The organism is Bradyrhizobium sp. CCBAU 53415 (genome assembly GCF_028128735.1).
Classification (GTDB): domain Bacteria; phylum Pseudomonadota; class Alphaproteobacteria; order Rhizobiales; family Xanthobacteraceae; genus Bradyrhizobium.
This window is the reverse complement of the sequence record NZ_LBJF01000001.1, coordinates 288,358-517,071: the sequence shown is the minus strand read 5'-3', so window position 1 is coordinate 517,071 and position 228,714 is coordinate 288,358. Positions and strand designations below refer to the sequence as shown.

At 63.3% G+C, this 228,714-nt stretch carries 215 protein-coding genes, 2 tRNA genes and 5 pseudogenes (2 of these 222 cut by a window edge); 119 read left to right on the top strand and 103 right to left on the bottom strand.

Translation table 11 applies throughout. The features are described from left to right. Positions 1-304 carry the beginning of a Do family serine endopeptidase gene (locus XH87_RS02330; RefSeq protein ID WP_271586021.1) on the bottom strand. Its footprint begins 1,241 nt before the window's first position, so the window shows 304 of its 1,545 coding nt (coding positions 1-304); its start codon is at positions 302-304; its stop codon lies off the left edge, out of view. Positions 305-515: 211 nt separating this feature from the next. On the opposite strand from XH87_RS02330, the gene XH87_RS02325 reads away from it, so the two are divergent. After that, a complete protein-coding gene (locus XH87_RS02325) occupies positions 516-1,352 on the top strand; it encodes a universal stress protein (RefSeq protein ID WP_271586020.1) in 837 nt (278 codons plus the stop codon). A 20-nt stretch (positions 1,353-1,372) separates the two neighbouring features. Here the strand turns inward: XH87_RS02325 and XH87_RS02320 are convergent, their stop codons facing one another. The 9 genes from XH87_RS02320 to XH87_RS02280 all read right to left on the bottom strand — a co-directional run bounded on the left by XH87_RS02320 (position 1,373) and on the right by XH87_RS02280 (position 10,553). Then, a complete protein-coding gene (locus XH87_RS02320) occupies positions 1,373-1,585 on the bottom strand; it encodes a hypothetical protein (protein ID WP_035716197.1) in 213 nt (70 codons plus the stop codon). A 224-nt stretch (positions 1,586-1,809) separates the two neighbouring features. After that, positions 1,810-2,547 carry a ribulose-phosphate 3-epimerase gene (rpe, locus tag XH87_RS02315; RefSeq protein WP_271525868.1) on the bottom strand — a complete coding sequence of 246 codons (738 nt, stop codon included), beginning with the start codon at positions 2,545-2,547 and terminating at the stop codon, positions 1,810-1,812. Further along, entirely contained in the window at positions 2,544-3,476 is a 933-nt protein-coding gene (gene cbbX, locus XH87_RS02310) for a CbbX protein (protein WP_271586019.1), read from the bottom strand. The genes rpe and cbbX overlap by 4 nt, the downstream gene beginning before the upstream one ends. A 100-nt stretch (positions 3,477-3,576) precedes the next feature. Further along, positions 3,577-3,984 (bottom strand): ribulose bisphosphate carboxylase small subunit, encoded by a 408-nt coding sequence (locus XH87_RS02305; RefSeq protein ID WP_158667576.1) that lies wholly within the window; start codon positions 3,982-3,984, stop codon positions 3,577-3,579. Positions 3,985-3,995: 11 nt separating this feature from the next. After that, complete coding sequence (locus XH87_RS02300; protein ID WP_158667575.1) at positions 3,996-5,456, bottom strand: form I ribulose bisphosphate carboxylase large subunit; 1,461 nt, start codon at positions 5,454-5,456, stop codon at positions 3,996-3,998. A 38-nt stretch (positions 5,457-5,494) separates the two neighbouring features. Beyond that, positions 5,495-6,580 (bottom strand): class II fructose-bisphosphate aldolase, encoded by a 1,086-nt coding sequence (fba, locus tag XH87_RS02295; RefSeq protein WP_271586018.1) that lies wholly within the window; start codon positions 6,578-6,580, stop codon positions 5,495-5,497. A 12-nt stretch (positions 6,581-6,592) separates the two neighbouring features. Further along, positions 6,593-8,611: a transketolase gene (gene tkt, locus XH87_RS02290; RefSeq protein ID WP_271586017.1), complete on the bottom strand. Its 2,019-nt coding sequence runs from the start codon at positions 8,609-8,611 to the stop codon at positions 6,593-6,595. A 16-nt stretch (positions 8,612-8,627) separates the two neighbouring features. Beyond that, positions 8,628-9,503, bottom strand: coding sequence for a phosphoribulokinase (locus XH87_RS02285; protein WP_035716173.1), 876 nt, complete (start codon positions 9,501-9,503; stop codon positions 8,628-8,630). Positions 9,504-9,515: 12 nt separating this feature from the next. Next, complete coding sequence (locus XH87_RS02280; protein WP_271586016.1) at positions 9,516-10,553, bottom strand: class 1 fructose-bisphosphatase; 1,038 nt, start codon at positions 10,551-10,553, stop codon at positions 9,516-9,518. Positions 10,554-10,674: 121 nt separating this feature from the next. Here XH87_RS02280 and XH87_RS02275 point away from each other — a divergent pair, with 121 nt between their 5' ends. Continuing rightward, positions 10,675-11,652 (top strand): LysR family transcriptional regulator, encoded by a 978-nt coding sequence (locus tag XH87_RS02275; RefSeq protein WP_271586015.1) that lies wholly within the window; start codon positions 10,675-10,677, stop codon positions 11,650-11,652. A 242-nt stretch (positions 11,653-11,894) separates the two neighbouring features. Here the strand turns inward: XH87_RS02275 and XH87_RS02270 are convergent, their stop codons facing one another. From XH87_RS02270 to XH87_RS02250, 5 genes are all read right to left on the bottom strand, one after another. Beyond that, entirely contained in the window at positions 11,895-12,104 is a 210-nt protein-coding gene (locus XH87_RS02270) for a hypothetical protein (RefSeq protein ID WP_035716188.1), read from the bottom strand. A gap of 138 nt (positions 12,105-12,242) precedes the next feature. Beyond that, positions 12,243-12,662, bottom strand: a complete 420-nt coding sequence (locus XH87_RS02265; RefSeq protein WP_271586014.1) for a DUF4118 domain-containing protein — start codon at positions 12,660-12,662, stop codon at positions 12,243-12,245. Between the two features lie 137 nt (positions 12,663-12,799). After that, positions 12,800-13,993, bottom strand: a complete 1,194-nt coding sequence (locus XH87_RS02260; RefSeq protein WP_271586013.1) for an MFS transporter — start codon at positions 13,991-13,993, stop codon at positions 12,800-12,802. Between the two features lie 56 nt (positions 13,994-14,049). Continuing rightward, entirely contained in the window at positions 14,050-14,667 is a 618-nt protein-coding gene (locus tag XH87_RS02255; RefSeq protein ID WP_333909164.1) for a TetR/AcrR family transcriptional regulator, read from the bottom strand. Between the two features lie 1,201 nt (positions 14,668-15,868). Continuing rightward, entirely contained in the window at positions 15,869-16,828 is a 960-nt protein-coding gene (locus XH87_RS02250) for an N-carbamoyl-D-amino-acid hydrolase (protein WP_035716369.1), read from the bottom strand. A gap of 273 nt (positions 16,829-17,101) precedes the next feature. Here XH87_RS02250 and XH87_RS02245 point away from each other — a divergent pair, with 273 nt between their 5' ends. Beyond that, a complete protein-coding gene (locus XH87_RS02245; RefSeq protein WP_035716371.1) occupies positions 17,102-17,326 on the top strand; it encodes a hypothetical protein in 225 nt (74 codons plus the stop codon). Between the two features lie 156 nt (positions 17,327-17,482). After that, positions 17,483-17,809: a hypothetical protein gene (locus tag XH87_RS02240; protein WP_271586011.1), complete on the top strand. Its 327-nt coding sequence runs from the start codon at positions 17,483-17,485 to the stop codon at positions 17,807-17,809. Between the two features lie 115 nt (positions 17,810-17,924). On the opposite strand, the gene XH87_RS02235 is transcribed toward XH87_RS02240, so the two are convergent. From XH87_RS02235 to XH87_RS02200, 8 genes are read right to left on the bottom strand one after another with little or no spacing between them, the layout of a single operon-like run. Continuing rightward, a complete protein-coding gene (locus XH87_RS02235) occupies positions 17,925-18,671 on the bottom strand; it encodes an SDR family NAD(P)-dependent oxidoreductase (protein ID WP_271586010.1) in 747 nt (248 codons plus the stop codon). A 51-nt stretch (positions 18,672-18,722) separates the two neighbouring features. After that, positions 18,723-19,685, bottom strand: coding sequence for a carbohydrate kinase family protein (locus tag XH87_RS02230; protein ID WP_158669155.1), 963 nt, complete (start codon positions 19,683-19,685; stop codon positions 18,723-18,725). A gap of 32 nt (positions 19,686-19,717) precedes the next feature. Further along, positions 19,718-20,410 (bottom strand): L-fuculose-phosphate aldolase, encoded by a 693-nt coding sequence (locus tag XH87_RS02225; RefSeq protein ID WP_271586009.1) that lies wholly within the window; start codon positions 20,408-20,410, stop codon positions 19,718-19,720. 19 nt (positions 20,411-20,429) lie between these two features. Further along, positions 20,430-21,194: a hypothetical protein gene (locus XH87_RS02220; RefSeq protein ID WP_271586008.1), complete on the bottom strand. Its 765-nt coding sequence runs from the start codon at positions 21,192-21,194 to the stop codon at positions 20,430-20,432. A 21-nt stretch (positions 21,195-21,215) separates the two neighbouring features. Then, positions 21,216-21,785, bottom strand: coding sequence for a peroxidase-related enzyme (locus tag XH87_RS02215; protein ID WP_271586007.1), 570 nt, complete (start codon positions 21,783-21,785; stop codon positions 21,216-21,218). Between the two features lie 16 nt (positions 21,786-21,801). Continuing rightward, entirely contained in the window at positions 21,802-24,114 is a 2,313-nt protein-coding gene (locus tag XH87_RS02210) for a molybdopterin-dependent oxidoreductase (protein ID WP_271586006.1), read from the bottom strand. Beyond that, positions 24,111-24,869, bottom strand: coding sequence for a CoA transferase (locus XH87_RS02205; protein ID WP_271586005.1), 759 nt, complete (start codon positions 24,867-24,869; stop codon positions 24,111-24,113). The genes XH87_RS02210 and XH87_RS02205 overlap by 4 nt, the downstream gene beginning before the upstream one ends. Next, the gene (locus tag XH87_RS02200) at positions 24,869-25,678 is read right to left on the bottom strand and encodes a CoA transferase subunit A (RefSeq protein WP_271586574.1); all 810 of its coding nucleotides are present in this window, start codon (positions 25,676-25,678) and stop codon (positions 24,869-24,871) included. The genes XH87_RS02205 and XH87_RS02200 overlap by 1 nt, the downstream gene beginning before the upstream one ends. Positions 25,679-25,922: 244 nt before the next feature. On the opposite strand from XH87_RS02200, the gene XH87_RS02195 reads away from it, so the two are divergent. The 4 genes from XH87_RS02195 to XH87_RS02180 all read left to right on the top strand — a co-directional run bounded on the left by XH87_RS02195 (position 25,923) and on the right by XH87_RS02180 (position 30,926). Further along, entirely contained in the window at positions 25,923-27,077 is a 1,155-nt protein-coding gene (locus XH87_RS02195) for an ABC transporter ATP-binding protein (RefSeq protein ID WP_271586004.1), read from the top strand. Continuing rightward, positions 27,074-28,864 (top strand): ABC transporter permease subunit, encoded by a 1,791-nt coding sequence (locus XH87_RS02190; RefSeq protein ID WP_271586003.1) that lies wholly within the window; start codon positions 27,074-27,076, stop codon positions 28,862-28,864. The genes XH87_RS02195 and XH87_RS02190 overlap by 4 nt, the downstream gene beginning before the upstream one ends. Before the next feature lie 32 nt (positions 28,865-28,896). Next, on the top strand, positions 28,897-29,991 hold the full coding sequence (locus tag XH87_RS02185; RefSeq protein WP_035716418.1) for an extracellular solute-binding protein: 1,095 nt from the start codon (positions 28,897-28,899) through the stop codon (positions 29,989-29,991). A gap of 119 nt (positions 29,992-30,110) precedes the next feature. Beyond that, complete coding sequence (locus XH87_RS02180; protein ID WP_271586002.1) at positions 30,111-30,926, top strand: IclR family transcriptional regulator; 816 nt, start codon at positions 30,111-30,113, stop codon at positions 30,924-30,926. A gap of 307 nt (positions 30,927-31,233) precedes the next feature. On the opposite strand, the gene XH87_RS02175 is transcribed toward XH87_RS02180, so the two are convergent. Further along, positions 31,234-31,310: transfer RNA gene (locus XH87_RS02175), tRNA-Pro, on the bottom strand. 68 nt (positions 31,311-31,378) lie between these two features. Between XH87_RS02175 and XH87_RS02170 the strand changes: the two genes are divergently transcribed. The 4 genes from XH87_RS02170 (at position 31,379) to XH87_RS02155 (ending at position 35,149) form a co-directional block, all read left to right on the top strand. Continuing rightward, the gene (locus tag XH87_RS02170; RefSeq protein ID WP_271586001.1) at positions 31,379-32,368 is read left to right on the top strand and encodes an L-threonylcarbamoyladenylate synthase; all 990 of its coding nucleotides are present in this window, start codon (positions 31,379-31,381) and stop codon (positions 32,366-32,368) included. A gap of 37 nt (positions 32,369-32,405) precedes the next feature. After that, entirely contained in the window at positions 32,406-33,833 is a 1,428-nt protein-coding gene (locus XH87_RS02165) for an FAD-binding oxidoreductase (protein ID WP_271586000.1), read from the top strand. After that, positions 33,830-34,273: a GNAT family acetyltransferase gene (locus tag XH87_RS02160; protein ID WP_271585999.1), complete on the top strand. Its 444-nt coding sequence runs from the start codon at positions 33,830-33,832 to the stop codon at positions 34,271-34,273. The genes XH87_RS02165 and XH87_RS02160 overlap by 4 nt, the downstream gene beginning before the upstream one ends. A gap of 294 nt (positions 34,274-34,567) precedes the next feature. Next, complete coding sequence (locus XH87_RS02155) at positions 34,568-35,149, top strand: GDP-mannose pyrophosphatase (RefSeq protein WP_035712952.1); 582 nt, start codon at positions 34,568-34,570, stop codon at positions 35,147-35,149. 48 nt (positions 35,150-35,197) lie between these two features. On the opposite strand, the gene XH87_RS02150 is transcribed toward XH87_RS02155, so the two are convergent. Next, positions 35,198-36,523, bottom strand: a complete 1,326-nt coding sequence (locus XH87_RS02150) for a PQQ-dependent sugar dehydrogenase (RefSeq protein ID WP_271585998.1) — start codon at positions 36,521-36,523, stop codon at positions 35,198-35,200. A gap of 211 nt (positions 36,524-36,734) precedes the next feature. On the opposite strand from XH87_RS02150, the gene XH87_RS02145 reads away from it, so the two are divergent. From XH87_RS02145 to XH87_RS02130, 4 genes are all read left to right on the top strand, one after another. After that, the gene (locus tag XH87_RS02145; protein WP_271586573.1) at positions 36,735-37,937 is read left to right on the top strand and encodes a urate hydroxylase PuuD; all 1,203 of its coding nucleotides are present in this window, start codon (positions 36,735-36,737) and stop codon (positions 37,935-37,937) included. Between the two features lie 143 nt (positions 37,938-38,080). Further along, the gene (locus XH87_RS02140) at positions 38,081-38,938 is read left to right on the top strand and encodes a VOC family protein (RefSeq protein ID WP_271585997.1); all 858 of its coding nucleotides are present in this window, start codon (positions 38,081-38,083) and stop codon (positions 38,936-38,938) included. A gap of 78 nt (positions 38,939-39,016) precedes the next feature. After that, positions 39,017-39,292 carry a hypothetical protein gene (locus tag XH87_RS02135; RefSeq protein WP_271585996.1) on the top strand — a complete coding sequence of 92 codons (276 nt, stop codon included), beginning with the start codon at positions 39,017-39,019 and terminating at the stop codon, positions 39,290-39,292. A gap of 83 nt (positions 39,293-39,375) precedes the next feature. After that, positions 39,376-39,837, top strand: coding sequence for an NUDIX domain-containing protein (locus XH87_RS02130; protein WP_271585995.1), 462 nt, complete (start codon positions 39,376-39,378; stop codon positions 39,835-39,837). Positions 39,838-39,891: 54 nt separating this feature from the next. Here the strand turns inward: XH87_RS02130 and XH87_RS02125 are convergent, their stop codons facing one another. Next, complete coding sequence (locus XH87_RS02125) at positions 39,892-40,875, bottom strand: Bug family tripartite tricarboxylate transporter substrate binding protein (RefSeq protein ID WP_271585994.1); 984 nt, start codon at positions 40,873-40,875, stop codon at positions 39,892-39,894. A gap of 452 nt (positions 40,876-41,327) precedes the next feature. Between XH87_RS02125 and XH87_RS02120 the strand changes: the two genes are divergently transcribed. From XH87_RS02120 to XH87_RS02105, 4 genes are all read left to right on the top strand, one after another. Beyond that, complete coding sequence (locus tag XH87_RS02120; RefSeq protein WP_271585993.1) at positions 41,328-41,984, top strand: hypothetical protein; 657 nt, start codon at positions 41,328-41,330, stop codon at positions 41,982-41,984. Then, positions 41,981-42,274, top strand: coding sequence for an HGGxSTG domain-containing protein (locus XH87_RS02115; protein ID WP_271585992.1), 294 nt, complete (start codon positions 41,981-41,983; stop codon positions 42,272-42,274). Before XH87_RS02120 ends, XH87_RS02115 begins: the two co-directional genes overlap by 4 nt. Positions 42,275-42,430: 156 nt before the next feature. Continuing rightward, the gene (locus XH87_RS02110) at positions 42,431-43,669 is read left to right on the top strand and encodes an MFS transporter (protein WP_271585991.1); all 1,239 of its coding nucleotides are present in this window, start codon (positions 42,431-42,433) and stop codon (positions 43,667-43,669) included. A gap of 154 nt (positions 43,670-43,823) precedes the next feature. Beyond that, on the top strand, positions 43,824-45,641 hold the full coding sequence (locus tag XH87_RS02105) for a chloride channel protein (protein WP_271585990.1): 1,818 nt from the start codon (positions 43,824-43,826) through the stop codon (positions 45,639-45,641). A 52-nt stretch (positions 45,642-45,693) separates the two neighbouring features. On the opposite strand, the gene XH87_RS02100 is transcribed toward XH87_RS02105, so the two are convergent. Beyond that, the gene (locus XH87_RS02100; protein WP_271585989.1) at positions 45,694-46,614 is read right to left on the bottom strand and encodes a cytochrome c oxidase assembly protein; all 921 of its coding nucleotides are present in this window, start codon (positions 46,612-46,614) and stop codon (positions 45,694-45,696) included. A gap of 209 nt (positions 46,615-46,823) precedes the next feature. Between XH87_RS02100 and XH87_RS02095 the strand changes: the two genes are divergently transcribed. From XH87_RS02095 to XH87_RS02080, 4 genes are all read left to right on the top strand, one after another. After that, positions 46,824-47,063, top strand: a complete 240-nt coding sequence (locus tag XH87_RS02095; RefSeq protein WP_271585988.1) for a hypothetical protein — start codon at positions 46,824-46,826, stop codon at positions 47,061-47,063. A 109-nt stretch (positions 47,064-47,172) separates the two neighbouring features. Continuing rightward, positions 47,173-48,366: a M20/M25/M40 family metallo-hydrolase gene (locus tag XH87_RS02090; protein WP_271585987.1), complete on the top strand. Its 1,194-nt coding sequence runs from the start codon at positions 47,173-47,175 to the stop codon at positions 48,364-48,366. Between the two features lie 134 nt (positions 48,367-48,500). Further along, positions 48,501-49,589, top strand: coding sequence for a mandelate racemase/muconate lactonizing enzyme family protein (locus XH87_RS02085; RefSeq protein ID WP_271585986.1), 1,089 nt, complete (start codon positions 48,501-48,503; stop codon positions 49,587-49,589). A gap of 115 nt (positions 49,590-49,704) precedes the next feature. Next, positions 49,705-50,853, top strand: a complete 1,149-nt coding sequence (locus tag XH87_RS02080; RefSeq protein ID WP_035713024.1) for an amidohydrolase — start codon at positions 49,705-49,707, stop codon at positions 50,851-50,853. A gap of 1 nt (position 50,854) precedes the next feature. Here the strand turns inward: XH87_RS02080 and XH87_RS02075 are convergent, their stop codons facing one another. Continuing rightward, the gene (locus tag XH87_RS02075; protein WP_035712988.1) at positions 50,855-51,070 is read right to left on the bottom strand and encodes a hypothetical protein; all 216 of its coding nucleotides are present in this window, start codon (positions 51,068-51,070) and stop codon (positions 50,855-50,857) included. 94 nt (positions 51,071-51,164) lie between these two features. Between XH87_RS02075 and XH87_RS02070 the strand changes: the two genes are divergently transcribed. Next, positions 51,165-51,893 (top strand): DUF72 domain-containing protein, encoded by a 729-nt coding sequence (locus XH87_RS02070; RefSeq protein ID WP_271585985.1) that lies wholly within the window; start codon positions 51,165-51,167, stop codon positions 51,891-51,893. Here XH87_RS02070 and XH87_RS02065 read toward each other — a convergent pair. Further along, the gene (locus XH87_RS02065) at positions 51,890-53,077 is read right to left on the bottom strand and encodes a CaiB/BaiF CoA transferase family protein (protein ID WP_271585984.1); all 1,188 of its coding nucleotides are present in this window, start codon (positions 53,075-53,077) and stop codon (positions 51,890-51,892) included. The genes XH87_RS02070 and XH87_RS02065 overlap by 4 nt on opposite strands. An 888-nt stretch (positions 53,078-53,965) precedes the next feature. Between XH87_RS02065 and XH87_RS02055 the strand changes: the two genes are divergently transcribed. From XH87_RS02055 to mgtA, 3 genes are all read left to right on the top strand, one after another. Then, a complete protein-coding gene (locus XH87_RS02055) occupies positions 53,966-54,259 on the top strand; it encodes a hypothetical protein (protein ID WP_035712992.1) in 294 nt (97 codons plus the stop codon). 551 nt (positions 54,260-54,810) lie between these two features. Continuing rightward, complete coding sequence (locus XH87_RS02050) at positions 54,811-55,164, top strand: hypothetical protein (protein ID WP_333909163.1); 354 nt, start codon at positions 54,811-54,813, stop codon at positions 55,162-55,164. Positions 55,165-55,337: 173 nt separating this feature from the next. After that, positions 55,338-57,893: a magnesium-translocating P-type ATPase gene (gene mgtA / locus XH87_RS02045; RefSeq protein ID WP_271585982.1), complete on the top strand. Its 2,556-nt coding sequence runs from the start codon at positions 55,338-55,340 to the stop codon at positions 57,891-57,893. Positions 57,894-57,982: 89 nt separating this feature from the next. On the opposite strand, the gene XH87_RS02040 is transcribed toward mgtA, so the two are convergent. From XH87_RS02040 to XH87_RS02015, 6 genes are all read right to left on the bottom strand, one after another. Further along, a complete protein-coding gene (locus tag XH87_RS02040; protein WP_271585981.1) occupies positions 57,983-58,222 on the bottom strand; it encodes a hypothetical protein in 240 nt (79 codons plus the stop codon). Positions 58,223-58,368: 146 nt separating this feature from the next. After that, positions 58,369-58,587, bottom strand: coding sequence for a DUF6894 family protein (locus XH87_RS02035; RefSeq protein WP_271585980.1), 219 nt, complete (start codon positions 58,585-58,587; stop codon positions 58,369-58,371). Positions 58,588-58,845: 258 nt separating this feature from the next. Then, complete coding sequence (gene ftsH, locus XH87_RS02030; RefSeq protein WP_271585979.1) at positions 58,846-60,690, bottom strand: ATP-dependent zinc metalloprotease FtsH; 1,845 nt, start codon at positions 60,688-60,690, stop codon at positions 58,846-58,848. A gap of 152 nt (positions 60,691-60,842) precedes the next feature. Then, positions 60,843-61,529: an ABC transporter ATP-binding protein gene (locus tag XH87_RS02025; protein ID WP_035713002.1), complete on the bottom strand. Its 687-nt coding sequence runs from the start codon at positions 61,527-61,529 to the stop codon at positions 60,843-60,845. Then, entirely contained in the window at positions 61,522-62,748 is a 1,227-nt protein-coding gene (locus XH87_RS02020; RefSeq protein WP_035713004.1) for an ABC transporter permease, read from the bottom strand. The genes XH87_RS02025 and XH87_RS02020 overlap by 8 nt, the downstream gene beginning before the upstream one ends. Next, the gene (locus tag XH87_RS02015) at positions 62,745-64,019 is read right to left on the bottom strand and encodes an efflux RND transporter periplasmic adaptor subunit (RefSeq protein WP_158667861.1); all 1,275 of its coding nucleotides are present in this window, start codon (positions 64,017-64,019) and stop codon (positions 62,745-62,747) included. The genes XH87_RS02020 and XH87_RS02015 overlap by 4 nt, the downstream gene beginning before the upstream one ends. 264 nt (positions 64,020-64,283) lie before the next feature. Between XH87_RS02015 and groL the strand changes: the two genes are divergently transcribed. From groL to XH87_RS01980, 7 genes are all read left to right on the top strand, one after another. After that, complete coding sequence (gene groL, locus XH87_RS02010; RefSeq protein ID WP_271585978.1) at positions 64,284-65,906, top strand: chaperonin GroEL; 1,623 nt, start codon at positions 64,284-64,286, stop codon at positions 65,904-65,906. A 61-nt stretch (positions 65,907-65,967) separates the two neighbouring features. Continuing rightward, a complete protein-coding gene (locus tag XH87_RS02005) occupies positions 65,968-66,186 on the top strand; it encodes a ChaB family protein (RefSeq protein WP_271585977.1) in 219 nt (72 codons plus the stop codon). A gap of 247 nt (positions 66,187-66,433) precedes the next feature. Continuing rightward, a complete protein-coding gene (locus XH87_RS02000) occupies positions 66,434-66,955 on the top strand; it encodes an Hsp20/alpha crystallin family protein (protein WP_271585976.1) in 522 nt (173 codons plus the stop codon). 72 nt (positions 66,956-67,027) lie between these two features. Beyond that, positions 67,028-67,750, top strand: coding sequence for a CBS domain-containing protein (locus tag XH87_RS01995; protein WP_271585975.1), 723 nt, complete (start codon positions 67,028-67,030; stop codon positions 67,748-67,750). 23 nt (positions 67,751-67,773) lie between these two features. Continuing rightward, on the top strand, positions 67,774-67,953 hold the full coding sequence (locus XH87_RS01990; protein WP_035713018.1) for a hypothetical protein: 180 nt from the start codon (positions 67,774-67,776) through the stop codon (positions 67,951-67,953). Between the two features lie 262 nt (positions 67,954-68,215). Continuing rightward, complete coding sequence (locus XH87_RS01985) at positions 68,216-68,416, top strand: hypothetical protein (RefSeq protein WP_035713034.1); 201 nt, start codon at positions 68,216-68,218, stop codon at positions 68,414-68,416. A gap of 28 nt (positions 68,417-68,444) precedes the next feature. After that, positions 68,445-68,609: a hypothetical protein gene (locus tag XH87_RS01980; protein ID WP_271585974.1), complete on the top strand. Its 165-nt coding sequence runs from the start codon at positions 68,445-68,447 to the stop codon at positions 68,607-68,609. Positions 68,610-68,754: 145 nt separating this feature from the next. Here the strand turns inward: XH87_RS01980 and XH87_RS01975 are convergent, their stop codons facing one another. Beyond that, entirely contained in the window at positions 68,755-69,513 is a 759-nt protein-coding gene (locus XH87_RS01975; protein ID WP_271585973.1) for a CBS domain-containing protein, read from the bottom strand. 137 nt (positions 69,514-69,650) lie between these two features. Between XH87_RS01975 and XH87_RS01970 the strand changes: the two genes are divergently transcribed. The 3 genes from XH87_RS01970 (at position 69,651) to XH87_RS01960 (ending at position 72,960) form a co-directional block, all read left to right on the top strand. After that, positions 69,651-70,352: a c-type cytochrome gene (locus XH87_RS01970; protein WP_271585972.1), complete on the top strand. Its 702-nt coding sequence runs from the start codon at positions 69,651-69,653 to the stop codon at positions 70,350-70,352. Between the two features lie 225 nt (positions 70,353-70,577). Continuing rightward, a complete protein-coding gene (locus XH87_RS01965; protein WP_271585971.1) occupies positions 70,578-72,014 on the top strand; it encodes a GH1 family beta-glucosidase in 1,437 nt (478 codons plus the stop codon). 4 nt (positions 72,015-72,018) lie between these two features. Next, the gene (locus XH87_RS01960) at positions 72,019-72,960 is read left to right on the top strand and encodes a 1-phosphofructokinase family hexose kinase (protein ID WP_271585970.1); all 942 of its coding nucleotides are present in this window, start codon (positions 72,019-72,021) and stop codon (positions 72,958-72,960) included. Here the strand turns inward: XH87_RS01960 and XH87_RS01955 are convergent. Continuing rightward, a complete protein-coding gene (locus XH87_RS01955) occupies positions 72,947-74,077 on the bottom strand; it encodes an SbmA/BacA-like family transporter (RefSeq protein WP_442868232.1) in 1,131 nt (376 codons plus the stop codon). The two genes, XH87_RS01960 and XH87_RS01955, sit on opposite strands and share 14 nt — an antisense overlap. Before the next feature lie 122 nt (positions 74,078-74,199). Here XH87_RS01955 and ppsA point away from each other — a divergent pair, with 122 nt between their 5' ends. After that, positions 74,200-76,620, top strand: coding sequence for a phosphoenolpyruvate synthase (gene ppsA / locus XH87_RS01950; protein WP_271585968.1), 2,421 nt, complete (start codon positions 74,200-74,202; stop codon positions 76,618-76,620). 177 nt (positions 76,621-76,797) lie between these two features. Here the strand turns inward: ppsA and XH87_RS01945 are convergent, their stop codons facing one another. Next, positions 76,798-76,992 (bottom strand): hypothetical protein, encoded by a 195-nt coding sequence (locus XH87_RS01945; RefSeq protein ID WP_158670357.1) that lies wholly within the window; start codon positions 76,990-76,992, stop codon positions 76,798-76,800. Between the two features lie 127 nt (positions 76,993-77,119). Beyond that, complete coding sequence (locus XH87_RS01940) at positions 77,120-78,040, bottom strand: universal stress protein (RefSeq protein WP_271585967.1); 921 nt, start codon at positions 78,038-78,040, stop codon at positions 77,120-77,122. Positions 78,041-78,093: 53 nt separating this feature from the next. Here XH87_RS01940 and XH87_RS01935 point away from each other — a divergent pair, with 53 nt between their 5' ends. Next, positions 78,094-78,780: a CBS domain-containing protein gene (locus XH87_RS01935; RefSeq protein WP_271585966.1), complete on the top strand. Its 687-nt coding sequence runs from the start codon at positions 78,094-78,096 to the stop codon at positions 78,778-78,780. 79 nt (positions 78,781-78,859) lie between these two features. Here XH87_RS01935 and XH87_RS01930 read toward each other — a convergent pair whose 3' ends face one another. The 8 genes from XH87_RS01930 to XH87_RS01895 form a co-directional block, all read right to left on the bottom strand. Beyond that, the gene (locus XH87_RS01930; protein WP_158670369.1) at positions 78,860-80,425 is read right to left on the bottom strand and encodes a glycoside hydrolase family 17 protein; all 1,566 of its coding nucleotides are present in this window, start codon (positions 80,423-80,425) and stop codon (positions 78,860-78,862) included. Positions 80,426-80,814: 389 nt separating this feature from the next. Continuing rightward, positions 80,815-81,858 carry an ABC transporter ATP-binding protein gene (locus XH87_RS01925; protein ID WP_271585965.1) on the bottom strand — a complete coding sequence of 348 codons (1,044 nt, stop codon included), beginning with the start codon at positions 81,856-81,858 and terminating at the stop codon, positions 80,815-80,817. Continuing rightward, a complete protein-coding gene (locus tag XH87_RS01920) occupies positions 81,855-82,853 on the bottom strand; it encodes an ABC transporter ATP-binding protein (protein ID WP_158670353.1) in 999 nt (332 codons plus the stop codon). Before XH87_RS01920 ends, XH87_RS01925 begins: the two co-directional genes overlap by 4 nt. Before the next feature lie 2 nt (positions 82,854-82,855). After that, positions 82,856-83,719 carry an ABC transporter permease gene (locus tag XH87_RS01915; RefSeq protein WP_271586571.1) on the bottom strand — a complete coding sequence of 288 codons (864 nt, stop codon included), beginning with the start codon at positions 83,717-83,719 and terminating at the stop codon, positions 82,856-82,858. Between the two features lie 89 nt (positions 83,720-83,808). Continuing rightward, positions 83,809-84,789 (bottom strand): ABC transporter permease, encoded by a 981-nt coding sequence (locus XH87_RS01910; RefSeq protein ID WP_271585964.1) that lies wholly within the window; start codon positions 84,787-84,789, stop codon positions 83,809-83,811. 47 nt (positions 84,790-84,836) lie between these two features. Next, positions 84,837-86,441 (bottom strand): ABC transporter substrate-binding protein, encoded by a 1,605-nt coding sequence (locus XH87_RS01905; RefSeq protein WP_271585963.1) that lies wholly within the window; start codon positions 86,439-86,441, stop codon positions 84,837-84,839. Further along, positions 86,438-87,430, bottom strand: a complete 993-nt coding sequence (locus XH87_RS01900) for a CobW family GTP-binding protein (RefSeq protein WP_271585962.1) — start codon at positions 87,428-87,430, stop codon at positions 86,438-86,440. The genes XH87_RS01905 and XH87_RS01900 overlap by 4 nt, the downstream gene beginning before the upstream one ends. Then, the gene (locus XH87_RS01895; protein ID WP_271586570.1) at positions 87,427-89,070 is read right to left on the bottom strand and encodes an amidohydrolase; all 1,644 of its coding nucleotides are present in this window, start codon (positions 89,068-89,070) and stop codon (positions 87,427-87,429) included. Before XH87_RS01895 ends, XH87_RS01900 begins: the two co-directional genes overlap by 4 nt. Before the next feature lie 338 nt (positions 89,071-89,408). On the opposite strand from XH87_RS01895, the gene XH87_RS01890 reads away from it, so the two are divergent. Continuing rightward, complete coding sequence (locus tag XH87_RS01890; protein WP_271586569.1) at positions 89,409-90,914, top strand: aminotransferase-like domain-containing protein; 1,506 nt, start codon at positions 89,409-89,411, stop codon at positions 90,912-90,914. On the opposite strand, the gene XH87_RS01885 is transcribed toward XH87_RS01890, so the two are convergent. After that, the gene (locus tag XH87_RS01885; protein ID WP_271585961.1) at positions 90,880-91,668 is read right to left on the bottom strand and encodes a sulfite exporter TauE/SafE family protein; all 789 of its coding nucleotides are present in this window, start codon (positions 91,666-91,668) and stop codon (positions 90,880-90,882) included. The genes XH87_RS01890 and XH87_RS01885 overlap by 35 nt on opposite strands. Positions 91,669-91,676: 8 nt before the next feature. Continuing rightward, entirely contained in the window at positions 91,677-93,188 is a 1,512-nt protein-coding gene (locus tag XH87_RS01880; protein WP_271585960.1) for an aldehyde dehydrogenase family protein, read from the bottom strand. Between the two features lie 199 nt (positions 93,189-93,387). On the opposite strand from XH87_RS01880, the gene XH87_RS01875 reads away from it, so the two are divergent. The 3 genes and pseudogenes from XH87_RS01875 to XH87_RS01865 all read left to right on the top strand — a co-directional run. Continuing rightward, positions 93,388-93,804: a nuclear transport factor 2 family protein gene (locus XH87_RS01875; protein ID WP_271586568.1), complete on the top strand. Its 417-nt coding sequence runs from the start codon at positions 93,388-93,390 to the stop codon at positions 93,802-93,804. Then, positions 93,801-95,192 carry an NAD(P)/FAD-dependent oxidoreductase gene (locus XH87_RS01870; RefSeq protein ID WP_271585959.1) on the top strand — a complete coding sequence of 464 codons (1,392 nt, stop codon included), beginning with the start codon at positions 93,801-93,803 and terminating at the stop codon, positions 95,190-95,192. The genes XH87_RS01875 and XH87_RS01870 overlap by 4 nt, the downstream gene beginning before the upstream one ends. Positions 95,193-95,239: 47 nt before the next feature. Further along, positions 95,240-95,515 (top strand): annotated as a pseudogene (locus XH87_RS01865) (DUF2478 domain-containing protein); the annotation flags it as partial. A gap of 154 nt (positions 95,516-95,669) precedes the next feature. On the opposite strand, the gene XH87_RS01860 reads toward XH87_RS01865, so the two are convergent. The 8 genes from XH87_RS01860 to XH87_RS01825 form a co-directional block, all read right to left on the bottom strand. Then, positions 95,670-96,305 (bottom strand): response regulator transcription factor, encoded by a 636-nt coding sequence (locus XH87_RS01860; protein ID WP_271585958.1) that lies wholly within the window; start codon positions 96,303-96,305, stop codon positions 95,670-95,672. A gap of 163 nt (positions 96,306-96,468) precedes the next feature. Continuing rightward, positions 96,469-97,098 (bottom strand): response regulator, encoded by a 630-nt coding sequence (locus XH87_RS01855; RefSeq protein WP_271585957.1) that lies wholly within the window; start codon positions 97,096-97,098, stop codon positions 96,469-96,471. A 106-nt stretch (positions 97,099-97,204) separates the two neighbouring features. Then, a complete protein-coding gene (locus tag XH87_RS01850; RefSeq protein ID WP_271585956.1) occupies positions 97,205-98,362 on the bottom strand; it encodes a sensor histidine kinase in 1,158 nt (385 codons plus the stop codon). A 620-nt stretch (positions 98,363-98,982) separates the two neighbouring features. Beyond that, a complete protein-coding gene (locus XH87_RS01845; protein WP_271585955.1) occupies positions 98,983-99,801 on the bottom strand; it encodes a hypothetical protein in 819 nt (272 codons plus the stop codon). Positions 99,802-100,068: 267 nt separating this feature from the next. After that, positions 100,069-101,331: an arginine deiminase gene (gene arcA / locus XH87_RS01840; RefSeq protein ID WP_271585954.1), complete on the bottom strand. Its 1,263-nt coding sequence runs from the start codon at positions 101,329-101,331 to the stop codon at positions 100,069-100,071. 26 nt (positions 101,332-101,357) lie between these two features. Continuing rightward, entirely contained in the window at positions 101,358-102,791 is a 1,434-nt protein-coding gene (locus XH87_RS01835) for a basic amino acid/polyamine antiporter (RefSeq protein ID WP_271585953.1), read from the bottom strand. A 142-nt stretch (positions 102,792-102,933) separates the two neighbouring features. Continuing rightward, positions 102,934-105,990, bottom strand: a complete 3,057-nt coding sequence (locus XH87_RS01830; protein ID WP_271585952.1) for an efflux RND transporter permease subunit — start codon at positions 105,988-105,990, stop codon at positions 102,934-102,936. Then, the gene (locus XH87_RS01825; protein WP_271585951.1) at positions 105,987-107,078 is read right to left on the bottom strand and encodes an efflux RND transporter periplasmic adaptor subunit; all 1,092 of its coding nucleotides are present in this window, start codon (positions 107,076-107,078) and stop codon (positions 105,987-105,989) included. Before XH87_RS01825 ends, XH87_RS01830 begins: the two co-directional genes overlap by 4 nt. Before the next feature lie 276 nt (positions 107,079-107,354). On the opposite strand from XH87_RS01825, the gene XH87_RS36700 reads away from it, so the two are divergent. Beyond that, entirely contained in the window at positions 107,355-107,573 is a 219-nt protein-coding gene (locus tag XH87_RS36700; RefSeq protein WP_442868231.1) for a DUF3551 domain-containing protein, read from the top strand. Positions 107,574-107,779: 206 nt separating this feature from the next. Further along, positions 107,780-108,283, top strand: coding sequence for a DUF1269 domain-containing protein (locus XH87_RS01820; RefSeq protein ID WP_158670325.1), 504 nt, complete (start codon positions 107,780-107,782; stop codon positions 108,281-108,283). A gap of 15 nt (positions 108,284-108,298) precedes the next feature. Here the strand turns inward: XH87_RS01820 and XH87_RS01815 are convergent, their stop codons facing one another. Beyond that, entirely contained in the window at positions 108,299-109,009 is a 711-nt protein-coding gene (locus XH87_RS01815) for a Bax inhibitor-1/YccA family protein (RefSeq protein ID WP_271585950.1), read from the bottom strand. Positions 109,010-109,239: 230 nt separating this feature from the next. On the opposite strand from XH87_RS01815, the gene XH87_RS01810 reads away from it, so the two are divergent. The 11 genes from XH87_RS01810 to XH87_RS01760 all read left to right on the top strand — a co-directional run bounded on the left by XH87_RS01810 (position 109,240) and on the right by XH87_RS01760 (position 119,799). Further along, entirely contained in the window at positions 109,240-109,467 is a 228-nt protein-coding gene (locus XH87_RS01810; protein ID WP_271585949.1) for a DUF6894 family protein, read from the top strand. A gap of 129 nt (positions 109,468-109,596) precedes the next feature. Beyond that, complete coding sequence (locus tag XH87_RS01805) at positions 109,597-111,036, top strand: basic amino acid/polyamine antiporter (protein ID WP_271585948.1); 1,440 nt, start codon at positions 109,597-109,599, stop codon at positions 111,034-111,036. Between the two features lie 30 nt (positions 111,037-111,066). Continuing rightward, the gene (locus tag XH87_RS01800; protein ID WP_271585947.1) at positions 111,067-111,309 is read left to right on the top strand and encodes a hypothetical protein; all 243 of its coding nucleotides are present in this window, start codon (positions 111,067-111,069) and stop codon (positions 111,307-111,309) included. Positions 111,310-111,350: 41 nt separating this feature from the next. Continuing rightward, a complete protein-coding gene (locus tag XH87_RS01795) occupies positions 111,351-112,472 on the top strand; it encodes an AI-2E family transporter (RefSeq protein ID WP_271585946.1) in 1,122 nt (373 codons plus the stop codon). An 11-nt stretch (positions 112,473-112,483) separates the two neighbouring features. Next, positions 112,484-113,077: a hypothetical protein gene (locus tag XH87_RS01790; protein WP_271585945.1), complete on the top strand. Its 594-nt coding sequence runs from the start codon at positions 112,484-112,486 to the stop codon at positions 113,075-113,077. After that, positions 113,078-113,563, top strand: coding sequence for a DUF992 domain-containing protein (locus XH87_RS01785; protein WP_271585944.1), 486 nt, complete (start codon positions 113,078-113,080; stop codon positions 113,561-113,563). A gap of 138 nt (positions 113,564-113,701) precedes the next feature. Continuing rightward, positions 113,702-114,265 carry an HdeD family acid-resistance protein gene (locus XH87_RS01780; RefSeq protein ID WP_271585943.1) on the top strand — a complete coding sequence of 188 codons (564 nt, stop codon included), beginning with the start codon at positions 113,702-113,704 and terminating at the stop codon, positions 114,263-114,265. 363 nt (positions 114,266-114,628) lie between these two features. Next, positions 114,629-114,871, top strand: coding sequence for a hypothetical protein (locus XH87_RS01775; protein ID WP_271585942.1), 243 nt, complete (start codon positions 114,629-114,631; stop codon positions 114,869-114,871). 56 nt (positions 114,872-114,927) lie between these two features. Continuing rightward, positions 114,928-116,169: an efflux RND transporter periplasmic adaptor subunit gene (locus XH87_RS01770; protein ID WP_271585941.1), complete on the top strand. Its 1,242-nt coding sequence runs from the start codon at positions 114,928-114,930 to the stop codon at positions 116,167-116,169. Next, positions 116,166-119,288: an efflux RND transporter permease subunit gene (locus tag XH87_RS01765; RefSeq protein WP_271585940.1), complete on the top strand. Its 3,123-nt coding sequence runs from the start codon at positions 116,166-116,168 to the stop codon at positions 119,286-119,288. The genes XH87_RS01770 and XH87_RS01765 overlap by 4 nt, the downstream gene beginning before the upstream one ends. 286 nt (positions 119,289-119,574) lie before the next feature. Next, a complete protein-coding gene (locus tag XH87_RS01760) occupies positions 119,575-119,799 on the top strand; it encodes a hypothetical protein (RefSeq protein ID WP_271585939.1) in 225 nt (74 codons plus the stop codon). A 74-nt stretch (positions 119,800-119,873) separates the two neighbouring features. Here XH87_RS01760 and XH87_RS01755 read toward each other — a convergent pair whose 3' ends face one another. Then, a complete protein-coding gene (locus XH87_RS01755) occupies positions 119,874-120,071 on the bottom strand; it encodes a hypothetical protein (RefSeq protein ID WP_271585938.1) in 198 nt (65 codons plus the stop codon). Between the two features lie 408 nt (positions 120,072-120,479). Here XH87_RS01755 and XH87_RS01750 point away from each other — a divergent pair, with 408 nt between their 5' ends. Beyond that, positions 120,480-121,520 (top strand): AI-2E family transporter, encoded by a 1,041-nt coding sequence (locus XH87_RS01750; RefSeq protein ID WP_271585937.1) that lies wholly within the window; start codon positions 120,480-120,482, stop codon positions 121,518-121,520. 961 nt (positions 121,521-122,481) lie between these two features. Here XH87_RS01750 and XH87_RS01740 read toward each other — a convergent pair. The 13 genes from XH87_RS01740 to fdhD all read right to left on the bottom strand — a co-directional run bounded on the left by XH87_RS01740 (position 122,482) and on the right by fdhD (position 135,550). Then, positions 122,482-123,204, bottom strand: coding sequence for a DUF4396 domain-containing protein (locus tag XH87_RS01740; RefSeq protein WP_271585935.1), 723 nt, complete (start codon positions 123,202-123,204; stop codon positions 122,482-122,484). Between the two features lie 111 nt (positions 123,205-123,315). Continuing rightward, the gene (locus tag XH87_RS01735) at positions 123,316-124,086 is read right to left on the bottom strand and encodes a Crp/Fnr family transcriptional regulator (protein WP_271585934.1); all 771 of its coding nucleotides are present in this window, start codon (positions 124,084-124,086) and stop codon (positions 123,316-123,318) included. 98 nt (positions 124,087-124,184) lie between these two features. Next, entirely contained in the window at positions 124,185-125,957 is a 1,773-nt protein-coding gene (locus XH87_RS01730; RefSeq protein ID WP_271585933.1) for a glycoside hydrolase family 15 protein, read from the bottom strand. A 14-nt stretch (positions 125,958-125,971) separates the two neighbouring features. Then, on the bottom strand, positions 125,972-127,045 hold the full coding sequence (locus tag XH87_RS01725; RefSeq protein ID WP_271585932.1) for an SDR family oxidoreductase: 1,074 nt from the start codon (positions 127,043-127,045) through the stop codon (positions 125,972-125,974). Between the two features lie 15 nt (positions 127,046-127,060). Next, positions 127,061-127,438 (bottom strand): sensory rhodopsin transducer, encoded by a 378-nt coding sequence (locus XH87_RS01720; protein ID WP_035711820.1) that lies wholly within the window; start codon positions 127,436-127,438, stop codon positions 127,061-127,063. A 2-nt stretch (positions 127,439-127,440) separates the two neighbouring features. Next, on the bottom strand, positions 127,441-127,881 hold the full coding sequence (locus XH87_RS01715) for a PPC domain-containing DNA-binding protein (RefSeq protein WP_158668238.1): 441 nt from the start codon (positions 127,879-127,881) through the stop codon (positions 127,441-127,443). Positions 127,882-127,891: 10 nt separating this feature from the next. Beyond that, on the bottom strand, positions 127,892-129,547 hold the full coding sequence (locus tag XH87_RS01710; RefSeq protein ID WP_271585931.1) for a GMC family oxidoreductase: 1,656 nt from the start codon (positions 129,545-129,547) through the stop codon (positions 127,892-127,894). Then, positions 129,537-130,205 carry a gluconate 2-dehydrogenase subunit 3 family protein gene (locus XH87_RS01705; RefSeq protein WP_271585930.1) on the bottom strand — a complete coding sequence of 223 codons (669 nt, stop codon included), beginning with the start codon at positions 130,203-130,205 and terminating at the stop codon, positions 129,537-129,539. Before XH87_RS01705 ends, XH87_RS01710 begins: the two co-directional genes overlap by 11 nt. Further along, entirely contained in the window at positions 130,198-130,974 is a 777-nt protein-coding gene (locus XH87_RS01700) for a hypothetical protein (protein WP_271585929.1), read from the bottom strand. Before XH87_RS01700 ends, XH87_RS01705 begins: the two co-directional genes overlap by 8 nt. Before the next feature lie 163 nt (positions 130,975-131,137). Further along, a complete protein-coding gene (locus tag XH87_RS01695; protein ID WP_271585928.1) occupies positions 131,138-132,235 on the bottom strand; it encodes an enolase C-terminal domain-like protein in 1,098 nt (365 codons plus the stop codon). Next, positions 132,232-134,007, bottom strand: coding sequence for a thiamine pyrophosphate-requiring protein (locus XH87_RS01690; RefSeq protein WP_271585927.1), 1,776 nt, complete (start codon positions 134,005-134,007; stop codon positions 132,232-132,234). The genes XH87_RS01695 and XH87_RS01690 overlap by 4 nt, the downstream gene beginning before the upstream one ends. Positions 134,008-134,191: 184 nt before the next feature. Continuing rightward, positions 134,192-134,557, bottom strand: a complete 366-nt coding sequence (locus tag XH87_RS01685; RefSeq protein WP_271585926.1) for a hypothetical protein — start codon at positions 134,555-134,557, stop codon at positions 134,192-134,194. A 159-nt stretch (positions 134,558-134,716) separates the two neighbouring features. Further along, the gene (fdhD, locus tag XH87_RS01680) at positions 134,717-135,550 is read right to left on the bottom strand and encodes a formate dehydrogenase accessory sulfurtransferase FdhD (protein WP_271585925.1); all 834 of its coding nucleotides are present in this window, start codon (positions 135,548-135,550) and stop codon (positions 134,717-134,719) included. A gap of 304 nt (positions 135,551-135,854) precedes the next feature. Between fdhD and XH87_RS01675 the strand changes: the two genes are divergently transcribed. Genes XH87_RS01675 through XH87_RS01615 form a run of 13 tightly spaced genes read left to right on the top strand, consistent with a single transcriptional unit; the run spans position 135,855 to position 149,863 of the window. Further along, entirely contained in the window at positions 135,855-138,149 is a 2,295-nt protein-coding gene (locus tag XH87_RS01675; RefSeq protein ID WP_271585924.1) for an FdhF/YdeP family oxidoreductase, read from the top strand. Between the two features lie 21 nt (positions 138,150-138,170). Beyond that, complete coding sequence (locus XH87_RS01670) at positions 138,171-138,827, top strand: cytochrome c3 family protein (protein WP_271585923.1); 657 nt, start codon at positions 138,171-138,173, stop codon at positions 138,825-138,827. Then, positions 138,815-141,667: a 4Fe-4S dicluster domain-containing protein gene (locus tag XH87_RS01665; RefSeq protein WP_271585922.1), complete on the top strand. Its 2,853-nt coding sequence runs from the start codon at positions 138,815-138,817 to the stop codon at positions 141,665-141,667. Before XH87_RS01670 ends, XH87_RS01665 begins: the two co-directional genes overlap by 13 nt. Further along, the gene (gene nrfD / locus XH87_RS01660) at positions 141,664-143,031 is read left to right on the top strand and encodes an NrfD/PsrC family molybdoenzyme membrane anchor subunit (RefSeq protein WP_271585921.1); all 1,368 of its coding nucleotides are present in this window, start codon (positions 141,664-141,666) and stop codon (positions 143,029-143,031) included. Before XH87_RS01665 ends, nrfD begins: the two co-directional genes overlap by 4 nt. Then, the gene (locus XH87_RS01655) at positions 143,028-143,546 is read left to right on the top strand and encodes a DUF3341 domain-containing protein (RefSeq protein WP_271585920.1); all 519 of its coding nucleotides are present in this window, start codon (positions 143,028-143,030) and stop codon (positions 143,544-143,546) included. The genes nrfD and XH87_RS01655 overlap by 4 nt, the downstream gene beginning before the upstream one ends. A gap of 2 nt (positions 143,547-143,548) precedes the next feature. Next, the gene (locus tag XH87_RS01650; protein WP_035711827.1) at positions 143,549-144,073 is read left to right on the top strand and encodes a c-type cytochrome; all 525 of its coding nucleotides are present in this window, start codon (positions 143,549-143,551) and stop codon (positions 144,071-144,073) included. Further along, positions 144,070-145,140 (top strand): hypothetical protein, encoded by a 1,071-nt coding sequence (locus XH87_RS01645; RefSeq protein ID WP_271585919.1) that lies wholly within the window; start codon positions 144,070-144,072, stop codon positions 145,138-145,140. The genes XH87_RS01650 and XH87_RS01645 overlap by 4 nt, the downstream gene beginning before the upstream one ends. Next, positions 145,130-145,534: a hypothetical protein gene (locus XH87_RS01640; RefSeq protein ID WP_271585918.1), complete on the top strand. Its 405-nt coding sequence runs from the start codon at positions 145,130-145,132 to the stop codon at positions 145,532-145,534. The genes XH87_RS01645 and XH87_RS01640 overlap by 11 nt, the downstream gene beginning before the upstream one ends. Continuing rightward, on the top strand, positions 145,531-146,304 hold the full coding sequence (locus XH87_RS01635) for an SCO family protein (protein ID WP_271585917.1): 774 nt from the start codon (positions 145,531-145,533) through the stop codon (positions 146,302-146,304). Before XH87_RS01640 ends, XH87_RS01635 begins: the two co-directional genes overlap by 4 nt. After that, positions 146,301-147,242, top strand: a complete 942-nt coding sequence (coxB, locus tag XH87_RS01630) for a cytochrome c oxidase subunit II (protein WP_271585916.1) — start codon at positions 146,301-146,303, stop codon at positions 147,240-147,242. The genes XH87_RS01635 and coxB overlap by 4 nt, the downstream gene beginning before the upstream one ends. Next, positions 147,235-148,908 carry a cytochrome c oxidase subunit I gene (locus tag XH87_RS01625; RefSeq protein ID WP_271585915.1) on the top strand — a complete coding sequence of 558 codons (1,674 nt, stop codon included), beginning with the start codon at positions 147,235-147,237 and terminating at the stop codon, positions 148,906-148,908. Before coxB ends, XH87_RS01625 begins: the two co-directional genes overlap by 8 nt. Further along, positions 148,905-149,549 carry a cytochrome c oxidase subunit 3 gene (locus XH87_RS01620; RefSeq protein ID WP_271585914.1) on the top strand — a complete coding sequence of 215 codons (645 nt, stop codon included), beginning with the start codon at positions 148,905-148,907 and terminating at the stop codon, positions 149,547-149,549. Before XH87_RS01625 ends, XH87_RS01620 begins: the two co-directional genes overlap by 4 nt. Further along, the gene (locus XH87_RS01615; RefSeq protein ID WP_158668223.1) at positions 149,546-149,863 is read left to right on the top strand and encodes a cytochrome C oxidase subunit IV family protein; all 318 of its coding nucleotides are present in this window, start codon (positions 149,546-149,548) and stop codon (positions 149,861-149,863) included. The genes XH87_RS01620 and XH87_RS01615 overlap by 4 nt, the downstream gene beginning before the upstream one ends. A gap of 201 nt (positions 149,864-150,064) precedes the next feature. On the opposite strand, the gene XH87_RS01610 is transcribed toward XH87_RS01615, so the two are convergent. Then, positions 150,065-150,424 carry a PRC-barrel domain-containing protein gene (locus XH87_RS01610; protein ID WP_271585913.1) on the bottom strand — a complete coding sequence of 120 codons (360 nt, stop codon included), beginning with the start codon at positions 150,422-150,424 and terminating at the stop codon, positions 150,065-150,067. Between the two features lie 973 nt (positions 150,425-151,397). On the opposite strand from XH87_RS01610, the gene XH87_RS01605 reads away from it, so the two are divergent. Both XH87_RS01605 and XH87_RS01600 read left to right on the top strand, forming a co-directional pair. Further along, entirely contained in the window at positions 151,398-152,042 is a 645-nt protein-coding gene (locus tag XH87_RS01605; RefSeq protein ID WP_271585912.1) for a hypothetical protein, read from the top strand. Next, on the top strand, positions 151,961-152,287 hold the full coding sequence (locus tag XH87_RS01600) for a hypothetical protein (RefSeq protein WP_271585911.1): 327 nt from the start codon (positions 151,961-151,963) through the stop codon (positions 152,285-152,287). The genes XH87_RS01605 and XH87_RS01600 overlap by 82 nt, the downstream gene beginning before the upstream one ends. 166 nt (positions 152,288-152,453) lie before the next feature. Here XH87_RS01600 and XH87_RS01595 read toward each other — a convergent pair whose 3' ends face one another. After that, positions 152,454-152,627, bottom strand: coding sequence for a DUF1328 domain-containing protein (locus tag XH87_RS01595; protein WP_035711834.1), 174 nt, complete (start codon positions 152,625-152,627; stop codon positions 152,454-152,456). Between the two features lie 587 nt (positions 152,628-153,214). Between XH87_RS01595 and XH87_RS01590 the strand changes: the two genes are divergently transcribed. The 3 genes from XH87_RS01590 to XH87_RS01580 all read left to right on the top strand — a co-directional run bounded on the left by XH87_RS01590 (position 153,215) and on the right by XH87_RS01580 (position 155,924). Then, on the top strand, positions 153,215-153,607 hold the full coding sequence (locus tag XH87_RS01590; protein ID WP_271585910.1) for a BA14K family protein: 393 nt from the start codon (positions 153,215-153,217) through the stop codon (positions 153,605-153,607). A 75-nt stretch (positions 153,608-153,682) separates the two neighbouring features. After that, positions 153,683-154,438 carry a PRC-barrel domain-containing protein gene (locus XH87_RS01585; RefSeq protein WP_271585909.1) on the top strand — a complete coding sequence of 252 codons (756 nt, stop codon included), beginning with the start codon at positions 153,683-153,685 and terminating at the stop codon, positions 154,436-154,438. Between the two features lie 103 nt (positions 154,439-154,541). Continuing rightward, the gene (locus tag XH87_RS01580) at positions 154,542-155,924 is read left to right on the top strand and encodes a DUF2254 domain-containing protein (RefSeq protein ID WP_271585908.1); all 1,383 of its coding nucleotides are present in this window, start codon (positions 154,542-154,544) and stop codon (positions 155,922-155,924) included. Here XH87_RS01580 and XH87_RS01575 read toward each other — a convergent pair. Then, positions 155,887-156,795, bottom strand: a complete 909-nt coding sequence (locus tag XH87_RS01575; protein ID WP_271585907.1) for a YihY/virulence factor BrkB family protein — start codon at positions 156,793-156,795, stop codon at positions 155,887-155,889. The genes XH87_RS01580 and XH87_RS01575 overlap by 38 nt on opposite strands. 159 nt (positions 156,796-156,954) lie before the next feature. Between XH87_RS01575 and XH87_RS01570 the strand changes: the two genes are divergently transcribed. Next, positions 156,955-159,357 carry a membrane-bound PQQ-dependent dehydrogenase, glucose/quinate/shikimate family gene (locus XH87_RS01570; RefSeq protein ID WP_271585906.1) on the top strand — a complete coding sequence of 801 codons (2,403 nt, stop codon included), beginning with the start codon at positions 156,955-156,957 and terminating at the stop codon, positions 159,355-159,357. Positions 159,358-160,108: 751 nt separating this feature from the next. Here XH87_RS01570 and XH87_RS01565 read toward each other — a convergent pair. Continuing rightward, positions 160,109-160,906 carry an SDR family NAD(P)-dependent oxidoreductase gene (locus XH87_RS01565; RefSeq protein WP_271586567.1) on the bottom strand — a complete coding sequence of 266 codons (798 nt, stop codon included), beginning with the start codon at positions 160,904-160,906 and terminating at the stop codon, positions 160,109-160,111. Positions 160,907-161,066: 160 nt separating this feature from the next. Here XH87_RS01565 and XH87_RS01560 point away from each other — a divergent pair, with 160 nt between their 5' ends. From XH87_RS01560 to XH87_RS01545, 4 genes are all read left to right on the top strand, one after another. Then, positions 161,067-162,242 (top strand): zinc-dependent alcohol dehydrogenase, encoded by a 1,176-nt coding sequence (locus XH87_RS01560; protein ID WP_035711850.1) that lies wholly within the window; start codon positions 161,067-161,069, stop codon positions 162,240-162,242. 10 nt (positions 162,243-162,252) lie between these two features. Beyond that, a complete protein-coding gene (locus XH87_RS01555) occupies positions 162,253-162,798 on the top strand; it encodes a hypothetical protein (protein ID WP_271585905.1) in 546 nt (181 codons plus the stop codon). A 141-nt stretch (positions 162,799-162,939) separates the two neighbouring features. Continuing rightward, positions 162,940-163,227 carry a low affinity iron permease family protein gene (locus XH87_RS01550; protein WP_271585904.1) on the top strand — a complete coding sequence of 96 codons (288 nt, stop codon included), beginning with the start codon at positions 162,940-162,942 and terminating at the stop codon, positions 163,225-163,227. A gap of 228 nt (positions 163,228-163,455) precedes the next feature. Then, on the top strand, positions 163,456-164,727 hold the full coding sequence (locus XH87_RS01545) for a DUF892 family protein (protein ID WP_271585903.1): 1,272 nt from the start codon (positions 163,456-163,458) through the stop codon (positions 164,725-164,727). A gap of 120 nt (positions 164,728-164,847) precedes the next feature. Here the strand turns inward: XH87_RS01545 and XH87_RS01540 are convergent, their stop codons facing one another. From XH87_RS01540 to XH87_RS01530, 3 genes are all read right to left on the bottom strand, one after another. Then, complete coding sequence (locus XH87_RS01540; RefSeq protein ID WP_271585902.1) at positions 164,848-165,045, bottom strand: hypothetical protein; 198 nt, start codon at positions 165,043-165,045, stop codon at positions 164,848-164,850. 146 nt (positions 165,046-165,191) lie between these two features. After that, the gene (locus XH87_RS01535; RefSeq protein WP_271585901.1) at positions 165,192-165,404 is read right to left on the bottom strand and encodes a hypothetical protein; all 213 of its coding nucleotides are present in this window, start codon (positions 165,402-165,404) and stop codon (positions 165,192-165,194) included. Between the two features lie 481 nt (positions 165,405-165,885). Further along, entirely contained in the window at positions 165,886-166,743 is an 858-nt protein-coding gene (locus tag XH87_RS01530) for an SDR family oxidoreductase (protein WP_035711863.1), read from the bottom strand. Between the two features lie 110 nt (positions 166,744-166,853). On the opposite strand from XH87_RS01530, the gene XH87_RS01525 reads away from it, so the two are divergent. Then, positions 166,854-167,087: a DUF6894 family protein gene (locus XH87_RS01525; RefSeq protein WP_035711865.1), complete on the top strand. Its 234-nt coding sequence runs from the start codon at positions 166,854-166,856 to the stop codon at positions 167,085-167,087. Here the strand turns inward: XH87_RS01525 and XH87_RS01520 are convergent. Together XH87_RS01520 and XH87_RS01515 are read right to left on the bottom strand one after the other, a co-directional pair. Beyond that, a complete protein-coding gene (locus XH87_RS01520) occupies positions 167,084-167,824 on the bottom strand; it encodes a Crp/Fnr family transcriptional regulator (RefSeq protein WP_271585900.1) in 741 nt (246 codons plus the stop codon). The genes XH87_RS01525 and XH87_RS01520 overlap by 4 nt on opposite strands. 211 nt (positions 167,825-168,035) lie before the next feature. Then, positions 168,036-168,497 (bottom strand): metallophosphoesterase family protein, encoded by a 462-nt coding sequence (locus XH87_RS01515; RefSeq protein ID WP_271586566.1) that lies wholly within the window; start codon positions 168,495-168,497, stop codon positions 168,036-168,038. A gap of 89 nt (positions 168,498-168,586) precedes the next feature. On the opposite strand from XH87_RS01515, the gene XH87_RS01510 reads away from it, so the two are divergent. Both XH87_RS01510 and XH87_RS01505 read left to right on the top strand, forming a co-directional pair. Then, the gene (locus tag XH87_RS01510; protein WP_271585899.1) at positions 168,587-168,796 is read left to right on the top strand and encodes a hypothetical protein; all 210 of its coding nucleotides are present in this window, start codon (positions 168,587-168,589) and stop codon (positions 168,794-168,796) included. Positions 168,797-168,807: 11 nt separating this feature from the next. Beyond that, positions 168,808-169,368: pseudogene (locus tag XH87_RS01505) on the top strand (outer membrane protein assembly factor BamB family protein); the annotation flags it as partial. 19 nt (positions 169,369-169,387) lie between these two features. Here XH87_RS01505 and XH87_RS01500 read toward each other — a convergent pair. The 5 genes and pseudogenes from XH87_RS01500 to XH87_RS01480 all read right to left on the bottom strand — a co-directional run bounded on the left by XH87_RS01500 (position 169,388) and on the right by XH87_RS01480 (position 173,103). Further along, complete coding sequence (locus tag XH87_RS01500) at positions 169,388-171,154, bottom strand: SDR family oxidoreductase (protein ID WP_271585898.1); 1,767 nt, start codon at positions 171,152-171,154, stop codon at positions 169,388-169,390. Between the two features lie 58 nt (positions 171,155-171,212). Next, complete coding sequence (locus XH87_RS01495) at positions 171,213-171,416, bottom strand: hypothetical protein (protein WP_035711919.1); 204 nt, start codon at positions 171,414-171,416, stop codon at positions 171,213-171,215. 301 nt (positions 171,417-171,717) lie between these two features. Continuing rightward, positions 171,718-172,692: pseudogene (locus tag XH87_RS01490) on the bottom strand (cation diffusion facilitator family transporter). After that, positions 172,688-172,909 (bottom strand): hypothetical protein, encoded by a 222-nt coding sequence (locus XH87_RS01485; RefSeq protein WP_271585897.1) that lies wholly within the window; start codon positions 172,907-172,909, stop codon positions 172,688-172,690. Before XH87_RS01485 ends, XH87_RS01490 begins: the two are co-directional and overlap by 5 nt. After that, a complete protein-coding gene (locus XH87_RS01480) occupies positions 172,906-173,103 on the bottom strand; it encodes a hypothetical protein (RefSeq protein ID WP_081492530.1) in 198 nt (65 codons plus the stop codon). Before XH87_RS01480 ends, XH87_RS01485 begins: the two co-directional genes overlap by 4 nt. 302 nt (positions 173,104-173,405) lie before the next feature. On the opposite strand from XH87_RS01480, the gene XH87_RS01475 reads away from it, so the two are divergent. From XH87_RS01475 to XH87_RS01465, 3 genes are all read left to right on the top strand, one after another. Further along, positions 173,406-175,007 carry an alpha-amylase family glycosyl hydrolase gene (locus XH87_RS01475; RefSeq protein WP_271585896.1) on the top strand — a complete coding sequence of 534 codons (1,602 nt, stop codon included), beginning with the start codon at positions 173,406-173,408 and terminating at the stop codon, positions 175,005-175,007. Between the two features lie 141 nt (positions 175,008-175,148). Further along, a complete protein-coding gene (locus XH87_RS01470; protein WP_271585895.1) occupies positions 175,149-175,328 on the top strand; it encodes a CsbD family protein in 180 nt (59 codons plus the stop codon). A 153-nt stretch (positions 175,329-175,481) separates the two neighbouring features. Continuing rightward, complete coding sequence (locus XH87_RS01465; RefSeq protein WP_271585894.1) at positions 175,482-176,264, top strand: Crp/Fnr family transcriptional regulator; 783 nt, start codon at positions 175,482-175,484, stop codon at positions 176,262-176,264. A 6-nt stretch (positions 176,265-176,270) separates the two neighbouring features. On the opposite strand, the gene XH87_RS01460 is transcribed toward XH87_RS01465, so the two are convergent. Together XH87_RS01460 and XH87_RS01455 are read right to left on the bottom strand one after the other, a co-directional pair. Next, positions 176,271-177,158, bottom strand: a complete 888-nt coding sequence (locus XH87_RS01460) for a hypothetical protein (RefSeq protein ID WP_271585893.1) — start codon at positions 177,156-177,158, stop codon at positions 176,271-176,273. Positions 177,159-177,196: 38 nt separating this feature from the next. Continuing rightward, positions 177,197-177,484, bottom strand: coding sequence for a hypothetical protein (locus tag XH87_RS01455; RefSeq protein ID WP_271586565.1), 288 nt, complete (start codon positions 177,482-177,484; stop codon positions 177,197-177,199). Positions 177,485-177,817: 333 nt separating this feature from the next. On the opposite strand from XH87_RS01455, the gene XH87_RS01450 reads away from it, so the two are divergent. The 15 genes from XH87_RS01450 to XH87_RS01380 all read left to right on the top strand — a co-directional run bounded on the left by XH87_RS01450 (position 177,818) and on the right by XH87_RS01380 (position 193,520). Beyond that, positions 177,818-178,921, top strand: coding sequence for an inositol-3-phosphate synthase (locus XH87_RS01450; RefSeq protein WP_271585892.1), 1,104 nt, complete (start codon positions 177,818-177,820; stop codon positions 178,919-178,921). Then, a complete protein-coding gene (locus XH87_RS01445; protein WP_035711937.1) occupies positions 178,918-179,514 on the top strand; it encodes a histidine phosphatase family protein in 597 nt (198 codons plus the stop codon). Before XH87_RS01450 ends, XH87_RS01445 begins: the two co-directional genes overlap by 4 nt. After that, complete coding sequence (locus tag XH87_RS01440) at positions 179,511-180,614, top strand: CgeB family protein (protein ID WP_035711939.1); 1,104 nt, start codon at positions 179,511-179,513, stop codon at positions 180,612-180,614. Before XH87_RS01445 ends, XH87_RS01440 begins: the two co-directional genes overlap by 4 nt. A 1-nt stretch (position 180,615) precedes the next feature. Then, positions 180,616-181,425, top strand: a complete 810-nt coding sequence (locus XH87_RS01435) for a sugar phosphate nucleotidyltransferase (RefSeq protein ID WP_271585891.1) — start codon at positions 180,616-180,618, stop codon at positions 181,423-181,425. Beyond that, the gene (locus XH87_RS01430; RefSeq protein ID WP_271585890.1) at positions 181,422-182,186 is read left to right on the top strand and encodes a TIGR04290 family methyltransferase; all 765 of its coding nucleotides are present in this window, start codon (positions 181,422-181,424) and stop codon (positions 182,184-182,186) included. Before XH87_RS01435 ends, XH87_RS01430 begins: the two co-directional genes overlap by 4 nt. Further along, on the top strand, positions 182,186-183,139 hold the full coding sequence (locus XH87_RS01425; RefSeq protein ID WP_035711946.1) for a beta-xylosidase: 954 nt from the start codon (positions 182,186-182,188) through the stop codon (positions 183,137-183,139). The genes XH87_RS01430 and XH87_RS01425 overlap by 1 nt, the downstream gene beginning before the upstream one ends. Beyond that, a complete protein-coding gene (locus XH87_RS01420) occupies positions 183,127-184,332 on the top strand; it encodes a phosphopentomutase (RefSeq protein ID WP_271585889.1) in 1,206 nt (401 codons plus the stop codon). The genes XH87_RS01425 and XH87_RS01420 overlap by 13 nt, the downstream gene beginning before the upstream one ends. 210 nt (positions 184,333-184,542) lie before the next feature. Continuing rightward, complete coding sequence (locus XH87_RS01415; protein WP_271585888.1) at positions 184,543-185,655, top strand: NAD-dependent epimerase/dehydratase family protein; 1,113 nt, start codon at positions 184,543-184,545, stop codon at positions 185,653-185,655. Beyond that, entirely contained in the window at positions 185,655-186,719 is a 1,065-nt protein-coding gene (locus XH87_RS01410; RefSeq protein ID WP_271585887.1) for an NAD-dependent epimerase/dehydratase family protein, read from the top strand. The genes XH87_RS01415 and XH87_RS01410 overlap by 1 nt, the downstream gene beginning before the upstream one ends. Continuing rightward, entirely contained in the window at positions 186,716-188,002 is a 1,287-nt protein-coding gene (locus tag XH87_RS01405) for a TIGR04295 family B12-binding domain-containing radical SAM protein (protein ID WP_271585886.1), read from the top strand. Before XH87_RS01410 ends, XH87_RS01405 begins: the two co-directional genes overlap by 4 nt. Further along, positions 187,999-189,111, top strand: a complete 1,113-nt coding sequence (locus XH87_RS01400) for a glycosyltransferase family 4 protein (RefSeq protein WP_442868230.1) — start codon at positions 187,999-188,001, stop codon at positions 189,109-189,111. The genes XH87_RS01405 and XH87_RS01400 overlap by 4 nt, the downstream gene beginning before the upstream one ends. After that, positions 189,108-190,238 (top strand): CgeB family protein, encoded by a 1,131-nt coding sequence (locus XH87_RS01395; RefSeq protein WP_271585884.1) that lies wholly within the window; start codon positions 189,108-189,110, stop codon positions 190,236-190,238. The genes XH87_RS01400 and XH87_RS01395 overlap by 4 nt, the downstream gene beginning before the upstream one ends. Further along, a complete protein-coding gene (locus XH87_RS01390; protein WP_271585883.1) occupies positions 190,235-191,323 on the top strand; it encodes a CgeB family protein in 1,089 nt (362 codons plus the stop codon). Before XH87_RS01395 ends, XH87_RS01390 begins: the two co-directional genes overlap by 4 nt. After that, on the top strand, positions 191,320-192,444 hold the full coding sequence (locus tag XH87_RS01385; protein WP_035711966.1) for a CgeB family protein: 1,125 nt from the start codon (positions 191,320-191,322) through the stop codon (positions 192,442-192,444). Before XH87_RS01390 ends, XH87_RS01385 begins: the two co-directional genes overlap by 4 nt. An 11-nt stretch (positions 192,445-192,455) precedes the next feature. Next, complete coding sequence (locus XH87_RS01380; protein ID WP_271585882.1) at positions 192,456-193,520, top strand: UDP-glucuronic acid decarboxylase family protein; 1,065 nt, start codon at positions 192,456-192,458, stop codon at positions 193,518-193,520. Positions 193,521-193,953: 433 nt separating this feature from the next. On the opposite strand, the gene XH87_RS01375 is transcribed toward XH87_RS01380, so the two are convergent. The 5 genes from XH87_RS01375 to XH87_RS01355 all read right to left on the bottom strand — a co-directional run bounded on the left by XH87_RS01375 (position 193,954) and on the right by XH87_RS01355 (position 199,228). Next, positions 193,954-194,029: transfer RNA gene (locus XH87_RS01375), tRNA-Lys, on the bottom strand. Between the two features lie 167 nt (positions 194,030-194,196). Further along, positions 194,197-194,784 (bottom strand): Spy/CpxP family protein refolding chaperone, encoded by a 588-nt coding sequence (locus tag XH87_RS01370; protein WP_271585881.1) that lies wholly within the window; start codon positions 194,782-194,784, stop codon positions 194,197-194,199. A gap of 193 nt (positions 194,785-194,977) precedes the next feature. Next, positions 194,978-195,982 (bottom strand): TRAP transporter substrate-binding protein, encoded by a 1,005-nt coding sequence (locus XH87_RS01365; protein WP_158670313.1) that lies wholly within the window; start codon positions 195,980-195,982, stop codon positions 194,978-194,980. 228 nt (positions 195,983-196,210) lie between these two features. Next, positions 196,211-197,773, bottom strand: a complete 1,563-nt coding sequence (locus XH87_RS01360; protein WP_035711976.1) for a 2-isopropylmalate synthase — start codon at positions 197,771-197,773, stop codon at positions 196,211-196,213. A gap of 1,194 nt (positions 197,774-198,967) precedes the next feature. Next, positions 198,968-199,228, bottom strand: a complete 261-nt coding sequence (locus XH87_RS01355) for a hypothetical protein (RefSeq protein ID WP_271585880.1) — start codon at positions 199,226-199,228, stop codon at positions 198,968-198,970. A gap of 295 nt (positions 199,229-199,523) precedes the next feature. On the opposite strand from XH87_RS01355, the gene XH87_RS01350 reads away from it, so the two are divergent. The 7 genes from XH87_RS01350 (at position 199,524) to XH87_RS01320 (ending at position 208,705) form a co-directional block, all read left to right on the top strand. After that, positions 199,524-200,756: an SMP-30/gluconolactonase/LRE family protein gene (locus XH87_RS01350; protein WP_271585879.1), complete on the top strand. Its 1,233-nt coding sequence runs from the start codon at positions 199,524-199,526 to the stop codon at positions 200,754-200,756. Positions 200,757-201,304: 548 nt separating this feature from the next. Next, positions 201,305-202,549, top strand: coding sequence for an ABC transporter substrate-binding protein (locus tag XH87_RS01345; RefSeq protein ID WP_050991008.1), 1,245 nt, complete (start codon positions 201,305-201,307; stop codon positions 202,547-202,549). 99 nt (positions 202,550-202,648) lie between these two features. Further along, positions 202,649-203,524: a branched-chain amino acid ABC transporter permease gene (locus XH87_RS01340; protein ID WP_035705840.1), complete on the top strand. Its 876-nt coding sequence runs from the start codon at positions 202,649-202,651 to the stop codon at positions 203,522-203,524. A 1-nt stretch (position 203,525) separates the two neighbouring features. Further along, positions 203,526-204,452: a branched-chain amino acid ABC transporter permease gene (locus XH87_RS01335; RefSeq protein ID WP_035705837.1), complete on the top strand. Its 927-nt coding sequence runs from the start codon at positions 203,526-203,528 to the stop codon at positions 204,450-204,452. Continuing rightward, positions 204,452-205,933, top strand: a complete 1,482-nt coding sequence (locus XH87_RS01330; RefSeq protein WP_271585878.1) for an ATP-binding cassette domain-containing protein — start codon at positions 204,452-204,454, stop codon at positions 205,931-205,933. Before XH87_RS01335 ends, XH87_RS01330 begins: the two co-directional genes overlap by 1 nt. 41 nt (positions 205,934-205,974) lie before the next feature. Beyond that, the gene (locus tag XH87_RS01325) at positions 205,975-207,207 is read left to right on the top strand and encodes an ABC transporter substrate-binding protein (RefSeq protein ID WP_271585877.1); all 1,233 of its coding nucleotides are present in this window, start codon (positions 205,975-205,977) and stop codon (positions 207,205-207,207) included. A gap of 187 nt (positions 207,208-207,394) precedes the next feature. Then, positions 207,395-208,705, top strand: a complete 1,311-nt coding sequence (locus XH87_RS01320; RefSeq protein ID WP_271585876.1) for an ABC transporter substrate-binding protein — start codon at positions 207,395-207,397, stop codon at positions 208,703-208,705. Between the two features lie 52 nt (positions 208,706-208,757). On the opposite strand, the gene XH87_RS01315 is transcribed toward XH87_RS01320, so the two are convergent. The 3 genes from XH87_RS01315 to XH87_RS01305 all read right to left on the bottom strand — a co-directional run bounded on the left by XH87_RS01315 (position 208,758) and on the right by XH87_RS01305 (position 211,128). Then, positions 208,758-209,927, bottom strand: a complete 1,170-nt coding sequence (locus XH87_RS01315; RefSeq protein WP_271585875.1) for a Gfo/Idh/MocA family protein — start codon at positions 209,925-209,927, stop codon at positions 208,758-208,760. Positions 209,928-209,972: 45 nt separating this feature from the next. After that, positions 209,973-210,287 carry a septal ring lytic transglycosylase RlpA family protein gene (locus XH87_RS01310; RefSeq protein WP_035705814.1) on the bottom strand — a complete coding sequence of 105 codons (315 nt, stop codon included), beginning with the start codon at positions 210,285-210,287 and terminating at the stop codon, positions 209,973-209,975. A gap of 394 nt (positions 210,288-210,681) precedes the next feature. Then, positions 210,682-211,128: a hypothetical protein gene (locus XH87_RS01305; protein WP_271585874.1), complete on the bottom strand. Its 447-nt coding sequence runs from the start codon at positions 211,126-211,128 to the stop codon at positions 210,682-210,684. Between the two features lie 335 nt (positions 211,129-211,463). Here XH87_RS01305 and glgC point away from each other — a divergent pair, with 335 nt between their 5' ends. Genes glgC through XH87_RS01290 form a run of 3 tightly spaced genes read left to right on the top strand, consistent with a single transcriptional unit; the run spans position 211,464 to position 214,475 of the window. Then, complete coding sequence (gene glgC, locus XH87_RS01300) at positions 211,464-212,726, top strand: glucose-1-phosphate adenylyltransferase (RefSeq protein ID WP_271585873.1); 1,263 nt, start codon at positions 211,464-211,466, stop codon at positions 212,724-212,726. Continuing rightward, on the top strand, positions 212,723-214,177 hold the full coding sequence (gene glgA, locus XH87_RS01295; RefSeq protein WP_271585872.1) for a glycogen synthase GlgA: 1,455 nt from the start codon (positions 212,723-212,725) through the stop codon (positions 214,175-214,177). The genes glgC and glgA overlap by 4 nt, the downstream gene beginning before the upstream one ends. 37 nt (positions 214,178-214,214) lie before the next feature. Then, positions 214,215-214,475, top strand: coding sequence for a SemiSWEET transporter (locus XH87_RS01290; protein ID WP_035705801.1), 261 nt, complete (start codon positions 214,215-214,217; stop codon positions 214,473-214,475). 34 nt (positions 214,476-214,509) lie between these two features. Here XH87_RS01290 and XH87_RS01285 read toward each other — a convergent pair. Then, positions 214,510-215,085 (bottom strand): annotated as a pseudogene (locus tag XH87_RS01285) (DODA-type extradiol aromatic ring-opening family dioxygenase); the annotation flags it as partial. 262 nt (positions 215,086-215,347) lie between these two features. On the opposite strand from XH87_RS01285, the gene XH87_RS01280 reads away from it, so the two are divergent. Continuing rightward, complete coding sequence (locus tag XH87_RS01280; RefSeq protein ID WP_271585870.1) at positions 215,348-215,533, top strand: hypothetical protein; 186 nt, start codon at positions 215,348-215,350, stop codon at positions 215,531-215,533. 37 nt (positions 215,534-215,570) lie between these two features. On the opposite strand, the pseudogene XH87_RS01275 reads toward XH87_RS01280, so the two are convergent. Then, positions 215,571-215,974 (bottom strand): annotated as a pseudogene (locus XH87_RS01275) (thioesterase family protein). A 109-nt stretch (positions 215,975-216,083) separates the two neighbouring features. Here XH87_RS01275 and XH87_RS01270 point away from each other — a divergent pair. Next, positions 216,084-216,686 (top strand): hypothetical protein, encoded by a 603-nt coding sequence (locus XH87_RS01270; protein WP_271585869.1) that lies wholly within the window; start codon positions 216,084-216,086, stop codon positions 216,684-216,686. Between the two features lie 154 nt (positions 216,687-216,840). On the opposite strand, the gene XH87_RS01265 is transcribed toward XH87_RS01270, so the two are convergent. Then, positions 216,841-217,074: a hypothetical protein gene (locus XH87_RS01265; RefSeq protein ID WP_271585868.1), complete on the bottom strand. Its 234-nt coding sequence runs from the start codon at positions 217,072-217,074 to the stop codon at positions 216,841-216,843. Between the two features lie 132 nt (positions 217,075-217,206). On the opposite strand from XH87_RS01265, the gene XH87_RS01260 reads away from it, so the two are divergent. From XH87_RS01260 to XH87_RS01240, 5 genes are all read left to right on the top strand, one after another. Then, complete coding sequence (locus XH87_RS01260; RefSeq protein WP_271585867.1) at positions 217,207-218,070, top strand: CBASS oligonucleotide cyclase; 864 nt, start codon at positions 217,207-217,209, stop codon at positions 218,068-218,070. Beyond that, positions 218,063-218,662 carry an SLATT domain-containing protein gene (locus XH87_RS01255; RefSeq protein WP_271585866.1) on the top strand — a complete coding sequence of 200 codons (600 nt, stop codon included), beginning with the start codon at positions 218,063-218,065 and terminating at the stop codon, positions 218,660-218,662. The genes XH87_RS01260 and XH87_RS01255 overlap by 8 nt, the downstream gene beginning before the upstream one ends. A 189-nt stretch (positions 218,663-218,851) precedes the next feature. After that, positions 218,852-220,687 (top strand): type I restriction-modification system subunit M, encoded by a 1,836-nt coding sequence (locus tag XH87_RS01250; protein WP_271585865.1) that lies wholly within the window; start codon positions 218,852-218,854, stop codon positions 220,685-220,687. Beyond that, positions 220,684-222,075 (top strand): restriction endonuclease subunit S, encoded by a 1,392-nt coding sequence (locus XH87_RS01245; protein WP_271585864.1) that lies wholly within the window; start codon positions 220,684-220,686, stop codon positions 222,073-222,075. Before XH87_RS01250 ends, XH87_RS01245 begins: the two co-directional genes overlap by 4 nt. Further along, entirely contained in the window at positions 222,072-225,203 is a 3,132-nt protein-coding gene (locus tag XH87_RS01240; protein ID WP_271585863.1) for a type I restriction endonuclease subunit R, read from the top strand. The genes XH87_RS01245 and XH87_RS01240 overlap by 4 nt, the downstream gene beginning before the upstream one ends. A gap of 194 nt (positions 225,204-225,397) precedes the next feature. Here the strand turns inward: XH87_RS01240 and XH87_RS01235 are convergent, their stop codons facing one another. From XH87_RS01235 to XH87_RS01220, 4 genes are all read right to left on the bottom strand, one after another. Further along, positions 225,398-225,733: a DUF2190 family protein gene (locus XH87_RS01235; protein WP_271585862.1), complete on the bottom strand. Its 336-nt coding sequence runs from the start codon at positions 225,731-225,733 to the stop codon at positions 225,398-225,400. A 60-nt stretch (positions 225,734-225,793) separates the two neighbouring features. Further along, positions 225,794-227,626, bottom strand: a complete 1,833-nt coding sequence (locus tag XH87_RS01230; RefSeq protein ID WP_271585861.1) for a phage major capsid protein — start codon at positions 227,624-227,626, stop codon at positions 225,794-225,796. A 58-nt stretch (positions 227,627-227,684) separates the two neighbouring features. Next, positions 227,685-228,263, bottom strand: coding sequence for a hypothetical protein (locus tag XH87_RS01225; RefSeq protein ID WP_271585860.1), 579 nt, complete (start codon positions 228,261-228,263; stop codon positions 227,685-227,687). Between the two features lie 275 nt (positions 228,264-228,538). Then, positions 228,539-228,714, bottom strand: the final stretch of a protein-coding gene (locus XH87_RS01220) for a hypothetical protein (protein WP_271585859.1). Its footprint extends 343 nt past the window's final position; 176 of the gene's 519 nt are visible here — the last part of the coding sequence; the start codon falls outside the window, past its right edge; its stop codon occupies positions 228,539-228,541.

Genomic DNA, 228,714 nt, shown 5'->3' with positions numbered 1-228,714 from the left:
CGTCCGAGTTCATCCGGTTCTGTTGCAGCATCGCGCTCTTGTCGTTGTCCTGGTCGATCTTCACCCGCACGGAGATGACCGCGGGTTTGACTTTGCTGACCAGATCGCCGAAGCCCGGCGGCGTCGCGGCAGCTTCGGCGGCCTGAGCCGGCGCAATGAAGGGGTGCATGCCGAACGGCGAAGAGCCGGGAGCAGCCGCCAGCACGGCCACGCCAAGCGCGGCCACGGTGCCGAGCAGCGCCAGCCGGCGCGGCCGCAAGATCTTGCGAGACGTGGTGGTGTCGGAATTGACGCGATCGTTCATGTCGAAATATCCATGTTGAGCTGGTGTCGCCTTGCCCCCAACATGGCGGTTGCCACCTTACGGCGTCCCGTCCATCGGATTAAATCTCGGCAAAGTGCGGGTGAGCGGCCGCAGCAGGCAAATCGTCGCTGCCCGTTTGATGCAGCTCAACACAGGCGCTTTGCGCCGTGAAAAACTGCCATCATCGGATGATGTCCACCGGAGGCGCGCCATGTACAAAGACATTCTCGTCCACATTCCCACCGAGCGTCCCATGCGTTCCGTGATCGAGGGCTCGATTTCGCTCGGGGCGCACCTCAATGCGCATCTCGACGCGGTTGCGGTCGGCTATGTCGCGACCAGTACAGCCTATGTGATGGAGGGTGGCGCCGCGGTGGCGGCCGTTTTCGAACTGGAACGCGAGCGCGCCGTGGAGCGTGCCGAGGCCGCGCTCGCAGTGTTCAGCAGCCAAGCGGCGAACGCCGGCATCTCCTACGCCTGCCACGCACTCGGCGCGATCCCGGCGGATGCAGCCGGCTCGCTCGGCGAGATGGCGCGACTGCACGACCTCAGCATCGTGCTTCAACCTGATCCGACGCAAGGCTCCTTCGACAACGACGTGCCAGGCGAGATCCTGTTTCAGGCGGGCGGCCCGGTGCTGTTCCTGCCTTACACCTTCCGTGGAGCCTTCAAGGCGAACCGGATCGGCATCTGCTGGGACGGCAGCCGCCTCGCTGCCCGCGCCGTGCGCGATGCAGCAACATTCCTGGCGCGCGCCGCAGAGATCGTGATCATCACCATCAACGAGTCCGACACCGTCTCCGGCGAGGCTTCAGCGACCAGCCTGGCAAAGCATCTCGGCCGGCGCGGACTGTCGACCCGCACGGTCAGCCTGTCGGCGGCGCGCGCCGACATTCAGCCGACCATCCTGTCGCTGGCGGCCGACGAGAGCCTCGATCTCCTGGTGATGGGCGGCTACGGCCATTCGCGGCTGCAGGAGCGCGTTCTCGGGGGCGTCACCCGCGCCATGCTGGAGGCCATGACGGTCCCGACGCTGATGTCGCATTGAGCCGAGCCGGCTTGGCGCCGTTACGCCGCGACGGGAGCCTGCCATGTCGCGGGCGGGGTGGCTTCCTCGACGCGTTGCACATTGCACGCGTCGAAATGCGCCTTGAGTTCGACTTCGGCGAGATGTTCGAAATGTTCGGCTTGGCCGAGAAGTTCCCAGTTCTGGAGCGGCCGGTAGGCCGCCTGCTGACGACAGAGAGACGCCAGCGCCCGGTAGCGACGTACGTTCTCCATGAGACCCTCCCTCGCATTGGCAAGCTTATCGCCCCGATTTACGTCAGGCCGATGGCGGTTGTGCAAAACATTTGCTGCGCCGACCCGCACCTGATCCCGGCTCGTTCTTGAAATGCGTATTCAGGCGAAAGTTCCAAATGACGCCGACCGACGCTAGGCCCCACCCCGCGCGGACAGTCTCGGCCGATTGCGGCGTCGCCGCGAGATCCGGAGATGAAGACAGGCTACCGGAGACGGCCTCCATCGCTTACGCGCATCCGCTGCGCAGCACTGTCTTGCGGGTGCGGAACTCGGCCGGCCTCGGCAGCGAGGCGAATGGCCGCAATATTGGCGGCATAGTCGGCGGCGCCCTTGCCGCGGAACACGGCGGAACCCGCGACAAGCGTATCGGCACCGGCTGCGGCCACAGCCGCCGCATTGTCACGCGTGACGCCGCCATCGACTTCGAGCCGGATCGGCCGCTCGCCGATCATGGCTCTGATCCGCTTGATCTTCTCGATCTGCGATCCGATGAAGGATTGGCCACCAAAGCCCGGATTGACCGTCATCACCAGCACGAGATCGATGCGGTCGAGCACATATTCGATCGCCGCCTCCGGCGTCGACGGACAAAGGCTGACGCCCGCTTTCGTGCCGAGCGAACGGATCGCCTGAAGCGTGCGATCCAGATGCGGCCCGGCTTCGGCGTGCACCGTGATGAGGTCCGCTCCGGCTTTCGCGAACGCCTCGAGATAGGAATCGGTCGGCGCAATCATCAAATGCACGTCGAAGACCTTCGTCGTCAACGGCCGGATCGCCTTGATGACGTCAGCACCGAAACTGATGTTCGGCACGAAATGGCCGTCCATGACATCGCAATGGATCCAGTCGGCGCCGGCCGTGTCGATCGCCGTAATCTCTTCGCCGAGGCGCGCGAAATCCGCGGCCAGGATCGATGGGGCGATAAGAATGTCGTCAGTCATGGCTTGGCACTCCGCGCGTCGGCGCCGCCACTGAAGACACGGCTCGCAAGGACGTCTAGGGGATCGATGGTTTCGAGGTCGGCGACATCGAGCATGCGATCGAGATCGGACACAAGGCGATCGGCCTGCCGCAGACGGATGCGGTCGACCGCGTTGCGGATCGAACGGGCGTTGGAGAAGAACGGCTGCGTGCGGCGCAAGGCGATATACTTCTCGAAGGCCTCGCGTGCCGCCGCCGAGAAACGATAGCCGCGCTCCTTCAGCATCAGCTCGGCGATAACGAGCAGCTCGGCTTCCGCATAGTCGGGAAATTCGATGTGGTGGGCGATGCGCGAACGGAATCCGGGATTGGAAGCGAAGAAGCTCGTCATCCGCTCGCCATAGCCGGCGAGGATCACGACGAGATCTTCGCGCTGGTTCTCCATCACCTGGAGCAGGATCTCGATCGATTCCTGGCCATAGTCGCGCTCGTTGTCGGGACGATGCAGGTAATAGGCCTCGTCGATGAACAGCACGCCGCCCATCGCCTTCTTCAGGATTTCCTTGGTCTTCGGCGCGGTGTGGCCGATATACTGGCCGACGAGATCGTCGCGCGTCACCGAGATCACCTGCCCGCGCCGCACGAAGCCGAGGCCGTGCAGGATCTTGGCCATGCGCAGCGCCACGGTGGTCTTGCCGGTGCCGGGATTGCCCGTGAACGACATGTGCAGGGTCGGCGGCGCGGCGGCGAGGCCCGCGCGCTGGCGGATGCGTTCGATCAGCAGCAGCGAGGCGATCTGCCGCACGCGGTTCTTGACCGGCTTCAATCCGACCAGCTCCTGGTCGAGCTGCTGCAGCGTGTCGGTGATCCCAGCGGCTTCGGCCTCCTTGCGGAGATCGAAGCGGGTCTCGCTCGGCTCGGTCGTGGTTGCGTGGGGTACGTCCAGCATAACTACCCTCGAAGAAAGGAGCTTCGCCGCGGGGGAAGCGGCGAAGCAGTGGTCCGCCAAGGATACGGAGCAGGGAGAGCTCCGCGCGGAGGAGAACGGCTCAGATCGAGGCTTGCGCGACCGGCTTGCGCACGGTGGTGTAGCGAATTGCACGGCCACCCACCTCCTGCCGCACCAGTTCGAACTCAGCCTCCTGCTTCGGCCGATTGACGAGGAAGGAGATCCGCACCGACTCCCAGCCATGACTGGAATCGAAGCCACTGATGCGGATGTAGCGGTCGCCATACACCCTGCGGCACTCCGCGAGCTCCATCATCACGCCGGCGGCATCCTGGAGATCGAACATCGGCAGGCTCCACATCTCCCAATAGGTGTTGCGGGGATGCGGATCGTCGGTGAATTCGATGTTCACCGCCCAACCCTTGGCAAGGCAATACTGCACCTGCCTGTTGATCTGGTCGTCGGTCAGGTCGGGCAGGAACGAGAAGCAGCCCTGAGTCAGTTTCATCTCAAATCTCCTCAGACGGTTTCCAGCGCCGTCGGCACGAAGTCCGGCGTGTCGGTGGATTGATAGTTGAAGGTGACGTCCTTCCAGACCTCGAGCGCGGCCTTCAGCGGCGTGCAGGTCTGGGCCGCCTTGGCGAGGATCTCCGGCCCTTCGTGGACGTAGTCGCGGCCCTCGTTGCGGGCGAGGATCATCGCTTCCAGCGCCACGCGATTGGCGGTCGCGCCGGCCGCAATGCCCATGGGATGGCCGATGGTGCCGCCGCCGAACTGCAGCACGACGTCCTCCCCGAGCAGGTCGAGCAGCTGGTGCATCTGGCCGGCATGGATGCCGCCGGAGGCGACCGGCATCATCTTGTTGAGGCTCGCCCAGGACTGATCGAAGAACAGGCCGTGCTCGAGCTTGGTCGGGTTGAAGTCCTCGCGGCAGACGTCGTAATAGCCGCGCGTGGTGTTGGGATCGCCTTCGAGCTTGCCGACCACCGTGCCGGCATGGATGTGGTCGACGCCGGCAAGGCGCATCCATTTGGCAATGACACGGAACGACACGCCATGGCTCTTCTGCCGCGTATAGGTCGAGTGACCGGCGCGATGCAGATGCAGGATCATGTCGTTGCGCCGCGCCCATTTGGCCATGGACTGGATCGCGGTGTAGCCGATCACGAGGTCGATCATGACGATGCAAGATCCGAGCTCCTTGGCGAACTCCGCGCGCTCGTACATGTCCTCCATCGTGCCCGCGGTGATGTTCAGGTAGGTGCCCTTCGCCTCGCCCGAGGCCGCCTGCGCCCTGTTCACCGCCTCCATGCAGTAGAGGAAGCGGTCGCGCCAATGCATGAAGGGCTGCGAGTTGATGTTCTCGTCGTCCTTGGTGAAGTCGAGGCCGCCCTTCAGCGCCTCGTAGACCACGCGGCCGTAATTTCGGCCTGACAGTCCGAGCTTCGGCTTCACCGTCGCACCCAGCAGCGGCCGGCCGAACTTGTCGAGGCGTTCACGCTCGACCACGATGCCGGTCGCCGGCCCCTGGAACGTCTTCACATAGGCGACCGGGAAGCGCATGTCCTCCAGCCGCAGCGCCTTGAGCGGCTTGAAGCCGAACACGTTGCCGATGATCGAGGCCGAGAGATTCGCGATCGAGCCCGGCTCGAACAGATCGAGGTCATAGGCGATATAGGCGAAATACGAGCCGGGCGAGCCCGGGACCGGGTCGACCCGATAGCATTTCGCGCGGTATTTCTCCGCCGCGGTCAACCGATCGGTCCACACCACGGTCCAGGTCGCGGTCGAGGATTCACCGGCCACCGCGGCCGAGGCCTCGATGGGGTCGACGCCCTCCTGCGGCGTGACGCGGAACAGCGCGATGACGTCGGTGTCCTTTGGCGTGTAGTCGGGCTCCCAATAGCCCATGCGCTTGTATTCCATCACGCCGGAGCGATAGCGCTCTTTGCCGCGGACTGTGCCTGCATGTGCGTTCATGTCTCTCTCCTGCTCTTTTCTCTGCTCTTTCTGATTGATCAGGCCGCAACGGGCTCGCGGGCGTCGATGCGCGGATCGAGCTCACCGGCGCGATAGCGCCGCGCCATCTCGCTCAAGGGAACGACCTTGATCCTGCTGGCGTGACCCGCCGCGCCGAACTGCTCGAAGCGCTCGCGGCAGAGCTCGCGCATCGCGTCCATCGCCGGTTTCAGGAATTTGCGCGGGTCGAACTCGTTGCGGCTCTGCGCGGCGACCTTGCGGAACACAGCGGTCATCGCCAGCCGGCAATCGGTATCGATATTGACCTTGCGCACGCCGCTCCTGATGCCGCGGACGATCTCCTCGACCGGCACACCCCAGGTCTGCGGCATCTCGCCACCGAACTGGTTGAACATGTCCTGCAGCGGCTGCGGCACCGAGGAGGAGCCGTGCATCACCAGATGCGTGTTCGGCAGCCGGCGATGGATCTCCTCGACCACGCGCATCGCCAGAATGTCACCGTCGGGCTTGCGACTGAACTTATAGGCGCCGTGCGAGGTGCCCATCGCGATCGCCAGGGCATCGACCTTCGTCGCCCGGACGAAATCGACGGCCTGGTCCGGATCTGTCAGCAACTGGTCGTGACTGACCTTGCCCTCGACGCCGTGACCATCCTCCTGCTCGCCGCCGCCGTGCTCGAGCGAGCCGAGAACGCCGAGTTCGCCTTCGACCGAGGCGCCAACCCAATGGGCGAGATCGACGACGCGCCGGGTGATCGCGACGTTGTAGTCATAGTCGGCCGCGGTCTTGGCGTCGGCCTTGAGCGAGCCGTCCATCATGACCGAGGTGAAACCGTGGGCGATGGCCGAGGCGCAGGTCGCCTCGTCGTTGCCGTGGTCCTGGTGCATGCAGAGCGGGATGTCGGGATACGTCCGCTCCAGCGCGTCGATCATGTGCGAGAGCATGAGATCGCCGGCATAGCTGCGCGCCCCGCGCGAGGCCTGGATGATGACGGGCGCATCGACCTCGGCGGCCGCCTGCATGATCGCAATGCCCTGCTCCATGTTGTTGATGTTGAACGCCGGCACGGCGTAGCCGCAGGTCGCGGCGTGATCGAGCAACTGGCGAAGTGTGATACGGGCCACGGGACGTCCTCCTTATTGGCTCTTGCGGGCAATCGCCCGGCGGGCGGCTTCCGCAATGCTCTGCGGCGTGATGCCGAACTCGCGGTACAGCACCGGCGCGGGCGCCGAGGCGCCGAAGCCGCGCATGCCGACGAACTCGCCGTCGGCGCCAATCCAGCGCGGCCAGTCGCCGAGCACCGCCGCCTCGATCCCCACACGCGGCGCTGTGCCGAGCACCGTGGCGCGGTAATCCTCCGGCTGCTCCTCGAACAGCGCAAAGCAGGGTGCGGAGACGACGGCCGCGCGGATGTGCTCGGTCGCGAGCAGGCGGGCGGCGTCCAGCGCGATCGAGACTTCCGAGCCGGTTGCCATCAATGTCACGTCGCGGCCCCCGTCCGGGGAGACGACGAGGTAGGCGCCGCGCGCGACGCGGTTTTTGCCGCGCGCATCGATGCGGAAGGTTGGCAGCGCCTGCCGCGACAAGCACAGCACGGATGGACGATGCTCCGCCGCCAGCGCGCAGTCCCAGGCCTCCAGCGTCTCCACGGCATCAGCCGGCCGGAACACGAGCAGGTTCGGAACGACGCGCAACGCCGCCAGATGCTCCACCGGCTGGTGCGTCGGGCCATCCTCGCCGAGTCCGATCGAGTCGTGCGTCATCACATGGATCACGCGCAGCCGCATCAGGGCTGCAAGTCGGATCGCCGGCCGGCTGTAGTCGGAGAAGGCGAGGAACGTGCCACCGTACGGGATGAAGCCGCCATGCAGCGCGAGGCCGTTCATCGCAGCCGCCATGCCGTGCTCGCGAATGCCGTAATGGATGTAGTCGCCGGCGAACGCACCGCTCTTGACCGGAGCCTGCGCCTTGGCATGCGTCAGGTTCGAATGCGTCAGGTCCGCCGAGCCACCGACCAGGCCGGGAATTGTCCCGGCGATGGCATTAAGCACCTGTTGCGAGGCTTGCCGCGTCGCGAGCTTTGGACGCTCGCCGGCGAAGCGTTCGCGCAATTTCGCTGCAGCCAGCGCATAGGCGGCGGGCAGAGCCACGGCCTTGCCTTCTACGAACAGATCGCGCTGCTCCGGCGTCGCAGCTTCGTAGCGGTCGAGCCAGGCGAGGCGATCGACCTGCCCGCGCTGCCCGATCATCCGCCAGGCCTTCTGGATTGGAATCGGGACCACGAAGGGTTGATAGTCCCACCCAAGCGTCCGCCGCGCCGCTGCGGTCTGCTCGGTGCCGAGCGGCGCACCATGCGCCTTCTCGGTGCCCTGTCTATCAGGTGCGCCATAGCCGATGATGGTGCGGCACGCGATCAGCGACGGTTTTGTCGTTTCGCGCTCTTCGGCAATCGCCTGCGCAACCGCTTCGGGATCGTGGCCATCGACGCGGCGTACCGACCAGCCGGAGGCGGCGAAACGCGCGAGTTGATCATCGGACGTGGCCAGCGAGGTCGGCCCGTCGATCGAGATGCCATTGTCGTCGAACAGCACGATCAGCCGACCGAGCCCGAGATGGCCGGCGAGCGAGATCGCCTCCTGGCTGATGCCTTCCATCAGACAGCCGTCGCCTGATATCACATAGGTGAAGTGGTCGACGAGGCCGTCGCCGTGCCGCGCGTTGGCCATGCGCTCGGCGAGCGCCATGCCGACCGCGGTCGCAATCCCCTGCCCCAGCGGCCCCGTGGTGGTCTCGACGCCGGGCGTGTGGCCATATTCGGGATGCCCCGGCGTCTTCGAGCCCCACTGCCTGAAGGCCTTGATGTCGTCGAGACTGACATCGCCGCCGGTCAGATGCAGCAGCGCGTAGAGCAGCATCGAGCCGTGGCCGGCCGACAGCACGAAGCGGTCGCGGTCGGGCCAATTGGGGTGGGCCGAGTCGAACTTCAGGAAGCGCGAGAACAGCACGGTCGCGACGTCGGCCATGCCCATGGGCAGCCCGGGATGGCCCGATTGCGAGGTCTCGATGGCATCCACCGCGAGGAAACGGACGGCGTTGGCGAGATCGTTGTGCGTGATCGCCGTGAGGTCGGCTTCGGCGTGGACGGAGATGTTCATTGGATTCTCTCCCTGTTCACTTCAGGCTGCGCTTGCGCTCGATGAGCTGCATGATCAGCGGCGTCAGGATCAGCTGCATCGCGAGATCGAGCTTGGCCCCGGGACACACGATCGAGTTCGCGCGGGACATCCAGCTTTGCGGCAGCATCGAGAGCAGATAGGGGAAATCGATGCCGCGCGGATTCTTGAAGCGGATCACGACCATCGATTCGTCCGGCGTCGGGATCCAGCGCGCAATGAAGGGATTGGAGGTGTCCACCGTCGGCACGCGCTGGAAGTTGATGTCGGTCTCGGTGAATTGCGGGCAGATGTAGTGAATGTAGTCCGGCATCCGCCGCAGGATGGTGTCGGTGACGGCTTCGGTCGAATAGCCGCGCGCGCTGCGGTCGCGGTGCAGCTTCTGGATCCATTCGAGATTGATGACGGGCACGACGCCGATCTTGAGGTCGGCATAGCGCGCGACATTCACCTTGTCCGTGACCACGGCGCCGTGCAGGCCCTCGTAGAATAGCAGGTCGGAGTTCTCCGGCAGCTGCTTCCAGTCGGTGAAGGTGCCGGGCGCCGCGCCATGCAGCGCGGATTCCTCGGCGTCGTGGACATAGTGCCGCGTCACCGCCGTGCCGGTCTCGCCGTAATCGCGGAACGCGCGCTCCAGCTCCTCGAACAGATTGGTCTCGGGGCTGAAATGGCTGAAATGCTTGTTGCCGCGCTCGGCTTCCTTGGCCATTTGCGCACGCATCTCGGCGCGGTCGTAGCGATGGAACGCGTCGCCCTCGATATAGGCGGCGTTGACCTTCTCGCGGAAGAATATCTGCTCGAAGGTCTTCTTGACCGAGGTGGTGCCGGCGCCGGAGGAGCCGGTGATGGAGATGATCGGATGCTTCCTGGACATGGGACGCCTCGCTCAGAGCCGGAAGAAGCCGCGCCGCGCGAACAGCGGCGCGGAGACACTGGCGACCAGCAGCGGATCGCAATGAAGTTCCTCGACGCGCCGCACCTCGTTGCTCGAACCCATGATCAGCGGCACGCGCTGATGCAGGCTCTGCGCCGACAGTTCGAGAATGCGCTCGCGTCCGGTCGTGGCCGAGCCGCCGGCCTGTTCGACGATCATCGCCATCGGATGCGCCTCGTAAGTCAGGCGCAGGCGGCCGTCGCCATAGCCGGGGCGCGCGTCCGAGGGATAGAGGAACACGCCGCCGCGGGTGAGGATGCGGTAGGCCTCCGCGACCAGCGAGCCGATCCAGCGCATGTTGAAATCGTGGTTGGCCGGCCCTTCGACACCGGCGAGGCATTCGTCGATGAAGGCGCGCACCGGTGGATCCCAGTGCCGGCGGTTCGACGCGTTGATCGCGAACTCCTCGCAGGCCTCGGAGATCTGCACGCTGCTGCGCGCGAGGCGGAAGCAGCCGGATTTGCGGTCGAGCGTGAAGATGTCGACGCCGTCGCCGAGCGTCAGCACCAGCGAGGTCTGCGGACCATAGGTGACGAAGCCCGCCGCGAGCTGCGCCGAGCCGCGCTGATGGAAGGCCAGCGAGAGATCATCAGGCGCCGGCAGGATCGAGAAGATCGTGCCGACGGTCATGTTGATGTCGATGTTGGAGGAGCCGTCGAGCGGATCGATCGCGATGCAGATGCGCCCCTGACGGTCGACGATCTGGGCCTCGCGCATCTCCTCCGACGCCAGCGCCGCGATCGGCAGCCGGCCGAGGCAGCGACGCAGGATCGCGTCGGCCTGGACGTCGAGATTCCGTTGGACATCGCCGTCGCTGTTGCGGCCCGTCGTCAGGCCCGAGGCGGCGGCAAGATCGCCGGAGGCGATGAGATCGGCGATCTCGATCGCCCCCGCCGCGATGGCATCGACGGCGCCCGCCACCGCCAGCGCGAGCGGCGCGGTCTCTGAATACCGTTGAAGGTGATCGTCCAGCCTGAGTTGCCCGGTCATCTGCGTCCATCCCCTTTGCCGGCGCCGCATCCGGTGTCCCTCCGCGCTGGAGGTTGGTGCGGTCAATCCCGGCATGTGGAGATTGACAGGGGCGACTTAATAAGGAAAATTTCTATTCATAATGAGCGTCAAAGAATTTTCTTATAATGGCCCCAGCCATGCGGCGGGCCAGCTCCGGCATCTGACGATCCGGCAGTTGCGGTCGCTCGCGGCGCTTTCGGCGAAGGGCAGCGTGACGGCGGCGTCTGGCCATCTCGGGCTGACGCAGCCGGCCGTGACCCAGCAGCTCCGGCAGCTTCAGGACCTCGCCGGCCTGCCGCTGGTGCAGCGAACCGGCGACGGCATGCTGCTGACGGAAGCGGGCAAGGAGGTGCTGGCGCTGGCCGAGCGGGTCGAGGCCGCCATCACGGATTGCCAGGGCGCGCTCGATCTGCTCGCGGGGCGAACCGGCGGCACGGTGCAGCTCGGCGCGGTCTCGACCGCGAAGTATTTCGTGCCACATGCGATCGCGGCGTTCTCCAAGCGCCATCCCAAGATCGAGATCAAGCTGACCATCGGCAACCGCGAGGAGATCCGCGAGGCCATGCACGGCTACGACCTCGACTTCGCGGTGATGGGTCGGCCACCGGCCGACGTCACCGTCGACGTCCGCCAGCTCGGGCGCAATCCGCACATCATCGTCGCGCGCAAGGGCCACTGGCTGGAGAAGGATTCCGGCCTCAACCTGACCGACCTCGTGCACGAGACCTTCCTCACCCGCGAGCCCGGCTCGGGCACGCGGACGCTGATGGAGGGCATGTTCCAGAAGTCGGATCTCGAGCCCATCATCGGCATGGAGATGAGCAGCAACGAGACCATCAAGCAGGCGGTCATCGCCGGACTCGGCATCGCCTTCATCTCGGCCCATACCGTGGCCCATGAGCTCGCCGAGGGCCGGCTCGTCGTGCTCGACGTCGCGGGTCTGCCGATCGTCCGGCAATGGTACGTGATCCGCCGCAGCGACAAGGTGCTGCTGCCGCCGGCGCAGGCGATGTTCGATTTCCTGGGCTCGGAAGGATCGAATTATCTGCCCGATGTGCCCGAACTCGGCGGGCGATAGCCGGCCGGCGCTCAGCTCATCAGCTTCATGGCGATGGTCGCCGCCAGCACCACGATGATCTGGAGCAGACGCTCCGTCGTGAAGATGCGGTTGAAGGTGGTCATCGCTTGCCCCGGCCGACGTGAAGGAGATCTCGATCGGCCCGTTGCTAGCACGGAAGGATGCGGAGACAACCCCGTAATTGCCCTGCGGGCGATCACACCTTCGGCGAGCCGGTTCACGGCCGCGCCGGTCGTTGTCGATCAGGCCGCGAGCGGGGCGGTGCAGTCCGCGCGCGTCGCGAAATAGGCTTCCAGCTCCGACAGCGCCCGCGCTTCCCAATCCCTCGCCTGCTCCAGCAGCGACCAGCTCTGGCCCGGGCGGAATGCGGCGGTCTGGCGATAGAGCGATGCGATGCCGCGATAGCGGCGCACGTTCTCCAGGATGGCGTGACCGCTTGTTTGGCCGTTCATGTCCGAAAACTCCCTCGTCATTCCCGCGGGAGAAACTGCGGCCAAATCTTTTTCGAAAAGTTAGCGGCGCGCGGCAAGCTCCCGGATGGTTGCCGGACTGTTGCGCTCGCGCAACGCGCACGATCGTGCACGGCGAATCTATTGCGAATCCGTTGCCGCGCTCCCGCCCGAGCCGTTCGGCCCGCCCCGGCTGACGATCCTCATCGTCTCGCGGCAGAGATCGGCAAGGCCGATCAGCAGCATGGCGAGCAGGAAGAACAGGTTGATGGAATCCGCATAGTCGCTGGTGAGCGGGCTGAACCGGAAGAACGGCGGGATGAAGCCCCACCACACCACCGGAATGGTGAGCAGCGCGGCGAATCCCGCCGCCGGCGCCCCCGTGACGATTCCGAGCACGAACAGGCTGGGCAGGAACGCCGCAAAATAGACTTTTGCGCCGAGCGCGACGCAGATGCCCTGAAGCACGGCCGACATTGCGACGACGACTAGCCCGAGCAGAAACGCCTGCCACGACCATGGCCGTACCCTCGGTACGCCAAACAGCCCCGCACGCCTCATCAGCCTCCCCCTGCCGCCCGTTAACCAGGTGCGCTTGCAACCAAAGTACTACAGCGGCTCCGGGGCCGCGAGACGGAAATTGCATCCTCGCGGGTTGGTAAACGGGCCGCATCGCACAATTCCGGCCACCCCGGCGGCTATTCGGTCGCCGCATAGAGCAGGCCCGCGACGGGCAGAGCGAGGCCAATGGCCGACGCGAGTGCCCAGCCGCCCTGCGCGAAGGCGAAGGCTCCGACCGCGGAGCCGGCCGCGCCGGCAGCGAAGAATGTCGCCATGTAGAGGCCGTTGAGGCGGCTGCGGTGCTCGTGCCCGAGCGCAAAGATGGCGCGGAAGCCGAGCACGACGTTGCCCTGGACACCGATATCGATGGCGATCGCAGCCACCACCAGGCAGGCGAGATTCAGCGTCGAGCCGGGCGCGCCGACATAGGTCACGAGGAAGCCGGCGGCCGCGAGCAGCATCGCGACCAGCGTCGCGATCCGGCTATGGCCGCGGTCGGCGAGCCGTCCGGCGATGGGAGCTGCGAACACGCCGGCGACGCCGGCCAGCGCGAACAGCGCGATGCCGCGCTGGGAGAAGCCGAATTCGGCTGCGAGCTGCAGCGGCGCCACCGTCCAGAACAGGGTGAAGGCGCCGAACAGGCTCGCCTGATAGAGCGCGCGGCGCCGCAGCAGCGGCGTGGCCCGCACCAGATGCGGCATCGACAGCAACAATTCGCCGTAGTGCATCCCCGTCACCGGCTTGCGCTTCGCCAGCGTCATCCAGAGCACGGATGCGAGCACGACCATGAGCGCCGCCGAGCAGAAGAACACCGCGTGCCACGACAGGGCTGCGGTGACGAAGCTCGACACCGGACGCGCCAGCATGATGCCGAGCATCAGGCCGGTCGAGACGTTGCCGACGACGCGGCCGCGGATGGCTGCGGGCGCCAGATGCGCCGCATAGGGAATGATGATCTGCACGGCGACCGAGCCGAGGCCGATGAACAGCGCGGCGATCAGGAACGGCAGCGCATGGGTGGCGAAGGCGGCGGCGAGCAGCGCCGCGGCGCCGAGCGTGATCACCGAGCAGATCAGGGCGCGGTTCTCGACGAGATCGCCGAGCGGCACGATGAGCAGCAGCCCGGTGCCGTACCCGATCTGTGTCATGGTGGCGATCAGCCCCGCCGCCGCATGCGACAGGCCGAGCGCGGCGCTGATCGGGGCGATCAGCGGCTGGGCATAGTAGATGTTGGCGGCGACCATGCCACAGGCCGCGGCGAGCACGAAAGTCAGGCGCTGCGACACCGCATCCGGTTCGGGTGCGGTCTCGATCGTGGCATTCATCGTCATTCGCATGGACTCCAGATAGGTTTAGGGAATGACCATTCCCTAAAATGACAAAAATTTCAGGCGAGCAGCTTCATCGCGACACCGACGAGACGCTCCCCGTCGAGCGGCAGCCGCGCCTTGCCGACGACGCGCATCCCCTGCGTGATGCAGATCATCAGCCGCGCAGTGTCGTCGGCGCGGACATGGCGGGGGATGGAGCCGTCGGCCTGCCCCTCGTGAATGAGGCCGGCGATGAACTTTTCGTTGGTCGCGAGCTGCGCGCTGACGCGGGCGGCGACCACCGGATCACGCGCGGACAATTCGACGGCGCTGCCGACCACGAGGCAGCCCCGCCGTCCCTCGACGCCCTGGGAGTGCTCGACATAGGACAGCAACACGTTGCGGATCTGCTCGCGCCCGCTTGTGCCGCGCCTGGCCGCGCTGCGGGTCTGCTCCTGGCGCAGCGCCGTGTAGCGCTCGAAGGCGGCGAGAAACACCGCATGCTTGTCGCGAAACGCCTTGTACACGCTTCCGGTGGCCAGCCGCATCGCAGCGGTGAGGTCGCCGATCGAGGTGGCATGATAGCCCCGCTCGCGAAACACGCGCACGGCGCGGTCGAGCGCGGTGTCCATGTCGAACTCCCGGGGGCGGCCGGGCGGCCGGGCAGACTGGGATCGGCGGGCGGCTTTTTGCATCGCGGGATAATAGGAAATGATCGTTTCCGAATAAAGACACGTGGTTGTGAGCAGCTCAAGGAGAGGATTCGACGGCTCTGAAGACGCCGCTCTCGCTCGTGTCCCGGACAAGCTGCAACGCGACAGCGTTGCGGCGCAGAGCCGGGACCCAGGGCCACACGGTACGACAACAACGATATGGGCCCCGGCTCAGCAGCGCACCGTCGAAGAGACGCTGCGCTGCGTCCGGGGCACGAGAGTGGAGTATGGCACACGCTCTCTCCTCCTCGTCATTGCGAGCCACCGGGTCGGCGCGAAGCGCCGCCCGATGACAGGCTCCGCGAAGCAATCCAGAGTCTTTCCGCGGAGGGATTCTGGATTGCTTCGTCGCTACGCTCCTCGCAATGACGGTGGATGTGGCCGCGGACATGCCTTCGCATTCTCGCGGCGCGTTTCGCCCGAGCTTTGCCTGGTCACTCCACCCTCCAAGCCAAGAGGGCGCAGAGAAGGCCGGGTGCCGGCCGGCACCCGCGGTCCGCTGCGCGAATTGCACACGCAGGAAGAACCGCACAGCAGCATACAGGTGTAGCCGTACACACGGCCTTCCCTGCGCGATGGTCGGACGGCTTATGCCGTGCTCTCCCGGGAGCCGAACTTTCCTTTGGCCTCCCTCGCCCCCGCGGAATTCACCGGCACCGCGCCGGTTGACGCAAGAGCCGCCTCCGCAAGAGCTTGACCGTAGCAACGACGGCCAGGACCACACGGTTTTGCCGTACGCGCGGCCCGCCATGTCGCCGCAGTTTTCCCGGCCCCGTCGACGGAGCCGCGAACTTACAGACGAGACGAACCTGTCAGCGCCGCTCGTCCGCACGCAGTCTAGGGCTCACGGAGAGCAATCCGCCCTGCCCCTGACATCTCGCACACGACGCTGCCGCGTCCACCGCAAGCCCGGCTCGCGAAAATGACGACCACATGATCGCCCCTCGAGGATGAGCCGGGATGGGCGACACATACGTCATTTCCGAATTTCGGTAAAGCGGAATATTTTCGCAGGAAGGGGTTGACGACGAGCGAAACAGCCGCGTCATCCCGGAGCGCGACGATATCGCGAGCCATGACGCGCAATTGCGCATCTGAGAATCCATCTCACAGCATGTCTTGCAGCCCGAGGGATTCCGGGCTCGATGCTGCACATCGCCCCGGAATGACGGGAGGGAGAGTGTCACCCCTTCGAGGACACCGGCGTCCCATCCGCCATCGTCGTCGCGCCCTTCCGCTCCACGATCATTCCATACGCATGCGGCTGGCGATGAACGTCGAAATTGAAGGTGGTGCGCTTGTAGGAGTTGCAGAGGTCGAGATCGCAGCGTGCCAGCGCGATCTCGTCGCCCTTGGTCGTGCAGGCCGCGACGATCTCGCCGGAGGGCGCGATGATGCAGCTGCCGCCGATATGGTCGACGCCTTCCTCGACTCCGGCTTTGGCGACGCCGACCACGAAGGTGCCGTTCTGGTAGGCGCCGGCCTGCATCACCAGATGATTGTGAAACAGCGAGAGATCGTCGTGCTCGGGCGCGGGCGGATTGTGCACTGGCGTGTTGTAGCCGATCATCACCATCTCGACCCCTTGGAGGCCCATCACGCGATAGGTCTCGCTCCAGCGGCGATCGTTGCAGATCGCCATGCCCATCACGCCGCCGAAAGCATCGACGACGCCGAAGCCGCTGCCCGGCTCGAAGTAGCGCTTCTCCAGGTGCTGAAACTCGCGCCACGGCTCGTGCTCGGCATGCCCGGGCAGATGGACCTTGCGATACTTCAGGACGATCGTGCCGCTCTTGTCGACGAGGATGGAGGTGTTGTAGCGCCTGACAATTCCGGCCTCGGCGGTCAGCTCGGCATAGCCGAGGCAAAAGCCGATCCCGAGCTCGCGCGCGAGCTCGAACAAGGCCTGCGTTTCAGGGCCCGGCATCTCGCGCTCGAAGAAGCTGTCGATCTCGGCCTGCTGCTCGAAATACCAGCGTGGAAAGAACGTGGTCAGCGCCAGCTCGGGGTAAACGATCAGGTCGCAGCCGCAAGCCCGGGCCTGGCGCATCAATTTCATCAGCCGCGCCATCACCGCGGTCCTGGTCTCGCTCCTCGCGATCGGGCCGAGCTGGCCGGCTGCAATCGTCACAAATCTCGCCACGCGTCATTCCTTCGCTTTTCCGAGTGCGTCGGGCCTGAGCCTATCCAGCGATGCACCGCACGCACAGGCCACCTCGGTCCCTCGTCCTGATGCCACAATCAAGATCCGTGCCTACGGGTATCATCGTGCGGCGCCAGGCGCGCGCACCGGAAACTCCGGGAACTTCGTTGCCGATCTGCAACGGTTCCCCACGATCTGAAGCCGGACAAAACAAACTCCCATTCCGGCCACGAACCGCTCTCACAACGCCGTGAGACTCTCAGGGGAACGACGATGCGTGCACAACGCGTTTGGAAAGTGAATGGGGCGGCCAGCATCGGGCAGCTCCAATCGAGGTTGGACGATCTGAACAAGCGTCTCGGTCAGCTCGAACATCAGCATCCGGACAGCTGGAAGCTGGAAGAGCTGAGAGCGTGCGCACTCAACCTGTCGCGCGAGATCGACGACCTCCGCTGCGCCGAGGCGACGGCGACGTTGAGCGAATTGCTGCGGAAATAGCCGGCGCCCGCCGATTCGCACCCGGCGCGAGGAACCAAGTTCCGCCACCGCAATTTCCATGCAGAGCATGGAGCAAGATCATGAGCAGGCACCTGACGCGAGCCCATCTCGCGCCACTTTGCGTTGTGAAGAAGCTGGCGCTGTGAGGGATTTGGCATGACGTCCGACCCCGAGGAGTCGGTGCGGGTGCAAGGCTACGGCGAGATGACGCTGCGCACCGCCGTCGAGACGCTGATGCGGCACGCGCCGCGCGAGCGATGGGAGACGGCCGTGTTCCGCGTCCGTGATGATGTGCGTCTGGCGCAAAGCGAGATCGCCGAGCTCGCATCGAGCTGGGGCATCGAGCCGGCGCCGAACGTGCGATCGCGGAGACCGGTCCCGAAGCAGCATTGGCCGGACCTCGTTCGCGGCATGGTGCGCGAGGCGCCGCTGCCGTCGCTGATGGTGGCGTTCCTGGTGGGGGTGCTGGTGGCGAGAAGGTAGGATCTGCCACCAGTGCGCAGGCGACGCATATTTTTGCGGAGCCTCCGCGACCATTTCGGCAAGCCTGTCGTTGGACTCGCCGAACTGGCGCGGCGTCAGACGGACCGGCATCGGCCTAACTGTAGAATATCCCCCCGTCCACATTGAGGGCCTGGCCGGTTACGAACGCGGAATCGTCCGACGCAAAGAACGCGACCGGACCGACGACATCCTCCGGTTGGCCGAGACGATGCAGGTCCGTGACCTTCTCGAAATAGGCAACCCGCTCCGGATCGCGGAGATTGTTCATGCCCATCTCCGTCACGATGATCCCCGGACATACGGCATTGACGGTAATGCCGTGGCCTCCGAACTCCATGGACGAGACGCGGGTGAATCCAACCACGGCCGACTTCGATGCCGCGTAGTGGGACTGTCCCGGACCGCCCGTTCGGGCGGCGAGCGAGGCGATGTTGACGATCCGTCCGTATTTGCGCTCCTTCATATGCGCCACCACGGCCTGGGTCATCTGGAAGACGCCGCGGGTGTTGACGGCGAAGGTCTGATCCCACGTATCGGTCGTCAGTTCGTCGATGGTCGCCAGCCTGAGGATCCCCGCATTGTTGACGAGGACATCGATGTGGCCGAGACCCTGCACGGCCTCGGCCACCGCCCGCCTGCAATCACCGATGTCGCTGACGTCGCCCAGCACCGGAATGCAGCGGCGGCCGAGCTTGCTGACCTCAGCAACGGTCTCAGGGAGGACCTTCTCCTGGGCCGCGATGTCGGTCAGCGCGAGATCGTATCCGCGCCTTGCAAGGCCAATGGCTATCGCACGGCCGATTCCGCGGCTTGCTCCCGTCACGATCGCATGTCGGGCCATGTTGCGTTCTCCCCTGTTGTTCGGATGAATTCTTGTGATGGCATGAAAAGGTCAGGCGCGAGCAGACTTGCGGACCGGGAGCGTGTTCATGGCCTTCACGGTCTCCTCGAACGATACGAGATTGGCGCCTGAACCCAGACCCGTCGCGACGATCGCGGCCGTCGCGGTCGCAAGCTTCGCGCAGTCGAGCAGGTCCCAGTCGCGGGCGAGACCGGCGATGAAGCCGCCCGTGTAGGAATCGCCGCATCCCGAGGTATCGCGGACCGCGACCTCGAATGCCGGCACCGTGAACTGACGTCCGTCGCGCGTCATCACAAACGATCCGTCGGCTCCGAGAGAAATGGCGCAGGCCCCCGCTCCCTTGTCGATGAAGAACCGCGCGCACGCGGCGGGATCGTCGGTTCCGACCATGGCGCTGGTCTCGTCGATGCTCGGCATGAAGAAGTCGACATAGGGCAGCAACGGCTCGACCAGCGCCAGCGTTTCACGCCGCGCCTGGATGAGATCGAGCGTCGTCGTGCAACCGGCGGCCTTCGCGTCCTGCAGCAATGCAACGGAAGGCGCTCCGTCCATCGCAAGCAGGGAGCCAACCCCGCCGAGATGCAGAATCTTGCTCCGGCAGGCGGCCTTTTGCGTTTCGGGCGCGATCCGCCAGCGGGCCGAGGCGCCCCTTGCATGCATGACCGGGCGCGATCCGTCGGGCCGGATCGGCAGGATCGTGGCCGAGGTCGGACTGTCGGCCATCCGTTCCATGAGAGAGATGTCGATGCCTTCACGCTCCAGCGCGTTGAGCATCCAGTCCGCCTTCTCGTCGGAGCCGACGGCGCCGACCGCGAGCGCCTTCAGACCGAGACGCGCGCAAGGAACAACCGTTCCGCCGGCGGTGCCCGCGACCGCGAGCCGAATTTCCTCGATCAGCAGGCGGCCGCCACCGGGCGGAATCTCGGTCACCGGGACCCCCAGAATGTCCAGAATATAAGTGCCGCAGACGCTGACGTCGTGAGAGTGAGCCATGAGTTCTCGCAGGATAGTGGTTTGATCGTGATCTAGCTCGAACGCTGGGGGATCTTGGGCGCGCCGTCGCTATCGCGCAGGCCGTACTGCCCCCATCGTTTCAAGATGCTGTCGATTTCCTCGTCCGGCAGCAGCGGAGGAGAGCCAAGTTGAAGACAGCCGTGATACTGCTTGGCGAGCACCTCGACCTCCACCGCAAGCCACATGGCCTTGCGCAAATTGGGACCGATGGCGATCAGCCCGTGATGTGCGAGCAGGCAGGCGCGGCGATAGCGAAGCGCGTCCAGGGCCGCCTGCGACAGCTCCGCCGTGCCGTATTGCGCGTACGGCGCGCAGGGGATGTCGTTGCCGCCAGCCGCGGCGATCATGTAGTGGATCGCCGGGATCGAGCGATTCATGATCGCGATGATGGTGCAGAAGATCGGATGCGCGTGAACGACGGCGCCGACCTCCGGCTTCGATTTCAGGATGTCGAGGTGAAAGCGCCATTCCGTCGACGGAACGTTGCCGGCCGACGCGGTCCATGAGCCGTCCCACTTCATCGCCACGATGTCCTCAGGCTTCATGCGGTCGTATGGAAGACCGGACGGCGTGAGCAGGATGCCGCCGTCGGTTCGGACGCTGATGTTTCCGGACGTCCCCTGGTTGATGCCTTGCGCCGCCATCTCGCGACACGCGTCGATGATGGACTGACGAAGCTCGAGCTCCGCTTCGCGGCTGGTCATACGCTGCTCCCATTCTCGTTCATGCGATTGCTCCGAGCTGAACCTGCCGGTCGACCAGCAGCCACGTCGTTCGCGCGACCGCCAGGACCTCCTGCTCCGAACTCAGCAAGGCGCTCTCGGCAAAGAGCTTGCGGCCTTCCCGGCCGGTCGGCCAGGCCGCCACCACACAACGATCGCCGGGGCGTGGCCGGCGATCGATCCGCGCCGCCATGCGTCCGAGCAGGGCGGTTTCGTCACCGTTCAATCCCAGGTGACGGGCGCCGACGCTGCAATAACCGGTCGGGCAATCGAGAGCGGCCCAGACGAATTCGGGCGCGACATGGCCGTCCTCGCCGGACAGGCTGCCATGAGGTACCCAGGACGCCGCGAACACGACAGGCCTGCCCGGGACCGACCCCGCCTGCAGCGGACCTGCGAAGATCCGGAGACCGTCGCCATGGGCGCGGGCGGGGCCGCAGACAAAGCAAGTCGGAAGGTTGTGGGTCTGCTCGTCATAAGGTGTTCTGCCGACCGCCTCTTCCGCGGCTTCGTAGCTCACTTTGGGAACGTCCGGCACATCGATGCCCGTTACACGCGCCGTCGCGAGCAGCCTGTCGTTCTCGCGCAACTCGATCCCGCCGTCGGCCCCCGTCAGGATGTCGAGCGCCCGCTCCAGCGGTGGCGGTGCGCGCAACGTCACCTCGGCATCTGCGGCGACGTGCCTTGCGAGACGTCCGCATACATAGCCCCCGTTGCCGGAGTGCGGCGGTCCACGGAAGCGACTGTCGATGACAAGCGATACCATTGCAGTCTTCGTCCGAGGCGTTCAGCGTCCCATCGCGTAGAACTCGTCGTTCGGACGCATGCTGGTGACGTTGGCGAGGCGGTTCGACATGCCGAAGAATGCAGCGATGGCCGCAATGTCCCAGACGTCCTCCTCCGTGAATCCGTGTCCCTTCAGATCCTGGATGTCGGAATCGTCCACCTCATAGGCGCGCGCCGAGACCTTCATCGCGAAATCGAGCATCGCCCTCTGCCGGGCGGTGATGTCGGCCTTGCGGTAATTGACCGCGACCTGGTCCGCGATCAGCGGATTCTTCGCCCGTACGCGCAGGATGGCGCCGTGCGCGACGACGCAATACTGGCATTGATTGGCGCTGCTGGTCGCCACCACGATCATCTCGCGCTCGGCCTTGGTGATCGGGCCGGGCTTGTCCATCAGCGCGTCGTGGTAGGCGAAGAACGCCCGAAACTCGTCCGGACGATGCGCGAGCGTCAGGAAGACGTTGGGGACGAAGCCGGACTTCTCCTGAACCGCCTCGATGCGCGAGCGGATATCCGTAGGGAGCTTTGCGATGTCGGGGACGGGAAAGCGGCTGATGGCGGACGCAGACATGTTTTCCAAGCTCCTGTTAAATTGCCGCGAGCGCGACAAGCGTTTCCTGATAGGCCTCGAACGCATCGCGCCGATCGGCGGCGTGCGGCTCGACCCGCACGAGGCAGGTGTGAGCCGAACAGCCCTGGCCGAATTGAGACGTGCCGATATCGAGCGTGAGCACGTTCGGATTGCCGGCGACCTCGAGGCCGCTATTGCCTGTCGGCGTGAACCAGGCGCCGGTCGGGAGCACCAGCACGCCTTGGCGGACCTTGCCGGTGACCTCCGCGGTCGCAAGGCATTCCCCGCGGCCGTTCCAGATGCGGATCGTCTGGCCGTCGGCGATGCCGAGAGCTGCCGCGTCGTCGGGATGAAGGCGAGCCTGCTCACGGCCATTGCGCTTCATGGCCCGGCTCGATGCCCCGGTTTCGAGCTGGCTGTGAAGGCGGCCAGCCGGCTGGTGCGAGATGAGGTGCATCTGGCCGGCGTCGGCGGCGTTGCCGAGCCATTCAGCCGGCTCGATCCACGCGGGATGCGAGCGGCAATCAGCATAGTCCAGCCTGGCCAGCCTCTCGCTGCCGAGCACGATCTTTCCGCTTTCGGTCCTGAGCGCATGCGCCTCCGGCTCGTTGCGAAAGTCGGCCAGGAAGGTGTGCTCTGCCTTGACCGGGCAGCGGGCATGGCCGGCTTCCCAGAACGCATCGAAATCCGGCATCGCGAAGCCGAGACGCTCCGAGGCGTCGCCGCGGCAGGCTTCGTAGAGATGCCGGATCCAGCCCATCTCGTCGCGGCCCTCGTTGAAGCGATCGGCCACTCCGAGCTTGCCTGCAATCGCGTCGAAGATCGCGAAGTCGGAACGGGATTCGCCCAGCGGCTCGATCGCCTTCTTCATCACCAGGATGAAGTCGGAACGCCTGTTGCCGGCAATATCGTTGCGCTCGATCGACGTGGTTGCGGGCAGCACGATGTCGGCCCGCTGGGCTGTCGCCGTGAACATCGGGTCCTGCACGATGATCGTCTCGGGCCTCGTCCAGGCTTCCGACAGGCGATTGAGATCCTGATGATGGTGATAGGGATTGCCGCCCGCCCAATAGACCAGCCTCGTATCCGGATAGGTGCGGATCTCGCCTTCATAGCTGAATGGACTGCCGGGATTGAGCAGCATGTCGCTGATCCGCGCCACCGGGATGAAGCTGTCGATCGGCCTGGCCAGTTGTGAGATAGCTGGAGACCTGCCCAGGTTGAGCGGGGCTCCCACGCCCCCCAGGGAAGCGTAGCCGTAGCCGACGCCGCCGCCCGGCAATCCGATCTGGCCGACGACCGATGCAAGCCCGAGCGCCGCCCAGAACGGCTGTTCGCCGTGATGGGCGCGCTGGAGGCTCCAGCTCACCGTCAGCATGCTCCGCGTGTCGACCAGGCGCCTTGCCAGCTCCGCGATCCTGTCCGCATCGAGGCCGCAGATGCCCGCGGCCCACACAGCCTCCTTGCGCACGCTATCCGTCTTGCCTTCCAGATAGCCAAGCAGGCGATCCGCGCCGCTGGTGCAGCGCGCGAGGAAATCGGTATCGTGCCGGCCCGCCTTCACGATCTCGCCGGCAAGGCCGAGCATCAGCGCAGCGTCCGTGTTCGGCCGGATCGGCCACCAGTCGGCATCGACCCAGTCGGGCAGATCGTCCTTCAGGGGCGAGACGTGAATGACCTTGACGCCGCGCTCGACGATTTTCCTGAGATAGGTCTCAAGGCGATGGCTGCCAATTCCTCCGGCCTCGTTTTGCGCGGTTCGCGGCGACAGAGCGCCGAACACCACCAGCGTCCCGGTGTGCTGCGCGATCGTGTCGAGCGTATTGGCGCGGCCGCCGCATGCGTCGTCGCTGCCCAGCGTGTGGCGCAGGATCACGGGACCCGCCGCGATGGAATAGGTGTCGACGTGCCTGGTGAAGCCGCCAACCAGATTGAGCATGCGCTTCAGAAGCGAAGACGCATGATGCAGGCGGCCGGAATTGGTCCAGCCATAAGACCCCGCGAAGATCGAGGCGTTGCCGAACGTGCCGGCGACGCGGCGCACTTCGTCGGCGACCAGCGTCGTCGCCTCGTCCCAGCTCACCGGCACGAATTTCTCCCGGCCGCGTCCACGGCGATCGCTTTTCTCGCGCTTGTCCAGCCAGCCGGAACGAACCATCGGCCGCAGCACGCGGCGCTGCGGGTTGGCCCATTCGGCAATGGAATGGATGATCGGGGACGGCGCGGGATCGTGCTCGAACGGCTCCACGCCGACGATGCGGTCATCCTCGACCAGGATCGTGTACGCACCCCAATGACTGCAATGCGGGACCCGCTTGATCCTGCTCATGCGTCGACCGCCACGAGATCGCGCCGCATCTGCGCGGCGAATTCCGGATAGGTCTCGGCGAGCTCGTCGAAGACGCGGCCGCGGAGCAAGTCGAGCGTCGATCGATCGGGCAGCGCAGTCTGCCGCGGCTCGGCATCATGGGCGAACCGAAAGCCGGTCGCCTCCTTGATCTCCGCAAGATCGTGCCCGGGATGGACGCTCTCCAGCTCGAACCCCGGCCGCGTCTTGTCGAAGCGGAAGAGGCCCTTGCCGGTCAAGAGGGCGATGGGACCGCCGCTCCGGAAGACTCCCTCAGGGCTGACACCCGGGGCACTGATGAAGTCCACCTTCTCGACGAAGACGCGCGGGGTATGCTCCTCGCGGAACAGGATGACTCGCGGCACGACGAAATAGAGATAGGCCGACCCGAACGAGCCCGGCCAGCGCACGGTCGAGCGCGGATAGTCCCCGGCCCCGACGAGGTTCACGTTGCCCACGCCGTCGATCTGGCCGCCGCCGAGGAAGAACGCATCGATCCGGCCCTGGCCCGCGCAATCGAACAATTCCGCCGAACCGTTGGTGAAGAAATTGTGCTCGACAGAACCGAGGATGGAGATGCGTGGGCCGGCCGCGCCGCCCGCTTGCTTCATTGCACGCAGCAGCATCGCGCCGGCGGCGGGAATGGGAGACGAGGCTCCGACCGCGACATGCCTGACGCCATCGAGCAGCCGCGCGATCGTGCAGATCAGCACTTCGCGAGGGAGGACCTCGGTCATCACGCGGACTCCATCTGCGCCCGGGCCATGTAGGCCGAGAAGCCGTCGGCCGTTCGCGCGGCCTTCGCATAGCGCGCGATCTCCGCGCTATCGGCCGGGTATTCACCCCACAGACCGTAGGGCCACGCCCCCTTCGGAGCGCGCGCGACCGCCGTGACGTAGAGCGCCGGCAGCACGCCGGCGGCGCTCATCTCGTCCGCAAGCAGATTTTCCTCGACGACCCGTTCCACCGTGACCAGAACGATGCGCGAGGCGTAAGCCATCGCGGCAAGCTCGCGTCGCCGTCCGATCCAGACATTGCCGAAGCGATCTGCCATGGGCACGTGGAAGATCGTGACGTCGGGCTTGATGGCCGGAATCAGCACGATCGGATCGCCTCCGTCCGCCAGCGGATTGTCGACGACGCGCCAATCGTCGCGATGGCGGAGCAGGTCCGTTCCGATCAGCCCCCGGAGCGGCATGAAGGGACTGCCCTTCTGCGCCGCCATCAGGCCGGCATGGATGGCTGGACAGGTCGCGTCCTTCAATCGAACGGCGCCTTCCTTGACCGCAGCGTTGAACCGGGGCGCACCACCCGCCTCACCCAGCGAGACGGCGCTGGTCTCCACCGAGCGGACCAGACCCGCGCCGACAAGCTGGTCGACCTGCAATCCGCCGGTTGGCACGCAGACCAGATCGAGATCGCCCGCGCCACGCTCGATGATCGGCTGCGTCATGGCCATGGAGACGCCGGCATAGTCGACCGGCAGCGCCACGCGCATGCCCGGCTCGATGTGCTTCGCCATCACGCGAGGCTCGCTCAACACCATCATCCTCCCTGTCGTGTTCTATATTGTAGAACGTAATTCCAAATTTATGTTAGGCGGATTTCGACGGCGCTGTCAATCTGGCTTCGCTGCGAAGCCTGTATTTGCAGGGCTCCCGATTGCGCGGCCGGTCGCGGGCGGCGCGCCATTGCGCGGCGATCGGTCAGCTCGACTTGACAAGACGGCGCGCCACGCCAACAATAATTGGAATATCGTTCTACAATATAGAACACGTTGGGAGGAAAGAATGGGTGAGCCCGCGGCTCAGCGCACGATGCGCTCCGGCGATGCGAACGGTCGGACATTGCCGACCGGCCGCCTCCGGGAACGCGACGCGATCGGATCGAGCATCGCCGTCCGCGACGCGGTGAAGACCTACGGCAGCTTTCATGCCGTCGACCGGATCAGCATCGACATCGAGCCCGGCGAATTCATCACGCTTCTTGGCCCCTCCGGCAGCGGAAAAACGACGCTGCTCAATCTCGTGGCCGGCTTCCAGAGCCTCGACAGCGGCGAGATCCTCGTCGATGGCAAGCCGGTCCACAACGTGCCCACGCACAAGCGCGGCTTCGGCATGGTGTTCCAGAGCTACGCCCTGTTTCCGAACATGACGGTCAGCCAGAACGTCGCGTTTCCGCTTCGCATGGCGGGCGTCGACCGAGCCACGGCGGATCGACGCGTCGCCGAAACGCTGGAGATCATGCGCCTGACGGAGCATGCGACGAAGTCTCCTTCCCAGATGTCGGGCGGGCAGCAGCAGCGCGTCGCGATCGCCCGCGCCATCGTCAGGCGGCCCAAGGTCGTGTTGATGGACGAGCCGCTCAGCGCCCTCGACAGGCGGTTGCGCGAGCAGATCCAGATCGAGATCCGCGACCTTCACCAGACCATCGGCAGCACGATCCTGTTCGTCACGCATGATCAGGGCGAAGCCCTGACCATGAGCGACCGCATCGCGGTGCTCAACGCCGGCAGGATCGTTCAGATCGGCCGCCCGCTGGACATCTATCGACATCCGACCGATCGCTTCGTCGCCTCGTTCGTCGGCGAGAGCAATCTGGTCGATGCGGAGATTCTGCAGAAGCGCGGATCGACGCTGACGATGAAGAACCGTGCAGGATACGTGTTCAGCGCCGAAAGCCGGGACACGATCGACGTCGGGCGCGCAACCGTGCTCGTGCGTCCGGAACGCATCGCCGTGTCGAACGAGCCGACTGCGAATTCCGTGCCCGTCAGCGTCACGTCCGCGATCTTCCTCGGCGAGATCCTGCGGATCGAGGCGCAAATGGAGGGCGGAGAACCGCTCCTGATCCGGTGCACCGACATGGCCGACCGGCCCCTGCCGGCCGTCGGGGATCGCCTCCACGCGAGCTGGGGCGCCGCGGACTGCTGGGTGCTTGCATGACCTCGGCATCGATCGTCGCCCAGGCGGACCGCCCTGCGGATCTCGATCTCGTCAGGAGGTTGAAGGATCCGGCGCTGCTGCTCCTGCCCGCGCTTGCCTTCCTGGCCTTCATCTATCTCCTCCCGCTGATCGATCTCGTCCGTATCAGCGTGAGCGGGCCGTCGTGGTCGTCGTATTTCGCGCGGGTCTTCGCGATACCGCTCTATTGGGATTCGCTCGTCCGCACGATGCAGATCTCGGTCACGGTCGCCGGCCTGTGCCTGCTGTTCGGATATCCGACCGCGCTGCTCATTCACCGCAGTCGCGGCATCGCCCAGGTCCTGATCGCGACCGCGATCGTGCTGCCCTATTTCATCGCCATCCTGATCCGGACCTATGCCTGGATGGTCCTGCTCGGCCGCAACGGGCCGGTGAACAAGCTGCTGGTTTCGGTCGGCATATTGAGCGAGCCCGTGCAGCTTCTGTTCAATCGCGGCACGGTGCTTCTCGGCATGACCGCGGTGCTTCTGCCGTTGATGGTGCTGACGATCTATTCCAGCGTGGCGCGTCTTGACCAAAGCCTGACCCGCGCGGCGCTCGCGAGCGGCGCCGGGCCCATTGCGGCTTTCTGGCGCGTGCTGCTGCCGCTGACCTTGCCCGGCATGGGCGCCGGCTTCCTGCTGGTCTTCGTCGCCGCGATCGGCTTCTTCATTACGCCGACCCTGCTCGGGGGCCCCGGTGACCAGATGTTTGCGATGCATATCACCCAGCAGGCAGACTCGGTGACATCGGAGGGATTCCTGCAGGCCCTGGGCGTGGTGCTGCTGACGATCACATTGGCCGTGGTCGCGGTGGCCGGACGCTTCCTCGGCTTCGAGTTCATCTGGGGCGGCCGCAAGCTGACGGAGGCAACGCCGAAAGCCACGAACCGGCGGGCGGCAGGTGCCAGCGGCCGCAGTCTCGGCGCCTCGGCCGCCGATCTGATCGGCTGGCCGCTCCTGAGGCTGTTCGGGCGCCTGCCCGCGAGCTGCGGGACCTGGACCGTTCGCCTGATGGGCGGCCTGGTCATCGCCATTCTCATCCTGCCGATCATCGTGGTGATGATCATCTCCTTCAGCAGTGCAAGCTATCTGACCTTCCCGCCGCCGGGCTTTTCACTGCGCTGGTACGAGCAGTTCTTCTCCGATTCGAACTGGATGCGAGCGTTCTGGACATCCCTGATCGTCGCGGCGATGTCGGCCGGCATTGCGATCGTGCTGGGCGCGTCGGCGGCGCTCGGCATCGTCAGGAGCTCAATCCGCGGCAAGTCCGCCATCATGCTGCTGCTGGTGAGCCCGATCATCGTCCCGCCGGTTGTGCTCGGCCTGTCGCTCTACAGCCTGTTCCTGCGTTTCGATCTCGTCGGCTCCGTCTTCGGCCTCGCCGCCGCGCATGCGATCGGCGGCCTTCCGATCGTCGTGGTGATCCTGTCCGCTTCGCTTCAAGGCGTCGATACGAGGCTCGAACAGGCGGCCGCCGTCCACGGCGCATCGTCCTTGACGGTGTTCCGCCTGGTGACGCTGCCGGCCATCATGCCGGGCCTCGCTGCGGCGACGTTCTTCGCCTTCCTGCATTCGTTCGACGAGCTGGTGCTGACGCTGTTCCTGTCGAGTGCGGAGCTGAAGACGCTTCCGCTCATGCTGTGGGGCGACATCAACTATCGCCTCAATCCGGTGCTGGCCGTGGTCTCGACGCTGGAGGTGCTGCTGGTGGTGGCAGGGCTCGTCCTTGCACGCCCCGTTCTCGCCACATCGCGGAAGGCGGCGTGACACAGATCCATTTCAACTGGAGGAAAGAGAAAATGCTGGGAATGAAACGCTTGCGACTATCGGCTTCCGTATTGGCCTCGGCCCTGTTCGTCGCGATGGGAACGGGTCTGGCTCAGGCGCAGAGCAACGTCGTGATCATGCAGGATCCGGGCGGCGGATATGGCGATGCATTGCGCAAGGTCATGTACGACCCGTTCGAGAAGGAGACCGGCATCAAGGTCGTCACCGTCCAGGAGGCCCGTAGCGGCCCGCGCATCAAGGCGCAAGCCGAAGCCGGCAAGGCGCAATGGGATCTGACGTTCATCTTCGACCAGGAAACGAAGCTGCTCGGCGACTGCTGCCTGGCCGATATCGACTATTCCAAGCTTTCCGAGGCGGCGAAACAGACGCTGGCGGCGATGCCGGACAACCTGAAGCGCAAGAAGGGCGTGGCATTGCAGGTGATCGGCGTCGGCCTCGTCTACAACAAGGACAAGTACAAGGGAGAAAACGTACCGACGAGCTGGGCCGACTTCTGGGACGTGAAGAAATTTCCCGGCCGGCGCTGCATGCCCGCCTGGCCGCGTTTCGTATTCGAGGCGGCGCTGATGGCCGACGGCGTGGAGAAGAGCAAGCTCTACCCGATCGACATGGAACGGGCGCTGAAGAAGATCAAGGAGATCAAGCCCCATATCGCCAAATGGTGGACGACGGCCGCACAGCCGCCGCAGCTGCTGCTCGACGGCGAGGCCGACATGTGCATGGCCTACACCGGTTCGATGAGCAAGCTCGCCCTGGAGGGCGCGCCGATCGAGCTGACCTTCAATCAGGGCTTCGTCTACTACGACTTCTTCTCGATCCCCAAGGGAGCGCCGAACTACGACAACGCGCTGAAGCTGCTGTCCTGGCGGCTCGAGCCCAAGCGCGCGGCGCAGCTCACCTCGACCTTCCCGGTCGCCCTTCCCTCCAAGGTCGTGTTCGAGGCGGCGACCGACAAGAAGCTCGCCCGCTACTGGGCCAACAACCCGGACAACATCTCGAAGGCGATCGAGTGGAGCCCGGATTATTGGGGCGCACGGTCCCCGGCCGGAAACTCCACCAACGAGGAGTACGGGCAGGAGAAGCTCAACGCCTTGCTGGCCCAATAGGCAGGCCGACCCGCGTGGTAACCCCGATCCGGAAGAATCGGGGTTACCCCATCGCGGGCTATGGCCGGTGGTCGGGCCATGCTAGATCGGACGAAAGATCATTCTGTTTCGGCTGGCGGATGGATAAGGCTTTTATCAAGGGACTGCGTCTCCTGGAAGCACTTGCTCTGAGCGAGCAGCCTCGTGGGGTCACGGACCTCGCGAGCGAGCTGAAGCTCACCAAGAGCAACGTGCACCGGCTGCTGATGACCTTGCAGTCCCAAGGCTATGTGCGCCAGATACCCCCGCACAGCATGTATGAGCTCACCACCAAGATCTGGGCGCTCGGCAGCCACGTCATCCACCGGATGGACCTCATCAACGTCGCGCGTCCGGCGATGACGAAGCTCGCCGAGATAACCGGCGAAACCATTCACCTGTCCGTGCTCGAGGATACCGACGTCGTCTACGTCGACAAGATCGAAAGCGCGCACCATATCCGCGCCCATACGAGCGTCGGCATGCGCGCCCCCGCGTTCACCATGGCGACGGGGAAGGCGATGCTCGCATACATGCCTGACGACTACCTGGAGCGATTCCGCCCGCATCTCAGGCGCTACACCGAGACGACGCGCACGACGATCAAGGAGCTGCGCGAGGACATCGAGCTGGCACGCGCGCAGGGCTACTCCTCCGTGCTGCACGGCGAGTGGCGCGAGGGCATCGCGGCCTGCGCTTGCGCGATCCTCGGTCGCTCCGGCGAGCTCGTCGGAGCGATCGGCATGTCCGGGCCCGACACGCGCATCAAGCGCAAGCAGATCAGGGAATATTCGGTTCACGTGATGGAGGCGGCCCGAACCATCGGCGCCGCCCTCGGCTATTCCAACAGACCTGCGGCCTATCCCGCCATGAGAGGCGATCCTGCGCCGTCACATCAATCGCGCCGCGCCCCCTGATCTTGCCGGCCACGATGTCCGCAGCCGGCCGTGGCAGCGCGGACGGAGATCGAGCAAGCTCGCCTTTGACGGCGGCAAATTGCTGCGTAAAGGTCAACCGCACACACAGCGAAGGGATGCAGTATTTCCGTGCTACAATGATTGGTCGAACAGCGCAGTAGACATCGCAGATGCCTTACCTGAACGCTCGATTCTTCAGAGTTTTTGTGGTCTTAGAGGTGGCGATCATTGCGTCTGGGTAGTCTTACCGAAGGAACGCGCAGTGATCAGCTGCAAAAAGGTAAGTCGTTGAAAATTCTAGAAGATTTGGTCGGAGTGGCAGGATTCGAACCTGCGACCCCTGCGTCCCGAACGCAGTGCTCTACCGGGCTGAGCCACACTCCGACAAGAAGGCGGCTTATAGCGTCGGGTTTGACGCACTGCAAGCGGCCGAGCCGAGGAATTTTGTCCCTGTGAAAACGGGTGTTGAAACGCTGATTTTGCCGGCCGGCGCGGCCGGCGCGGAAGCCGCCGCCCGGCGACTTGCGGCCGGCGGGCTGGTCGCGTTTCCGACCGAGACGGTCTACGGGCTCGGCGCCGACGCCGCCAATGCCACCGCGATCGCCCATCTCTACGCCGCAAAGGGGCGGCCGGCGTTCAATCCGCTGATCGCCCATGTCGCCGACCTCAGGGCCGCGCAGCGGATCGGGCGGTTCGATGCCCGCGCCCTGGAGCTTGCGGAGGCGTTCTGGCCGGGGCCGCTGACGCTGGTGGTGCCGAAGACGGACGACTGCCCGGTGGCGGATCTCGCCACCGCCGGCCTCGACACGGTCGCCATCCGCATCCCCGCACATCCGGTGGCGCAGGCGATCCTGCGCGCCTTTGGCGGGGCCGTGGTGGCGCCGTCCGCCAACATCTCCGGCCACGTCTCGCCGACCCTGGCCGCCCATGTCGAGAGCGACTTGTCGGGGCGGATCGACCTGATCGTCGACGGCGGGCCTGTTACGGTCGGGGTCGAATCGACCATCGTCGGCTGCATCGACGCGCCGATGCTGCTCCGCCCCGGCGGGCTCTCGCGCGAACGGATCGAGGCGGTGCTGGGCGCGCCGCTGGCGCGGCCGCCGATGGAGGCCGAAAGCGACGACGGCCAGCCGCTGGCGCCGGGCATGCTGGCCTCGCACTACGCGCCGCGCGCCGACGTGCGGCTCCATGCGCGCGAGGTGGCGCCGGGCGAGGCGCTGCTGGCGTTCGGCCCCGAGCGGCTGCCTGGTGCTGACGCTGCCGCCGCCGTCATGAATTTATCGCCCAGCGGTGATCTCGATGAAGCCGCCGCCAATCTGTTCGGCTATCTTCGCAGCCTCGATGCGAAGGGCCCGCGAGGGATCGCGGTGATGCCGATTCCCGAGGAAGGACTTGGCGAAGCGATCAACGACCGGCTGCGGCGGGCCGCGGTTGCCCGATAAGGCGCTTGAGACAAGAAGCTTGAGAAGAGACACGACAATGAACGTCAATAAATCAGCCACCCCGCCGCTTGCGCCCGAATTGATCGACCAGTTCCGTAGGATCGTCGGCGACAGGCACGCGATCACCGATGCATCCGACATCGAGGCCTACGTCACCGAGGAGCGCAACCTGTTTCACGGCCGCTCGCCGCTGGTGCTGCGCCCGGGCTCGACCGCGGAGGTGTCCGCGATCTGCAAGCTCGCCTCCGCGCACGGAATCGCGCTGGTGCCGCAGGGCGGCAATACCGGCCTCGTCGGCGGGCAGACGCCGCACAATGGCGAGGTGGTGGTGTCGCTGCGCCGGCTCGACAAGATCCGCGAGGTCGACACCGCCTCCAACACCATGACCTGCGAGGCCGGCGTGGTGCTGCAGATCGCGCAGGCGAAGGCGGCCGAAGTCGACCGGCTTTTTCCGCTGTCGCTCGGCGCCGAGGGCAGCTGCACCATCGGCGGCAATCTCTCGACCAATGCCGGCGGCACCGCGGCGCTCGCCTATGGGGTCGCGCGCGAGATGGCGCTGGGCCTCGAGGTGGTGCTCGCCGACGGGCGCGTGCTCAATGCGCTCTCGAAGCTGAAGAAGGACAATACCGGCTACAATTTGCACAACCTCTTCATCGGCGCCGAAGGCACGCTCGGCATCATCACGGCGGCGACCTTGAGGCTGTTTCCGAAGCCGCGGGCGATCGAGACGGCCTTCGTCGGGCTGAAGTCGCCGGCGGCGGCGCTGAAGCTGCTGACGATCGCGCAAGGCGAGGCCGCCAATGCGCTGACGAGCTTCGAGCTGCTGTCGGAGATGGCGGTCGATTTCTCGGTGCGGCACGGCATCGACGTGCGCGATCCGCTTCAAGCGAAGCATCCCTGGTACGTGCTGATGGAATTGTCCGTATCCAGCGAGGATGCCCGCACGCCGCTCGAGACGATCCTCGCCCGCGCCATGGAGGACGAGATCGTCGACGACGCCGTGATCGCGGCGAGCCTTGCCCAGCGCGGTGCGTTCTGGAAGCTGCGCGACGAGATGTCCGCGGCGCAGAAGCCGGAGGGCGGCTCGATCAAGCACGACATCTCCGTGCCCGTCGCCGCCGTGCCCGCCTTCATCGCCGAGGCCGATGAAGCCGTGGTGAAGCTGATCCCCGGTGCGCGGCCGGTGCCGTTCGGCCATCTCGGCGACGGCAATCTACACTACAATGTCAGCCAGCCGATCGGCGCCGACACCGCGGATTTCCTGGCGCGCTGGCACGAGATGAACGCGGTGGTGTTCGAGATCGTGCTGCGCATGGGCGGCTCGATCTCGGCCGAGCACGGCATCGGCGTGCTCAAGCGCGACGAGCTGCCCGAGGTGAAAGACAAGACCGCGATCGAGCTGATGCGCTCCATCAAGGCGATGCTCGACCCGCTCGGCATCATGAATCCGGGGAAGGTGCTGTGAGCCCCCTTGCGATCGATGCCATCGCCGATGCCGATGTCGAGAAGGTCGTCGCGCTGTGGCAGCGCTGCGGACTGACGCGGCCCTGGAACGACCCGCATGCCGACATCGCGCTGGCGCGGCAGCGCGACAACTCGACCGTGCTGCTCGGCCGCGACAATGGCGCGATCGTCGCGAGCGTCATGGTCGGCCATGACGGCCATCGCGGCTGGGTCTATTACGTCGCGGTCGACCCCGACAGCCGGAAGCGCGGCCATGGCCGAGTCATCATGGCTGCGGCAGAGGACTGGCTGCGCGCCGCCGGAATTCCAAAACTGCAGCTGCTGGTCCGCCGCGAGAACGCGCAGGCCAACGCGTTCTACGGCTCGCTCGGCTTCGAGGAATCCACCTCCGTGATGTTCCAGAAGTGGCTCGACGGCCGCGCGACCGCGCCAGGCAACTGAGATGCGATCGCGAACGCAGCTGCGCCCCCTCGCCCCGCTTGCGGCAGGGCAATCGCATATGGGAGCGATCTCGCCTGTGGCCATCCTTCGAGACGCCCGCCGTTGGCGGGCCCTCAGGATGAGGACCTGGTGCGCGGCACGCGTTTCAACGGGCACCAACGCTGCTTAGCCTCATCCTGAGGAGACCGCGAAGCGGTCGTCTCGAAGGACGAGGCGCTTGCTAAACTGCCGCTCGGAAGTCATATGCGATTGCCCTCCCGCAAGCGGGGCGAGGTGAAGAAACAGAGAGGCTTCATGACCATTTCCGACCGCGTCCGCATCAAGGACGTCCGCGTGCTCTCTGACGGCTGGACTCCCCTGAAGACCACGACCTTCGACTACCGGCGCGCCAATGGCGAATGGCAGACGCAGCATCGGGAAACCTATGAGCGCGACAACGCCGCCGCCGTGCTGCCTTACAACCTTGCACGGCGCACCGTGATCCTGGTGCGCCAGTTTCGCCTGCCGGCGTTCATCCGCGGCTACGACGATCTCCTGATCGAGGCGGCCGCCGGCGTGCTCGACGATGCCTCCCCCGAGGTGCGCATCCGCGCCGAGGCCGAGGAGGAAACCGGCTATCGCCTGCACCACGTCCACAAGGTGTTCGAGGCCTTCATGAGCCCCGGCGCGATCACCGAGAAGCTGCATTTCTTCATCGCCGAGTACGAGCCTTCGATGCGGGTGAGCGACGGTGGCGGCCTCGAACACGAGGGCGAGGACATCGAGGTGCTGGAGCTCGGCATCGACGAGGCCCTGGCGATGATCGCCGACGGCCGCATCATCGACGCCAAGGCGATCATGCTGCTGCAATATGCGGCGCTGCATGTGTTCAGGTAGATGACGCTCTTCACCCTCCCCTGGAGGGCACTCCAGGGGAGGGTGAAGTCAGTGCGTCACCCGCCAGATCGTGCCGTTGCCGTCCTCCGAGACCAGCAGTGATCCATCCTTCGCCACGGCGACACCCACCGGCCTGCCCCACACTTCGGTATCGCTCACCACGAACCCCGTGACGAAGTCCTCGTACTCCCCTGTCGGCTTGCCATCCGTCATCTTGATGCGGATCACCTTGTAGCCGGTGCGCCTGGATCGGTTCCAGGAGCCGTGCTCGGCGGCGAAGGCGTCGCCCTGGTATTCGGACGGAAACTGCGTGCCCTGATAGAAGGTCATGCCGAGCGAGGCCGAGTGCGGCTGGATCAGCACGTCGGGCACCGTCACCTTGTCCTTGAGATCCGGCCGCGCGCCGGCATGGCGCGGGTCTTCGTTACCGCCGATGTAGAACCACGGCCAGCCATAGAAGGCGCCCTCCTTCACACCGGTCACGTAGTCGGGCACGAGATCGTCGCCGAGACCGTCGCGCTCATTGGTCGAGCACCAGGGCAGACCGCTCTGCGGCTGGACCGCGAGACCGACGCAGTTGCGGATGCCGGTGGCGTAGATCTTGCGCTCCCTGCCGTCGGGATTGAAGGCCAGCACGGCGGCGCGCTCGGTCTCGCTCGCCCAGACCGCGCCGAGCGGCTGCGTCTTCGACCACGCCTCCATCCCGCCCGGCGGCGTGCCCATGCCTTCCGCGACATTGCTGAGCGAGCCGACGGACACCAGCATGCGCTTGTTGTCCGGCGTGAAGACGATATCGCGGGTGGAGTGGCCGCCGTCATGCGGCAGGCTTGCCACGATGGTCTCGGCCTTGCCGCGCGCCTTGAGATCGCCGGCCTGATAGGGAAAGCGGACGACGCCGTCGGTGTTGGCGACGTAGACCCATTGCGGATTGTCGCCGTTCGGAAAGAACGCGATCCCGAACGGTTGCCGCAGGCCGCTGGCGAACACCTCGCTGGTCGCGACCTTGCCGCCCTCGCCGGCGCGCAACACGCGGATGTTGCCGGCGCGCGTCTCAGCGACGAAGACATCGCCGTTCGGCGCCACGCGTATGATGCGCGGCGCACGCAGGCCTTCGGCGAACAGCTCGATCCTGAAGCCGGCCGGCACCTGGGGCGAGGTGTCCTGCGGACGCGGCACCACGCGCGCGGTGCTCGCGACCGACCGCGTGGCGCCGGGCCTGACCAGATCCTGCGGCCGGATCAGCCTGACCGTGCCTGGCTTGTCGGACTTCCAATCGCCATAGGCGTCCTTGCCCCGCAGCACCGGCTCGGCCCGCGCACTGGTTGCCACCAGCAGCCCCGCGGATAGTGCGACGGACAAAATTCTGCTCTTCACGTGTCCTCCCGGCCTGCAATCTCGACCATCGACGCCACAGCAGCGGCAGATCGAAGCTCTGCCGCATCCCATGTCAGCTGATGCACGCGCGATGTGCATCGGGTGCAACCCATCGTACTGGAAAACACCTCAGATAGGTGCGACACATTGTATGGGCGGGGACTGCGGTCATCAAAGCTGCGGCATCGCTGTCGCAATTGATGGGATGATGATGTGGGGATCCGTCATATCGGAATGGGCGAGCCTGCTGCTGCGCTGGCTGCACGTGGTGGCCGCGATCGCCTGGATCGGCAGTTCCTTCTATTTCATCGCCCTCGACCTCAGCCTCAGGCCCAAGCGCAACTTGACGGGCGACCTGCCCGATGGCGTGCAGGGCGAGGCCTGGCAGGTCCATGGCGGCGGCTTCTACCGGATCATGAAGTACCTGGTGGCGCCCAGCCGCATGCCGGACGAGCTGACCTGGTTCAAATGGGAGGCTTACACCACCTGGCTGTCCGGCTTCGCGCTGATGGTGGTGGTGTACTATCTCGAGGCCGATCTGTTCCTGGTGGACAAATCGATCCTCGACCTCACGCCGGTCCAGGCCGGCCTGTTCAGCCTCGCGAGCCTCGCGCTGGCATGGCTGCTCTATGAAGTCGCCTGCCGCAGCGGGCTTGCGCAGCGCGAGCTGCCCTTTGCCGTCGGCGGCTATCTGTTCCTGGTCGCGCTGACCTACGCGTTCACCCACGTGCTGAGCGGCCGCGGCGCCTTCAACCAGATCGGCGCGATCATCGGCACCATCATGGTCGCCAACGTCTTCGCGCTGATCATCCCGAACCAGAAGAAGATCGTAGCCAGCCTCATCGCGGGCCGGGCTCCCGATCCAAGACTCGGCAAGGCGAGCAAGGAACGCTCGGTCCACAACAACTATCTGACGCTCCCCGTGGTCGTGCTGATGATCAGCAACCACTATCCCCTGCTCTACGCCACGCGCTACAACTGGATCATCGTCGCGATCATCCTGGCGCTGGGGCCGGCGATACGCCACTTCTTCAACGAGCGACACGCGGGGCGCAGATCGCCTTGGTGGGTGTGGGGCGTGGCGGCAATCGGCGTGGTCGCGATCCTGTTCCTCTCCGCGGCCGGCCCGCGCGAGGTCAAGACAGGCGCGCTGCCGGCACAGCCGACACTCGCTCATGTCGAGGAGATCGTCATGTCCCGCTGCAGCATGTGCCACGCGGCCGAGCCGGTCTGGGCCGGCATCGTGACCCCCCCGAAAGGCATCCGGCTCGACGCGCCCGAGCATGTCCATCGCAACATCCGCCTGATCGGCCGTGTGGCCGCCTGGTCGAATGCCATGCCGCCGGGCAACATCACCGAAATGACCGGCGAGGAGCGCGCCATCCTCGCCGCCTATATCGCGCGGGCGCGCTGACGCTCCCACACGAGGTGCGTCGCGCGGAATGAAATTCCGCATCTGCCGCTGAATTGAAAATGACTTGACCGCCTGTCCGGCGTAGACAGGACCGGCGGCCGCCGGCCGCGGCCCAAGGTCAGCTTGCAATCGGGGAAAGAACAGTGGCCCTCAAGAACGTCATCGGTATCGACCACGCCGTGGTCATGGTGAAGGACCTCGACAAGGCGGCCGGGAATTATCGGCAACTCGGCTTCACGGTGTCGCCGCGCGGCACCCACAGCGCGCATATGGGCACCGGCAACTACACCATCATGTTCGACCCCGACTACATGGAGTTGCTCGGCGTGCTTGCTGCGACCGAGCACAACGCACCGGCGCGCGCCTTCCTCGACAGGCGTGGCGAAGGCATCGAGCGTATCGCCTTCACTGCGGTCGATGCCGCCGCCGGCGCGGAGGAGATCCGCGCGCGGGGCCTGACGCCGATCGGCCCGACGGATTTCGAGCGGCCGGTGACGCTGCCCGACGGCACGGTCTCGGCGGCGAAATTCCGCACCTTCATGTGGCCGACCGCGGAAGCGCCCGGCGGCGTGCGCATCTTCGCGTGCCAGCACAAGACCCGCGAGACGGTGTGGATTCCCGAACTGATGCAGCACGCCAACGCGGCGAAGCGGATCGAGCAGACACTGATCGCAACGCCCGAGCCGGCGAAGGAAGCCGCGCATCTCGGCCAGCTGATCGACCGCGCGCCGAAGGCCGAGACCGATGGCGCGGTCACGGTGCCCTCCGGCGGCGATCGCGCCGACTTCGTCTATTTGACGCTGGAGCAGCTCGGGAAGCGCTATCCCGGCGTGCCGCTCGCCGGCCTGTCCGAGCGCGGCGGCGCGGCACTGGTGCTCATCAGCGGCGATCTCGCGGCGACAGAGAAGGCGCTGGGGTCGGCTGCCGTGCGGAGCGGGGCTGCGATCTGCGTGCCGCCGGCCAAGGCCAACGGCACCCTGCTCGCCTTCATTGCCGGCTGATTTGAACCAATTCTTTAACGGGTGTTTACCCCGGCCGCTTTAGGGTTCCCGGCAATCCAAGTCGCCGGGACCATACGCATGTTCAAAGAGGGATCGCCGATCGCCTATGACGCGCCGGCGGAGCTGAAGAAGTGGCCCTCGCTGAGGGGCGAGAGGCAGAGGGATCGCGGTCCGCCCTATCTCGTCTACAACGGCACACTCGCCGAATGCGTCCGCGAGCTCATGGGCAAGCCGATCAAAGGCATCTCGCTCTACGACATCATGACGAGGCCACAACCGGCCTTCGATCAGACCGTGCTGTCACCGGGCGATGCCGCCGAGATCGCGATGCGCAAGGATTTCCCCCAAGACTAGTTCGAGGCCTGCTAACCTGCGCCAAGACGCTCGGCTCCACTTTCCCCAAGCGAAGGCCGCGCCTCCGTTTCGCGGAACCCGAGATGCCATCGAGAAGTGCCGGGATCGTCGCCTATCGGAAGCGCCGGGAGATCGAGGTCCTCCTCGTTCATCCCGGGGGCCCGTTCTGGCGCAACAAGGATCTCGGTGCGTGGTCGATCCCGAAGGGCGAATATGCGGACGAAGAAGATGCAGAGGCCGCCGCACGACGGGAGTTTGCCGAGGAGATTGGGCTTGAACTGTCCGTGCCGCTGATCGCGCTAGGTCAGGTCAAGCAGCGCGGGGGCAAACTCGTCACCGCATTCGCGGCCGAGTTCGACATCGACACGGGCAGCATTCGCAGCAACACGTTCGAGATCGAATGGCCACCTCGCAGCGGCAAGCGGCAGACCTTCCCGGAGGTCGACCGCGCCGCATGGTTCACGCTCGAAGCGGCGCAGGAGAAGATCAACGCGCGACAACGTCCCCTGCTCGATCGGCTGGCGCAGCTGGCGGGCGGCGAATAGGCTGCCGCGACGCCGATCACGCTTGCGGGAGAGGCGCAGCGGCGCCCGTGCGCCCTACTCCGCCTTGATGTTCGCCGCCGCCACGACCTCGGCGAGTTCCTTCGTCTCCTTTGCGATCTTGGCGGCGTAGTCGGCCGGGCCGAGCACGCTGACGACGCCCTGCGAGCCGAGCTTCTCCGCGACCGCGGGATCCTTGGCAGCGGTGACGATCTCCCGGTGCAGCGTCTCCAGGATCGGTGCGGGCGTCGCCTTCGGCATGAAGAAGCCGACCCAGAACGAGATATCGAAGCCGGGATAGCCCGCTTCCGCGACGGTCGGCACGTCGGGCAGCGCCGGCAGCCGCTCGGCCGACGACACCGCCAGCGCGCGCAGCTTGCCGGCCTTGACCAGCGGCACCGCGGAAAGCGGATCGAACACCGCCAGCACCTCCTGCGCGAGGATGCCGACCTCGGCGGCCGAACCGCCGCGATACGGCACATGGATCAGCTTGATGCCGGCCTTCTGGCTGAGCAGCTCCATGGCGAGATGGGCGAGGTTGCCGTTGCCGCCGGAGCCGTAGGCAAGCGCGCCGGGCGCGGCCTTTGCCGCGGCGACGAGATCGGCGACGGTCCTGATATTGGCCGTCTTGGGATTCTCGGGATTGACGACGAGCACGAGCGGCGCCGAGACGACGGTAGTGAGCGGCGCGAAATCCTTCTCCGGATCGTAGCGGATATCCTTGAACAGCGTCTTGTTGAGCGTGATCGTGGACGAGTTGCAGGCAAGCATCGTGTAGCCGTCGCCTTCCGCCCGCGCCACGCCCTCGGCAGCGATCATGCCGTTGGCGCCGGCGCGGTTCTCGACCACGAAGGGTTGTCCGAGCTTGTTGCTCAAGCGGTCGCCAATGATGCGCGCGACGACGTCGACCGGCCCGCCGGCGCTGAAGCCGACCATGACCTTGACCGGCCGCACCGGATATTTCTGCGCCAGCGCCTGCGTCGACAGCGCAGACGCGCACAATCCGGCGATGACTGCCAGCAGGCGGGCCACTCGTTGCATTGGTTCTCTCCCCAGACCTCTTGGCGCCGCTTGTGCAGGCTTGTTGATGCGACGCATTGGAAGATCATGAATAGCGGCGATCCCGGATTTCGCAATCGTGTTTGGGCGCCGGCATTCCGCCGCACGGCACGTGCGCACCCATTCCAAACAAAAAATGCGAAAACAACCCCATGCACAGTAGACGGCCGCTGTCGAAACAAGGACTTGCGCGGGGCGCAATGATCTTCGGATGTTGCGAAATCGATTTTGACTCGTCGGGCAAAACAGGGGCATAATGGCATCATCGCGATAACCGTGAGCAACCCGGCCCGCCCGGCCATGGCGCCTCGCTGCGATCGCGCACAAGCCCTTCATCGACATCTGAACATCGCAACCGCCGCACGGCAGCTGCGCGGGGCGGCCTCGCCCGGCGAGCCTCCTCGCGCCTGCCGTGGGCCCAAGGAGATACCGACATGACGACAGCCCTGGCACGCAACAGCACGACGCCCGTCACCAAATATGACGGCAGCAGGCCGAGCCCGCGGATCAAGCTCACCCGGCGACGCATCCTGATCCAGCATCCCGACGCGCAGGCCGGCGAACGGCTGATGGGCGAGGCGCTCGGTGCCGCCGACCGCGACGCGCTGCACGGCATCCTCAGGCAATTGATGAAAGCCAGCGTGATCCTGCAGAAGCCCGATGAGGCCAATCTCGCCTTCATGATCTCGATGATGAAGAGCATCGCGCCCAGGGATTCCCTCGAAGCCATGCTGACGGCGCAAATGGTGTCCGTTCACGTTGCCACCATGCGCTCCGCCTGCCGGCTCGCCTTCACCGAAGACCTCTCGCAGCAGGAAGGCATCACACGCACATTGACCCGGCTGGCCCGCACCTTCGCAGCCCAGCTGGAAGCTCTCAACCGCCACCGCGGCAACGGCGAGCGTCCGATCACGGTGCAGAACCTGTCGGTGCAGGACGGCGGCAGCGCGATCGTGGGGAATGTCACGCAACAGGCGCAGCTGATCGCCGCCGAGCCGGGTCATGCGACGGACGCGGGACTGGTCCCGTCCCGCGACGCCGGTGAACACGAACACGACCGGGCCGCGTCCTTGCACGGCGGCACCGCATGAGCGCCGATCACATCCGCAATACGCGCGCGATGTCGGCGAGCCCGCGCTGCGGCGCCGGCACACGCGGCGGTTTCGCCTGCCGCGCGCCGGCCGTGCGCGGCAAGGTCCGCTGCCGCATGCACGGCGGCGCCGCGGGATCGGGCGCGCCATGGGGCAACCGCAATGCGCGGAAGCACGGCACGTTCACACAGGAGCGCATCGCGGAACGGCGGGCGATCCGCGCGCTGCTGGATGAAGCGCGGAAGCTGTTGGTCGAGATGAAGCCAGACGGTAACGGGCCGACGAGTTGAGTTTGAACTTCCGCCCAATGAGCCATTGATGGCTCATCTGGACCTCCATGGTAAGGTCTATGGACCAAGGCCCCCCGTGCGCCAGGCCACCCCTGCCATTGGCAGGCTCACCCCAATCATGTACCCCACCCAAAACCTTCACGGGACGGGACGCCCATGACCACCCCCCACGACGCGGGACACGCCACCCGTGCGCTGATCTTTGCGCTGGTCGCGCTGGCCTGCGGGCACATGCTCTCCACCCTGCTGCGCACGATTCCGGCAGTCAGCCTCGACCTGATGGCCGCGGATTTCCACATCGAGCCGCAGGCGCTGGCGAGCCTCACGTCGGTCTATCCTTTCGCCTTTGCGGCGGCGCAGATCCCGGTCGGTGCGGCGATGGACCGGTTCGGCGTGCGGCCGGTGGCGCTCAGCCTGCTCGCGGGGACCGTGTTCGGCGCGGTGGCGTCGGGATTTGCGACGGGGCCGGAAAGCTTTGCGGTCGGGCAAGTGCTGCTGGGCGTTGCCACCTCGGGCATGCTGATGTGCCCGATGACGCTGGCGGCCAAGCAATTGTCGGCTTCGCGGTTCGGGCTATGGTCGGGCGCGATCCTCTCGATCGGCAATATCGGCATGCTGCTGTCGGCGAGCCCGCTCGCCTTTGTGGTCGACAATTGGGGCTGGCGCGCCGGATTCTGGATCTCCGCGATCGGCGGCGTCGCGGTGGCGGTCGCGGTGTTCGCGCTGGTGCCGAACCAGCCGGCCGAGCACAAGGACGAGTCCTCGCCGCTGGCGCAGATGATCGAGGTGCTGCGCCTCGGCCTCTCCCGGCCCTTGCGCGGCCTGATCGCGCTGGCGCTGGTGTCGCTGGCGACCTCGCTGGTGCTGCGCGGCCTGTGGGGCGGGCCGTGGCTGATGCAGGCCAAGGGCCTGTCGCGGGTCGAGGCCGGCAACCAGCTCGGCGCGTTCACGCTGGCGATGATCATAGGTCCGCTTCTCATCGGCATGATCGACCGCAGGCTCGGCCGCCGCCGCGCGCTGGTGGCGGGCTCGCATATGGCCGGGGCGGTGCTATTGGCGCTGATGGCGTTGGGCGCGCCGCATTACGCGGTCTCCACGCTGTTCGGCGTGCCCGTGATGCCGCCGCAATACGACCTCGTGCTGTTCGTGCTGATCGGGCTTGCGACCTCCGCGCAGCCGCTGCTGTTCGGCATGTCGCGGCAGCTGGTCGACGCGCAAACCGCGGGCAAGGCGCTCGCGGCCGTCAACCTCGCCTTCTTCCTCGGCGCGGCGCTGATGCAGTCGGTGACCGGCGCGGTGGCGGCGCTCGCGGGCTTGCCGGCCGTGCTGCTGTTCATGGCTGCGGCGCTTCTCGCGGGCTCACTGATCTTTCTGGCCTACACGAGAACCATCTGAACGGCGCGTCGGTCGCGCGGTCAACCCGGAGGTGCCCGGCGGCGCAACAAACAAAAGTCTCATCAGTTAGCCATAAAGTGGGGGCCACCTCGTCTTTCGAGTGGCGGGATTTCCGGCTATTGACGTCTGACACCCCTCGATTTCCATGATCCGAATGCCCGCAGCAATTGTGTCCGAAATGGCGAAGCCGATTGCATCCAGCGACCGCAAGCCGCCGTCCGAGGAGCGGCGCGTGAGCCTGCTCGTGCTCTGCGGCCTTGCGCTGGTGATCGGGGTGATGACGGGCCTTGGCGCCGTGGCGTTTCGGGCCTTGATCGGACTGGTGCACAACCTGTTCTACAATGGCCGATTGAGCCTGGTATACGACGCCAATGTCAGCGAAGGCGCCAGCCGCTTCGGCGATCTCGTCCTGTTTGCGCCGATCATCGGCGGGCTGATCGTCGTTTTTCTCGTGAGGCGCTTTGCCCCGGAAGCCAAGGGCCATGGCGTTCCCGAGGTGATGGACGCAATCTTCTACAAGCGCGGCAACATTCGCGGCACCGTGGCGGTGGTCAAAGCCCTGGCCTCGGCGATATCGATCGGCAGCGGCGCAGCCGTCGGACGCGAAGGGCCGATCATCCAGATCGGCTCGGCGCTCGGCTCGGCTTTCTCGCAGTTGATCGGACTATCGACGCGGCAGAAGATCACGCTGCTGTCCGCCGGGGCAGGCGCAGGCATCGCCGCGACCTTCAACACGCCGCTGGGCGGCGTTCTGTTCGCCCTCGAAATCCTTCTGCCGGAGGTATCAAACCGTACCTTCCTTCCAGTCGTGGTCGCCACGGGCGCCGCGACGACGATCGGGCGCATCCTGATCGGTCCGGATCCCGCCTTTGCCGTACCCGACGTTCAATTCCCGATGGTCGCCTCGTTCAACATTCAGGAAGCTGTCGCGTTCGTCGCGCTCGGATTGATCTGCGGCGTGGCGGCCTGGGCCTTCATTCGGGTGTTGGTCTTCATGGAGGACGGATTTCCAAGGCTGACGCAGAACGAGTACGTCCAGAACGTTCTCGGCATGGCCGTGATCGGCCTGATGATGGTGGGCCTCACACACGCCTTCGGGCACTCCTACATCGACGGCGTCGGCTATTCGGTCATCCAGGATATCCTCGACCACAGGATGACGGCGGCCGGCCTGCTCGCACTGTTGTTTGCGCTCAAGCTCGTTGCAACGACCGTGAGCCTCGGCTGCGGTGCCTCCGGCGGCATCTTCTCGCCGTCGCTCTACCTCGGCGCCACCCTGGGCGCTGCTTTTGCGGCCGCGACCAGTTCGATCCTTCCGCATTCCGGGTTGACACCGTCTTCCGCCGCCATCGTCGGAATGGCGGCCATCGTCGGTGCCGGAACGGGTGGCGTGATGACGGCGATCGTCATGGTGTTCGAAATGACCCGCGACTATGCGATTATCGTTCCCGTGATCGTCGCGGTCGCGCTGGCTGCCGGCGTACGGCGCGCGCTCGTCAACGAGACGATATACACCGTGAAGCTGCGCCATCGCGGGCATCGCATCCCGAAGGAACGACACATCAATCTCTACCTGGTCAAACAGGCCCAGGACATCATGGAGCACCGTTTCATCGTTGCCAGGGCCGGCACGACCCTGAAGCAGGCCATGATTGCGGAGGATACCGACGATGCCCGCGCCATCGTGGTCGAAAGAGACGGCCGGATCGTGGGACTCATCCCGCCGCGTTCGGGCCTCTGGGCCGAGTCTCATACCAACCCCGATCTTCTCGTCGAGCGATTCGCCGAACGGAGGCTCGTCATTTGCCGGGATGAGGATCTCCTGAGTCTCGTCCTTGCGAGGCTGCGTCGCCACCGCGCCGGCGCGGCAATCGTCTTTCGCGGCCGCTCACGTCCGCGCGTCGACGACATCGTCGGTATCGTCACCAAGCGCGTGATCGCCGATGCCGTCATCGGCAGCTACGAGGATTGATCCGCGCCGCATGATCTTTCCGGAAGACCGCTTCGCGCTTGACCGGATTGCTTCAGTATCCCGGCGACGGTCCATTCCCAGGCGCGATCGCATCATGGTTGGGGCCGAGTGTCGCCAGATAGCCGATGATGTCGTGGCGCGACGGCGCATCGAGCACGCGCACCGGCATTCTCGCGCCCGGCACCAATTTTTGCGGGCCGGCCAGCCATTCGTCCAACTTGTCCCCGGTCCAGTTCAGGTGAGCCGTCCTGAGCGCCGACGAATAGCCGTATCCCGCGACGGAGCCCGCCGGGCGGCCCACCACCCCGCCCAGTTCGGGGCCGGCCATGTTCCGGTCGAGGGCGTGGCAAGCGCTGCAACGCTGGGCGAAGAGCTCGCGGCCATGAACGATGTCCGGCGGAGCACCGGCGAGAAAGCGCGACAGGTTCTTTGCTTCGGACGGGTTCGCCGAGCGGCCCATGGTATAGCTCAGCGTGATCGTGTCGACATGCTCCGTGTCGGCGTCCTTGCCAAAGGCCGGATCGACATAGAACACGACCGGCATATCCACCTTCTGATGCGGATCGAGTCGTTCCTCGTTGAAGCAGAAGCACTGAATCTTGTTGAAGTAGATGCCGCTCGTTTCCGGCGTGACGTTGAACGTCGCGTGTCCGACCGTCGCCTCGTCACCGAGATTCTCGGCGCTGAAGAAGACGAGCTTCTGCTCGCCGAGACGAACCTGGACGGAGCGCTGCTCCGGTGCGAATCGCCAGGGCAGCCCGGGCGCGACGTTGGCATCGAACGCAACCGTCACCGTTCGTTCGGAGCTGGTGGCCGGATCCGAATAGACTCGTTGCGTTGTTCCCCCATATCCGGTTGCACCGCAAAATATGCGGTAGAGCACCGGCGAATAGGCGACCAAGCCGGACATGACGGCGAGGACAGCAAGGCAGGGTATGACAACGTTCAAGTTCTTCCGATAGCGCGGTTTCATCGTCATCCCCGAAACGATGGTCGTGCCATCGCAGTGCCTGGATCGGTTCGTGATCCCCCGATAGCTCCGCAAGTCTCGCCACGCCAGAAGGGAAGAGCCGCCTTTCGTCGGGTTTGACGATGTTGTGATCCCGAACTAAAGCCGGGCATCTCCGCATCGCCCGTTATGCCAGGGCAACTGTTGCAACTCGACGAAACGGAGCCGCTGTCATGAGCACTGCAAACACTGTTTACGACGAGCACGAAGGCCGCGTGGCGACGATTACGACGATCGCGATCGAGGCAAAGGCCGTCATACGCAGCGAGAGCGAGGCGGAGATCATCCCCACGAACGATCAGGATGCGGAAAAGGTGGTCTACGCCAGGGCATTCCAGGCCTGGGCGGAAGGCAAGATAGGCGGAAACGCCGAAGACATCTTCGAGACCGTGCAAGAGGTTCTCGAAATCTAAGCCCTTGTCGTCGGAGTGCCGATCTGTCGGCTTGCATGGACTGTCCGAGGCCTTGCGCTGCGGCCTGTCGCAGGGGATGCTGACGGCCCGTGCACCAAAGGACCGATTCATGCCCGTCGACACCAAAGCCGCCACCGACCGTCTCATGCGCTTCCTCGCCGTCGAGGGCGTGACCGGACAGGAGGCGGCGATCGGGCGTGAGCTTGCCGCCGCGCTGAAGCAGGCCGGTGTGCCGGCGAAGGCGATCCGGCTCGACGACGCCAATACGCGCATTCCGGTGCCGACCGAGACCGGGAACCTCATCGTCGACCTGCCCGGCCGCGGCGCGCTGCACAACCAGCCGCGCATCATGTTCATGACCCACATGGACACGGTGCCGCTGTGCGCCGGCGCCAAGCCGAAGAAATCCGGGCGCAAGATCGTCAATGAGGCCAGGACCGCGCTCGGTGGCGACAATCGCTGCGGCTGCGGCGTGCTGGTGACGCTGGCGGCCGAGCTCGAAAAGCAGAAGCTCGATCATCCGCCGATCACGCTGCTGTTCTGCGTGCGCGAGGAGAGCGGGCTCTACGGCGCGCGGCACGTCAAGCTCGATGAGCTCGGCGCGCCGGTGATGGCGTTCAACTATGACGGCGGCTCCGCCTCCAACGTCGTGATCGGGGCCGTCGGCGCCGACCGCTGGAGCGTCGAGATCTTCGGCCGCGCCTCGCATGCCGGCGTCGCGCCGGAGCGCGGCATCTCCTCGACCATGATCATGGCGCTCGCCCTGGCGGACGTGAAAGCCGGCGGCTGGTTCGGCAAGGTGGTGAAGGGCAAGCGGCAGGGCACCAGCAATGTCGGCCCGGTCACCGGCGGCGAAGGCCGTCCGGCGGGCGACGCCACCAATGTCGTCACCGACTACGTCCACGTGCGCGGCGAAAGCCGCAGCCATGACGGCAAGTTCTTCAAGGAGATCACGAAGGCCTACAAGGCCGCGTTCGAGAAGGCAGCCAAGAAAGTCACGAATGCACAAGGCAAGTCCGGCAAGGTCAAGTTCAAGGCAGAGACCGATTATTATCCGTTCCGCATGAAGGACAGCCAGCCCGTCATCAAACACGCGGTCGAGGCCGTGTCCGCGGTCGGCGGCACGCCGAACGTCCGCACGGCCAATGGCGGCCTCGACGCCAACTGGATGGTCCGCCACGGCATCCCGACCGTGACCTTCGGCGCGGGGCAGAACGAGGCGCACACGGTCGACGAATGGATCAATCTCGACGAATACGACCGCGCCTGCGCGCTGGCGGTGCAACTCGCGACGATGCGGTGATTGACGTCTGTAGGGTAGATTAGCCGAAGGCGTAACCAACCTCTTCTGCTTCCGTGGATAGGAAGGATGGTGGGCGACGCCTGCGGCTAACCGACCCTACGAAAGTACGAAACAAAAACAAAAGGGAGGCCAACATGCCGCGCATCGCAAACATCGAATCCGGGCTCTACCGGATCCCCCTCCCAGTCACGCTGTCCGACTCGACCCATGGCGAGATCGCGGCGTTCGAGCTGATCACCTGCCGCATCCGCGATACCGATGGCGCAGAGGGCGTCGGCTACACTTACACCGTGGGCCGCAATGGCGGCGCTGTCGCGGACATTCTCAGGCGCGAGATTCCGCCGCTGATCGAAGGCCGCGAGGCCGACGACACCGAAGCGATCTGGCACCACGTCTGGTGGGCGCTGCACTATGGCGGGCGCGGCGGGCCGGTGGTGCTGGCGCTCTCCGCGCTCGACATCGCGCTGTGGGATTTGAAGGCGCGACGCGCCACGCTGCCGCTGTACCGGCTGCTCGGCGGATTCAATGCGCGGGTGCCGTGCTATGCCGGCGGCATCGACCTCGATCTCTCCGTGGATGAGCTGCTCGCGCAGACCGACGGCAATCTCGCCAAGGGCTTTCGCGCCATCAAGATGAAGGTCGGCCGGCCCGACCTGAAATCCGATGTCGCGAAGGTCTCGGCGATGCGCAATCATCTCGGCGACGGCTTTCCGCTGATGGCGGATGCCAACATGAAGTGGACGGTCGAGGAAGCCATCCGTGCGGCGCGCGCCCTCGCTCCCTACGATCTCACCTGGCTCGAGGAGCCGATCATCCCCGACGACGTCGCGGGCCATGCCCGCATCATGCAGGCCGGCGGCGTGCCGATCGCGGCCGGCGAGAATTTGCGCTCGCTCTGGGAGTTCAAGAACTACATCGCCGGCGGCGCGGTGTCCTATCCCGAGCCTGACGTCACCAATTGCGGCGGCGTTTCCGCCTTCATCAAGATCGCGCGGCTGGCGGAAGCCTTCAACCTGCCCGTCACCAGCCACGGTGCCCACGACATCACCGTGCATCTGCTCGCGGCCTGCCCGAACCGCTCCTATCTGGAGGCGCACGGGTTCGGCCTCGACCAATACATCGAGCATCCACTGGTGCTGCAGGACGGCAAGGCGCTGGCGCCGGACCGGCCCGGGCATGGCATCAGCTTCGACTGGAAGGGACTGGCGAAGCTGGCGGCATAGCGCGCCGTCAAGCCTTGCCATGACGATGTGGTTGCATGCGAACTATTCGCTGGCCCCGGATCCACAGGCCGAAGATTTCGGTATGGTGGCGGGTCGCTACCGGAAGAGACCCGCCTTGACACCCGAACTGCACCAGAAACTGACCGCATGGCGACGGCACCTTCATGCGCACCCGGAGCTGTCGCTCCAGGAGAAAGAGACCGCTTCCTTCGTGCAGGACAAGCTCACCGAGCTCGGCATTCCCTTCGTTTCGGGCGTCGGCGGCCACGGCATCGTGGCGACCCTGACGCGCGGGCATGCGCAGAGCCGCGTCGGCTTGCGCGCGGACATGGATGCACTTCCGATCACCGAGGACACCGGCCTGCCCTACGCCTCCAAGACGTCGGGCGTGATGCATGCCTGCGGCCATGACGGGCACACCGCCTCGCTGCTCGGCGCCGCCGCGCTGCTCGCCACCGATACGAGCTGGAGCGGCTCGGTCGATTTCATCTTTCAGCCGGCGGAGGAAGGCTTTGGCGGCTCACGCGCGATGGTCGCGGACGGGCTGTTCGACCGCTTTCCGATGCAGCGCGTCTTCGGCTTTCACAATTGGCCGGGCCTTGCCGCCGGCACTATCGCCGTTCATGACGGCGTCGTCATGGCTTCCGGCGGGCGCGTGACCATCACCATCGAGGGCCATGCGGGCCACGCCGGCATGCCGCATTTGACGCGCGATCCGGTGGTGGCGGCCGGCCATCTGATCGTGGCGCTGCAATCGATCGCCTCGCGCGGCGTCGACCCGCTCGACACCGCCGTGCTCTCGCTCTGCACGATCGAAGGCGGCACCGCGCCGAATCAGATCGCCGGGCGCGTCGCCATCCGCGGCACGCTGCGCTACCACCGCGAGGCGGTCAAGGGCGTCATTCTCGACGGCATCGAGCGCACATGCGCCGGGATCGCGACGAGCTTCGGCGTCAAGGTCACGCCCGAGATCGTCTGGGGTGTGGGTGTGGTGATCAACACGCCCGCCGAAGCGGGCCTTGCCCGTATCGCCGCGGAGAAGGTACAGGCGCCGGTGCGCCGCGACCTTGCGCCGAGCATGGCTGGCGAGGATTTTGCCCACTACCTCCAGCAGCGGCCGGGCGCCTTCGTCTGGATCGGCAACGGGCCCTTGCGCGATGGCGCGGAGCTGCACGGCCCGCGCTACGATTTCAACGACGCGATCTTAACCGTCGCGTCAAGCTGGATGGCCGAGGTGGCCAAGGCGGCGCTAGCGTCGAACTAGCTCACGAGATCTCGCGCGGCAGCTTCCAGTCCGGCCGCGGCTCGAACGTCTCGTCGATGCGCGCGACGTGATAGCCGGCAGGAAGCAGGTGGCCGCCCTCCTCATCCGCGACCGGAACGTCGGTCACGAGGCCCTCGATCAAGGCGGCTTCCCACACCTCCTTCTCTGTCGAAAAGGGACTGCCGATCTGCTTGTTGCCTTCGAACAGCGCGTACATCGGTTCCGGTCCTTGCGTTGGCAGTTCACCAGCAACGTATCGGCTGCCTGGACGTTCCCCTCCGGCAAAGGCAACGGAGGGCACGGAGACGACAATGGCGCGCGTTCTGGTCGGAACTTCGGGCTGGCATTACGATTCCTGGCGCGGCCCGTTCTTCCCTGAAGGCGTGAAGCTGAAGCAGCAGCTCAGCTACTATGCCGGGCAGTTCGACACCACGGAGCTGAACGGGGTATTCTACCGCACGCCAACCCCCGAGGCTGTGAAAGGCTGGCGCGAGCAGACTGGCCGCGATTTCGTCTTCGCCTGGAAGGCATCGAAGTTCATCACGCACTGGAAGCGCCTGTCGGAGCGCTCCGTCAACAGCCTCGAGCTGCTGGAGGACCGCATTTCCAGGCTCGGCGGCAAGGCCGGCCCCATCCTGTTCCAGCTGCCGCCGCAATTCGAGGCAAATGCCGACCGCCTCGCGTCGTTCTTCAAGCTGCTGTCACGGAAACGGCGTTACAGTTTCGAGTTCCGTCATCCGAGTTGGTACCAGCCGCGCATCTTGCGCATGCTGGCGGACGAGAACATCTCGCTGTGCCTGTCCGACCATCACGATGCGCCAGCGCCGTGGAAGCGCACGGCGGACTTCGTCTATGTACGCGGCCACGGCCCGAGCGGGCGTTATCACGGGCACTATACCAAGGCGACGCTGGCGCAATGGGCCAAGCGCATCAAGTCCTGGAAGCGGCAGGGCTGTGACGTCTACATCTATTTCGACAACGACCAGAAGAGCGCGGCACCCGCCGACGCAAAGGCGCTGAAGCAGTTGCTGTGCCCCTAGATGATGTCACCCTGCCGAAGCGCCGCGATCGCAGCCGCGTCATAACCGAGCTCGGCGAGGATGCGATCGGTGTGCTCGCCGAGGGTCGGCGGGCGGCTCGCGATTTCGCCCGGCGTCTCCGACAGCCGCACCGCGGCGCGCGTCACCGGTGCAGGCTTCGGCAGACCGGGATAGTCGACGTCCTGCATGAAGCCGGCGGCGCGGATGTGCGGATGATCCAGCGCCTGTTGCGGGCTGAGGACGGGGCCGGTCGGAATCATCGCCTGACCCAGCGCGTCGACGGCCTCCTGCGTGCTGCGCTCGGCACACCAGCGCGCCATCCGCTCGCTGACGATGCGTCCGTTGTTGCCGCGGCTGATGTCGTCGGCAAAGCGCGGATCGTTCAGCCACTGCTCCTCCTCGCCCATCAGCCTCGCCCAGCGCTTGAACAGTGGATGGCCGGTGACCTGGCAGAGCACCCAGCCATCCCTGGTGCGGTAGATGTCGGCCGGCGCCGCGGTCTGGCCGAGATTGCCGGTCGGAACGCGGTTGACTGATATCACTGCCTGCTCGATCAGAGTCGCATTGGTGAAGGACAGCGCGGTTGCGAGCAGCGCGCCCTCGACGATCTGCCCGCGCCCTGATTTGCCGCGCTCGATCAGCGCGGCGAGCGTGCCGAACGCGCAGTGCAGCGCGGTGCCGAAATCGACCCAGTTCACCGCGGCCCGATACGGCGGATCACCCGCGCCCGTCATGTACACCGAGCCCGACATCACCTGCCCGACGCCGTCGAAGCCGACGCGGTCGGACCAGGGTCCCGGTCCGCCGAACGCGGTGGCCGTGGTCAGGATGATGTCCGGCTTGATCGCCTTGAGCGAATCGTAGTCGAGATTCATCGCGCGCAGCGTCTGCGGCGGCAGATTGGCGACCACGACGTCCGCGGTTGCGATCAGGCGGCGCATCACCTCCTGCCCTTCCGCCCTCATCGGATCGAGCGTGATGCACTTCTTGTTGCGATTGACCTGGAGAAACAGCGCGCCCTCGCCGCCCTCGCCCACCGGCGCCACGAAACGATCCTCGCTGCCGTCGCGCTTCTCGACCCGAATGACCTCGGCCCCGAACTCGGCCAGCAAGGTCGCGCAATAGGGCCCGGCGATATAGCGCCCGAAATCGAGCACGCGCACGCCCTCCAGAACTCCTCCCATCGATCCCTTCCCTTCTGTTTTCTTCAGATTACAGGGGCTGGCCGCGACGGCAAGGTGGCGCCGCGCATCACCAATGGCCTTCGGATGTGACCGCGGACGGTTTCGGCTGGTGCGCCGGGGCCGCAAATGCATCGGCGCGGAGGACGTGGCGGATCAGGCCGGACGCCGAGACCACCTGTGCCCGCTCGACGCCGGCCGCTCCCCTTCGCTCAACATCTTGCCGCTGGCGATGTTGACAAAGTGCAACGAGGCGCAAGCAGGACATCGGACGGATACGTGCGTGGCCGCGGCACCGGACGTTGGGCCGGAAAGCCAGTGCTGCACGTTCATGCCAGTGCGCGGGCATTTGAACAGGATGTTGCGCTCCATGCTGTACATATGCGCCCGGCCCTCCGGCATTGAAATTGCGGGCGAGTACTTACGCAAATGTCCTGAACGGATCCACGCGGGAGTGGCAAGGATGCCGCGAAGCGCTGGTGCGCAGGTTGCCGAGCGAGAACGCGATCGTCGGTCAGGACGAATGATCGCGCCCCTTGAGCTGGATCAAGACAGGATTGTGACGCTAATTGTAGCATTGTATCGGCATCGGGAACGCTTTCCGAGGTACCGTTGCCGGAAGGAGCGAAGTTCGGATTTCTAGGTATTCCGCGCGCCGCCTTCATAGACAGGTGCAGAAAACCGCGAACATGGAGCAGGCCGGAGAGCGGCTCCGCCGGAGAGTTCGATGGAACGAAAGTCGGCAACGCGGGTTTGTTGGACGAGCTCAGCCCCCGGATGGAAGAACCAAGCGAACAATCGGCCTCGGCGCTCCCATGGAGCCCGGGGCCGATTTGCGTCGAACCTCCGGGATCGTCTGGGCAATGGAGGACACCGATCAGGAGACCCGACATGCTTGCCGACATTCAGACCGACGATCTCACCGCGGTCGTGCGCTACGCACTGGAGACGACCCGCGCGACGACTGTCTGCCCGTTCCACTGCGACATGATCATCCGTATCGGAGATGACGCCGCCGAGAGCCATGCCTTCGAACGCGCCAAGCGAATAGTCAGAAGTGACGGCACGAAATGGGAGAAGGAAGCTCTCAGGATGGAACTTGGCCGTCAGCTCGGAACAGCCGCGGACGGCCGCTGCCCCAAGTGCGATGCCACCGCCTCGGGGCGTCCAGCTGGCCGCGAGTGACCGGATCGAGCCGCAGGAACTCACGCGGCGGGCACGCCGGAGATTGGCCGGTAGCCTAACAGTCAACGCGTGTGAAGCCCGCAGATGGAGTTGACCCCCATCCTGAACAGTGCGCGCAGACCTATTCGGAGGCCGGAATTCCCGTGAAAGCGACAAAGCCGACCGTCTCCATCATCCGCGGGAAATCCCGGACGGATATTCCGACGACGGACAAAGGAGATGATCGTCACCTTCCCCCGTCGGCCGAGAGGCGTCAGGTCGTCGACGAGTACGCCGACAATTTGAGGAAGATCATCCGAAGACTTCTTGGAAGGCTGAGTTGATCCCGCCGGCGGCGGGGGACGCGAAAGCTTGATTCAGCGCAAGGGCATGGAACGCAACCCTGATAGTAAAGGGCGAGATTGACAGGGAATGCCCGGATGACGCTTAAGAATTGGTGCGTGGTTCTCGCGATTTCGGCAGGTGCGGCGACATCCGCGATCGCTCAGTCCGATTTTCCGCCGTCCGCGAATGCGAAACAGGAGGCGCCTCGCCTCGTCGAGGTCATGGGCATGGCGCAGCTCGAGCATCTCAAGCTGTGGTATGCAGGCAAGGCGAAGAACTGGGACTTGGCCGCGTACGAGTTGCGGCAGCTGACGAACAGCCTGGCCGAGGCAGCCATCTTCTATCCGGCGGTGCCCGTCAGCAACGTGACCACGATGAAGGAGCCGCTGCTCTCGATCGCCGATGCGATCGCGGCGGGCGATGATCGCAAGTTCGCCGTTTCCATGCGCACGCTGACCGAGGGCTGCAACGCCTGTCACGGCTCGATGGGCCGCGGCTTCATTGCCATCGCTGTTCCGACCGGCGGGCAACCACCTGCCAACCAGATATTTTCGCCATCTGGGACCCGCCGGAAAAAATAACGCGCTGAAGCGGCGCGCAGCTCGGAACATCGGCACGAGGAGACGCCATGTCGCGGCCGTCGGGAACCGCTTACAGCCTGCCCCCGAGATCGGCTTGAGCTGCATCAACCCGGGGATCGAGTAGGCTCTTACCTTCGCCCGGCCCAGATGTCAGTGACCGGCGAGTCCTCCCGATGATCGAGCAATCCATTCCGGCCAAGGCTCTTCCGGCCAAGGCTGTGGCTGCCGAGTTCTGGCAAACGCCGAAGGACGAGCTCTGCCGCGCGCTCGGCTCAGGTCCGGAAGGCCTGGCACAAGTCGAAGCGAACCGAAGGCTGACGATCTTCGGAGCCAACCGCGCTGACGTCTCCCAAAGCCGGTCGGCCCTGCGCAAGCTCGGCCAACGTCTCTGGAATCCGTTGATTGCGATGCTGCTGGCGGCTGCGCTCGTATCCGGACTGAGCGGCGACATTGGCAGTTTTGCCATCATCGCGACCGTGCTGTCCCTCTCCATTACGCTTGATATCGTTCAGGAGCATCGTGCCGAGCGGACGGCCGAGGCGCTGCGGGAATCCGTCGCCATTCAGGCCGACGTTATCAGGGACGGCAAGGACATGACGGTTCCGGTGACGGCTCTCGTCCCCGGTGACGTCGTGAAACTCCGCATCGGCGACCTGATACCGGCCGATGGCATCGTCCTCGATGCCCAGGAATTGCATGTCAATGAAGCCCTGATGACGGGCGAGCCATTTCCGGCCTTCAAGACGGACGCCCCCTGCTCGGCGGCATTGCCGGCGGACGCCACGAACGCCCTGTTCGCGGGAACCAGCACCGTGGGCGGAAGCGGCAGGATGCTGATCGTGAGGACCGGAGGCCGGACGCGCTTCGGCGCGATCGCCGCGGCAATGGCCGCCAACGCGCCACCGACGGCTCTCGAGGAGGGGGTCCGAAGGCTCGGAGTGCTGATCCTTCGACTGACACTCTTTCTCACCCTCTTTGTGCTCATGGCTCATCTCGTCGCGCATCGTCCCGCAATGGAGTCCTTCCTCTTCGCGGTCGCGCTCGCCGTCGGCCTGACGCCCGAACTGCTGCCCATGGTGATGACGGTAACCCTCGCCCGTGGCGCGCTGCGCATGGCGAAGCGAAAAGTCATCGTCAAGCGACTGTCCGCCATTCACGACCTGGGCGCGATGGACACGCTTTGCGTCGACAAGACCGGCACGTTGACGGAAGCCAGGATCACGCTGGAGGCGCATATCGATCCGCAGGATCGGCCCAGCGGTCGCGTCCTGAGCTTCGCGCGCCTGAACAGCACGTTCCAGGCCGGCGTCAGAAGCCCGCTCGACGACGCGATATTGTCAGCCAGCCGCGATGCCCCGGACGGCTGGGTCCGGCTTGCGGAAGTCCCGTTCGACTTCGAGCGAAGATGCTTGTCCGTTCTCGTCGCACGGCACGACGAGCACGTGCTGATTGCAAAGGGAGCTCCGGAATCCATCCTGGCTCGCTGCGCTGCCGTGGAAATCGATGGCCTCGCCCATCCGCTCGACACCGCATGGCAGCGGAAAATGGCGGACATCCAGGCTCGATATGCCCGCGACGGCTTCCGGCTCCTTGCCGTCGCCATCAGGTCCGTTCCGGCAGGGCAGCGGACGATTGCCGTCGGTGACGAGACCGGTCTGACCATGCTCGGCTTCTGTGTCTTCGCCGATCCGCCGAAGCAGGATGCGGCCTCGGCGATTGAAGCGCTCACCTCGCTCGGCGTAACGATAAAGATCCTCTCGGGTGACCATGACGCCGTCGTCGCGCACGTCGCGCGGACGGTCGGTCTTCCGTCGGAGCGCGTCATGACCGGAGCCGAGATCTCCGAGCTCACCGATGCCGCGCTCGTCGCCCGGGTCGATGACGTCGATCTGTTTGCCCGGATCGACCCCGATCAGAAACGGCGGATCATTGCCGCACTTCGGCACCGCAATCACGTCGTCGGCTTCATGGGAGACGGCGTCAATGATGCGCCGGCGATCCACGCAGCCCATGTCGGCATATCCGTCACGGGCGCGACCGAGGTCGCCCGCGCAGCCGCCGACATGATCCTGGTGACTCCCGACCTGTCGGTGCTTGCGGCCGGCGTGCGCGAGGGTCGCAGAACCTTTGCCAACATCCTGAAATATGTCCGGATGGGAACGAGCTCGAATTTCGGCAACATGCTTTCGATGGCCCTGGCCTCGATCGTTCTTCCATTCCTGCCGCTGCTGCCGCTGCAAATCCTGCTGAACAATCTGATCTACGATCTCTCCGAAATCGGGATCCCCTTCGACGAGGTCGACCGCGAAGACGTCGCCCAGCCGGAAGCCTGGAACATGACGGGCATCCTTCGCTTCTCCATCGTCATGGGAATGGCGTCCTCCCTGTTCGATGCGATTACCTTCGTCGTTCTCCTCAACGTCTTCAACGCCGATGCGGCGCTGTTTCGAACCGGGTGGTTCGTGGAATCGATACTCACCCAGATCCTGGTCATCTTCGTCATCCGGTCTCGCCGCATGCCCTGGCGCGCGAACCGCCCTCACAACATCCTGATCGCAACGTCAGTCGGCGCCCTCGTCGCCGGGCTGGCGCTTGCGCTTGGTCCGTGGCGCGGACTGTTTGGCTTCACCGCGCTTTCCGCAGGACTGCTTGCGGTGATAGTCGCCATCGCAGCTGCCTATCTGATCTCGGCCAACGCCGCCAAACGCCTGGCAATCTCGCGTTCTTGACGCTCGAAACGGTGGATTTGGCCTGGTGCCGGGCGTGAAGATGGCGGCGCGCCGATTGCCCCCCACATTCAGCTGGAAGCGGAGCAACGCTATTTTGGTGGCTGGAGACCCCGAGAGTTGACCCATTCGTCGAGACGAGCTGCGACGTCGGCCCGACGAACCCGCGCGAGCAGGTCGTCCCGCTCGCGGCCGGGCTTCAGTTTGGTGGCCTGCTCACGGAGCCGTTCGGCCCACGCCGAAAGGCGATCCTGAAACGATGCCGTCTGCTTGACGCGCTGCCGCCTCACGGTGCTTCCCCCCATGTTGAGCGCCTGTTGGGCGAGGGACACGAGCACTCCGACCCGGCGCTTCGGCTTCAGGCTAGAAGCCGATCGGCTCGCGGCCTTGCGCTAGATCAATGAGGGGCCGAATTCCGCGATGTGGAGCAGGTATCGGGCTCCGGCAGAGTGAGCGCACTCCATCCCCTTACCGGTGCTCAGCTTGCGCCTGGATAAATCTGTTCGCGGTGAACTTCCCGGCCGCTCTCGTCGATGACGACGATCTTGAGCGCGGGATGGCCCTTCGGTCTTTCTCTGCGCACCTTGTCGGCGAGGTTCTTGCTGTGCGCGATGGCCGCGCCGTCACTCACAAGCTCCAATCCCGACTTGTCCCGGACGGGCACGCCGTCCTTGATATCGAAGTAGTAGGTGGGCATCGGTTCACTCCCGCGGCCCCACGCAGTTCGGTTGAAATCGTCATGCTGAGAGAAAGAGCCGCCGAGATGCGGGGGAATGAACCTCGGCGGCAACTGGGGGACGTAACGTGGGGTCGCGTTACGCAAATCAAATAATAGCGGGCCCGCGGATCCCGGGCTTGATCCGGATCAAGCCCGAGCTGTCCCGAGATACCCTGCGCGCCCCGGATCGCCCTTCAGGAGGATCAGATACATTTCAAGCGCTCATGCGTGCCGCAATCACGCGGCGACCGGCTTGCTCTCCTCGCTGCGCTTGCCGAGCAGCGGCGTGAACTGCTCGGACGTCACCGTTTCATTTGCGATCAACAGCTCGACACCGGCATCCAGGTCGCCACGCCGCCGCTGGAGGATGTCGCGGGCGCGGCGGTCTCCTTCCTCGATCAGGTTGCGTACGGCAAGATCGATCTCGCGGCCGGTTGCCTCGGCAGCTCCGACGATCTTGTCCTGGGCCGCGCCGAGAAACGCCTGCGGCTTGGGCGCATAGGTGCGTTGCCCCACCGTCTCGTCCATGCCGTACTTGGTCACCATTTCGATCGCGACTTCCGTCGCACGCTGAAGATCGTCGGCGGCGCCGGTGGAGATCGCACCGTCGAAGATAAGGCGCTCCGATGCGCGTCCTCCCATGAGCACCGCGATGCGGTTCTTGAGCTCCTCGATCGTCAGCAGGAACCTGTCCTCGGTGGGACGCTGGATGGTGTATCCCAGCGCGCCGATGCCACGCGGAATGATCGAGACCTTCTGCACAGGGTCGACGCCGGGCAGGCTGGCCGCGACGAGGGCATGGCCCATCTCGTGATAGGCAACCCTGCGCCTCTCGTCCTTGCTGAGCACCCTGCTCTTCTTCTCGATGCCGGCCACGATCCGCTCGATCGCCGTGACGAAATCGTCGAACGTGACCTCCTCACCGCTCCGCCTGGTCGCGGCGATCGCGGCTTCGTTGATGAGGTTTGCGAGGTCCGCGCCGGTAAACCCGGTCGTGAGTCCGGCCACCTTGTCGAGGTCGACGTCGTTGCTCATGTGAATCTTGCGGACATGGACCTTGAGGATGGCAACGCGCCCGTTCTTGTCCGGCCGGTCAACCAGAACCTGGCGGTCGAACCGGCCCGCGCGCAGCAGCGCGGGGTCCAGAATCTCGGGGCGATTGGTGGCCGCCAGCAGAATGACGCCGGCGCTCGGGTCGAAGCCGTCGAGCTCGGACAGCAGCTGGTTGAGGGTCTGCTCCTTCTCGTCGTAACCTCCGAACGACAGCGGCCCGCGGCTGCGTCCCAGCGCGTCGAGCTCGTCGACGAAGATGATGCACGGTGCCGCCTTTCGGGCCTGCTCGAACAGATCCCGAACGCGCGCTGCGCCGACACCAACGAACATCTCCACGAATTCCGAGCCCGAGATCGAGAAGAACGGAACGCCGGCCTCTCCCGCCACGGCGCGGGCCAGCAGCGTCTTTCCCGTTCCCGGCGGTCCGACCAGCAATATTCCCTTGGGCACGTGCGCCCCCAAGCGGCCATAGCTCTCGGGGTCCTTGAGGAATGAAACGACTTCCTGGAGCTCGAACTTCGCCTCGTCCACTCCGGCTACGTCCGCGAACGTGACCTTGATGTCCTTTTCGACATAGACCTTCGCGCGGGACTTGCCGATCGCCATCAGCCCGCCCAGGCCCTGGCCGCCGCCCATGCGGCGGCCGATCCAGAACCAGATCACGAAGAAGGCGATGACCGGAAAGATCCAGGACAGCAAGCTCTGCAGCACGCCGGCACTGGGAACGCCGGTCACGCTCACGCCTCTTGCCGCGAGCTTGTCGGCCAAAGCCATATCGACCCGCGCCGTGATGAATGCGGACTTTCCACTCGGAAGCGGTTCCTTCAATTTTCCCTGAATCATATCCGAGCCAACGGACACCTCGGCAATCTTGTCCTGTGTCAGCAGCTGCTCGAATTGGCTGTAGGGAATGGTTTCGATTGAACCGTACGTCGTGAGACCGAACTGCAGCACGACGAGCAGCAGGCCGCCTGCCAGAATTGCGGCCATGACCATGGCCTGCTTCCGTGAAACTTGATCGGACTCCACTCTGCTTCTCCCATCGCCATCTGCAGTGTGAATGGTAATGGGGAACGGCGGCCTCTGCTTGATTCAGGTCAACACCGCGGCCCACGCTACCGGGCCGATGAACTCGACAGGACTGAAAACGCACGTCGACGCTTGCGCCGAATTCTCGGCGTTCAATGCTGCGCAATGCGGCCGTCGACCACCTCGATGATGCGGTCGCAACGGCGCGCAAGGTCCAGATTGTGGGTGACGAGCAGGAAGCTCGTGCCACTCTGACGATTGACCCGTCGCATCAATTCGAAGACGGCGTCGGCCGACTTCGAATCGAGATTGCCGGTCGGCTCGTCCGCCAGCACGAGATCCGGATTCATGGCGAGCGCCCTGGCCACGGCCACCCGCTGCTGCTGGCCGCCCGACATGTTGTTGGCAAGATTGCTCCCGAATCTCTCCAGGCCGACCTCGGCAAGGAGTTGATCGGCCCGGGCCGCGATCTCCGCACTCGGAAATCCGCGATCCGCGAGCATCGGCATCATGATGTTCTCGCGGGCGGTGAAGGCGGAGATCAGCAAATGATGCTGGAATACGAAGCCGATGGTGTGACCCCTGAGATGCGTGAGTTCGTTGTCGCCCAATAGTCCGGTGTCGCGCCCCTTGATGAGGAGGCGGCCGGACGTCGGCCGGTCGAGCAGACCGACGATGTTGAGCAGCGTGCTCTTGCCCGAGCCGGACGGCCCCATCAAAGCCAGGAACTCGCCATGGCCGAGCTCGAGATCGATGTCATGCAACACCTCGACCTCCGTCGGCAGGCCCACATTGTAGGTCTTGCAGACGCGCTCGAGCCTCAGGATCTCGTCAGCCACGGATCGCCACCACGGGATCGAGTTTCGCGGCGCGCACCGCCGGCGCGGTCGCGGCCAACAAGCCGGTGACCGTGGCGAGCACCGCCGTATAGATGAAGAGGTTTCGCTCCAGGATCAACGGAAAGAACTCGCTTCCATCCGCCTGACGGGCAACGGCGTGCCAATAGATCAGCGCAAGCGCGCCCATCGTCGCGCCGAACAGCGAACCGACGAATCCGAGCAGACCACCCTGGAGCAGGAACACCCGCAGGATCTGGCCGCGCGAGGTGCCCATTGCCCTGAGGATGCCGATCTCCTTGGAGCGCTGGATCACCGAGACGATGAGCACCGCGGCAATGCCAAAGGCCACCGACAAGCCTACGAACAGCCGGATCAAGGTGTTCGTGTAGATCTGCGCCTGGACGGCGGTGAAGAACTGCGCGTTGGTGGCGATCCAGCTGTCGGCCTCGACAGCCGTCGCCGCCTGGATCTGCCTGGCGATGGTTTCGGCCGCGTAGATGTCCTTGATCGTCAGGTCGATGGTGGTGACGCCGCCGATCATGCCGAGCAGGGACTGTCCCGTCCGCAGCGCGATGAAGGCCGTCCGCTGATTGGCACCCTTGTTGCCGAAATCGACCAGCCCGGAGATCGTCAGCACCCGGTTGGCGGAGCTTGCCGCCTGGAGGTTCAGCTTGTCACCCACGGTGGCGCCGAGATTCTTGGCGAGCTCGGTGCCGATGATGATGTCCTCGCTGGTCAGCCGCGCGCTGCCGGCGACGATGTAGTCCGGCACCTTGACGATGCCGAAATAGGTGTCCGGCTCGATTCCGGTCAGCGTCACCGCCCGGCTGGCATCGCCGCGGATGGCCAGCGCGGATCCGGTAATGGTAGGCGAGACTGCGGTGACTTCCGGCATCGCCAGCATCTGGGTTCTGATCTTCGGCCACTGGTCGATCGAGATCACCCGCTGGCTCGGGCGTTGCACCACCGCGTCCTCGATCTCGCCGGCGGCATCGCGCAAGGGACGCGCGACCTGATCCGGCGTGAGGAGCTGGATCTGCGGCTGCGACGTCAGCACGCGCCTGATGAAATTTGCCTCCATGCCCGCGAGCATTGCCGACATGAAGACAATGACGCCAACGCCGATCGAAATGCCGCCGATGATGAAGATGGTCTGCAATCTCCCCTCGCGCAGGAAGCGAACGGCAGCGATCCACTCGAATGGGAGCCAGCGATTCATCGCAGGACGGGCCGCACGCGCTGCCCGGTCACCACGCCGGAGCTCTGCGGAATCGCGACGTCGCCGGCCTCGAGCCCTTCGGCGATCTCGATGTTGCTGTTGCCGCGCAGGCCGAGCTTCACCGGCCGCTTGACCGCACGACCGCCCTCGACGGTCAGGACCCAGGGCCGTCCGGAGAGGATGTCATGGACCGAGCGGACGGGAAGCACCTTCGCATCGTCTTTCGCGGCAACCTCGATGTCGACCGAGACGGTCATGTCCTGGCGCAGATCGTCGGATGGTTCCACCACCGTCAGCTTCACCTGCACGGTCGCGCGGGAGATGTCGATGCCCGGATTGATGTAGGAGACCTTGGCGGCAAAACGCCGATCGGGGTAGGCATCCGCGGAGGCCAGCGCGCCCTGTCCTAGCGCGAGCTTGCCGAGATTGCGCTCGTCGATCTGCAAGACCAGCTGCAAGTCCCCCGACGGCGCCAGCACCAATAGCGCCTTCCCCGCCTGCACCACGGTGCCTCGCTCGACGTTCCGGGTAATGAGAACGCCGTCGCGAGGGGCTACGATCGTCGCATAGCCCAGGCGGGATTCCGCCGTATCCAGATTGGCTCGCGCCTGGTTGAGCTGCGTCTGCGCCATGACATAGTCGCTGCCGCCCGGACTTGCGGTATAGACCTGGAATTCCGCCGCGCGCTTCACGGCGCGCGCGACATCGAGCGTCTTCTGCGCCTCATCCAGAGCTGCCTTGGTCGCGTAACCGTTGCGTTCGAGCTGCGCCGTGCGGTCATAGGTCTGCTGGGCGTTCAGAAGCGTCGCTTGCGCCTGGGTCAGCGCCTCCTTCGCGGAAGGCAGCGTCAGCTCCTCGAGCTGCCTGATCCGGGCTTCGGCCTGGGCTACCGCCCCCTGCGCCTGGATCACGGCCGCTTTCAGTTCCCGCGCCTCCAGCGAGATCAGCGGCTGCCCCTTGGTGACCCTCTCGCCCTCCTGCACCAGCACGTCCGCGACCGTGCCGGTAATCTGGCTGCCGATCTCGACGCGGTACGGCGTCTCGACATGTCCACTCGCCACCACGGTTTCGATCAATCGCCCGCGCGCGACCTGGTCGACCACGACGGCAGGTCCGAACAGGATGCGAACGCCCTGCCAGGCACCAAGGGCGAGCAGAACGAGGATCGCGAGCACAAACCATTTGTGGGCGAGGACTGCCGACCACGCCGACGCGGCGGAGAGCCGGCCCGTATGCTCCTGCTTCGGAAGAGGTAGTGTTTGCTCGACCATGGCTCTGCACTGCTGCGAATTCCGCCTGATCAAAAATACCGCACCACCCCATTTCCGGGTTGCGCCATGTCAACGCCCTGGCTGTAAAATGCGCGCTTTCCTGAATTCATGTCGATCTTGCATCGATCGATGGTCCATCGACAGCTCCACCGCCAGCGAGCTGCGATGTGCCCACGTTGACTAAGATCAATTCGACTGCAGCTCACTCGTCCAAACTGATGCACAAATCGCCTCGACAATGCAGCAAGACGGAGGACGTGAAAAATGGCGCATAAGCAGGTTCTGTTTCACTCGGCAGCTCGTGAAAAAGTCTTGCGCGGCGCGTCCCTTCTCGCCGATGCCGTGCGCGTCACACTCGGGCCGAAGTCGAAATCCGTCCTGATCCAGAAGTCGTGGGGCGCCCCCATCGTCTGCAACGATGGCGTCACCATTGCCAAGGAATTCGATCTCAAGGATGCGGAAGAGAACCTGGGCGCGCAGGTGCTGCGGCAGGCCGCCGAGAAGACCGGCGATGTCGTCGGCGACGGCACCAGCACGTCGACCATCCTCGCCCACGCCATTCTTTCGGACGGCGTCCGGAATGTCGTCGCCGGCGCCAGCGCGATCGACCTGAAACGCGGCCTCGATCGCGGGACACAGGCCGCCATCGCCGCCCTGCACGCCATGGCGAAGCCGGTGAAGACCAGGGCGGAGAAGGCCCAGGTCGCCACGATCTCGGCGCACAACGACGTTTCCATCGGCGAACTTGTGGCGGATGCGATCGAGAAGGTCGGCGGTGACGGCGTGATCTCGGTGGAGGAGTCCAAGACCACCGAGACCCTGCTGGACGTGGTGGAAGGCATGAAGTTCGATCGCGGCTTCCTGTCGCCCTACTTCGTCACGGATGCCGACCGTATGGAAGCCGTGTTGCAGGATCCATATGTGCTGCTGTGCGACCACAAGATCGGCGCCCTGCGCGATCTGGTTCCCCTGCTCGAGCAGGTCGCCAAGAGCGGCCGGTCGCTCCTGATCATCGCCGAGGACATCGAAGGCGAAGCGCTGGCGACCCTCATCGTCAATCAGCTTCGCGGCGTGCTCAAGGCTTGCGCCGTCAAGGCGCCCGGCTTCGGCGACCGGCGCAAGGCCATGCTGGAGGACATTGCCATCCTCACCGGCGCGCAGGTCATCTCCGAGGAGATCGGGCTCAAGCTGGAAAGCGCCACCCTCCAGCAGCTCGGTCGCGCCGCGCGGGTGGTCGCCGACAAGGAGAATACCACCCTGATCGGGAGTGGCGGCGATCGCGCCCGTATCGACGCACGGCTGGCTCAAATCCGTGTCGAGATCGAGAAGACCACCAGCGACTACGACCGCGAGAAGCTCGAGGAGCGCCTCGCCAAGCTGTCGGGCGGCGTTGCCGTGATCCGGGTGGGAGCACCGACCGAAGCCGAGATGAAGGCGAAGAAGGAGGCGCTCGACGATGCGATCAGCTCGACGAAAGCTGCGGTCGCCGAGGGTATCGTGCCGGGTGGCGGGCTTGCCCTGCTGCGCACGATCGCGGCGGTAGCCAAAGAGGAGGCCGGCTCCGAGGGCGACGAACGAACCGGCATGCAGATCCTGAAACGCGCACTCGAAGCTCCCGCGCGCCAGATCGCCGAGAATTCGGCAACCGATGGCGGCGTCGTGGTTGCCCGGATGCTTGGTAGCGAGGGCAATTTCGGCTTCGATGCCGCCCGGAAGGTCTATGTCGACCTCGTGGAAGCCGGCATCGTCGATCCGGTGAAGGTCGTACGGACCGCGCTTGAAAACGCGGTTTCCGTCGCAAGCGTGCTTCTTCTGACGGAGGCGACGATGACGGAGATTCCGGAACCGAAGCGCGAGCGGCTGCCCGAGCCCGACATGGCGATGTAAGCTGCGGCATCAGCCGTCCGCGAGCGATCCAAGGCGGGCGATGATCCGGCAGGATGCGACGATGCCCTATCGCTCGAACGAGGATCTTCCCCAAGGCGTGCGGCACCATCTGCCGCCTCATGCTCTGGACATCTACCGGGAGGCGTTCAACCACGCCTTTGCCTCGCATGCCGGCGACCTCCGGCAGGAAGAGATCGCTCACCGCACCGCCTGGGCTGCGGTGAAGCGCTCCTACGTAAAACTTGGCGACCGATGGATGCCAAGGGGACCGGCTTCATAAGGGCCGATCTGCTCTCGACTGCCCCGGCAATCGATAAAGGTCCGAGCATCTGCCCCATATTGTGCGACGGCAGGATGGAGATCGACGAGCGCCGGGCTCGCATTTGGCACGATCATCCCCATCGCCTGCCAACACATCCGATCTGGCATGCGATGCTCTGGAATTTGAGCGAAATCAACCGGCGCGCGATGGCCACGACTATTCTTTGCCGCGACCGGAATGGTCAAGCTCGAAGGAGACAATGATCATGGCGACCGAAACCAAGTTACCTGTCAGCAAGACGTCCACCGCGCCCGCAGCCGCCGGCGAGGCCTGGCAGCCGTTCCAGACACTGAGAAACGAAATCGATCAGATCTTCGACGATTTCGGCAGCGGTTTCTGGAAACGGCCGTTCCGCTCGCTCGCCCGGCTGGAGCGCGATCTGTCCAAGAACTTCAATGCGCCGGCCGTCGACGTCGCCGAAAGCGACAAGGCCTACGAGATCACGGCCGAGCTTCCCGGCCTCGACGAGAAGAACATCGACGTCAAGCTCGTCAACGGCGGCCTCACCATCAGAGGCGAGAAGAAGGAAGAGACGGAAGAGAAGAAGAAGGATTACTACGTCTCCGAGCGCCGTTACGGCTCTTTCGAGCGCTACTTCGCGCTCCCCGACGGGGTCAACACCGACAAGATCGAGGCGACGTTCAAGAACGGCGTGCTCAAGGTTGTCCTTCCCAAGACCGAGGAAGCTCAGAAGGCGGCCAAGACCATCAGTGTGAAGGCCGCCTGACGGCCCTCGACGCGAGGCTGCGGGCGGCCGCAGCCTCGCCTCACCACCTGCCAGCGAATTCGAGGACAGAACATGCGCGCGCATCATATCATGACGAAAGACATCGTTGCCGTAACGCCGCACACGACGATCGAGGAGGCGGCCAAGATCATGCTCCGAATGCACATCAGCGGCCTGCCCGTCATCGACGATGCCGGCAATCTCGTCGGCGTGGTCTCGGAGAGCGACTTCCTCCGCCGTGGCGAAATCAGCACCGGCCGCAGGCACGCCGCCTGGTTGAAGTTCTTCATGGGACCAGGACGCGCGGCCGCCGAGTTCGTCCACGAACGCGGCCGCAAGGTCGCCGATGTGATGACGAAGCAGGTCGTCTCGGTGCAGGAAGACGCAGATCTGGCCGAGGTGGTCGACCTGATGGAGAAGAACGACATCAAGCGCGTCCCGGTGATGCGGGGCAAGGCGCCCGTGGGGATCGTCACGAGGACGAATGTACTGCAAGCCGTAGCGAGCCTCGTGCACGAAATTCCGGATCCGACCGCCGATGACGAGCACATTCGCGAGCGCATCACGCGCGCGGTCAATGGCACCGACTGGCGTCCGATCGGTTTTGAGGTGAATGTCCGCAAGGGCGCGGTGCATCTGCACGGCCTTGTCACCACCGACGAGGCCCGTCAGGCCGCAATCGTCGCCGCCGAGAACACCGCCGGCGTCAAGGAAGTTCACGACCATCTCTGCTTCGTCGATACCTATACCGGGTTCTATGTGGAATCGCCCGAAGACATGAAGGCCGCAGGCTGAACTCCCCGCGGATCGAGGCCACCATGCTCGGATGGTTCGTTCGGATTCTCTTCGCCATAGCAGCGCCGATCACGGCGCTGTTCGTGGCACGCGACGCGCTGAACTTCGGCTTGATCCAGACCATCGTGACCATGTTGATCGTGACTGCCCTGGTCTGGCTGATTGCCGCCTATACCGGGCGGGACCGTCAGGCGCCGCGCTAGCTGCCGACGCGACACGGTGCCCGGTCCCCGAAATCGCCGCTACTGGCTCGCCCACTCCTGCCGAACCGATGCGCGAAGCCGCCCGATGGCGTTGGCCGGCACAGCAAAGGCAAAGGCGGTGGGCCGATACTCCAGGAATGCAAATGCCACTCTCTGTTCCGTGCGGCTACGGGCATCACCCTAGGTGAAGCTCCCAAATTTCGGCCGGACGACTTATCCGCTAGTAAGGGTTTGTCAGCACGCACCAGCAAGGGGCCTGCATATGAACCACTCGATTTACACTGCGGACAGGGCAACACATCTGAAGGTCGTCATCGCCGGATTGCTCGCCGGCATGGCCATCATGGCGACAACGCTGACCGTGCATCTGGCCCAGCCGGAATTGAGCTTGCAGAAAGCGAAGACTCTGGCCGTTTACCAGGCACGTCCAATGCACGCACTGACCGAAATGGCCCAACGCTAGTCGAGATCGGCTGTTGGAGGATATTCAGATGACCAACGAAGCAATCAAGGCGCTGATGCTATTTGCGATGTACGGCATTCTCGAGCTCGCGCTCCATTTTTCGTCGACCGTCAGACCTGCCAAGCAACCGCTCCGTTCGACATCCGGCCGGACTGCGAATCCCGATCTCACGCGTCCAGCGGCGGAAGACTAGAGCATGAGTCGGAAAAGTGCGCAGCGGTTTTCCGAAAAAATCATGCTTAAACAACAACCTAAAGCGCGATGAAGATTCATCCTATTGGCATCGCGCTTTAGGTCGATCCGCGCGGCCACTTGTCGCGTGTCGTCACGGACGAGCGTTACAACGGCTCGTCATCCAGCGTAGATGGTTCTGCCTGCAGCGAGACGAAGTCACCGCCGCCGTAATCGTCCTCCGGATCGGGACCGGTCGATTGAAGGCACAGGCGGTCGTCGACGCCGCGAACGCCTGAAGCGTTCTCACAAGCCACGATAGCCGCCCGGCGGGCGTTGTCGCCCTTGACGACGCCGCGCAGCGTCACGACGCCGTCCCTGACGCTCACGTTCAAGCCGACCGGCTGCCAAGGCTTTCCAGTCATCGCCGCCAGGACCGAACGGCGGATCTGATTGTCGTCTTCCGAATAGCCGGGTGCGCCGGTCAGCGGGCCGGCGACCGCGGACAGGAAGTCGGACCGGGTGATGATGCCGACAACGCGGTCATTGCGCATCACCGGGACGTGGTTCAGGTTTCGGCGCTCCATCAGGTCGGCAATCTCCTCGAGGGGAGCATCCTCGCTGGTCGTCGCCGGATCACGCGTCATCACCTGCTCGACCTTGCGCCCATGCTCCTTGACGAATTCGCGGGCGACTCGGTCTGCTCCGAGCAGGACGGTCAGCAGCCGGTTGCGCGTGTGCTCCGTTTCGAGCTCGGCCCGCCTGAGAAAGTCGCTCTCACAAATGATGCCGACCAGCTTCCCCGCCGTATCCGTGACCGGCAGTCCGCTGATGTGGTGACCGAGCATGGCCCTGATGGCATCGGCGATCGAGGCCTCCGGCCGAATGGCAATCACCCGCCGGGACATGATCTGGTGCGCGCGCATGTCTTCAACTCCAGAGAGAGCTCACAGGTAGCCGCCGCCCCGGATCGGGTCTTGATCGAGATCAACCGCCCGGCCGCGGTCGAGTGCCATGCTTCCATCAAATCCGGATATCGGGCATGCGCCTGCAGGCATTGTTCATGGCTACGATCCTTGCGGCGGTCGCTGCGCTGAGCGCCGGAGCGCCGGCGGAAACGACGTCGGTCGACGCCTCCGCCGCGCTCTCCGATCTCATGACCCGGCTTCAGCTCCAGCATGCCAAGCTCTGGTTTGCGGGGAAGCTCAGCAACTGGAGCCTCGCGAGCTACGAAATCCAACGGATCGAGGCCAATCTCGAAGCGGCGGGCAAGCTCCTGCCCGACCCATTGCGGATCGGTCCTGCCAAGCATCAGCTGCAAGCCGTACGCGAGGCGATCCAGCAGAAGAACGTGCCTGCGTTTACCAAAGCCTATTCGGCCCTGACGAACGAATGCAACAGCTGCCATCGGGCCAGCGGCTTCGCCTCGATCACGATCCAGGTGCCGGTTCGTCCGCCTGTCACCAACCAATTGTTCGTCGATCAGGTCACCGAAGGCCGGGCGCTGGCCCATGGGTCCTGCGGAACATGCCATGTCGTGGAGGATGCCGCCAAGGAATCGCCGGTGTCCCGCCCCCCGGCGCCGAGCTTCGCGGAGATCATCAATCGTCCCTCGTTCTCCTCCGATGACATCAGGCAACTCCTGACATCGGGCCACCGCAGGCTCGGACGCGACCAGGCCATGCCGAACCCGCGGCTCGCGGAGTATCAGATCGACGAGATCGTGGCGTACCTCGAAACGTTGAGAGCCGACCCGCCGCGCTAGAGCCTTTTCCGTTCCGATGGAATCGGAACGGGGCTCTAGACTCGTGTTCTGACGCGTTTTCTTGACGCGAACCGGTGTCCACTTCGCTCGAAAACGCTCTAGAGCCCGCCCCGCTCCACCTGCCCGTTGCTTGCCTGGCAGTTGATCTCCGTCAAGCGGTGATCGGAAAAGAGCAGCATTGTGGACCGAACGAAATCCGAAACTGCGCCATCGCAAGGCAGGCACATGACGACGACAGACGGAGCCGCTCCCTCACCTCAAACGCGCGTGCCGACGGCAAAGCCATTTCTGTGGGGCGTCTCGACCTCGAGCTTCCAGATCGAGGGTGCTTCCCATGTGGATGGGCGCCGCGACAGCATATGGGACAGCTACTGCCGGCAGCAGGGCCGCATCAAGAACGGCGATACCGGCGACACCGCCTGCGACCATTATCACCGCTACCGTGAAGATATCGCGCTGATGCGCGATATCGGCGTCGGCGCCTACCGCTTCTCGATCTCGTGGCCGCGCATCCTGCCTCGCGGTCGCGGGGCTGCGAACGAGGCGGGCCTCGATTTCTACGACAGGCTCGTCGATGCACTTCTGGCTGCCGGCATAGAACCCTGGATCTGTCTCTATCACTGGGATCTGCCGCAGGCGCTGCAGGATCTCGGCGGCTGGCAGAACCGGGACATCGCGGGATGGTTCGCCGATTATGCCGCGCTGGCGGCCCGACGCCTTGGCGACCGGGTCCAGCGGTTCGCCACCTTCAACGAGCCGTGCGTATTCACGCTGTTCGGATATGGTCTCGGCTGGAACGCGCCCGGCATTGCCGACAAGGCCGCTCTGCACCGAGCCATTCACCACGTCAACCTCAGTCACGGCCGTGCCATCGACGTGCTCCGCCAATCGGTGACGAATGCATCGCTCGGCGCCATTCACAACCGCCAGCCCTGTTATCCCGCCACCACGCGGGAGGAGGATGTTGCGGCGACGCAGCGCTTTGCGCCGTACTGGAACGACGCATTCCCGTATCCGCAGCACTTTGCCCACTATCCCCGGGAGCTTGCCGAGGCCATCGAGCCTTATGTCAAGCCCGGTGACATGGCGCAGATCGCGAGGCCGGTCGACTGGTTCGGGCTCAACCACTATTCGCCGCACTACATCAGGGCCGACAGCAATCCGATCGGCGCCGGCTTCGGTGCACCGCCGGATGGCGTACGCCGCACCACCATCGGCTGGCCCATCATTCCCGACGCGTTCCGCGATACGCTGCTGGACATCCACCGGCGCTTCCGGTTGCCGATCTACGTGCTGGAGAACGGAACCGCCGCCGACGACAAGCCGGACGATAGCGGCCGTGTTCAGGACACCGCACGGATTGCCTATCTCGACGCCTATACAAGGGCAATGCAGGAGGCGATCCGGGCCGGAGCCGACGTCAGGGGCTATTTCGTCTGGTCGCTGCTCGACAATTTCGAGTGGGCATCGGGTTATTCGCAACGCTTCGGTCTCGTCCACGTCGATTTCGCCTCGCAGAGGCGAACCCCGAAGGCGTCGGCGCACTGGTATTCCGATCTCGTTCGGACGGCGCGAAGACCGCAGACTGCCGCAGAGCGTGCGGGGCCCGACAACGTGACGGAAACGCCCGGCGCGATGGCCGTCCCCACGGTCTCCGGCTGAGCCGATGACCGAGATCCTCACGATCACGCCCAATCCGGCGGTCGACGTGTCGACATCGGTGGACAGGATCGTTCCCGTCGCCAAGCTGCGCGGCATCGGGCAGCGCCGTGACCCCGGCGGGGGAGGCATCAACGTTGCGCGCGTGGTCAAGCGCCTCGGCGGCGATGCCACCGCGCTCTATCCGGTGGGCGGCCTCACGGGAGACCTGCTGCGTCAATTGCTGGACAAGGAGGGCGTCGAAAGCCTGACCTTTCCGATCGCGGGCGAGACCCGGCAAGACTTCTTCGTCCGCGAGATCGGCACGGGCCAGCCCTATCGCTTCATCTTGCCAGGGCCGCCTCTTGCCGAGGACGAATGGCAGAGGTGCCTTGCCCTGCTGTCGGCGCTGCAGCCGTTTCCCGGCTTCGTGGTTGCCAGCGGCAGCCTGCCGGCCGGGGTACCCGACGACTTCTACGCAAGGGTCGCAAGGATCACCAAGCAGCGCGGCGCCAGGATGATCCTCGATACCTCCGGTCAGGCCCTTGTTGCTGCGGTGACGGAAGGGGTCGAACTGGTCAAGCCGAACCTGCGGGAGATGCGCGAGCTGGTCGGTCGCGAGTCGTCTGATCCCGCCGAATGGGAAGCTGCTGCCAGAACGCTGGTGCGCAGCGGCAAGGCAGCGATGGTCGCCCTGACGATGGGACACCTCGGCGCCGCGCTGGTGACGAGCGACCGCGTGTGGCGCGCCGAACCACTCGCGATTGCGCCCGTCGGCGCCGTCGGAGCAGGTGACAGTTTTCTCGGCGCGCTGGTCCACGGGCTGGCATCTGGAGCCAGCCTCGAACGCTGCTTTCGACAGGCGGTCGCCGCCGGCGCCGCGGCCCTGCTCAATCCCGGCACAGAACTCTGCCGGCCCGACGACGTCAAACGTCTCGCCGAACAGGTCATTCTCTCTACGGCAATTTGACCGATCCGGTCGGAAGCGTCGGGGCCTCCACCTGCCCCGGCGGCGTGTCCCGGTTGAGGCGGTCGAGCGACAGCAGGAGACCGCCGACCCGTTCCAGCGACGACATCCAATCGGCAATGCGTCCATAATTGTCGACGACCCAGTTGAACGAGGCCTGCACCAGCGTGAAAGCCGCCGCGGCTTGTGTAAGCTCACCCAGTGTCATGGCCCCGGAGAGAAACTTCGGCGCGCACAGCACCAGCCCGATGATCGGCGCCAGAAGCGAGTTGCCATGCGACACGATCGTCGTCCGCATCAATTGCCAGCACAGGCGCCGCCACTGGTCTATGGTGGTTCTGAGAGCCTTGCGAAGGTCACGGCAGGCTTCCGGCTGTTGTCCCTTTGGCGCGATGCCCTCCCCGATGTCGCGGAGCTGGTGTGCCGCCGTGATCAACTCCGCCTCCGCCTGGTTCTTGATCTGAACCAGCCGGGTCAGCGGCGCCCCGACCGTCATCATCGCGGTGGTCACGATGCCGGAGTAGAGCGCCACACCGACGACGAGGTAGCCCGGAATCCGGACGGAATGACTTCCCACTGGCAGCGCAATGTCGCCACCGACCGTCCAGAGGACCTGAATGAAGATGACCGCGCTCAGCAGCGCGGAAACCAGCCCGAGCGCGAGGTCGATCGGCGCGTCCGTTGCGATCCTGACGTCCTCGGCGATCCGGTATTCGGGAATCTGCCGCTCGCTCTGCACGAACGCGAGGCGCGCATAACGGTCATTCTCGACCCAATAGTTGATCACTTTGCCGGTCAGCCATTCCCGCCATCGTCTTTGCACGGTCATGCGGCCCCAGACCGACGTGACGGCAAGTGCGATGCTCCCGACGCACAATGGGACGAGCAGGAACGCCTGCCCTTTCAGCCGCGCAGGATCGCGGCTCTCAAGCGCATCGAAGAAGTCGCGATTCCAGTAGTTGAAGCGAAACTGCACGTAGAGCTGGAGGACGACGACGATCACCAGTACCACGCATAGTACCCATACGCGCCAAGCCGGTGCTCCCCGCCAGAAGCCGGAGGCGCTCTGCCAGAATCGCGATCTCTCTCGCGAAGAGCCGTTCTGGTCTGGTTCGGTCATCATCAATGTTCACAGCTAAAGCGGGTATGTGCTGCGCACTTGATCTTTCGCAAACCGACGGTGCGGAGATGCTGGAAAATCGTCGGCGTTGAGGCCCATTTTGCAGCGCGGGAGAATGCGCGATGGACGCACCGAGCTACATTCGCTGGTTCAGGGACATACGGCTCGCCGACGTTCCGCTGGTCGGAGGCAAGACCGCATCCCTGGGCGAACTGTATTCGGCACTGACGCCGGAGGGCGTCAAGGTTCCGAACGGCTTTGCGCTGACCGCGGCCGCCTATCGGGACGCCCTGACCGAAGCTGGCGCGTGGGACAGGCTCCGCCCCCTTCTAGCCGGCATCGACAAGCGGCGGATCGCCGATCTTGCCCGCCGCGCCGCCGCGGCGCGCGCGATCGTTTACGCGGCGACCGACCGGGAGGATCTGCGACGGCAGGTCACACAGGCGTATCGGCAGCTGGAGCAGGAATACGGACGCAACGTCGCGGTTGCGGTCCGCAGCTCGGCCACGGCCGAGGACCTTCCGACCGCAAGCTTTGCCGGCCAGCACGACAGCTTTCTCAACATCCGGGGCGCGGACGGGCTGATGGAGGCCTGCCGCCGCTGCTTTGCTTCGCTGTTCACGGATCGTGCGATTTCCTACCGGATCGACAATGGATTCGACCACTTCAAGGTCGCGCTGTCCGTTGCGGTCATGAAGATGGTCCGCTCGGACCTCGCGGCAAGCGGCGTCACCTTCACGCTCGATACCGAGACCGGATTTCGCGATGTCGTGTTCGTGACCGGCGTCTACGGGCTCGGCGAAAACATCGTGCAGGGCGTCGTCGACCCCGACGAATTCTACGTTCACAAGCCGACCTTCAACGCCGGCTTCCGGGCGGTTCTGTCGCGCCGCCTGGGATCCAAGGCAAAGCGGATGGTCTACGGCCGCGGTCACAATACAACCCGGAACGTGGCAACACCGGCGAACGCGCGTCAGCAATTCTGCATCAATGACAGCGAAGTCTTGACGCTTGCCGAATGCGCGCTGCTCGTCGAGAGGCATTACTCGCAAAAATCGGGCAGGCCCACCCCGATGGACGTGGAATGGGCCAAGGACGGCAGGGACGATTCGCTCTACATCATCCAGGCCCGGCCCGAGACGGTCGCCTCCCGCCGGAAGCCGGAGGCGCTCGAGAGCTATGTCCTGAAAGCGCCCGGGACGGCGCTGGCCGAAGGCCGCGCCGTCGGGGAAAAGATTGCGGCAGGACGCATCCGATTGATCAGGAACGACCGCGATCTCCGGAAATTCCGTGCGGGCGAGGTGCTTGTCGCGACGGCGACGCGCCCGGACTGGGAGCCCGTCATGAAGCTCGCCGCCGCGATCGTGACCGATCATGGCGGCCGGACCTGCCATGCCGCCATCATCGCACGCGAGCTCGGAGTGCCCGCGGTGGTCGGAACAGGCGGTTTCAGCAAGAGAGCCAAGGCGGGTACGGCCGTGACGGTGTCCTGCGCCGAAGGTGATATCGGTCACGTCTTCGAGGGAACGCTGCCGTACGAGGTCGAACGGACAGCGACCGAAAGTGTCCAGAAGCCGCGCACCGAAATCATGGTGAACCTCGGCAATCCCGAAGTTGCATTCAAGACTGCATCCCTGCCGAGCGATGGCGTCGGCCTTGCCCGTATGGAATTCATCATCAACCAGCATATCGGTGTCCATCCGATGGCGCTGGCCTGTCCCGACAAGGTGACTTCAGCGCGGGACCGGCGGAAGATCAAGCTGCTGACCGCACGCCACAAGCAGCCGTCCGAGTTCTTTGTCGAACGGCTCTCGGAAGGTGTCGGCACCATCGCCGCCGCGTTCTATCCCCGGCCGGTGATCGTGCGCCTCTCCGACTTCAAGACGAATGAATATGCGAACCTCGTCGGCGGCGCCGATTTCGAACCTCGCGAGGAGAACCCGATGCTCGGCTTTCGGGGCGCCGCGCGCTACGCGCACCCCGCCTATGCGCAGGGTTTTGCCTTGGAATGCGCTGCAATGAAACGGGTGCGCGAGGCGATGGGGCTCACCAATCTCAAGATCATGATTCCGTTCTGCCGGCGCGTCGAGGAAGCCCGCAAGGTCATTGCAGCCATGGCAACTCATGGCCTCAAGCGAGGCGAGAGCGGCCTGGAGATCTTCATGATGTGCGAAATACCGAACAACGTCATCCTGATCGACCAGTTCGCGCAATTGTTCGACGGCTTCTCCATCGGCTCCAATGATCTCACCCAGCTGACGCTCGGCGTCGACCGGGACTCGGAGATCGTCGCCTTCGACTTCGACGAACGCGATCCCGGCATGCTGCAGATGCTGTCGATGGCCGTGCTGGGCGCCAAGCGCAACCGACGCCACGTCGGCATCTGTGGTGAAGCGCCGGCGAATTATCCGGAGATCGCGAAGTTTCTGGCTGAGCTCGGGATCGACTCGATCAGCGTGAATCCGTCGAGCGTGTTGCGGACCATCGAGATCGTCCGCGCCGCGGAGCGCGAGAGCAGTGGCAGCCGGCGGGCTGCGAGCTAAAGCGCGATGCGATCAGGATCAATCGTCATCGCGCTCCAGCTTGTTGTTCAAGCATGATCTCCGCGCAAACGCGTTCCGCGTTTGTCGCGAGGGAAGCCGCTGCGCACTTTTCCGGAAAGATCATGCGTAAACAACAACCTAAAGCGCGATGATGATTCATCCAAATCTCGTCGCGCTTTAGGGGCGCTTGTCCCGGCGATACAGGCCGAGCGCCTCGCGCACCTCGTCGTCCTCGAGAGCATCCTTGATCGCGCGGTCGGCCGGCCTGGTCTCCAGCACCGGTGCGTCGACCGGCGCGTCGCGATCAGGTGCGGGCACCGCCGCCTTTCGCTCCGCCGCGCTCTTCTTCGCCGCTTGACCATCCTTGTCCATTGCACACTCTCCTGCGAGGCCGACGTCAGAGCCTTTTCCGCTCCGATGGAATCGGAACGGGGCTCTGGACTCCAGTTTTGACGCGTTCTCTTGACGCGAACCGGTATCCACTTCGCTCGAAAACGCCCTAATGCGACATCAACAGACAGACCGGAGCATGCTGCAGAAGGCTCTGCGTCATGCCGCCGAAGACCCATTCGCCCAACCGGCTGTGTCCATACCCCCCGGTCACGATGAGGTCGGCGCCGACGTCGGCGGCCAGCCGAACGAGGTAGCCCGCATCCGGCTCCGCCGTATGCACGCGCACCTCGTGCTGGCAGCTCACGCCGTGACGCTGAAGATATCTGGACACGTCCCGCACCCGGTCTCGCGCCGCATCCTGTTCGCTCGACGTGCAGATTTCGGCGATCGTGACCTGCGAAGCCCGGGTCAGAAATGGCAGTGCGTCCCGAACGGCCAAGCGCGCCTCCCGGGCGTCCTTCCAGCCGACCACGATCCGATCGCCCGATAGTCGGGTGACGCCGTCCGGCACCGAGAGCAGCGGACGGCCCAGCCGCAACATGGCTCCCGCCGCATCGAGGTGGTGGGAGTGATTGGCCTTCAGCTGACTGCGCCTCACCAAGACAAGATCCGCCGCCCTCGACTGCTCGACCAGGAACTCGGTCGGGAAGCCGATCGTCCAGCGCCATTCCACTTTTTCGCTCGGCAGGCGAACGATGCGCCTGAACCACGCCTCCTTGTCCGACAGCGTTGCGCGTATGCGTTCGAGATCCTCCTCAGTCGTCTGTTCGATGATCACGCCTTCGGCGACGAACGGAGGGTCTATTGCAACGGCCGAGACGCCGAGCAAGGCGGCTCCAAAGCCGTTCGCGACGGTCTCGGCGACGGCAATCTGCCCTTCGTCCTGCTGCCCGGAATCGACGTAGACCATGACGCTGGCAAGAGACATGTCGTTGCTCCATTGCTCGAATGGTCCCCTTATCTCGCGTTTCCCGATCGTCCCGTTGACGCAAATCAAGCGATCGAGCCGCTCCTTGATCCCGATCAATCCGGTTGGCACGAAAGGCGGGAAGATGTCTGAACGCAACACGGAGGTCTGTCATGCAAGCACAGGACGTGATGATCGCCCCGGTGGTGACCGTCGGCGCGAATGCAACCGTTCGCCAGGTCGCCAGGATCCTGCTCGAGCGCCACATCAGCGCGGTGCCGGTGGTCGATGCCGACAACAACATTCTCGGGATCGTAACCGAAGGCGACCTGATGCATCGAACCGAATCCGGCACCGAGCGCCCCTACGCCTGGTGGCTTCGCTTCTTGACCGGCGAAGCGCAAATGGCGACTGACTACGTCAAGTCGCATGCCGTCAAAATCAAGGACATCATGACCCGCGAGGTCGTGACTGCCACTCCCGAGACGCCGCTGAGCGACATCGCCATGCTGCTCGAGGAGCGTCAGATCAAGCGTGTGCCGATCGTCAACAAGCAGGGTCAGCTCGTCGGGATCGTCAGCCGTGCCAATCTGCTGCAGGCCGTCGCGAGCGCCAAGCCGAAGCTGGAGATCTCGCTTCCCGATTCAGCCATCAGAAAGAGGTTCCTCGATGAGGTCAAGAAGCAGCCCTGGGCACACACGTTCAACCTGAACGCGACCGTCCAGAACGGTGTGATCGACCTATGGGGCTTCGCGCCGTCCGCGGCCGAACGCACAGCCATCCGCGTCGCGGCAGAAGCCATTCCGGGCGTCGTGCTGGTGAACGACCACCTGCTCGAGACTCCGGCCTTCGTCTACTGACGCGAACCGGATCGAGGAGGCCTGCAACGAGCTCGCAACACGTTGGCGACTGCTGGCGGAATTGCGCGGGCGGCGCCGATCAAGAGGCACGCGCCCGCCACAGCGTCGCGGCAAGCACGAGATAGGCGGCGCAAGTCCACATCGCCTGCCAGTTCGCCGGCCCCTCGTTGAACCCCACATAGATCGCCGCTCCGACAAACACGCCCGCAAACAGCGGCTCCGCCACAGGACGGCTTCCCTTCCCGGGCGGATTGAGCAGCGCCGTGGCCGCGAAGGGCAGGGCTGCCATGGTGAGAGCCGCAAAAGGAAAGTCGATGAAGCGCGGGTCGAACACAAGCCCGAGTGCGGTGGCCGTACCGATCACGACCACTACGATCAAGGTCAGTCCGTGCATGGTCACGAGCATCGATTCCGTCCGGTAGCCTTCCGGGCCGAGCAACTCCTGAAAACTGGGCGGTGGGCGCCCCGACATCAGGGCGTTGGCGGCAAGGACCGGCGAAACTGTTGCGGCCGCCAGAAGAGAGCTCCACATCAGCCAGCCACCGACTCCGATACTTTCAAAGAACACTTTCTGGGCGGCCACGCCAAGCAGGATCCCGGCTGTCATCGCCGATATTGCGACCCCAAACCATGAAGCCAGCCCAGCGCGCCCGGGCTTACGACGCGAGGTCAACCACGCCGCGCCGAAGACCAGCGTCGCCAGCGCAATTCCACTGCACATCTGCAGCTTCCAGAGCGGAAAGTTGCTGACGGGGACGCCGGGAGGATATTTGAGCACGCGCTGCTCGCCTCCGAACAGGCCCCATGATCCGCCGACCGTGCCCTCGATCTCCCGCTTCCAGGATTCATCATAGGCCTCGAACAGGTTGACGCGAAAATGCTCGCGTCGGGCGAGGTCGAGGACCTCCGAGACCACCCGGGCCTGATTGACAGGGGACGGCAACGCCGATTCCCGCATCCGTCCCTGGCTCGGCCAGCCGATTTCTCCGATCAGGATTTCCTTGCCCGGAAAAGCCGCCGCGACCTGCCGGCGTATTGCGTCGGCATGCGCAACAGCGGATTCAGCCGGGATTGGCACGTTCTCCCAATAGGGCAGGATATGAATCGTGACGAAATCGACGACATCGTAGAGCTCACGATTGCTCAGCCAGAATTCCCAGACGTCGGCATAGGTCACGGGCACACTGACCTGCGCCTTCACCGAGCGGATCGTGTCGGCGAGATCGGATACGGTTATGTCCTTGCGCAGCAGCGTCTCGTTGCCGACCACAAGCGCGATCACGGTCTCGGGATATTCCCTGGCGAGGCGTATCGCCGTCGAAATCTGCGTTTGGTTCTTCTGCTTGTCCTTGTCGAGGAAAATGCCCTGGATGACCTTCAGCCCCGCTCTGGCCGCAAGTTCGGGGATCTGGTCGAGACCAAGATCGTTCGCATAGGTCCGGATGCAGTCGGTTATCTCCGCCAGTTGGGCGAGATCCTCCGCGATCTGCTCACGCGATACCTGCGTCGCAGGCGAAAGCGACGTCTGATGGTTGCGGAATGGAGCGTATGAGATGCACTGGACCTTGTCCTTTGGATCGATGGGTGCGCGCACCAGATGGACTGGAATCCCCAGCCACCACCACACGACGGCGATGGCGCCCAGCGATATCAGGAAGAGCGCGAGCGAAACGCGGAGGGCATCGACGGGTGTTCCGGCAGACGCGACGTGACTGTCTTCCTCGCCTGGCGAGAGCGACGGCCTGGAGAACCAGCTTGCTTTCCGAGGAAGGACCAACTGATCACACGTGAGATGCGGCTTTTCACTTGCCGCGATGTCGCGGACGCGTCGCCCTGCTTCAGGCGCGCGCCTGCGATCGCGACTGCATGGAAAGCAGGAGGATCATGCAATTGAACTTGTTCGACGGTCGCTCCCGACGATTATAGGATCGCTCCCGTTTCCACAAGCCGGTTGATTCGGGTTAATATGCGGAGAGCGTCGGAATCCTCCAGGCGGAAGACCATGCGCCCGCGGTTCGTCGAGCGTGTCGCAGCCTAAGCCGCCTCTGGCGTGAGATCTGGAATACCGAGCTCTTCCTTGCGATGGCAGGCCACGAAATGCTCCGGCCCGGTCGCGTCCAGATGCGGCAGCTCTCGCCGGCAGCGATCGACCGCAAACGGACACCGTTCGGCGAAGCGGCAGCCCGGGGGTGGGTCGACCGGCGATGGCGGTTCGCCCTTGACCAGATATCTCGCCTTCAATTCGTCGCGCAGCGAGCCGGGCGGCACTGCGGCCGAAACGAGCGACCAAGTGTAGGGATGGCGCGGCGCCGTGAACAGCGTGGAGGCCGGCGCCTGCTCGGCGATCTTGCCGAGATACATCACTGCGATCTCGTCGCAAAACTGCTGAATGACGCCGAGATCGTGCGAAATGAAAATGTAGGTCAGCCCGCGTTCGCGCTGCAGCTTCTTCAGCAGGTTGAGAATCTGCGCCTGGATTGCGACGTCGAGCGCCGACACCGCCTCGTCGCAAACGATCAGCTCCGGCTCCGGCGCCAGTGCGCGCGCGATACACAACCGCTGGCGCTGGCCTCCGGAGAACTGATGCGGGAACAGCTCGGCGGCTTCCGGTCGCAGGCCGACCTCGGCGAGCAGGCACCGCACCCGTTCATCGCGCTCGCTGCGGGTGCCGATATCGAGCAGCTCCAGCGGTTCGCGGATCTGGTCGCCGGCACGGCGGCGCGGATCGAGCGCGGAGAAAGGATCCTGGAACACGATCTGCAGGTGCTTGCGCACCTGCCGCAGCGGCTCGCCCGTCAGCGGCATGATGTTCTCGCCGCGAAACACGACCTGGCCGGAGGTCGCCGGCACCAGCCGCATGATCGCCTGCGCGGTCGTCGATTTGCCCGAACCGCTTTCGCCGACGATGCCGAAGCTGGTGCCGCGCCTGACGCGGAAGCTGACGCCGTCGACGGCGTGGACCACCGACCGCTTCGCCCACGGCCGATCGCGCCCGGTGCGGAAATGCACCACGAGGTCATTGACGTCGAGCAGATAAGGATTGCCGTCGGCTTGATCTGTGGCCATGTGAAGGTTCATGCCGCGATCTCCCGGGCACGCCAGCACGACACTGCGTGTCCCACATCGATCGTCCCGAGCGGCGGCTGCGGCCGCGACCGGCACACCTCCGATGCGCTGGCGCAGCGCGTCAAGAATGCGCAGTCCGGGCCGCGGCTTCCGAGCGCGGGCACCATGCCGGGGATTTCGCCGAGATCGATCCAGGCGGGCGGCTTCGGCCGGCCGACGGCCAGATGCGGCACGCAAGCGAGCAGCCCGCGGGTATAGGGATGGCGCGGCGAGGCCGCGACCCCTTGCGCCGGTCCGGTCTCGATGCAGCGGCCGGCGTAGAGCACCGCGATATCGTCGGCAAGCTCGGCAACTGCGCCGAGATCGTGGGTGATCAGCACGATCGCCGTTTCAGTCTCATCCTGCAGCTTCGCCAGCAGATCGAAGATCTGCGCCTGAACAGTGACGTCCAGCGCGGTCGTCGGCTCGTCGGCGATCAGCAGCTTCGGCTTGCAGGCGATCGCCATCGCGATCATCACCCGCTGGCGCATGCCGCCCGACATCTGGTGCGGATAGGCCTTTGCGCGCTGCTCGGCAGCCGGGATCTGGACCGCCTTGAGGAATTGGACGGCCTGTTCGGCGGCATCCCCGCGGCTGAGGTTGCGATGATGGTACAGCGCCTCCGCGATCTGGTCGCCGACGGTGTAGAGTGGATTGAGCGCGGTCATGGGCTCCTGGAACACCATCGAGACCGCGTTGCCGCGAAGCGCCCGCATGCGCCGGTTACGCGCCGTCAGGACGTTCTCGCCCTCGAGCAGAATCCGGCCGGAGGTCACGACGAACCCCTCGGGCAACAGCCGCATGATCGCCAGCGCGGTCATGCTCTTGCCGCAGCCGGACTCGCCGACCAGCGCGATGGTGCGGCCCTTGTCGACAGTGAACGACAGGTTCTCCAGCACCGGGACGAGCTTGCCGTCGCGACCCGTCATGCCGACGCTGAGGTCTTCGACTGAAAGCACCGGTGTCATCATTACCTCCGTCTCAGCCGCGGATTGACCGCGTCGTTGATGCCGTCGCCGACCAGGCTCACCGCCAGCACCGCGAGAAAGATTGCGGCGCCGGGGAACGTCACCGCCCACCAGGCGTCGAGCACGTAGTTGCGGTTCTGGCCGATCATCAGGCCCCAGCTCATGGTGTTGGGATCGCCGAGGCCGAGAAAGCTCAGGCCGCCCTCGAACAGGATGGCCACGCCGATCGCCAGCGTCGCCGATACAATGATCGGCGGCAGCGCATTCGGCAGCACCACGCGCATGATCAGGTGCCAATTGCCGGCGCCAGCAGCGCGCGAGGCCTTGATGAAATCGAGGTCGCGCAGTCGCATGAACTCTGCGCGCGTCAGCCGCGCCGCAGAGGTCCAACTCACCACGCCGATAGCGATGGTGATGGTCGTCAGCCTGGGGCCGAACAGCGTTACAAGGACCATCGCGAACAGAAGCGGCGGCAGCACCTGGAAGAACTCCGAGATCTTGACCAGCAGCGAATCGATCCAGCCGCCGAAGAAGCCGCTGAGCGCTCCGACACTGACGCCGATGACGATCGTGATCAGCGCCGCGACCGCGCCGACAGTCATTGTCGCGCGGCCGCCATGGATCAGGCCGGCCAGCACGTCGCGGCCAAGATAGTCGGTGCCGAGCAGCGCGTCGGCGTCCGGCGGCGAGAACGGCAGACCGACGATCTCGAGCGGATCGATCGGGTAGAGCATCGGCCCGAAGATCGTGGCGAGGATCAGCGCCAGAAGCAAGATCGCGCCTGCGACGCCGGAGGGGCTGCGCAGGAACTGGCGCAACGCCGCGCGCGCCGGCGACAGCGCTCGGGCAACCGGTTGCACCTGCATCGTCGTCGTCCCTGGGGCGGCGGCATTTGCGGCGGTTTTGACGTTGGATGCTTCGGTCCGGGGCACGATCAGGGTTTGCTCCACCGTGCTCATCGTGAACCTCCGCGAATGCGCGGATCGATCAGCCGGTAGACGAGATCGGTGGCGATGTTGGCGGCAATCACGATCACCGCGGAGAAGAACAGAACCGCCATCAGGGTCGGATAGTCGCGGCGCAGGATCGAATCGAATACCAGCCTGCCCATGCCGGGCCAGCTATAGACCGTCTCGACCAGCACCGCGCCAGCGAACAGATTGCCGAACTGCAGGCCCATCACGGTCACGATCGGGATCAGCGCGTTACGCAGCGCGTGCTTGAATATCACGACGCTTTCCGGAAGACCCTTGGCGCGCGCGGTGCGGACATAGTCGGACGACAGCACGTCGATCATGTTGACGCGCGCCAGCCGCGAATATTGCGCGACGAACACAAGCGCCAGGGTCGCAGCCGGCAGAATCAGATGCTCCAGCACGTCGAGCCCGTAGGCCAGGCCGGTCCTGGGATGGACGACGTCGGCCATGCCGCTGACCGGCAGGATCGGCCACACCGATCCGAACAAGAGCAGCAGCAACAGGCCGGTCCAGAAGATCGGCGCCGCGTAGCCGGCGAGCGACAGCACGGTGACGGCGTGGCTGAGCAGGCCGTTCGGCCGTCGCGCGCTGACAACGCCGAGCAGCGTCCCGACCACCACCGCCACCATGACGGAAGCGAACGCCAGATACAAGGTCGCCGGCAATCGTTGCGCGATCAGGCCGAGCACCGGTTGGTTGAAATAATAGGAATAGCCAAAATCACCCAGCAGGACGTTGTGCAGATAGGTGAAAAGCTGCTCGAGCGCGCTGTGATCAAGACCGTATTTGGCGCGCAGCGCCGCGATCACCTCCGCCGACGCCCCGCCCATCTCGCCAGCGATCACCTGCACCGGATCGCCCGGCGCAGCATGGATCAGGCAGAAGTTCAGCACCAGCACGGCAAGCAGCAGCATGGCGGCGTTGGCGAGTCTTCCGAACAAATGAGTGAGCAGGGTCATCGGCGTCGTGTCTTATCGTCCTTGGCGTTGGGACCAGGTCATCGAGATCAGATCTTGGGCGGGGTCGCCCAGTAGAGTTCGTCGAGCGGCGAGGCGACGCCCCAGATCGTGGTGGGCAGGCCGCCGAGTCCCTTGGCGAACGCGTTGTAATAGGGCGTCGCGTTGATGAAGTAGATCGGCACGTCCTCGACGACGATCTTCTGGAATTCGGAATACAGCGCCTTGCGCTTGTCCGGTGCGGTCTCCACCGCGGCTTTGGCGAGGATGTCGTCGACCTTCGGGTTCGAATATTGCTGGGTGTTCGACCAGATGATGCCCTTGCGGATGTTCGAGGACAGGTAGGTGCGGTCGACGCCGATCACCGGGTCGCCCCAGTTGTAGACGTTGTCCATGGTCATGTCGAAATCGTAGTTCGACACCCGCTGCGCCCAGGTCGGGAAGTCGGGCGCGGCACGGACCTCGAGATTGAGACCGACGCGCTTGAGCGCGGAGCGCAGATACTCGGCGACGTTGCGCTGCTGCTCGTCGGCGCCGGGAATGTAGTCGATCGTCAGCGTGACGCGCATGCCGTCGGCGCCGGGCTTCAGCCCGGCTTCATCGAGCAACTTCTTGGCCTTCTCCAGGTCGAGCTTGTACTGCTCGACATTGGCCTCGTCGAGCGGCGAGCCAGGCGCGATCGGGCCGGTCGCGGGTTTCGCCTTGCCGCCCATCAGCTTCTTGACGATGAAATCGCGGTTGGCGGCATAGGCGATCGCCTTGCGCACCCGAACGTCGTCGAGCGGCTTCTTCCTGGTGTTGAAGGCGAGCCAGTTCAGCGCGCCGATTCCTGTGAAGCCCTTGTCGGTGACCACGAGGTTCTGCGACTTTTCGAGACGCTCGATGTCACGCACGCCGGCGATAAACGGAGCGGCATGAATCTCGCCGCGCTCGGTCGAGACCAGGAGCGCGTTTGGATCCGAGATCAGTCGCACCACGATCTTGTCGAGCTTCGGCCGGCCCGGGATGAAGAACTTGTCGAATTTTTCGAGCGTATAATAGTCGCCCTGCTTGTATTCGGTGAACTTGTAGGGGCCCGAACCGATCGGCTTGAGGTTGGCCGGATGGGTCTTGATGTCCTGTCCATCGCCATAGATGTGCTTGGGCAGAATCGGCATCAAGGCCGGCGACATCGCGAGCAGCAGCGCCGGATGCGGATGCGCGAGCTTGATCACCGCGATCTTCGGATCCGGCGTTTCGACCTTGTCGACCGCGGCCAGCATGGTCTTGAATGGGTGGTTCTCCTTGATTGCCATCACGGAGAACGCGACGTCGTCGGACGTCACCGGCTTGCCGTCATGGAACACGGCGTCGTCGACCAGCTTGAGCGTGACCGACAACCCGTCCGCGGCGATCTCCCAGGATTTCGCCAGATAAGGCTGAGGATTCCAGTTATCGTCAAACCGCAGCGGCGACGCGAAAATTTGCGAGCTCGGCAACGCGGTGGCGATACCGGACTGCACTGCGCCATTGAAGTGACGCGGCACCTGGCTGCTACCGATCACGAGCGTGCCACCACCGCCGCCTGCGGACTGAGCCCACGTCTCGAACGGCAGTCCGGCCAGTGCCATTCCGCCGAGAGCTCCGGTGAGGAAGGATCGCTTCGACAACATCATGGGATCAAGACTCCGCTGAGGGTTGAGCATGAGAGAACGGGCCCATCGACGAGCGCGCGGTCGAGGATGGCGTCGAGCAGCGCCGCAGGCGGCAGGTCGGCGGTGCCGACGCCGACCAGCACGATGTCGGCGGCGCGATCGACGTCTTCGGCCGCGCCTGACGATATCGACCAGTCCCGCTCGACCATCTGGAAGACGGCGCTGCCGCCCTCTCCGTCGAGCCGGCACGATCCCTTGAGGCGCAAGAGCTGCGGCGGCAGGTCCGCAAGTGCGGCAGCGAGCACGTCGCGATCGAACGCGCCGTTGCGGCGGTAGCACCAGCTCGCGAACTGCGCCCCGTGATCGCTCCCGTCCGGCAATTGCGTGTCGACGTGGAACGCGCTCGCCACCGGCCCCGCTTCGAGCTGCGCGAGCGTCGGCATCGCGCCGCGCGCGGTCTCGACAATGCGCAGGCCCGGCCGCAGGCGAAGCAGCACCGCCCGCGCCGCGGCGAGCGCTTCCGGGTCGACCAGATCGCTCTTGTTCAACAACACGACGTTGCAGCGGTCGAACTGGCCGCGCACGGTGCTGCCGACGCGGACATCGCCGACGAGCTGAGCGATCCGGCTGGCATCCGCAAGCACGATCACCCGGTCGAGCCGCAGCGTCGGCTCGACCAGCGCGATCTCGGCGATCTTCCAGGGATCGCCGACCCCGCTCGCCTCGATGACGATCCGCTCATAAGGCAGCGGCGCGTCGAGCACCCGGCACATCGTATCGATGAAGCTGGTGCCGATGCTGCAGCAGATGCAGCCATTGGTCAGCGTCATCGTGTCCCCGTCATGGCTTGCGATCAGCGACACATCGACATTGATCTCGCCGAAGTCGTTGACCAGAACCGCAGTGCGCGAGCTGTCCGTCGCCAGCAGATGGTTGACGAACGTGGTCTTGCCTGCGCCGAGGAAGCCGCCGATCACCGTGACAGGAGTGGTCGCGGACGAACGCTTCATGCCCGCGGCGCTTTCCTGGCGAGGCCACCGAGCACCGTGCCCCAGATGGCGATGTCTTTCAGCCGCTGCGGATCGATCGCGAGCGGGTCGTCTTCCAGCACGACGAAATCGGCATATTTTCCGGTTTCGATGCTGCCCACGAGGTGATCGAGCTTCAACGTATAGGCTGCGCCGATCGTGACCGCGGCGAGTGCCTGCTCGACGGTCAGTGCCTCGGTTTCGCGGCCGAGCACGCGGCCGGCGGAGGACACCCGGTTCACCGCACACCAGGCGGTGAACAGCGGCGCCAACGGAGTCACCGGCGCGTCCGAGTGGATTGCGAACGGCACACCGATCCGCTGCGCGGTGCCGGCGGCGTCGAGCCGCGCGGCGCGCTCGGGACCCATGGTCAGCGCGTAATGCGAGTCGCCCCAGTAGTAGATATGATTGGAGAACAGGTTGACGCAGACGCCGAGCGTCTTCATCCGCCGGAACAGTGCCGCGTCGGCCATCTGGCAGTGCTGCAGAGTGTGGCGGTGATCCGGCCGTGGCATCGCCGTCTGTGCCGCCTCGACCGCATCAAGGGCAAGCTCGGTAGCCTCGTCGCCATTGGTGTGGATATGAAGCTGGATGCCGGCGCGGTGATAGGCGTCGACCAGCCGCGGCAGCTCCTCGGGTGCGATGTACCAGAGACCGTTGGCGGCACCGTTGTGATAGCCCGGCCAACGCAACCGCGCCGTAAAACCCTGAATCGAACCGTCCACCACCAGCTTGACGATGCCGTAGTGGAGCTTGTCGTTGCAGTGCTCGCGCAGCATCTCGAGCTTGGCGATCGCCTGCTCGGGCGCGTGCGACGCCGATGCCAGCGCCGGAACCAGGCGCACACCGAAGTCGGGCGCGCGCGTTGCGCCGCGGTACACCTCAACAGTCTGGTCGGTCAGGTCGTTGTGCAGGTCGGTGATCGTGGTGACGCCCTGCACGCAGGCGGACGCCGCATAGCGCTTGACGTCGGCTTCGGTGATGCTGCCGGCCTGCGGATTGTTTCCGAGCGCGCGGAAGAGCCGCATCCGCGCCGGGATGCCCTGCAGCTCGCCGCTGGCTAATCCGTCGGAGCCGGCTACGACGCCGGAGATGCTGGTGGCTCGCAGCAGTTCGGCGCGCTCGAGCGTATGTGTATTGACGTTGTTGATGTGGAACGAGGCGTGCACCACGATGACCGGCCGCTTCGTCGAGACCCGGTCGAGGTCGTGGCGGCTCAGCATCTTGCCGCCGATATGCAGCGGATCGAATCCCCAGGCGTATAGCGGTGTGCGATCGTCCTGCAGCTCCGCCTCGGCCTCTCTGAGCCGCGCGACGATGGAGTCGATATCACCGACTCCCGGGACCAATCGACCTTCCGGCGAGCGGCGATCGAAGGCGCCGACATAAGGCATCAGCCACATCAGGCCTTCCATGATGTGGCTGTGGCCTTCGACGAACCCGGGCATCAGCACCTTGTCAGCGAAGCTGGTGTCGAGCTGCACCTCGCCGACGCACAACTCCTCTGCCGTGCCGGTGGCAACGATACGACCGTCCCGCACTGCAACGTGCGTCGCGAACGGCCGCGACGGGTTCATCGTTATGATCTTGCGGGCGGCGAAGACGACGGTGCCGGTGGTCACGATGCTCAAGTCTCCAAACCTTTGGCGAAGTTTGCGACTGCTAACGTGAAGCGGCCGGCCAGGGCGCACTAGCGCCAGATGGCCCGCTCGAATGGAGCCAGCACCATCTGGCCGGCGCGGAGCTCGGTGGCAGAGTTCTTGCTTATCAGCTGTAAACCCGACATGTTCAGATTCCGGCGCCCGTCAGGGGTCCCTTCGGTTGTAGGTCGATAGTCTTGGGAAAACTGCGGCAGCTCGATTCTTACGGCGATTCCCCGCACGCAAACGCGGCAAATGACGCCAGAACTGCCTCCCCATTGGGCAGCGACGAGTTGTTCTGGGGCGCCCTGTTCCGCGGGATGGATCGCGGCGGCGCGTTCCTCCAACTGCAGATCCGACAGATCATCGTCGCCGCGATCGAGGACGGCCGGCTGCCACTCGGCATGCGGATGCCGTCGAGCCGCGATCTTGCCGCAGTGCTCAAGGTCGCTCGAAACACGGTCGTGATTGCCTACGAGCAGCTCGTCGACCAGAACTTCCTGGTGTCACGGCAGCGCAGCGGTTATTTCGTCGCGGGCCTGTCCAAGAAGGCCGCCTCCCCCCGACCGAAGCCATCGGAGGCGGTCAGCCGCGACGACCAGAACTGGTCGGCACGCTACGCAGTGCGACCGTCGGTGCACCGCAACATCAGCAAGCCGGCCGACTGGCAGGCGCAACCCTATCCCTTCATCTTCGGCCAGTTCGATCCGAGCCTTTTTCCGACCAACGACTGGCGCGAAAGCGCGCGCGCGGCACTGAGCGTGCCCGAGATCAACAACTGGGCACGCGACCTGATCGACGGCGATGATCCCGCATTGATCGAGCAATTGCAGCTTCAGGTCCTGCCACGGCGCGGCATCCATGCCCGCTCGGACGAGATCATGATGACGATCGGCGCGCAGCATGCGCTCTATCTGATTGCGACGCTGTTCATCAACGGGCAGACGAGAGTCGGCATCGAGGAGCCTGGCTATCCGGACGCTCGCAACATTTTCCGCATGCTGACTCCGGACGTGGCTGCCCTCCGCTCCGACGTCCACGGTCTGCTGCCGGACGAAAACTTCACGAGCTGCGCGCTGGCCTATGTGACCGCCAGCCATCAGTGCCCGACCGCTTCCGTCATGTCCCTGCAGCGACGGCTGGAGCTGCTGCAGGCCGCGAAAGCCGGCGACGTCGTGCTGGTCGAGGACGATTATGAGGGCGAGCTGATGCCGGAATCGGCGACGCTGCCGCCGTTGAAGAGCCTCGACCGCGACGACAACGTGCTATACGTCGGCAGCCTGTCGAAGACGCTGGCGCCGGGCCTTCGGCTCGGTTACGTCGTCGCACCGGCCCCCGTAATCCGCGAATTGCGCGCACTGCGGCGGCTGATGCTGCGTCACCCGCCGCTGAACAATCAACGCGTCGCGGCGCTGTTCATCGGCCTCGGTCATTATCGCTCGCACCTCACGCAAGTCGGCCGGGTGCTGCTGGAACGCGCCAAGATCCTGGATCGTTTGCTGCCGATCCACCTGCCTGACTCCACATTCTCGCGCGGACCCGGCTCGACCAACTACTGGGTCGTCTGCCCTGAGGGGACCGACACCACTCCGCTGGCGCAAGCCGCGCTCGCCGAGGGCGTGGTGATCGAGCCCGGCGCAGTCTTCTCCATGGACGAGAATGTCAGCCGGCATTGTTTCCGGCTGGGCTTCTCCTCGATCCGCACCGATCGCATCGAGGCCGGGATCGAGAAACTTGGCAGCGTAGTCGCGAAATATCTCGGCCGTCAGCCCTGCTCGACTCTCGCGGGTCTCACATCAGTTCAGCAAAGCCCTTCAGCGCGCTGAGCAGCGCGACACCGCCGAGGCTCGCGATGGAGACTCGGCGGTGCAGCCTTCCGCTGCTGCGGCGAAATCCGAACTCGCCGATCCAGGTGCCGAACAACATTACGGGCAGCGCCAGGAGCGACAGCCAAACCACGTTTGCCGACGCAAGCCCGACCATCACGATACTGGTGAAGGCGGCGATCGAGGTGACGAGGAAGAAGATCAGAAGCGAGGCCCGCGCCGCCGCCGCGCGGAATGGCCCGGACATGTAATACACCACGGCCGGTGGGCCTGGCATCGCCGCAAGCCCGTTGAAGACGCCGGCGACGGCGCCGACGCCCGTCGTGACCAGCCGCGACGGCACCGCGTCGAGCGTGAAGCCGCGGCCGAGCACATAGACCGCAACCGCGGTGATCAGCGCGATGACGATACGCGCCACCGGCGCCGGCGCAACGCTCAGAGCCATCGCACCGAACGGCGAGCCGACCACCGCGCCGACGATCAGCCAGCGCAGCGACCACCAATGGCAATCCCGATGGTTTCGCCGGAGATCATTGAGGCCGCCGAGCAGCTGAAGCAACACCGCGATCGGCACCGCCTTGGCGGGCGTCGAGAACAGCCCCATCAGCGGCACCGCGGCCAAGGCGAAACCGAAGCCGGTGAAGCCGCGCAGCAGCGCCGCGATCATCACTGCAGTCAACGTGGCGACGATGGTGGTGGCCGGCGGCAGGCTGGCGGACAAGCTCGCCTGCGCCGCGGCGATCAGCGCGTTCATGGCCGTGGTCACCTCATGTCGATGACGACGGTCTTCTTCCTGGTGAAATGCTCGAGCATGGCTTCGAGGGAGGCTTCCTTGCCGACACCGGACTTCTTGAAGCCGCCATAGCTGAGATTGGGCTGGATCGTCAGATTTTGGTTGACCTGGACATAGCCGGCGTCGATCCGCCGCACGGCGCGCAAGGCCGCGCGCAGATCGTGCGTCCACACTGTCGCTGCGAGACCAAAATCGCTGTCATTGGCCCGGGCGATGACGTCGTCCTCGTCGTCCCACGGCTGCACGCAGACGACGGGCCCAAAAATCTCCTCGCGCATCAGCGGGCTGTCCTCACCAAGGCCGGTGACGATGGTCGGCTGCAGAAAAAGCCCGTCCGCGAGGTAATCAGGGCGCGGCAGCTCGCCGCAACGCATCACTTTGGCGCCGGCCGTTCGCTCGCCGAGCGCGAGATAGGATTCGATCTTGGCCTTCTGCCGCTGCGAGATCACCGTGCCGATGTCGGTCGCCTCGTCGAGCGGATCGCCGATCACGAGCTTCGCCACGGCCTCCCGCAGCGCCGCGACGAATGGATCGAACAACGCGCTGTGCACGTAGATCCGGCTCGCCGCCGTACAGCTCTGGCCCTGTCGCGTAAAGCGCATGCCGGCGATCGCGCCGGGGACAACCCGCGACAGATCTGCATCGCCATAGACGATCATGGGGCTCTTGCCGCCGAGTTCGAGGCTGACCGGAATGATCTTGCGCGCTGCAGTCTGCGAGATCAGTTCGCCGACCGCCTGGGAGCCGGTAAAGGTCACCTTGGCGACGGCAGGATGCTCGACCAGTGCCGCGCCGCAATCGCGCCCGGTGCCGCAGATGACGTTGAGCACGCCGGGGGGCAGCAGCGCGGCCATCCATCGCGCCATTTCGATCGTGGCGTAAGGCGCCTCTTCCGACGCCTTCACCACGACCGTATTGCCCGCGACCAGCGCCGGCGCGATCTTCAGCATCATCAGCACCAGTGGCACGTTCCACGGCAGGATCGCAGCGACCACGCCGAGCGGCTCGCGGCTCGTGTAGGTCAAGAGCTGCGGATCGAACGGCAGCGTCTCTCCCTTCAACTCTGTGGCCAACCCCGCGTACATGGTGACGATGTCGATCGCTGTGGCGACCTCACCGCGGCATTCGGTGCGGATCGCTTTGCCGGTCTCCAGCGCCAGCACGGTCGCAGTGATCTCAGCGCGCTCGGCCAATCGGCGGGCGGCCTCCGCGATCAGCTTGCCGCGCTGGCGCGCCGGCGTCGCCGCCCAGCCCGGAAACGCCGCCGCCGCGGCGTCGACCGCGCGCGCGACATCGGCCGCTTGAGCCGCGGGGGCGATGCCGATGATCTGCCCCGTGGCCGGCTCCATCACTTCGAGCGTGGCGCCGGCAATCGCCGGAACAAGCGCGTTGGCGATCAAATGGCAATTCTGGAGCTGCGAGATCGTTTCCGAAATGGCGGGCGCGATGGCGGGACTGATGCGTGTGGCTATGTCGATCATCGCGCCACCTTGGGCATTCCGAGGGAATCGCGAAGGTCCAGCCCGAGAGCAGCGATTGGGCCAGTTCCTCAAAAGCAGCGGTTTCTGGTCCGCTGGTCGCATGTCATCTGGTTCTAAGGGGGTGGTCGCTCCGCGTGACAGGCTGGCTGCGAAACTGCGGGCGGATCCGCCGCGCAGATCAAAGCAAGCTGGATTTGACATGCCCGACCTCGACCACGACCGCCTGAAGACCCTGGAACGTGCGTTCGACGCCTTCAATCGCCACGACGGCGCCGGCGTGATGGAGACGATGACCGAAGACATCGTGTTCGATGCCGCGGCCGGATCCGAGATCTGCGGCCGACGGATCAAAGGCGCCGCCGATGTTCGCGCTGCGTTCGAAACCACCTTCGCGATGTTCCCGGACGTGAGCTGGGAGTGCACGCGTCATGCCGTATTCGGCGATCGCGGCGTCTCCGAATGGATCTTTCGCGCGACGACGAAGGATGGCAGCCGGATCGAGGCCGAGGGCTGCGACCTGTTCTGCTTCCGCGGTGACAAGATCTGCAGCAAGAGCGCGTTCCGCAAGGATCGGCCGCAGCAGCCTGCGAAGGCGATCGGAGCGGCCGCGTCATGAACAAGCCGTTCAAGACGCCGCTCGCCGCCTACGATCCACACTACGATCCGCTCGTAAGCGACGGCCCCGGCCGCAACCGCGACTACGCCCCAACCTACTGGTCGGCGACGGCCGGCGCGCCGCCGGAGGACGACGGCGCAATCACGCGTGATATCGATACCGAGGTCGCGATCGTAGGTTCCGGCTTTACCGGGCTCGCCTGCGCGGCCTTCCTGGCCCGCGAGCACGGCATCAAGCCGTTGGTGCTCGAAGCCAATCGCGTGGCCTGGGGATGCAGCACACGCAACGGCGGCCAGGGTCAGAATGCCTCCGGCCGCCTGACCCGGTCGCAGTGGATCGAGCGCTGGGGGCTCGACGTCGCGAAACGGCTGCACGCCGAAATCCGCGATGGCTTTGAGACATTCGAAGACATGATCCGGCAAAGCCCGATCGATTGCGAGCCGCAGCGGGGCGGTCACCTCTACATCGCGCACCGCAAGCGCAACCTTGACAAGATCGCCGCCGAAGCCAAAGTCTTGACTGATGTGTTCGGCGAACCTACGCGCGTGATCGGCGTTGATGAGCTCCGCCGCGACTATCTAGACGAAGCCGAAGCGGTCGGCGCGGTTCTGGAGCCGCGCGGCACCGGCGTGCATCCCGCCAAGCTCGCCTTCGGCTATCAGCAGATGGCGCGCGCGGCCGGCGCAAAAATTCATCCGGGCAGCCCGGTGATCGAGATCTCGAACCAGCGCGGCGCATTTCACCTGCGCACGCCGGGCGGAACGGTGAAGGCGCGCGCGGTCGGCATCGCCACCGGCGCCTACACCGCGCCGGGCATGACGCGACTGCTGCGCGGCCGGTGCATGCCGATCCTGTCAAACTCGATCGTGACGCGGCCGCTGACGGCAGCCGAGCTCGAGGCCACGGGCTTCAAGACCAGGCTGGTGCTGACCGACACCCGGGTCCTGCGATTCTACTATCGGCTGTTGCCCGATAACCGCGTGCAGATCGGCAGCCGCTCCGCGATCACGGGGGCGGACGCCGACCATCCAAAGCATCTTCAGCTCCTGATCGACGGGCTGCACCGCAAGTTTCCGGCGCTGCAGGGCATCGAGGTCGACTACTCCTGGTGGGGCTGGGTCGATGTCAGCCATGATATGATGCCGCGGATTTTCAGGCCCGAACCTGGCAGCCGACTGGTCTACGCGCTCGGCTATGGTGGCAACGGCGTATCGTACTCGGCACAGGCGGGGCGCCGTATGGCACAGATGATCGCGGGCCAGGACTTTCAGGGACAGGACCTGCCGATCTTCACTTCGCCTCTACCGACACACACGTTCTCGTCGTTCCGTAGGATCGGCCAGCGCATGTTGTATCGGTGGTACCAACTGCGTGACGAAGCCGCCTAGGCCGGGAGGTCTGAAGACCCCGACACGAAACCGTTCAGATTGCGCTGGTGCGATCGGGCGAACGCATCGGCGGAGTCGTCCAGCGCAACATCGGGGACGGCGGCGGTTGTCAGGTCGGCATGCAGGCGATCGACCTCATGACCAGCCGCGAAATTTCGATTCGCCAGCCGCTCGGCTCAGGCGCGATGGCTTGCAAACTGGACGCCGCGGGACTGGCCGAAGCGGCAGTTGCCGTCACCCGCGCGATCGCGGCGGACGTCGATCTCGTCGTGATCAACAAGTTCTCCAAGCAGGAGGCGGCCGGCGAAGGCCTGCGCGACGAGCGCAGACTTGCGGAATCGAGACGCTCCCAATTCAGCCTAGGGCGCTTAGGGATAAATACCGACATCGGCGGCAGCATGCGCCCCCGAACTGGGGACAGTCGATGATCTCTCGGCTCACACATCTGGCGAAATATCTTTCGGCCGGAGATGTCTCTCAGGGCGCCACCAGTTTCTTGCGGATGGCGTAACGGACCAGTTCAGCGGTCGAGGACATTCCCAGCTTGCGCATCGCGGAAGCGCGATGGGTCTCGACGGTCTTCACGCTCAACTGCAAAATGGAGCTTATGGACCTGTTGGTATGTCCTTCCGCTATCAGTTGGACTACGCTCTGCTCGCGCGAGGTGAGCAGCATATCCGACTTGTTTAGCTTGTTGAGCTGGTAGTCGTGGAGTAATTTCTCCAGCAACACGCTCGTGAAATAGGGCCTGCGATCCAGCAGCGCTTCGACGGCGGACAGCAGGTGTTTCCTCGCATCCGATTTGAACAAGAAGCCACGAACACCAGCCAGAATGGCTTCGGTCAGCAGCTCTTCGTTTTCATGCATCGTCAGAATCAGAACTTCGCTGCGTAAGCGAAGTGACTTCAATCGGCGACTGACCTCCAGACCGTTCATAAGGGGCATCGAATAGTCGACGATCACGACGTCCGGCTTTGTCTCCAGAGCCAATGCGACGGCCTGCTCACCATTCGTTGCTTCACCGACAACGATCCAGTCAGAACGCGTATCGATGATCGCGCGCAGCCCTGAACGCACGATTTCATGATCATCCGCAATCAAGATGCGCTTCACGGCATCGTTCTCCTATCCGACCGCAATCGGCGGAGATCATCGGCAGCAGAACAGTCGAGCGATCATACAGATCGCGGGCTGAAGCATTATCCTATAAAACCCCCAGATGGCCGAGCGATTTTACCGACGCCGCCTCGGCCCACCCAACCCCAGGAAGGCATTGTCATGCCTCGACCAGCTGCGCGCGGACGGCGTATCGTACCAGCCCCGCGGTCGAGCTCACGTCCAGCTTGCGCATCGCGGCGGCGCGATGAGCTTCAGTGGTCTTGACGCTGAGGTTGAGGATCGCGCTGATGCCCTTGTTGCTGTAGCCTTCCGCAACCAGCTTGACGACGATCTGCTCGCGCGGAGTGAGGCCCGGATGCCGTTCTGCAATGCAGCCTGATCCGCCGTTCAGTTCGTTTCGACATCTTTCGGTACAGAACTGCTTGTGCGCCAGAAGGGCATCGACGGCCGTCATCAGCAATCTGCTTGCGTCCGATTTCACCAGGAAAGCGCGCGCGCCCGCCTCGAATGCTTGTTGGGCGAGTAGACCGGAGTTGTGGACCGTGAAAATCAGAACCTCGGTTTGCAGCGGGTATTCCCTGATTCGCCGCGCGACCTCCAGTCCGGTCATTCGCGGCATGGAAAAATCGACGATTGCCACGTGAGGTCGACTCTCGATCGCCGCTGTCAGCGCCTTGCTGCCGTCGTTCGCCTCGGCGACTACTTCCCAATCCGCTCGTTGTTTTAGCACCGCACGCAAGCCCGACCGCACCGCTTCGTGATCGTCTGCTATGAGAATACGCTTCATGGCGAGCACTCCAGTCGCTACTCGGCGGCTAGGGCCGAAACGAACTCGTTTCCGCCTGCCGCCGGTGATCAGTGCTTTTCTTCTCGATGCGTGCCTGCGGGGGACCTCATGACAGTGGCGTCCCTTCGCCGGTTTCTCTCCTGACCGATGCAAGCGGAAAGACTGCGCACAGAACGGTACCGGAATGATGCGGATCCGAGCGGATCTCCAGTGAACCTCCTATCTGCTCAAGTCTTGCTCTCATGGCTGGAATTCCAACGCCGGTCGATATCGGCTGGTTCGTGGGGCCAACCTGAAGCCCACGCCCATTGTCGCTGACGGTTAGCCGAAAATGGCTGCCGGTCCCCTTGATGACGATGCTCACTTGCGTCGCCTTTGCATGGCGGAATACGTTCGTGAGCGCTTCTTGAACGACCCGAAGCAATGAGCGCTGGTTTTCGTAGGGCAGTCGGTCGACGCCAGCCACGATCCTCGTCGTGATCCGCAAGGACGTGCGCCTCGCGAATCCATCGGCATAGTGCTCGATCGTGGCCTTGAGCCCGTCGCCTGTCAGATTTTGCGGGTGCAGCAGGTAGGCAAAAGCGCGGATCTCCCTGAGCGCCGCGTCGATCGACGCGTCGATCTCATCGCAAAGGCGCCCGGCCCCGACCGGGTCGCCCATGCCCTGTCGGAATCGCATCATGCCAAGACTTGCGGCAATCAGATGCTGACAAGTCGAGTCATGCAGATCAGACGCAATCCTTTGCTGGATATCTTCCTGAATGGACAGCAAATTGACGCTCTCCTGCGCAAGCGAGCGTTCAGCAGCGTTATGGAAAGGTCCTTTGCCCACGATACGATGGCTGCCGATCAACCGGACCGCACCATCGGCTACGGCATCCATGATCGGAACAACGGTAGTTTCCATGTTCTGACGCTCGCCGCCAAACGCAAGGGAGTGGCGAATCCTGACCTCTGTTCCTTCTGCGAGACACGCGCGGAGAGCTTCGCTGACGGCTTTGGCGTCGTGGCTGTTGAGGCAATTAGAGATCTTCATCTCCCGGACATCTTCAGACGAAATGCCGAGACGAAGCTCGAATGCCGGATTAATTCCCTCGTACACGAAGTGCCCTCGAAACGAAGGACGGGCTGCAAAAAGAAGATCGGGTGAGAACACCCAGTACCGGCGTTCGCCGGTTTCTTCCGAGCCAAGTCGCAACCACCTTCTGGCGCTGGTTCCACTCGACTCACAGGCGGGCGAGCTATGTAGCTTCACGGTACGCACCACTATTCACCGGTGACGCCCGACATTGAAGCTCAACATATTGAAGCTCAATATATCGAGGCCGAACATCAGGGGTCTCCTCCCTGCCCCGCCGGCGAGGTATCAATGGATCAGGCGACGCGCCGTTGGGGTAGGCAGAGTATACACCGTCAGATTGCTCACACCACCAGGTAGTGTTGCTGACGGAATAAAATCTTGCATCGGTGAGACGACATCGGGCGGATCGGATGAGCGGGTTTTTGCCAGATTATCCCGCTGCAATTCAAATAAGGAGCAACAGATACTCAAGCGCAGCAAACAGCTTTCATGATGGCGTCGAGGCGATCGCACCATGGCTGAGTCACGGTGTGTTAGCGGCTCACATCGCCGCTCGTGTTCGGCTTGTTCTTCCTTCTTTTCGTCGCGTTTGGAGCTCCCTCTTGCGGCGGGGCGATCACCAGCGGATGAGACGGCATCCGCAGCCGTTGAGTGCCGGCATCGTCCCTGAGGGCGTCCGTATCCAGACGTTGGCTTCGGTCCACAGAGTCGCGCGGGTCCGCAGTTGCGGCGGATGCTGCCGTCAAACCGACAATGACCCCGATCAGCACCCAAGCACGCCTCAACATCATCTTGTAGACCTCTCAAAAGGCGAAGTCGAGACGGGGACCGATCCTGAGATCCCTGTAGCGCCGCACCATGACGTTCGATTCTCGTGCCTCGTACAGCACAGTGGTTGTAAGCGAAACGTTGCTGGCAAAGCTATACTTCAGGCCAATATCCGCGGAGTAGATTTGATCTTGCCGACCCCTGTTCAGCCCGTCGGTGAACCAGAAGGCTTCGAACAACGGCGTGCTCACGATCGACCATTTTGGATCGAGTTTGACTTCTATGCCGAGCAAGGCATCGAAGCGCCAGCGACGGGCTTCCGCAAGGTCGGAAAATCGGTAGGTCAGGAGCAGGAGCGGTGAGAGCGTCACATTGTTGACGCGGAAGTCGCGCGCCACCGAGCCCATCACGTCGTCTGAGGTGAAAGCGAGATCGCGATAGATGCCGTCGAAATCGTATCGGTGCTCGTAGATGGCGGAGAAGCGCCAGCCGTCCCAATTCTCCGTCAGGCGCGCTCCCATCCGCGCCACTGCGGCATTGCCGTCTTTCTCTCTCGAAAAGGCGTCATATTGTGCGCGTGCATAGAGCCGGTACGACAGGTCATTTGTGAGGTTCCCATCCAGCCTGACGCTGACGTCGGGTTCGTAGAAGAAATCCGACCTGCGGTTGTCCCGGCTGAACAAGGCATTATCAGTGAAATTCGGCGTGACCGAGCCGACCACGCTCCAGGACGGAGTGGAATAATACGGGACAGGGCTGCTCGCCTTCAGTTCGGTGAGATCGACGTCCGCTGCCCAAGCAGTGCCGGTTCCCAACACCCCCACGGCCGACAAAAGAGCTCTCGATCCGCGCATGATGTTCCTCGATGGCTTTGCGTGCACCAGGAATCGCCTCAGCCTGGGCGACGATTGTGGCGTGTTAGTGGTATGATTCAAAATCAGTGATTGAATCGATCGATCGCCATTTCGTAAATTGCCGAAAGGTTCTCCCTCGCCGCCGCGGAAGAAGCGCATGGAGCCAACGCTGCGCTTGCGATCGACCGCGCAGGTACAAGAGGGGCCAGAGCGGCGCTCCGCCCATAAACGCCGGCTTCACGACCGAACCCGGTCGATCCGCACGGTCTAGTAGTCCGCCGCATCCCTGATAATCGGACAGGTCATGCAATGACCGCCTCCCCGGCCCCGCCCGAGCTCTGCCCCGACGATGGTGATCACCTCGATCCCTTCCTTGCGCAGCAAGGTGTTGGTGTAGGTGTTGCGGTCATAGGCGAACACCACGCCTGGGGAGGCGCAAACCAGATTGGCGCCGCTGTCCCACTGCGTTCGTTCCCGCATGTAGGCGTTGCCCCCGGTCTCGATGACACGCATCTTCTTCAGGCCAAGGGCTTCAGCCACGACATCCACGAAAGGCTTTTCATCCCTGCGCAGGTCGAGGCCGGCCGAATTGTCGGCCGGCCGGTAGGAAAAGGCAGCGATGTTGTTGACGATGTCGGGATACAGCAGAACGCAATCCCTGTCAGCGAACGTGAAGACGGTATCGAGATGCATCGCCGCGCGGAGCTTCGGCATCGCAGCAATGATCACACGCTCCGCTGCCTTCTTCTCGAACAAGGCCGCGGCGACCTGGCTGATCGCCTGTCGCGAGGTGCGCTCGCTCAACCCAATCAGCACGTTGCCCTTGCCGATCGGCATCACGTCGCCGCCCTCCAGCGTCGCAAGGCCGTGGTCCCGCGTCGGGTCGCCCCACCAGACATTGACCTTGCCGGCGAAATCCGGATGGAACATGTAGATGGCTGTCGCGAGGATCGGCTCCTCGTGCCGCGCCGGCCAGTAGAGCGAGTTCAGCGTGACCCCGCCGTAGATCCAGCAGGTCGTGTCCCGCGTATACAGCGTGTTGGGAAGCGGCGGCAGCAGATATTCGGTCATGCCGGCGGCCTCGCGCACGAGCTTGAGCATCTCGCCGCCATGGGCGTCCGGGAAGTCATGGGTCGAAACGCCCCCAATCAGCGTTTCAGCCAGATCGCGCGGCTTGAGGCTTTCAAGGTAGCCCCGCAGCTCATCGACGAGGCCGAGGCCGACCTGGTCGGGAACGACCTGGTTGTCGAGAATCCACTTCCTGGCCTCGGGGATCGCGACCGTCTCCGCCAGCAGATTGTGCATCTCGACGACTTCGATACCGCGGTCGCGCATCTTCTGCACGAAGTCGAAGTGATCGCGCTTGGCGTTTTCGACCCACAGCACGTCGTCGAACAGCAGGGTGTCGCAATTGGACGGTGTAAGGCGCTGATGGGCGCGGCCGGGTGAGCAGACCATCACCTTCCGGAGCTGACCGACCTCCGAATGGACCCCGAAGGAAACCGAGCTGTCCGACGCGCGCTTTGCCATGGGAATTCTCCCGGGAGTTGCCTTGCCTAGATGGTGATGTAGCCGGTGGCCAATCCGTGGATCCCGACGGCGGCGCCGACGGCGGCGGCGATGAAGACGAGCCACTCGACTGCCGTAAAGACCCTCGCCTTCTGTTCCAGACGCGCCCAGAAGTAGAGTGCCGTACCGGGCGCGTAGAGGATCAAGGACAGAAGCAGGAACTTCATTCCGGCGGCGTAGATCAGGAACAGCGTGTAGACGACGGCAATTCCGGCGAAGATCATGTCGCGCGTTCTGTCGCTGCCGTCCTTCCCATAGGTCTCGCCCCGCCTGCTGAGCAGAAGCCCATAGGCTGCGACGAGAAAGAACGGAATGAGCGACATCACGCTCGTCAGATTGAGCATCAACGCGAACGCATCCTGCGACCAATAGGTGCTGATGACGAAGAGCTGAACGATCCCATTGGTGAGCCAGAGCGCCGCAGCCGGCACCTTGTTCGCATTTTCCGTGCCGAACAGGGCCGGCATGTCCCTGGTCCGGCCGGCTGCGGAGAGCACTTCGGCGCAGATCAGCGACCAGGCAAGATAGGCCCCCAACACCGACACCAGAAGCCCGACGCTGACGAAGATCGCGCCCCAATGTCCGACGACCGCCTCCAGCACCGTCGCCATCGAAGGCTGCCGCATGCCGGCAATCTCGGCGCGCGGAAGCACGGCATAGGGCAGCATGGTCACGAGCACCATCAGGCTCGTCACGATCGCAAATCCCAGAATGGTCGCAGCGCCAACATGCGCGCGTTCCTTGGCATAGCGTGAATAGACGCTGGCGCCCTCGATGCCGAGGAAGACGAACACGGTGACTAGCATGGTCGCACGAATCTGCTCGAACAAGCCCGTGTCCGGCATACCCTCTCCGCCCCAGAAATTCGTTCGAAACAGGTCCGCCTTGAACCCTATGATCAGGATGACGATGAAGACGATTATCGGCACGATCTTTGCGATCGTCACGATCGTGTTGATCGCGGCCGCCTGCTGCACGCCGCGCAGAATCATGAAATGAAACAGCCAGATTCCGATCGAGGCGACGAGGATCGCGATCACGGTGTTCCCGTCCCCGAAGACCGGGAAGAAAGCGCCCAGCGTCGACTTGATCAGCACCCAATAGGAGACGTTGCCGATGCAGCTGCCTATCCAGTATCCGAATGCCGACAGGAAACCGGGATAGTCGCCAAACCCCTCCTTCGCATAGGCATAGACGCCGGCATCGAGCTCGGGCTTTCGTTCCGCCAGCGCCTGGAACACCCGCGCGAGGGTGTACATGCCGCCGCCCGCGATGCACCAGGCGAAGATGGCTCCGAACGGTCCGGTGGCGATACCAAAGGTTCTCGGCAGCGAGAAGATACCCGAGCCGACCATCGAGCCGACCACCATCGCGGTCAATGCGAACAGCGAGAGCTTCTGGATTGACGGGTTCGCAGTCATGTGAGGACCTCGCGATGAGCGTGCGTTGCATCCCGGTCGATCGACTTGCCCACCGTTTGCACCATGCGCCTTGCGCCGGGCCTGGAATATCGGGTGATTACCTAGTCGAGGATCGGGATTCTCCTCGCCGGTAAAGGAGCGCTCAAGACGGAGCGGAAGCTCCAGCTTGTCCCTTTTCTCCGAACCAGGTCACGTAGAGTGTCGGCAGCAAGACCAGCGTCAGCACGGTCGCGACCAGCAGGCCGCCCATGATCGCGATCGCCATCGGCCCCCAGAACACGGTCGGAGCGATCGGGATCATGCCGAGCACGGTCGATATCGCCGTCAGCATGATGGGACGAAAGCGGGAGCTGCTGGCATCCAGCGCCGCATCCCAGGGGCTCTTGCCCTCCGCGCGCTCCGCATCGATCTGGCCAATCAAGATCACGGCGTTCTTGCTGATCATGCCGAGCAAGGCGAGAACGCCAAGAATGGTTACGAAGCCCATCGGCCTGCCGGAAAGCAGAAGCGCAGCGACAACACCGATCATGCCGAGCGGCGCCACGCTCACGACCATCAACAGCCGCGGAAAGCTCTGCAACTGGATCATCAGGATTGTGAACATGACGAACAGCATCATGGGAACCACGGCGAGCACGGACGACTGCGATGTCCGGCTTTCTTCCACGGTCCCGCCAACTGCCACATCGTACGATGCAGGCAACGCCTTCTTCAGCTTTCCGATCGCGGGCGAGAGAGCCTCCACCACCGTGTCAGGCAGCGCTCCACCGCCGATGTCGGCGCGCACGGTGAGGGTCGGAATGCGGTCGCGCCGCCAGATCAGCGGATTCTCCTGGTAATATCCAAAACTCGCGAACTGGCTGAGCGATACCGTCCTTCCACCAGGCAGCGGCACCTGAAGCGTACGCAGGCCGGATATCGAGATGCGCTGTTCATCGACGGCCCGGACCATGACGTCGACCAGATAGATGTCGTCGCGAACCTGGGTAACGACCGCCCCGGATATCACGGTGTTCAGCACGCTCGATAGGGCTTCCGAGCTCAGTCCGAGACGGCGCACCTCATTCTGATCGACGTAAATGCGCAGCTGCCGCTCCGGCTCCATCCAATCGAAGTTGACGCCCTTGGTCCTGGGTTCGGAGGCCAGGATCTGTGCGAGCTCAAGCGCAATCTCACGCACCTGCTCGACATCCGGTCCGCTCACGCGATATTGCAGCGGCCATCCGACCGGGGGGCCGAGGCCGAGCGGCGAAACCGAGGCGACTGCCGCCGGAAACTCCTCGGCAAGAAGCCGTTCCAATTTCACGTGCAGGCGCTCGCGCGCGGCGACGTCCTTTGCCACGACGACCGCTTGCGTGAACGACTCGTTCGGAAGCTCCACGCTGAGCGGCAGATAGAATCGGATCGCTCCACGCCCGACATTGGTGCTCCAATGGTGGACATCCGGATCGCCCGCCAACGCGGCATCCAGCCGCTTCGCTGCCGTCTCGCTCGCGAAGATCGAGGCATTCTGCGGCAGGCCGAGATCCACCAGCAATTCGGGCCGATCCGATGATGGAAAGAACTGCCGCGGAATCAGCGGAAACGCGACAATCGACACGATGAAGAGTGCCAGCGAGAACGCGATTGTCAGCCATTTGGCGCGCATCGCTGCGGTAAGAACGCGCCGATAAAGGCGAAACATCCTGCCGGCCTCCGCCGCGACCTTCTGTTTCGGTGGAACGAGAATGATCACACCCAGCAATGGCGTGAAGATCACGGCTACCAGCCACGACACCAGGAGCGCGATCGCGACCACCGCAAACAGCGAGAACGTATATTCGCCGGCGGAACTCGCGGCAAAGCCGACCGGGATGAATCCGGCGATCGTCACCAGCGTTCCCGCGAGCATGGCAAAGGCATGGCTGCGGTAGGCGAATGTCGCCGCGTCGACCTTGCTGTCGCCTTGCGCCAGGCGATTCAGTGTCGCGTCCGTGGTCGTCATCGCATCGTCGACCAGCAGCGCGAGTGCGATGATCAGTGCTCCCAGCGATATCCGTTGCATGTCGATGCGGGCCATCTCCATGATCGGAAACACGATGGCCAGGGTCAACGGGATGGCCAGCGCGATTATGAGGCCCGGGCGGATTCCGAGGCTGATGAAGCTGACCACCATGATGATGGCGATCGCCTGCAGCAGCGAGGTCATGAATTCGCCGATCGCGCTGCCGACCACGACGGCCTGGTCGGCGACGAGTGTCGGCTCGATTCCGATCGGCAGATCGGCCGTGATCTGCGCCATCGCCCTCTTGATTCTGCGACCGAGCGCGAGAATGTCGCCGCCATCGCGCATTGCGATGGCAAGGCCGATTGCCGACTGACCATTGACCCGAAACATGGGCTGCGGCGGATCTACGTAGCCGCGCCGCACCTGCGCGATGTCACTCAGGCGGAGGGTGCGACCGCCGGCGACAAAATTGACCCCAGCGAGGTCCCGCTCGGATTCGAAGCCGCCGGACACTCGAACGGAAATGGTCTCCTGGCCGGTCTGGATCACACCCGCGGGACGAACGATGTTCTGCGATCGTAGCGCGGCGAGCAGAGCGGCCCGATCGACGCCGACGGTCGCGAGTTCCTGCTTGGAGAACTCGACGAAGATCACCTCGTCTTGTGCGCCCAGCAGTTCGATCTTCGATACGTCCGGGATCTGGAGCAGTCGCGAGCGGATCTCCTCGACGTGATCACGCAACTCCCGCTGGGTAAAGCCGTCGCTGGTAAAGCCATAGATGATCCCGAAGGTGTCACCGAAATCATCGTTGAAGCCGGGGCCGACGACTCCCGCCGGCAGCGTGTGGCGCATGTCACCGACCCTCTTTCTCACCTCGTACCAGGTATCGGCGACCTGCCTTGCGTTGGCGCTTCCCTTCAAGTTGACGAAAATCGTCACCAGGCCCGCCCGGGTGAAGCTGCGCAGGAAGTCCAGATGCGGCGTCTCCTGCAATCGACGCTCCAGCCGCTCCGTCACCTGCTTCATGGTCTCTTCGGCCGTTGCGCCGGGCCAGGCCGCCTGAACGACCATCGTCTTGATGGTGAACGCTGGATCCTCGTTCCGGCCGAGGCGGAAATAGGCGAGATAGCCGGTGATCACGGCAACCAACATGGCGTAGACCACCACTGAGCGATGCTTTAGCGCCCATTCGGAAAGGTTGAGCCCGCTCATGGCGCCGCCCCGAGCACGCGCACCTTCTGGCCGGAATGAAGCGCCTGAACCCCAGCGGTGACTATGATTTCCCCTGCGTCCAATCCCTGCGAGATGATGACGTCGGCCTGGTCGAAACGCAGAATGTCGACGTTCCGCGCCGACACGACGTTTGTCGACGGATCGACGATCCAAACAGCCGGCTGCCGATTGATCCGCGTCAGTGCGGTTGCCGGTATGTCGATCACCGGCCCGGACCCGGTCTCGACACGTCCGCTCACGGTGGCGCCGAGCCGCATCGCTGCGGGGGGATCCGTCAAGCCGACCTTGACCTCAAAGGTGCGGGTGATGGGATCGGCTTGCGCGGCGATTTGACGGATGCGACCTTTTGCGGTCACTGCCGGATCATCAGTCAGACTGACGCTCACCGGCAGATTGGGCGGCGCCGCACGCACGAACTGAGCCGGCACATCGAAGACCGCGTCTCGGCCATCCTGCCGCGCAATCCGCGCAATCGTCTGTCCGGCCTGGACGACCTCTCCGGCGACAGGCCCCTTTTCGGTGATCTTCCCCGGCGCGTCGGCCCGCAATTCGGTGAAGCTGACTTGGTCGTGGGCGGAACTCAACTGAGCTTCGGCCATTTCGACATTTGATTGCGCCGTCTGTTGCGCCTGGGTTGCAGCCTCGAAATTGGCGCGCGTTGTCCATCCCTGTGCCAATAGCGTCTGCTGGCGTTCGAAATGATTGCGCGCTTTGGTGAGCTGGCCCTGGGCTGCAGCAAGCGCAGCCTGCGCCTGCCGCTGCGCGCTCAGTTGGTCCTGCGCTTCAAGTTGCGCCAGGAGCTGGCCGGCCTCAACGCGATCACCGAGCCGGATGTCGCTCGATTGCAGCCGTCCGGAAATTCGAAATGCCAGACTCGCCTCGTCTTCGGCTTCGATACGCCCGGAAAACGTGAGGGGCGTCAGTTGCTCCCGCTTCTCGACCGTGATGGTGCGGACGGGACGCGGTGGCGCCGGCAGGGAGTCCGTCGCTGCCTCCCTCTCACAGGCGACCAGCAGCAGCGCAGAAATCCCTGCAACAAGCGTCGTATTCAGAGATCGCAGCCGCATAAATCTACCCATCCGCGCTGCTGACGATTTTGCGGAGAATTCATCCCGCTTGTATCGGTAAATCTACTGAGCATCTGCGGGTGCAATCGTGACCGACCAATCCGGCGTCGCGGCCGCGAAGATTCCCGCAGCGGAGGTCAGGCGATCACCCGATATCCGACGTACGCAGACAGTGCATAAAGCTGTAGTTGCGGCCGTTGCTGGGCGTGCGATGCATTCGCCAAAGCAGCGGCTGGTCTGACGAGCCCGCGATCCGGGCTTCACGTGATAGACTCAATGACAGGAGAAACCGAGATGAGAAAGCTGGCTTTGTTGTCCACCGCCGTTTTCATTCTGCTCAGTGCCATGGGTTCGTGGACGCCAGGACAAGCGCAGGATCTGGCGTGGTGCAGAAAGTTCAAGGGAGCACTGACCTGCATGTACGACACGCGAGCCCAGTGCCGAGCGTCGGTGAGCGGGCGGCAGGGCACCTGCGTCCCAAACCCGCGCCGCTAAAGGCGGCAATTGATGGCCGAGGTATCATTGATTGGGCGGCGCAAGCGATTTCATCGTGCGCCACCCCTTCGGTACGCAACCATCAGCGTTCCATCTCTCATCGGGACATTCCCCACCGAGGCCGAGGGTTTTCTCCGATCCCCCGAGGTAGCGCTCGCGCGGTAGATTCCTCGGGTTCCCTTGCTATTCTCCAACGGGAGGTCTTCATGTCCGATCTGGTCGCCATCGTATATCCATCAGAGGCGAAAGCCGAAGAGGTGCGTCAGCGATTGCTCAAGCTGCAGAAGGAATATCTGATCACGATCAACGACGCCGTGATCGCGGTAAAGACGGACCAGGGCAGCATCAAGCTCAATCAACTCGTCAACACGACCGCGATGGGCGCGGTGACGGGGAGCTTCTGGGGCCTGTTGATCGGTGTTCTCTTTCTCAATCCGATCCTCGGAGTTGCCGTAGGCGCCGCGTCGGGTGCGCTTGGCGGCGCTCTTTCGGACGTTGGCATCGACGATGCCTTCATGAAGAGCCTCTCCGGCAACCTCCAGCCCGGCAACGCCGCCCTGTTCGTCCTGATCAAGCACATGACTGCGGACAAGGTGATCAAGGAGATCAAGGACGCGGGTGGCGTCGTGCTCAAGACCTCTCTCGACGAGACGAAGGAAAAGGCGTTGCGCGACGCCCTCGCCAGCACGGTGGAGCAGCCGGCGGCCTGAGCCGCCGCCTTCCTCTCAACGGCGGCCGCCCGCAAGACGCAGCAGCATCAGGAACAAGTTCAGGAAATTAAGGTAGAGCGACAGCGCGGCGACAACCGACTTCCGCCCCGAAGCGGTTTGATCATCCGTGCTGTTGTACCTGGCCTTGATCCGCTGCGTATCATAGGCCGTCAACCCGGCGAACACGCCGACCCCCACGATCGAGATCAGCCAGTCGAGCGCGGTCGACCACAGGAACAGGTTAACGACGCTGGCGATGATGATGCCGATCAGTCCCATGAACAGGAAGGTACCCAATCCCGAAAGATCGCGTCGCGTCGTGTAGCCGAAGACACTGAGCGCCCCGAACATTGCAGCCGCGATGACGAAGACGCGGGTGATCGACGAGCTTGTGTAGATGTGCAGCAGGATCGAGAGCGAGATGCCGACCAGCACGGCATAGAGGAAGAACAACAGTCGCGCGGTCGGTACCGACAATGTATCGATGCGCGAGCCGAGGAAGAATACCAATCCAAGCGGCGCCAGGATGAAGACCCACATCAGCGGACTCTGCAGCAGCGCGGGACCGGTGGCCTGATAGGTCAGGCCGGCGGCGACGGCGGTCAAGGCGACACCCGCGGCCATATAGCCGTAGATCCGCAACATGTACTGGCGCAGTCCGGCATCCACGGCGACCCGGCCGCTGTCGACGTCTGCCGCCGCCAGATTCTGATCGAGATTCGACATCGCATCCTCCTCTTGATTCCCCCAAGCACGACCACGCTAGGCTCTGCCGCGACGGAGCAACATCGGACAATCACCCGAAGTCGTCCGGTGAAAACACTCTCATCCGAACGGCCGCGGCATGGCGCTCATTGCCGATCCGCAAGGCTGGAACCTCCTTCGACTTTTGGCTGAGGCACCTTGCGCTTTTGTCACTGGAGACGGGACGCGCGCTGGCCTAACCAATCAGAAGCATGCGCTTCTTCTTTCATATCGCCGACCGATACGGTGTCTCGCTCGACGGGATCGGATGCGAGTTCGTCGAGGAGGACGCCGCGGTCCTGCATGCCAGGTGCCTTGCCGCGGAACTCGCCAAATCCGGCGAGTTCTTCCGTGGCAGCTTCGTGCTCGTCGCCCGGGAAACGTCGGCGTCCTGCCACGCGAGCGAGGACGACTCCGCCGCTTCCTGTCGCGATGTCTGAGCCTCCGACCGTCGATTTCCTGCCCCTCTTCCTACAGACAATCCCTGATGTGCGCACGCGGAAGGCGGCTCTAAGGTCCCGGCGAGGAGGATCGCGAATGCAGCCTCCTCCGATCGGAAGGCATCCATCATGGCTGCTTCGACAAGCGAGGCCGATGACAAACTTTCGCGCAATGCGCTAATCGCGCTCGTGATCGGATCGATGGTCGGCTCCGGCATCTTCGCATTGCCGGCGCAGTTCGGGCGCACCACTGGCGCTTTGGGAGCGATCATTGCCTGGATGATCGCAGGCACCGGCATGCTGATGCTGGCCTTCGTGTTCCAGACCTTGTCACACCGCAAACCGGACCTCGATGCCGGCATCTATGCCTACGCCAGGGCCGGGTTTGGCGAGTATATCGGCTTTGCTTCGGCCGTGGGATACTGGATCGGATGCTGCCTTGCAGATGTCGCCTGTCTCGTCTTGATCAAGGCGACACTCGGACAGTTTTTCCCAGTCTTCGGTGACGGCACCACTGCGGTGGCGGTCGCTTCGGCGTCCGTCCTGCTGTGGGGAGTGCACGTTCTGCTCCTGCGTGGCATCAAGAACGCTGCAACGCTGAACACGATCGCGACCTACGCCAAGATCATTCCGATCCTGCTGTTCATTGCAGCCGCCGCCATCGCGTTCGACGGCAGGCTTTTCTCCCTGAATTTCACGGGAGCGGAGCAGCCGGAACATTCAAATGTGCTCACCCAGGTTCGCGGCACGATGCTGCTGACTGTGTTCGTCTTCGTCGGGATTGAAGGCGCCAGTGTCTATTCCCGCTATGCCCGGAGCCGCAACGACGTTGGATTCGCGACCATTGTCGGCTTTCTCACGGTGCTCAGCCTGCTCGTCCTTGCGACACTGCTGTCCTATGGCGTGCTGCTACGGCCGGAACTGGCGGATCTGCCGACGCCATCCATGGCGGGCGTCATGGAAGCGATGGTCGGCCGCTGGGGCGGCGTGTTCATCAGCGTGGCACTCCTGATCTCGGTGCTCGGCAACTACCTGTCCTGGTCACTGCTGGCGGCTGAGGTGCTGCATTCCGCCGCGGTCCAGCGCACCATGCCCTCCTTTCTCGCGACAGTGAACGCGCACAAGGTCCCTGCTGGAGCGCTCTGGCTCACCAACTGCGTCATCCAGACCTTCCTCCTCGTCACCTGGTTTGCTGAGTACGCATTCACTCTCGCCTTGAAGATGACGAGCGCGATGACACTAATCCCGTATTTCTTTGTCGCCGCCTACGGTCTCAAGCTCGCCTGGACCGGCGAGGCTTACCGTGCTGGCGAGCGCGCCCGCGTTGGCGACTGGATCCGCTCGGCCGTCGCGACCGTCTACGCGGCCGCGATGATCTACGCAGGCGGACCGAAGTTTCTCTTGCTGTCGTCGATCCTCTATGCGCCCGGCACGCTGCTGTTCCTTCTCGCCAAGCGCGAGCGCAAGGAAGCACCGTTCAGGCCATTCGAGGCGATCCTCTTTGCGACAATCACGATTGCCGCATGTGCCGGCGTCTACGCACTGTCCACCGGAGCCATCTCGGTTTGAGTCCTTTTCCTTGGCTGCATGGAGGCGAATATGAGCATTCGAGCTATTTTCGGCGCCCTGATCCTGGGCGGCGGGTTAGTAGCGGTTTCCGCATCTCCAACGCCGTTGCTGGCCCAGTCGGCTGACAAGCGCGGGCTGGCCCCGAAGGACACTGATGTATCGGCGCCGAAGAGCGTGGCGCCCAACACCAACACGAACCCGACCAAGCACCGCTACTGGCGTCATCGCGGCGGAAAGCATCCGCACTTCGGCAGCCGACGCGTCCGCACCTAGGCGCCGCGAACGATCATCCACCCTCGCGATTGGACCGATCCATGAGCGATTCCAGGATAGGGCCGGAGCGGCTTCGCGAACTCCTTCCTCACGACGATTCCGCAGGCCTGGCGGAGCACGCCGGACGCGGCGTTCTCGCGACCGGGCTCAGCCTGCTCGCTGCCTGTGTCTTCCTGTTTCTGGCGTGGCAGACAGTGTCCAGTCTCCTGCTCATCTTTGCAGGCGTGCTGTTCGGGGCATTTCTGGATGCCTGCGCAAGGGCGCTGGCCCCGGTGGTTCCTCTCGCTCGCGCCTGGCGGCTCACGCTGGTCCTGCTGCTGCTCTCCGCCCTATCGGGATTTGGACTGGTATGGGGCGCGGGCAAGCTACCGGAGCAGACGCGTCTCCTGCTGAAGGTCATGGACAGCCAGATCGACGTCCTGCAGGAGCACCTCCTGTCATACGGCGTCGACCTGCTCGGCCCGGAATGGGGCCGCGACTTTGCGCAATGGCTGTTCTCGGATCAGGGACGTTTTCTCAGCCACGCTCAATTCCTGCTCGGTGGAGCGTCGAGTCTGCTGACCGGCGCGCTGGTCATCGTGTTCCTCGGAATCCTCTTCGCGTTCGATCCGACCAGCCATCGCGAGAGCCTGGTCATGTTGGTGAAGCGACCCTACCGCGCGCGAACAAGATCGGTCATGGACGAGATGGGCAGCGTGATGCGGTTGTGGCTGATCGGGCAGTTCATCCGGATCATTCTCATGACGCTATGCGTCTGGGTCGCACTCTATCTGGTCGGACTGCCCGGACCTCTTGTGCTCGGACTGCAGGCAGGCTTGTCGAACTTCATCCCATACCTCGGACCGATCGTGGCGGCGCTTCCGATCGCGCTGGTCGCAATGCCACTCGGCGGCTCGCTGCTGATCTGGGCCGTTCTCATCTACACAATCATCCAGTCGATCGAAGGCTATGTGATCGGTCCGCTGATCCAACGCCAGGCGGTCGAGACCCCCCCTGCCTGGACGCTGGTCGCGATCGTCATGCTTGGCGCGCTGTTCGGCGTCCTGGGCATCGCGATGGCCATGCCCCTGGTCGCGATCGGCCGTGTCGCAATCATCCGGTTCTACGTCGAGGACTATCTCGGCGACGACCCCACGCTGACATTCAGCGGCAACAGATCGTGAATGGATGGCCCATGAGCGAGACCCATCTAGAACGGAACGGGAGCGCGGAGCCTCCCCCGCCTCAATTCAGGATGGCCCAATTCCTGTGGCAGCAACTCCCTTATGTGGTGGCGCTGGTGCTCGCCGTCGCGGGCGTCGCCTATACCAACGTCTCCCACCAGCCTCTCGTCGGCTACTGGGAATTCCTGGCGCTCGCGATCGGCGTGGTCTGCGTCGTCACGAAATGGCCGGAGACGCAAGGCAAGGACGTCCAGCTCCGGTTGATCTGGACCCAGGCGCTGCACTGGATCGCCGTCCTCGTCACGATGAACATCATGCTGATGTCGGGGGTCCAGCAATTGCTTCCAACACCGGCAACCGGCTTGGTCCTGCTGACGTTACTCGCGCTCGGCACGTTCCTCGCGGGCGTCAGCCTTCTGTCGTTACAAATCTCGTTTCTTGGCCTGGCGATGGGCGTGACCGTCCCGGCGATATCCTGGCTCAAGCAGTCTGTCTTCTTCTTCCTGCTGGGTGCGGTGCTGCTGATCGGCCTAGGCATCACGTTCTGGCTCCGCCAAGACCGTCGGCCAACGTCCGCGTCCATGAACAACCAGATGGAGGCTTGAATGCCAATGAAACGGTGCCTCTCCGTTGCCGTATGCGCGTTGCTCTGCACCGCCGGCTCGCCCGCCCGCGCGGACATGTTCCGGGTCGGCCGACTGTTGTGCCTCAGCTCCCCGCGCGTGGGCTTGATCATCGCATCGACGCAATCGCTGCGTTGTACTTTCTTCTACGCACGCAGACCCCCTCGACAATACATTTATGAGGGTCGCATAAGGCGCGTTGGGCTCGACCTGGGAGTGACGTCGGCGGGTACTCTCTCCTGGGCCGTCTTCGCCAAAAATTCGCGGATCGGTCCCGGTACGCTGCGAGGAAACTATGTGGGCGCAAGCGGCAGTGTCGCAGTCGGCCCGGGCCTTGGAGCCAACGTCCTGATTGGCGGCTCGCGCCGCAGCGTGATGTTACAGCCGCTGTCGATCGAGCGATCCATCGGAATCAATCTCGCGGCGGGTGTGACCAACCTGACACTGGGTCCACGCGGCCGGCGGTAGGTCGTTCGCGGGGATCCCTCCACGACGCCATGCGAACATTCCCGCACGGTCGCTCAGGGTTTCGTCGGATGTCGACGCTCCGGCTCCGAAGCTACCGTCGCGTCCGGGGGTAGCGATCCAATAGATCAGGAGCGCGGCATGACAGTCTATGACAGCCGGTCCGGCATCGCAGCTCTGGGCCCTCCCCCCCTGTGGGTCTGCTGTCTCCTTGGCGTCGTCATGATCGCCGCCGGTATCGCAGCTCTCAGCGATGTAGCGTTCGCGACCATCATCAGCGTGAAGCTGATCGGATTGACGGCGATCGCGGCCGGCGCGTTCGAGATCACCCACGCCTTCTGGACCAAGGGATGGGGCGGCTTTCTGTGGCAGATCCTGCTCGGCGCCCTCTACGTCGCCTTCGGGCTCGTGCTGCTGACCCAGCCCGCCTCCGGCGCATTGATCCTCACTTATTTCCTCGGCGCGATCCTGATCGCCTCAGGCGTCATTCGATGCATGCTGAGCTTCGCCCATTGGAGCCAGAACGGTTGGATGATGCTGATCTCCGGCGTCTTCGGATTGGTCGCGGGCGCACTGATCCTGTTCAGCTTCCCCACCATGAGCGTGTGGATCCTTGGGTTCCTGCTTGGCGTCGACCTGATCTCGCACGGCCTCGCGTGGCTACTTTACGCGCTTCAGTCCGTGCGGCGCACAGCCGTAACATAAGGAGAAGAAGATGATGGATAGCCCCAACCGTCGCGCTTTCCTTGGCCTTGCCCAAAATGCCGTAGCTGCCGCCGCGATCGGCGCCATCGGCGTCCGCTTCATCGCGGTTGCGCAAGCGATGCCGATCGCACCCGACCTCGGCCAGCCCGACCAACCGTCGGATCTCCTGACCCAAGCCCAATGGGGACCGCCGCCTCATCCTGGCTGGCGCCGCCGGCGACCGCGTAGCCGCCGCTGGGTTTGCTGGTGGCATCGCGGTCGTCGTCACTGCGGATGGCGGTGGCGCTAGGCCCCCATGCGCAAATCCGCAGGCGGCCGAGGGTGCGAAGGCCATGCAACCCCAATCAGACGATGGAGGAGATCGTGCGCCACACCAACCAATGGGTTCTTGGAGCCATCCTCTCAGCGCTTCTTGTTGTGACGACTTGGTACTCCGTGGCGGTATGGCAGGAAACGCCATCAATGCCGCTTTACCGCAACGTCATCCTGGCAGGAGCTGCCATCCTGATGCTGGTGTCCGGCTGCGGCCTGATCGCACTGATGTTCTATAGCCGCCGCAAGGGTTACGACGAGCCCGTGCGCAGCGATCGAACACCGCAGGAGTAACGAGGACGCCGGTGAAGCGTCGGCCCGGTCCCAAGCCCGGTTGCAAGGAGCGGACCATGAATCTTGCTGGCGTCTCGATCAGGTTGCTGGAGGCAATTCTCCTGACGATCATCACCGGCGGGCTGGCTCAGGCCCAGCCTGCCGCGCCGGGCCCACCCGCGGTCGGCGTCGTGGAAGCAACAAGGCGACCGATCACCGAGAGCAGTGAATTTCTCGGGCGGATCGAGGCGATCAATCGGGTCAATGTGGTCGCGCGCGTCACCGCATTTCTGGAACGGCGCCTGTTCGAGGAAGGCGCCGAGATCAGCAAAGGCGATGAGCTTTACCGGCTGGAGCGTGGTCCGTTCGAAGCGGATCTGGCATCGAAGGAGGCGCAGGTTGCGCAGCTTCAGGCGACACTCGAGAATGCCAAACAGACGACGGAACGTGCGCGGACCCTGCTCGGAGGCCCTGCCGGCCAACAGTCCACCTTCGACGCCGCCATCGCGAACCAGCTCAGCCTCGAAGCCCAGGTCCGGGCCGCGCAAGCCCAGGTCCAGGCCTCCCGGATCAACCTCGACTACACCACGATAAGCGCCCCGATCGCCGGCAAGATCGGACGCACAGCCTTGACGGAGGGCAACGTCGTCGGCCCAAGCTCGGGCGTGCTGACCACCATCGTCAGCCAGGACCCGATGTACGTCACCTTCCCCGTGCCGCTGCGCCAGGGACTGGAGCTGCGGGAGCGATACGGGCCGCAAGGCGGCCTGGAAGCCGTCGTCATCAGGCTGCGACTGCCCGACGGCCGCATGTACGGCCAGTCCGGCAAACTGAACTTCGTGGACAACACCATTGCCCAGAACACCGACACGATCATCGTGCGCGGCGAGATCGGCAACCCTATCCTGCGGGCGTCCTCCGTGGCTGGCGTCACCGTTCACGAGCTGACCGACGGCGAGTTCGTTACTGTCGTGCTGGAGGGCGTCCAACCGATCGAGGTGCTGGCGATCCCGCGCTCTGCCGTGCTCTCCGATCAGCAGGGCGATTATGTTCTCGCTGTCGGTGCCGGCAACAAGGCCGAGCAGCACCGCATCCAGCTCGGGCAATCGACTCCGACCATTGCGGCGGTCATCGCCGGGCTCGCGGCCGGCGACAGGGTCATCGTCGAGGGTCTGCAGCGGGTTCGCCCCGGCCAGGTCGTTTCGCCGGGGCCGGCAAGTTCCCCGATCCTGTCGAGCATGAAGGCTGCGGATGGTGCGGCTCCGGAGTCAGCTCCCCGCACCTCCGGCAAGGCCGGCCGGGCGGACGACAAGCCATGATGTCCGCGGTCTTCATCGATCGTCCCCGGCTTGCGATGGTGATCGCCTTCATCATCACCATCGCCGGCGCGCTCGCGCTGATGCAGATCCCGGTGGCGCAATTTCCGGACATCGTGCCGCCACAAGTCACGGTCTCAGGCACGTTCCCGGGTGCATCCGCCGAAGTCGTCGAGAGCAGCGTCGCCCAGCCCCTGGAGGCACAGATCATCGGCGTCGACCGCGCGCTCTACATGAAATCGACCAGCGCCAGCGACGGGAGCTACACACTGACGGTTTCGTTCGCGCTCGGCACGAACCCCGACATCAACACCGTCAATGTCAACAACCGCGTGCAGAGCGCGCTGTCGCAATTGCCGACCGAAGTGCAGCAGCAGGGAGTGACGGTCCGCAAGCGGTCCTCGTCGATCCTGCAATTCCTCGTGCTCTACAGCGCTAATGGCGAGCAGGATCCGCTGTTCATCACGAACTACGCCATCATCAACGTGCTCGATGCGATTGCGAGCACCCCGGGGGTCGGCCAGGCCAATCTGTTCGCCAAGATGAACTACTCGATGCGGATCTGGTTTGACACGCAGCGGCTCACCAGCCTCAACCTCACGCCGTCGGACGTCATTGCCGCAATTCGCACGCAAAGCGTCCAGGCGCCGGTCGGCCGCATCGGCGCGCGCCCGATCAGTGACGACCAGCAATTCCAGTTCAACGTGCAGACCCTGGGCAGGCTCGCGACCGTCGATCAATTTGCCAATATCGTGCTGCGCGCCAACCCGGACGGCTCATCCCTACTGGTGAAGGACGTTGCCCGTGTCGAGATGGGCGCGCAAAACCTCGACAGCGAAGCGCGGATCGACGGACGCGCAGCCGTCCCGGTCGCGATCTATCTGGCGCCGGGCGCCAATGCGGTGACCACCGCACAAGCCGTGGCGGCGACGATGCAGCGGCTGTCGCAGCACTTCCCGACCGGACTGAGCTACCTCGTGCAATACGATTCCACGAGCTTCGTGCGCGACACCATCGCGGAGGTGTTGCAGACGCTGGGCGAGGCCTTCGTGCTCGTCGTGATCGTGGTGTACCTCTTCCTCGGCAATCTCAGGGCCACGGTGATCCCGGCGATCGCGGTTCCGGTGAGCTTGATCGGCACATTCGCCGTCCTGCTGGTGCTGGGTTATTCCGCAAATACGGTGTCCCTGCTCGCGATGGTTCTCGCGATCGGCATTGTTGTGGACGATGCAATCGTCGTCGTCGAGAACGTCGAACGGGTCATGCAGGAGGGGCCGGATCTTTCCCCCACCGAGGCCAGCAAGAAGGCCATGACCCAGATCACCGCGCCGATCATCGCGATCACCCTGGTGCTGCTGTCGGTCTTCGTACCTATCGCATTCATTCCAGGGGTTTCCGGAACGCTATTCCGCCAGTTCGCGGTGACGATCAGCGCCGCGATGATAATTTCGGCGTTGAACGCGCTGACCCTGTCGCCCGCCCTGTGCGCGCTGCTCCTCCGCCACACGGGGCCCCGGCGCGGCATCATGGGTCGCGTCCTCGCCTCCATCGACTGGATTCGTGACCGCTACAGCAGCGGCGTCCGACGCCTGGTGCGCGTCGCGGGCCTCTCCATGCTGCTCGTCGTGGCCCTCGCCGCCGGCATCTTCGGCATGTCGCTGATTACGCCGACGGGTTTCCTGCCCGAGGAAGATCAGGGCGCCTTCTTCACCTCGGTCCAACTGCCGGACGGCGCGTCGGTGGCGCGGACGAGCGGGGTCACCCAGCAGGTTGAAGACATCCTGAAGCAGATGCCGGCTGTCGACCACGTTCTTGCCATCGTCGGTTTTTCCCTGCTCGACGGCGCCTCCGAATCGAACAGCGCGCTGGTCGTGACGCGCCTGAAGCCATTTGCCGACCGCAAGGCGGCAACGGATTCAGCGCAAGCACTGATCCGGCGGACCTTCGCGGCGGGCGCGCAGATCCGACAGGCCAATGTGCTGCCGTTCAACCTGCCACCGATCATCGGTCTCTCCACCGGAGGCGGGTTCGAATACCAGCTCCAGGCATTGGAAGGACAGACCCCGGCCGAGATCTCGAGCGTCACAAACGCGCTGATCGGCGCCGCCAACGCCGATCCACGTTTAGCGCGCGTCTTTTCCACCTTCACAGCGACCAATCCGTCCATCCATCTCGACATCGACCGCGGCAAGGCGCAGGCGCTCGGTGTGGGGATAAGCGACGTCTTCACCGCCCTGCAGGCGACGCTCGGCGGCATCTACGTCAATAATTTCAACCGGTTTGGTCGCACCTGGCAGGTCAACGTCCAGGGCGAAGCGTTCGATCGCAGCGACATCTCGGACATCTGGCGCATCTATCTGCGCAACACTACTGGGCAGATGGTGCCGATCCGATCACTGGCCGGGATCAGGATCGTGACCGGACCTCAGGTGATCACCCGCTACAACAATTACCGCTCGGTGACGGTAAACGGCAGCCCGGCGCCCGGAGTCTCCTCGGGCACTGCGATGGCCGCAATGGCCGATGTCTCCAATGCCGTACTGCCAGCGGGTTACGGTTTTGCATGGACGGGCACCGCCTATCAGGAGCAACAGGCCGCCGGCCAGACCGGCATCGTGCTGATGCTTGCGGTGCTGTTTGCCTATCTGTTCCTGGTGGCGCTCTATGAGAGCACGGTGATCCCGATGCCGGTGCTGCTGTCGGTCGTCGTCGGCGTGCTCGGCTCCTATGTCGGCATCAAGCTCGCCAACCTCAATCTCGACCTCTACGGCCAGATCGGGCTGGTGGTGCTGATTGCGCTCGCCGCCAAGAACGGGATTCTGATCGTCGAATTCGCGAAGGAGCAGCGCGAAGCCGGCGTGGCGCTCGACGACGCCGCGGTCCAGGGCGCCCATATGCGCTTCCGCGCGGTCATGATGACCTCCGTCGCCTTCATCCTTGGTCTCCTGCCGCTCGTGATCGCGACCGGCGCTGCGGAGCTCAGCCGCAGGGCTGTCGGCACAGCGGTGTTTGCGGGCATGGTCGCGGCGAGTTCGATGGGCATCTTCCTGGTGCCGATGCTCTACGTGACGTTTCAGCGTCTGCGGGAACTGATGAAGGGCAAGCCATTGCCTGCCCATTGAGTCGACCCGGCGAAAGTCCGGCAGGATCGGGCCAAGCACCCCCGGCTCTTCGCCACCTCGCCGCACAGAACCGCGGGCTTGAGTGTAAATGGTGGGCGCACCAGGGCTCGAACCTGGGACCCGCTGATTAAGAGACAGCGACGGGTAGAGAACAATCAATGGCTTAGTGGTCGCATTACCGGTTTATCCGGCCGAAGACAGGCATTCGTCGCAAGATCCCTGCTCGGCATCTTTCCGTTCATCGGCGGCACGCAAGTTGAGGCGGACCGGCTCCAGGAGGAGTTCAATGCCCCTGATCCAGCCGGAGTTCTTGCTGACTCAGCTCAGCCGGATGACCGGGCTCGACCTCATCGGCTTCGATCTTGACGATCCCTTCCCGCATCATCTGACGACATCAATGGCGCGCATGGCGTTACCAGCCGTCTTAAGGCTGGCGATCGGCATCATCGATCGCGAAACTCCGACGATCCGCCAGCTCGTGCGGCCTTCGCTTGCCGCCATGCTTCAATGAGACCTCGACGCAATCGGCCTTTTCTTCGACGAGCACGATCTCGTCGCCGAAAATGGCCTCAATGCGCCCGTTGATCACTCATACAGCAGACGCGAGAGGTGACTGCGCTGCAGGGTGACGTATCGCCCGCTGGTCAATTCGGCGAAGACGCCGGTCCCGAAGCCGGTCAGTCGATGGCCGGCCTGGTCTACGATTCTCAATTCTTGCACCTGGTAGCCGTCGCGACTGATCTCCGAGAGCAATCCCATCTGCTCGGCAATGGTGTAGCCCAATCCCCAGAAGTCGATGACATACCCCCCGCTACCGAGAGTGGGGGGCCGCTCGACGAGGGTCGGCTCGAATCCCGCTGCCCTCAGCAAATCGGCAAGCGTGGGCCCGGCAATTCCAGCGCCGGAGATGAGAACCCGCCTTATGTGCTCTCCTCCACATCTTATCAGCGGTCTACCGCGTCGCCGAGGTCCTTCTTGTGCTCTGACACTGCTTGGGGCGCCACATTTTACGTCGATCGCCAGAACAAGTGAGGGAGCGACGGAGTAATATGATCGAACCTTGCGACGTACGGACCCGTTGCCGATCCGACTCGGCCGCGGCGGCGGTTTTCCTGAACGTTCGGACTAGCCGCATGCGCACCAACGAAGAGGCCGTTTTTGGGTCAAGACCATCACGATGAAGGAGAGCAATTGGAAGACAAATTGACAATTCATGTTCGACATATGGAGCGCACCCTCCGGGTAAGTGCGATCGGTCTCTTTCTCGCCGCGTCAGTCTGGTTGCTTCGCGACATTTTGTTACTCACGTTCAGCGCCGTGGTCATTGCGTGCGTTTTGCGCGGCGCAAGCAATGCGATACAGCGCGTATTGCGCTCAGGTCCTTACACCTCGTTGGTTTGCGTCATCGGCCTGACCTGCCTCGTGCTCGGTGCGCTGCTATGGTGGCGCGGTAGCGCTATCTTCAATCAAGCCGATGAAATCAGTCAGCAACTGAGAGCCCAGCTGCAAAGAATTTGGAGCGAATTGGCAGATAGCTCGTGGGGCTCGGTCTTCGCTCAACAGCTGCAGATCGCCGGAACGTCTCTGCGCGCCGGCCTGACGGGCTACGTCCCAGGGGTCATTGGCTCGGTTCTCGGTATCGGTGGCACTCTCGTCGTCGTGGGAGCGACAGCAATATTCCTGGCTGCATCACCGCAACTGTATCTGGAAGGCGCGCTGCGTCTACTCCCAACGACCTGGCGACCTCGCGGCCGGGAAGTTGCCGGGGAGCTTGGTTCTACGCTCAGGCTCTGGTTTCTCGGACAGTTCATCGACATGGTGATCGTGGGGCTTCTCCTCGGCCTTGGACTTTTTCTTATCGGCTCGCCTTTGGCACTTTCACTGGCCCTGCTGGCTGGCCTGCTGAACTTCGTGCCTTACATCGGGGCGCTCGCGGGCGCCGTCCCAGCCATCCTCGTGGCTCTGGCTCAGTCTCCCGCCCTTGCCGCCTGGGTCGCACTTTTGTTTTTGTCGATCCAGCTGTTGGAAGGAAACGTCATCGCACCATGGATACAGAAGAGGACGATCTCCTTGCCGCCCGCGCTCACGATACTTTCGCAAACGGTTCTGGGGACCCTGTTTGGGTTGATCGGGCTGATCGTCGCCACTCCTTTGATTGCTGTTCTGCTCGTCGCTGTCCGGATGATCTATGTCGAGGGTCTCTTGGAGCGCGAGCGTAAGCAGGCCGCCTAGTTGAACAAACCTCCAAACCGGGCGGAGAGCAACGTAGTCGGTACGGTCTCGTACATTCGCAAATCCGGTGCAGGTGCTCGGCGCGACATAGTGTCCCGAGTTCGCGACCCCAGAAACCAACATTGAGGGCTGAGGTTGAGACCGCATTCCAAGATCACGGGAGCCACAGATGCGCAGACTCACACTTGCCCTTTCTCTCACCGGACTGATCGCGATCTCTCCAGCAAGCAATATTCAGGCTGCGCCCTTGACAGCGCTCTCGGCTGCAGCGGGCTCGGCGGAGCGTACGTCGGCGGTGCAGGACAATCTCACGCAGGTTCGCTGGCGTGGCGGTTGGGGAATCGGTGCCGGACTGCTTGCAGGAGCGCTGATCGGCTCCGCCATTGCCGGCCCCTACTATTATGAGCCGCCATACTACGGCTACCGTAACGCGTACAGGTACCCATACGGTTATGGTGGATATTATCCAGCCTATACCTATACGCCTTACTGGGGCGGTTATGGCTGGGGACCGCGACCCTACGCCTGGGGACCCCGCCCCTGGCGCTACAGTTACGGCTGGTCAGAGCCGAGGCCATGGGGATATGCGGTCCGGCACGCACATCCCTGGCGTCACAGCTACGGCTGGGCACCAAGGCACCACCGACATCATCATCACGGTGTGATCCGCGCGCACCATCGTTGGTGACACTCAGAGCATGCGGCAGGTTGCCCGGCGCCATGGCGCGCCGGGCAACGATAGGGTCTCTGCGGAAGAAGCAAATACACGTCTGATGCGTCCCCAAGGTGGGCGCGATCATCCACAGCTCAGCAGTCGCTGCAATCTTGTATCTGGTGCTTGTTTTTGTGATCCGCGCCTTTGGTCAGCGGCTCTCGCCAAGGGCGACATCTTCGGGCTCGTCGTAACACTGCGCTCGGCCTCCGCGATGGCTGCCGGCATTTTCCCGGCGCTCACCAAGACTTACATTCGTTCTTTGACGCCAGCTTTAATCAGCCACCAATTGACTGGATAGCTGGTGAAAAATCCCGCGATCATCGCGATCTGCATCATGAACCAGAACTCGGGCATTGACGGCTCAAGCCTCACGCCGAAGGCATTCCTGAAGATTGCGAACTGCGCAATCGCCATGAAACCGTACATGCCGATTTGCCACGCGGTCAGGGACAACGTGTCGGCTTTCACGGCTTGAACGATCCCTTCAGCTGGCGACAACTTGCGCATCGGCTTAATCGTAAAATATTGAAAGGCGACGCCGAGCACGAAGGCAAACAGATAATCTATCACCCAGATCGCAAACATCTTCTCGGAGAACAGCGTTTTCCAACCAGCCCAGAACGCAATCACTGGAAACGCAAGCGCAAGACCTTCAGCAACAATGTCCCCCAGCGTGCATCCGGCACCGCAGTGCATGGCACCTTTGGCGACCATGACGGGATACGGGGTTTTCTCTTTAGTGTTGGACCGCTTGCTGCGGTCAGCCGCGTCGCGTGCCGCGAGGCGGCCGAACCGGTAATACAGCCATAAGGTCAGTACGGAACCGAACAAGCCATTGACGGGCCAGACGATGTTCATGATCCACATGCGCTGTGGATGGCGGACCAAGTCGACTGCAATGACGATTGCGCAGGCAATTCCGACAGCCAGGCAAGCCAGCGCCAGGTCGTGAACCCAGATTGGGGGCATGACAATTCTCCCTTTCCGGGAGAACAACGCCGCCAAGACCGCCTTCGTTCAAATCCCGCGAATTGCGGCACCTTTGCTCCTCGCGATGAGAGTGGAGCCTGCAAGGCAGTTCTAAAAACAACGACCGATCTGCCGATCGTACTCGCGCTGTATCAATCCAGAGCACGAGCACGCCAGATGCTCCAACTGAGCCCGGTCGTCCAGAGTTATCGCGGCCCGCGTGTTGCGGATGATACCGGTCCGTTCAAATATCTCGAGGCACTCGCTGACACTCGCACGTCGAATCCCGAGCAACTGAGCCAAAACTGCATGCGTGATCGGAAGCTCGCTCGAGTCCATTGCGTTTGCCGCGACAAGAAGCCAGCGGCCAAGTCGCTGCTTGACGGAATGCAGCGAGTTGCAAGCCCCAACCTGGGAGGTCTGAAACAGGACAAGATTGATATAACGAAGAACCACGCCGCGAAGGCGCGGGAGTTCGTCGAGTGCCGCGACGAAGGCCCGCGTCGGAATTTGCAGCGCAGTTCCGCCCACCTGAACGACCCGACGATGCGGGGGCATCGGGTCGTCCGGCGCCAATACGCACGGGGCGCCGATCATTCCCTCGGAGCCGACCAGCCAAGCCTCGACGAAGCGGCTCGTCTCGACCTTCGCCGAGACGGATATCAGCCCATCGTTGAGAAAGTAGACGTAGTCCATCGGCAAACGCCAATGATGCAGCACTTGACGGGGCTTGATTTCAACCTCCGTGCCGATCGATTGAAGTGCCGCCAATTCTGTCTCTGGGATGCAGCGTAGCAGCTTGTTTCGTACAGCCAGCGCCTGAGCGTTGTCGTCGGGCTCAATTGACCATGGAGCCAGGCCTACTGTTTGACCGTCCTGCATTGTCACTCTCTCCACGTCCCGCAGCCGGATTTGGAACCTTTTGCGGGTGCTAACAGAGTACGCAATCAGGGGGCCAGAGTTCCTTTTTTGGCTTACGACTATTTTCCGTGGTCGTCGCCTCGGTTGGAGGCCCTGTTTTCGAACCGAAGAGCGGCGCGAACCAATGCCAAATGGCTCAATCCCTGAGGAAAATTGCCGGCAAGGCGGCCATCCTGAACGCTGAACTCCTCAGCGAGGAGCCCCAGATCATTTCGCGCGCGCAAGAGATGCTCGAAGCTTTCCTCGGCTTCAGCCCGCCTCCCCTGCATCAGTTGGCATTCCGCAAGCCATCCGCTGCAGGCAAGAAATGCTCCTTGTCGTATTTTGCCCGACATTTTGCGATGGACGTATCCCTTGCGCACGAGCTCGCGCTCGATCGCCGCAATGGTTCTTTCGATGCGCCGGTCGGCAATTGGCAGGAAGCCCATCAGAGGGAGATTGAGCAAGCTTGGATCCACTTCATCAGAACCATAATACGCCACAAATGTCCCCCGCTGACGGTCGACACCCTTCTCGCAAATTTCGCGATGCATTCTGTTCCGCAGCTCCACCATCCCTTCGACAAAAGTCTCGTCTGCCGCGTGATGAAGATCAGCGCGGCGGACGAAGCGGTCGACTGCGGCCCAAGCCGAGACTTTGGAGTAGGTGTAGTGCTGTGGATCACCCCTCACTTCCCACAAACCATGGTCTGGCTGATCCCAGATCCGCTCGACGTGACCGATCACGGAGGCGATCAAAATGCCCTCAAGCTCGGTCGGGGCTATGCCGACCTTCGCTGCGGCAGCCACGGAATCCAGGAGTTCGCCGTAGACGTCGAGCTGTCGCTGGGCCGCGGCGGCGTTCCCGATTCGCACCGGCTTCGTCCCTCTAAATCCCGGTAACCAGGATGCGATCCATTCCTCCAGACGGCGTGAGCCATCCACCCGGTACATGATCCTGATCTTGTCAGGTTCGCCACCGGCGGCTCGAAGAAGCCAGTCGCGGAATGCCTTGGCTTCGTCGTGATATCCGGCATCAATCAGAGCGGATGTCGTGAACGCTGCATCACGCAGCCAGCAATAGCGGTAATCCCAGTTCAGGTCCGAGGCCGGCGCCTCGGGAAGCGAAGTGGTCGGAGCGGCAATGATGCCGCCTGTAGAACGGAAGATCATCGCCTTGAGCGTCAGGAGAGAACGTCTGACGGCCTCGGGCCACCGCGTTTCAATGGCAAACTTCCCGATCCAATTGCGCCAATACTTTTCTGTCGCCTGCAGTGCGGCGTTCGCCGCAATCTGCGGAGGTGGTGTCGCGGTTGAACTGCCGTACCGAAGGCAGAATGCGATCTCCTCGCCCTGGCTCACCTCTGCTTCCGCTACGATGCATGAGCCCCGCTGTGAAAGCTGGCCTGGCGCATGCAGAACGACGAGGTCCGGTCCCACGAAGCCGACGGCGCGATCGCGATCGATCTCAATTGCGGGTCTCAAGGATCCATAGTCGAACCGAAGATCCAGCTCGCTGCGCAACCTGACCTTCCCCTCGAGGCCTCGGACAATCCGGACGACGGCGAAGGCCCCATCCTCGACCGGCATGAAGTCGATCAGCCGGACATGGCCCGTCGTCAGCTCGAAGTCCGTCTCCAGCACGAGCGTGTCCTCGCGATAACGGCGCGATGACGTACCGGCCTCGACGGGCGCGAGCCTCCAGCATCCATGCGAGTTCGTGCCGAGTAGGGCCGCAAAGCAGGCATCCGAATCGAAGCGCGGCCAACATAGCCAATCGATCGAACCGTCGCGATGAACAAGGGCAGCCGTCTGGCCATCTCCGATCAGGCCGTAATCCTCGATGAACTTCATCGGCGCGGAAACACTCATCCAAATCGCAAACTGCGTTCACGTCGACGAAGTCTGCTCCTCGTACTTCGAGACGCACGCCCTGCTGCCACGGCCAATGCAGCTGCTCCCAGTAGCGCCGCTATCGGAGCAAGCCGCAGCATGCTTGCCGGCGCGGCAAAGGCGCTGTCGACCGCCTCCGAATCGAAGCTACCTCTGGTGCGATGAAGGCCGCGCACCGGTTGCTCGAGGTTATCCGGCCGCATTCCATCAATTGGCCGCTCCGTCTGTTGACCGCTGATACAGGTTTGAGCGAGATAGCGATCCAGCAGGCCCGGCACGATCATGTTACCGAAAATGACCTTGAGGGTGCTGAAGCCGATCCAGTACTCCCTCGCCGGCCTTTGAGCCGCATCGTACACCGTATTCGCGATGACCTCGGGCTCGACAACGGGTGCCACCGGCCTCGGCGTCCGGGGCATATGCGTCCTTGCCCAATCGAATTGCGGCGTGTTGACCGCCGGCAGCTGAAGCATCATCAACTTGATCCGGCTCTGCTCGTGCCTCAGCTCACTTCGCAGCGAATCTGTAAAGCCGCGGATCGCGTACTTGGCTCCGCAATAGGCCGACTGCAGCGGAATGCCGCGATAGGCCAGCGCAGATCCGATCTGGATAATGGTGCCGCTGTTGGAGGGGCGCATGTGGCGTAGAGCCGCCATCGTTCCGTGCACGAAGCCCAGATACGTCACGTCTGTGACGCGGCGGAATTCATCGGGCGTCATGCGCCAGACCGGCGAGAAGACGGTCACCATCGCATCGTTGATCCATATGTCGATCGGACCGAGCGTCGATGCGATGCGATCGGCGGCCGCAAACACGGCGCTGGCATCCGCAACGTCGAGAGCCGTCACGACTGCCTGTCCGCCGGCGTCCTCGATCTCGCGCCGCACCTCCTCGAGCGCCTCCGCATCCCGGGCAATCAGGCCGATCGCGTACCCCGCGCGGCCGAAACGATGCGCGATCGCGCGCCCCACCCCGGCAGATGCTCCTGTGATTACGACAACTGGGCGCGATCGGATCGTCGCCTGATATCCGCTTCCTTCGTCGTGCATCGAGACAACTCCTCACTACGGTGCGGCCGGATACGCGATGGTCGACAGCAGCGCCATCGCCGGCTGGCGCGAGTCGAGCCTGGTGTGCTGGACGATCAGCGGCTCGCTCGCCTCGATGACGGAAGCGTAACTCGTGTCGCGCGGAACCGGCGCCGGGTCGGTCAGGTCGTTGAACCGAAGGTGCAAGGTGCGCTTGGCCGGCACCTTCACCCGGTACGGACCGACCGGAGCCCTGTTCTCAAAGAAGAGTGTAATCCGGACGTCAGCATCACGATCGCCGGTGTTCAGGAAGCAAGCCGCCTCATGAGACACGAGGTCGTGCGCGTCGCTGACGCTGTCGCTTGGGATGTAGCCTTCGGGAATGGCCCACAGCGTCCGGCCGATACTCTGCATCGTCATCGCTCCAGCTTGATCAACGCGAGCCCGGTAACGGGGTCGTGCGCTTTCTGAAGGTGTGCCGGGCTTTCGGTGATGATCACCTCGAGGGTGGGACGAACCCGGCCGGATCCCAGGTGACCGGCAAGGGCGGTGCCGTCCCGCCGGCCGACGACCAGATGGATGTGCACGGAAGGCTCGCCTGAAGGCGCAACGGCGATATCGCCGACGAGCGAAGCGACTTCCACCTGTTCGTCCACGCGGTTTTCGAGATAGGATTTTGTCTCCCAATCGAAATATTTCAGCACCAGCCCGCTGAAGGCTCCGATACCGGTGACTTGGGCTGCGGAGATCCGTTGCTGAGCTGCAAACGACTTCAGGCTTTCCATCGCCTCGTCGCCGCTGTCGAGGATGACCGCAAAGGTTCGCTGCGCACCGTCGTTGAGAAGCTTGTGCTTCATCGATATTCTCCTAGTTCAAATTGACCTCTCCCAGTCGGGACAGCGCCCGGATTCGGTCCGCCGTGCGGCAAGCGATCGCCTGGATCGTCAGAGACGGATTCGCGCCGCCCACCGTCGGAAACACGGAGCCGTCGCAAATCCACAGGTTGGGAATGTCCCAACTGCGGCAATCTGCGTTGACGACGCTGCTGTCCGGCCGATCGCCCATCCGGGCCGTTCCGTTGAGGTGACAGGTGTCGTCTTCCTGGACCCAGATGTTCTTGGCGTGGATTGCGCTCAGAGCCCGGCTCATGAACGCGATGGAGTGATCGATCAGGCGCCTGTCGTTGTCGCACCAGGAGTAGGTCACGCGCGGAATTCGGAGCCCGTATTGATCGCGCTCGTCTGCCAACGTGACGCGGTTGTTTTCCTGAGGCAGCATCTCCCCAACGATCTTCAGTCCTACGACGTGATTGTAGCGCTTCATCTCCTGGACGAGCCGCGCCCCCCAGAGACCGTGCGCCGTCGCTTGGGTATTGGCCCACAGCTGCGGCAGAGGGCCCTGGCTCATGTACGCGTAGCCGCCAAAGAAATCCTTGCCGTCGTCCTCGTAATTCCAATGCTCCGTGATTGCGAGGGACGGCGGGCCCTTGTATGAGCGAACCTCCTCGTCCATCTCGCCCCACACGGCCTGGTTCGCCTGAGCCATGAGGTTCTTGCCCACGAGTCCGGAGCTGTTCGCCAGGCCGCTCGGAAACTTGTCGGTCGCCGAGTTCAGCAAGAGCCGCGGCGTCTCGATCGCATAGCCGGCCACTACCACGTTACGTGCCCTTTGGAAGCGCCACTTGTCCTGGCGGTGATAGTGCACACCGACAGCGAGTCCATTCGCATCGGTCTCGATCCGGCCGACCATGGCGAGATCCCGAATCTCGGCGCCGGCGGAAAGAGCGCGTGGAATCCAGGTCACGAGCGCGCTTTGCTTTGCATTGGTCGAGCAACCGGTCACGCAAAAGCCGCGATAGACGCATGGATGCGCGAGGCCACGCGGTGCCGAAAGAGTTGCGAGCGGCGTCTCCGTCCAACCGATACCGAGGGCCTCGCAGCCGCGCGCGAGCGCGCGGGCGGCAGCATTGAGCGGATGAGCGCGATACGGATATCGCGGACGCGGCGGCCCCCAGGGGTAGTTGACAGGACCGGAGATTTTGAGGGCCTGCTCGACCTCCGTGTAATACGCCCACATTTCGCGCCAATCGATCGGCCAGTCCGCGCCGTAGCCAAGCTTGGTCCTGGCTTTGAACCAGTCCGGCCGGAAACGGAGCGACACCATTGCGAAATGCACCGTCGAGCCCCCGACGGCCTTGCCGCTGTTGTTGCTGCCGAGCTGCAGGGGATTGTCGCCATCGACGATACGATCGTCAGTCCAATAAAGCTTGGTTTGCTCGGACTCGTCGGAGGCGAAATCCTCGAGCGGCCGGAAGTAGGGTCCGGCATCCAGCGCAACCACCGAGAATCCATATTCGGCCAGCTTGCAGGCGAGTGTCGCTCCGCCGGCACCGGTCCCGACGATCACGAAGTCAACCGCGTCATGATCCGAATATTCTTTCATGCTTACCCAGCCGCCGGGCCGAAAGACGTCCGGTGCGCGGCCGTCGCGTGCACGGGGACTATGCCGGCCATCATCGGACATTGCGATTGGTCCTGAGAGCGTCGGCCTCGCGACCTGGCTTGGCTTCGGCCGCCTCCCACGGATCGCGATCGTTGAAATCGAGGCGCACGTAGCCGCGCGGGCTGGCGGGCCCGCCCCACCCGACCTCGCTCCACGCGGTGGGGTGGGAGTAGTAAGCAAGAACGATGTCGCGTAGCAGACGATGCTTGAAGAACGTCCGGGAGGGCATGCCGGCCCATTCCGGAGCATCCAATTCGCCTGCCTCGCAGCGCCTCAGCAGATCGTCTTGGTCAGCGTCAGTGATTGCTGCAAAGCCGCGGTCGTGGCGAACTCTCGCTTCCGCATCGAGGGCCCTGAGCCCCCTTTGCCAAGCTTCTCCGTCGCGCGGCAAGCCCTTTGCACGGTAACCGTCCAAAACGCCGGCTCGCAGCTTGCGGTCGAGCAGCCCCGCAACAGGAACTGGCGACCTCGAACAAGGTTGCGGCACGATGCGATCGGCGACAGCGGCGAGGATCTCGAACTCCTCCGCGGTCAGGAATTGCGGTGTGTCTCCCACCTGCAAGCGACCCGCAACCACCTCCCGCGTCTTTTCATTCCAGGATGGGCCTCGCCACTTTGCAAGCACATCATAACCGGGGTAGGCGTCGCCAGCACCCCGCTCCGCGTTCCGGTCAAGCATTTCGTGCCTCTCTCATCAATTCTAGCGCTGCCAGACCCGCCAGCGCGAGGCCGGCGAAACTCGGTGGCGCCGGTAAAGGCGGTCCATTGAGAATGTTCTGGCTCCAATTGCGCCAACCTCCCATGTTTCGGGAGACGCCGTACGCGTGGAAGCCAACGCCGGCAAAGCCCATTCCCACAAGCAACCGCATCCACCATCGCGCGAGGCCGCGCGGCCGTGCTCCGCCATTCACCACGGCCCCAGCGAGCAAACCAGCTCCGATGGGCGGGAGAGTGACGGGAAGAGCCATCAAGGGGTTGTGAAAGGCCCCGCGAAAATGGAGCAGCCCCGCCTCTCCCGAAGTACCCAGCAGGCCCAGTGCAGTTACGGTCGCGACCGTCTCGCCCGCCGGAAGGTTGAAGACGCGATGACCCCGCCGGCCTCCATTGGCGCGCACACGTTCTGAGCAAAAGCCCAACAAGCCCGAGAGCAGAATAGCCATGGGCGCCCCGAGGGGAGCACCGTAGAACACGTTCTGCCAGCTCAACCCGCCCACTTTCTTCGTGACATTGTAGATGTGAAAGCCTGTCCCGAGCAGGCCGGTGACAGCTGCTGACAGGTAGGACGCGTCACGGGCTTGATGCGCCATCGGGCGCCTGTCTGCGGTGCCGTGCAGGCTCATCGCCAGGGTCAGCCCGGCAACGATGAGCGGGGTGAGCATGGCCTTGTTCTTGAATGAACCGCGGTAATGCTCGACGGCACTGTCGGCAAGGACCGACGCCGCCAACATGCCCGCCGCGCGATTGAGTCGCCGAGCGGCCAAAACGGTCTCGGCTTCGGGCCATCCCAGATGGGAGGCGGAACGAGGTGTCGAACGCTGCAGCGACTGTGCGCGTCTCACTTCACCCAGCGCGGCTTGGGAGACACGGCTCCGATCCCTGGTTCTCAATTGGTCAAATCGCATAGCGTGCAGCATCCGCGTTCTTGAAGATCAAACCATTGCCTGGTCGCGACAGGTCGGGCTGGATCGCGCCGCTGCGTGGCATCGGCGCCCCCTCGAACAGCATGTGCTCGATGCGAACGTGGTCGTGAAACCACTCCAGATGCCGCAACCGCGGCGCGGCACAAGCGGCGTGAAGATGCAAAGCCGGGGCGCAATGACCCGACAAGTCGATATGGTGCGCTTCGCAAAGCGAGGCGATCTGCAGAAATCCCGTCACGCCGCCGCATCGCGTGATATCCGCCTGCTGTACGTCGACCGCCGACGCTTCAAGCATCGTCCGCACATAGTCAGTTGTATACGCATACTCTCCCGCAGCCACGTCCATGCCCGCTGGGGCGCGGGCGCGAACCGCACGTAAACCTTCTAGATCGTCCGACGACACCGGTTCCTCGAACCATTCGACACCGCAGCATGCGAACAACTCCGCAAGCTCCAGCGCCTGCTTCACCGAATAGGCGCCGTTAGCATCGACGAAGAGGCTTGCGCGCTCGCCGATCGCACGGCGTGCGACTTGCACGCGATGCGGATCGAGGTCCGGTTCGGACCCCACTTTCATCTTGACGTTCACACAGCCATCGTCGGCAACCCACTTGCCAAGCTGCTCAGCCAGCTCGGCGTCGGAGTAGGTCGTGAAGCCTCCGCTGCCGTAAATCGCCACATTCAAACGGTAGCTTCCGAGAAGACGCACCAGCGGCACATCCAAAAGCCGTGCCTTCAGGTCGTAGAGAGCCGTGTCCACAGCTGAGATCGCATTTGCGGCAAGACCTTCGCGCCCCAGATTGCGCACGGCCCGTTGCATCGCCATCCAGACGGCTTCAGGCGCCATGGCATCCTTCCCACGGACGATCGAGCCGAGCTTGCCCACGATCAGCGCCACAATGCTGCGATCGGAATACGTGTACCCTATCCCTGACTTGGCGCCGGCGGCGATCTCGACCAGGACCAGTGTCGTGGAATTCCAGCGCATGGTCCCATCGGCTTCGGGGCGATCGGTTGGGACCTCGAAGGCGCGCGCTTTTACCGACTCGATGGGAACCTCAAGCATCATTCCTTCCCTGGCAGTACGCTCGTCAGCAGCTCCTTGGCGCTGTTCTTCAAAACGCTCCCAAGCTCCGGTTCGGACGGAATCATGCTGACGAAGTTCTTGGCATCCTTCAGTGTGATGTGGGGAGGCAGCGGCGGCACATTCGGATCCGTGTACGCCTCGAGCACGACCGGACGATCCGCCGACAGCGCTTCGTCCCAGGCGGCCCCCACCCGTTCCGGATCGTCGACAAAGATTCCTTTAAGGCCTACGAGCTCGGCGTAGCGATGATACGGAAAGTCCGGGATACTCTGAGTCGACAGCGTCTTTCCTGCACCGAGCTGGATCCGCTCCTCCCACGTGACCTGATTGAGATCGCGGTTGTTGAGAACAAGGACGATCAGGCGTGGATTTGACCAGGTCTTCCAATATTTCGAGATCGTGATCAGGACGTTCAGTCCGTTCATTTGCATGGCGCCGTCGCCCATGCACGCGATCACCGTTCTGTCCGGATAAGCCATCTTGCCGGCCAGAGCATAAGGTGTGCCGGCACCAAGGGAAGCCAGTCCTCCGGAAAGCGAAGCTTTCATGCCTCGGCGCATCTTCAAATCGCGAGCGTACCAGTTGGCGACGGAGCCCGAGTCCGCCGTGATGATCGCGCTCTCAGGCAAGCGTGGTGACAACTCCCAGAATACGCGCTGCGGATTGAGGGGCTCTGCGGTATCCATGGCGCGCTTCTCGAGCGTCTGCCACCATTGTTGCACACCTTCCTCGATTTCGCGGCGCCACGAGGACTTCTGCGTCTGCTTCAGATGAGGTAACAGCGCCTTCAATGTCGCAGAGCTGTCTCCAACGATGTTGATCTCCATGGGATAGCGCAGGCTCAACCGCGCGCCATCGATGTCGATCTGGACGCCGCGCGCCGAACCGGGCTTCGGCAGGAATTCGCTGTAGGGAAATGCGGATCCGATCATCAGGAACGTGTCGCAGTTCTTCATGAGGTCCCAGCTGGGCTTTGTGCCGAGCAATCCGAGAGAACCTGTCACGAAGGGTAGATCGTCTGGGACGACCGCCTTTCCCAGCAGGGCCTTGGCCACCCCGGCCTGGAGGCACTCGGCTACTGCGATGACTTCATCGGTGGCGTCCAGAGCGCCTGCGCCAACCAGCATTGCAACTTTGCTGCCGCTGTTCAGAACCTCGGCGGCCGCGCGCACAAGACCATCGTCCGGTTGCTTCGCCGGCCCGGCATATCCAACGCCGGTGTGGGTCGCGCCGTGGGCGAGAGGCGGATCCTGGTAGTCCAGTTCCTGCACGTCTTTGGGAAGAATCACACAAGCGACCCCGCGCTTGTTGTGGGCGATGCGTATGGCCCGATCGATCAGGTGGCGCACCTGCTCGGGCACGCTTGCCTGCCCGACGTATTCGGCGACGTCCTGGAACAGGACCTGCAGATCGACTTCCTGCTGATAGCTCGCCCCGATAGCGCTTCTCGCCTGCTGGCCGACGAGAGCGACCACAGGGACGTGGTCCATCTTGGCGTCGTAAAGTCCGTTGAGAAGATGGATGGCGCCCGGGCCTGACGTTGCATAACAAAGGCCGACCTGGCCCGTAAACTTGGCATGAGCGGAGGCCATGAAGGCTGCCATCTCTTCGTGCCGCACCTGCACGTATTCGATCTTGTCTTTCGCCTGCTCGAGAGCGACATCCAGGCCGCCGACACCGTCCCCGGGATAGCCGTAGATCCTGGTCAATCCCCATTCGGACAGCCGCTGCCAAACGTATTCGCTGACGTTCATTGGATCTTCTCGATTGTTGATGCGAACGACACTCAGCAACGACCAAGGCTGTCGAAACGTTTCGGAGCTCTCCTGGTCCTCACGACGATCTCCGTACGCTGGCGTACGTCCGGGTTTGTTGACGCGCCACGAACACCGCAGAGCCGGCCCAGGTCAGCCGCGATGTTCGCCAAAGCTGCGGCGACTATTTTGAGGTGGCGCTGTTGTTCGAAGAGTTGGAGCCGGTCGTGCCCTGAGATTTAGCTGAGGAGCCGGATCCAGTCGTTGACGTGTTCATCGCTTCGAACACCGACATGCCATGTGGACCAATCGTCATCACCATGGGATTGCCGTCCTTCGTCTTGGCCTGCACGACGAAGGATTCGGCCACGACCTTGATGTCGGTGAAGCCTGCCTTCTTGAGATCGTCTTGAATCTTCTGGGCCGCCGTGCTCTGGCCCGAGCTTGTGGCGGACTGCGTCGGACTCGTGGAAGTCTTGCCACTTTGTGCGAGCGCTGGACCGGAAACGGTTGCCGCGAGCAAGAGGGCCGCCAAGAGTGTGGTTTTCATTGCTGTCTCCTTGAGTACTTGGGAATGGCGTATCGCAACAGCGCTGGGCGCCTTCAGACGTTCCGTCTGAAACAGCGGCGGCGACTTAAAGTCGGTACGAGGCCGGACGAAGCCGGCTCTTTGTGACAGCGCCAGGACCAAAATGAGCGGGAAGATGATTCAGGGACGGCCGCTGCGGCAGGAAGATTGTTCTCTTTCAAAGATCAGTCGGCCGGGGTGACTGAATATCTCGTAACCATCGTCACGCGCGACTGCGACGAGCGTTACGCCGGCCCGTTCGGCGGTCTCGATTGCCAGTGAGGTCGGTGCCGAGACGGCGACGAGGAGTGGCACTCCCATCCGTGCGGCCTTTTGCACGAGTTCGACGGAGACCCGGCTGGTGATGAGGAGGGCCCCCCGTGACCTCTCCAGACCGGCTCTGGCCACCGCGCCGGCGAGTTTGTCCAGCGCGTTGTGGCGACCGACGTCTTCCCTGACCAATCGGATGTCGTCGCCATCCCAGAACGCGGCAGCATGCATCGCGCCCGTCGCCTGATTGTGATGCTGGAGCGGTCGCAGCGAGCGCATCGCTTCCAAAATGTCCGAGGGACGAAACCCGCCCTGGCCGACGACATGCACCGGCGGTGGGCAGGCTTGCTCCAGACTTTCGATTCCGCACAGACCGCAGCCCACCGGCCCGACCATCGCCCTCCGCCTTTTGGCCAAAAGATGGGCGTATGAGTCGTCGAGCCAGATCCGGACTTCGCAGCCGAGCTCGAGCTCGATGACATCGACGCTAAGGATAGCATCGCTGTCCGCCACAATACCTTCGCTGAGGCTGAATCCGAAGCCGAAATCCACCAGATCGGCGGGCGAGGCCATCATCACCGCATAGGTCGAGCCGTTATACGTGATGGCTATGGGCCGCTCCTCCGCGACCCTTCGCGAAGATGCTATCGGATCGCGCCCTCGCCAGACCAGTTCTGGTTTGTCGAGGGTGCAGCGATCATCCATGGCAGGCTCCGCGATCTAAGGTCTGGCAACCGCTGCCGGGCACACGCGTTCCGTCACTCCATGGCACAGCCTCCTCGAATCAACGTCAGGCGAGTGCGAGATTCCTTGTACGGCAGCGGGCAGACAATCGGCTTCGAGCACCCAACGCACCGTGCTGCTCAAATGAAGTCTCTGGTCCTGTTGCGCTTTTCCCCGCCACGTCCGGTCCGCCCCCGACGCTGCAGGAACTCCCGTCCAGGAACCGCCGTTGCCAACGTGCGTTGGCGAGACACAGCCCGACTGGTTCCCGAAGAGAAACAAGATCATGGTGCAATCGAACAAAGCTGGCGACGACGCTTCCGATACGGTTGAATACGATGGTCCAGCTGGCGGGTGGGGCTCGCTCGAAGGGATTGCGAGGATCTTCGGCAAAGAGTGGGACTCGCCGGCGGCACTGAATACCCTTCGCCGGCAAAACAAGCCGAAAGGATTCATGTGCGTTTCCTGCTCATGGGCCAAGCCGGCGAATTACCACACGTTCGAATTCTGCGAGAACGGGGCCAAGGCGACGCTTTGGGAGTTGACCTCGCTCCGTTGTACGCCGGAATTCTTCGGCGAACACACGCTGACCGAGCTGCTCTCCTGGACTGATTACGACCTCGAGCAGCAAGGACGCCTGACGCATCCGCTGCGCTATGACAGTGCAACCGACAAGTACGTGGCGTGCTCCTGGGATGAAGCATTTCGGGCCATCGGCTCGCAATTGAAGGCGCTCGATCCGAAGTCAGTCGTTTTCTATTCGTCCGGCCGGGCCAGCCTTGAGACTTCCTACCTTTATGCGCTGTTCGCGCGGGTTTATGGCAACAACAACCTGCCTGACAGTTCGAACATGTGCCACGAAACGACGTCCGTGGCGCTCAAAAAACTGATTGGTGCCGGCGTTGGGACTGTGGTCTTCGACGACCTCAGCAACTGTGATGCGATGTTCTTTTTCGGCCAGAACACGGGATCGAACAGCCCACGCTTCCTGCATCCGCTCCAGGACGCCGCCAAGCGAGGCGTTCAGATCATCACCTTCAATCCCGTGCGCGAAAAGGGCCTGGAAGTCTTCATCAATCCCCAGAACCCTGCGGAGATGCTGACAGGAAAGACGACGCAGATCAGCAGCCAGTACCACCAGGTGAAGGTTGGCGGCGACATCGCCGTCATCGTCGGGATCTGCAAGCATGTCTTCGCCGCGGACGATGCGGCCAAGCAGCAAGGCAAACGTGTCATCGATGCTCTCTTCATCGAGCAGCACACGCACGGCTTCGAAGAGTTCGAAGCCGAGGTTCGGGCGACGTCCTGGAACGACATTGAAGCCGCGTCCGGTCTCAGCCGATCGGTCATCGAAGGTGCTGCGCAGGTTTACGTCGAGGCAGACCGCGTAGTCGGCATCTATGGCATGGGGCTGACCCAACACGTGCACGGCTTCCAGAACGTCGCCATGCTCGTCAACATGCTGCTCCTGAAAGGAAACATCGGTCGAGACGGCACCGGGATCTCGCCGGTGCGCGGGCATTCGAACGTGCAGGGTCAGCGTACCGTCGGCATCTCGGAAAAGCCCGAACTGGTTCCGCTCGACAAATACGCCAAGCAGTTCGGGTTCGAGCCGCCGCGCGAGAAGGGCATGAACACCGTCGAAACATGCGAAGGCGTACTCGACGGCAAGGTCAAGGCTTTCGTCGGGCTTGGCGGGAATTTCGTGCGGGCCATTCCCGAACGGTCGAAGATGGAAGAGGCCTGGCGGGGCCTGGAGCTGACGGTTCAGATTGCCACCAAGCTCAACCGCAGCCACCTCATCCATGGCAAGGCCGCCTACCTGCTGCCATGCCTCGGCCGGACCGAAGAAGACATCCAGGCAAGCGGGCAGCAAGCCGTCACCATGGAGGACACTTTCAGTTGCATCCAGGGTTCGATCGGGCTGCGCAAGCCGGCCAGCGAACAGCTGAAATCCGAGGTGGCGATCGTCGCGGGTCTTGCCGAGGCAACCTTGCACCCGAATCCCAAGCTGAAATGGGATGACTGGGTCGGCAATTACGATCTCATCCGCGACGAGATCGCCGAGACCTATCCGGACGAATTCCACGAGTTCAACGCGCGCATGTTCACCCCAGGCGGATTTTATCGCGGCAACTCGGCCCGCGAACGTATCTGGAAGACGCAAAGCGGCAAGGCCGAGTTTACTGCGCCCGAGACCCTCACCTCCACCGGCTTCCCGGATGCGCCCGGTCGCTTCCGGCTCCTGACCATGCGGAGCAACGATCAGTTCAACACCACGATCTACGGCTACAGCGATCGGATGCGAGGCATCGAGGGTACAAGGGACGTATTGCTGATGAATCCGGACGAGATCGCCCGCGCCGGACTTCAGGAAGGCCAAATGGTCTCCCTCGTCAGCGACGCTGAGGACGGCATCGCGCGCGAGGTCGGTCCTCTCAAGGTGACCCCGTTCAAACTGCCGGATGGCTGCGTCGGCGCTTACTATCCGGAAATGAACCCGCTGATTGCGCTGTCGCACCACGACATCCATTCGAAAACGCCGGCCGCGAAATCAGTGCCTGTCCGAATTCGGGCTTGAAGGCCGGGCGGCTGGGGGCCGGTGATGCAGCTCTTTCGTCCCGGCGCGAACACGATTGCGACCTTGGCGATAGCGGCGATTGGAGCAGTTCCGGTGCTTGCGGTTGGACTGTCTTACGAGGTGATGCGGTCCCCTTACGTCACCAACCAGAATATCACCCGGAATCAACCCGTGCCGTTCAGTCACGAACATCATGTTTCGGGTCTCGGTCTCGATTGCCGCTATTGCCACACCTCCGTGGAGAAGGCGCGCTTTGCCGGCATGCCCCCGACCGAGACCTGCATGACCTGCCATTCGCAGATCTGGACCAATGCGCAGATGCTGGCGCCGGTCCGGGAGAGCCTTGCCAGAAGCAAACCGATGGCATGGACGCGCGTCCACCGGCTTCCGGACTACGTTTATTTCGATCATTCAGTCCACGTCGCAAAAGGGGTCGGCTGCACCACCTGTCACGGTGACGTCGGACAGATGCGGCTGATGCGGCAAGCGGCTCCCCTGACGATGCAATGGTGCCTCGATTGCCATCGCAATCCCGCACCCTACCTGCGCCCCCGCGAGGCAGTTTTCGATCCGAAATGGCGACCGCCAAAGGATCGGGCCGAGATCGGGGCAAAGCTTGCTGCGGGTTACCACATCAAAACGGATCACTTGACGGACTGCACCATATGTCACCGCTGAAGGAATTGCCGACACGGCCAGATCCAGCGCGGCGAAGCAAGCTCAACCGCCGCCAGGCGCTCGGCCTGCTCGCGAGCGGCATGGCGAGCAGCCTCGCGGCCTGCAGCAAACCTGACGAGCAGATCCTGCCCTATGTCAGAATGCCGGAGCGGATCGTTCCTGGCGAACCCCTGAAATTCGCGACGACCCTCGGCCTCGCAGGGATCGGACGCGGCGTAATCGTGACCTCGATCGACGGCCGACCGATCAAGGTAGAGGGCAACCCGCGTCATCCAGGCAGCCTGGGCGCCACCGATGTTTTCGCCGAAGCCGCCGTTCTCTCGCTCTATGATCCGGACCGCTCGCGCACCATCCTGCACAACGGAGCCATAGCGTCCCGCGAAGCTCTTCTTGGGGCACTGACGACCGAGCTCTCCGAGGCCCGCGGCAATCAGGGCAATGGTCTGCGCCTTTTGACCAGCCGTACGACGTCACCTACCCTTCTACGCCAAATCGACATGCTTCTTCAGTCGTTCCCGGCAGCGTCGTGGCACGCGTACGACCCGACCGACGACGAGAATGCTCGCCAAGGTGCGCAACTTGCTTATGGTCAACCCCTTTGCAGCGTTCCCGATTTCGCAAGGGCACGCGTGATCGTCACCCTCGATGCCGATCCGCTTGGACATGGGCCCGACCAGATGCGAATCGGCCGCGGCTTCGCACAACGGCGCAGCGACGCCGGCGCTTTCTCGCGTCTCTATTGCCTCGAAAGTACCCTCACGTTGACGGGGGCAAAGGCGGACGAGCGTCTTGCTCTCCGTCCCGAGGCGATCGAACGGCTAGCGGAAAGTCTCGCGCGGGAACTCGGGGCAGCTACCGGCGTGACCGAGCTGCCTGAGCGCGAACGCCTGCTGCTTCGAAAGATTTCGACAGACCTGAACGCAAGCAAGGGCGAAGCGCTCGTCCTCGCGGGTCCATCGATGTCGAAAGAAGTTCACGGATTGGTTCACTGGATCAACGCTCAGCTGAATGCACCAGTTCGGCTGATTAATCAGATCGATCGCACCCCGTCTGGACGGCAGGCCGGAACGCTCGACCAGCTCGCGGGCGATCTCGAGGCCGGGAGCGTGCGCCAGCTGTTCATTGTTGGCGCCAATCCCCTCTACGACGCGCCGGCTGACTTGCAATTCGAGGCGAAAGCGCAGAAGGCGCCGTTCCGCCTGCATATGGGCGAGTATGTCGACGAGACGGCGGTCAACGCCAATTGGCATGTGCCGCAAAGTCATCAAATCGAGGCGTGGTCTGATTTGCGTGCCAGCGACGGGACCGCGAGCCTCGTCCAACCCTTGATCAAGCCTCTCTACGGGAGCTTCGGCGCGCATGAGCTTCTCGCCTGGATCACCGGGAAACACGACGCAAAGCCTTACGAGCTGGTGCGGCAGACCTGGCGAAGCGAAGCCCATGGAGACTTCGAGGCATGGTGGCAGCGGGCGCTGCACGACGGCATCATTGCAGGGACCGGCTCAGAGGCTGTCGAGGCTGTCGCAATGCTCCCCCCGTCCATAGCCGTCGAAGCCGAGGACAAGCGCGAGGACGATCTCAGCCTGGTTCTACGTCCTGATCCCTGTGTGTGGGACGGCTCATTCGCCAACAACGCCTGGCTGCAGGAATGTCCAAAGCCGCTCAGCAAGCAAGTCTGGGGTAATGCGCTCGCGCTGCATCCCGACGATGCGAGCCACCTCGGGCTCAAGCCGGGCGACGTTGTCAAGATCAGCGCGCATGATCGCTCGATAGAGGTCCCGGTGCTGCTCGAACCGGGATCAGCCGTGGGGATCTGCGCGCTTAACCTGGGCGGAGGCCGGCAAAACGCCGGCGCCATAGGCAGCGGCATCGGGGCCAATGCCTACATTCTCCGAACCTATGACAAGCCCTGGCGCTTGGCGCAAGTCTCGATCAGGCGGACGGGACGCGAAGAGCCCATTCTCACGACCCAGAACATCGTGCGGACGCCAGATGACGTGCGCGAGCTTTATCCGTCGTATCAGCGTGGGCACGTGCCGCCCTCGATAACGCCCTTCGATCCGCCGAGTTTGATGCCCGAAAAGCCGAGGTCGGGCGATGGCCATGCTTGGGCGATGGTGATCGATACGTCCGTTTGTATCGGCTGCAACGCCTGTGTCGTCTCTTGTCAGGCCGAGAACAACGTTCCGGTCGTGGGACCGGAGCAGGTCGCCATGGGGCGGGATATGCATTGGATGCGCGTCGACGTCTACGATCACGGCTCAGCGAACGGCCCGCAACTCGGCTTTCAACCGGTGCCCTGCATGCAATGCGAGCATGCACCTTGCGAGCCCGTCTGCCCGGTCGCAGCATCCGTCCACGATAGCGAAGGCCTGAATGCGCAGGTTTACAATCGCTGTATCGGCACCCGCTTCTGCGAGGCGAACTGCCCCTACAAAGTGCGGCGCTTCAACTTCTTCGGCTACGCGAGCGGCGAGGAATACGGCAATCTCGGCGCGGAGTCCTACCGCGGGCAGAAGAACCCGGAGGTCACCGTTCGCGCCCGCGGCGTGATGGAGAAATGCACCTACTGTGTTCAAAGGATCAGCGGAGCGAGACGAGCCGCGGAACGCGAGAGCCGGGCGCTCGGTCCCGACGAAGTACGGACCGCTTGTCAGAACGCCTGTCCCACCCGCGCCATCAGCTTTGGAGACCTCAACCAGCCCGACGCAGAAATCAGCCGCCGGAAGACTGATCCGCGCCACTACACTCTGCTTGGCCATTTGGGCACGCGCCCGCGCACCACCTATCTGGCCGACGTCCGCAATCCGGCCCAATCGGACGCGGAGGAGCGGACATGAGCGAGGTTCTCGCGGCCAAGGCCCCTCCGGCGCACCGTTGGATCTCATCCGAACGTGCCGATGACCTCGCCATCACGCAAGCGGTTGCTGATCCGCTCTTCACCGGTTTCGGCAAGCGCTGGTGGCTCGCACTCCTCGTGACCCTCCCTTTCGTGCTTTGGCTGTTCATAGCAGTCGTGTGGCTGTTCTATCGGGGCATCGGAATATGGGGCGTCAATTCCACGATCGTCTGGGGTGTTGCGATCGCCAACTACGTATGGTGGATCGGCATCGGCAACGCCGGCACGCTCATTTCGGCAATGTTGCTGCTCACGCGACAGCGATGGCGCGCCTCGATCAACCGCTTCGCGGAAGCCATGACGCTGTTCGCCGTTGCGATCGCCGGGCTGATGCCGATCATCCATCTCGGCAGGCCGCTCTATGCCTATTGGCTTGCCCCATATCCGAACACCATGGCGCTCTGGCCGCAATGGCGGAGTGCCCTGGTGTGGGACTTCTGGGCCATCGTCAGCTACCTGCTTTTCTCGATCCTATTCTGGTATGTCAGCCTGATCCCCGATCTCGCCACCATGCGCGACCGCACACCGCACCGCGCGGGCCAGCTGCTCTACGGCGCTTTCGCATTGGGTTGGCGCGGCTCGGCGCGCGAATGGACGCGCCTCAAGATCCTTCATACGACGATGGCTGCCTTGGGCGTCCCGCTGGTCTGCTCGGTCCACTCGATCGTCGGACTCGATTTCGCGGCCAGCCTGATGCCCGGCTGGCAGGAGAGCATCTTCCCGCCGTACTTCGTGGTCGGCGCGATGTATTCGGGCTTTGCCATGGTCGTCGTGCTCGCGGCCACGATTCGATGGGGCCTCAGCCTTCAAGCCATCATCACCTCGCGCCATTTCGACGTGATGGCCCGCATCCTGCTGATGGCCTCCATCGTCATGTTCTATTCCTATGCGACCGAGTGGTTCATGGGCTGGTACGGCGGCGAACACGCCGAACGCGAGGTCGTGCGCTTCGAATTTACCGGGACTTACGCACCGCTGTATTGGGCCTTGCTGGCCTGCAACTGTCTCATCCCGCAGCTGCTCTGGTGGCCATTCGCGCGACGGTCGCTGCTCATGCTGATACCGATCGCGATCGCGATCAACATCGGAATGTGGCTCGAGCGAATTCTGATCGTCTGGAACACGCTGTCACGCGGGTACATGCCGTCCCTCTGGCGCGCCTTCCACTTCACTTTCTGGGACTGGAGCTTCCTGATCACGCCGCTCGGCCTCTTCGCCTTTCTGTTCCTGGTCTTCATGAGGCTGGTACCGAGCGTGTCGATGTTCGACATGCGCAAACTCGCTCACGAGGAGGCAGCTGCATGACAGTGAAACTCTTGGCGGAATTCGTCGACGGCGAAACCCTTCGGTCGGCACTGGTGCGCGTGAGGAGCACGGGCCATGCTGCGCTGGATGCATTCACACCCTATCCGATTGAAGGGCTGGACGAACGGCTTGGGCAGGAGCGCCCGCGGATCCGCCTCGCGATGCTGGTCGGCGGGCTCGCGTCCGCGGCATTCGCGTACGGTCTGCAATGGTACAGCGCGGTGATTGACTATCCGATCAACAGCGGCGGCCGCCCCCTGAACTCTTGGCAAGTGTTCCTGTTGGTCCCTTTCGAGGTCGGCATTTTCGCTGCCGCTCTTGCGGGAGTGCTCGCCTTCCTTTGGTCGTGCCGTCTGCCGAGACTCCACGATGCCCTGTTCGAGATCCCGGGCTTCGAACGCGCAACGCAAGACCGCTACTTCCTGTTGACGGCTTCCGGAATCAGCCCAAACGATTTGAGGGCGGTCCTCACTGGAGCAGGCGCGGTTGCAGTCACGGAGCTGCGCTCGCCATGACGATGCGTCGGCTGGCATGTTTGACGATGCTGTTGGCAGCGCTCGGAGGCTGCGGCGATCATTCCATGTCTCAGCAGAATCGTTACGGTACGTTCTCGAAGGCGCCTCTGTTCAGGGATGGCACCGAGGCCCAATCCCTGCCGAAAGGTACCGTTGCGCAGGGCGACCTTGCGCGCGCACGGCAGATCACGACGCCGCCTGCCGTCGACATGGCCCTGCTATCGCGCGGGCGGGAGCGTTACGACATCTACTGCTCCCCCTGTCATGGGCTCTCCGGACACGGCGACGGCATGATCGTGCAGCGCGGGTTTCCCGCCCCGCCCTCCTATCATTCCGCCCGGCTTCGCGCAGCCGATGCCCGGCACATCTTCGACGTCATCACCAATGGCTACGGTACCATGTATTCCTATGCCGCCCGGATCGAGCCGCGCGACCGCTGGGCCATCATCGCCTATATCCGGGCGCTCCAGCAATCTCAGCAAACCGACATGGCCGCCGCGCCGCAGCTGAGGAGCAAGCTGCCATGATCGCCGCGCTCCGCAACCAGACGCTGAACGCGCTCGGCACCCCGCTGGCGGCGGCGGGCGTCGCGTTGCTGGCCCTCATGGCTGCGCTGGTGCTCGCGGCGGCACGTCTCGGGACTCATCCAAGTCTACTGCGGGGCTGGCTCGTCGCATTCGCGATATGGAGCTGTGCCCCGATCGGCAGCATGGCATTGCTGCTCATTCACCGCCTGACCGGCGGTCGATGGGGAGTAGTCGCCGCACCGGTGCTGCGGACGCTCGCGGCCATGATGCCTCTCGTGGCCATCGCCTTCGTCCCCGTTCTCGCCGGACTGACCGACATCTATCCCTGGGCTGCAACTCCGAGCCGGATCAAGCCGGATGTCACCTTCTGGTATCTAGGCCAGTCGTCGTTCATCTTGCGAGCCCTGATTGCGCTGATCGGATGGTGCGTGCTCGGGCTGACCTTTGCCGTCCGGGCCGGCGGGCGACTGCCGGCCGCTTTAGGCCTCGCGTTCTACGGCTTCACAATCAGCATGGTTGCGGTCGATTGGTTCCTGTCCGTCGAACCTCATTACGTCTCCACCGCCTTCGCTTCCATGATCGCGATACAACAGCTGCTCGCCGCGTTGGCCGTCGTGGCCGTTTGGGGGACCTCTCACATCGCAGGCGAAGGGCGGAGCGATATCGGCAAGCTCTTGATGGCAACGCTGCTGGGCGTCGTCTACCTCGAATACATGACGTTCGTCGTCGCCTGGTACGGCGATCTGCCTCACAAGGCCGGGTGGTTCATTGAGCGCAGCACGGCGGCATGGACTGCGGCGCTGGTTGCGACCTTTGCGCTTGGTGCAATCCTGCCGTTCGCGATGCTGCTGTTCGCCGGCGTGCGCGGCAGCCGCGCCGGGTTGCGCGCGGTCGGTCTTCTGCTGCTGCTCGGGACCAGCATGCACTTTGCCTGGTTGCTCGTGCCTGCATTCTCGGAGCAATCCGCCGTGGCAGCGACCGGTCTTTGCTCGCTCGTCATCCTGACCGCCGCGTCCATGCTCTTCGGGCGGGGCATTGCATCCGCGGAGGCGTGCAATGCCGACTGAGGAGATGGGCAACCGCGCGCTGCCCCAACCGGCCGATATCCACAGCCGCGCCGTGCTGGCCGTTGTCGGCTGCTTTCTGCTCTTCGTGGGCGCCGCAATAGCCGGACTGCTGCTATTCCTGAATAATCGGGCGCCAGGCGCATTCAGCCCGCGCGTCGAGAGCCGGTTCCCTTCGCCGGAGCTGCAGACATCGCCTGAGGTCGACCTCGCACGGCTTGAGGCCGCACAACGAGCGCAGCTCTCCAGCTACGCCTGGGTCGATCGCGACCATGATCTTGCGCGCATCCCGATCGATGAGGCGATGCAACTCGTCGCGGGACGCGGCGAGCACGCCTATGATGCTCCCCAGGTTCGCCCGGCCTTGCCGCCCCACGTGAGCGGAGGAATGCCATGAGGCGGGCCGTTTTTATCCTCGCGCTTGCGCTCTGGCCGACACTCGCGCAGGCCGGATTGACGGAGCAGCAGATTGGACAGGTCGGCTTCGACCCACCTGCGGATGCGCACCTCCCGCTCTCCTTGCAGTTCACGGATCTCGGCGGCCACCAGGTGTCCATCCGGCAAGCAATCGGTGGACGTCCGACCCTGTTGATTCCGGCGGACTTCACCTGTCAACAAATTTGCGGGCCCGCGTTGACCATCGCAAGCTCTGCGTTGCAGCAGACTGGCCTTGCTCCGGGACGGGACTACAAACTCGTCGTCATCGGCATAGATCCACGCGACACCATCGATGACGCGCGTCGTTTCACGCGGGGACAGATCGGGGAAGAGGGCACATCGGTCCTGACCGGATCGCGAGAGGCCGTCGCCGCGCTCCTCGGGGCCATCGGCTATCATACCGAACGCGACAGCAGCCGCGACGCGATCGCACATCCGGCCGCCTTCGCCACCGTCGCGCCGGACGGCCGAATCGTCCGGACGCTGTCCAGTCTGGCCCTGCAACCGCGCGATCTGCGCCTCGCGCTGCTGGAAGCCGGCAACGGCTCGATCGGGGGACTTTCCGGACGCATCGCGCTGCTTTGCTATGGATTTGATGCGGTGCACGGCATCTATACCCGCAGAATCGCCGCTATTCTGCAGATTCTCGGGATCTCGACCGTTGCCATCATGGGCGCGCTGATCGGGTTGATGCTGGTGCGCAGCAGACGTCACGGAGCTTCAGCATGAACTCGCCGTTCAGGCTGCCCGAAGCAAGCACGCACGCCGTCACGGTAGATCACATCTTCTATCTTCTGCTGCTTTTGTCCGGCGCGACTGTGGTCCTGGTGTTCGGACTGATCCTGCTGTTTGCCGTCCGGTATCGCCGCGGCTCGTCCGCCAAGCGCGGTCCGATGCCTGAGATCCTCAGCCGCGAATTCGAAATTGGTTGGACGGTTGCGACGTTGCTGACTTTCGCCTTCCTGTTCTGGTGGGCGTCCTCCGCCGACCTTGGCAGCCTGGCCGCTCCGCCGAGCGCACTGGAAATCCACGTCGTCGCGAAACAATGGATGTGGAAGACGCAGCATCCGAGCGGCGCCCGCGAAATCAACGCCTTGCATGTACCGCTGGATCAGCCGGTCCATCTCCTGATGAGTTCGCAGGACGTCATCCATTCCTTCTTCGTGCCGGCCTTCCGGATCAAGAAGGACGTTGTGCCCGGCCGCGACACCGACATCTGGTTTCAGGCGACCAAGAGCGGCACCTTCCCGCTTCTGTGCGCCGAATATTGCGGCACCAATCATTCGATGATGCGAGGCAAGATCGTGGTCATGCGCCAGGACGACTATGCCGGATGGCTGGTCCAGCAGCCCGAAGGCGACGACCTTGCCCATGAAGGAGCGAAACTGTTTGTGTCGCAAGGATGCTCGGGCTGCCACGCCGCCTCGTCGAACGTCCACGCGCCGCGGCTGGCGGGACTCTATGGCCGCGCTGTGCAGCTGGCGGATGGGCGCACCGTTTCCGCGGACGATGCCTACATCCGGGATTCAATCTTGCAGCCGAAGCGCGACGTCGTCGCTGGTTATGAACCGGTCATGCCGAGTTTCAAGGGGCTGCTCGACGACGGCGAAATCCAGAGCCTGACGGCCTATATCCGCTCACTCAGCAAGGAGCAGCCAGATGACTGACGCCCTGCTTGCCGGAGAGCTGCCGCTGCCGCCCCACCCGGATTATCTGCGCGACGGCTCGACCGTAGGGTCCTGGCTTGCCACCACCGATCACAAGCGCATTGCGATCCTCTACGCGGTGACCATCACGGTCTTCTTCTTTCTGGGCGGCGCCGCAATCACGGCCGTGCGGCTCGAACTGTTCGAGCCTAACGGATGGCTGTTGACATCGGACACCTACAACAAGCTGTTCTCGTTCCACGGGATCATCATGGTCTGGTTCTTCTTGGTGCCATCGATCCCCAACACGTTCGGCAATTTCCTGCTGCCACTGATGATCGGGGCACCCGACGTCGCATTTCCGCGGCTCAATCTGTTCAGCTGGTATCTGACCATCGCAGCCGGCGCGTTCACCGTTTACGCGCTCGTCGCCGGCGGCGTCGACACCGGCTGGACGTTTTATACGCCTTACTCGTCGATGTTCTCCAACACTCATGTGTTCGCGGCGGCGGCTGGCGTGTTCGTCGTCGGCTTTGCCAGCATCGCCACGGGCGTGAACTTCATCGCGACCACCCATATGCTTCGCGCACCCGGTATGACGTGGTTCAGGTTGCCCCTTTTCGTCTGGGCCATCTACGCGACGTCGCTGATCATGGTGCTGGCAACGCCGGTGCTCGCGATTTCGCTGCTGCTTGTGATCGCGGAACGCGTCTTGGGGCTGCCGATCTTCGATCCCGCGCGCGGCGGAGATCCGATCCTATTCCAACACTTGTTCTGGTTCTACTCACACCCCGCCGTTTACATCATGGTCCTGCCCGCCATGGGGGTCGTCTCGGAGATCATTCCTTGCTTCGCGAGGCGGCGGATTTTCGGATACGACTTCATGGTCTACGCCATGCTTGCGATTGCCGGCATCGGTTTCTTCGTCTGGGGACACCACATGTTCGTGTCCGGACAATCGGCCCTAGCGAGCCTCGTGTTCTCCTTCCTGTCGTTCATCATCGCGGTGCCTTCGGCCATCAAGGTCTTCAACTGGACTGCCTCCCTCTACCGCGGGCAGATCAGCTTCGAATCCCCGATGCTGTATGCGCTCGGCTTCGTCGGACTGTTTACGACCGGCGGGCTCTCCGGCCTATTCCTCGCCTCGATCCCGGTGGACATCCACGTCACCGATACCTACTTCGTCGTCGCGCACTTCCACTACATCATGGTGGGAGGTTCGGTCTCCGCCTTCTTCGCCGGCCTGCACTTCTGGTGGCCCAAGGTTACAGGCAAACTCTACCCCGAGAGCTGGGCGAAATTCGCCGCCATCCTCATGTATGCCGGCTTCAACATGACCTTCCTGCCGCAATTCTTCGCAGGCTACCTCGGTATGCCGCGGCGGTATCATACCTATCCAGCAGAATTCCAGATCTACAATGTGATGTCCTCCGCTGGAGCAGCAGTACTCGCCGTCGCATACCTGCTGCCGCTCGGCTACCTGGGCTGGTCCCTATTCTACGGCGGGAAGGCAGCGAAGAACCCCTGGGGCGCCACCGGCCTCGAATGGACCGCGACTTCGCCGCCGCCGCCGAAGAACTTCGACCGGCAACCGCGCGTGGATCGTGGGCCCTACGATTACCACGCCCAGGGTATGTCAGCCGGCACCGATCCTCCGGAAATGCAGAGCGCGAGGGACACGCGATGAGCGAGGAGAGTGCACTGCTGAGGGAACCCTGGTTCGATTTCGGCCGGCAGCGCGAGGCAGGCAAATTCGGCATCTGGGTATTTCTCGCCAGCGAGACGCTGTTCTTCGGGGCGCTGATGCTCACCTACACGGTCTGTCGGATCGAACATCCGGAAGCGTTCGCTGCCGCCGGCCGGGAGACAAATATCTGGTACGGTACGATCAATACCGCCGTTCTGTTGACCAGCAGCCTCACCATGGCAGTCGCTGCGCAGGCGTCCGAACAGTCTGCGCGGCTGCGACGCCTTGTGCTTTCGTGCCTCTTGCTCACCGCGATGCTCGGCCTTGCGTTCATCGCCATCAAGGGCTTCGAGTACAAGGAAGACATCGACAAGCATCTCGTGCCGGGAGCCGAGTTTGCATTGCCTCAGCGCGGGGCCGAGCTGTTTTACGGATTCTATTGGCTGGTCACGGGCGTACATGCGATCCACCTGTCGATCGGCATTGCGCTCGTGAGTCGCCTGTTCTGGGTGCTGCTCCGTCGCGAACTGCCTGCGAAAGACAATCCCGAGATCGAGGTCACAGCCTTGTACTGGCATCTGGTCGATATTGTCTGGATCTTCCTCTACCCGCTGATCTATTTGCCGGGGCGCGCATCATGAGCGACCGCGAAGAAGCAGGTGGGGATGCCCGCTCAAGCGATGGTGTCCGCCGCTTATGGGCGAGGAACCTCTTGATCTGGGCCGCGCTCCTCGTACTCCTGCTGCTCAGCCTCGTCGCCGCCTATATCCCCATGGGCCGAGTGACGACCGCAAGCGGGATCGTCATCGCTGCGGCAAAATCGACCCTCGTCGTCTTGCTCTTCATGGAGCTTGCCTCGGCGAAGCCGCAGATCCGCGTCGCCGCGATTTCAGGGCTTGTTTTCCTGGTCGCGATGTTTGCACTGACCTTCGTTGACGTCCTCGCGCGGCCCTGACGATGGCTGCAACGCCTCTATGGCGCACTATTCATGGGGGAGCGCTGTATGAGAGGCTCTGATGCAGCCACGTTCGAATGCAGCTTCAGGAGGGGAAGACTTTTGCTACGCTCGAAGACGTGACTGCATCAGTTTGCTGCGACGCCAAGTGTCCAGGATCCGTGCACGTCACCGGAAGCCGTCAGGCGGACGTTTGGTTCCTCACGAGTTCTGAAACTCCCTCATGTCGAGCCGCAAGCCGGCCTTGTTTGCTTGATCCGCTGTAACGTAAGGCAAGCCATAATAGCTCAGCTTCGGGCTCCATCGCCCCGTTTGGCCCGGGTACGGGAAGGCATAGGTCCCTCCGCCAGCAGACGCTTCGCGGGAGATCACGACGGCCGCGAGCTTTCCGCCGTTGTCGAAAACGAGATCGGAGACATAACCGTAGCCATGTCCTGCCTGCAACCGCGCATAGTCCCCGATGACCTTCGAGATCGAGAACTCGTGCAGCTCGTCCTGGGCCTGGCCAGGATCGACAAAGAGACCGTATTCCCGCGACCTCAAGTCGGAAAAATCGGCCACGATTGCTCCTTCGTGAAGCGGACGCAGGACCCGCTTGAATGGAATCCGGGAGATAAATTCCGGCTCATCCTTCGTCCTGAAGCCTCGACGAGCAGCGACATGATCTGCCCGTCGTCCGCCATGACTACGTTCCGGACTGCTCCCATATAGCGCCACCGTTCGGACCGGCGCGAGAGCGCAGCAAATCGGCGCATGCGCCTAACTCCAACAATGATCTGATCCGCCGCCTGCCACCTCGATCGCGCAGCCTGCTGGCTGGTCGCTGCGACGATGTCCGACTGAAGCCGACGCAGATGATGATGCAGGAGCGTCATCTTCCCATGCAATATGCCCACTTCATCGAACACGGCGCGGCTTCGCTCACCGCCAGAGCCGGAAATTCCCGTCGAAATTCAGACGGTTGGAGCAAAGGATTTCGTCGGCATACCTTGGATCCTTGGCATGCGGATTTCCCCAACACCGATGCATGGTCCAAATTGCCGGCAGCGCGCGACGGATAGAAGCCGACTCGCTGATCGAGCTCATGAGGGAGGACGTCGCCATCGAGAAACTACTGCTGCGGTATGTGCAGGCGACGTTGATCCAGAGCTCACAGCTGGCTGCGTGCAACTCGTGCCACAGCTTGCAACAGCGATTGGCTCGGTGGCTGCTGGTCGCCGCGGACAAACTGGCCTCTTCCGAAATTCCGCTCACGCACCGATGCATGACGCAGGTCCTCGGCGTGCGGCGCGCCGGCGTTGCGGCGGCGTTGTCCAGTCACGTACAGAGAGTGAGCCGACGCACGGAACGCGACCGGCCCCCGCCTTGTTGACGCATGCGCTGATCTGGAGGCTCGGCGTGCACCCGCCCCCGTGTCTCATGCCGAGCAAATTCCGGGCCTGACGGCGGTTAATCATCCACCTCTACATGCGCACCAGCCGGGACGCCGATTACGATCTTGACGAGTCTAGGTCTCCAAGCAAAGGATGCTCTCGTGCAATACGGTACCATTGCTCGTGTCGTCCCTTTGGTGTTTGTTCCGATTACCCCGATCGCCGCGCGCGGTCATGTTGAGGTTGTTCACGCCCAGATCACCGGGTCTATAGCGGCGACCTGCTTGCTGGGGTTGGGAATGGCCATCGTCGCCGCCGGGTTGAATCGCGAGCACCAAAGCTTCACCCAAGCGCGCGCCGGGTTGCTGTCAAGCATGCTGGTCTTGTCCGTCATCGCTCTTCTGCTTCCCGCAGTCTTCGACTACACCGGCCGCAGCATTCGTCATGTCAACGATGTGGGGGCCTCCGATGAGCGGCTCAGCTTGGCCGTGTCTGTCGTGCTGCTCATTCTCTACTCCGGAAATCTCGTCTTCACCCTCATCACTCACAGAAACATCTTCGCAACCAATGAGGAGGCTTCGGTCAAATCGGCCTGGTCGGCCCCCATATGCTTGATCGTGTTGATGGCATGTACCGGCGCGGCGGCCCTGCAGAGCGACTTCGTCTCCGGCGCCCTGATGGAGGCAGCCAAATCCACGGGCGTCACCCCCTCTTTCTTGGCGTTGTGGTGCTCGCGCTGGGCGGCACCAGTTCGGACATATTTGCAGCCGTCTGGTTTGCTCGGCGCGACCGGATGGGCCTTGTGATGACGCTCTGCATCGGATCGGCGATCCAGATTGCTCTAGTTGTCGCTCCGCTTCTCGTCATCTTTTCCTGGGCGATCGGGAAGCCCATGACCCTCGTCTTCCAGAATCCCGTCGACCTATTTTCTATTGCCGGCACCGCGTTCATCGTAAATGCCATCACCAGAGACGCCGAGACCACCTGGTTCGAAGGCGCACTGCTCATCGGTGTTTACGTGGTGTTGGCGCTTGCATATTTCTTCTCTTGAACTGGAAACGGAGAGCTGATCTCAACAGCGGCATCCGGAAAACGGTTGCGCAACGGGTAGAACGCCTCGCCCCGATCGGTCCGGGCGCGTCTCCAGATTGTCGCACCTGGTGCGGAGCGGCCTCCCCCAACCATTGAGGGCAAGAAAACGTGGTCGCTGATGGCGGCTACAGGATCACCTCTCCTGCCAGGAAGGCCAGAACCACGAACACAAGGAAGATCGCCACGGCTGCGAAAAACAGCCACTTGGCGATGGTGGACGCACCAGCAGCGATTCCGCTGAAGCCGAGCAATCCGGCCACGATAGAGATGATGAAGAATATCAATGCCCACTTCAGCATGCCAAGCTCCTGCTTCGCCCTCTCGCCGACCTTGACGACAATCGTCACGAACTGTCGATGTTCCGACCGGCAGGTGCTCTCGATGGCAAGCGGTGGGTGCGCCAACGTACCGGCAGTCGGAAGCCGGTAGAGCCGAGCACGCGGCGCCCCCCTTTGCAGCTAGTCAAAGCGTTTTGATCGGAGCGCCCCACCGCATTTCGGGAGAGCCGATCCACCACGTCGGAAATCGAAGTCGGCTTCTCGACGACGTACGGGTTAATCGGCCGGTGACGAAATCATCGGCAATGAAGTATTCGTCATCGATAACGGCTATTCGCACGGGAACCCACGAGCTTTTACGTAATCCAGAGTTTTTCCATTCGTAGCGACGGCGAGGCGATGATCAAGCCACAGCCGCATCGAACGGCGCACGCGTTGTCCGCTTCCGCACATGGGGCGACAATGTTGCCCTGTTGGCCGGACAGTTGATCTCGTCATCAGAAGCAGCTCCAGACACGGCAAGTACACATCTGTACCAACTGTTTCTGCAACGGCACCTCTGCTTGCGCATTTCCTTGATGCAGTGAAGAGCCAAGGGAGAAGAGCTGATGAGAACCTGTAACCGTTCCAGCAGATGGTACCTCGCCGCCGCCGTGGTGTCCCTCGCGATCCCGGTCGGAACTTCCGCGCAAGCCGCGCCAATGGCGGCCGCAAGCGGATTGATCAACAGCGATGCCAATGTGGTGCAGATTCAGTGGAGGCATGACCGCCACCATGGTTGGCATCGCCATTGGCGGGACGGATACCGGCACCGCTACAGCCGCGGCTGGGGGCCCGCCGTAGGCGGTTTCGTGGCAGGTGCAGCGATCGGAAGCGCAGTGGCTAACAGCCGAGCGCAAGCCGCCGAGAACAACGCTTACTGTTCGCAGCGATACAAATCCTACGACCCGAGCTCCGGTACCTATCTGGGCTACGACGGCGACAGACATCCATGCCCCTAGGCCGCATAGCGTCCTGGCGCCATCGGTCGTTGGGATGAGACCTAATTCAGAGAACCAAGCAACGGAGATCCATCTATGAAAGCAACTATGAAAGCAACGTCATTCACCGCCGCCGCCCTTCTCGTCGGCGCATCTTCCCTCGCGGCGGCGCAAAGCGCTCCGCAAGCCGCCGCTCCGGCGGACCATAGCACCGTGCAGAACACGAGCCGCAATCAGTCGGACCATTCCGCCGATGGCGCCGCAAGCAAGGGGGTCAACAAGGCCGACGCGATGCAGTCCGGCGGCAGCCAGGCGAACGTTCGGCAGCAGATGGTCAATGACCTGCAACAGGCGGGTTTCACCCAAGTCAAGGTGCGGCCGCAGTCGTTTCTGGTGGAGGCCAAGGATCGGTCGGGGAATCCGGTGACAATCTTCGTTGGCCCGAACGATTTCGCCGAGGTGAAAACGGTCGGCGCTAACGCGCAGAAGACCTCCTCCGACGCAAGCGTCTCCAGCAACAGCGCCAATGCGACTTCGGAGCGCCCTGGCGGCGCCTTTACGGCGGTGCCCTCCAAGGACGGCCTGAGCTCGCAGTTGATGGGCCTGCAGGTGTACAACAACGCCAAGCAGGATATCGGAACGATCAAGGATGTGGCACTCAACGAGAACGGGATCGACGGCTATATCCTTTCCGTGGGCGGGTTCCTGGGCATTGGTGACCATTACGTTGCGGTGCGACCTTCGGCGATCAATCTGAAGTTCGACCATGCAGCCAAGAAGTGGTCCGCAACGATGGACACGACCGCCGACCAGCTGAAGTCAGCGCCCGAATTCAAATATCCGAACGGATAGACTTGTCCAGACGGGGCGGCCCATCAGGCCGCCCCGCAGGCTTGCGATCTCCATCTGTTGGTCTTCAGTTCGACGTTGATTTGCTTCGGGATCCCGCTCTTGAATGTTCACACGCCTTGAGAAACTGCTAGCCGACCTGGCCGAGACATTCTGGCTGGTGCCCATGCTCATGGTGTTCTCCAGCTTGCTCCTTGCTTTCGCGCTCGTTCATCTCGACCAGAGCGACTCCGTCTCGCTCCCTGCTCTGCAGGATTGGCTCTACGATGGCGGCGCGACCGGCGCCCGCACCCTGCTCGGCGCCGTGGCGGGCGCGACAATCGGCGTAGCCGGGACCGTCTTTTCGATCACCATTGCCGCACTGTCCCTGGCCGCGGGTCAGATGGGCCCCCGGCTGCTGCGCAATTTCACGCGCGATCGTGGCAATCAATTCACGCTGGGGATGTTGCTCGGCACGTTCTGTTACGCCCTCGTCGTGCTGAGAAGCATCCGGACCGAGCCCGAGGGCGGCTTCGTTCCCCATCTGGCGCTGAGCGTTGGCATCGTGCTCGCGTTCGCATGTGTCGCCATGCTCGTCTATTTCGTCGGTCACGTCGCCGGGCGGATAAACGTGGAAACGGTCGTAGAGCTTGTCAGTCAGGACCTCAGGGCCGCGATCCAGCAGCTTACGGTCATGGATCCGCAACCGAAATCGCCCCCGGAGGAATTCTGGATCGGGTCCCTGCCTCTCAAGGCCACGCGGCGCGGCTATCTGCAGCATCTCGACGAGGAGGGCCTGGCCACCTGGGCGGCCAACCACAGAGTGACCATTCGGCTACTCGTCGGGCCCGGCGACTATGTCTTCCCGGGGGCGACGGTCGGTCTGGTCACGCCTCCAATCGACGGCGCCGAGGCCGCGATCCGGAATGCGACGGCGCTGGGTGCAAGCAGCAGCATTTCCTCCGACTTGCGCTTTGCGGTCCGCCAACTCGTCGAGGTCGCGGTCAGAGCACTTTCTCCCGGCATCAACGACCCGCATACTGCGCTCGCGGTCCTGGACCGGCTGGGAGCAGCTTTATGCGATCTCGTGCCGTTGCACCTCCCGACGGGAATCTCGATTAGAGGCGGCCAGCCGGTCCTGGTGGTGCCGCTCGTGCAATACGAGGAGCTGCTCGGCACGATGTTCCACATGATCAGGCAAAGCGCCGGCGCTCAGCCCGTGGTCTCTATCCGGCTGATCGAGGTTTTGACCCAGGTCGCAAGCTGCGAGCGTGATCCTGCGCGGCTCCTGGCACTCTCCCATCACGCGGCCCTCGTCCTCGCGGACGCTTGTCGAACGATTGCCGCCCCCAGTGACAGGGATGATGTCGGACGCCAGTATCAGTCGTTTACCCTTATGGTCCGAGCAGGTCCGATGGGGCGATTCACCGAACAGGTCCCGCCCTCCCCTGGCGACAATGATGCGCCAACAGCTATCGCTGAATCAGGCGCCTCCCGATCTCGGCGTTGAGCTCAGCGCCCGCCAGAATGGAATATGCCGCAACCCAGAGCCATGTCATCAACACCGCAACTGCGCCGAGCGAACCGTAGGTCTTCTGGTAGGCGGCGAACGTGTTCACATACGTTGAGAATGCGTATGAACCCGCAATCAATCCGGTTGTTGCGAGGAGCCCGCCGGCCGAAGCAAGGTCCCATCTCGGGTGGAGTCGATTGGGTGCGTACCGATAGAGCAGAGCGATAATGGCGATGATCGTGCACACCAGGAGCGGCCACCGTATCCACATGGCCGCAGCCTGCCAGCCAGTCGGAATTGGTAAGGAGCTAAGCAGGAGAGGCATCACCGCGATCAGGATCACGGCGCCACCGGCAAGGACGATCAACGCCATGGTCAGCGACAGCGCGACCGCATTGAAGAGAACAAGCCCGCGCTCCTCGGAGACCCCGTAAGTCACGTTCAAGGCAGTCATCAGTGTCCCGGTCGCGTAGCGCGCGCTCCAGATCGAAATTCCGACACTCACCATCAGCCCGACGCCGAAAGGTGGACGCGCGCCCTGCTCGAGCGCCTTCAACCGTTCTGAAATGAGCGCGGTCGCTTCCCCCGGCAGGATGACCTGGAGCGCGTTGAGCTGCCGCACGATGTCATTGGTGTCCGCGACTAGCCCATAGAGTGACACAAGCGCGGCAATGGCGGGGAAGATCGAGAGAAAGGAATAGAAGGCAACGGCGGCGGACAGAACCGAAATATTGTGATCGCCTAGCCTGACCCAAAGGGCCATTGCGACGGAGATGAACCTGCGCAGGGGCCCGCGGCTACCCGCGTTCAGCGGCTCAGCATTTGTAGCGCTTCTGTTCACGTCCATTGCGAACTCGCCAAGCTGCATGAATGACGAAAACCTCCCGCCGCTGCACAGGTTCCAAGCTATTGAACAACTGACCAAGGACGCCGTCATGGTGCGCGAACGTACCTCCTTGTGGAGGAACCAAAGCGATGGGCCTTCCTTGGATCATGAAGCAAACAGTTCATCGTGCGTAGTTCGGCAATGGCTCAGACGTATCGCGCAACCGATTGGGCGGCACTTGTTCTCGGAGGCGTCATGGTTCTCATCGGCCTCGTGCTCGGGGCCGGCGGTGCTTGGCTGCTCTGGTTGGGAGGCTCGTTCTATTACTTGCCCAGCGGAATTGTCCTGATCGTCTCGGGTGTTCTGTTGGCCCGCCGGCGCGTTGAAGGCGCGTGGCTTTATCTGCTTCTGTTCCTGCTTACCCTCGCATGGGCGTTCTGGGAAGTTGGCGTCAATGGTTGGGCGCTGGTCCCGCGCACCGTCGGCCCGAGTTTGTTGCTGGTCGCCGTTCTGGCGCTCACCCCGAAGCTCCGCCCGATACGTCATCAATATGAGCCTATAGCTACCATCCTCGTTGGATTCCTGTTGTTGGCTGCCACGACTGCCTTGATGACGGGGGCTTTCCATCCGGCAAGGGCGACGGTGCCCGCGCTGCCACCGCAGACGAACGCGATGGCCGATCCTTCGCCTCTGAAAACGGGCGCAAACTGGCCCGCCTACGGTGGCAGCTACAGCGCGCGCCGCTATTCGCCGCTCGACGAGATCAATGCGACGAACGTCGCCAAGCTCACCAAGGTCTGGACGTTCCACACCGGCGACCTGCCGACCAAGAACACGAAAGGCACCTACGGCGCGGAGAACACACCGCTCAAGGTAGATGATACTCTCTACGTGTGTACCCCCAAGAACCTCGTTCTTGCCATTGACGCCCAGAGCGGCAAGCAGATCTGGCGATTCGACCCGCGTGTCCCGGACGAATTCATTCCGTACACCGCAGCTTGCCGGGGTCTGGCATATTACGAGCTGCCCAATGCCGATCAGGGCGCCGCCTGCGCCCGCCGCATTATCGAAGGAACGCTCGATGCGCGCCTGATCGCAATCGATGCGACGACCGGAAAGCGCTGCGAGGCATTCGGATATGACGGTCAGGTCGACACCGCGACGGGAGTCGGCCGGCACGATCCCGGCATGTTCGCGATTACGTCGGCGCCGACGATCGTTCGTGGGATCGTCGTCGTCGGGCACGAAGTGCTGGATGGGCAGAAGCGGGATGCTCCCTCGGGCGTGATCCAGGGATACGACGCACGGACCGGCGCGTTGCGCTGGGCCTGGGATATGGCCAAGCCTGACGCAGGGGCCCTGCCGCCGATGGGACAGACCTACACCAGGGGCACGCCGAACATGTGGACGACTGCCTCCGGCGACGAGGAACTGGGGCTCGTCTATCTGCCGCTCGGCGTTTCCGCCGTCGACTATTGGAGCAGCAGCCGCTCGAACCGGGAGAAGCAGTTCGCGACGTCCCTGGTCGCGCTCGATGTCACGACCGGCAAGCCTGCCTGGCATTTCCAGACCGTGCACAACGACGTCTGGGACCACGATCTCGGCTCGCAAGCGACGCTGGTCGACTTCCCCACAGACAACGGCACACCGGTGCCGGCGCTCATTCTGCCGAGCAAGCGCGGCGACATCTTCGTTCTCGACCGGCGCACCGGCAAGCCGCTCGTCGGCGTCGAGGAGAGACCTGTGCCGCAAGGCGGCGTCGAGCCTGCGCAGCGCGCCAAGACCCAGCCCTTCTCGCTGTATCATACGCTGCGGAAGGCCGATCTCACCGAGCGCGACATGTGGGGCATGTCGCCGATCGATCAGATGATCTGCCGCATCCAGTTCCGCCGGGCGAGCTACAAGGGAATTTTCACACCACCCACCGCAAGCCCGCACTGGATCGAATATCCGGGCTACAATGGCGGCTCCGATTGGGGCGGTATCGCCGTCGATCCCGTTCGCGACATCATCGTTGCCAACTACAACGACATGCCGAACTACAATCGGCTGGTGCCGCGCGACGAAGCCAATCGCAAAGGCTGGGCGCCGCGGGACCAGGCGCGCGGCGAAATCGGAGGGCAAGAAGGCGCGGGCGATCCGCAGCTCGGTTCGCCCTATGCCATCAACGTGAATGCCGGATGGCGGCTGCCCGGCACCGGGTTGTTGTGCAAGCAGCCGCCCTATGGCGGAATCCGAGCCATCGATCTGAAGAGCGGCAAAACGCTCTGGGATCGCCCGTTGGGTGAAGCTCGGACGAACGGCCCATTCGGGATCCCGTCGATGCTGCCGATCCGGATTGGGACGCCAAACAATGGCGGTGCCGTCGTGACCGCCGGCGGCCTGATCTTCATCGCAGCGACGACCGACAATCTGATCCGGGCGATCGACATCGAGACCGGAAAGACGGTGTGGGACGACGTGCTTCCTGCCGGCGGCCAGGCCACGCCGATCACCTATGAGGTTGGCGGCCGCCAGTACATCGTCATCATGGCAGGTGGCCACCATTTCATGGAGACGCCCATCGGCGACTCCTTGGTGGCGTACGCTTTGCCGGAAAAATAGATTTCAGCGAGACGCCATGGCGGCCTGTCTTCTCCACTCGCTTGTCCGTGAATCTGGTCAACCAGCCTGCATCGCAAGGGACGAGAGCTCGGCAATCTAACCACACAATTCCCCTGTCTGGCTCAATCCTTCCAAGTCCGTCAGTTCAGATCGGGGAAGAACAGCTTGCCACTGGTCGGCCGGTCGAGGCCAGGACAAAGGGGGACTCCCAAGCCCACACCCCACCTATCTCTCCGAAGGGGCTGCTGCGTTGGACGATCTGGCTTGAGTTCTGCAGCAAGCAGTATGGCTGCGACGGCCAGAAGAGATTGTCCGTTTTGCTCGCTGCAATATCCTGTTCTACGACGAGCACGTAATCGGCCTGCACGATCGGATCTAACGCGCTGACGAGAAACCAAGGAAAAGTCGCACGGCATCTGGCCGCGCAACATCGACCGCGATAAACGTCGCATGAGACCCGTTTTGTTCTCCACCAACATCCGGCGAAGTTATTGGGAGCCAAGGATTTTTGATTGGTGGGCGCACCAGGGCTCGAACCTGGGACCCGCTGATTAAGAGGCGTATGATTTGCCAGCAAGATCAACCGCCATTCCGCCAAATGCACTGGCAGACCTGCATTAAGCCTGCGATTGGATTTCCTCTTGTCGGAATGGCGCGACGGCAAGCTTTGGGCGATTCGGAAGAGCCTCTGATGTTGGCAACTTGATCATTGCCGTGGCGCTCTCACGGCCCGATGAATGGACACATAGCCTCACGATTTCGCGGTGCCAGGCTCCGCCATCTTGCGGTGCTGCCTGGCCAGCACCTCGTTCGGCGTGACGCTGGCCGCCGTCGTCTGAATTTTGTTCCTCATTCCCGTGACGATGTCTGACTCTCCGCGCAGCATCGCATGGAAGCCGGCCCTCGCGACCTCCCGTGCGTCGTCCTTCTTGTCGGTACCGACTTTGGTGTCCATCATGTCGGCGCGCCGGAAGAACTCGGTCTCGGTCGCACCTGGCATCAGGCACGTGACGGTCACGCCGCTGTCGCGCAGCTCCTCGCGCAGCGCGAAGGAGAAAGAATCGAGGAATGCCTTGGTGCCGTTGTAGACGGCTTGAAAGCTGCCAGGGGTGAAACCGGCGATCGAGCCGGTGATCAGGATACGACCTGAGTTCCGCCGGAGCATCTCATTCCCGGCGCGATGGATCAGATAGAGCGTTCCGGTGATATTGGTGTCGACGACGCGCCTGATCCGACCGAACTCCTGATCGAGGAAAGCATTGCCGAGCCCGACGCCGGCATTGGCCAGCAGCGCATCAATCGACCGGTCGCCGATCGCCGCACATAATTTGTCGACGCCCTCGATGGTGGAGAGATCGGCCTGCACGGCTTCTACGCTTCCGCCAAGGCTGCGCAACTCGGCCGCAGCCGTCTCGATTGCAGCCTCGTTCGCAACGATGACGAGATCAAAGCCATCCTCGGCACAGCACCTTGCGAGTTCCAGACCTATTCCGGTAGAGGCTCCGGTTACAACGGCGAATTTGCTGGCGGGCGCTTGGCTGGCAGACATGAGCGTATCCTCGCGGCTGATCTTGATGACGGCCAATCGCTCCGGGTCCAGCTCGTTCCTATCCAAACGTCCGCAATCGGCTGCGAAGATTTGCAGCAGCAATAGCAACTATCGTTCCATTCTGGACTTAGATGGCTCGTAGCTCAGGTGGAGAACGAAAATGAAGGCGCTGGTTTGGCACGGCAAGGAGGATATCCGGTGTGATACCGTCACCGATCCGGAAATTCAGGACCCGCGCGACGCGATCATCAGGGTTACGAGCTGCGCAATCTGCGGCTCGGACCTTCACCTCTTCCATAACTTCATCCCCGGCATGATGCCCGGCGACATCATGGGCCACGAGACCATGGGCGAAGTCGTCGAAGTCGGCACCGGCGTCGACGGCAAATTGAGGAAGGGCGACCGCATCGTCGTTCCCTTCACGATCATTTGCGGCGAGTGCGATCAATGCAAACGCGGCAATTTCTCAGTGTGCGAGACCACCAACCGCAAGAAGCACCTGGCCGATAAGGTGTTCGGACATTCGACCGCAGGGCTGTTCGGCTACACCCACTTGACGGGCGGCTATCCTGGCGGGCAGGCAGAATATCTGCGCGTGCCCTTTGCCGATGCCACGCACATCAAGGTTCCCGCAGGCATTCCGGACGAACAGCTGCTGTTTCTCAGCGACATCTTCCCGACAGGCTGGCAGGCCGCCGTCCAATGCGACATCGTACCGACCGATACGGTCGCGATCTGGGGCTGTGGTCCGGTCGGACAAATGGCGATCCGGAGCGCCATCCTGCTCGGCGCCAATCAAGTGGTCGCGATCGACTGCCTGCCCGATCGGCTCAGTATGGCGGAAGCCGCCGGCGCGACAACGATCAATTTCGAGAACGAGAGTGTCCTCGAGCGGCTCAAGGAGCTGACCGACGGCAAAGGTCCGGAAAAGTGCATCGATTGCGTCGGGATGGAATCCCACGTGATGGCGTCCTGGCCGGACACCCTGCTCGATCGTGCCAAGCAGATGATGATGCTCGAGAGCGACCGGCCCCATGTGCTGCGGGAAATGATCTATGTCTGCCGGCCCGGCGGAATCATCTCGGTGCCCGGCGTCTATAGCGGCTTCTCCGACAAGCTCCCGATGGGCGCGTTCATGAACAAGGGTTTGACGATGCGCACCGGGCAGACCCACGTCAATCGCTGGACCGACGATCTGCTTCGCCGCATCGAGCAAGGCGAGATCGATCCTTCATTCGTCATCACCCACACCGTGCCGCTCGAGCAAGGTCCCGAAATGTACCAGGTGTTCCGCGACAAGCGCGATTCCTGCGTCAAAGTCGTCCTGAAACCCTGAAGGAGCAACCATGTTTCATCTCTCCAATATTGTACGCTCCAAGGGCGATCCCAAGCTCGTAGAAGGCGGACCGAGCCTGAAGCGGCCGCAGGATCAACTTGCACGCGCGCTCGGCTGGTTCAGTATCGGTCTTGGGATCATGGAATTCGTCGCGCCTCGGCGCGTCACGGAAACCCTGGGAATGCAGGGCCATGAGATGATGGTCCGTGCTTTCGGCGTGCGTGAAATCCTCGCCGGGGTCATGTCACTCTCGGTCGACAAGAACGCGGGGCTGTGGGCCCGCGTCGGTGGAGACGGTCTGGATGCGGCTGCACTTCTGTCGGGCCTGACCTCCGACAATCCCAAGAAAGGCAACATCGCGCTGGCGCTCCTCGTGGTCGGCGGGATCGCCATGCTCGACTACCGGGTTGCACAGGACACCAAGCCGGGGCGCCCCCCGCGGAACGCGCGGCGCAAATTGTATCCCAGCCGCAGCGGTTTCCGTAAGGGGCTGCAAGCGGCGAAAGATCGAGCGAAGGAGATGACCCAGCACGCGGCTGCTGGTGTCACCTCCTGACGAGATCGGGATTCCAAACGGGCTACGGCGGCGCTCGCGCTGGATTGCGGCGGTCGACCGTCGAAGGGAACATCTGCCCTTCTCGTGCTGTTTGCCCGCATGTCCCTTTCCGATCCCAAAGGTTGGCTTACGGAGATCGGCGTGGCCACGGCCAGGCCCGCCGCGTTCGTCCTCTATCTGGTGTATGCGGTCTGTTGGATCACTTTGGGAAACGGCCTCGAGTGGCATTCCTTTGCGACGCTGGCGACCTGGGGAATGACGCTTCTCATTCAGCGGGCCGAGCATCGCGATACCCAGGCCCTGCACGCCAAGCTCGACGAGCTCCTGAAGGTGCATGGGGCAGCTGACAACTCGCTCATGAAGATCGACGAGCAAGACGCCGAGGACGTCGAGAACGAGCGCTCACATGTTCAGCGCGCGCAGTCATAATTGACGGCAAACTGTCCCAGCCGATCCCTAGCGGCCGCCGCCGGTGTCCCGGACCCGACGAGCGGTGACGGTGTTGACATCTGGATTTCCGGGAGTGGACCGATCCCCTTCGCCTTGGCGGCCAGCGCGTCATGCCGGACGGACGCCGGCGCACTCCAGCCAGATAGGAACAACCCCAATGCACGCTGGTTCGAGAACGGATGTTCCTCGCAACCTAAAGGGCAATCCATGTATCATCACGTCAAGAAGCTGATGTTCACCGTCCGTGTCGACGAACCTGATCCCCGCTTCGGCAATATGCTTCTCGAGCAGTTCGGCGGCGCCAACGGCGAGCTTGCCGCCGCCATGCAATACTCCATACAGGGGCTCAATTGCGAGGATCCGGATCGCAAGGATCTCCTGATGGACATCGGCACCGAGGAATTGAGCCATCTCGAAGTCGTCGGCACGCTCGCTCGCATGCATCTCAAGCCATCGAAATTCGATCGCCAGGCCGCCGAAGCCGATCCGCTCATCGCGATTGCGGGGGGCGGTGGCGTGAACCTGTTCAACTCGCAGGGCAATGCCTGGACTGCCGACTATCTCAAGATCACCGGCGAGCTGGATGTCGACCTTCGGAGCAACATTGCCGCAGAGGCGAGAGCCAAGATTGTTTACGAGCGGCTGATCAATTTCACTGACGATGCCGGCACCAAGGATGCGCTTCAGTTCCTGATGACCCGCGAGATCACGCACATGAAGGCGTTCTCGCTGGCGCTCGAAAGCATGTCAAAGCCGGCATTCAGCATCGGCCGGATCGCCCCGACCCCCGGCCTCGTCGATCAGTTCTTCAATGATTCGACGGGAACCGGCGATCACGGGGAGATCGACACGCGCGGACCGTGGAATGAAGGAGGCGAATGGGTCTTCACCGACTCGCCTGCTATTCAGGCCGGCGAGCCTGGCCCGGCAAACGCGATCGTCACCGAGAGCTCTCCGCCGGTTGACGAAGCCGGTCTTGGCGACCTCCTGATCGAGGAGCTCCGCGACATCCTTCACGCAGAGAAGCAACTGACGAAAGCACTTCCCAAGATGGCGGAAGCCGCGCGCTTCGATCAGCTGCGGGAGCTGTTCGAGCAGCATCTCGCCGAGACCGAGGCACAGATCGAGCGGATCAACGAGTGTTTCGAAATGCTCGGCAAGACCGCGCGGGCCAAGCCTTGCAAGGGCATGATGGGCCTGGTCGAGGAAGGTCAGGAAATCATGGACGAAGGCGAAGAGAAGGAAGCTGCTGCTGCCGACCTCGCATTGATCGGTGCGGCGCAGCGGGTCGAGCATTACGAGATCGCCGGTTACACCACCGCGCGCAATCTCGCTCAGCAACTGCGCCATAGCGCCGTCGTCAGCCTGCTGTCGAAGTCCCTCGCCGAGGAAGAGAATGCCGATCAGCTGTTGAACCAGGTCGCTCGTTCGCTGATGTCTATTGCGAAGATGCCGGCGGCCGTCGAGCGGACGGAATAGACGCTACGCCTGCTTCTGGCTGGCGGGATCTGCCTCAAAGGGAGATCCCGTCAGCTTCGCATCACCCACACTTCACGCGATGCTCGTCGCTTTTGCTCGCGATAGATGGAATGAGCGGGCTCACTTGTTTGATGAGCTCGACCCCGTCGTGACGCTCGGAGCATTGGTCGGAGTCGTGGTGGTGGCCTGATGCCCGACGTCGCGCCCATTGTAGAAAAAGACGGCCGCGACGAGCGCTATGACGAAGATTGCGCCGACCGCCCAGCCGACAGCGCTGTTCTGGGGTGACCGTGCGGTGGTGTGATCGTTCTCATCCATGCTGTTCTCCCGTGACCGGCTCGAAAACCAGTCGCCGGAGGAGACGTTCCTAACTCCGCTTGCAATGCTGCGGCGCGACGACCCGCCACGCGTTCCGCAAGCCACGCGTTCCGCAAAGTGCTTTTCGCCGCCACCCGCTATCCCGCCTAGCGCCGCCGCGCGACCAGGACGCCGATCACGAACGCCGCAGCCAACGATCGGAGCGGCGCCGCCATGGCGGCCTCCCGCAGTTGCTCGGCTATGAGCGTTGTGGCGGCCTTCGCAGGGTGTCCATGCTGCGGCGTCTCCGTTCTCGCGCCGCCAATTTCCGGCGAGGCGCTGCCAACGTCGGGCTCGGTAAGGCCGGATGCTTCGGTCATTGCGGAGGCGTCTCTCAGGTCCATGGGAGATCTTTCGTTGGCGGGTTTTGGCAACTGCTCCCTGCCCGTCCCGGTTCCAATCGATCTTGCGAAAACAACCCCATGCACAGTAGCCGCTGACAATGAGATCAATGATTTGGGACCGCCCCGGCAATCACTTCTGATTTTACGAATCTTATTTGACCCGTCGGGCAAAACACCTGTAGATTGACATCATCCGCGACGTCCGACAGCGTCCTGCCTCGCCGGGCAAAGTCGCTCACGAGTTTGCCAAGGGTGCAGAGCAAACGATTGTGTCCCGGCACCTTGGAACGGAAGCGCGGGTATTCCATTGATGTTCCCCGGACAACGTGGAGGGCCATGGGAAAGCTGCTGATCAGTATTGCCGTCGTGAGCCTGGCAATGATCATCGCGTTCGCCGTCTACGTCATTACACTGTGGGCACGATCAGCGTCGAACGCGGCGTAGGCGGCGAACCGGCTCAGATGAATGGCTTGCCGCCGGTAACGGCGAGAGTAGCTCCCGAAGTGTAGCTCGAGAGTGGGTCGGCCAGCATCACGTAGGCCGACGCAAGCTCCGCCGGCTGGCCTGCACGCTGCATCGGCACCTGCTTGCCGAAATTCTTGACAGACTCCTCGGGCATGGTCGACGGAATGAGCGGCGTCCAGATCGGTCCCGGGGCGACCGCATTGACCCGAATGCCTTTGCTGGCCAGCATCTGTGCAAGCCCTCCGGTAAAGTTCTGAATGGCCCCCTTGGTCGTGGCATAGGCAAGCAGGCTCGGGTTCGGCATGTCCGAGTTCACGGAAGCCGTATTCACGATCGCCGCGCCCGGCCGCATGTGCGGGACGGCGGCCTTCGTCAAATAGAACATGGCGTGGATGTTCACTTCGAACGTTCGTTGCCATTCGTCGTCGCTGATGTCCTGAATGTCCTTGAACGTCGCCTGATGGGCCGCGTTGTTGACGAGGATATCGATGCCCCCGAGTTCCTCGACCGCCCGATGGACGATGGAACGGCAATGATCGGGATTGCTGATGTCGCCGGCAATCAGGACCGCCTTGCGCCCTTCCCGCTCCACCAGCGCCTTGACCTCGGCCGCGTCCTCATCCTCGTTCAGATAGGCGATGACGATGTCCGCCCCCTCGCGGGCATAGGCAATTGCGACGGCGCGGCCGATGCCGCTGTCGCCGCCCGTGATGATAGCCTTCCTGCCCGCGAGACGACCCGACCCCTTGTAGCTCTCCTCGCCGTGATCCGGCCGCGGGTTCATCGCGCGGGTCGAGCCGGGCATCGGTTGCTGCTGGGCGGGAAAGGGCGGCTTGGGATATTCGGTCATGGAACTGCTCCGGATATTACTCCGCTAACCGAAGGCGACCGGAAGCGTTCCTTGCCCGTCGATCGAACATCTTGGTGCAAATCCAAAACTGACGGTTAGGAACGCGCCGCGTGTTCCAGCCGTTCAACCGGATGACCCGATACTCCTTCATGATCTCCGACGGCGGCGTTTTCTCTGACAGCGAAGAGCTGCCGGACGATGAGGCGGCCTGGCATCAGGCCGTCCGTACTGTCAGGGATATCGAAACGACTCTCAGCTCCACTGGCGGCGACTGGTCCCTTGTGGTTCACCGGGGCGGCCATCCACTCTACCGCATCGATGTGCGAGTTCAGAGACTCTCCTAGGTGCTGGGGCTGAGATGCAGGTAAGTGGAGTCGAAGCCTGCCAGCTCGTCCATCTCCTTGGGCTTGAGGATGTGAAACTCCGACCTGCTCACTGACACCAGTCCTTCCTTTCGCAAGTTCTGGAGCACCCGGTTGGTGTGCACCACCGAGAGGCCAAGGCAATCGCCGAGGTCGGTCTGAGTGATGGGCAAGCCGAACTCTCCATCACGCGTTTGCCCGATGGCCTTCAGCCGCCGGTGCAATTCGATCAGGAGGTGAGCCATTCTCGGCGTCGCCTCGCGTCGTCCGACATTGACGATCCATTCCCGGAAGATTGCGCCATCGATCAGAGTTTCGCGCCAGAGTGCCGATGCCAGGTTCGGGCGCCGACGGATGATCTCTCTGAGGTCGTCATGGGCGATGAAGCCGAGCGTACACCGCGTCACCGTGACAAGGTCATGATCCATGACCTTGAGATGAAGGCTTTCAAGGTCGGGGATCTCTCCCGGTATGTGAATGGAGAGGACCTGTCGTTCGCCATCCGCCGTCGTTTTGGAGCGGAACGCAAATCCATCCGCGATCAGGCAGCAGTCGCTTGGCCAGTCTCCATCGGCGACAATGACCTCGCCGGCATCGAGATGCCGTTCGCGAATCCGAAGACCGTGAATGGCGCGGATGTCCTCAGCGTCCAGATTGTTGGACACGGACAGCTTTGTGATCAATGCGGAAGCCAGGTTTGCGGGCATCGGATGCTCCATTTCGAGACCCGAATGGTGCAAACCACTCCGGCCTGTCAGGCGGGAGCACTACACTCTCAGCATCGACGCCCATGAGAATCTGCCGATGATGATAGATAACGCGAAGCTATCAGATCGTTCCAAAAACAATCATGGAGCAACTTCCAGCGCAGACTTTTAACTTGGCTCACTTTGAGTAAGAAGAGCCGATTCGCTTCAACGGCGTCTGGGACTAGCCGAGCGCGTGCACAATCGGTCGAATCTCGCCGCTCTCGTCGACATCGAGCGTCGCCAGCGTGATCGGAAGCCTGAATCGCCGCGGCCCGGCGCTCCCGGGATTGAGATAAAGCACCCCGTCGATGCTCTTGACGCTCGCCCGGTGCGAATGACCGCAGATCACGGCAGCAACGCCGTTGGGCGCAGGTTTGCTCCCGAGCTCATTCAGATCATGCAGGATGTACAAGTCGAGCCGGCCGAGGCGCACGGTTTCCGTATCCCGATAGTTCCGTGCCCAGTCGCCGGTATCGACATTCCCCCGGACGGCCGAGACCGGCGCAATCCTGCGCAGCCCGTCGAGCACATGCTCGGCGCCGATATCGCCGGCGTGGATGATGTGCGCGACCCCGGCAAGGCATTGCTCTGCCTCCGGCCGCAGCAGCCCGTGCGTATCCGAAATCACACCGATCCTGATCACAGCCCCTCTCGATATGCCCCCCGCCCTGCCGCGCTTAGGAACGACCGCAGCACGCACGCATTGCCTGCATATCTAACCGGAGCGCACAAATGGGCAATAGCGGCGTCGGCATGCTTTTGGGAGACGTCTCGGCCACTGCATTGTGGCTGTGGTTCATCGGCGCATTCATCCTTGGCGCGGCGATCTGGTACGGTGTCAGACGATCCGGCCATTTGCGCCGCAGTGAGCGCGCGCAACTGGACCGCAACACGGAAGCCGCCCAACGCCGCGACGATCCGCAAAAGCCCGTGGCGCGGTGAACGCGCGGCCGAGGATCGCGATCGCGAACCCGCAATCGATCGCCTTCGTGTCCCGCCTCGTGCGGCGCGGAAAGGACAATCCGGCAGCGCCGAACGCCGCCCATCCGCCTGGTACCGAACTCGGGGTGCAGCCGATGTACGGGGCTCCCTACGGTGTCGACCTCGGCATCTTCCTGTCGCCGCTCGGCATCCCCTGCCTTGCCCCACCCTGGGGAAACATCGCCGCGATTGATCTCAAGACGCACAAGGTGGTGTGGCAACACCGCATCGGCACGATCCGGGATCAGGCTCCGCTCCCGCTGCCGTTCAAGCTCGGCGTTCCCATGCTGGGCGGACCGATCGCGACCGCAGGCGGAGTCATCTTCATCACCGGGACCATGGACGACTACATCAGGGCCTTCGACGTCAACGACGGCAAGCAGCTCTGGCAGGATCGCCTTCCGGCCGGCGGCCAGTCGACGCCGATGACGTATGAGGCCGGCGGCAAGCAGTATGTGGTGACGGTCGATGGCGGCCACGGTTCGTTCGGAACCAAGCTCGGCGATTACGTGCGGGCCTATGCGTTGCCGTGATGCGCGCCGGCCGGCTTGTCTATGCCTGGCGACGCCTCGTCCGGATCTGTCGGCGCGGACGGGCAACCGCTGAGGCAAGGAGAGCCACGCCCGCAGCCAGCCCCAGAACCGCAAGCCCCTGACTGATGACTCCGGCCGGTGGCAGCTGCTTCCGCACCAGCCAACCTCCATCCACCGACGCCCCGGGCGCAGACGCCTCGAGCATGCTTCCCTCGCTCACTGCTGCGCGCCGCGCACGCGACAGAAGCAACCGGAATGCGCCTCCCAACAGGTTCTCCGTCAATTTCGGCGCGCCGGCGTAAGCCGCCTGACCAGCCCGCGCGGGCCAACCGACGGCGACTTCATCGCGCGGCGCACGGACCAGATTGAGGAACGCCTGAGCGACGTCCTCGGACTGGTAGAGCAGCGGGCCGGGGTCGAGCCTCTTGCCCGACATGTTGGCGCCGTGAACGAAGCCCGGCGTATCCACCATCGCCGGGAAGACGCCGCAGACATGGATGTTGGGATGTGCGCCAAGCTCCTGGCGCAGGCTCGCCGTGAACCCGCGCAGTCCGAACTTGCTTGCGGTGTACGCGGCTGCAAACGGCGTCGGGGCCCAGCCGCCAAGCGAAATGTTGTTGATCAGGATACCCCGGTTCTGGCGCAAGAAGATCGGAAGGACCGCGAACGCACCGTTCATGGTTCCGAGCAGATTGACCTCGACGGTCCGGCGATGCAACGCAAGATCGGCGTCCTGGTAGGCCCCAAACACGCCCGTGCCGGCATTGTTGATCCAGACATCGATCCCGCCGAATGCATCTTCGGCCTGCCGGGCCAATCGCTGCACCGCTTCGGCATCGGTAACATCGGTGGGGACGGCTAAGGCACGGCCTCCCAGCGCCTCGCACTCCTCCGCAAGGCGCGTCAGGATTTCCCCGCGCCGCGCCGACAGGACCACACTTGCACCTCTCAGCGCAAACGCCAGCGCCGCAGCGCGGCCGATGCCGCTGGAAGCTCCCGTTATGACGACGCGTGTGCCGGCCATTGGTCGCGGCCGAGCTTGCTCGGCACCCACGGGGAGCAGCCATCGCAGCGACCGCCGTAGCTGCTCCGTCGCCCCCGCACGAAACCAGTCCCCATGCGCGAAAATGACCCGTTCGGGCTCGAGGCTCACCAGCCGTTCGGCTGCCGCCTGGACCGACCGGCCGCCGAGCCGCAACAGCAGCCGCAAATAGATCGGCGCCTTGCCGTCAGGCTTGGCGTTGCCGAGCAGGTTTACAGCAGCCTGCTCTGACACGGGACGATCCTGGGACTCGAGGTTCTGCACGAGATCCGTCAGGATCAATGTGCGGCTGCGCTTGTCGAATATCTCCACTTCCGAGAACATTGGCGCGTTCACGGTGATGGTTTCGAGCTCCGACGACCATTCTTCCGGCGTTGTGCCGCCGAGCTCGCGGTCAATGCGCAAACCTGCCTCGCGCACCTGCTTCCTCGCCGAGAGGCCTCGCGCCGCGAAGGTCGTTGCCTGCGGGAAATGCCTTTGCCATGCGGGCAGAAACATCCAGTGCGCGACATTCGGCGCCACAAGACATTTGATCTGCCCCAGACACTCGAGCTCGGCGCGCAGGGCGGGCGAATATCGCACCGGCGAGTGCAGCACGAGGTCACCATTCGAGAGCCGAATGACCGTCATACGAATGGGCAGAACCAGACCCGCCGCACTGATCGGCGCGTCGTCCGCGATCCAGATGTCGTCCGTCACTCTCGTGAGGGTGGCAGTCGATACGGCCGTGTCGAATCTTTGCATGAGCCTCGTTCCGTGAGGATCCTGTCCAAATCCCCGGAGGTGACGCTCGTTCCTCAGATCATTGCAGCCGCATGCCCGAGACTTCCGACAGAGCTCTGGAACCTGCCTGCCTGAGGTCGTCGAGGGAAATCTGTCCTCTTGTCGCCGCCTCCAGGAGCTTCGAGGCGACGTGGGTCCGGGCCCCGATCTCCCGGTGCGAGAGGCTTTCACAAACCTCCTCGAGCACGGCGCGCAATAGCGCCGTTGTCTCCGTGTCGAACATGCGAGCCGCCTCCAGCGGAAGTACGTCACGGTAATTCAGTCCGGGCTGCCTGGGATTCAACATTGTTAACGACCGAATGATTTATTGATCGAATGCCGACAGGTCGCTCCTGTGCGGGGCGAACAAGCGTAGGAACCCCGCGATGCGCGATCGCTTGACAGACGGCATCCGGACCTTGCCCATGCGAACACCCCGAAAACGAGGCCCCCAGCGAACAATATCTGCCGGAAGCTTTCTGGTCGCCGTCCTCGCCGTTCTGATCATCGTGAACGCCCTCGAACGGCGGACGATGTGAGGGTTCCTACGCCTCCTCGCCGCCGAAGCGATCCGCCTGCACCCTGCGGTATCGGGCCTCGGTCTGCGGCTTGATGAAGATGGCCGCGACCTCCGGATGGTGTCTTCGGATGTCGTGCTCGATCGCAACGACCGACTGCTCGATCTCGTTCGCCCGCTTGTCGTCCGCGAAACTCGATGCTGAGGGCCGCAACTACCTCGCTTGGAGACAGCTGCACCGTCAGCAAGCCGTTGGCGCGAAGCACACCGGGGGACCGTCGCGCCACGGCAAGGATCGACCGCGCGAGATCGGGATCAGCCGGTTCACCGATCAGAAGGCTCTTCCTCTCGCGCGCGAGCGCGATGGAAGCGATCCCGAGCAGAACGCCGATCAGGATGGACCCAACACCGTCCCAGACCGGTTGCTTCAGCAAGACCGCGGCCGCCGTTGCGGCAGCGGCGATGACTATTCCGATGAGCGCAGCGCTGTCTTCCAGCAGCACCATGAAGGCCGGCGGATCCTTGCTGCGGACGAATGCCTCGTAGTAGCCGAATCTTCGACCGCCCGCCCGAACGCGCTGTAGAGCAATCAACCAGGACGCACCCTCGAACAGAAAGGACAATCCGAGCACGATGTAGCTGACCCACGGGATCTTCGATCGGTTGGGGCCGTAGAACATGGACTACGCCCTGATAGAAAGAGACGCTGGCGCCGAGCGCAAAGATCAGCAGGGCAACGATGAAGCTCCAGAAATAGAGTTCGCGACCGTGACCAAGCGGATTCGCCTCGTTCGGGGGCCGGGTTGCCCGGCGATAGCCATAGAGCAGCAAGGCCTCGTTGGAGGTATCGACGACCGAATGAAGGGCCTCGCTCGTCATTGACGAGCTACCAGTCCATAGCGCCGCCCCGATCTTGGTGACGGCAACGAGGGACGTTGCCAATCAACGCGGCGTAGACGGCAATCTTTGTCGACGACCGCGCCTGCTCCACCTTGTCGCTAATGGCCAACCGCCGCTTGATGCGTGATCTCTGAGGCCAGCTCGAACTGCGCAATCCGCTTGTCCAGCCGCCACAGCTCGATACGATGCACCAGCACGAGCGCGGCCGCCTCACGCCTGGCCTGATCGTCGTCGCCACAGACCAGATTGATGCAGCCGAAGACGTGACCATCGGGATCAATCTGAAACGCGCGATTATGCTTCATGGCGGGCATCATCATCGTCGGTAGCCGGGAGCGCTCAACAATTCGGTCAGGTCTGAGGCCACCTCATTTTGCTTGGCACTGCGCAATAACATCTCGCGTTCCTTGCCCGGAGGCATGCGACGCGCCCGCTCCCGGGCGGCTTCGGCGAATGACATCAGTCGTTGTTGAAGTGGTTGGGTCTGTTTCCTACGGCTACGTTTGGCGGTCATTGGCATTCCCGAGGCTTGCTCGTCCGAGAGAAAATGGCCCCGGCGGGAGGTATGGCGCCCGGGCCGGCACATGCCGGATTGGGGCGCCCCAAACCGGTAACCTTCATAGGTTGCGACCGAAGTCGGGTTCCCGCACTTCAAAAAGTTAAAGACTTCGGATTTTTCGGCCCGAGGCAAGGATCCACCCGATGAGCCCCCGGGCGACGATCGTGACAGCCATAGCAACCATTGTTCCCTTCCGCACTTGGATGTCTCGTAACAGGGCGGCGGGAGATGCATCGCCATACGAGGTGAACGACACGATGACTGACGAGTCGCACGACGAGAGCCCGTGGTGGCAATCCGCGGTCGTCTACGAAGTCGCGCTGATCTCGTTTCAGGATACCGACGGCGATGGCAAGGGAGACCTTGCCGGCCTGAAATCGCGTATCGACTACCTCAAATGGCTGGGGATCGATGCGGTATGGCTTACGCCGATCTACAACAGCCCGTTTCGCGATCTCGGCTACGATATTTCCGATTATTGCGCGATCAATCCAGCCTTTGGCACTCTCGGCACTTTCGATGAGCTCCTCGCCGCTCTTCACGAGGCCGGCATCCGGCTCGTTCTCGATCTCGTGCCAAATCACACCGCGAACGATCATGAATGGTTTGTCGGGAGCCGTAGTTCACGCAACAGCGCGAAAGCCGACTGGTACATCTGGGCCGAAGCCGCCGAGAACGGCGGCCCGCCAAACAATTGGCTGAGCCGCTTCGGCGGCAGCGCATGGGAATGGTGCGAAGCTCGGCGGCAGTACTACTACCACTCTTTCCTGGTCGAGCAGCCCGACCTCAACTGGCGCAATGCCGAGGTACGCGCGGCCATGGCCGACGTCATGCGATTCTGGCTGGATCGAGGCGTCGACGGATTTCGTGTCGATGCCAGCGCCGTCCTAATCAAGGACGCGCATCTGCGCGACAATCCCCGGAATCCCGAGGCCGAGGGCAAACCACCACCGCAACGCCAGACGCCGGTGTTCACCGACGACCGGCCCGAAACAATGCACTGCATCGAGTTCATGCGTGGCGTCATCGACGAGTATCCCGGGCGGCTGCTATGCGGTGAAGTCCAGGGCAAGACCGATCGCATCGGGCATTTCTACGGCACGGAGCGGCCGCGCTTGCACCTGCCTCTCAACTTTGCCTTGCTCGACACACCCTGGGACGCGTTGTCGCTGCAAGCGGCAATTGACGCGTATTTTAACGCCCTGCCCGAACGAGCATGGCCGGTATGGGTGATCGGCGGTCACGACAAGCAGCGGGTCGCGAGCAAGATAGGCGAAGCGCAGATGCGCGTGCTGGCAATGCTCCTGATGACCTTGAAGGGCACGCCGTTCCTCTACATGGGCGACGAGATCGGCCGCAAGCGCGTCCCGATACCGCCCGATCGCATCCGCGATCCCTTCGAAAAGCTCGTGCCCGGCTTCGGCCTGTGCCGCGATCCCGAGCGAGCGCCAATGCGGTGGGACGCCAGCTTAAATGGCGGATTCACGAGCGGCGCCCCTTGGCTGCCGCTTGATCCGGAGGGTTCGGCCAATGTCACCGATCAGCAAAGCGACGAGCGGTCGACGTTGGCATTGTTCCGCGCATTGATGGCAGTGCGGCGCGAACATGCCTGCCTTCGGCAAGGCCGCTACGAACCACTGCGATCGCAGGGCGACGTGCTTGCCTTCAGGCGCGTCGCGAACGGACAGGAGATGTTGGTCGCGCTCAACATCGCCGCCGAGCCACGCAAGTGGCATTGGCAAGGCAGCGGGCACCTGCTGTTGTCGACCGATCTTGACCAAGCGCCGAGATCGCTGCCGGAGGCCTCGATCCTGCTTCGCGGCAATGAAGGTGTGATCATCACGCTGCAGCCCAGGTAAGAGCTCAGGAACCATTTACCGCACCGAGAGTCTCACCCACGCTTCCGGCATGCCCCATCACCGGAAGCGTGTTGGACGAAACCGCGCCCCGGCGTTTTCCCCCTTCAGGCGCCGGGGCAGCGGCGACTTCGGAGATCGGCAATGGGCAGAGCGAAAGATCTCAACGAACGTATCGTCGGCAAGGCCAAGAAAACGCTGGGCGAGGTCATCGGCGACCAATCGCTGTACGAAGATGGCAAGGCCCAAGCGGCGCGTGGTCGCGATGAGCAGGACAGACCGAGAGAGATCAATCCGCTCAAAAAGCTCAACCAGCTAACTTAACTCCTTCGCCACGGGGCTCGGTTCGATGCCGGGAATATTGATCGACCTCCATTCAACCTCCATCCTCACAATCCGCTCGGATGTATCAAAGGCAAATGCGCGCCTTTTGCGACTTGCCCCAAAGTGCGCGAGTGACGAGCGATTGGACGACCAATGCAGACTGGATTTACTTTCTCCAAGCTCGCCGACCATCTGGCGAGCCTAGGTGAGCTAACTGCCGGCGACCTCGACATCTTGGCAGAGATGCCGAGCACGATCGCGCACTTCAGTTCACATCAGGCCATCCTGCGCCACGGCGACGATGGTCATCAATGCTGCCTGCTGCTCCAGGGCTATCTGTCCTGGCAGGACGCCGAGGGAACGGATGGGCAGATCACGTCGATCTCGGTTCCCGGTGACATCGCCGACCTACAGACGTTGTACAGGCCGCGCATCCAAGGCAACCTCATTGCGCTCGGCCCCGCCGTGGTCGCGCTGGTGCCGCATCGCTTCTTTCGCGAATTGTCGGTGCGCTCGCCTGCGACGTCGCGTACCTTGCTGCTGATGCTGCTTTGCGACCAGGCCATACAGCGCAACTGGACGATAAACCTCGGCAGTCGGGACGCCCTGACGCGGGTGGCACACCTGCTCTGCGAGATCACGACACGCCTGCAGAATGTCGGGCTCGCCCGGGATTTCAAGCTGGCTTCACCGTTCACCCAATCCGACCTCGCCGCAGCCTGCAGCATTTCCCCGGTCCATGCCAACCGCACCATCCAGGAACTGCGCCGCTGTAACCTGCTGCAATGGCAGGGCAAGACGTTGACGATCTCCGACTGGCCGGGACTGGTGCGACTGGCGCGCTTCGATCCCGCCTATCTCGGCATGCGGCCGCGGGACCAGGGTGTGCGATCAACGCCATTGGGACCAGCTAAAGGCGTCGCTGCGCTGGCCTGATGATGGTCACGCGTCTCTTGGCGCGGACTTAGCGCGCTGCACCAATGCTTCGCGCACCTCCGCGATCACGGCGCCCCAATCCCCGGCGGTCCTTTGATGAAATAGCCGGAGGCTCGGATACCAGAGCGAGCGACACCCGGATGCGGGCCATCGCCAGTCGCAATCGGCATGCAACAGCACCCAGGCTTCGCATCCGAGTGCGCCTGCCAGATGTGCGATCATGGTATCGACGCAAATGACCAGGTCGAGCCGGCGGAGCAGATGGCCGAGCGCCGCGATGTCGGGCGTGCTGATGTCGCGCGCACCGGTCTGCGCGAGCTCTTCCTGGGCTACATCTGCCTGAAGCGAGTGAAGCACAACGCCGGGAGCTGCAAGGCGTCCCAACAAGCCGGGCGGAATTGCGCGCCGCTTGTCCCATTGACCGACCTCCCAGACCAGGCCGACAGCCAGGCCATCGCCATCGACGGATGCAACGCTTTTCGGCGGCAGCGTCAGATAGGGCGCGCGCATCTCGATCCGTTCTCGCCCGACCTTCAGCGCATGCGGAACCTCCATGATCTCGATATCCACCTCGAAGTCCGCCTCAGGCGTCCCCTCATGGAGCGCAAGCACACGATCCACGCCTCGCGTGCGCTCCACCAGCGGCAAGAGCCCAGCCTGGCACCACACCGTAACGCTGCGCGCGACGCCACGGAGAGGCTGCATGAAACGCAGGAACTGGAGCGTATCACCGAGCCCATGATAGCACCGGACGAGAACATGCTTGTCCGTGAGAGACTCCCCGCGCCAGATGCGCTGGAGATGCCGCGGGCCCGTGTGCTTGGCCGGATGCGACGCCGCCGCAAGATCACGGTCGTTGATGGTCCACGCGCGCGCAAAATCGCCCGCGCGCATTGCCTCCACCCAGTCGCCTGCCACGACCGGCAACCCGGCTAGCGGCGGACGAACTTGTGGAACCGGCTGAGCTTGCCATCCTTGGTCCGGTCCTGATGCAGAAATGCAATGCCCGCTTCGTCGAACTTATCGAAGAACTCGTCCCAGCCGATCCGGTCGAGCCCTTCATCCGGCGGATCGAAATCGATACGCAGGATGCCGGCATGTCCGTCTTCCTCGGTCGCTTTGACCGTCGCCGGCCGTCCGCCGCGCTGCTCCACCCATTTACGGATCGCAGCGTGATCGGTGGTCTGCTCGGCTTCGCTGTTCTGGGTCTTGGACGTCATGTGACACCTCGCTCGTTGCAGGCCCGGCACCGTCAGGGCGTCGCATCGGACCATCTGCGGTGAAACGCGGGTCGGGAAGATTTGTTCTTCACCGGCGCGAGGAGCTCGTGCACGCCGACCATCATCATCTTCTTCATCTTCAACCTGGATGATATTCGTTCCGTACTCGCACCGGCAGATTCTATCCCAGGTTAAGCTTGCTGCATTTTCTTGCCGGGAATCGATCCACGCCGCCGGCACGGCATCCCCAGCGCAGGAACGAACATACCTTCCGGCACGTTCGCCGATCTACTTACGCCGATGCCCTTGCGTCTTTCCCGGAGGTTTTCGTCAATGCATTCCCGTCTTCAGGACAGGCGCCGGGTGCGCGTCGGTATCGTCGGTGTCGGCAACTGCGCAAGCTCCTTCGTCCAGGGTCTCACCTATTATCGAAATGCCAAGTCGAACGAGCCCGTTCCCGGCCTGATGAATGTCGATCTCGGCGGGTATCACATCAGCGATATCCAGATCGCGTCGGCTTTCGACGTTCACGCAGGCAAGGTCGGGCGCGATGTCGCCGATGCCATCCTTGCCAAGCCGAACAACACGCACCACTTCGCAGACGTCGATCAGACCGGCGTGATCGTTCAGCGTGGCCCGGTCATGGACGGCATCGGGCACTATCTCGAGAATGATGTTCCGGTCGCCGACGGTCCGCAGGCCGACGTCTCAGAAGTGCTGGCCATGTCTCGAACCGATGTGCTGGTGTCCTACCTGCCCGTCGGCTCGCAGCGCGCAAGCGAATGGTACGCAGCGCGCGCGATCGAAGCCGGCTGCGGCTACGTCAATTGCATTCCCGTCTTCATCGCCTCCAATCCGGATTGGCGACGAAGGTTCGAAGAGGCGGGGCTCCCGATCGTCGGCGACGACATCAAGAGCCAGGTCGGCGCCACCATCCTGCATCGCGTGCTCGCCAATCTGTTTCGCGACCGCGGCGTGCGGCTGGACCGCACTTATCAGCTCAACGTCGGCGGCAACACCGATTTCAAGAATATGCTCGAACGCGAGCGATTGACCTCCAAGAAGATCTCCAAGACGCAGGCCGTCACCAGCCAGTTCGACGTACCGATGGACCCCGATAACATTCACGTTGGCCCGAGCGACCACGTCCCGTGGCTGACCGACCGCAAGCTCGCCTTCATCCGGCTCGAAGGCACGACCTTCGGTGGGGTGCCCTTGAGCGCCGAGGTCAAGCTCGAAGTGTGGGACTCCCCGAACTCGGCGGGCGTCGTTATCGACGCGGTCCGCTGCGCCAAGCTTGCCATGGATCGCGGCCAGGGCGGCGCCCTGACGGGTCCCTCCAGCTATTTCATGAAATCACCGCCGCAGCAGTTCACCGACGAGGAGGCGGGACGGCGGACCCGCGCCTTCATCGATGACAAGGTGTTCAGCGGATGACGAGGATCATTCATCTCGTGCGCCACGGTCACCATGCCTTGCTCGACCGCACGCTCTGCGGCCGGATGAGCGGCGTCACCCTCGACGACATCGGCTGCGAGGAGATGACGCGCTGTGCCGCCAGACTAGGCCCCCGGCCGACGCTGATCCAGTCGAGCCCGCAGCGGCGCTGCATGCAATCGGCCAGCATCCTGGCCGCGCGCTTCGGACTGCCAATCGAGATCGTTCCTGCTCTCGACGAGCTCGACTACGGCCAATGGACCGGCCGGTCTTTCGAGGAACTCCGTGAGGATCCGCAATGGTCGCGCTGGAACAGCCGTCGCGGCAGCACTCGCCCACCCGGAGGCGAGAGCATGCGCTCGCTCCAGACCCGCGTCGTCCGTCATCTGGAGCAACTGCGCTCAGATCCGCTTGCGGACTCGGTGATCGCAATCAGCCACGCCGAACCCATTCGCTCGGCGCTGTTGCATTACGCGCGCATGCGCCTCGACGACTTTCTTTCGATCACGGTCGATCCTTCGAGCGTCAGCACCCTCCGTGCCGATCGACGCGGATTCAGGATCATCGGCATCAATCAGCGGGTGCCGGCGTGAAAATCGTCATTTTCGGCCTGACCATCTCTTCGTCCTGGGGCAACGGCCACGCGACGCTGTGGCGCGGTCTCTGCAAGCATCTCACACGTCTCGGCCACACCGTCGTCTTCTACGAGCGCGACGTACCCTATTATGCAGGTGCCCGGGACTTCAATGAGTTGCCCGGTGGGCTGCTGCGGCTTTTTTCGAATTGGGAGGAGACCCGCTCCCTCGCCCGCAGTGACGTCACGGATGCAGATGTTGCGATCGTGACGTCCTACTGTCCCGACGCAATTGCGGCCACCGACCTGATCATGTCCGAAGGGCGCGCCATTCCCGTCTTCTATGATCTGGATACTCCGATCACGCTGGCGCGGCTTATGGCCGGTGAAGCTGTGCCTTATATCGGCGCGCGAGGTCTACGCGATTTCGCGCTCGTCCTCAGCTTCACCGGCGGACCTCGCGTCGTCCAGGAATTTCGGAACCGGCTCGGCGCCCGCAATATCCGTCCCCTGTACGGCCACGTCGATAGCGATGTTCATCGGCCGGTGCCGCTCGAGCCACACTATCGCGCGGATCTGTCCTATCTCGGGACCTACTCCGAAGACCGCCAGCGCGGGCTCGAGGCGCTCTTCGTCGAACCGGCGCGAGCCCGGCAGGACCTGCGCTTCCTGATCGGCGGAGCGCAATATCCTGACGACTTTCCATGGTCGCCCAACATCTACTTTGTGCGACATCTGCCCCCATCGGAGCACGCGCCATTTTTTGCGTCCTCTCGCCTGACCCTCAACGTCACGCGCAAGGCCATGGCGGAGATGGGCTGGTGCCCCTCCGGCCGTCTGTTCGAGGCGGCGGCCTGCGGAGTTCCGCTCCTGAGCGACGACTGGCCCGGCATCGAAGAGTTCTTCACACCTGACAGGGAGATCCTGATCGCCCGCGATGCACAGGACACTCTGGCCGCGTTGGCGCTGTCAAGCGCCGACCTCCAGTCCATCGCCAGGCGAGCCTACGAGCGTACGATGGATCAGCACACATCCGACAAACGTGCGCGCGAGCTGGTGGCGCTGCTGGAGCAGGGGGTCTCCGGCGGCGCGCGTCGACAGCAATCCGAGGAGGCCTGACATGTGGGGAATCGTTCCGGCTGCGGGCCGCGGCAGTCGTATCCAGCCGCTGGCTTTCTCCAAAGAGCTATTGCCCGTCGGAAGTCGGCGCGATGATGGCATCGAGCGTCCCTGCGCAGTCTCCGAATATCTGCTGGAGCGCCTGATCCTCGGCGGCGCGGACAAGATCTGCTTCGTGATCTCGCCGGGCAAGTCCGACATTCTCGAATATTTCGGCGATCACTACGGCAACGCCCAGCTCGCCTATGTCGTCCAGCCCGACGCCTCCGGCCTGTGCGACGCCGTCTTCAGGGCCGGCACCGTCGTCGGACATGACGAGGACGTCGTCGTCGGCCTGCCCGACACCGTCTGGTTTCCGAAAGCCGCTCTGCAGGCCCTGCCCGATGTGGACCTCTCATTCCTGCTCTTCCCCGTCGAGCGCCCGGAATTCTTCGACGCCGTCGTGCTCGATGGCGAGAGCGTGCGGGAGATCCAGGTCAAGCAGCCGAATCCGACATCGCGGTGGATCTGGGGCGCATTCCGAATGTCCGCGATCGGCTTTCGTGAATTGCACACGCTCTGGCACGAACGAGACCGACGCGACGAGTATTTTGGAACGCTGGTCAACGCCTATCTCCAGGCAGGCGGCCTCGGCATCGGTATCAAGGCAGGCGAATCCTATGTCGATGTCGGGACCGTCGACGGCTATCGCACCGCGATGGCTCTGCTCGCCGAGCGCACCGGCACAGACGGCCGGTCGCGGTTACGGGCCGGCGCCTCGTCCGATGAGGCTCGACCGACCCATGCAATGGAGAATGGAGCGACGGCATGACTGGAGCGCTGCTCACGCGTGAGGAAATCCGAAGGCGCGTCGACGCGCTCGGCCCGTGGTTCCACAACCTCGACCTCAACGGCGTGCCGACCGCACCGACCCACTTCCTCGGCGACTATCCCAATGTGAAATGGCGGCGCTTCTCGAGGATCATCCCGGACCGTCTCGAAGGCAAGACCGTGCTCGATATCGGCTGCAACGCAGGCTTCTATGCCATGGAGATGAAGCGGCGAGGCGCCGAGCGCGTGCTCGGGCTCGACACCGACGAGGAGTACCTGGCGCAGGCGCGCTTCGCCGCGGAGGTGAACGGCCTCAGGATCGAATTCCGCAAGATGTCAGCCTATGATGTCGGACAGCTCCGCGAAAAGTTCGATCTCGTGATCTTCATGGGCGTGCTCTACCATCTGCGCCATCCGCTGCTGGCGCTGGATCTCATCCACGAGCACGTCGCCAAGGATCTCCTGCTGTTCCAGTCGATGCAGCGCGGCGCCAGCCATGTCGACGCGATCGACGCAAACTACGATTTCTGGACCACCGACCAGTTCGATTCCGCCGGCTATCCCAGGCTGCACTTCATCGAGCACAAATATGCCGACGATCCCACCAATTGGTGGGTGCCGAACCGGGCCTGCGTCGAGGCCATGCTGCGCAGCGCCGGCTTTGCCATCGTCGCGCATCCGGAAGAAGAAGTCTATCTCTGCAAGCGAACGGAACGGCCGCAGATCGACGGACCCGTCTATCCATCCCGGAGCACCAGCTGATGATCGAGGCCGCCAAGATCTGGAACGAGCCGAACAACAAGTCGCATTGGGATCTCCTGATCGATCCGGACTGGGCGATGTTCGCAAACCTTGCGACCGCAGCCGGCAAGGCGATTCGCAGTACGCGGCCCGCACTGCCTATCGTCCTCGGTGGCATCTCGCCGATCGATCCATCCTTCATGGGCAACATGCAAAGCCGCGGCGTGCTCGACCATTTCGACGCGGTCGCCGTGCACGGCTTTCCGCTCGACTGGAACCTGTGGCAGATCGGCGAGTGGCCCGCCAAGCTCGAAGACATCAAAGCGGTCACTACCCTGCCCGTGTGGGTAACCGAGGTCGGCATCTCCTCCTTCGGTGCCGAAGAGGTGCAAGCCTGGGGCCTGTCGCGCACCGCCGAACTGCTGATTGACCGTGCTCCGCGTATCCATTGGTACAGTCTCTATGATCTTCCCTCGGCCTGGGAAGCAACAACGCGGCATAAGGAAGCCGAAGGCTCATCCTACTACAGGCATTTCCACATGGGTCTCCTGCGCGAGGACGGCACGCCCAAGGTCGCCGCCGATCAGTTCGGCGCCTATGCGCCCGCCATGGGCCTGTGCCAGTGGTTCCATTTCGAGGATCACCGCCTGCACGACGCGGTGCATTGGATGCGCCGTCTCGGCGTCGCTCATCTGCGGACCGGTCTGTCATGGGCCGACAGCTTCCGCCCGAATGCGCTCGACTGGTTCGACCGCCAGATGGAGACCTTGGCAGAGTTCCAGGTTACGGTCACGTTCTGCTTCACGCCCGAACATCGGGGCATCGCGCCGCATCACACCAGCCCGCCGCTCGACGTCAACGAATTTGCCGATTTCTGCGCGGCGATGGTCGATCGCTACTGCACGAGAACGGGTCTAGCGTCCCTCCCAGCCTCGGCCGATCCACCCATCAGAGAGCCAACATGCGTGCCCTGATCCTGGTGATGGATTCCGTCGGCATCGGCGGCGCGCCGGATGCTGCCCGCTACGATGACGAAGGCGCCGACACCGTCGGTCACATCGCGGAAGCCTGCATGGCCGGCCGCGCCGACAGCGGCGCACGCGAGGGTCCGCTCCGGCTCCCCAATCTCGTGGCGCTGGGCCTCGGGGAGACCTGCTGCCTCGCCACGGGGCGCATACCACCGGGGCTGGACGGTGAGGCGCCATATCGGCAATTCGGATGCGCCAGCGAGATTTCCAAAGGCAAGGACACGCCTTCGGGCCACTGGGAGATCGCCGGGGTACCCGTTCCGTTCGACTGGGGCTATTTCCCGCGAACGACGCCGTGCTTTCCCGCGGGTTTGACAAAGGCCTTCTGCGAGCAAACCGGAGTGCCGGGAATCCTCGGAAACTGCCACGCCTCGGGGACCGAGATCATTGCCGAGTGCGGCGAGCGTCACATGCAGACGGGGATGCCGATCTGCTACACGTCCGCTGATAGCGTGTTCCAGATCGCCGCGCATGAGCAGACCTTCGGCCTCGAACATCTCTATGAGATCTGCGCGATGGCAAGACGGCTACTCGATCCCCTCAATATCGGCCGCGTGATCGCGCGGCCGTTCATCGGAACAGGCGCGAGCGACTTCAAGCGGACCGCCCATCGTCGCGACTTTTCCGTACCCCCGCCCGGGATGACTATCCTCGATCTCGCCGCGAGTGAAGGGCGTGACATCGTGACAATCGGCAAGATCGACGACATCTTCGCCCATCGCGCGACCGGGCGAAACTTGCGCGGGGACGGCAACATGGCGCTGTTCGACGCCACGCTGAAAGGGCTGGCGACCCTGGCGGATGGAGGACTGCTGTTCGCCAACTTCATCGATTTCGACACGCTTTACGGCCATCGCCGCGACGTCAGCGGTTATGCCGCAGCACTAGAAGCCCTCGATAACCGCCTTCCCGAGCTCATGTCCCGTCTGCGAAGCGACGACCTTCTGATCATGACGGCCGATCATGGCTGCGATCCGACCTGGAGCGGCACCGATCACACCCGCGAGCAGGTGCCCATCCTGGCCTGGTCCGCGCGATCATCTTCGTCCATCGGCCAGCGCATTGGCTTCGCCGACATCGGCGCGACCGCGGCAAGGCATCTCGATCTGCCGGCCGCCCTTCACGGCGTGCACTTCTAGGCGGCAACGGCGCGCCGATTCACTTGGGTTATTGATCCAGGTTAGAGAAATATTCGTTTGTACAATTTCGAGGAACGAACATTCCTTGCATCGCTTCTGACTCCAAACGTGACCGGCGCGCAGGTCGTCCGACCACTCAGAAAGCGCGCTTCACCAGACATCATCGATCGATCTCGACCGGATCGGTCATGCGGTTGTACGGAGCGGTGAATGACGCGGGTATTGATCACAGGCGGCGCCGGCTTCATCGGCTCACATGCGACGGATGTGCTGCTCGCCGCCGGCTACGAGGTTCGTCTGCTCGACAATCTCTCGCCGCAGGTGCACGGCGGCAACCGCCAGCGCCCGTCTTATCTCGCCGACGATGCCGAACTCGTCGTTGGTGACGTGACCGACAGTGGTGCCGTTGAGCATGCCCTGCGCGGCGCCGACATGGTGCTGCACCTTGCGTCCGCGGTAGGCGTCGGCCAGAGCATGTACGACATCGAGCCCTACGTTCGAACGAACGAACTCGGCACCGCTGTCCTCCTCCAGGCGCTGTCCAGGCGCCCGGTCGCGCGGCTGGTGGTCGCCTCCTCCATGAGCATCTACGGTGAGGGCCTCTACCGCAGGTCCGATCAAAGCGTCGTCGCCTGCGACGAACGATCGATCGAGCAGCTTCGCCGTGGCGAATGGGAGTTGCGCGACATCACGGGCGATTGCCTCGAGCCGCTTCCTACGCCGGAGACAAAGCTGCCCTCGCTCAGCTCGGTCTATGCGTTGAACAAGTTCGCGCAGGAGCGCCTGTGTTTGATCACGGGCAAGGCTTACGGCATCCCGACCGTGGCGCTGCGCTTCTTCAACGTCTTTGGTCCCCGTCAGGCCCTGTCGAATCCCTATACCGGCGTGCTCGCCATCTTCGCCGCACGGCTCCTCAACGGGCGTTCCCCGCTCGTGTTCGAGGACGGTGAGCAGCGGCGCGATTTCGTTCACGTGCATGATGTCGCCCGCGCCTGCCGCATCGCGCTGGAAGCCGAGCATGCGCACGACGTCTTCAACGTCGGCTCGGGCCGGAGCCGGAGCATCCTGTCGGTAGCCGAAGACCTCGCCGATGTCATGGGGCGAGGCGACATCGCGCCCGAGATCACGCGAAAATACCGCGCCGGCGACATCAGGCACTGCTTCGCCGATATCGGCAAATCGCGCGATCTGCTGGGTTTCGAGCCGCACGTCACCTTCAAGGACGGTCTCGAGGAGCTTGCTGGCTATCTCGCAGGGCAGATCGCGGACGACCAGGCCGAGCGGGCGACCCAGGAATTGCTGCAGCGAGGATTGGTTGCGTGATGAATGAGCGAGACAATAGGCCCGTTCTGATCACCGGTGGCTGCGGCTTCATCGGCTGCAACCTAGCCGACCGGCTGGCGGAGCGCGGCGAGCCCGTGCTGGTGCTGGACAATCTGGCCCGTGCCGGCGTGCGCGAGAACGCGCAATGGCTGAAGTCCAGGCATGGCGACCTCGTCAGCATTGCGGTGGCCGACATTCGCGAGCCGATTCCCGTGATCGACGCCGTGCGCGAGGCCCGCGCCGTGCTGCATCTGGCGGCCCAGGTCGCCGTCACCGACAGCCTCAGCGACCCGGCAGCCGATTTCGAGATCAACGCACGTGGTACCCTGAACGTCCTCGAAGCGGTCCGGCTGCACAACAGCACCGCGCCGGTCATTTTTGCCTCCACCAACAAGGTCTATGGCCGCCTGATCGAGGACAGCGAGATCGCACTCACCGGCCGCCGTTATACGCCCACCAGCCCCCTGCTGGCGGACGGCATCTCCGAGAACGCTCCGCTCGATTTCTACAGTCCGTATGGCTGCTCCAAGGGAACTGCGGACCAGTACGTCCACGACTATGCACGGGTCTACGGCCTTCAGACCGTTGTGATGCGCATGAGCTGCATCTACGGACCGCGCCAGTTCGGCACCGAGGACCAGGGCTGGATCGCGCATTTCCTGCTGAGCGCGATCCGTGGCAAGCCACTCACGATCTACGGCGACGGCCATCAAGTTCGCGACGCCTTGCATGTGTCCGATGCGGCCACAGCCTGGCTCGCAGTGCTCGACCGGATCGCGCTCGCGCGCGGGCGGGTCTTCAATCTCGGCGGCGGCCCGGCTAACGCGGTCAGCCTGCGCGAGCTCATCGACCACATCGCCGAACTTACGGGTCGCGAGGTCGCCTACGGTTTCGCCGATTGGCGCCCAGGCGATCAGCCGTGGTACGTCACTGACACGCGCGCGCTATCGACGGCACTCGGATGGGCGCCGCAGGTTTCAGTCGCCGAGGGCCTTCGCTCGCTGCACACCTGGTTGGACAGCCGTTTCGGAGCAGCTCACGGCAGCCGCGAGGCTCTCGCATGACACGCATCGCCCTGATCAACCCGAATTGGGATTTCGGCGGCAGCATCTATTTCGGCTGCCGATCTCCCCACCTTCCGCTCGAGCTCGGGATCTCCGCGCATTACCTGAAGGCGGCCGGGCATCGGACGCTGCTGCTCGACGCACACATGTTCGATCTGTCGTTTGGGGACATAGAAGCCGAGCTGCGCGCATTCGGCCCCGACCTGATCGTCATCACAACGGCTCCGACTTACCTGTTCTGGCGCTGTGCACCACCTGAACTGCGCGTTCCGCAGGAGCTTGCACTGGCCATGCGGGACCTTGCACCGACCCTGGTTGCGGTCGGGCCCCACGGCTCGACGACGCCGCGGGCGGCTCTCAGGAAGCTCGCCGTCGACATCGTCGTGATGGGCGAGTGCGAGGCATCCCTGTTGCGCTTGGCAAATGGGCAGCGCGATTTTCCAGGCCTGTGCTTTGCAGAAGGCGTTTCGGTCCGGGTCAACGGCGGCCCGCAGGCCGTGGACTTCAGAGATCAGCCGGTGCTCGATTGGCCGGATGAAATGATCCGGCGTCATCATCACCATCATCACCGTTTCGAGGCTGATCCGGTCGGCCTTGGTGCAGAGGTCGAAGCGTCGCGGGGATGTCCATACAATTGCACATTCTGCGCCAAGGAGAATTTCCGCAACACCTATCGCAAGCGGCCACCCGCTGTCATTCTTGACGAGATTGATCGCCTGCGCGGACAAGGCGTCGAATATGTCTACTTCATCGACGAGATCTTCCTGCCGACCCCCGAACTGCTTGACGGACTGAGCACGCGGGGCCTCAAGTTCGGCGTGCAGACGCGCATCGATTTGTGGAAGCCGGACATGCTTGCTTTGCTCGGCCGCGCCGGCTGCGTCTCGATCGAGGCAGGAATCGAGAGTCTCACCGTCGAAGGACGCGCCGCGCTCGCCAAGAACTGCAGGATGACCACCGACCAGCTTGCCGACCGCCTGGTCGAAGCTCGCCGTCACGTCCCGTTCGTGCAGGCCAATTTGATCGAGGTGCCCGAAGACGAGGATCCCGTCGTGCAGCGCTGGCGGAGCAAGATGCAGAATGCCGGCATTTGGGCCAACGATCCGGTCCCCCTCTACCCCTATCCCGGCTCGCCTGATTACCGAAAGCTCTGGGGCGAGGCGGACGATTCCGCCTGGGAGCGCGCGCACCGGCATTACCTCGGGATGTTCGATCAGTTCAGCGACGTGCAGAACGACCGTCCCGTCCCGCTCGAGGCCCTCGAACATCCGGTGGCGTCATGAGCGGAGATACGGACATCAGGGTATTGATGACGACCGACACCGTCGGCGGCGTATGGACCTATTCCTGCACCCTTGCTTCGAGCCTTGCCGCCACAGGTGTCGATGTCACTCTCGCGACGGTGGGGCCGCCCGCGCGCACCGATCAACGCGAGATGCTGGGCGACTCGCAAGTTGACCTCGTCGAAACCGACCTTGCTCTCGAATGGCAAGACCCTGAAGGCCGCGACCTGCCCAAGGCAAGACGCGCCCTCCTCGGTCTCGAAGCCCGCTTCAAGCCCGATATCGTCCACCTCAACAGTTTTCGCGAAGCAACCTTGCCGTGGCGCGCGCCGGCTATGGTGGTGGCGCACTCCTGCGTCAATTCGTGGGCGCTGGCCTGCCGCGATACGTCGTGGCTCGGCGAGCCCCGCTGGGTCCGTTATACCGAACGGGTCGCCGCAGCGCTAAACGGCACGCAGGCCTGGGTGTGCCCGAGCAAATCGTTCCACGACGACATCGTGGGAATCTATCATCCCCTCTCGCCCGGAGCCGTGATCTGGAACGGGATGGCTGCTGGAACTCCGCCAGGTCGAAAGCGAGAGCTCATCTTCGCAGCCGGCCGGCTCTGGGATCGTGCCAAGAACATCGAAGTTCTGTCGGCAGCTGCACCTGGCCTGGACTGGCCGGTCCAGATCGCGGGCCCTGCCAATGCGGATGCATCAACGGGGGTCACCTGGCTCGGACAATTGCCGCACAGTGCCTTGTGTGGACACCTCGAGCACGCGGCAATCTTCGTGAGCCCGGCGCTGTACGAGCCGTTCGGCCTCTCGGTTCTGGAGGCCGCTGCCGCCGGGTGCGCGCTCGTGCTGTCGGACATTCCGACGTTCAGGGAGTTATGGACCGGCGCTGCGCTGTTCTTCGATCCACGCGATGGTCAGGCGTTGCACCAAACCCTCGCCGGACTCTGCGCCGATGACTCCGGAAGAGCCCGTCTGCAACGCGCCGCCTATGAGCACTCTCTGACCTATTCGCTCGCGCGCGCGACCAACGCTTATCTGAAGCTCTACGAGGAGCTTCTCGCGCCCAATCGGGCAACCTCACAGTTGGGCGAGATCGAGGTGCGCGCATGAAATGCGTCCTGTTCTATCACGCGTTCACCTCCTGCTGGAACAACGGCAACGCGCACTTCCTGCGCGGCTATGCCCGTGAGCTGCGTGCACTCGGACATGAGGTCGTCGTGTTCGAGCCGATCGACGGCTGGAGCCGGCTGAATGCCATCCGTGAGGCCGGCAGCCAAGCCTTGCAAGACGTCGGCCAGCTTTTCCCGGGCATCTCCATCCGCCGCTATGACGCCTCGCTTGATTTTGACGAAGCCCTCGATGGAGCCGATCTCGTCGTCGTGCATGAGTGGAATTCGCCTGACGTGATCGAAAAGATCGGGCACAAGCGCGCCCACGGTGCTCCCTTCACGCTGCTGTTCCACGACACCCATCATCGCGCGGTGACCGCGCCCGACGAGCTCGCGCAGTTCGATCTCGACGCGTTCGACGGCGTGCTCGCGTTCGGAGAAGTCCTGCGCCAGATCTACGCGAAGCTCGGCTGGGGCGATCGGGCCTATACATGGCACGAGGGTGCCGATGTCGCGATGTATCGCCCTTTGCCGAATGTCGAACACACCGACGATCTGGTCTGGATCGGCAATTGGGGTGACGGAGAACGTAGCGCCGAGCTCGGCGAATTTCTCGTCGACCCGGTCGCCGAGCTGAAGCTGTGCGCAAGCGTCTATGGCGTGCGTTATTCCGGTACGGCCCTTCAAACCATTCGGGCCGCGGGCATCCGCCACGGAGGCTGGCTGCCGGCACATTGGGCGCCGGTCGCCTTCGCCGGCGCCCGCGCGACCATCCATGTTCCGCGAGGGCCCTATGTACGGTCGCTTCCGGGAATCCCCACCATCCGCGTGTTCGAGGCGCTCGCCTGCGGAGTTCCCTTGGTGTCGGCCCCGTGGTCCGACGCGGAAGGCCTGTTTCCGGGTGGCGCTTATCTCAAGGCGGCGAATGGAACAGAGATGAAGCGCGCGCTCCGCACCGTTCTCGACGATCAAGCGCTGTCTTCCGCCATGATCGAGACCGGCCTTCGGGCGATCCGCGAGCGTCACACCTGTCGTCATCGCGCCCAACAGCTGGTCGACATCGCTGCGGACATCCGCACGTCAGCCTCATCGTCGCGACCGCTGCGGTACATCGGAGCCTCCGCATGAAGATCTGTTTCTTCGGATCCAGCCTCGTCTCGTCCTACTGGAACGGTGCCGCCACCTACTACCGCGGCATGCTCAAGCAGATTGCGGCGCTCGGACACGACATTACATTCTTCGAGCCCGACGCCTTCGAGCGGCAGGCCCATCGCGACATCGCCGATCCCGACTGGGCCAAGGTGGTCGTCTACCCGGCGACGGCCGACGGCTGGCGCGGCTCGCTCGAGGCGGCCGCGCGATCGGCCGATATGCTGATCAAGGCCAGCGGCGTCGGCGTCTTCGATACCGAGCTGGAGCTTGCTGTGGCGGCCCTGCCCGCCAAGACTATGCGGATCTACTGGGACGTCGATGCTCCCGCCACGCTCGAAGCCATGGCAAGCGACCCCAAGCATCATCTACGGCGCGCGGTTTCCTCCTACGACATGGTCCTGACCTACGGCGGCGGCGATGGCGTCGTATCGGCCTACCGCGCGAATGGTGCGCGCGATTGCGTGCCGATCTACAACGCGCTCGATCCCGAGACGCATTTTCCGTCTCCGCTCAAACCGAGCTTCGCCTGCGATCTCAGCCTGCTGGCAAATCGCCTGCCCGATCGTGAGCAGCGCGTCGAACACTTCTTTCTCGACGTCGCACGCGAGCTGCCGGACAAGAGTTTCGTCCTCGGCGGCTCCGGCTGGGAGACCAAGGAGACGGTGAGCAACGTCCGGAAGATCGGGCATGTCGGAACCCGTGAGCACAATGCATTCTTCGGCTCTGGCCTTGCCACGCTCAATGTCAATCGCGACAGCATGGCGCGCTACGGTTTCTCGCCGCCGACGCGGGTCTTCGAAGCGATCGGGGCCGGTGCCTGCCTGATCACCGACCAATGGGACGGCATCGATCAATTCCTCGAGCCGGATCGCGAGGTGCTGGTGGCGTCGAATGGAGTCGAGGTCGCCAGCCATCTCGGCGCGCTCAGCATCGATCGCGCCGCTGCGATTGCAAGGCGTGCCCGCGCTCGCATCCTGAGCCAACACACCTATCGGCATCGCGCCCGCCAGTTCAACCAAATCTTTGTCGGAAGCAGCTCGCGCATCGAGGCAGCGGAATGACTCTCAGCATCGTCGTCGTCGGTCTCTCGGTCACATCATCGTGGGGCAATGGTCACGCCACGACCTATCGCGCCCTGATCGAGGCCCTGGCGCGACGAGGCCACCGAGTCACCTTCCTGGAGCGCGACACTGCCTGGTATCGCGAGCATCGCGATCTCACAAAGCCGCCGTCGTGGACGGTCGAGCTCTACCAGTCGCTGAAGGATCTCCCCCGCCGCTTCGGGAAAATGATCCAGGACGCCGACCTCATCATCATCGGGTCCTATGTACCGGATGGCATTGCCATCTCCGAATGGATCACAAGCCATGCGCGCGGAATCACCGCCTTCTACGACATCGACACCCCGGTAACGCTGGCGCGGCTCGACCAGGGCCTCGATTACTTGTCCGCCGCGATGATCCCGCGATTCGACCTCTATCTGTCCTTCGCCGGCGGTCCCGTGCCGCAGATGATCGAGCAGCGCTACGGCAGCCCGCTGGCACGGACTCTCTACTGTAGCGCCGACACCGACACGTACGCACCGCAACCGGCGCAAACGAAATGGACGCTCGGCTATCTCGGGACCTACAGCGAGGATCGGCAACCCGTCCTCGAACAATTGCTGCTCTCCCCGGCGCGGACATTGCCTTCGGAGCAGTTCGCCGTCGCGGGCGCGCAATATCCTGCGCACATCGCCTGGCCTGACAATGTCATGCGTATCGAGCACCTCGCGCCTAAGCAGCATCCGGCGTTCTACGCGGGACAGCGGTTCACCCTGAATGCGACGCGCGCCGACATGCGTGCGCTGGGCTTCTCACCGAGCGTCCGGTTGTTCGAGGCAGCCGCCTGCGGTACGCCCGTGATTTCCGACCGATGGCCGGGCATAGAGACGATCTTCGAACCGTCGCGAGAAATCCTGCTGGCTTCGACGGCGCGCGATGTCATCGAGATCCTGCGCGACCTGCCCGAGGAACGCCGACGCTCGATCGCAGAGAGCGCGCGCCGGCGCGTTCTGAGCGATCACACCGCCGATCATCGGGCCCGCCAGCTGGAAGCCTATTATGCCGAAGCCACCGCGCGGCGCCGCCGCAAATCCGTGCGGATTCCCGCCGGCCGGCCGGTTCAGGTCGCCGACCTCTGAAGGTGCTTGCCATGACACTGCAAACCCGTATCCCTACGCTTCCCCGCGTGCCGACCGTTCTGATCGCCGGCGGAGCCGGCTTTATCGGCTCGCATCTCTGCGATTCGCTCCTGCAGCGCGGCAACGCCGTGATCTGCCTTGACAATCTGTTCACGGGCAGCATCGACAATATCAGGCCGCTGCTGAACCATCCAAATTTCCGCTTCATCGAGCATGACGTACGCGAGGAGATCGAGATCGGCGCCGAGATCGACCGGATCTACAGCCTCGCCTGCCCCGCCTCGCCCCGGCACTACCAGAAGGATCCGGTCGGCACGATGAAGACGTGCGTCCTCGGCACCATCAACCTGCTCGAGCTCGCGTGCCGGAAGGGTGCTCGCGTCCTGCAAGCCTCCACCAGCGAAGTCTACGGCGATCCCGAGGTGCATCCACAGCCGGAATCCTATCTCGGCAACGTCAACCCGATCGGGCCGCGGGCCTGCTACGACGAGGGCAAGCGCGCTGCCGAAACGCTGATGTTCGACTATCACCGCATGTACGGGACAGAGATCAAGGTCGCGCGCATCTTCAACACCTATGGCCCGCGCATGCTGGAGAACGACGGCCGCGTCGTCTCGAATTTCATCGTGCAGGCGCTCCGCGGCAAGCCGATCACGATATATGGCGGTGGCACGCAGACGAGGAGCTTCTGCTTCGTCGATGATCTCGTGCGGGGCCTCCAACTGCTGATGGAGAGTTCAGCTTCCGTGACCGGCCCCTGCAATCTCGGCAATCCGCACGAGGTCACCATCGAGGCCATAGCGCGCGAGGTCCTGACATACACGGAATCGGCCTCGCCTCTACGCTTCGAGGCGCTGCCGAAGGACGATCCAAAACGCCGCAAGCCCGTCATCGACACCGCCGCCCGCCTGTTGGGGTGGCGCCCTCGCGTCGCACTGCAGGACGGTCTTCAGGCCACGATCGCCTATTTCGCGTTGCGCATCGCGGGTGAGTCAATGCCGCTGGTGCCGGCTCTCGCGTCGCGAAAGAAAGGTCCGGCGCGCGGCTTGCTCAAGATCGCAGATCAAGACCAATGACCTGCTCGTTGGATCGACGCAATATTAGTGACCGTTTGAGAAATGGGCAGCTCACGGTCTCGCCAACCAAGCCGTTGATTTGGTGGGCGCCCCGGGGGTCTAATCTCGGACCCGCTGATTCTGATGCGTGTGTTTCGCAGGAAGATCAAGGGCCGACCCGACCAACCGGGTTCTGGTTCTGCAGCACCCGATACCCGGCGGCGGGCCAAACCGATTGTCCGTTTTGCTCGCCCTAATATCCCATTCTACGACGAGCACGTCGTTGACCTGCGCCATCGAACCTGAGCGCTGTATGAAATCGGGGAAGATGAAAGAAGGAAACATCGCACAGCAATCTGTCCGTGCAATATCATTCACAAGAAACGTCGCACGATACCCGTTTTGTTCTCAAGCGAACATCCGGCGAAGCGACTTGCAAACCAAGGACTTTAAATGGTGGGCGCACCAGGGCTCGAACCTGGGACCCGCTGATTAAGAGTCAGCTGCTCTACCAACTGAGCTATGCGCCCGAAAGGCGGTCAATGCCTTGCGAGGCCGGTCGTTTAGCAAAGCGATCCGGGGATGGCAAGCGATGGGACGCAAGTTTTCCAAGGCTTCGCTCACGAGCCCCCAAATGCGAAAAGCCGCTGGATTCCAGCGGCTTCGCGGAGGTCAATGGCTCAGCAACCCGGCCCGCTCAGAGCCGTCCCTCGCGGTCCCGGTCCGGACCGCCGTCACGGTCGAAATGGTCGCCCCGGAAGTGGTCCATGCCCCGCTCCATCATGCGGTCCATGAAATGGCGGTACCGCGGGCCGTCTTCGCCGTCGCCGAACGGGCCGCGGTGGCGGGTCAGCACGGCGAGACGCCGTTTCTGGCCCTCATCCAGGGTCTTGTAGAGCGGATCGGCGGCATCGGCGATCTTTTTCAGGGCTGCGGAGCTGGCGCCCATGTCCTCGGCGCGCTGGCGCAGGCGGGCGACCGGATCTTCCGGCTTGTCGGCGTCACCGGAACCCGCGTTCATCCGCGCATTGGCCCGATCGATGCGCAGCTTGGCGAACTCCCGCACGGCGGCCTCGACCGGAGGCCACAGCTTCTCCTGATCGGCGTTGAGCTTCAGCCCGGCATGGACGGCGGCGATCCGCGCGTCGACGAAGGCGGCGCGGTCCTCGGGGTTCACGCGCATGTGGCGGGCGTGCTCCATCCATGGACGATGATATTGGGCATAGACCGCGCCCGAGCCGGCGATGCTGAGCACGGCGATGGCTGCGATGGTGAACTTCTTCATACGGACCTCCTCTGGAAGGATGTCCCGAGGATGAGCGCGGCGCGGCTGGGGCGCAACTTACAACTTGGACAGGGAGCGTGCTGTCACGAAGATGTAGCGGCAGATTTTACCTCCAGCCGCGATCGGAAATCATTTGCAGCAAAAAGGCTTCCGTGCGGACCGCACGGAAGCCTTCGTTCATCGTCCGTTGGGATCAGTTCGTCGTGCTCTTCGCTTCCTTCAGGAACTCGTCGATCAGCGGCTGGCCGACGCGGCCCGCGGCGTCCTTGTAGACCGGCTCCATCGCCTTGCGCATCGCCTCGTTCTGCTCCGCGGTAAGCTTGATGATCTCGCTCTTGCCGCTCTTCTTGATCTCTGCGAGCGCGTCGTCATTCTCCTTCTGCGACTGCGCGTTGCCGAATTCGGTGGCTTCCTTCATCGCCTTGGTGAGCTGGTCGCGGATGTCGGCCGGCAGATCGTCCCAGAACTTCTTGTTCACGATCACGACGTAGCCAATATAGCCGTGATTGGTCTCGGTGATGTACTTCTGCACCTCGTGCATCTTCTGGGTATAGATGTTCGACCAGGTGTTCTCCTGGCCATCGACCACGCCGGTCTGCAGCGCCTGGTAGACTTCCGAGAACGCCATCACCTGCGGCAGCGAGCCGAGCGCCTTGAACTGGGCCTGAAGCACGCGCGAGGACTGGATGCGGAACTTGACGCCCTGATAGTCGGCGGGCGTGATCAGCTTCTTGTTGGCGCTCATCTGCTTGAAGCCGTTGTCCCAATAGGCAAGGCCGGTGATGCCCTTGGCATCCAGCAGCTTGAGCAGCTTCGTGCCGAGCGGGCCTTCCGTCACCTTCCGCAGCGTCTTCAGGTCGGGCAGGATGTAGGGCAGATCGAACACCTCGAACTCGCGGATGCCGAGCGGTCCGAACTTGGAATTGGACGGCGCCAGCATCTGCACGCTGCCGAGCTGCAGCGCCTCGAGCTCTTCCTTGTCCTTGTACAGCGTCGAGTTCGGGTAGACCTCGACCTTGACCTTGCCGCCGGTGTACTTCTCGGCGAGCTCCTTGAATTTCTCCGCCGCCTTGCCCTTCGGCGTGTCGGTGGCGACGACATGGCTGAATTTGATGATGATCGGCGATTGGGCCGATGCCGGCCCGGCCAGCCCGAGTGCCAATGCCGCGATGGACGCGGCGATCGCGAAGGTGCGCATAATCTCTCCCTGTTGTTATCTAAGCCGCCCGGCGCGCGGGCGGCCCGTCCTCATGCCGACGGCATCCATACAGGCCGCCGGACCGCGCTGCTATTGGCCGTTAGCAGGGCAGCCATTCGCCGCAACCAGCGCCGTCATTCCGGGATGGTCCGAAGGACCAGACCTCAGGTGCGCGATTGCGCATCATAGTTCTGGCTTCGCGAGCCCCGGAATGACGAGCTTCGCTTGTCAGCTCGCCGCCGCCGTCGTCACGGTGTCGCGCTGGCGCTTCATGACGATCTTGTTGAGCGCGCCGAGATAGGCCTTGGCCGAGGCCACCAGCGTATCCGGATCCGCCGCGCGCGCGGTCATCGAGCGGCCGTCCTGCGACAGGCGCACCGAGACCTCGGCCTGCGCGTCGGTACCTTCGGTGACGGCGTGGACCTGATACAGCTCAAGCTTGGCCTCGTGCGGCACCAGGCGCTTGATGCAGTTGAACACCGCGTCCACCGGACCGTTGCCCTCGGCTTCCTCGATCCTGATCTGGCCGTCGACGTCCAGCTTCATGGTCGCACGCTGCGGGCCGTGGGTGCCGGCGATCACGGTCAGCGAGGTCAGCTTGATGCGGTCGTGGGATGCCGCCATCTCCTCGTCGACCAATGCCTCGATGTCCTCGTCGTAGATGTCCTTCTTGCGGTCGGCCAGCGCCTTCATCCGCGTGAACGCATCCTCCAGCTGGTTCGGGCCGAGCTTGTAGCCCATCTCCTCCAGCTTGTGCACGAAGGCATGGCGGCCGGAATGCTTGCCGAGCACCAGCGAAGACTGCTTCAGGCCCACCATCTCCGGCCGCATGATCTCGTAGGTGGAAGCATCCTTCAGCACGCCATCCTGGTGGATGCCGCTCTCGTGCGCGAAGGCATTCCGGCCGACGATGGCCTTGTTGTACTGCACCGGAAACGAGGTTGCCGCCGATACCAGCTTCGAGGCGCGGGTCAGCTGGGTGGTGTCGATCCTGTTCCAGTAGGGGAATTTGTCGTTGCGCACGTTGATCGCCATCACGATCTCTTCGAGCGCGGCGTTACCGGCGCGCTCGCCGATGCCGTTGATGGTGCACTCGACCTGACGCGCGCCGCCGACGATGCCGGCCAGCGAGTTCGCCACCGCCATGCCGAGGTCGTTATGGCAGTGCACGGAGAAGATGGCCTTGTCCGAATTCGGCACGCGCTCGATCAGCGTCTTCATGAAGTGGGTGTATTCCTCCGGCACCGTGTAGCCGACGGTGTCGGGAATGTTCACCGTGGTGGCGCCGGCCTTGATCACGGCCTCGACGATGCGGCAGAGAAAATCCATCTCGCTGCGGGTGCCGTCCTCGGCCGACCATTCGACATCGTCGATCTGGTTGCGGGCGCGGGCGACCATGGCGACCGAGGTCTCGAGCACTTCTTCCGGCGTCTTGTTCAACTTCACCCGCATGTGCAGCGGCGAGGTCGCGATCACGGTGTGAACGCGGCCGCGCTTGGCGAATTTCACGGCTTCGGCGCAGCGGTCGATGTCGGCGGGATGGGCGCGCGACAGGCCGGCGATGACCGAATTCTTGGAGCGGCGGGCGATCTCGCTAACCGCCTCGAAGTCACCCTGCGAGGTGATCGGGAAGCCGGCCTCGATGACGTCGACGCCCATATCGTCCAAGAGCTCGGCGACCTCGAGCTTCTCCTCGAAGGTCATGGTGGCGCCGGGGCACTGCTCGCCGTCGCGCAGCGTGGTGTCGAAAATGATGACGCGGTCCTTCTCGGACTTGTTCTGCGTGGCCATTTCTAGAATTCCTTTTGAGCGTTTGCGCCGTTCAGACCGTTTCGTCCCTTGGCGCTTGAGGTGTCCGGTGATCTCGACAAACCCCTGAGCGCCCAGGCGCATGGCGCCCAGCCGGCCCTCAGGGGCAAGTAAGAAGAAGGCCGCCAATAAGGAGGGTGGGCAGCAAGGCGGCCGGGATCGTGGCGGCGGCCCGAGCCACCTCCCCCGAAATCCCCTCGATTTGGCCGCGAATCAGCATTGCCAGACCCTTTGAGCCCCGAAATCCTCGGCGAAAACCGTTGACGGTTGGTTGCCGGGAGGCTCGCGACCCGTTTTTAGACGAGAAATGGCGGTAACTGCAACGCCAAAAGATGGGTCAAGGAGGCTGACCTGGTTGCAGCGGGACATTGGCGTCGCTCCCGATTCACATTTCCGAATTGCAGGCACAGCTTTTCCTTCCCGCGGCGCCTCGCGCCCGAGTCTTGCGCTTCGTCTTGCGCTTCGCGTCACGCCCTCATCTGGAAAGGGCGCAGGGAAGGCCGGGCGCCGGCTGGCACCCATAAGACCCCTGCGCCGAACGAATGCACGCGCAATGCACAGGGGAGACACAGGGCAGCCGAAACCAGGCCTTCCCTGCGCGATGGTTTGACGGCGTATGGCGCGCTCTCCCCGGAGACGAGTTCCTGCTTGCCTCCGTCACCTCGCGAATTGACGATGCTTGCGACCCGGTCGGGCCCCAGCGCATCTCCGCAAGGCTTGGCTGTAGCAACGACAGCCAGGACCACGCGATTTGGCCGTACGCAAGACGACCCGGCTTCGCCCGAAGGCCTCCCCGGATCCAGGCGCCGTTCGTCCGCACGCCGCCGGGATCTCACGGGGTTCATCCCGCCCTGCTCCCGCATCTCGTGCACGACGCTCCCGCGTCCACCGCAGCCCGATCCGCGGCTCGTGACGACGTACGACCGCCCCTCATCACCGGATCAGGATGGGCTGAGAATGCGACAAATCAGAAATTCTGTAAAGGCGAATATTTTGACACAGGTCGGTTGACCCAGCGGTCGCGTGTTTTGCCCGTCGGGCAACGCAAGCCCTTGTAGATCCGCATGGAGCGCAAGCGGAATGCGGGGTCGCTGCCGGAGACGCAAGCGGTCCAGGATTGCGATTCGCTCCATCCGGACTACGAAGGCTGAGCGGGCTGCGAGGACTCCGAACGATCTATCCCGCGCGGCGGGCGCGGGCCCTGCTCTCCCAGCGATCGAGCATTTGACCGAGCTCGCCGGTGACCACGGCTGCCGTGGCGGCGCGTGCGATCTCGTTGGTGTTGGCCGGCGCGTTGGCGGGGAGCCAATCCGGCTCACTGTACTCGCGCCAGCGGCGTGCTTCCGCACGTCGTTTGCTGGAGATGAACTCGCGGGTGAAATAGCCGGCCGCGAACGCGATTCCGAGCAACACGATCAATACGATGACGCCAGCCACGATCAACTCCGTCCATCGCCCCCGGCCGTCTTCTGCGCGGCAATATGTGCGAAATCAAGGCTCAAAATGGGTCGAATGCGTCTACGTGCCGGGCTTTGCCGCAAGCAAATTTCTGCTCGAGCTCGCGGAACAATCTTGCGATTTGTGGGTGGCGCACGCACGCGCCGAATGTGACGGGATTGCGACCAGAGCTCGGAGCTCGCGATTCCACCCTCGCAACCAGCCATAGACCGCATTAACCTTCACACCTGCTCGGCCGGATCAACCGGCCAGCGAACATGATCGGGAGGACGCGATGACACGCCAGGAGGCTCGTGACCACGAGCAGCGTGACCAGGATGCTGCGCTTTCACGACGAACACTCGTCCGGGGACTTACGCTCGGCGCCATGGCGACCGTGGCCGGCCCGGCGCTGGCCCAGACCGGGCCTGCCGCCCCGCCGACGACGATTACGACCCCGCCGCGCGACTTCGGCCCTCGGGGCGCGCCGACCACTTATTTCTGGGATCCCGACATCATCGCGGTCGATCCGTCCTTCAATGATCTCGCGCAGCCCAACACCGCGATCAAGCGGCTCTACACCGGAGTGCTGTGGGCCGAAGGCCCGGCGTGGAGCGCGCAAGGCCGCTATCTGTTGTGGAGCGACATTCCCAACAACCGGCAGATGCGCTGGAGCGAGGACGACGGCCGCGTCAGCCTATTCCGCTCGCCTTCCAACAATTCCAATGGCAACTCCTTCGACTTCCAGGGCCGCCAGCTCTCCTGCGAACACCTGACGCGGCGGGTGACGCGTTACGAGCATGACGGCACGGCCACCGTGCTGGCCGATTCCTATCAGGGCAAGCGGCTGAACTCGCCGAACGACATCGCTGCGCATCCCGACGGCAGCTACTGGTTCACCGATCCGCCCTATGGCGGTCAGCTCTATGAGGGTGAGCCCGACGTCGGCGGCGGCCCGAGCAATGCGGGCGGCAAGCTCAATCCGCGGATCGGACAGCCGGCCGGCTTCGTGCCGGGCAAGCGCGAACTGCCGACCAACTGCTATCGCATCGATCCCTCGGGCCGCATCGACCTCGTCGTTACCGAGGACCAGGTGCCCGACCCGAACGGCCTCTGCTTCTCGCCCGACTACAAGAAGCTCTACATCGCCTCCACCGGCAAAGGGCCGGGGGACACCGGACCCGGCGGCAAGGGCGAGATCTTCGTGTTCGACGTCGGCAGCGACAACAAGCTGTCCAACCTCAAGAAGTTCAGCGATTGCGTGATCGACGGCGTGAAGTGCGGACCGGATGGCCTGCGCTGCGACGTCAACGGCAATCTCTGGGCCTCCAGCAATGCCGGCCGCGCCGTCGGCTACAGCGGCGTCACGGTGTGGTCGCCGGAGGGCAAGCTGCTCGGCCGCATTCGCCTGCCGGAGGTCTGCGGCAACATCACCTTCGGTGGGCCCAAGCGCAACCGCCTGTTCATGGCCGCTAGCCAGTCGCTCTATGCGGTGTTCACGGCGACGCAAGGCGCCGGGCCGGGCTGAAAGAGGCGAGACAAAAGCAGGCGGCGGCGTGAACCGTCGGCGCCTGAATATTTCCAGTCGTGGCGATCGAAAAGGTCTGCTTTCCGGCCGGCCAGGCATGACGGACTCTCTTCGATCGAACAGAGTGTACGGCAGCGGACATCTCCCTGCATTGCGACCGGAGAATTGAGCAACCTTCAGGACCCGAGGTCCGCGAAGTGCTCGCAGCTGATTGCCGGGATCGGCACGCGACATCGGTCTGTCGCCGCTAAATCCTGCCAGGCACCGACCGAGCGGTCGCTGCTGCAAGCACGAAAAGCTGATCGGCTGCCGCCAGCGCGATTAGAAACCTTAGAGCGCGATGAACGTTGCGCCTCCGAACCATGGCGCATGCCCCTCGTCGAAATCTGCATGCCTGCTGCCGACCAGCATACACTCTATCTGCGCATTCTAGACTTTAGTCCCGCTCCCACAATCATGAATGCGGTTTCACTTGCCGAGAATGCCTCCGCCGTTATAGTCCCGGCCCAATAGCTCAAAAGAGGCTTGTTTAAGAGGAGAGAAACAAAATGAAAAACATACTCCCTGGTGCATTGCGGATATCGCTTGGTGCGGCAGCCGTCGGTGCGATGATCACCGCGTCCGGCGCGGCCAAAGCGGCAGATCCGATCAAGATCGGCGTGATCGCGGAAGCGCAGGCGATTGCCGGCGCATCCATTCCGCAGGCGGCGCAGCTCGCAGCGGACGAGATCAATGCGAAAGGCGGCGTCGAAGGCCGCAAGATCGAAATCGTCTCCTACGACAATCACTCCTCCTCGGCAGATTCGGTGCGGGCGTTTCAGCGCGCCGTCAACGAGGACAAGGTCAACATCGTCATCGCGAGTTATATCAGCGAGGTCGTGCTGGCGCTCGAGCCCTGGGCTTCGCGGCTGAAGACGCCGTTCGTCACGCCTGGCGCAGCATCAAACGAAATCAGCAAGAGCGTCCATAGCGACTACGCGAAGAACAAGTATACTTTCCACGGCTATCTGACCTCAGCGGCACTGGCGCTTTCGGTCTGCGATGCCGCCAAGGATCTGCTCGTCGACAAGATGCACATGAAGTCGGCGGTGATCATGAGCGAAGACGCCGCCTGGACCAAGCCACTCGACGCCGGCTACGAGGAATGTCTGCCCAAGATCGGGCTGAAGGTGCTGGACCACGTCCGCTTCTCGCCGGACACCACCGACTTCACGCCGATCTTCAACAAGATCGAGGGATCCAAGCCTGATGTCATCATCACCGGCATCTCCCATGTCGGCGTGCAGCCCACGGTGCAGTGGAAGAACCAGCAGGTGCCGATCCCGATGTTCGGCATCTCCTCGCAGGCGACCAACGAGACCTTCGGCAAGGACACCAACCAAGCCGCCGAGGGCGTGCTCTACCAGGGCGTCTCGGGTCCCGGCGTCGCGGTGACGCCGAAATCAGTCCCGTTCGCGGAGAACTTCAGGAAGAAGTTCGGCAACTATCCCTCCTATGCCGGCTACACCGCCTATGACGAGGTCTACTACATCGCTGACGCGGTGAAGCGGGCGGGCTCGACTGACGCCGATAAGCTCGTCGATGCGCTGGAGAAGACCGACTGGGAAGGCACGATCGGCCGCGTCCAGTTCTACGGCAAGGACGATCCGTTCACCCACTCGATCAAGTACGGCAAGGGCCTGATCACCGGGCTGATGCTGCAATGGCAGGACGGCAAGCAGATCGCGGTCTGGCCCAAGGACGTCGCGAAGGCCGACATCAAGTTTCCGAGCTTCGTCAAGCTCAGCAACTAGCCGACACAGCTCCCGGGCCGACCTCCCCGGGAGCCTTCCCGCTTGCGTCCCCGCACGTTCCTCGAAGCGGCAGTTTGACTGCCACCCGGCCAATCATCAATGCGAGCCTTCCAGATCTTGATCGATGGCTTTGCCATCAGCGCTCTCTACGCCCTCGGTGCCACCGGCTTTACCCTGATCTTCGGCGTCTCGGGCGTGCTCAACCTCTCCCACGGTGCCATCATGGTCGCGGCAGCGGTGGCGGCCTGGGCCGCGGCCAGCGTGCTTGGCGTCGGCACCTATGCCGGCGCGCTGATCGGAGTGGCGGTCGCCCTCCTCACGGCGTTTGCCACCTATTTCGCGGTGGTCAAGCCGATCCAGGATTCCCGGCGCATTCCCAATGAGGAGAAGGAGATTTTCGTTCTCACGGGAACGCTGCTCTGGGGCATCATGATCCAGGAGCTGATCGCCTATTTCTTCACCAACAACGCCAAGACCGTGCTGCCGATCGTCGAGGGCGTCGTCGAGATCCTCGGCGTCCGCACGCCGCAAAACGAGATTTTTACGGCGATCGTATGCTGCCTCGTGATCGCGCTGCTGTGGCTTCTGGTGAACCGCACCCGCACCGGCAAAGCCGTGCTGGCGGCCTCGATGAACCCGCGTGGCGTCACGCTGCTCGGGCTCGAGCTCACCAACATCTACATCGTGGTATGGGCGATCTACGGCATTCTCGCCGGCATCGCCGGCGTGCTGCTCGGCATGTTCCTCGGCGTCAGCTCCTACAGCGTCGGCCCATTGACGGCGAGCGCGTTCTCGATCGTCGTGCTTGGCGGCCTCGGCAGCGTCTCCGGCTCGCTGATCGCCGCCTTCGTGGTCGGCTATCTCGAGACGCTGACGGCCTACCTCGTCTCGCCGGCCTATCGCACCATCCCGGCGCTGCTGCTGCTCGTGTTCGTGATGTACATCCGGCCTCAAGGCCTGCTGGGAAGGCGCTGAGATGTCCACCTTCTTCACCTCGCGCCTCTTCTTCATCTCGATCGCGCTCGTCCTCATTGCGGCAACGCTGCCGCTCTATGTCTCCGGTTACGTGCTCGGGCTGCTGACCGTCGCCTTCTATTTCGGCGTGTTCGCGATGGCCTGGGATCTGTTGTTCGGCTTCGCAGGCGAAGTGAATTTCGGGCCGACCTTCCTGATCGGCGTCGGCGCCTACACCGCCGGCATCCTGAATGCCCAGTTCGGCTGGTCGGTCTATCTCTGTATCGTGCTGGGAGCGCTCGCCTCCGTGATTGCCGGCCTCGTGCTGGCGCTGCCGGCGCTGCGCGTGCGCGGTCCGTATTTCGGTCTGACCACGCTGGTCGCGGTGCTGATGCTGCAGAACTTCATCGTCGTTTTCGCCGACCTCACCGGCGGCGAGATCGGGCTCACCATCCCCGACGTCATCAGCATCAACGCCGGCACCAACTACTGGATCGCGCTCGGCTTCATGACCATTTCGGCGGCCATCCTCTACGGCCTGTCGCAATCGCCGATCGGACTCGTGCTGCAGGCGAGCGGCCAGGACCCGGTGCAGGCCGGCGCGCTCGGCTTCAACATCGTCAAGCACAAGCTCGCCGCCTTCATCGTCAGCGCGTTCTTCTCGGGGCTGTCGGGCGCGCTGCTGGTGTTCTACTTCGGCACCGCCTCGGTCGGCACCGTCGTCGACGTTGCCGTGGGCGTCAACGTGATCGTTGCAGCGGTGCTCGGCGGCCGGCGCACCGTGCTTGGCGCGGCGCTCGGGGCGATCTTCCTGATCGTCGCCGGCGAGTTCCTGAGGCCGACCGGCGAACTCGCGACCTTCATCGTCTCGGCGGTCGCCTTGCTCGTCGTGCTGTTCTTCCCCGGCGGCTTCTTAGGGGCGGCCCTCTCGCGCGAGGCGCGTTCGTGATGGATATGAGGCTTTCAAACAGGGCCGTGCTCGAAGTCCGCGGATTGACCAAGCGCTTCGGCGGCCTGACCGCGGTGAAGAATCTCGGCTTCGAGGTCAACAGCGGCGAGATCTTCGGCCTGATCGGGCCGAACGGCTCCGGCAAGTCGACCGCGATGAAGAGCGTGATGGGCATCGAGCGCCCGACTGCGGGCGAGGTGATCTTCGAAGGCGAGAACGTCGCCGGCCTGCCCGCGCACAAGATCGCGCGCAAGGGCTTTGGCATGGTGTTCCAGCACTCGCGGCCGCTGAACCGGCAGACCGTGCTGGAGAACATTCTGGTCGCGCTGCTGCCGGACAGCCTGTTCATGCTGTTTCCGGACAAGGCGCTGGTCGAGCGCGCCAAATGGATCGCCGAGCGCGTCGGGCTCGGCGACGTGATGAACCGCCGCCCGCCAACGCTGCCCTTCGCGGACCTGCGCCGGCTGGAGCTTGCGAAAGCGATCGCGCGCGACCCCAAAGTCGTTCTGGTCGACGAACCCTTCGCCGGGCTGACAAGGGCCGAGGTCGACATCTTCTCCGAGCTGATCCGAAGTTTCCGCGACGAGGGCCGCGCGGTAATGCTCGTCGACCACAACGTCAAGAGCGTCGCCGCGCTGGTCGACCGCGTGCTCGCGATGTATCTCGGCGAGGAGATCGTCACCGGCAAGGCCGAGGACGTGATGAAGAACGAGACGGTGCGGAAGGTCTATCTCGGCGGCGCCCTGGAGACCCATGCGCGGCCCGAGACCGGCTTCAGGGACAAGGTGCCCTTGCTTCAGGTCGAGAACGTCAGCGTATTCTACGGCAAGGCGCAGGCGCTGGAGAACGTCTCGATCCACGTTCACGAGGGCGAGTTCGTCTCCATCGTCGGTCTCAACGGCGCCGGCAAGACCACGCTGTTCAACACCATCTCCGGCTTCCTGCCCTATACCGGCGAGATCGTGCGCGGCGGCGACAGACTGCGCGGCACCAGTCCGGCGAAGATTGCCCGCAGCGGTCTCGTGCAGTGTCCGGAATCGCGCGAGCTGTTCGGCGAAATGAGCGTGCGGGAGAACCTCGATCTCGGCGGACAGCATTTGTCCGACGACGAGCGCGCCAAGCAGCTTGCCTGGCTGTTCGAGCTGTTCCCGATCCTGAAGGAGCGCCAGGGCCAGATGGCCCAGACGCTCTCGGGCGGCGAGCAGCAGATGCTGGCGATCGGCCGCGCGCTGATGATGCAGCCGCAGATCCTGATCCTGGACGAGCCGACGCTCGGCCTTGCCCCCGTCATCCTCGAGCAATTGTCCAAGGCGCTGGAGAAGCTGCGGCAGACCGCGGCGATCACGGTGCTGCTCGGCGAGCAGAACGTCACCTTCGCGCTGCCACATGCCGACCGCGTCTACGTGCTGGAGCATGCCAGGATCGTCTGGGAGGGCGATCCCGGCCGCTTCGCCAGCGAGGCCGGCGCAGATTTTCTCTAGTTCGTACGTCTCAATAGCAAAACAACGAAAGGGAAACGACCATGCGACCTTCAGTTCTCGGCAGCCTGCTCACCTCCGCGCTGGTGCTGTGCTTCGCGGCGCCCGCCTACGCGCAGTCGAACGACCCGATCAAGATCGGCGTCATCGCCGAGGTTCAGTCGATCGCGGGCGCGGCAACGCCGGGCGGCGCGCAGATCGCGGCCGACGAGATCAACGCCAAGGGCGGCATTCTCGGCCGCAAGGTCGAGATCGTCACCTACGACAACAAGAGCTCCTCGGCGGATTCCGTGCGCGCCTTTCAGCGCGCGGTGAGCGAGGACAAGGTGTCCGCCGTGATCGCGAGCTATATCAGCGAGGTGGTGCTGGCGCTGGAGCCCTGGGCGGCGCGGCTGAAGATGCCGCTGATCACGCCCGGCGCCGCCTCGAACGAGATCACCAAGGCGATCCACAACGATTACGAGAAGAACAAGTACACGTTTCACGGCTATCTGACCTCGGCCGCTCAGGCCCAGCTCGTCTGCGACGCCGCCAAGGACCTCCTGGTCGACAAGCTCAAGTTCAAGACCGTCGCGATCATGAGCGAGGACGCTGCGTGGACCAAGCCGCTCGACGTCGGCTACGAAGCCTGCCTGCCCAAGGCGGGTCTCAAGGTCGTCGAGCACGTCCGCTTCTCGCCCGATACCACCGACTTCACGCCGATCTTCAACAACATCGAGGCCAAGAAGCCCGACGTGATCGTCACCGGCATCTCGCATGTCGGCGTGCAGCCGACGGTGCAGTGGAAGAACCAGCAGGTGCCGATCCCGATGTTCGGCATCAGCGCGCAGGCGTTGAGCCCGACCTTCTGGAAGGACACCAATGGCGCCGCCGACGGCATCCCCTCGCTTGCAGTGGCAACGCCCGATGTGGCCGTCACCCCCAAGACGAAGCCGTTCGCAGCGGCGTTCAAGGCCAAGTTCGGCAGCGCGCCGGCCTATACCGGCTATACCGCCTATGACGAGGTCTACATGATCACCGACGCGATCAAGCGCGCCGGTTCGACCGATCCCGACAAGATGGTCGCCGAGCTCGAGAAGACCGATTACGAGGGCACGATCGGCAAGATCCAGTTCTACGGCAAGAACGACGAGTTCACCCACGGCATCAAGTCGGGGCCGGGCACCGTCACCGGCCTCGTCTTCCAGTGGCAGGATTCCAAGCAGGTCGTGGTCTGGCCCGAGAAGATCGCCGAGGGCAAGCTCAAGTTTCCCGACTTCGTGAAGCTGTCGCAGTAGCCGGTTCGTACCGACGTCAGGCCCATCGCTCCGCAGGGAGCGGTGGGCCTCTTTCGTCTTTCGCAGATGCGTTGTACGGCGGCGCACCGCGTGTCGACCTTTCGCCATGTTGACTTTCCGCCGCCCCCCTCCCCATACTTCGCAAAAAACAACAACCAATCATAAGACGGTTTTGAGGGAGGATAGGATGCCGACTTCACGCAGGCAGCTGCTGAAGAGCTCGGCGGCTGCCGCCGCCGCACTCAGCTTCGATTGGACACGGGCCCAGGCGCAAGCCGAGAATTTGCGCATCGGCCTGATCTACGACCTCACCGGCCCGTTCGCCGCCGGCGGCTCGGTCGCCTCGTCGATCGGCGCGCAGATCGCGATCGATCTCGTCAACGAGAAGGGCGGTATCGGCGGCAAGACCAAGGTTGCTCCAGTCGCCGCGGATTCCCAGAGCAAGCCCGACGTTGCGATCAACGAGGCCGAACGCCTGATCAGCCAGGAGAAGATCGACATCCTCAACGGCGTCTATGCGAGCTCGCATGCGGTGCCGCTCGCGGCCAAGGTCGAGCAGCAGAAGAAGATCCTCTGGATCACGACCGCGGTCTCGACCGCCGTATTCAAGGACAAGAACCTGCAATACGTGTTTCGCGCGCAAATCCATTCGGATCAATACGGGCAGGCCTTTGCAAGCTTCATCAACGAGCATGCGAAAGCCAAGCTCGGCATGGACCGCAAGGACGTCAAGGTCGCGCTGATCCACGAGGACGGCCCCTACGGCGTCGGCGTCGCCACGGCCGACGAAGCCTATGCCAAGCAGGCCGGCATCCAGGTCGTGCTGCGTGAAGGCTACTCGGCCTCGGCGCCCGACCTCTCAGTGCTCGTCACGAAGATCAAGCGCGCCAAGGCCGACGTGATCTCGCATGCCGGCTACAACCCTGATATCACCCTGTTCCTGCGCCAGGCGCGCGAGAGCGGCCTGCGCTTCAAGATGCTGTTCGGGGCCGGCGCCGGCTACAGCCAGCTCGACAAGCTGCGCGCGACTTTCGGGGCCGATATCGACAATTTCTGCAACATCGACCCGGTGCCGGCGCAGCTGCTCGATCCCGCCAAGCTCGCGCCGGGCATGGGCGATCTGATCAAGACCATGGTCTCGCGCTACCAGGCCAAGACCGGCGCCACCGACGTGCCGCCACACTGCTCGATGGGCTTCAACCAGACCTGGGTGCTGCTCAACAACGTGCTGCCGGTGGCCAAGGAGAAGTACGGCAGCTTCGAGCCCGAGGCTGTCCGCAAAGCGGCGCTCGACGTCGACATTCCCGCCGGCGGCACCATCCAGGGTTACGGCGTCAAGTTCTTCCCGCCGGGCACGCCGCTCTCCGGCCAGAACGAACGCTCGACGCCGGTGGTGATGCAGAACGCGGGCGAGCATATCTCGGTGGTGTGGCCGACCAACATCAGGACAAAGGACCCGGTATTCCCGCTGCCGAAGGGCTCGACCTACGGGGCATAGGGGGCGGCGCGCTGCATCCTCCCCTCCAGGGCAGGGTAAGAGAAGCGCGCGCCTACAGCACAACCCTTCTCCCCTCCTCCGCCGCCCAATAGCCGGCGTAGTTCACCTTGATCGTCTCATAGGCGAGCGCGAGGTCCGACAGCGGCTGTCGTCCGGTCGCGACGCATTCCATGAAATCCTGGATCTCCTGGAGATAGCCGCGCGTCCATTCCTCCTCGAGACAGACATATTGCCAGCCGGTCTTGCGGTCGACTTTTTCGGTGATGTAGACGCCCGCGAGCTTTTCCTCGCTGGTCTGATAGCTCATCAGATGCGTGTTCGGGGTGATGTTGGCGAACAGCGAGCCGCCACTCGTATAGGTCTCGATCAGATTGCGCACGCCGCCCATGATCATGTCGCCGGAGAATACGGTGGCCTTGGTGCCATCGGAGAAGGTCGCCGTGAGCGTGCCCCAATCCTCGACGTCGACGGGATTGGCCTTGATGTAGCTGCGCTCTTCGGGCTTGAGGCCGGCTGTGACGTTGCCGACGTCGCAAGTGACGCTGGCGACGCGGATGCTCTCGCCGCGCGCCTTGGCCTCCACCTGCTTCAAATAGAGCACGGCGGAAAGTGGATGGCAGCCCATGCGGATCAGCGAGCCGCCGCCGGTCATCGTCCATTGCGCGGCATGGGCCGCGTGCGAGCCGGAATGGCTTTCCTCGCCCTTCATGAACAGGATCTTGTCCCTGGTCGCCTTGATGATCTCCGCGGTCTTGGTCACCGCCGGCGCGTAGATCCAGTCCTCGGCATACATGAAGAGTCTTCCTGTCCGCTCGATCGCGGCGCGCGTCGCGTCCATCTCTTCCAGCACGCGCTCATACATCAGCGCCTTCGGCACGTGCTTGCCGATCGGCTGCTCGTCGCCCTCGCGGCCGAAATAGCCAGCGAAAGGCTTTTCGCAGATCACATGCTTGCCGGCCTGCATCGCGCCGACGATCATCCCGGCATGAAGACTGGGCGGCGTGCAGATGTCGACGACGTCGATATCTGCGTCCGCGATCAGATCGGCGAAGCTGCGATGGACGCGCGGGATATCGTGCCGATCAGCGAACTCAACGACGTGGTCGCCACGCGCCGCAACCGCTACGACCACGACGTCCACGCCGTAGACGCGCCGGAACGCATACATGTGCAGCTCCGACACGAAGCCGCAGCCGACGAGTCCCACCCTTATCCTGGCCATGGCGCCCCCCTTGCTTTGGGGCGGCACTATAGCGCGCTCAGACGCCTATTCCACCGAGACCCGCACCACGCCCGCGCTCATCATGCCGAGCGCGCGGGCGGCCGGCACCGAGAGATCGACGATGCGCCCGCGGATGAAGGGACCGCGATCGTTGACGCGGCATTGGATCGTGCGCCCGCTATAGGACACCCTAAGCACGCTGCCGAACGGGCGCGTGCGATGGGCGCAGGTCAACTCGCCGCCTCTGCCGGCCTTCCCGTATCCGTAATAGGAGGCGAGCCCGCTTTCGGCATTTGCAACCGACATGAAGGCAAGAGACGAAGTTACGAGACCAAGCAATAGTGTTGGCTGCGCTCGCACGGCACCGCTCCCCGGTTGGCCTGCCCGGCGCTGCAACGTCGCTTTGTTCCCAAAGGTTCCTGGAAGATCGCCGGTCGATGGGCGGCGGTGCCATCACACATTGTTACCGTTCGTGAAGAACCAGCCTGCAACCAGCCTGCGGACTTCGATGCTCTGCATCTGCCGAACGGGCCTTGGTCAAATCGACCAACGATGGCTCGTATTCTATTCTTATTCTCGCCGAACGAAACTCACCGCGCGGACCAGCGCGAGATCAGATATGGCACGACAAAAGACACCGAGATGCGCGGGGCTTCGCCTCAAGCCCGGCCCACCTGCATCTCGCTGCAATCCTGCTCACCCATCCAATATGCACGAGCCTGATCGTGTGGCTCTCGTTCTAGCCGCGCGGTGCTCACCATCTCCGGTAATAGTGACGGTGATAGGCACGGTACGGCCGGTAATAGCCATAGCTGTAATACGGACGATAGGGCCGATAATATCGCGGATAGGCATAGTATCGCGGATAGGCATAGGCCGGCCCGTAGCCGTAACCGTAATACGCCGGGGCATAGCCATAGCCGTAGCCCGGATATCCATAGCCGCCATAGTAGGGGCCGCCATAATAGCCGTAGGGGGCGCCGGCCGCGAGGGCGCCGCCGATGATCGCGCCGGCGGCGAAACCACCGAGACCCCATCCCCATCCGCCGCCACGCCAATGCACCTGCGCGACATTGTCGCCGGCCGCAGCCTTCATCGTCGCGACGTTGGTCGGCATCGGGCCCGCCGCGGCCTGCCCGATCTGGCCCGCCATGACCACGCCGGCCAGCGAACAGACAATTGCCGTCTTCCAGATCCTCATCGTCTTACTCCCTGTCTGACCTTTCGCTTGGAAAAGGATCGCAGCATCATGATCGGGCATCGTTGCGCCAAGTCAAAGCCTGGAATTTGCGTGCACCGCACAAGACGCGTGCCTCCGTTCTGATCAACCGGTGCCCGGCGAAGGCCAACGACCTCGCCGCGTGTGACACCGGCGCGACGGCGGCTGAGGCCCGATCATCCGGAAAGCATTAAGCTTCCCGTGCATTCGCAACCAACAACCACCTTCACGATTTACTATTCGTGCCATTACTATCGGTTCCAATGTGCGCGGCCGGGGGAGGCTTCTCGCGAGCGCCAGAGTTGTGGGAGGATGACATGAGTGCCGCGAGACCCGAGCCGCTTGCCCGTCAGGCGCTGGCATTCGTCCTGGCTGGCGGTCGCGGCAGCCGGCTCCTGGAGCTGACCGACCGGCGCGCCAAGCCCGCGGTCTATTTCGGCGGCAAGTCCCGCATCATCGATTTCGCGCTGTCGAACGCGGTGAACTCGGGCATTCGTCGGATCGCGGTCGCGACCCAATACAAGGCGCACAGCCTGATCCGCCATCTCCAGATGGGCTGGAACTTCTTCCGCCCCGAACGCAACGAGAGTTTCGACATCCTCCCCGCCAGCCAGCGCGTCTCCGAGACCATGTGGTACGTCGGCACGGCGGACGCAGTGTACCAGAACATCGACATCATCGAATCCCACGCCTGCCGCTTCATCGTGGTGCTGGCCGGCGACCACATCTATAAGATGGACTACGAGGTGATGCTGCGCCAGCACGTCGAGAGCGGCGCCGACGTCACCGTTGGCTGCCTCGAGATGCCGCGGGCGGAATCCTCGGGCTTCGGCATCATGCATGTCGACGAGAACGGCTGGATTCAGGAGTTCCTGGAGAAGCCGAAGGATCCGCCGCCGATGCCGGGCAAGCCAGAGGTCTCGCTCGCCAGCATGGGCATCTACGTATTCGACGCAAAATTCCTGTTCGACCAGCTCAAACGCGACGCCGAAGATCCGAACTCGAACCACGATTTCGGCAAGGACATCATCCCCTACGTCGTCAAGAACGGGCGCGCGATGGCGCACCAGTACTCGACCTCCTGCGTCCGCTCCGGCAGCGACGAGCGCGCCTATTGGCGCGACGTCGGCACGGTCGATGCCTATTGGGCCGCCAATATCGACCTCACCGACGTCGTGCCGGAGCTCGACCTGTTCGACCGCGCCTGGCCGATCTGGTCCTATGCCGAGATCACGCCGCCCGCGAAATTCGTCCACGACGAGGAGAGCCGGCGCGGCCAGGCGGTGAGCTCGCTGGTCTCCGGTGGCTGCATCATCTCCGGCGCATCGCTGCGCCGCTCGTTGCTGTTCACCGGCGTGCGCATCAACTCCTTCGCCAATGTCGAAAACGCCGTGATCATGCCCTATGTGAATGTCGGTCGCGGTGCCCGCTTGAGGAACGTCGTGATCGACCGCGGCGTCGAGATCCCGGAGGGTCTCGTCGTCGGCGAGGATCCCGAGTTCGACGGAAAGCGTTTCCGCACCACCGAGCAGGGCATCTCGCTGATCACCCAGCCGATGATCGACAGGCTCAATACATGACGCCTGTTCGCGTCCTCGCGGTCGCCTCTGAAGTCTATCCCCTCGTCAAGACCGGCGGCCTTGCGGATGTCGCCGGCGCGCTGCCGGTTGCGCTGAAGGCGCGTGGCGTCGAGATGCGGACCTTGATGCCAGGCTATCCCGACGTGATGCGCCTGATGTCGGGGGCAGAGGAGCTCCGGCGCTGGCCGGATTATTTCGGCGGCCCCGGACGGCTGCTGGCGGGCTCGTATGAGGGGCTCGACCTGTTCGTGCTAGACGTGCCGCATCTCTATGCGCGGCCCGGCAACCCCTATGTCACCGCCGAGGACATCGACTGGCCGGACAACGGCGTGCGCTTCGCGGCGCTGTCGCGCATCGCCGCCGATATCGGCCATGGCCTCGTTCCGGCCTTCGTGCCCGACATCGTGCACGCGCACGATTGGCAGGCGGGGCTCGCGCCGGCCTATCTGCACTACGACGATCGTCCGCGGCCCGGCACCGTGATGACCATTCACAACATGGCCTACCAGGGCAGGTTCGCGCGCGAGCTGATCGGTGCGATCGGCCTGCCCTGGGATGCGTTCAACGTTCAGGCCCTGGAATATTTCGGCGGCATCAGCTTCCTCAAGGCGGGATTGCGATTCGCCGATCGCATCACCACGGTATCGCCGACCTACGCGAAGGAAATCCAGAGCGACGAAGGCGGCATGGGGCTCGGTGGTCTGCTTCGCGAGCGGTCCAGCGTGCTGAGCGGCATCCTCAACGGCATCGACATATCGGTGTGGAATCCGCAAGGAGATCCGCACCTCGCCTACCGCTTCGGCGCGGAGGACCTGACGTTCCGGGCCGCGAACAAGGCGGTGCTGCAGCAGCAGTTCAACCTCGATTCCTCCGACGAGGCGCCGCTGCTCGGCGTCATCAGCCGGCTGTCCTGGCAGAAAGGGCTCGATCTCCTGCTCGAGGCCATTCCGACCATCCTGGGCGAAGGCATGCAGCTCGCACTGCTCGGCAGCGGCGACCGCGATCTGCAGGACCGCTATCAGGCCGCGGCCCGCGCCAATCCCGGTCGGATCGGCGTCGTAATCGGCTATGACGAAATCCTGGCGCATCTGGTCCAGGCCGGCTCGGACGCGCTCGTCGTTCCTTCGCGGTTCGAGCCGTGCGGCCTGACCCAGCTCTGCGCGCTGCGCTATGGCGCCGTGCCGATCGTGTCCCGCGTCGGCGGCCTCGAAGACACCATCGTCGATATCGGCGAAGCCGATGCGTCCGGCCACGATGCCACGGGATTCAAATTCGCTCCTGTGACAGTGGATGCCCTCGCCGGCACGCTGCGCAAGGCCAACATCGTCTTCCACGACAAGCCGACCTGGCGCCGGCTGCAACGAAGCGGGCTTGCGACCGACGTCTCCTGGCGCAACCGCGCCGGCGACTATGCCGCGCTGTATCGCGATCTCATGGCGGCCCGCGCGTGAGGCATGACCATGGTCGAATCCATGCTATAGAAACGGCATGGAACCCCTCGTGATCAAGCTCATCGGCTTTGCCGCCGCCACCTGCACCACCGTGGCCTACGCGCCGCAGGCCATCAAGGTGTGGAAGACGCGCTCCACCGGCGACATCTCGCTCGGCATGTTCCTGGTCATGGTGCTGGGCCTGGCGCTCTGGCTCGTCTACGGCCTCCTCAGCGGAGATGCGCCGCTGGTCGCCGCCAACGCCATCACCATGCTGCTCGCCGGCGGCATTCTGTTCATGAAGCTGAAATACGGTTGAGGATGACCCTGTCCCCTTGTGGGAGAAGGAAGCGTCACCCGCCGAACACATACGACGCCATCGCCACATTCGCGACCTCGTCGACGAAGACGCGGCGTCCGACGTCGCTGCCGGCAGCACCAGCAGCCACCATCAGCGGCAGCAGATGGTCCTGGCGCGGATGCGCAAGACGCGCGCTGGGCGCGCTCTCCCAGGCAATCAGCATCGCATTGCGATGCGCCGCATCGGGACTGCTGATCGCCTCGTTCAGATAGGCCTCGAAGTCGTACGAGACCGGCTTGGACTCCGGCCGGTTGAAGCCGCGCATGTTGTGATAGGTCAGCCCGCTGCCGACGATCAGGATGTCTTCGTCGCGCAGCGAGGCGATGGCCTGTCCCATCTTGACGTGCTCGGCCGCATCGTAGCTCGATTTCAGCGAGAGCAGCACGATCGGCATGTCGGCGTTCGGATACATCAGCCCGAGCGGAACGAAAGTGCCGTGATCGAAACCCTGGTTGGGATCCTCCCGGCAATCGAGGCCCGCTCGCGCGAGCAGCGCCTTCGCTTGCGCAGCGAGCTCCGGCTTGCCCGGCGCCGGATATTTGAGGTGGTAGGTATGCTCGGGGAAACCGGAGTTTAACAAATCGCTACACGCTGAGCCCTGCATTTCGCTGGGGCGGTGGCGGTCGGCTGCGTAGGACGAGGCCACATCCGAATGCGGGCCACCCAGAAATGGTCCGCAGATGTCCTCGTTCCTTTTTTGTTCCTATCTATCAGGAGGTGCTGTCCGTATTCCGAGCCCTGTGTCCTAAGTTGAATTGCGGGCTGTCCTAAATTGCTCTGCTACCCGCGAAGCCAATGATGCCTTCGCACCGCTTTGGTGGGGTGCGGAAATGCAGGATTATTTGGCGCAAATCGAAAAATTAAGAAAAGACGCGGCCGAAGCGGCTCTGATCCGGGACCTTGCGACCGATCCCCATAAGCGCACGATTTTCGACCGCATCGCCAGCCATCTGACCATGCTTGCGGACCAGGTTGAGATGGCGATGCTTGAGCGAAAAGGGCCGGCGGGAGTGTAAGGCCGCCTCAGTTGGCGGCCTCTTTCAAAGCCAATTGTCAGCGGACCTGAGAAGCTCCTCTAACGCCTGCTTCCATGGCATCCCTCAGGCGCTTGGGTATCCGCTGAGCTTTGCCAGCCGAGACGAATGCCACCCTGACGCTGGTGCAAGGTAATCGAGGCCCCCTCACCTCCTCTGGTGCCGTGATCACGTCGATCACGAGCGCTTGAAGTACTCGATCTTCATTGAGCGCACGACGAAGGCAAAGCCGCCCCCGCCTTCCTCGAACAGCCCGCGATGGTCAGTCCCTAACAGCCGCAGGTAGTTCGTCCGGCCCCGCTCCATGAACCGCAAATAGTTGGCGTGGTATACGATCTGGCCGAAATCAGTGTCCTCAAAGTAGACCCTGACCGGCATCTGGTGGCGGCCGTCGCAGATCGAGCCATCCAGATTTACTGTCAATTGATCACCCCTTCTCAAGGGACCAGCACCTCTTTAGAGCAGCTTTTATTTTCATAGAAGTTCTGCAAATAAATATAACTGCTTTACTCTCTCGATGGGGGAGGCCCATGTGATTTATGTCGAAAAATTACCGCCAGAGACTCCGGAAGAGCGACGACGAGCCAAAGAAGAACGCGAGCGCCGTCGGATCGAAAAGTTGGTTCGCGATGCGAAGCGCCGGCAGCGATATTTGGAGCGTTTAAAAAACGAGCCTAACAAAGTCTACTTGCCCGAACTGATTGGGGCAGCCCTGCTGGTTATCGTGCTAAGCACAGCGGGCACCTTTGGGACGTACTGGTTATTTCAAGAACTGTCTCCAGTGCTTACTCACCAGCCCAAGTGGGCGTCAGTGGTTGAGCTTGCGCTTTGCGCCATCTTTGTGGGTTACGTTGCTTGGTATTTGAGGGAAGCTCGCAAGGCGAAACTCTACCCGGTCGTTGAAATAGCCCTTGGTTCGACATTGTCAGTTCAGGGGTTGATACTAGACTCGACAAATTTTTCGTTGTTGGCGAGCGTCGTCGCCTTTGTGGGCGGGGTCCGAATTATTATTGATGGATTTAAGCGGCTTTTTGAGTACCGGACGTTTCATTTGGTTAGGCCGGGTTTTTACGAGTATTACTGGCGTAAGGTGAAACGAGCTGCGCGGTGGGTCTTCGCGCCGAGCCCAGAGTAATGCAGCCTCGGCGTACTGTTCGATGGCGACCTGGATGGCCTCAATATGCCCAACGACACCACCCCTCGCGGGTGGACAGGCGGCGCGTATGTTCGAGCGACTTCAAGGAACTCTGGCGGGTTCCCCATATCAGTGAAATACCTTGGTCGTTCGCCTACCACTTCCGGCCTCCTAGAACGCGCGTCTTCTTCTCCCGTGGAACGGTGCTCTTCAACTCGTCGCGCTGGGCCACGAGGTGATCCACCTTGGCCTGCATACGAGAGAGAAGGGCTTCGGCCGAGGCCGTACCTATCCCGGCTCGCTGGAGCTGTAGGATTTCCTTGCGCTGGCGGCCAATTCGAAGCCGCATGCGGGCGATTTCCGACCGAATGAATTCGATGGAGGGCATTGTCCTAACCTGGGATTTTGCCCAAGAGAACAAAGCACGAACTCAGAGTCAAGAGGGGATAACTCGGGCTCAGCACGACCGCCCTGACCATTCCGCGCTATATCAGGGTTGCACCCCAACCCGAGCACCACCATGGCCACGACCATTGCAGCTGGGTTCGCCCAGTTGCGAAGCAACCTCGAAATCACCGGGCTGCAGGCGAGCACCGTCTCGACCCGGCAGCAGGGCGTGCGCAACACCATGAGCGGCGGCTTCACGGTACTGGAGGACTTCCAGACCGGCTCCTACGCCAGGTCCACAATGATCGCCCCGTTATCCGAGGCCGACATCGACATCTTCGTGGTCCTGGATCCTGGCTATCACAGTTACGGCCCCGCAGGGTTGCTCGACCTCACCAAGCGCACGCTGCTCTCGACCTATACTCGTACCCCGGATATCAGCCGCAACGGCCAAGCCGTTACCGTCAGGTTCTCGGATTTTGTAATTGACGTGGTGCCGGGGTTCTACAGGAACGGCGGCGGCTACCTGATCCCGAATTCGATGACCGGGAAGTGGCTTGAGACCGACCCCAAGAAGCATGTGACCATCATGGCCGACGCCAACAAGGCGCACGCCGGGGACCTGGTCCCACTGGTGAAGATGATTAAGGGCTGGAACAGGAGCAACGGCTCGTTCTTCCGCTCCTTCCATCTTGAAGTGCTCGCGCTCGAAGCCTTGAACAACGTGCGCATCACCGACTTCCCATCTGGCTTGCGCTTCTTCTTCGACAAGGCGCGAACGCTGGTGAGGAATAAGAACCTCGATCCCGCCGGCTACGGCGACGACATCGGCAGCTACATCAATTCCCATTCAAAGCTTGAGGAAGCGACCCGGCGTTTCAACACCGCCCACGAGAAGGCGGTGCGCGCAGAACAGTTCGCTGTGCGCGGCCAGCTCCAGGCGGCACTCCAGCAATGGCAACAACTCATCAGCGATTATTTCCCGACCTATGGCTGAGCAAAAGACCGGGGAGCGGCCTGCCTCAAAGGCCCTGGAGGAGGTTATCCGCGAGGCGAAGCGCCTTGAGGAGAGCACCCTGTATTCGATGAAGGGGCACCACTGCGCCGCCAGCGGGTGGTCAAACCGTCATCTATGGCTCGGCTTGCCCGTGGTCATCATCTCGGCCCTGGTCGGCGCGGCGACATTCTCGCAGTACGCCGAGACCTACCCGGTGGTGAAGACCGTTGCCGGTCTTCTGTCCCTCGCCGTGGCGATCCTCTCCGGCATCAGCACCTTCCTCAATCCGAACGACCGTGAGAACGCGCACCTGAGTGCCGCTCACGGTTTCGATAAGCTCAACAACGACAGCCGTCTGTTTTGGTCGGTTGATTGCTGGCAGGAGGACTCCGACGCGGTCCTCACCACCAAGCTCAAGGAATTGGTAGACCGGAAGAACGAGCTCAATAGCAATAGCCCGCAAATTCCAGACTGGGCCTATCAGAAGGCCAAGAAGGGTATTGAGGCTGGTGAAGCCAAGTTCGAGGTCGATAAAAAGGGTGAGCCGACAGCGCTTCCGCAGGCAGACCCATCGGACAAGCCGCAAGAGTAGCCGCCCAAAGGGAGCAGCCGCCTCGCGAGTCGAAAGCGAGCAACCACGGCGTAACCCTTAGATTGTACAAAGGAATACCTTGAACCGCATGTCCGAGTCGCGCATGTTAATGCGACCTGATCGCATAATGATCCACTTGCCGTAACTGCTTCGGGGAGCGGTTGGTCTGGCAACCTCCGGGGGCAATTCGTGAACCACCAAAATCTGTCGTCGTTCATCTGGTCGGTCGCCGACCTATTGCGCGGCGATTACAAACAATCTGACTACGGCAAAGTCATTTTGCCGTTTACGGTGCTTCGTCGCCTCGACTGTGTGCTTGAGCCAACGAAGCCAAAGGTGCTTGCCGAGTTCGGGGCTAAGAAGAAAGCCGGGCTCAACCCCGACCCGTTCTTAATCCGCGCGTCGGGCCAAAGCTTCTACAACACCTCTGACCTCGATCTGCGGAAGCTGATCGGTGATCAGGACCACATCAGTCAGAACCTCTACGCCTACGTTCAGGCATTCTCGCCTGCGGTGCGCGACATCTTCGAGCGGTTCAGCTTCTCGGCCCAGATCGACAAGCTGGCGAAGAGCGGCCTGCTCTATCTGGTCACGGAGAAGTTCACCGGTATCGACCTGCACCCTGAGGCCGTTGACAACCACGAGATGGGACTGGCCTTCGAGGAACTGATCCGCAAGTTCGCCGAATTGTCGAATGAGACCGCCGGTGAACACTTCACGCCGCGCGAAGTCATTCGGCTGATGGTCAACCTGCTGTTTGTCGAGGACGACGAGGTGCTGACCAAGCCCGGAGTGGTCCGCACGATCTATGATCCTACGGCTGGCACAGGCGGAATGCTCTCGGTGGCAGACGAACATCTCGCCGCGCTGAACCCGCAGGCTCGCTTGACCATGTTCGGACAGGAGCTGAACGACGAAAGCTATGCGATCTGCAAGGCGGACATGCTGATCAAGGGTCAGGATGTCGCCAACATCGTCGCGGGGAACACGCTCTCGGAGGACGGGCACCCCAGCGCCAAGTTCGACTACATGCTCTCCAATCCTCCGTTTGGCGTGGAGTGGAAGAAGGTCGAGAAAGAAGTCCGCAAGGAACACGAGAGCCAAGGGTTCAACGGCCGGTTCGGTCCCGGGTTGCCGAGTGTTTCTGATGGCTCTCTATTGTTTCTCTTGCATCTGTTGTCGAAGATGCGGCCAGCCTCAGATGGCGGCAGCCGGTTCGGTATCGTTCTCAACGGCTCGGCATTGTTCACGGGCGGAGCCGGGTCAGGTGCCAGTGAAATTCGCCGCTACCTGCTAGAGAACGACCTTGTCGAGGCCATTGTCGGCCTGCCAACTGACATGTTCTACAACACCGGCATCTCCACCTACGTCTGGATCGTCTCAAACCGCAAGCCAGCCCACCGCAAAGGACAGCTTCAGCTCATAGACGCCTCCTCGCTCTGGCAAAAGATGCGCAGGAGCCTCGGCTCCAAGCGCAAGCAAATGAGTGAGGCACACATCGCCGAAGTAACGAGGCTGTTCGGTTCCTTCGTCGAGGCTCAGCTCGCTACGCTAATTGACACTGAGGGTAAGGAGTCACGGCAAGAGATCGTGCTCAAGGGTGAGCGCCCCCCATTAGCCCCCAAGGGCGGCAAGGTGAAGCTCGCACCGCTGTCCCGCATCTTCCCAAATGAAATTTTTGGTTATCGTTCCCTCACGGTGGAGCGGCCTCTGCGCGACGAAAAGGGTGAAGTTTTACTCAGCGTCAAGGGTAAGCAAAAAGGCAAGCCGCAAGCGGATAGCGCATTGCGTGACACCGAGAACGTACCATTGTCGGAGGAGATCGAGAGCTTTTTCCGGCGCGAAGTGTTGCCTCATGCTCCCGATGCGTGGATCGATGAGGAGAAGACCAAGACAGGGTATGAAATCCCATTCAATCGGCACTTCTACGTGTTCGAGCCACCGCGGCCGCTCGAAGAGATCGACGCCGATTTGGCAAGGGTCTCCGCTCGCATCAAAGCGATGATCGAGGGCCTCGCGGCATGAGCTTCCCGCAGTACGAGAAGTACAACGATAGCGGCGTCGAGCTTTTCGGAAAGCTCCCAGCTCATTGGAAAGTGGGTCGATTAAAGGGCTATTTGGATCGGAACGATGGGGGAGTTTGGGGTGACGATCCTGACAACGATGGAGAAGCTGGGACGATTGTCCTGAGATCTACCGAGCAGACCGTTGATGGCCGGTGGATTATTGAAGACCCTGCTCGTAGAAAGCTGAGCCCAGGAGATCGAGCTGGTGCTCTTCTCAAGACAGGCGATTTGCTGCTAACCAAATCGAGCGGAAGCTCCCTTCATATAGGCAAGACAACGCTGGTAGATGATGAAGTCGAGAAGCTCGGCTGCTGTTTCTCAAACTTTATGCAACGTCTTCGGACAAAGCCCTCGCTCTCTCCCCGGTTGGCTTGGTACATACTCAATCATAGGCTGGCTCGAGAACAGTTCGACTTACTCTCCAACTCGACCACCGGGCTCGCTAATCTCAATGCTCGAATGATCGGCAGTGTGGTGCTGCCTGTTCCGCCGCTTGCGGAGCAGATCGCCATCGCCGCGATCCTCGACCGTGAGACGGCCAAGATCGATGCGCTGGTGGACGAGCAACAGCGTCTGATCGAACTACTCAAGGAGAAGCGCCAGACCGTCATCTCCCACGCTGTAACTAAGGGCATCATTCCCAACGCGGCCATGAAATCTTCAGGCGTTGATTGGCTCGGCGAAGTGCCAGAGCATTGGGAAGTAACCCAATTGAGGCGTGTCGCTCGTGCGGGTACAAGCATTACTTACGGCATCGTGCAAGCAGGCCCGGACATCGAAGGCGGCATACCGTACATCCGAACCTCTGACATGGCAGGCGATCAACTTCCATGCGACGGGTATCTGAGAACTTCTCGTGAAATAGACGCCGCATACGCTCGGTCTAAGGTGACGACGGGCGATGTGGTCATTGCCATCAGGGCGACCATCGGAAAGCCTCTGATCGTTCCCGCGTTTTTGGACGGAGCCAACCTAACGCAGGGCACCGCGAAGTTTAGCCCCGGACCTTCGGTGCTCAATGAGTTCATTTTCTATTTCCTGCGTAGCTCACCCGCTATCGGGCAATTTGAACGATTGGGAAAGGGAGCGACGTTCAAGGAAATCACACTTGAGATGTTGCGGAAATTTGCAGTGCTCCAACCACCCTTAGACGAGCAGCGCCAAATAATTGATTTGCTGCGATCCAAGACAGCGCAGTTCGATGGTCTTATTTCGGAAACGGAAAAAGCAGTCTCGCTGCTTCAAGAACGCCGCTCTGCCCTGATCTCCGCCGCCGTCACCGGCAAGATCGATGTGCGCGAACTGGTCAAAACCAACGTGGCAATATCTGACGTGGCGGCCGCATGACCTTGCACAAGGAGATCAGCTTCGAAGACGAGATTTGCGGCCATCTTGCCGCGCACGTCTGGTTCTATGAAAAGGGCGATGCAGCCCTCTATGACCGTCCTCGCGCTCTCTTCCCGGCTGATCTTATCGCCTGGGTGCAAGCCACGCAGCCTACTGCATGGCAGACGCTCTCGAAGAACCACGGCGCGAGTGCGGAGAGCACCCTGCTGGATCGCATCCGTAAGCAGCTCGATGATCGCGGCACTCTCGATGTGCTGCGCCATGGAGTCGAGCTGATCGGGCTTCGCCAGCCGATTGCGTTGGCCCAATTCAAGCCCGCGCTCGCAATGAACGACGACATCCTTGCTCGCTACGCGGCAAACAGGCTGCGCGTGGCGCGGCAGGTCCGCTACTCGTCAGCAAACGAGAACTGTCTCGATCTGGTGCTGTTCCTCAACGGCATCCCGGTGGCGACCGCCGAACTCAAGACCGACTTCACCCAGAGCATCGACGATGCCATCGACCAGTATAGGTTCGACCGCGATCCTCGACCGAAGGGACGAGCTGTCGAACCGTTGCTGAGCTTCCCCAGCGGGGCCTTAGTCCACTTCGCGGTCAGCAACAGCGAAGTCCACATGACGACACAGCTTGCCGGGCCTGCGACGACCTTTCTACCCTTCAACATGGGCGACCGCGGAGCGAAGGGAAACCCGCCGAACCCGGCCGGTCATCGCACGAGTTACCTTTGGGAACAGGTTTGGCAACGCGATAGCTGGCTGGAGATCATCGGCCGCTATCTCGTCACCCGGCGCGACGACAAGAAAAAGATCACCAGCATTGTGTTCCCTCGCTACCACCAGCTCGACGCAACCCGGAAGCTGCAAGCCAAGGTCCTTGAGGAAGGCGCGGGTGGAAAGTTCCTCATCCAGCACTCGGCAGGATCAGGAAAGACCAACTCTATCGCGTGGTCGGCGCACTTCCTCGCCGACTTGCACGATGCCACTAACCAAAAGCTCTTCTCGACCGTCATTGTGATCTCAGATCGCAACGTCATCGACGCCCAGCTTCAAGATGCCCTATTCGACTTCCAGCGCACGACTGGCGTGGTTGCTACGATTAAGTCCGAAGGGGCAAGCAAGAGCGGACAGCTCGCCGAGGCGTTGGCGGCGGGCAAGAAAATCATTGTCTGTACGATCCAGACCTTCCCGTTTGCGCTAGAGGAGGTCCGCAGGCTTGCGGCTACTGAGGGCAAGCGGTTCGCCGTGATTGCGGACGAGGCGCACTCGTCGCAGACCGGCGGAGCCGCGGCAATGCTCAAGCAGGTGCTGTCGCCCGAAGAGCTGGGCGAGCTGGGAGACGGCGGAGAGGTCAGCACCGAGGATATGCTGGCGGCGCAGATGGCGGCTCGCGCAAACGACAAGGGCATCACTTACGTCGCCTTCACCGCGACCCCCAAGGCCAAGACGCTGCAACTGTTCGGGCGGCCACCGAAGCCCGATCAGCCGGTTGGCGACAATAATCTGCCCGTCCCGTTCCATATCTACTCGATGAGGCAAGCTATCGAAGAAGGCTTCATCCTCGACGTGCTGAGAAACTACACGCCATACCGGCTAGCCTTCCGTCTCGCTAACGACGGCAAGGAGTGGGATGACAAGGTAGTCGAGCGTGATGCGGCTCTAAAGGGGATCATGCGCTGGGTTCGCCTGCATCCCTATAATATTAGCCAGAAGGTGCAGATCGTCGTCGAGCACTTTCGCGAGACCGTTGCTCCGCTGCTGGAGGGCCGCGCCAAAGCCATGGTTGTGCTGGGGAGCCGCCTTGAGGCGGTGCGCTGGCAGCTCGCCATCGAGAAATACATTAAGTCCTGTGGCTATAAGATCGGGACGCTGGTCGCCTTCTCAGGCGAAGTGAATGACAGTGAGTCCGGCGCTGATCCCCTCACCGAGACCAGCAAGTCCCTTAACCCCGGCCTCAACGGGCGCGACATTCGCGATGCCTTCAAGGGCGACGAGTTTCAAATCCTCCTCGTCGCAAATAAATTCCAGACTGGGTTCGACCAGCCCCTGCTCTGCGGCATGTATGTAGACCGGCGTTTGGCCGGCATCCAAGCGGTGCAGACGCTGTCACGGCTCAACCGCGCCTATCCCGGCAAGGACACGACCTACGTGCTGGACTTCGTCAATAGCTCGGAAGAGGTGCTGGAGGCGTTCAAGACGTACTACGAAACGGCCGAGTTGGGAGGCGTCACCGACCCCAACCTCGTCTACGATCTCCGGGCCAAGCTCGATGCGTCCGGGCACTACGACGAGTTCGAGGTGGATCGCGTCGCCGCAGTCGAGATGAACCCCAAGGCCAAGCAGGGTGATCTGATTGCAGCCCTTGAGCCCGTGGTGGATCGGCTCTTGAGGCGGTTCAAGCAGGCCCAGGAGAAGCTGCAGACCGCACAAGCGAAGAACGACACCAAGGCCATTGAGGAGGCGAACGGCGAGATCAATGCGCTCATCCTGTTCAAGGGAGACATGAGCGCATTCCAACGCCTGTACAGCTTCCTGTCGCAAATCTTCGATTACGGCAACACTGCCATCGAGAAGCGGTTCATGTTCTATCGGCGTTTGATCCCCCTGCTGGAGTTTGGTCGCGAACGTGAAGGGATCGACCTCTCGAAAGTGAAGCTCACCCACCACAGCATAAAAGATCAGGGCAAGCGTCAACTCGCTCTAGCGGGAGGCGAGGCACCCAAGCTGACACCTCTCTCGGAGGTTGGCTCTGGGTCGCTGCATGAGAAGGAGAAGGCGCGACTGGAAGAGATCATCGCCAAAGTTAACGACTTGTTCGAGGGCGACCTGACCGATGGTGATAGACTCGCCTATCCCAACGTCATTAAGGGCAAGCTGCTAGAGTCCGAGGAACTAGTTCTTCAAGCCAACAACAACACTAAAGCGCAATTCGCCAACTCGCCAACGCTCTCAAAAGAGATCATGAACGCAGTGATGGATGCGTTGGCAGCTCACACCAGCATGAGCAAGCAGGCCATCGACTCCGAGAAGGTGCGTGAAGGATTGAAGGATGTGCTCTTAGGCCCGGCGCAGCTCTACGAGGCATTGAGGGATCGGGGAGTCCAGCAAGGGCCAGATCAAGCGAATGGTTAGACCACAGCTCCGGCCAAGGTAAGCATGACGCGCAAGCTCCCGCCTTCGCGCTTGAGGATACGTTGCGACGGAGGGAAAGTCTGAGGAATAAAAGGCGCGGGGAGGAGGCCGTTGCACACTCCAGCCCCGCGACCCAGCCAGTTTCGTCGTCGGTAAAGATCAAAGAAAACCCGACGAGGTAAGGCCGCTGGGATTTAAGAGAACGAGCCGTTAAGGCGCACCACGCCGGTCGCTGACGGGTTCGTAGCGTCGAGTATGGCGACGCCGATCAACGTGTTCGCGGTGGGCGTCGTAGTGCAATTCCTGTTGATGTTGTCCCAATAGATCGCACTGCCGACGCTCCACGCTTCCGAGCTGTGCTTCGTGAGCACGAAAGCACCCGCCACGACGAGCACATCGTCCGCGCCTACAAGGCCGCCATTCGCGCATACGCCGAACATCGAGCCGATGAGGGCACCATCGCCGGGTTCGCAGTTGTACGGGAGCATCACGTCGATATGGTCGCCGTGAACTTGGTACTGATTTTTCATGCAGATTTCCTCTGGAGCGAAGCGGCGAGCTAGATGCTCGCCGTCGATCAAATCAGTGCTTTAGGCACCGGGATTGCGATAAGCGCCGCGAAAATCCACGGCACCGACTCCGAAATCATGCTCCAGGCTCACTTTCACGCCTTGCAGACCAAACGGGCTCGCGACGGTCGTGCGAGGACCGGAAGCACCATTGAGGAAGCCATAAATGAAGCACGGAACGCGCTTCGGATCGGCAAAAACGTACCAGCTGGTATCGGCGATGTTGGCGTCGGACACCGCACGCAGCTTGGCGGAATACGGGTTCACAGAGTCGGTCAAGGTCGGGGTGATCGTCGCCACGAGCTGATCGATGACCGTTTCCTGATCCGGGCCGGCGAGGATAATGGCCGGAGGCACGTTGAGGAAGCTGCCCGAGAGCGACTTCATGCCACGCAGCACCTTGCGAGCGTCGGAGACGGTCGAAACCGAAGGCGCAGCGCCAGAGCCGGCGAGGTTGCCGTGACCGGCCGCGAACACTGCGGTGTTGTCGGTCTTGAGGACCGGGTTGCCGTTGAACATCGTGAAGAACGTATCGTTCTCGAAGATGAGAACGGTCTCACCGGCCGACGCGAGGATTTGGTCGATCGCACCGAGATCATCGTTCACGAGCATCTGCCGGGAGATGGTGAATACGACGCCATACGGGGTGACCGAGGTGCTCTCGCCGCCGTCGATCGAACCGCCGACCTTGAGTTCACCGTTCTCCTGCACCGGCTGGATCATCGGGAATTCGCCCGCGCGAACCTGCGGATGCGGACGGAAATCCTTGAAGGGCCGCTCAACCGCGAGTTCGCGGTAAGTCGGAGTCACGAGCGTGTAGCGCGCGAGCAGGCTCGTATTGAGCGCGTTCTGGAAAATGCTCGGAAAGTCCGACGTGCTCTGGAAGGCGCGCTCGAACACCCGGAGCTTATCAACTGTGCTCATGGAGAACGTGTGCCCGCGATGGCCAATGCAAGTAGCGGCCATCTCGACGAGCGAAAGCCCAAGATACTGGCGAGCTTGATCCCTGTGCTGCTCGAAGTGCGCCCTGCCGTATCGGTCTTTCGGTCCCTGATAGTCAAAGCCGCTGCTGGCGAGGATGCGCGTGGTGAGTGCGATCTGCATCGCGTCGGCGACGCCTTCTCTCTCATCGCGAATGATCATTGAGGTGTGCTCCATATGTGTGGCGACATGTTCGTCGCGAGTCTTGGAATTGCGCGGCGGAAGCGGCTTCGCTGCCACGCGAGTGACGGGAATTGAGCGGCGATCGAGCATGCGCTGGCGGGCTTGCATGCGCTTTCGAGCGGCATGATCCGGTGACGGAGTGGCACCGTCGAAAGAGCGAACTACGGCCTGCGGGTCGGCTGGCACGCTCACTAGACTGCTTTCAAGGAGGGACCAGCGGGTCGCGGTGAAGGTCAAATCGGCATCAGACGGAATGCGGTCGTTGTCAGGATCGAGCACCTTGCCCGATGCCTCATCCTTGATCTCCCAACGCGAGACAACGTATCCCACCGATACAGAAGTAATCTCTCCGCGCTCGACCATGCCGAGCGCAGCGTTGCCCTGCGGGGTTTTGTTGAATTGGACCCGGCCAAGCAGTGTATCGCCCTCGAACCAGATGCGGACGAAGCGGCCGATAGCGTTGCTGATGCCGCGCTGCGTATGACTGTCGAGCAGCGGAATGCCAGCGCTTTCGAGCCGGGACAGGTCAACGGCATCCGGCGCGATGCGCAGCCGCTCGGTGCCGTAGCTGCGCTGCACGGGGCTGCCCTTGCTGAGGACCACATCGACGGTGCGCTGCTCGGCATTAAAGGTACGGGGCGCGGCTCCGCTCTGCGCGAAGCGACGCCCTTCGAGGTTTTTCAATTTCATAGTGACGTTTCCTGATGGGCCGACGTTGGGATGTGGCCATGGTGATTGCGCTTGCCGGTTAGGCCGCGCGATCAACCTTGACGTACCGCGTCGGCCGTTCGCGCCGGATCAGATCGCAGGTGTAAGTGACTTCGCCTTCGAGGCGTCGAGCTGCGATTGGCACTTCCGCACTGATGCTGCGGGCCAAGCCTGCAAGCTCCTGAGCGGTGAACACGTGTTCGCCGAGTTTTGCAGCGGCCGGCATCAGCTCGGCTGCGGCATCAAGGAACGCGCTGAGCTTGGCAGCGAATACCTGATGATCGTGATTGAGGGCGGTAGCCGCTTTCTCGGCAGCTTCGCTGGCTAGATGCTCAGCCAATGCGGCTTCCGCATCAGTGATCTTCCGATCGATATCAGCGATTGCAGATTTGAGCGACGAAATGCGTCGCTCCGTGAGTGCGAGCCGATCTTCCATCTTCGTGATCGTGGCACTCGAAACGTCGCCGTTCTTGTGCGCGGCAAGCAGATCGTCGCTTGCTGCCATTTTGGATGCAGTTGCTTCATCGAACTGCGAGGAAAGGTCGGCTTTGCAGGTCTGCATGGTAGTGATTTCGGCCCGCATGCGAACGTCTGCGGGCTCTCTCTTAAAAAGAGCCATAGGGTATCCTTCCGGTGTTGCTCTAGGGAGAGGTGACCGGAATTGCCGGTCAAAGGGAAGCTATTTGCTTCGTTTTGCGCGCTCGGCACCTCTGACGTGCTTGCGCGCGCAACGTCGAAACAAAATGTTTCGAGAGTTTACGATTTAAAAGAGCCCGGAGTCGCTGGCCCAGCGCCAACTTCCACGCTCCAAGATATCCGCCGCGTTCTTGGTTCGCATGCCGCCTTCAAAAACTTGCAGAAATGGAACTGAACGCGCTTATGATGTCGGCACGGTCACGTGAGCAGATGTTGTCTGCCCTTGATCAAGGCGTATCGTTCAAGCCAACTCCGCCAACTCACCGGACAGACTTCGAGCGGACCGTTAACACCACCGAGTTGCCGGCTGATGATCTCGCCTCGCTCGCACGCGCTCCGAAGGGTCGATGAGGAGACAAGTCCGCGAGGAACGG

Excerpts from the sequence above, each read along its gene's own strand:
- XH87_RS02325 (WP_271586020.1), top strand. The coding sequence starts at position 516 with ATGTACAAAGACATTCTCGTCCACATTCCCACCGAGCGTCCCATGCGT.
- XH87_RS02320 (WP_035716197.1), bottom strand. The coding sequence starts at position 1,585 with ATGGAGAACGTACGTCGCTACCGGGCGCTGGCGTCTCTCTGTCGTCAG.
- rpe (WP_271525868.1), bottom strand. The coding sequence starts at position 2,547 with ATGACTGACGACATTCTTATCGCCCCATCGATCCTGGCCGCGGATTTC.
- cbbX (WP_271586019.1), bottom strand. The coding sequence starts at position 3,476 with ATGCTGGACGTACCCCACGCAACCACGACCGAGCCGAGCGAGACCCGC.
- XH87_RS02305 (WP_158667576.1), bottom strand. The coding sequence starts at position 3,984 with ATGAAACTGACTCAGGGCTGCTTCTCGTTCCTGCCCGACCTGACCGAC.
- XH87_RS02300 (WP_158667575.1), bottom strand. The coding sequence starts at position 5,456 with ATGAACGCACATGCAGGCACAGTCCGCGGCAAAGAGCGCTATCGCTCC.
- tkt (WP_271586017.1), bottom strand. The coding sequence starts at position 8,611 with ATGAACATCTCCGTCCACGCCGAAGCCGACCTCACGGCGATCACGCAC.
- XH87_RS02285 (WP_035716173.1), bottom strand. The coding sequence starts at position 9,503 with ATGTCCAGGAAGCATCCGATCATCTCCATCACCGGCTCCTCCGGCGCC.
- XH87_RS02280 (WP_271586016.1), bottom strand. The coding sequence starts at position 10,553 with ATGACCGGGCAACTCAGGCTGGACGATCACCTTCAACGGTATTCAGAG.
- XH87_RS02275 (WP_271586015.1), top strand. The coding sequence starts at position 10,675 with ATGAGCGTCAAAGAATTTTCTTATAATGGCCCCAGCCATGCGGCGGGC.
- XH87_RS02270 (WP_035716188.1), bottom strand. The coding sequence starts at position 12,104 with ATGAACGGCCAAACAAGCGGTCACGCCATCCTGGAGAACGTGCGCCGC.
- XH87_RS02265 (WP_271586014.1), bottom strand. The coding sequence starts at position 12,662 with ATGAGGCGTGCGGGGCTGTTTGGCGTACCGAGGGTACGGCCATGGTCG.
- XH87_RS02260 (WP_271586013.1), bottom strand. The coding sequence starts at position 13,993 with ATGACGATGAATGCCACGATCGAGACCGCACCCGAACCGGATGCGGTG.
- XH87_RS02255 (WP_333909164.1), bottom strand. The coding sequence starts at position 14,667 with ATGCAAAAAGCCGCCCGCCGATCCCAGTCTGCCCGGCCGCCCGGCCGC.
- XH87_RS02245 (WP_035716371.1), top strand. The coding sequence starts at position 17,102 with ATGCGTGCACAACGCGTTTGGAAAGTGAATGGGGCGGCCAGCATCGGG.
- XH87_RS02240 (WP_271586011.1), top strand. The coding sequence starts at position 17,483 with ATGACGTCCGACCCCGAGGAGTCGGTGCGGGTGCAAGGCTACGGCGAG.
- XH87_RS02235 (WP_271586010.1), bottom strand. The coding sequence starts at position 18,671 with ATGGCCCGACATGCGATCGTGACGGGAGCAAGCCGCGGAATCGGCCGT.
- XH87_RS02230 (WP_158669155.1), bottom strand. The coding sequence starts at position 19,685 with ATGGCTCACTCTCACGACGTCAGCGTCTGCGGCACTTATATTCTGGAC.
- XH87_RS02225 (WP_271586009.1), bottom strand. The coding sequence starts at position 20,410 with ATGACCAGCCGCGAAGCGGAGCTCGAGCTTCGTCAGTCCATCATCGAC.
- XH87_RS02220 (WP_271586008.1), bottom strand. The coding sequence starts at position 21,194 with ATGGTATCGCTTGTCATCGACAGTCGCTTCCGTGGACCGCCGCACTCC.
- XH87_RS02215 (WP_271586007.1), bottom strand. The coding sequence starts at position 21,785 with ATGTCTGCGTCCGCCATCAGCCGCTTTCCCGTCCCCGACATCGCAAAG.
- XH87_RS02210 (WP_271586006.1), bottom strand. The coding sequence starts at position 24,114 with ATGAGCAGGATCAAGCGGGTCCCGCATTGCAGTCATTGGGGTGCGTAC.
- XH87_RS02205 (WP_271586005.1), bottom strand. The coding sequence starts at position 24,869 with ATGACCGAGGTCCTCCCTCGCGAAGTGCTGATCTGCACGATCGCGCGG.
- XH87_RS02200 (WP_271586574.1), bottom strand. The coding sequence starts at position 25,678 with ATGGTGTTGAGCGAGCCTCGCGTGATGGCGAAGCACATCGAGCCGGGC.
- XH87_RS02195 (WP_271586004.1), top strand. The coding sequence starts at position 25,923 with ATGGGTGAGCCCGCGGCTCAGCGCACGATGCGCTCCGGCGATGCGAAC.
- XH87_RS02190 (WP_271586003.1), top strand. The coding sequence starts at position 27,074 with ATGACCTCGGCATCGATCGTCGCCCAGGCGGACCGCCCTGCGGATCTC.
- XH87_RS02185 (WP_035716418.1), top strand. The coding sequence starts at position 28,897 with ATGCTGGGAATGAAACGCTTGCGACTATCGGCTTCCGTATTGGCCTCG.
- XH87_RS02180 (WP_271586002.1), top strand. The coding sequence starts at position 30,111 with ATGGATAAGGCTTTTATCAAGGGACTGCGTCTCCTGGAAGCACTTGCT.
- XH87_RS02165 (WP_271586000.1), top strand. The coding sequence starts at position 32,406 with ATGAACGTCAATAAATCAGCCACCCCGCCGCTTGCGCCCGAATTGATC.
- XH87_RS02155 (WP_035712952.1), top strand. The coding sequence starts at position 34,568 with ATGACCATTTCCGACCGCGTCCGCATCAAGGACGTCCGCGTGCTCTCT.
- XH87_RS02145 (WP_271586573.1), top strand. The coding sequence starts at position 36,735 with ATGTGGGGATCCGTCATATCGGAATGGGCGAGCCTGCTGCTGCGCTGG.
- XH87_RS02135 (WP_271585996.1), top strand. The coding sequence starts at position 39,017 with ATGTTCAAAGAGGGATCGCCGATCGCCTATGACGCGCCGGCGGAGCTG.
- XH87_RS02130 (WP_271585995.1), top strand. The coding sequence starts at position 39,376 with ATGCCATCGAGAAGTGCCGGGATCGTCGCCTATCGGAAGCGCCGGGAG.
- XH87_RS02125 (WP_271585994.1), bottom strand. The coding sequence starts at position 40,875 with ATGCAACGAGTGGCCCGCCTGCTGGCAGTCATCGCCGGATTGTGCGCG.
- XH87_RS02120 (WP_271585993.1), top strand. The coding sequence starts at position 41,328 with ATGACGACAGCCCTGGCACGCAACAGCACGACGCCCGTCACCAAATAT.
- XH87_RS02115 (WP_271585992.1), top strand. The coding sequence starts at position 41,981 with ATGAGCGCCGATCACATCCGCAATACGCGCGCGATGTCGGCGAGCCCG.
- XH87_RS02110 (WP_271585991.1), top strand. The coding sequence starts at position 42,431 with ATGACCACCCCCCACGACGCGGGACACGCCACCCGTGCGCTGATCTTT.
- XH87_RS02105 (WP_271585990.1), top strand. The coding sequence starts at position 43,824 with ATGCCCGCAGCAATTGTGTCCGAAATGGCGAAGCCGATTGCATCCAGC.
- XH87_RS02100 (WP_271585989.1), bottom strand. The coding sequence starts at position 46,614 with ATGAAACCGCGCTATCGGAAGAACTTGAACGTTGTCATACCCTGCCTT.
- XH87_RS02095 (WP_271585988.1), top strand. The coding sequence starts at position 46,824 with ATGAGCACTGCAAACACTGTTTACGACGAGCACGAAGGCCGCGTGGCG.
- XH87_RS02090 (WP_271585987.1), top strand. The coding sequence starts at position 47,173 with ATGCCCGTCGACACCAAAGCCGCCACCGACCGTCTCATGCGCTTCCTC.
- XH87_RS02085 (WP_271585986.1), top strand. The coding sequence starts at position 48,501 with ATGCCGCGCATCGCAAACATCGAATCCGGGCTCTACCGGATCCCCCTC.
- XH87_RS02075 (WP_035712988.1), bottom strand. The coding sequence starts at position 51,070 with ATGTACGCGCTGTTCGAAGGCAACAAGCAGATCGGCAGTCCCTTTTCG.
- XH87_RS02070 (WP_271585985.1), top strand. The coding sequence starts at position 51,165 with ATGGCGCGCGTTCTGGTCGGAACTTCGGGCTGGCATTACGATTCCTGG.
- XH87_RS02065 (WP_271585984.1), bottom strand. The coding sequence starts at position 53,077 with ATGGGAGGAGTTCTGGAGGGCGTGCGCGTGCTCGATTTCGGGCGCTAT.
- XH87_RS02055 (WP_035712992.1), top strand. The coding sequence starts at position 53,966 with ATGCTTGCCGACATTCAGACCGACGATCTCACCGCGGTCGTGCGCTAC.
- XH87_RS02050 (WP_333909163.1), top strand. The coding sequence starts at position 54,811 with ATGGCGCAGCTCGAGCATCTCAAGCTGTGGTATGCAGGCAAGGCGAAG.
- mgtA (WP_271585982.1), top strand. The coding sequence starts at position 55,338 with ATGATCGAGCAATCCATTCCGGCCAAGGCTCTTCCGGCCAAGGCTGTG.
- XH87_RS02035 (WP_271585980.1), bottom strand. The coding sequence starts at position 58,587 with ATGCCCACCTACTACTTCGATATCAAGGACGGCGTGCCCGTCCGGGAC.
- XH87_RS02020 (WP_035713004.1), bottom strand. The coding sequence starts at position 62,748 with ATGAATCGCTGGCTCCCATTCGAGTGGATCGCTGCCGTTCGCTTCCTG.
- XH87_RS02015 (WP_158667861.1), bottom strand. The coding sequence starts at position 64,019 with ATGGTCGAGCAAACACTACCTCTTCCGAAGCAGGAGCATACGGGCCGG.
- groL (WP_271585978.1), top strand. The coding sequence starts at position 64,284 with ATGGCGCATAAGCAGGTTCTGTTTCACTCGGCAGCTCGTGAAAAAGTC.
- XH87_RS02005 (WP_271585977.1), top strand. The coding sequence starts at position 65,968 with ATGCCCTATCGCTCGAACGAGGATCTTCCCCAAGGCGTGCGGCACCAT.
- XH87_RS02000 (WP_271585976.1), top strand. The coding sequence starts at position 66,434 with ATGGCGACCGAAACCAAGTTACCTGTCAGCAAGACGTCCACCGCGCCC.
- XH87_RS01995 (WP_271585975.1), top strand. The coding sequence starts at position 67,028 with ATGCGCGCGCATCATATCATGACGAAAGACATCGTTGCCGTAACGCCG.
- XH87_RS01990 (WP_035713018.1), top strand. The coding sequence starts at position 67,774 with ATGCTCGGATGGTTCGTTCGGATTCTCTTCGCCATAGCAGCGCCGATC.
- XH87_RS01985 (WP_035713034.1), top strand. The coding sequence starts at position 68,216 with ATGAACCACTCGATTTACACTGCGGACAGGGCAACACATCTGAAGGTC.
- XH87_RS01980 (WP_271585974.1), top strand. The coding sequence starts at position 68,445 with ATGACCAACGAAGCAATCAAGGCGCTGATGCTATTTGCGATGTACGGC.
- XH87_RS01975 (WP_271585973.1), bottom strand. The coding sequence starts at position 69,513 with ATGCGCGCGCACCAGATCATGTCCCGGCGGGTGATTGCCATTCGGCCG.
- XH87_RS01970 (WP_271585972.1), top strand. The coding sequence starts at position 69,651 with ATGGCTACGATCCTTGCGGCGGTCGCTGCGCTGAGCGCCGGAGCGCCG.
- XH87_RS01965 (WP_271585971.1), top strand. The coding sequence starts at position 70,578 with ATGACGACGACAGACGGAGCCGCTCCCTCACCTCAAACGCGCGTGCCG.
- XH87_RS01960 (WP_271585970.1), top strand. The coding sequence starts at position 72,019 with ATGACCGAGATCCTCACGATCACGCCCAATCCGGCGGTCGACGTGTCG.
- XH87_RS01955 (WP_442868232.1), bottom strand. The coding sequence starts at position 74,077 with ATGACCGAACCAGACCAGAACGGCTCTTCGCGAGAGAGATCGCGATTC.
- ppsA (WP_271585968.1), top strand. The coding sequence starts at position 74,200 with ATGGACGCACCGAGCTACATTCGCTGGTTCAGGGACATACGGCTCGCC.
- XH87_RS01945 (WP_158670357.1), bottom strand. The coding sequence starts at position 76,992 with ATGGACAAGGATGGTCAAGCGGCGAAGAAGAGCGCGGCGGAGCGAAAG.
- XH87_RS01935 (WP_271585966.1), top strand. The coding sequence starts at position 78,094 with ATGCAAGCACAGGACGTGATGATCGCCCCGGTGGTGACCGTCGGCGCG.
- XH87_RS01925 (WP_271585965.1), bottom strand. The coding sequence starts at position 81,858 with ATGAACCTTCACATGGCCACAGATCAAGCCGACGGCAATCCTTATCTG.
- XH87_RS01920 (WP_158670353.1), bottom strand. The coding sequence starts at position 82,853 with ATGACACCGGTGCTTTCAGTCGAAGACCTCAGCGTCGGCATGACGGGT.
- XH87_RS01915 (WP_271586571.1), bottom strand. The coding sequence starts at position 83,719 with ATGCAGGTGCAACCGGTTGCCCGAGCGCTGTCGCCGGCGCGCGCGGCG.
- XH87_RS01910 (WP_271585964.1), bottom strand. The coding sequence starts at position 84,789 with ATGACCCTGCTCACTCATTTGTTCGGAAGACTCGCCAACGCCGCCATG.
- XH87_RS01905 (WP_271585963.1), bottom strand. The coding sequence starts at position 86,441 with ATGATGTTGTCGAAGCGATCCTTCCTCACCGGAGCTCTCGGCGGAATG.
- XH87_RS01900 (WP_271585962.1), bottom strand. The coding sequence starts at position 87,430 with ATGAAGCGTTCGTCCGCGACCACTCCTGTCACGGTGATCGGCGGCTTC.
- XH87_RS01890 (WP_271586569.1), top strand. The coding sequence starts at position 89,409 with ATGGATCGCGGCGGCGCGTTCCTCCAACTGCAGATCCGACAGATCATC.
- XH87_RS01885 (WP_271585961.1), bottom strand. The coding sequence starts at position 91,668 with ATGAACGCGCTGATCGCCGCGGCGCAGGCGAGCTTGTCCGCCAGCCTG.
- XH87_RS01880 (WP_271585960.1), bottom strand. The coding sequence starts at position 93,188 with ATGATCGACATAGCCACACGCATCAGTCCCGCCATCGCGCCCGCCATT.
- XH87_RS01875 (WP_271586568.1), top strand. The coding sequence starts at position 93,388 with ATGCCCGACCTCGACCACGACCGCCTGAAGACCCTGGAACGTGCGTTC.
- XH87_RS01870 (WP_271585959.1), top strand. The coding sequence starts at position 93,801 with ATGAACAAGCCGTTCAAGACGCCGCTCGCCGCCTACGATCCACACTAC.
- XH87_RS01855 (WP_271585957.1), bottom strand. The coding sequence starts at position 97,098 with ATGAAGCGTATTCTCATAGCAGACGATCACGAAGCGGTGCGGTCGGGC.
- XH87_RS01845 (WP_271585955.1), bottom strand. The coding sequence starts at position 99,801 with ATGCGCGGATCGAGAGCTCTTTTGTCGGCCGTGGGGGTGTTGGGAACC.
- arcA (WP_271585954.1), bottom strand. The coding sequence starts at position 101,331 with ATGGCAAAGCGCGCGTCGGACAGCTCGGTTTCCTTCGGGGTCCATTCG.
- XH87_RS01835 (WP_271585953.1), bottom strand. The coding sequence starts at position 102,791 with ATGACTGCGAACCCGTCAATCCAGAAGCTCTCGCTGTTCGCATTGACC.
- XH87_RS01830 (WP_271585952.1), bottom strand. The coding sequence starts at position 105,990 with ATGAGCGGGCTCAACCTTTCCGAATGGGCGCTAAAGCATCGCTCAGTG.
- XH87_RS01825 (WP_271585951.1), bottom strand. The coding sequence starts at position 107,078 with ATGCGGCTGCGATCTCTGAATACGACGCTTGTTGCAGGGATTTCTGCG.
- XH87_RS36700 (WP_442868231.1), top strand. The coding sequence starts at position 107,355 with ATGACAGGAGAAACCGAGATGAGAAAGCTGGCTTTGTTGTCCACCGCC.
- XH87_RS01820 (WP_158670325.1), top strand. The coding sequence starts at position 107,780 with ATGTCCGATCTGGTCGCCATCGTATATCCATCAGAGGCGAAAGCCGAA.
- XH87_RS01815 (WP_271585950.1), bottom strand. The coding sequence starts at position 109,009 with ATGTCGAATCTCGATCAGAATCTGGCGGCGGCAGACGTCGACAGCGGC.
- XH87_RS01810 (WP_271585949.1), top strand. The coding sequence starts at position 109,240 with ATGCGCTTCTTCTTTCATATCGCCGACCGATACGGTGTCTCGCTCGAC.
- XH87_RS01805 (WP_271585948.1), top strand. The coding sequence starts at position 109,597 with ATGGCTGCTTCGACAAGCGAGGCCGATGACAAACTTTCGCGCAATGCG.
- XH87_RS01800 (WP_271585947.1), top strand. The coding sequence starts at position 111,067 with ATGAGCATTCGAGCTATTTTCGGCGCCCTGATCCTGGGCGGCGGGTTA.
- XH87_RS01795 (WP_271585946.1), top strand. The coding sequence starts at position 111,351 with ATGAGCGATTCCAGGATAGGGCCGGAGCGGCTTCGCGAACTCCTTCCT.
- XH87_RS01790 (WP_271585945.1), top strand. The coding sequence starts at position 112,484 with ATGAGCGAGACCCATCTAGAACGGAACGGGAGCGCGGAGCCTCCCCCG.
- XH87_RS01785 (WP_271585944.1), top strand. The coding sequence starts at position 113,078 with ATGCCAATGAAACGGTGCCTCTCCGTTGCCGTATGCGCGTTGCTCTGC.
- XH87_RS01780 (WP_271585943.1), top strand. The coding sequence starts at position 113,702 with ATGACAGTCTATGACAGCCGGTCCGGCATCGCAGCTCTGGGCCCTCCC.
- XH87_RS01770 (WP_271585941.1), top strand. The coding sequence starts at position 114,928 with ATGAATCTTGCTGGCGTCTCGATCAGGTTGCTGGAGGCAATTCTCCTG.
- XH87_RS01765 (WP_271585940.1), top strand. The coding sequence starts at position 116,166 with ATGATGTCCGCGGTCTTCATCGATCGTCCCCGGCTTGCGATGGTGATC.
- XH87_RS01760 (WP_271585939.1), top strand. The coding sequence starts at position 119,575 with ATGCCCCTGATCCAGCCGGAGTTCTTGCTGACTCAGCTCAGCCGGATG.
- XH87_RS01740 (WP_271585935.1), bottom strand. The coding sequence starts at position 123,204 with ATGCCCCCAATCTGGGTTCACGACCTGGCGCTGGCTTGCCTGGCTGTC.
- XH87_RS01735 (WP_271585934.1), bottom strand. The coding sequence starts at position 124,086 with ATGCAGGACGGTCAAACAGTAGGCCTGGCTCCATGGTCAATTGAGCCC.
- XH87_RS01730 (WP_271585933.1), bottom strand. The coding sequence starts at position 125,957 with ATGAAGTTCATCGAGGATTACGGCCTGATCGGAGATGGCCAGACGGCT.
- XH87_RS01725 (WP_271585932.1), bottom strand. The coding sequence starts at position 127,045 with ATGCACGACGAAGGAAGCGGATATCAGGCGACGATCCGATCGCGCCCA.
- XH87_RS01720 (WP_035711820.1), bottom strand. The coding sequence starts at position 127,438 with ATGCAGAGTATCGGCCGGACGCTGTGGGCCATTCCCGAAGGCTACATC.
- XH87_RS01715 (WP_158668238.1), bottom strand. The coding sequence starts at position 127,881 with ATGAAGCACAAGCTTCTCAACGACGGTGCGCAGCGAACCTTTGCGGTC.
- XH87_RS01710 (WP_271585931.1), bottom strand. The coding sequence starts at position 129,547 with ATGTCCGATGATGGCCGGCATAGTCCCCGTGCACGCGACGGCCGCGCA.
- XH87_RS01705 (WP_271585930.1), bottom strand. The coding sequence starts at position 130,205 with ATGCTTGACCGGAACGCGGAGCGGGGTGCTGGCGACGCCTACCCCGGT.
- XH87_RS01700 (WP_271585929.1), bottom strand. The coding sequence starts at position 130,974 with ATGTTGGCGGCGTCGGTCCTTGCCGACAGTGCCGTCGAGCATTACCGC.
- XH87_RS01695 (WP_271585928.1), bottom strand. The coding sequence starts at position 132,235 with ATGATGCTTGAGGTTCCCATCGAGTCGGTAAAAGCGCGCGCCTTCGAG.
- XH87_RS01690 (WP_271585927.1), bottom strand. The coding sequence starts at position 134,007 with ATGAACGTCAGCGAATACGTTTGGCAGCGGCTGTCCGAATGGGGATTG.
- XH87_RS01685 (WP_271585926.1), bottom strand. The coding sequence starts at position 134,557 with ATGAAAACCACACTCTTGGCGGCCCTCTTGCTCGCGGCAACCGTTTCC.
- fdhD (WP_271585925.1), bottom strand. The coding sequence starts at position 135,550 with ATGGATGATCGCTGCACCCTCGACAAACCAGAACTGGTCTGGCGAGGG.
- XH87_RS01675 (WP_271585924.1), top strand. The coding sequence starts at position 135,855 with ATGGTGCAATCGAACAAAGCTGGCGACGACGCTTCCGATACGGTTGAA.
- XH87_RS01665 (WP_271585922.1), top strand. The coding sequence starts at position 138,815 with ATGTCACCGCTGAAGGAATTGCCGACACGGCCAGATCCAGCGCGGCGA.
- nrfD (WP_271585921.1), top strand. The coding sequence starts at position 141,664 with ATGAGCGAGGTTCTCGCGGCCAAGGCCCCTCCGGCGCACCGTTGGATC.
- XH87_RS01655 (WP_271585920.1), top strand. The coding sequence starts at position 143,028 with ATGACAGTGAAACTCTTGGCGGAATTCGTCGACGGCGAAACCCTTCGG.
- XH87_RS01650 (WP_035711827.1), top strand. The coding sequence starts at position 143,549 with ATGCGTCGGCTGGCATGTTTGACGATGCTGTTGGCAGCGCTCGGAGGC.
- XH87_RS01645 (WP_271585919.1), top strand. The coding sequence starts at position 144,070 with ATGATCGCCGCGCTCCGCAACCAGACGCTGAACGCGCTCGGCACCCCG.
- XH87_RS01640 (WP_271585918.1), top strand. The coding sequence starts at position 145,130 with ATGCCGACTGAGGAGATGGGCAACCGCGCGCTGCCCCAACCGGCCGAT.
- XH87_RS01635 (WP_271585917.1), top strand. The coding sequence starts at position 145,531 with ATGAGGCGGGCCGTTTTTATCCTCGCGCTTGCGCTCTGGCCGACACTC.
- coxB (WP_271585916.1), top strand. The coding sequence starts at position 146,301 with ATGAACTCGCCGTTCAGGCTGCCCGAAGCAAGCACGCACGCCGTCACG.
- XH87_RS01625 (WP_271585915.1), top strand. The coding sequence starts at position 147,235 with ATGACTGACGCCCTGCTTGCCGGAGAGCTGCCGCTGCCGCCCCACCCG.
- XH87_RS01620 (WP_271585914.1), top strand. The coding sequence starts at position 148,905 with ATGAGCGAGGAGAGTGCACTGCTGAGGGAACCCTGGTTCGATTTCGGC.
- XH87_RS01615 (WP_158668223.1), top strand. The coding sequence starts at position 149,546 with ATGAGCGACCGCGAAGAAGCAGGTGGGGATGCCCGCTCAAGCGATGGT.
- XH87_RS01595 (WP_035711834.1), bottom strand. The coding sequence starts at position 152,627 with ATGCTGAAGTGGGCATTGATATTCTTCATCATCTCTATCGTGGCCGGA.
- XH87_RS01590 (WP_271585910.1), top strand. The coding sequence starts at position 153,215 with ATGAGAACCTGTAACCGTTCCAGCAGATGGTACCTCGCCGCCGCCGTG.
- XH87_RS01585 (WP_271585909.1), top strand. The coding sequence starts at position 153,683 with ATGAAAGCAACTATGAAAGCAACGTCATTCACCGCCGCCGCCCTTCTC.
- XH87_RS01580 (WP_271585908.1), top strand. The coding sequence starts at position 154,542 with ATGTTCACACGCCTTGAGAAACTGCTAGCCGACCTGGCCGAGACATTC.
- XH87_RS01575 (WP_271585907.1), bottom strand. The coding sequence starts at position 156,795 with ATGCAGCTTGGCGAGTTCGCAATGGACGTGAACAGAAGCGCTACAAAT.
- XH87_RS01570 (WP_271585906.1), top strand. The coding sequence starts at position 156,955 with ATGGCTCAGACGTATCGCGCAACCGATTGGGCGGCACTTGTTCTCGGA.
- XH87_RS01565 (WP_271586567.1), bottom strand. The coding sequence starts at position 160,906 with ATGTCTGCCAGCCAAGCGCCCGCCAGCAAATTCGCCGTTGTAACCGGA.
- XH87_RS01560 (WP_035711850.1), top strand. The coding sequence starts at position 161,067 with ATGAAGGCGCTGGTTTGGCACGGCAAGGAGGATATCCGGTGTGATACC.
- XH87_RS01555 (WP_271585905.1), top strand. The coding sequence starts at position 162,253 with ATGTTTCATCTCTCCAATATTGTACGCTCCAAGGGCGATCCCAAGCTC.
- XH87_RS01545 (WP_271585903.1), top strand. The coding sequence starts at position 163,456 with ATGTATCATCACGTCAAGAAGCTGATGTTCACCGTCCGTGTCGACGAA.
- XH87_RS01540 (WP_271585902.1), bottom strand. The coding sequence starts at position 165,045 with ATGGATGAGAACGATCACACCACCGCACGGTCACCCCAGAACAGCGCT.
- XH87_RS01535 (WP_271585901.1), bottom strand. The coding sequence starts at position 165,404 with ATGACCGAAGCATCCGGCCTTACCGAGCCCGACGTTGGCAGCGCCTCG.
- XH87_RS01530 (WP_035711863.1), bottom strand. The coding sequence starts at position 166,743 with ATGACCGAATATCCCAAGCCGCCCTTTCCCGCCCAGCAGCAACCGATG.
- XH87_RS01520 (WP_271585900.1), bottom strand. The coding sequence starts at position 167,824 with ATGGAGCATCCGATGCCCGCAAACCTGGCTTCCGCATTGATCACAAAG.
- XH87_RS01510 (WP_271585899.1), top strand. The coding sequence starts at position 168,587 with ATGGGCAATAGCGGCGTCGGCATGCTTTTGGGAGACGTCTCGGCCACT.
- XH87_RS01500 (WP_271585898.1), bottom strand. The coding sequence starts at position 171,154 with ATGCAAAGATTCGACACGGCCGTATCGACTGCCACCCTCACGAGAGTG.
- XH87_RS01495 (WP_035711919.1), bottom strand. The coding sequence starts at position 171,416 with ATGTTCGACACGGAGACAACGGCGCTATTGCGCGCCGTGCTCGAGGAG.
- XH87_RS01485 (WP_271585897.1), bottom strand. The coding sequence starts at position 172,909 with ATGATGATGCCCGCCATGAAGCATAATCGCGCGTTTCAGATTGATCCC.
- XH87_RS01480 (WP_081492530.1), bottom strand. The coding sequence starts at position 173,103 with ATGACCGCCAAACGTAGCCGTAGGAAACAGACCCAACCACTTCAACAA.
- XH87_RS01475 (WP_271585896.1), top strand. The coding sequence starts at position 173,406 with ATGACTGACGAGTCGCACGACGAGAGCCCGTGGTGGCAATCCGCGGTC.
- XH87_RS01470 (WP_271585895.1), top strand. The coding sequence starts at position 175,149 with ATGGGCAGAGCGAAAGATCTCAACGAACGTATCGTCGGCAAGGCCAAG.
- XH87_RS01465 (WP_271585894.1), top strand. The coding sequence starts at position 175,482 with ATGCAGACTGGATTTACTTTCTCCAAGCTCGCCGACCATCTGGCGAGC.
- XH87_RS01460 (WP_271585893.1), bottom strand. The coding sequence starts at position 177,158 with ATGCGCGCGGGCGATTTTGCGCGCGCGTGGACCATCAACGACCGTGAT.
- XH87_RS01455 (WP_271586565.1), bottom strand. The coding sequence starts at position 177,484 with ATGACGTCCAAGACCCAGAACAGCGAAGCCGAGCAGACCACCGATCAC.
- XH87_RS01450 (WP_271585892.1), top strand. The coding sequence starts at position 177,818 with ATGCATTCCCGTCTTCAGGACAGGCGCCGGGTGCGCGTCGGTATCGTC.
- XH87_RS01445 (WP_035711937.1), top strand. The coding sequence starts at position 178,918 with ATGACGAGGATCATTCATCTCGTGCGCCACGGTCACCATGCCTTGCTC.
- XH87_RS01435 (WP_271585891.1), top strand. The coding sequence starts at position 180,616 with ATGTGGGGAATCGTTCCGGCTGCGGGCCGCGGCAGTCGTATCCAGCCG.
- XH87_RS01430 (WP_271585890.1), top strand. The coding sequence starts at position 181,422 with ATGACTGGAGCGCTGCTCACGCGTGAGGAAATCCGAAGGCGCGTCGAC.
- XH87_RS01425 (WP_035711946.1), top strand. The coding sequence starts at position 182,186 with ATGATCGAGGCCGCCAAGATCTGGAACGAGCCGAACAACAAGTCGCAT.
- XH87_RS01420 (WP_271585889.1), top strand. The coding sequence starts at position 183,127 with ATGCGTGCCCTGATCCTGGTGATGGATTCCGTCGGCATCGGCGGCGCG.
- XH87_RS01415 (WP_271585888.1), top strand. The coding sequence starts at position 184,543 with ATGACGCGGGTATTGATCACAGGCGGCGCCGGCTTCATCGGCTCACAT.
- XH87_RS01410 (WP_271585887.1), top strand. The coding sequence starts at position 185,655 with ATGAATGAGCGAGACAATAGGCCCGTTCTGATCACCGGTGGCTGCGGC.
- XH87_RS01405 (WP_271585886.1), top strand. The coding sequence starts at position 186,716 with ATGACACGCATCGCCCTGATCAACCCGAATTGGGATTTCGGCGGCAGC.
- XH87_RS01400 (WP_442868230.1), top strand. The coding sequence starts at position 187,999 with ATGAGCGGAGATACGGACATCAGGGTATTGATGACGACCGACACCGTC.
- XH87_RS01395 (WP_271585884.1), top strand. The coding sequence starts at position 189,108 with ATGAAATGCGTCCTGTTCTATCACGCGTTCACCTCCTGCTGGAACAAC.
- XH87_RS01390 (WP_271585883.1), top strand. The coding sequence starts at position 190,235 with ATGAAGATCTGTTTCTTCGGATCCAGCCTCGTCTCGTCCTACTGGAAC.
- XH87_RS01385 (WP_035711966.1), top strand. The coding sequence starts at position 191,320 with ATGACTCTCAGCATCGTCGTCGTCGGTCTCTCGGTCACATCATCGTGG.
- XH87_RS01380 (WP_271585882.1), top strand. The coding sequence starts at position 192,456 with ATGACACTGCAAACCCGTATCCCTACGCTTCCCCGCGTGCCGACCGTT.
- XH87_RS01370 (WP_271585881.1), bottom strand. The coding sequence starts at position 194,784 with ATGAAGAAGTTCACCATCGCAGCCATCGCCGTGCTCAGCATCGCCGGC.
- XH87_RS01365 (WP_158670313.1), bottom strand. The coding sequence starts at position 195,982 with ATGCGCACCTTCGCGATCGCCGCGTCCATCGCGGCATTGGCACTCGGG.
- XH87_RS01360 (WP_035711976.1), bottom strand. The coding sequence starts at position 197,773 with ATGGCCACGCAGAACAAGTCCGAGAAGGACCGCGTCATCATTTTCGAC.
- XH87_RS01350 (WP_271585879.1), top strand. The coding sequence starts at position 199,524 with ATGACACGCCAGGAGGCTCGTGACCACGAGCAGCGTGACCAGGATGCT.
- XH87_RS01345 (WP_050991008.1), top strand. The coding sequence starts at position 201,305 with ATGAAAAACATACTCCCTGGTGCATTGCGGATATCGCTTGGTGCGGCA.
- XH87_RS01340 (WP_035705840.1), top strand. The coding sequence starts at position 202,649 with ATGCGAGCCTTCCAGATCTTGATCGATGGCTTTGCCATCAGCGCTCTC.
- XH87_RS01335 (WP_035705837.1), top strand. The coding sequence starts at position 203,526 with ATGTCCACCTTCTTCACCTCGCGCCTCTTCTTCATCTCGATCGCGCTC.
- XH87_RS01330 (WP_271585878.1), top strand. The coding sequence starts at position 204,452 with ATGGATATGAGGCTTTCAAACAGGGCCGTGCTCGAAGTCCGCGGATTG.
- XH87_RS01325 (WP_271585877.1), top strand. The coding sequence starts at position 205,975 with ATGCGACCTTCAGTTCTCGGCAGCCTGCTCACCTCCGCGCTGGTGCTG.
- XH87_RS01320 (WP_271585876.1), top strand. The coding sequence starts at position 207,395 with ATGCCGACTTCACGCAGGCAGCTGCTGAAGAGCTCGGCGGCTGCCGCC.
- XH87_RS01315 (WP_271585875.1), bottom strand. The coding sequence starts at position 209,927 with ATGGCCAGGATAAGGGTGGGACTCGTCGGCTGCGGCTTCGTGTCGGAG.
- XH87_RS01305 (WP_271585874.1), bottom strand. The coding sequence starts at position 211,128 with ATGAGGATCTGGAAGACGGCAATTGTCTGTTCGCTGGCCGGCGTGGTC.
- glgC (WP_271585873.1), top strand. The coding sequence starts at position 211,464 with ATGAGTGCCGCGAGACCCGAGCCGCTTGCCCGTCAGGCGCTGGCATTC.
- glgA (WP_271585872.1), top strand. The coding sequence starts at position 212,723 with ATGACGCCTGTTCGCGTCCTCGCGGTCGCCTCTGAAGTCTATCCCCTC.
- XH87_RS01290 (WP_035705801.1), top strand. The coding sequence starts at position 214,215 with ATGGAACCCCTCGTGATCAAGCTCATCGGCTTTGCCGCCGCCACCTGC.
- XH87_RS01280 (WP_271585870.1), top strand. The coding sequence starts at position 215,348 with ATGCAGGATTATTTGGCGCAAATCGAAAAATTAAGAAAAGACGCGGCC.
- XH87_RS01265 (WP_271585868.1), bottom strand. The coding sequence starts at position 217,074 with ATGCCCTCCATCGAATTCATTCGGTCGGAAATCGCCCGCATGCGGCTT.
- XH87_RS01260 (WP_271585867.1), top strand. The coding sequence starts at position 217,207 with ATGGCCACGACCATTGCAGCTGGGTTCGCCCAGTTGCGAAGCAACCTC.
- XH87_RS01255 (WP_271585866.1), top strand. The coding sequence starts at position 218,063 with ATGGCTGAGCAAAAGACCGGGGAGCGGCCTGCCTCAAAGGCCCTGGAG.
- XH87_RS01245 (WP_271585864.1), top strand. The coding sequence starts at position 220,684 with ATGAGCTTCCCGCAGTACGAGAAGTACAACGATAGCGGCGTCGAGCTT.
- XH87_RS01240 (WP_271585863.1), top strand. The coding sequence starts at position 222,072 with ATGACCTTGCACAAGGAGATCAGCTTCGAAGACGAGATTTGCGGCCAT.
- XH87_RS01235 (WP_271585862.1), bottom strand. The coding sequence starts at position 225,733 with ATGAAAAATCAGTACCAAGTTCACGGCGACCATATCGACGTGATGCTC.
- XH87_RS01230 (WP_271585861.1), bottom strand. The coding sequence starts at position 227,626 with ATGAAATTGAAAAACCTCGAAGGGCGTCGCTTCGCGCAGAGCGGAGCC.
- XH87_RS01225 (WP_271585860.1), bottom strand. The coding sequence starts at position 228,263 with ATGGCTCTTTTTAAGAGAGAGCCCGCAGACGTTCGCATGCGGGCCGAA.